General features: G+C 51.2%; 172 protein-coding genes and 2 pseudogenes. 75 read left to right on the forward strand and 99 right to left on the reverse strand.

What is annotated here, in order from left to right:
* Positions 1 to 133 precede the first annotated feature (133 nt).
* Together ACO0K9_RS16075 and ACO0K9_RS16080 are read left to right on the forward strand one after the other, a co-directional pair.
* Positions 134 to 1,510 carry an ABC transporter ATP-binding protein gene (locus ACO0K9_RS16075; protein ID WP_422986673.1) on the forward strand — a complete coding sequence of 459 codons (1,377 nt, stop codon included), beginning with the start codon at positions 134 to 136 and terminating at the stop codon, positions 1,508 to 1,510.
* A gap of 108 nt (positions 1,511 to 1,618) precedes the next feature.
* Positions 1,619 to 2,092 (forward strand): cupin domain-containing protein, encoded by a 474-nt coding sequence (locus ACO0K9_RS16080; protein WP_422986675.1) that lies wholly within the window; start codon positions 1,619 to 1,621, stop codon positions 2,090 to 2,092.
* Between the two features lie 66 nt (positions 2,093 to 2,158).
* Here ACO0K9_RS16080 and ACO0K9_RS16085 read toward each other — a convergent pair whose 3' ends face one another.
* Together ACO0K9_RS16085 and ACO0K9_RS16090 are read right to left on the reverse strand one after the other, a co-directional pair.
* Positions 2,159 to 3,160 carry an NAD(P)/FAD-dependent oxidoreductase gene (locus ACO0K9_RS16085; protein ID WP_422986677.1) on the reverse strand — a complete coding sequence of 334 codons (1,002 nt, stop codon included), beginning with the start codon at positions 3,158 to 3,160 and terminating at the stop codon, positions 2,159 to 2,161.
* Between the two features lie 85 nt (positions 3,161 to 3,245).
* Positions 3,246 to 3,695 (reverse strand): CBS domain-containing protein, encoded by a 450-nt coding sequence (locus ACO0K9_RS16090; RefSeq protein WP_110253649.1) that lies wholly within the window; start codon positions 3,693 to 3,695, stop codon positions 3,246 to 3,248.
* A 163-nt stretch (positions 3,696 to 3,858) separates the two neighbouring features.
* Between ACO0K9_RS16090 and ACO0K9_RS16095 the strand changes: the two genes are divergently transcribed.
* The 3 genes from ACO0K9_RS16095 (at position 3,859) to ACO0K9_RS16105 (ending at position 6,319) form a co-directional block, all read left to right on the forward strand.
* A complete protein-coding gene (locus ACO0K9_RS16095) occupies positions 3,859 to 5,169 on the forward strand; it encodes an O-acetylhomoserine aminocarboxypropyltransferase (protein WP_422986679.1) in 1,311 nt (436 codons plus the stop codon).
* A 1-nt stretch (position 5,170) separates the two neighbouring features.
* Positions 5,171 to 5,977 carry an alpha/beta fold hydrolase gene (locus tag ACO0K9_RS16100; protein WP_422986681.1) on the forward strand — a complete coding sequence of 269 codons (807 nt, stop codon included), beginning with the start codon at positions 5,171 to 5,173 and terminating at the stop codon, positions 5,975 to 5,977.
* Between the two features lie 69 nt (positions 5,978 to 6,046).
* Positions 6,047 to 6,319, forward strand: a complete 273-nt coding sequence (locus ACO0K9_RS16105) for a hypothetical protein (protein WP_422986683.1) — start codon at positions 6,047 to 6,049, stop codon at positions 6,317 to 6,319.
* 25 nt (positions 6,320 to 6,344) lie between these two features.
* Here the strand turns inward: ACO0K9_RS16105 and ACO0K9_RS16110 are convergent, their stop codons facing one another.
* The 15 genes from ACO0K9_RS16110 to ACO0K9_RS16180 form a co-directional block, all read right to left on the reverse strand.
* The gene (locus tag ACO0K9_RS16110; protein ID WP_422986685.1) at positions 6,345 to 7,415 is read right to left on the reverse strand and encodes a sulfotransferase family protein; all 1,071 of its coding nucleotides are present in this window, start codon (positions 7,413 to 7,415) and stop codon (positions 6,345 to 6,347) included.
* Between the two features lie 77 nt (positions 7,416 to 7,492).
* Complete coding sequence (locus ACO0K9_RS16115) at positions 7,493 to 8,503, reverse strand: hypothetical protein (RefSeq protein WP_422986687.1); 1,011 nt, start codon at positions 8,501 to 8,503, stop codon at positions 7,493 to 7,495.
* A 38-nt stretch (positions 8,504 to 8,541) separates the two neighbouring features.
* The gene (gene cysC, locus ACO0K9_RS16120; RefSeq protein WP_422986689.1) at positions 8,542 to 9,237 is read right to left on the reverse strand and encodes an adenylyl-sulfate kinase; all 696 of its coding nucleotides are present in this window, start codon (positions 9,235 to 9,237) and stop codon (positions 8,542 to 8,544) included.
* Between the two features lie 37 nt (positions 9,238 to 9,274).
* A complete protein-coding gene (locus tag ACO0K9_RS16125; protein WP_422986691.1) occupies positions 9,275 to 11,023 on the reverse strand; it encodes a methyl-accepting chemotaxis protein in 1,749 nt (582 codons plus the stop codon).
* Between the two features lie 618 nt (positions 11,024 to 11,641).
* The gene (locus ACO0K9_RS16130) at positions 11,642 to 12,076 is read right to left on the reverse strand and encodes a GNAT family N-acetyltransferase (protein WP_422986693.1); all 435 of its coding nucleotides are present in this window, start codon (positions 12,074 to 12,076) and stop codon (positions 11,642 to 11,644) included.
* Positions 12,073 to 12,516, reverse strand: a complete 444-nt coding sequence (locus ACO0K9_RS16135; RefSeq protein ID WP_422986695.1) for an acyl-CoA thioesterase — start codon at positions 12,514 to 12,516, stop codon at positions 12,073 to 12,075. Before ACO0K9_RS16135 ends, ACO0K9_RS16130 begins: the two co-directional genes overlap by 4 nt.
* A gap of 5 nt (positions 12,517 to 12,521) precedes the next feature.
* On the reverse strand, positions 12,522 to 13,418 hold the full coding sequence (locus tag ACO0K9_RS16140; protein WP_422986697.1) for an alpha/beta fold hydrolase: 897 nt from the start codon (positions 13,416 to 13,418) through the stop codon (positions 12,522 to 12,524).
* Positions 13,419 to 13,488: 70 nt separating this feature from the next.
* A complete protein-coding gene (locus ACO0K9_RS16145; RefSeq protein WP_422986699.1) occupies positions 13,489 to 14,388 on the reverse strand; it encodes an SDR family oxidoreductase in 900 nt (299 codons plus the stop codon).
* Between the two features lie 59 nt (positions 14,389 to 14,447).
* Positions 14,448 to 15,380 carry a glutathione S-transferase family protein gene (locus ACO0K9_RS16150; protein WP_422986701.1) on the reverse strand — a complete coding sequence of 311 codons (933 nt, stop codon included), beginning with the start codon at positions 15,378 to 15,380 and terminating at the stop codon, positions 14,448 to 14,450.
* A 41-nt stretch (positions 15,381 to 15,421) separates the two neighbouring features.
* Entirely contained in the window at positions 15,422 to 16,432 is a 1,011-nt protein-coding gene (locus tag ACO0K9_RS16155; protein WP_422986703.1) for an NADP-dependent oxidoreductase, read from the reverse strand.
* Between the two features lie 7 nt (positions 16,433 to 16,439).
* Complete coding sequence (locus tag ACO0K9_RS16160) at positions 16,440 to 17,696, reverse strand: serine hydrolase domain-containing protein (RefSeq protein WP_422986705.1); 1,257 nt, start codon at positions 17,694 to 17,696, stop codon at positions 16,440 to 16,442.
* A 105-nt stretch (positions 17,697 to 17,801) separates the two neighbouring features.
* Positions 17,802 to 18,275 (reverse strand): PaaI family thioesterase, encoded by a 474-nt coding sequence (locus tag ACO0K9_RS16165; RefSeq protein ID WP_422986707.1) that lies wholly within the window; start codon positions 18,273 to 18,275, stop codon positions 17,802 to 17,804.
* Between the two features lie 11 nt (positions 18,276 to 18,286).
* On the reverse strand, positions 18,287 to 19,081 hold the full coding sequence (locus tag ACO0K9_RS16170; RefSeq protein WP_422986709.1) for an SDR family oxidoreductase: 795 nt from the start codon (positions 19,079 to 19,081) through the stop codon (positions 18,287 to 18,289).
* 119 nt (positions 19,082 to 19,200) lie between these two features.
* Positions 19,201 to 21,018: an acyl-CoA dehydrogenase gene (locus tag ACO0K9_RS16175; RefSeq protein ID WP_422986711.1), complete on the reverse strand. Its 1,818-nt coding sequence runs from the start codon at positions 21,016 to 21,018 to the stop codon at positions 19,201 to 19,203.
* A 92-nt stretch (positions 21,019 to 21,110) separates the two neighbouring features.
* A complete protein-coding gene (locus ACO0K9_RS16180; protein ID WP_422986713.1) occupies positions 21,111 to 22,289 on the reverse strand; it encodes an acetyl-CoA C-acyltransferase in 1,179 nt (392 codons plus the stop codon).
* A 457-nt stretch (positions 22,290 to 22,746) separates the two neighbouring features.
* Between ACO0K9_RS16180 and ACO0K9_RS16185 the strand changes: the two genes are divergently transcribed.
* The gene (locus ACO0K9_RS16185) at positions 22,747 to 24,411 is read left to right on the forward strand and encodes an MFS transporter (protein ID WP_422986715.1); all 1,665 of its coding nucleotides are present in this window, start codon (positions 22,747 to 22,749) and stop codon (positions 24,409 to 24,411) included.
* 82 nt (positions 24,412 to 24,493) lie between these two features.
* Here ACO0K9_RS16185 and ACO0K9_RS16190 read toward each other — a convergent pair whose 3' ends face one another.
* From ACO0K9_RS16190 to ACO0K9_RS16215, 6 genes are all read right to left on the reverse strand, one after another.
* On the reverse strand, positions 24,494 to 25,399 hold the full coding sequence (locus ACO0K9_RS16190; protein WP_422986717.1) for an LD-carboxypeptidase: 906 nt from the start codon (positions 25,397 to 25,399) through the stop codon (positions 24,494 to 24,496).
* Positions 25,400 to 25,468: 69 nt separating this feature from the next.
* Positions 25,469 to 26,011, reverse strand: a complete 543-nt coding sequence (gene tadA / locus ACO0K9_RS16195; RefSeq protein WP_422986719.1) for a tRNA adenosine(34) deaminase TadA — start codon at positions 26,009 to 26,011, stop codon at positions 25,469 to 25,471.
* The gene (gene queD / locus ACO0K9_RS16200) at positions 26,011 to 26,454 is read right to left on the reverse strand and encodes a 6-carboxytetrahydropterin synthase QueD (protein WP_422941532.1); all 444 of its coding nucleotides are present in this window, start codon (positions 26,452 to 26,454) and stop codon (positions 26,011 to 26,013) included. Before queD ends, tadA begins: the two co-directional genes overlap by 1 nt.
* Positions 26,455 to 26,460: 6 nt before the next feature.
* Positions 26,461 to 27,096: a 7-carboxy-7-deazaguanine synthase gene (gene queE / locus ACO0K9_RS16205; RefSeq protein ID WP_422986721.1), complete on the reverse strand. Its 636-nt coding sequence runs from the start codon at positions 27,094 to 27,096 to the stop codon at positions 26,461 to 26,463.
* A 316-nt stretch (positions 27,097 to 27,412) separates the two neighbouring features.
* Positions 27,413 to 29,137: a PAS domain-containing protein gene (locus ACO0K9_RS16210; protein ID WP_422986723.1), complete on the reverse strand. Its 1,725-nt coding sequence runs from the start codon at positions 29,135 to 29,137 to the stop codon at positions 27,413 to 27,415.
* Between the two features lie 211 nt (positions 29,138 to 29,348).
* Positions 29,349 to 30,173 carry a helix-turn-helix transcriptional regulator gene (locus ACO0K9_RS16215; protein WP_422986725.1) on the reverse strand — a complete coding sequence of 275 codons (825 nt, stop codon included), beginning with the start codon at positions 30,171 to 30,173 and terminating at the stop codon, positions 29,349 to 29,351.
* Between the two features lie 221 nt (positions 30,174 to 30,394).
* Between ACO0K9_RS16215 and ACO0K9_RS16220 the strand changes: the two genes are divergently transcribed.
* The gene (locus ACO0K9_RS16220; RefSeq protein ID WP_422986727.1) at positions 30,395 to 31,276 is read left to right on the forward strand and encodes an SDR family oxidoreductase; all 882 of its coding nucleotides are present in this window, start codon (positions 30,395 to 30,397) and stop codon (positions 31,274 to 31,276) included.
* A gap of 408 nt (positions 31,277 to 31,684) precedes the next feature.
* Here the strand turns inward: ACO0K9_RS16220 and ACO0K9_RS16225 are convergent, their stop codons facing one another.
* The 5 genes and pseudogenes from ACO0K9_RS16225 to guaB all read right to left on the reverse strand — a co-directional run bounded on the left by ACO0K9_RS16225 (position 31,685) and on the right by guaB (position 36,880).
* On the reverse strand, positions 31,685 to 32,122 hold the full coding sequence (locus ACO0K9_RS16225; protein WP_422986729.1) for a hypothetical protein: 438 nt from the start codon (positions 32,120 to 32,122) through the stop codon (positions 31,685 to 31,687).
* Between the two features lie 77 nt (positions 32,123 to 32,199).
* Positions 32,200 to 32,746 (reverse strand): annotated as a pseudogene (locus ACO0K9_RS16230) (recombinase family protein).
* A complete protein-coding gene (gene guaA, locus ACO0K9_RS16235) occupies positions 32,737 to 34,329 on the reverse strand; it encodes a glutamine-hydrolyzing GMP synthase (protein ID WP_422986731.1) in 1,593 nt (530 codons plus the stop codon). The pseudogene ACO0K9_RS16230 and the gene guaA overlap by 10 nt, the downstream one beginning before the upstream one ends.
* Positions 34,330 to 34,332: 3 nt before the next feature.
* Positions 34,333 to 35,382, reverse strand: a complete 1,050-nt coding sequence (locus tag ACO0K9_RS16240; protein ID WP_422986733.1) for a GGDEF domain-containing protein — start codon at positions 35,380 to 35,382, stop codon at positions 34,333 to 34,335.
* Positions 35,383 to 35,419: 37 nt separating this feature from the next.
* Positions 35,420 to 36,880, reverse strand: a complete 1,461-nt coding sequence (gene guaB, locus ACO0K9_RS16245; protein ID WP_422986735.1) for an IMP dehydrogenase — start codon at positions 36,878 to 36,880, stop codon at positions 35,420 to 35,422.
* Between the two features lie 104 nt (positions 36,881 to 36,984).
* On the opposite strand from guaB, the gene ACO0K9_RS16250 reads away from it, so the two are divergent.
* Positions 36,985 to 37,482: a DUF4124 domain-containing protein gene (locus ACO0K9_RS16250; RefSeq protein ID WP_422986737.1), complete on the forward strand. Its 498-nt coding sequence runs from the start codon at positions 36,985 to 36,987 to the stop codon at positions 37,480 to 37,482.
* Between the two features lie 20 nt (positions 37,483 to 37,502).
* On the opposite strand, the gene ACO0K9_RS16255 is transcribed toward ACO0K9_RS16250, so the two are convergent.
* Together ACO0K9_RS16255 and ACO0K9_RS16260 are read right to left on the reverse strand one after the other, a co-directional pair.
* A complete protein-coding gene (locus tag ACO0K9_RS16255; protein WP_422986739.1) occupies positions 37,503 to 37,799 on the reverse strand; it encodes an RnfH family protein in 297 nt (98 codons plus the stop codon).
* Positions 37,792 to 38,223, reverse strand: a complete 432-nt coding sequence (locus ACO0K9_RS16260) for a type II toxin-antitoxin system RatA family toxin (protein ID WP_422986994.1) — start codon at positions 38,221 to 38,223, stop codon at positions 37,792 to 37,794. Before ACO0K9_RS16260 ends, ACO0K9_RS16255 begins: the two co-directional genes overlap by 8 nt.
* Before the next feature lie 111 nt (positions 38,224 to 38,334).
* On the opposite strand from ACO0K9_RS16260, the gene smpB reads away from it, so the two are divergent.
* Positions 38,335 to 38,784, forward strand: a complete 450-nt coding sequence (smpB, locus tag ACO0K9_RS16265) for an SsrA-binding protein SmpB (protein WP_422986741.1) — start codon at positions 38,335 to 38,337, stop codon at positions 38,782 to 38,784.
* A 69-nt stretch (positions 38,785 to 38,853) separates the two neighbouring features.
* On the opposite strand, the gene ACO0K9_RS16270 is transcribed toward smpB, so the two are convergent.
* Positions 38,854 to 39,228, reverse strand: a complete 375-nt coding sequence (locus ACO0K9_RS16270) for a hypothetical protein (RefSeq protein WP_422986743.1) — start codon at positions 39,226 to 39,228, stop codon at positions 38,854 to 38,856.
* Positions 39,229 to 39,498: 270 nt separating this feature from the next.
* Between ACO0K9_RS16270 and ompR the strand changes: the two genes are divergently transcribed.
* The 3 genes from ompR to ACO0K9_RS16285 all read left to right on the forward strand — a co-directional run bounded on the left by ompR (position 39,499) and on the right by ACO0K9_RS16285 (position 42,654).
* Complete coding sequence (gene ompR / locus ACO0K9_RS16275) at positions 39,499 to 40,266, forward strand: two-component system response regulator OmpR (protein WP_422986745.1); 768 nt, start codon at positions 39,499 to 39,501, stop codon at positions 40,264 to 40,266.
* 55 nt (positions 40,267 to 40,321) lie between these two features.
* On the forward strand, positions 40,322 to 41,683 hold the full coding sequence (locus tag ACO0K9_RS16280) for an ATP-binding protein (RefSeq protein ID WP_422986747.1): 1,362 nt from the start codon (positions 40,322 to 40,324) through the stop codon (positions 41,681 to 41,683).
* Between the two features lie 284 nt (positions 41,684 to 41,967).
* Positions 41,968 to 42,654, forward strand: a complete 687-nt coding sequence (locus ACO0K9_RS16285; protein WP_422986749.1) for a hypothetical protein — start codon at positions 41,968 to 41,970, stop codon at positions 42,652 to 42,654.
* 68 nt (positions 42,655 to 42,722) lie between these two features.
* Here ACO0K9_RS16285 and ACO0K9_RS16290 read toward each other — a convergent pair whose 3' ends face one another.
* Positions 42,723 to 48,311: a hypothetical protein gene (locus tag ACO0K9_RS16290; RefSeq protein ID WP_422986751.1), complete on the reverse strand. Its 5,589-nt coding sequence runs from the start codon at positions 48,309 to 48,311 to the stop codon at positions 42,723 to 42,725.
* Between the two features lie 212 nt (positions 48,312 to 48,523).
* Between ACO0K9_RS16290 and upp the strand changes: the two genes are divergently transcribed.
* Genes upp through ACO0K9_RS16305 form a run of 3 tightly spaced genes read left to right on the forward strand, consistent with a single transcriptional unit; the run spans position 48,524 to position 51,154 of the window.
* Positions 48,524 to 49,156, forward strand: coding sequence for a uracil phosphoribosyltransferase (upp, locus tag ACO0K9_RS16295; RefSeq protein WP_422986753.1), 633 nt, complete (start codon positions 48,524 to 48,526; stop codon positions 49,154 to 49,156).
* Between the two features lie 32 nt (positions 49,157 to 49,188).
* Positions 49,189 to 50,355, forward strand: coding sequence for a pyridoxal phosphate-dependent aminotransferase (locus ACO0K9_RS16300; RefSeq protein WP_422986755.1), 1,167 nt, complete (start codon positions 49,189 to 49,191; stop codon positions 50,353 to 50,355).
* Entirely contained in the window at positions 50,327 to 51,154 is an 828-nt protein-coding gene (locus tag ACO0K9_RS16305; RefSeq protein WP_422986757.1) for an ABC transporter ATP-binding protein, read from the forward strand. Before ACO0K9_RS16300 ends, ACO0K9_RS16305 begins: the two co-directional genes overlap by 29 nt.
* 193 nt (positions 51,155 to 51,347) lie before the next feature.
* Here ACO0K9_RS16305 and ACO0K9_RS16310 read toward each other — a convergent pair whose 3' ends face one another.
* Positions 51,348 to 53,561, reverse strand: coding sequence for a beta strand repeat-containing protein (locus ACO0K9_RS16310; RefSeq protein ID WP_422986759.1), 2,214 nt, complete (start codon positions 53,559 to 53,561; stop codon positions 51,348 to 51,350).
* Positions 53,562 to 53,862: 301 nt separating this feature from the next.
* Here ACO0K9_RS16310 and ACO0K9_RS16315 point away from each other — a divergent pair, with 301 nt between their 5' ends.
* The 8 genes from ACO0K9_RS16315 to ACO0K9_RS16350 all read left to right on the forward strand — a co-directional run bounded on the left by ACO0K9_RS16315 (position 53,863) and on the right by ACO0K9_RS16350 (position 65,015).
* Entirely contained in the window at positions 53,863 to 55,473 is a 1,611-nt protein-coding gene (locus tag ACO0K9_RS16315) for an ExeA family protein (protein WP_422986761.1), read from the forward strand.
* Between the two features lie 441 nt (positions 55,474 to 55,914).
* Positions 55,915 to 57,702, forward strand: a complete 1,788-nt coding sequence (gene mshL, locus ACO0K9_RS16320) for a pilus (MSHA type) biogenesis protein MshL (RefSeq protein WP_422986763.1) — start codon at positions 55,915 to 55,917, stop codon at positions 57,700 to 57,702.
* An 8-nt stretch (positions 57,703 to 57,710) separates the two neighbouring features.
* Positions 57,711 to 59,276: a tetratricopeptide repeat protein gene (locus tag ACO0K9_RS16325; protein WP_422986765.1), complete on the forward strand. Its 1,566-nt coding sequence runs from the start codon at positions 57,711 to 57,713 to the stop codon at positions 59,274 to 59,276.
* An 87-nt stretch (positions 59,277 to 59,363) separates the two neighbouring features.
* Positions 59,364 to 61,067: a GspE/PulE family protein gene (locus ACO0K9_RS16330; protein ID WP_422986767.1), complete on the forward strand. Its 1,704-nt coding sequence runs from the start codon at positions 59,364 to 59,366 to the stop codon at positions 61,065 to 61,067.
* A complete protein-coding gene (locus tag ACO0K9_RS16335) occupies positions 61,067 to 62,272 on the forward strand; it encodes a type II secretion system F family protein (RefSeq protein WP_422986769.1) in 1,206 nt (401 codons plus the stop codon). The genes ACO0K9_RS16330 and ACO0K9_RS16335 overlap by 1 nt, the downstream gene beginning before the upstream one ends.
* Before the next feature lie 22 nt (positions 62,273 to 62,294).
* Positions 62,295 to 63,857: a hypothetical protein gene (locus ACO0K9_RS16340; protein ID WP_422986771.1), complete on the forward strand. Its 1,563-nt coding sequence runs from the start codon at positions 62,295 to 62,297 to the stop codon at positions 63,855 to 63,857.
* Between the two features lies 1 nt (position 63,858).
* On the forward strand, positions 63,859 to 64,545 hold the full coding sequence (locus ACO0K9_RS16345) for a hypothetical protein (RefSeq protein WP_422986773.1): 687 nt from the start codon (positions 63,859 to 63,861) through the stop codon (positions 64,543 to 64,545).
* Positions 64,545 to 65,015, forward strand: a complete 471-nt coding sequence (locus ACO0K9_RS16350) for a hypothetical protein (protein ID WP_422986775.1) — start codon at positions 64,545 to 64,547, stop codon at positions 65,013 to 65,015. Before ACO0K9_RS16345 ends, ACO0K9_RS16350 begins: the two co-directional genes overlap by 1 nt.
* Before the next feature lie 57 nt (positions 65,016 to 65,072).
* Here ACO0K9_RS16350 and ACO0K9_RS16355 read toward each other — a convergent pair whose 3' ends face one another.
* From ACO0K9_RS16355 to ACO0K9_RS16365, 3 genes and pseudogenes are all read right to left on the reverse strand, one after another.
* The gene (locus ACO0K9_RS16355) at positions 65,073 to 65,933 is read right to left on the reverse strand and encodes a hypothetical protein (RefSeq protein ID WP_422986777.1); all 861 of its coding nucleotides are present in this window, start codon (positions 65,931 to 65,933) and stop codon (positions 65,073 to 65,075) included.
* Positions 65,934 to 65,946: 13 nt separating this feature from the next.
* On the reverse strand, positions 65,947 to 66,786 hold the full coding sequence (locus ACO0K9_RS16360) for a hypothetical protein (protein ID WP_422987001.1): 840 nt from the start codon (positions 66,784 to 66,786) through the stop codon (positions 65,947 to 65,949).
* A gap of 24 nt (positions 66,787 to 66,810) precedes the next feature.
* Positions 66,811 to 66,897 (reverse strand): annotated as a pseudogene (locus ACO0K9_RS16365) (prepilin-type N-terminal cleavage/methylation domain-containing protein); the annotation flags it as partial.
* Between the two features lie 186 nt (positions 66,898 to 67,083).
* Here ACO0K9_RS16365 and ACO0K9_RS16370 point away from each other — a divergent pair.
* From ACO0K9_RS16370 to ACO0K9_RS16390, 5 genes are all read left to right on the forward strand, one after another.
* Positions 67,084 to 67,851 (forward strand): ABC transporter permease, encoded by a 768-nt coding sequence (locus ACO0K9_RS16370; RefSeq protein WP_422986779.1) that lies wholly within the window; start codon positions 67,084 to 67,086, stop codon positions 67,849 to 67,851.
* A 2-nt stretch (positions 67,852 to 67,853) separates the two neighbouring features.
* The gene (locus ACO0K9_RS16375; RefSeq protein WP_422986781.1) at positions 67,854 to 68,567 is read left to right on the forward strand and encodes a hypothetical protein; all 714 of its coding nucleotides are present in this window, start codon (positions 67,854 to 67,856) and stop codon (positions 68,565 to 68,567) included.
* Complete coding sequence (locus tag ACO0K9_RS16380) at positions 68,564 to 69,175, forward strand: response regulator (RefSeq protein WP_422986783.1); 612 nt, start codon at positions 68,564 to 68,566, stop codon at positions 69,173 to 69,175. Before ACO0K9_RS16375 ends, ACO0K9_RS16380 begins: the two co-directional genes overlap by 4 nt.
* Positions 69,159 to 70,223: a sensor histidine kinase gene (locus ACO0K9_RS16385; protein ID WP_422986785.1), complete on the forward strand. Its 1,065-nt coding sequence runs from the start codon at positions 69,159 to 69,161 to the stop codon at positions 70,221 to 70,223. Before ACO0K9_RS16380 ends, ACO0K9_RS16385 begins: the two co-directional genes overlap by 17 nt.
* Before the next feature lie 111 nt (positions 70,224 to 70,334).
* The gene (locus ACO0K9_RS16390) at positions 70,335 to 70,994 is read left to right on the forward strand and encodes a prepilin-type N-terminal cleavage/methylation domain-containing protein (protein ID WP_422986787.1); all 660 of its coding nucleotides are present in this window, start codon (positions 70,335 to 70,337) and stop codon (positions 70,992 to 70,994) included.
* Between the two features lie 314 nt (positions 70,995 to 71,308).
* Here ACO0K9_RS16390 and ACO0K9_RS16395 read toward each other — a convergent pair whose 3' ends face one another.
* The 16 genes from ACO0K9_RS16395 to ACO0K9_RS16470 form a co-directional block, all read right to left on the reverse strand.
* Positions 71,309 to 73,501, reverse strand: coding sequence for a TonB-dependent receptor plug domain-containing protein (locus ACO0K9_RS16395; protein WP_422986789.1), 2,193 nt, complete (start codon positions 73,499 to 73,501; stop codon positions 71,309 to 71,311).
* Positions 73,502 to 73,686: 185 nt separating this feature from the next.
* Positions 73,687 to 75,186 (reverse strand): DUF3999 domain-containing protein, encoded by a 1,500-nt coding sequence (locus ACO0K9_RS16400; RefSeq protein WP_422986791.1) that lies wholly within the window; start codon positions 75,184 to 75,186, stop codon positions 73,687 to 73,689.
* Entirely contained in the window at positions 75,183 to 79,205 is a 4,023-nt protein-coding gene (locus tag ACO0K9_RS16405) for a DUF2339 domain-containing protein (protein ID WP_422986793.1), read from the reverse strand. Before ACO0K9_RS16405 ends, ACO0K9_RS16400 begins: the two co-directional genes overlap by 4 nt.
* 368 nt (positions 79,206 to 79,573) lie before the next feature.
* Positions 79,574 to 79,981, reverse strand: a complete 408-nt coding sequence (locus ACO0K9_RS16410) for a hypothetical protein (protein WP_422986795.1) — start codon at positions 79,979 to 79,981, stop codon at positions 79,574 to 79,576.
* A complete protein-coding gene (gene zapE, locus ACO0K9_RS16415; protein ID WP_422986797.1) occupies positions 79,978 to 81,075 on the reverse strand; it encodes a cell division protein ZapE in 1,098 nt (365 codons plus the stop codon). Before zapE ends, ACO0K9_RS16410 begins: the two co-directional genes overlap by 4 nt.
* Positions 81,076 to 81,228: 153 nt before the next feature.
* On the reverse strand, positions 81,229 to 82,656 hold the full coding sequence (gene lpdA / locus ACO0K9_RS16420; RefSeq protein ID WP_422986799.1) for a dihydrolipoyl dehydrogenase: 1,428 nt from the start codon (positions 82,654 to 82,656) through the stop codon (positions 81,229 to 81,231).
* Positions 82,657 to 82,708: 52 nt separating this feature from the next.
* On the reverse strand, positions 82,709 to 83,041 hold the full coding sequence (locus ACO0K9_RS16425; RefSeq protein ID WP_422986801.1) for a PspC domain-containing protein: 333 nt from the start codon (positions 83,039 to 83,041) through the stop codon (positions 82,709 to 82,711).
* Between the two features lie 31 nt (positions 83,042 to 83,072).
* Entirely contained in the window at positions 83,073 to 84,338 is a 1,266-nt protein-coding gene (odhB, locus tag ACO0K9_RS16430) for a 2-oxoglutarate dehydrogenase complex dihydrolipoyllysine-residue succinyltransferase (protein ID WP_422986803.1), read from the reverse strand.
* A 62-nt stretch (positions 84,339 to 84,400) separates the two neighbouring features.
* On the reverse strand, positions 84,401 to 87,256 hold the full coding sequence (locus ACO0K9_RS16435) for a 2-oxoglutarate dehydrogenase E1 component (protein WP_422986805.1): 2,856 nt from the start codon (positions 87,254 to 87,256) through the stop codon (positions 84,401 to 84,403).
* Positions 87,257 to 87,565: 309 nt separating this feature from the next.
* Positions 87,566 to 88,870, reverse strand: a complete 1,305-nt coding sequence (gene gltA, locus ACO0K9_RS16440) for a citrate synthase (protein ID WP_422986807.1) — start codon at positions 88,868 to 88,870, stop codon at positions 87,566 to 87,568.
* Positions 88,871 to 88,930: 60 nt separating this feature from the next.
* On the reverse strand, positions 88,931 to 89,212 hold the full coding sequence (locus ACO0K9_RS16445; protein WP_422986809.1) for a succinate dehydrogenase assembly factor 2: 282 nt from the start codon (positions 89,210 to 89,212) through the stop codon (positions 88,931 to 88,933).
* A 106-nt stretch (positions 89,213 to 89,318) separates the two neighbouring features.
* Positions 89,319 to 90,029, reverse strand: coding sequence for a succinate dehydrogenase iron-sulfur subunit (locus ACO0K9_RS16450; RefSeq protein ID WP_422986811.1), 711 nt, complete (start codon positions 90,027 to 90,029; stop codon positions 89,319 to 89,321).
* 12 nt (positions 90,030 to 90,041) lie between these two features.
* Positions 90,042 to 91,817, reverse strand: a complete 1,776-nt coding sequence (gene sdhA, locus ACO0K9_RS16455; RefSeq protein ID WP_422986813.1) for a succinate dehydrogenase flavoprotein subunit — start codon at positions 91,815 to 91,817, stop codon at positions 90,042 to 90,044.
* A 2-nt stretch (positions 91,818 to 91,819) separates the two neighbouring features.
* Complete coding sequence (sdhD, locus tag ACO0K9_RS16460; RefSeq protein WP_422986815.1) at positions 91,820 to 92,188, reverse strand: succinate dehydrogenase, hydrophobic membrane anchor protein; 369 nt, start codon at positions 92,186 to 92,188, stop codon at positions 91,820 to 91,822.
* Positions 92,188 to 92,598, reverse strand: a complete 411-nt coding sequence (sdhC, locus tag ACO0K9_RS16465) for a succinate dehydrogenase, cytochrome b556 subunit (protein ID WP_422986817.1) — start codon at positions 92,596 to 92,598, stop codon at positions 92,188 to 92,190. Before sdhC ends, sdhD begins: the two co-directional genes overlap by 1 nt.
* A 231-nt stretch (positions 92,599 to 92,829) precedes the next feature.
* A complete protein-coding gene (locus tag ACO0K9_RS16470; RefSeq protein ID WP_422986819.1) occupies positions 92,830 to 93,633 on the reverse strand; it encodes a GntR family transcriptional regulator in 804 nt (267 codons plus the stop codon).
* 357 nt (positions 93,634 to 93,990) lie between these two features.
* Here ACO0K9_RS16470 and ACO0K9_RS16475 point away from each other — a divergent pair, with 357 nt between their 5' ends.
* The 5 genes from ACO0K9_RS16475 to ACO0K9_RS16495 all read left to right on the forward strand — a co-directional run bounded on the left by ACO0K9_RS16475 (position 93,991) and on the right by ACO0K9_RS16495 (position 99,764).
* Complete coding sequence (locus ACO0K9_RS16475; protein ID WP_422986821.1) at positions 93,991 to 94,980, forward strand: malate dehydrogenase; 990 nt, start codon at positions 93,991 to 93,993, stop codon at positions 94,978 to 94,980.
* Positions 94,981 to 95,044: 64 nt separating this feature from the next.
* The gene (locus tag ACO0K9_RS16480; protein WP_422986823.1) at positions 95,045 to 96,016 is read left to right on the forward strand and encodes an HpcH/HpaI aldolase/citrate lyase family protein; all 972 of its coding nucleotides are present in this window, start codon (positions 95,045 to 95,047) and stop codon (positions 96,014 to 96,016) included.
* 10 nt (positions 96,017 to 96,026) lie between these two features.
* Complete coding sequence (locus tag ACO0K9_RS16485; protein ID WP_422986825.1) at positions 96,027 to 96,506, forward strand: hypothetical protein; 480 nt, start codon at positions 96,027 to 96,029, stop codon at positions 96,504 to 96,506.
* An 83-nt stretch (positions 96,507 to 96,589) separates the two neighbouring features.
* A complete protein-coding gene (gene acnA / locus ACO0K9_RS16490; RefSeq protein ID WP_422986827.1) occupies positions 96,590 to 99,325 on the forward strand; it encodes an aconitate hydratase AcnA in 2,736 nt (911 codons plus the stop codon).
* Positions 99,326 to 99,536: 211 nt separating this feature from the next.
* Positions 99,537 to 99,764, forward strand: coding sequence for a hypothetical protein (locus ACO0K9_RS16495; RefSeq protein ID WP_422986829.1), 228 nt, complete (start codon positions 99,537 to 99,539; stop codon positions 99,762 to 99,764).
* A 98-nt stretch (positions 99,765 to 99,862) separates the two neighbouring features.
* Here ACO0K9_RS16495 and ACO0K9_RS16500 read toward each other — a convergent pair whose 3' ends face one another.
* The gene (locus ACO0K9_RS16500; protein ID WP_422986830.1) at positions 99,863 to 101,044 is read right to left on the reverse strand and encodes a cystathionine beta-lyase; all 1,182 of its coding nucleotides are present in this window, start codon (positions 101,042 to 101,044) and stop codon (positions 99,863 to 99,865) included.
* Between the two features lie 587 nt (positions 101,045 to 101,631).
* On the opposite strand from ACO0K9_RS16500, the gene ACO0K9_RS16505 reads away from it, so the two are divergent.
* Both ACO0K9_RS16505 and ACO0K9_RS16510 read left to right on the forward strand, forming a co-directional pair.
* The gene (locus tag ACO0K9_RS16505; RefSeq protein WP_422986832.1) at positions 101,632 to 102,519 is read left to right on the forward strand and encodes a hypothetical protein; all 888 of its coding nucleotides are present in this window, start codon (positions 101,632 to 101,634) and stop codon (positions 102,517 to 102,519) included.
* Positions 102,520 to 102,824: 305 nt separating this feature from the next.
* Positions 102,825 to 103,550, forward strand: coding sequence for a carbon-nitrogen hydrolase family protein (locus ACO0K9_RS16510; RefSeq protein WP_422986834.1), 726 nt, complete (start codon positions 102,825 to 102,827; stop codon positions 103,548 to 103,550).
* A gap of 42 nt (positions 103,551 to 103,592) precedes the next feature.
* Here ACO0K9_RS16510 and ACO0K9_RS16515 read toward each other — a convergent pair whose 3' ends face one another.
* The 5 genes from ACO0K9_RS16515 to phaC all read right to left on the reverse strand — a co-directional run bounded on the left by ACO0K9_RS16515 (position 103,593) and on the right by phaC (position 108,971).
* Entirely contained in the window at positions 103,593 to 104,063 is a 471-nt protein-coding gene (locus tag ACO0K9_RS16515; protein ID WP_422986836.1) for a hypothetical protein, read from the reverse strand.
* A complete protein-coding gene (gene rimO, locus ACO0K9_RS16520; RefSeq protein ID WP_422986838.1) occupies positions 104,063 to 105,445 on the reverse strand; it encodes a 30S ribosomal protein S12 methylthiotransferase RimO in 1,383 nt (460 codons plus the stop codon). Before rimO ends, ACO0K9_RS16515 begins: the two co-directional genes overlap by 1 nt.
* 142 nt (positions 105,446 to 105,587) lie before the next feature.
* Positions 105,588 to 106,145, reverse strand: a complete 558-nt coding sequence (gene phaR, locus ACO0K9_RS16525; RefSeq protein ID WP_422986840.1) for a polyhydroxyalkanoate synthesis repressor PhaR — start codon at positions 106,143 to 106,145, stop codon at positions 105,588 to 105,590.
* A gap of 315 nt (positions 106,146 to 106,460) precedes the next feature.
* On the reverse strand, positions 106,461 to 107,201 hold the full coding sequence (locus ACO0K9_RS16530; RefSeq protein WP_422986842.1) for a 3-ketoacyl-ACP reductase: 741 nt from the start codon (positions 107,199 to 107,201) through the stop codon (positions 106,461 to 106,463).
* Positions 107,202 to 107,246: 45 nt separating this feature from the next.
* Positions 107,247 to 108,971 carry a class I poly(R)-hydroxyalkanoic acid synthase gene (gene phaC / locus ACO0K9_RS16535; RefSeq protein ID WP_422986844.1) on the reverse strand — a complete coding sequence of 575 codons (1,725 nt, stop codon included), beginning with the start codon at positions 108,969 to 108,971 and terminating at the stop codon, positions 107,247 to 107,249.
* Between the two features lie 135 nt (positions 108,972 to 109,106).
* Here phaC and ACO0K9_RS16540 point away from each other — a divergent pair, with 135 nt between their 5' ends.
* Positions 109,107 to 109,349: a hypothetical protein gene (locus ACO0K9_RS16540; RefSeq protein ID WP_422986846.1), complete on the forward strand. Its 243-nt coding sequence runs from the start codon at positions 109,107 to 109,109 to the stop codon at positions 109,347 to 109,349.
* Positions 109,350 to 109,370: 21 nt separating this feature from the next.
* Here ACO0K9_RS16540 and pgeF read toward each other — a convergent pair whose 3' ends face one another.
* Together pgeF and ACO0K9_RS16550 are read right to left on the reverse strand one after the other, a co-directional pair.
* On the reverse strand, positions 109,371 to 110,186 hold the full coding sequence (gene pgeF, locus ACO0K9_RS16545; RefSeq protein ID WP_422986848.1) for a peptidoglycan editing factor PgeF: 816 nt from the start codon (positions 110,184 to 110,186) through the stop codon (positions 109,371 to 109,373).
* Entirely contained in the window at positions 110,183 to 111,223 is a 1,041-nt protein-coding gene (locus ACO0K9_RS16550) for an RluA family pseudouridine synthase (protein ID WP_422986850.1), read from the reverse strand. The genes pgeF and ACO0K9_RS16550 overlap by 4 nt, the downstream gene beginning before the upstream one ends.
* 43 nt (positions 111,224 to 111,266) lie before the next feature.
* On the opposite strand from ACO0K9_RS16550, the gene ACO0K9_RS16555 reads away from it, so the two are divergent.
* Entirely contained in the window at positions 111,267 to 112,070 is an 804-nt protein-coding gene (locus tag ACO0K9_RS16555) for an outer membrane protein assembly factor BamD (RefSeq protein ID WP_422986852.1), read from the forward strand.
* 73 nt (positions 112,071 to 112,143) lie between these two features.
* Here the strand turns inward: ACO0K9_RS16555 and yaaA are convergent, their stop codons facing one another.
* On the reverse strand, positions 112,144 to 112,932 hold the full coding sequence (yaaA, locus tag ACO0K9_RS16560) for a peroxide stress protein YaaA (RefSeq protein WP_422986854.1): 789 nt from the start codon (positions 112,930 to 112,932) through the stop codon (positions 112,144 to 112,146).
* A gap of 21 nt (positions 112,933 to 112,953) precedes the next feature.
* Between yaaA and ACO0K9_RS16565 the strand changes: the two genes are divergently transcribed.
* From ACO0K9_RS16565 to ACO0K9_RS16600, 8 genes are all read left to right on the forward strand, one after another.
* On the forward strand, positions 112,954 to 113,436 hold the full coding sequence (locus ACO0K9_RS16565) for a putative toxin-antitoxin system toxin component, PIN family (RefSeq protein ID WP_422986856.1): 483 nt from the start codon (positions 112,954 to 112,956) through the stop codon (positions 113,434 to 113,436).
* A 159-nt stretch (positions 113,437 to 113,595) separates the two neighbouring features.
* A complete protein-coding gene (locus ACO0K9_RS16570; protein WP_422986858.1) occupies positions 113,596 to 114,357 on the forward strand; it encodes a protein phosphatase CheZ in 762 nt (253 codons plus the stop codon).
* Positions 114,357 to 116,210 carry a chemotaxis protein CheA gene (locus ACO0K9_RS16575; RefSeq protein ID WP_422986860.1) on the forward strand — a complete coding sequence of 618 codons (1,854 nt, stop codon included), beginning with the start codon at positions 114,357 to 114,359 and terminating at the stop codon, positions 116,208 to 116,210. Before ACO0K9_RS16570 ends, ACO0K9_RS16575 begins: the two co-directional genes overlap by 1 nt.
* A gap of 174 nt (positions 116,211 to 116,384) precedes the next feature.
* The gene (locus ACO0K9_RS16580; RefSeq protein ID WP_422986862.1) at positions 116,385 to 117,869 is read left to right on the forward strand and encodes a protein adenylyltransferase SelO; all 1,485 of its coding nucleotides are present in this window, start codon (positions 116,385 to 116,387) and stop codon (positions 117,867 to 117,869) included.
* A gap of 12 nt (positions 117,870 to 117,881) precedes the next feature.
* On the forward strand, positions 117,882 to 118,280 hold the full coding sequence (gene msrB / locus ACO0K9_RS16585) for a peptide-methionine (R)-S-oxide reductase MsrB (RefSeq protein ID WP_422986996.1): 399 nt from the start codon (positions 117,882 to 117,884) through the stop codon (positions 118,278 to 118,280).
* An 11-nt stretch (positions 118,281 to 118,291) separates the two neighbouring features.
* Complete coding sequence (locus ACO0K9_RS16590; protein ID WP_422986864.1) at positions 118,292 to 118,915, forward strand: septation protein A; 624 nt, start codon at positions 118,292 to 118,294, stop codon at positions 118,913 to 118,915.
* Positions 118,912 to 119,184: a BolA family protein gene (locus ACO0K9_RS16595; RefSeq protein ID WP_422986866.1), complete on the forward strand. Its 273-nt coding sequence runs from the start codon at positions 118,912 to 118,914 to the stop codon at positions 119,182 to 119,184. Before ACO0K9_RS16590 ends, ACO0K9_RS16595 begins: the two co-directional genes overlap by 4 nt.
* 51 nt (positions 119,185 to 119,235) lie before the next feature.
* Positions 119,236 to 120,009, forward strand: a complete 774-nt coding sequence (locus tag ACO0K9_RS16600; protein WP_422986868.1) for a peptidyl-prolyl cis-trans isomerase — start codon at positions 119,236 to 119,238, stop codon at positions 120,007 to 120,009.
* A 78-nt stretch (positions 120,010 to 120,087) separates the two neighbouring features.
* On the opposite strand, the gene ACO0K9_RS16605 is transcribed toward ACO0K9_RS16600, so the two are convergent.
* Positions 120,088 to 120,993 (reverse strand): LysR family transcriptional regulator, encoded by a 906-nt coding sequence (locus ACO0K9_RS16605; protein ID WP_422986870.1) that lies wholly within the window; start codon positions 120,991 to 120,993, stop codon positions 120,088 to 120,090.
* Between the two features lie 117 nt (positions 120,994 to 121,110).
* On the opposite strand from ACO0K9_RS16605, the gene ACO0K9_RS16610 reads away from it, so the two are divergent.
* From ACO0K9_RS16610 to maiA, 12 genes are all read left to right on the forward strand, one after another.
* Complete coding sequence (locus ACO0K9_RS16610; protein WP_422986872.1) at positions 121,111 to 122,097, forward strand: 2Fe-2S iron-sulfur cluster-binding protein; 987 nt, start codon at positions 121,111 to 121,113, stop codon at positions 122,095 to 122,097.
* An 11-nt stretch (positions 122,098 to 122,108) separates the two neighbouring features.
* A complete protein-coding gene (gtdA, locus tag ACO0K9_RS16615) occupies positions 122,109 to 123,161 on the forward strand; it encodes a gentisate 1,2-dioxygenase (RefSeq protein WP_422986874.1) in 1,053 nt (350 codons plus the stop codon).
* A 23-nt stretch (positions 123,162 to 123,184) separates the two neighbouring features.
* A complete protein-coding gene (locus ACO0K9_RS16620) occupies positions 123,185 to 123,895 on the forward strand; it encodes a fumarylacetoacetate hydrolase family protein (protein ID WP_422986876.1) in 711 nt (236 codons plus the stop codon).
* A 21-nt stretch (positions 123,896 to 123,916) separates the two neighbouring features.
* The gene (locus tag ACO0K9_RS16625) at positions 123,917 to 125,179 is read left to right on the forward strand and encodes an aromatic ring-hydroxylating dioxygenase subunit alpha (RefSeq protein WP_422986878.1); all 1,263 of its coding nucleotides are present in this window, start codon (positions 123,917 to 123,919) and stop codon (positions 125,177 to 125,179) included.
* A gap of 1 nt (position 125,180) precedes the next feature.
* The gene (locus tag ACO0K9_RS16630) at positions 125,181 to 125,654 is read left to right on the forward strand and encodes an aromatic-ring-hydroxylating dioxygenase subunit beta (protein ID WP_422986880.1); all 474 of its coding nucleotides are present in this window, start codon (positions 125,181 to 125,183) and stop codon (positions 125,652 to 125,654) included.
* A gap of 7 nt (positions 125,655 to 125,661) precedes the next feature.
* Positions 125,662 to 125,973: a non-heme iron oxygenase ferredoxin subunit gene (locus ACO0K9_RS16635; protein ID WP_422986882.1), complete on the forward strand. Its 312-nt coding sequence runs from the start codon at positions 125,662 to 125,664 to the stop codon at positions 125,971 to 125,973.
* A gap of 64 nt (positions 125,974 to 126,037) precedes the next feature.
* A complete protein-coding gene (locus ACO0K9_RS16640) occupies positions 126,038 to 127,234 on the forward strand; it encodes an ABC transporter substrate-binding protein (RefSeq protein WP_422986884.1) in 1,197 nt (398 codons plus the stop codon).
* On the forward strand, positions 127,235 to 128,158 hold the full coding sequence (locus ACO0K9_RS16645; RefSeq protein WP_422986887.1) for a branched-chain amino acid ABC transporter permease: 924 nt from the start codon (positions 127,235 to 127,237) through the stop codon (positions 128,156 to 128,158).
* The gene (locus ACO0K9_RS16650) at positions 128,158 to 129,183 is read left to right on the forward strand and encodes a branched-chain amino acid ABC transporter permease (protein ID WP_422986889.1); all 1,026 of its coding nucleotides are present in this window, start codon (positions 128,158 to 128,160) and stop codon (positions 129,181 to 129,183) included. Before ACO0K9_RS16645 ends, ACO0K9_RS16650 begins: the two co-directional genes overlap by 1 nt.
* Complete coding sequence (locus ACO0K9_RS16655; RefSeq protein ID WP_422986891.1) at positions 129,180 to 129,929, forward strand: ABC transporter ATP-binding protein; 750 nt, start codon at positions 129,180 to 129,182, stop codon at positions 129,927 to 129,929. The genes ACO0K9_RS16650 and ACO0K9_RS16655 overlap by 4 nt, the downstream gene beginning before the upstream one ends.
* A gap of 11 nt (positions 129,930 to 129,940) precedes the next feature.
* Entirely contained in the window at positions 129,941 to 130,657 is a 717-nt protein-coding gene (locus ACO0K9_RS16660; protein WP_422986893.1) for an ABC transporter ATP-binding protein, read from the forward strand.
* Between the two features lie 6 nt (positions 130,658 to 130,663).
* Positions 130,664 to 131,320 (forward strand): maleylacetoacetate isomerase, encoded by a 657-nt coding sequence (maiA, locus tag ACO0K9_RS16665; RefSeq protein WP_422986895.1) that lies wholly within the window; start codon positions 130,664 to 130,666, stop codon positions 131,318 to 131,320.
* 134 nt (positions 131,321 to 131,454) lie between these two features.
* Here the strand turns inward: maiA and purL are convergent, their stop codons facing one another.
* The 21 genes from purL to ACO0K9_RS16770 form a co-directional block, all read right to left on the reverse strand.
* The gene (gene purL / locus ACO0K9_RS16670) at positions 131,455 to 135,450 is read right to left on the reverse strand and encodes a phosphoribosylformylglycinamidine synthase (RefSeq protein WP_422986897.1); all 3,996 of its coding nucleotides are present in this window, start codon (positions 135,448 to 135,450) and stop codon (positions 131,455 to 131,457) included.
* Positions 135,451 to 135,611: 161 nt separating this feature from the next.
* Positions 135,612 to 137,297, reverse strand: coding sequence for an ArnT family glycosyltransferase (locus ACO0K9_RS16675; protein ID WP_422986899.1), 1,686 nt, complete (start codon positions 137,295 to 137,297; stop codon positions 135,612 to 135,614).
* A gap of 149 nt (positions 137,298 to 137,446) precedes the next feature.
* Entirely contained in the window at positions 137,447 to 138,535 is a 1,089-nt protein-coding gene (locus ACO0K9_RS16680) for an EAL and HDOD domain-containing protein (protein ID WP_422986901.1), read from the reverse strand.
* A gap of 165 nt (positions 138,536 to 138,700) precedes the next feature.
* Positions 138,701 to 139,333 carry a protein phosphatase CheZ gene (cheZ, locus tag ACO0K9_RS16685; protein WP_422986903.1) on the reverse strand — a complete coding sequence of 211 codons (633 nt, stop codon included), beginning with the start codon at positions 139,331 to 139,333 and terminating at the stop codon, positions 138,701 to 138,703.
* Between the two features lie 30 nt (positions 139,334 to 139,363).
* Positions 139,364 to 139,753 (reverse strand): chemotaxis response regulator CheY, encoded by a 390-nt coding sequence (cheY, locus tag ACO0K9_RS16690; RefSeq protein ID WP_110253727.1) that lies wholly within the window; start codon positions 139,751 to 139,753, stop codon positions 139,364 to 139,366.
* Between the two features lie 105 nt (positions 139,754 to 139,858).
* A complete protein-coding gene (locus ACO0K9_RS16695; RefSeq protein WP_422986905.1) occupies positions 139,859 to 140,935 on the reverse strand; it encodes a protein-glutamate methylesterase/protein-glutamine glutaminase in 1,077 nt (358 codons plus the stop codon).
* 59 nt (positions 140,936 to 140,994) lie between these two features.
* The gene (gene cheD, locus ACO0K9_RS16700; protein WP_186951606.1) at positions 140,995 to 141,603 is read right to left on the reverse strand and encodes a chemoreceptor glutamine deamidase CheD; all 609 of its coding nucleotides are present in this window, start codon (positions 141,601 to 141,603) and stop codon (positions 140,995 to 140,997) included.
* Entirely contained in the window at positions 141,600 to 142,499 is a 900-nt protein-coding gene (locus ACO0K9_RS16705) for a CheR family methyltransferase (protein ID WP_422986908.1), read from the reverse strand. The genes cheD and ACO0K9_RS16705 overlap by 4 nt, the downstream gene beginning before the upstream one ends.
* 200 nt (positions 142,500 to 142,699) lie before the next feature.
* Entirely contained in the window at positions 142,700 to 144,448 is a 1,749-nt protein-coding gene (locus ACO0K9_RS16710; RefSeq protein WP_422986910.1) for a methyl-accepting chemotaxis protein, read from the reverse strand.
* Between the two features lie 83 nt (positions 144,449 to 144,531).
* Positions 144,532 to 145,050: a chemotaxis protein CheW gene (locus ACO0K9_RS16715; protein ID WP_422986912.1), complete on the reverse strand. Its 519-nt coding sequence runs from the start codon at positions 145,048 to 145,050 to the stop codon at positions 144,532 to 144,534.
* 35 nt (positions 145,051 to 145,085) lie between these two features.
* Complete coding sequence (gene cheA / locus ACO0K9_RS16720) at positions 145,086 to 147,140, reverse strand: chemotaxis protein CheA (RefSeq protein WP_422986914.1); 2,055 nt, start codon at positions 147,138 to 147,140, stop codon at positions 145,086 to 145,088.
* A gap of 51 nt (positions 147,141 to 147,191) precedes the next feature.
* Entirely contained in the window at positions 147,192 to 147,557 is a 366-nt protein-coding gene (locus ACO0K9_RS16725; protein WP_422975756.1) for a response regulator, read from the reverse strand.
* Positions 147,558 to 147,608: 51 nt separating this feature from the next.
* A complete protein-coding gene (locus ACO0K9_RS16730; RefSeq protein ID WP_422986916.1) occupies positions 147,609 to 148,157 on the reverse strand; it encodes a chemotaxis protein in 549 nt (182 codons plus the stop codon).
* Between the two features lie 55 nt (positions 148,158 to 148,212).
* Complete coding sequence (motB, locus tag ACO0K9_RS16735; RefSeq protein ID WP_422986918.1) at positions 148,213 to 149,136, reverse strand: flagellar motor protein MotB; 924 nt, start codon at positions 149,134 to 149,136, stop codon at positions 148,213 to 148,215.
* Positions 149,137 to 149,153: 17 nt separating this feature from the next.
* Positions 149,154 to 150,014 carry a flagellar motor stator protein MotA gene (gene motA / locus ACO0K9_RS16740; RefSeq protein ID WP_422986920.1) on the reverse strand — a complete coding sequence of 287 codons (861 nt, stop codon included), beginning with the start codon at positions 150,012 to 150,014 and terminating at the stop codon, positions 149,154 to 149,156.
* 118 nt (positions 150,015 to 150,132) lie between these two features.
* Entirely contained in the window at positions 150,133 to 150,939 is an 807-nt protein-coding gene (locus ACO0K9_RS16745) for an SAM-dependent methyltransferase (protein ID WP_422986922.1), read from the reverse strand.
* Positions 150,940 to 150,954: 15 nt separating this feature from the next.
* On the reverse strand, positions 150,955 to 151,509 hold the full coding sequence (flhC, locus tag ACO0K9_RS16750; protein WP_422986924.1) for a flagellar transcriptional regulator FlhC: 555 nt from the start codon (positions 151,507 to 151,509) through the stop codon (positions 150,955 to 150,957).
* A gap of 46 nt (positions 151,510 to 151,555) precedes the next feature.
* On the reverse strand, positions 151,556 to 151,873 hold the full coding sequence (gene flhD, locus ACO0K9_RS16755; RefSeq protein WP_186945507.1) for a flagellar transcriptional regulator FlhD: 318 nt from the start codon (positions 151,871 to 151,873) through the stop codon (positions 151,556 to 151,558).
* Positions 151,874 to 152,418: 545 nt separating this feature from the next.
* A complete protein-coding gene (gene dnaQ, locus ACO0K9_RS16760) occupies positions 152,419 to 153,126 on the reverse strand; it encodes a DNA polymerase III subunit epsilon (protein ID WP_422986926.1) in 708 nt (235 codons plus the stop codon).
* A 33-nt stretch (positions 153,127 to 153,159) separates the two neighbouring features.
* The gene (gene tilS / locus ACO0K9_RS16765) at positions 153,160 to 154,569 is read right to left on the reverse strand and encodes a tRNA lysidine(34) synthetase TilS (RefSeq protein WP_422986928.1); all 1,410 of its coding nucleotides are present in this window, start codon (positions 154,567 to 154,569) and stop codon (positions 153,160 to 153,162) included.
* The gene (locus tag ACO0K9_RS16770) at positions 154,566 to 155,540 is read right to left on the reverse strand and encodes an acetyl-CoA carboxylase carboxyltransferase subunit alpha (protein ID WP_186945510.1); all 975 of its coding nucleotides are present in this window, start codon (positions 155,538 to 155,540) and stop codon (positions 154,566 to 154,568) included. Before ACO0K9_RS16770 ends, tilS begins: the two co-directional genes overlap by 4 nt.
* Positions 155,541 to 156,157: 617 nt before the next feature.
* Between ACO0K9_RS16770 and ACO0K9_RS16775 the strand changes: the two genes are divergently transcribed.
* From ACO0K9_RS16775 to ACO0K9_RS16795, 5 genes are all read left to right on the forward strand, one after another.
* Complete coding sequence (locus ACO0K9_RS16775; protein ID WP_422986930.1) at positions 156,158 to 157,117, forward strand: L,D-transpeptidase Cds6 family protein; 960 nt, start codon at positions 156,158 to 156,160, stop codon at positions 157,115 to 157,117.
* A gap of 74 nt (positions 157,118 to 157,191) precedes the next feature.
* Positions 157,192 to 158,385: a L,D-transpeptidase family protein gene (locus tag ACO0K9_RS16780; RefSeq protein WP_422986932.1), complete on the forward strand. Its 1,194-nt coding sequence runs from the start codon at positions 157,192 to 157,194 to the stop codon at positions 158,383 to 158,385.
* Positions 158,386 to 158,470: 85 nt separating this feature from the next.
* Positions 158,471 to 159,142, forward strand: coding sequence for a peptidylprolyl isomerase (locus ACO0K9_RS16785; RefSeq protein WP_422986934.1), 672 nt, complete (start codon positions 158,471 to 158,473; stop codon positions 159,140 to 159,142).
* 57 nt (positions 159,143 to 159,199) lie between these two features.
* Positions 159,200 to 159,688 (forward strand): peptidylprolyl isomerase, encoded by a 489-nt coding sequence (locus tag ACO0K9_RS16790; RefSeq protein WP_422986936.1) that lies wholly within the window; start codon positions 159,200 to 159,202, stop codon positions 159,686 to 159,688.
* A 30-nt stretch (positions 159,689 to 159,718) separates the two neighbouring features.
* Complete coding sequence (locus ACO0K9_RS16795) at positions 159,719 to 160,525, forward strand: UDP-2,3-diacylglucosamine diphosphatase (protein WP_422986938.1); 807 nt, start codon at positions 159,719 to 159,721, stop codon at positions 160,523 to 160,525.
* Here ACO0K9_RS16795 and ACO0K9_RS16800 read toward each other — a convergent pair.
* The gene (locus ACO0K9_RS16800; protein WP_422986940.1) at positions 160,515 to 161,207 is read right to left on the reverse strand and encodes an ABC transporter ATP-binding protein; all 693 of its coding nucleotides are present in this window, start codon (positions 161,205 to 161,207) and stop codon (positions 160,515 to 160,517) included. The genes ACO0K9_RS16795 and ACO0K9_RS16800 overlap by 11 nt on opposite strands.
* A 14-nt stretch (positions 161,208 to 161,221) precedes the next feature.
* Here ACO0K9_RS16800 and ACO0K9_RS16805 point away from each other — a divergent pair, with 14 nt between their 5' ends.
* On the forward strand, positions 161,222 to 161,875 hold the full coding sequence (locus ACO0K9_RS16805) for an arylesterase (protein ID WP_422986942.1): 654 nt from the start codon (positions 161,222 to 161,224) through the stop codon (positions 161,873 to 161,875).
* A gap of 3 nt (positions 161,876 to 161,878) precedes the next feature.
* Complete coding sequence (gene mnmH, locus ACO0K9_RS16810; protein WP_422986944.1) at positions 161,879 to 162,943, forward strand: tRNA 2-selenouridine(34) synthase MnmH; 1,065 nt, start codon at positions 161,879 to 161,881, stop codon at positions 162,941 to 162,943.
* 16 nt (positions 162,944 to 162,959) lie between these two features.
* Here mnmH and ccoS read toward each other — a convergent pair whose 3' ends face one another.
* The 7 genes from ccoS to ACO0K9_RS16845 form a co-directional block, all read right to left on the reverse strand.
* Entirely contained in the window at positions 162,960 to 163,103 is a 144-nt protein-coding gene (gene ccoS, locus ACO0K9_RS16815; protein ID WP_422986946.1) for a cbb3-type cytochrome oxidase assembly protein CcoS, read from the reverse strand.
* Positions 163,104 to 163,106: 3 nt separating this feature from the next.
* Positions 163,107 to 165,386: a heavy metal translocating P-type ATPase gene (locus ACO0K9_RS16820; RefSeq protein ID WP_422986948.1), complete on the reverse strand. Its 2,280-nt coding sequence runs from the start codon at positions 165,384 to 165,386 to the stop codon at positions 163,107 to 163,109.
* 4 nt (positions 165,387 to 165,390) lie between these two features.
* The gene (locus ACO0K9_RS16825) at positions 165,391 to 165,633 is read right to left on the reverse strand and encodes a heavy metal translocating P-type ATPase metal-binding domain-containing protein (RefSeq protein ID WP_422986950.1); all 243 of its coding nucleotides are present in this window, start codon (positions 165,631 to 165,633) and stop codon (positions 165,391 to 165,393) included.
* 440 nt (positions 165,634 to 166,073) lie between these two features.
* On the reverse strand, positions 166,074 to 167,060 hold the full coding sequence (locus tag ACO0K9_RS16830; protein WP_422986952.1) for a S49 family peptidase: 987 nt from the start codon (positions 167,058 to 167,060) through the stop codon (positions 166,074 to 166,076).
* Between the two features lie 14 nt (positions 167,061 to 167,074).
* Positions 167,075 to 167,440, reverse strand: a complete 366-nt coding sequence (locus tag ACO0K9_RS16835; protein ID WP_422986954.1) for a Rieske (2Fe-2S) protein — start codon at positions 167,438 to 167,440, stop codon at positions 167,075 to 167,077.
* 16 nt (positions 167,441 to 167,456) lie between these two features.
* On the reverse strand, positions 167,457 to 168,116 hold the full coding sequence (locus ACO0K9_RS16840; RefSeq protein WP_422986956.1) for an HAD-IA family hydrolase: 660 nt from the start codon (positions 168,114 to 168,116) through the stop codon (positions 167,457 to 167,459).
* Positions 168,117 to 168,204: 88 nt separating this feature from the next.
* Complete coding sequence (locus tag ACO0K9_RS16845; protein WP_422986958.1) at positions 168,205 to 169,218, reverse strand: RluA family pseudouridine synthase; 1,014 nt, start codon at positions 169,216 to 169,218, stop codon at positions 168,205 to 168,207.
* 628 nt (positions 169,219 to 169,846) lie between these two features.
* On the opposite strand from ACO0K9_RS16845, the gene ACO0K9_RS16850 reads away from it, so the two are divergent.
* The 9 genes from ACO0K9_RS16850 to ACO0K9_RS16890 all read left to right on the forward strand — a co-directional run bounded on the left by ACO0K9_RS16850 (position 169,847) and on the right by ACO0K9_RS16890 (position 181,411).
* On the forward strand, positions 169,847 to 172,942 hold the full coding sequence (locus ACO0K9_RS16850; RefSeq protein ID WP_422986960.1) for an Rne/Rng family ribonuclease: 3,096 nt from the start codon (positions 169,847 to 169,849) through the stop codon (positions 172,940 to 172,942).
* 373 nt (positions 172,943 to 173,315) lie between these two features.
* Positions 173,316 to 174,440 (forward strand): GTP 3',8-cyclase MoaA, encoded by a 1,125-nt coding sequence (moaA, locus tag ACO0K9_RS16855; RefSeq protein ID WP_422986962.1) that lies wholly within the window; start codon positions 173,316 to 173,318, stop codon positions 174,438 to 174,440.
* A gap of 106 nt (positions 174,441 to 174,546) precedes the next feature.
* Complete coding sequence (gene mobA / locus ACO0K9_RS16860) at positions 174,547 to 175,158, forward strand: molybdenum cofactor guanylyltransferase MobA (protein ID WP_422986964.1); 612 nt, start codon at positions 174,547 to 174,549, stop codon at positions 175,156 to 175,158.
* A 106-nt stretch (positions 175,159 to 175,264) separates the two neighbouring features.
* Positions 175,265 to 176,515 carry a gephyrin-like molybdotransferase Glp gene (gene glp, locus ACO0K9_RS16865; RefSeq protein WP_422986998.1) on the forward strand — a complete coding sequence of 417 codons (1,251 nt, stop codon included), beginning with the start codon at positions 175,265 to 175,267 and terminating at the stop codon, positions 176,513 to 176,515.
* A 448-nt stretch (positions 176,516 to 176,963) separates the two neighbouring features.
* Positions 176,964 to 177,521, forward strand: a complete 558-nt coding sequence (locus ACO0K9_RS16870; RefSeq protein ID WP_422987000.1) for a peptidylprolyl isomerase — start codon at positions 176,964 to 176,966, stop codon at positions 177,519 to 177,521.
* A gap of 90 nt (positions 177,522 to 177,611) precedes the next feature.
* Entirely contained in the window at positions 177,612 to 177,956 is a 345-nt protein-coding gene (locus ACO0K9_RS16875; RefSeq protein ID WP_422986966.1) for a ComEA family DNA-binding protein, read from the forward strand.
* 112 nt (positions 177,957 to 178,068) lie between these two features.
* Complete coding sequence (locus ACO0K9_RS16880) at positions 178,069 to 179,316, forward strand: porin (protein ID WP_422986968.1); 1,248 nt, start codon at positions 178,069 to 178,071, stop codon at positions 179,314 to 179,316.
* A gap of 9 nt (positions 179,317 to 179,325) precedes the next feature.
* The gene (locus tag ACO0K9_RS16885; RefSeq protein ID WP_422986970.1) at positions 179,326 to 179,760 is read left to right on the forward strand and encodes a hypothetical protein; all 435 of its coding nucleotides are present in this window, start codon (positions 179,326 to 179,328) and stop codon (positions 179,758 to 179,760) included.
* Between the two features lie 7 nt (positions 179,761 to 179,767).
* A complete protein-coding gene (locus ACO0K9_RS16890) occupies positions 179,768 to 181,411 on the forward strand; it encodes a diguanylate cyclase domain-containing protein (protein ID WP_422986972.1) in 1,644 nt (547 codons plus the stop codon).
* Positions 181,412 to 181,582: 171 nt separating this feature from the next.
* Here ACO0K9_RS16890 and ACO0K9_RS16895 read toward each other — a convergent pair whose 3' ends face one another.
* Complete coding sequence (locus ACO0K9_RS16895; RefSeq protein WP_422986974.1) at positions 181,583 to 182,626, reverse strand: questin oxidase family protein; 1,044 nt, start codon at positions 182,624 to 182,626, stop codon at positions 181,583 to 181,585.
* Between the two features lie 84 nt (positions 182,627 to 182,710).
* On the opposite strand from ACO0K9_RS16895, the gene soxR reads away from it, so the two are divergent.
* Positions 182,711 to 183,190, forward strand: a complete 480-nt coding sequence (gene soxR, locus ACO0K9_RS16900) for a redox-sensitive transcriptional activator SoxR (RefSeq protein WP_422986976.1) — start codon at positions 182,711 to 182,713, stop codon at positions 183,188 to 183,190.
* 10 nt (positions 183,191 to 183,200) lie between these two features.
* Here soxR and rmuC read toward each other — a convergent pair whose 3' ends face one another.
* From rmuC to ACO0K9_RS16930, 6 genes are all read right to left on the reverse strand, one after another.
* The gene (gene rmuC, locus ACO0K9_RS16905; protein ID WP_422986978.1) at positions 183,201 to 184,673 is read right to left on the reverse strand and encodes a DNA recombination protein RmuC; all 1,473 of its coding nucleotides are present in this window, start codon (positions 184,671 to 184,673) and stop codon (positions 183,201 to 183,203) included.
* Between the two features lie 42 nt (positions 184,674 to 184,715).
* On the reverse strand, positions 184,716 to 185,129 hold the full coding sequence (locus tag ACO0K9_RS16910) for a group II truncated hemoglobin (RefSeq protein ID WP_422986980.1): 414 nt from the start codon (positions 185,127 to 185,129) through the stop codon (positions 184,716 to 184,718).
* Positions 185,130 to 185,145: 16 nt separating this feature from the next.
* Positions 185,146 to 185,784, reverse strand: coding sequence for a glutathione transferase (gene yfcF, locus ACO0K9_RS16915; RefSeq protein ID WP_422986982.1), 639 nt, complete (start codon positions 185,782 to 185,784; stop codon positions 185,146 to 185,148).
* Positions 185,785 to 185,901: 117 nt separating this feature from the next.
* Positions 185,902 to 188,409: an ABC transporter permease gene (locus ACO0K9_RS16920; RefSeq protein WP_422986984.1), complete on the reverse strand. Its 2,508-nt coding sequence runs from the start codon at positions 188,407 to 188,409 to the stop codon at positions 185,902 to 185,904.
* A 219-nt stretch (positions 188,410 to 188,628) separates the two neighbouring features.
* The gene (locus tag ACO0K9_RS16925) at positions 188,629 to 189,870 is read right to left on the reverse strand and encodes a cystathionine gamma-synthase family protein (protein ID WP_422986986.1); all 1,242 of its coding nucleotides are present in this window, start codon (positions 189,868 to 189,870) and stop codon (positions 188,629 to 188,631) included.
* Between the two features lie 104 nt (positions 189,871 to 189,974).
* Entirely contained in the window at positions 189,975 to 190,868 is an 894-nt protein-coding gene (locus tag ACO0K9_RS16930) for an alpha/beta fold hydrolase (RefSeq protein ID WP_422986988.1), read from the reverse strand.
* Between the two features lie 143 nt (positions 190,869 to 191,011).
* Between ACO0K9_RS16930 and ACO0K9_RS16935 the strand changes: the two genes are divergently transcribed.
* On the forward strand, positions 191,012 to 192,703 hold the full coding sequence (locus ACO0K9_RS16935) for an acyl-CoA synthetase (protein ID WP_422986990.1): 1,692 nt from the start codon (positions 191,012 to 191,014) through the stop codon (positions 192,701 to 192,703).
* Between the two features lie 19 nt (positions 192,704 to 192,722).
* Here the strand turns inward: ACO0K9_RS16935 and ACO0K9_RS16940 are convergent, their stop codons facing one another.
* Positions 192,723 to 193,346 (reverse strand): flagella assembly protein FlgT middle domain-containing protein, encoded by a 624-nt coding sequence (locus tag ACO0K9_RS16940; protein WP_422986992.1) that lies wholly within the window; start codon positions 193,344 to 193,346, stop codon positions 192,723 to 192,725.
* Between the last annotated feature and the right edge of the window lie 153 nt (positions 193,347 to 193,499).

Raw genomic sequence — 193,499 nt, forward strand, 5'->3', positions numbered from 1 at the left:
TCTTATCGGTCTCTGTTTTTGAGAAAACTGAGATTTCATGCGCCTTTCAGACCGATGACTACATTTCTGAAACAGCACCCAACGCTAACCAATTGAATTTATTCGACTTTTAACCGGACGCTAGTGGTCCATCTTGAATGAAGACATCAACCAGATGGAACGTTTTCTGAATGGCGGTGCAAATCAGATCATTCAGGTCATCTGTTCATCCATCATGGTCAGCGCCGTATTTTTCACGCTACAACCCTCGCTGGCAGTGATCTCCTTGTTACCAGTACCGGCCATTCTCATTGGTGCCTTCTGGTTTCAAAAACGCCTGGCTCCACGTTATTCAGAAGTACGCGAAGCTGCCGGCGACGTCAGTGCCAGGTTGAATAATAATTTGCTGGGTCTGGCCACCATCAAGGCCTTCGCCACCGAGAGTTTTGAAAAAAACCATATCGCCGAAGCCAGTGATGCCTACAGGCAGGCAAATACGCGCGCCATTGCCATCAGTTCGGCAATCACACCCGTCATCCGCATGGCGATCCTGGCTGGCTTCACCGCCACCCTGGTGTACGGTGGTTGGCTGACCTTGCAGGGCGAACTGGCGGTCGGTGCCTATTCTGTATTGGTCTACCTGACTCAGCGCCTGTTGTGGCCAATGACGGGGCTGGCAGAGGTCGCCGACATGTATCAACGCTCGATGTCCGCAATTGACCGGGCCATGGGCCTGCTGGACACCAAAATCAATATCACTTATGAAGGCAAGCATGTAGCACCGGACCAGGTCAAAGGGGAATTGCGTTTTGATGCAGTTGAATTTGCCTATGGCGAACAAAAAACCCTGCAACAAATCAACCTGCACATCCCTGCCGGTAAAACCATCGCCTTTGTCGGCTCCACCGGTTCGGGCAAATCCACGCTGGTCAAACTGCTGCTGCGCTTTTATTCTCCCACATCCGGTCGCATTACCCTGGACGGGAATGAAATCAGCGAATTGAATTTGCAGGATTTACGCCGTGCTATCGGCTATGTGGCCCAAGACAGCTTCCTGACGGATGGCACCATAGCCGACAATATTGCCTATGGCGTGCAAGGTGCCAGCGATGCCGCCATTGCCGAAGCCGCACAAGCCGCCGAAGCCACGGAATTCATTTCCCGATTGCCACTGGGTTTTGCCACCCGCATCGGTGAACGCGGGCAAAAATTATCTGGCGGCCAACGCCAGCGTCTGGCACTGGCCAGGGCTATCCTGAAAAATCCGCCCATCCTGATCCTGGATGAAGCCACCAGTGCCGTCGACAATGAAACCGAAGCCGCCATTCAGCGCAGTCTGGATGTAGTCAGCCGCAACCGCAGCACCATCATGATTGCCCACCGCCTGTCCACCGTACGCCAGGCCGATTGCATCCATTTGCTGGAAGCAGGCAAAATAGTGGAAAGCGGCACCCATGAAGAATTGTTAAGCCTCGGTGGTGGCTATGCCGCCCTTTGGCGCTTGCAGACTGGCGAGCGAAGCCATACCTGATCCATGCAGGCATACTGGCATCCAGGCCACACTTCCCCATGATTTGACGATATTTTTCATCCGATGCCGGAAGATAATGTTACTCTCGCGCCAAGGAGTGACTATCGCATGAAGAAATCTCTTACCATCGGTGTGGCGGCAGGTCTGATGACCTTGCTGGGTATTACCTCATACCAGGCGATTGCCTATGTGACCCAGGTCGCGCCTGCCAGTAGCATGGCAATCAGCATGCCGGTCAAGGCTTTTGAGGTTGATCCGACCTGGATCAAGGAAGGCAATCCCAACTTCAGGGCGACAGAATTTTTCAAGTCGCATGACGGCAAAACCACTTCCGGCATCTTTGAATGCGATGGCCCTTCGACCTTTGAATGGCATTACCAGCTCGATGAAACCATCTATGTCCTCGACGGCGGGGTGGATATTGAGTATCAGGGCAAACGTTTTTCACTCAAGCCCGGTGAAACGGCTTTTTTTCGTGCAGGCACGACGGCACTGTGGCATGTCCCCAAAAACATACGCAAAACCTGGACCCTGCATGATGCCGGCCAGCCAGCCCGTGGGCTGGCCAAATTGCTAGGCTGATCCGGCATTCATCACATCAAAGACTGGTCGCCACCGAAATGGCGACCCAGGCTCCAGTGCAATCACTTAGCCCTTCCAGGTCACTGCCTTGGCCAGCGCCAGGGCACTCAGGAAAGCATTTTCCACTCTGCCCGCCCCTTCCAGACCTGCAGCAAACCAGTCACCGCAAACACCCAGGCGTTGCTTGTCATTCCACAGGCAATCCACAGCCAGGGTGCTTTCTGCCTGCGCATAGCGCCAGCGATGGGCAACTGCATGGATAGGCTGTATGCGGGAACCGGTCGCTTCATGGAAAGCCTTGGTCAGTTTTTCCTTGACGCGTTCTGCATCATCTTCCAGATGCTCGCGGCTCCAGGCGGGTGTCGCATGGCAGACCCAGCGTTCACCAGCACGATGCAAGGGTTTCGCATCGTCATGAGCAATCCAGCCCAGGCGCGACTGGTTGACCCAGGCACCGTCATATGGCAGATCAAGCGAACTCTGGAAGCCCAGCATAAGCGTCCAGCACGGTGCCAGCCTGGCTTGTCTGGCCTGCTTTGCCATGGCAGGTGCAACCGACAGCAAGACTTCTGCCTGGTCTGCAGGTATGGCCAGGATGACCCCATCGAAAGGGCCAGCCGTAGCAGCAATGGGAACCGTGCTGGATTGCACCGACAACAGCCATTGCTTACCCTGGCTTTCCAGTGCAGTGACCTGTTGCTCGGTACGGATATCCAGCCCGTGAGCAAGCTGTTTGCACAGGGCACTCATGCCCGGCACCGGCACATAACGGGTGCCAGTACGACCAGCCGCCTTGCTGACACCGGCATCGAGCGTCGCCAGCTTGGCGGTCCACGGCACTACCCAGCCAAATTTTTTCCAGTCCAGAATCTCTTTTTTGAAACGGTCCGATGTCGCGGTGAAATATTGCGCGCCATGATCAAAGCCCCCCAGTTCAGTTTGCCTGGTACTCATGCGGCCACTGACGCCCATGCTTTTTTCATACACGGTGACATGATGGCCTTGCGATTGCAATTGCCGCGCAACGGTCAAACCTGATAATCCTGCACCAACAACAGCGATATGCATAGTATTTCCCTTAATTTGAGACAATAAAAAACGCCCGCTTAGCGTGCTTGCGGGCGTCAATTTAAATTTGATCAGGCATCCTTGATCACTGCTCGTTTTCTTCAACCGGCCAATCGCGGATATATGCCTTCAGCATCTTGTTTTCGAAGCTTTGCGCTTCCAGCACGGCTCTCGCCACATCGTAGAATGAAATCACCCCAAGCAGGGTTTTCGCATCCATGACAGGCAGGTAACGCGAGTGTTTTTCCAGCATCATGCGACGCACTTCATTGACTTCGGTTTCTGGGGTCACAGTCAGCGGATGGTCATCCATGTATTTGCGCACGGTACCCGTGCCCAGCGAACCCTGGTTTTTATGAATCGCGCGTATGACCTCGCGAAAGGTCAGTATGCCAACCAGATCGCCGTACTCCATCACGACCAGAGAACCGATATCTTTCTCTTCCATGACACTGACCGCTTCGGTAATAGGGATATCAGGCGTAATCGTGAAAAGTATGTTGCCTTTCACTTGAAGTATCTCTGAGACTTTCATGATGCCCCTCTCTTTGTATTTTTGTGATCGTTATTTGCAATGTATCGCAAGCCTCGCAAAAAATCCAGCACGTAAAATATTTTTCCTGCAGAAAGACGCGGATTTTGCAAGCAAGACAGCAGCGATGGTAGCATTGCTGCCTCACATATGGAGAGCCTCCCCCATGAGCGGACCTAAATACCACGGCTTTGACACCCTATCCCTGCATGCCGGGGCCGCGCCAGACCCGACCACCGGGGCGCGTGCCACACCTATCTATCTTACCTCTTCTTTTGTTTTCAAGGATTCTGATCACGCGGCCTCACTTTTTAATATGGAACGCGCTGGCCACGTGTATTCACGCATATCGAATCCTACCAATGCCGTACTGGAAGAAAGAATTGCTGCACTGGAAGGTGGTGTTGCCGGTATTGCCGTTGCCAGCGGGCAAGCTGCCATGCATCTGGGCCTGTGCACCATTGCCGGTGCCGGTTCCCATGTGGTGGCTTCACGTGCCTTGTATGGCGGCTCGCAAAACCTGCTGGCCTACACCATGAAGCGGTTTGGCATAGAAACCAGCTTTGTTGATCCACGCGACCTGGATGCCTGGCGCGCCGCCATACGCCCGAATACCAAGGTATTATTTGCCGAGACCCTCGGTAACCCGGGTCTCGACGTATTGAATATACCTGCCGTAGCAGCCATTGCGCATGAGAATTATCTGCCCTTGATGGTGGATGCCACGTTCACCACACCGTATTTGCTTAAACCGTTTGAGCATGGTGCCGACCTGGTGTTTCATTCTGCCACCAAATTCCTCTGTGGTCATGGCACTGCTATCGGTGGTCTATTGGTGGATGGCGGTACATTTGACTGGCAGGCTGCCTATGAAAAAACGGGCCGTTTTGCCGAGCTATGCGAGCCCTATGATGGTTTTCATGGCATGGTTTTCTCGGAAGAATCTACCGTTGCAGCATTCTCGTTAAGGGCCAGACGCGAAGGCTTGCGTGATTTTGGTGCCTGTATGAGTCCGCACAATGCCTTCAACATCTTGCAAGGCATCGAAACTTTAGGCTTACGCATGGACAGGCATGTCGCCAACACCCGCAAGATCGTCGAATTCCTGGTGGCGCATCCGGCGGTGGCTTCAGTCTCTTACCCTGAACTGGCATCCCATCCTGACCATGCGCTGGCAAAAACCCTGCTGCCCAAAGGTTGCGGTGCCGTATTTTCATTCAACCTGAAAGCTGATCGCGCTGCGGGCCAGCGTTTTGTCGAAGCGCTGACTATTTTTTCCCATCTCGCCAATGTAGGCGATGCAAAATCGCTTGTCATCCATCCAGCGTCCACCACGCATTTCCGGGTACCGGCAGAACAATTACTTGCATCCGGGATAAATGAAGGCACCATGCGCCTGTCCATAGGGCTGGAAGATGCCGATGACTTGATCGACGACCTGACACGCGGCCTGAAAGCGGCCCAGAAAGGAGCCTGAGATGATTTTCCAGGTAAATGGCCATGCAGCCTATTGCTATACCGGAGGCAAAAACTTCAATCCGGCACAGCCCACCGTCGTATTTATCCACGGTGCCCAGAATGATCATTCAGTCTGGGGTTTGCAAACACGTTATTTCGCCCATCACGGTTTTAATGTGCTCGCAATTGACTTGCCAGGCCATGGACGCAGTAAAGGGGCCGCACTAAGCAGCGTGGAACAGATGGCCGACTGGCTGCTCGCCTTGCTGGATGTGGCAGGTATAGAGCAAGCCACGCTGGTAGGACACAGCATGGGTTCATTGATCGCCCTGGAGGCCTGCTACAAAACGCCAGCGCGTGTCAGCAAGCTGACCCTGGTTGGCACCGCCTACCCCATGCGGGTATCGGATACGCTGTTGAATGCAGCGCGTGACGAAGAACAAACTGCCATTGATATGGTGAATATCTGGTCACACACGTCGATTGCCCACAAGCCATCCTGTCCGGGGCCAGGCTTTTACGTCATGGGTGTCAGCCAGCGTTTGATGCAACGTATCTCGGCCATCAATCCGGCTAAAGTATTCCATACCGACTTTGCTGCCTGTAATGCCTATGCCAATGGTGAAGTGGCGGCACTGTCGGTGCGCTGCCCCACCCTGTTCATCCTCGGTAGAAAAGACATGATGACACCAGTCAAGGCCAGCCTGCTTCTCAGCAAGGCCATCGCCCACAGCCAGCAAACCATCATAGAAAACTGTGGCCATTCGCTGATGGCCGAGCAAGCCGATCAAGTCTTGACGGCGCTGCTCAACTTTGTCAGGTCATGAGGATGGCACTAAAAAGATGGCAATGATGGCGTTGCGCTCAGCGGTGGAAGGATATTCAGCAGCGCCTTGATGCTAATACTGGCAGCCTGCTCCATGATTCCGGAATTTTTCATCCTGCTGGGATATGGCATGCTGGCCAGCACAGCCAGCCATTGGGCAACGCAGGAAAGGTATGCGGTGATGGCAGAAAGAATAGCCGGCACCCTGGTAACAGGGGCCGGCATCATGGTTGCATTAGTAGGACTTACGCAAAACCGCCCCAGCTGCGTTGCGGCGCCTCGCCGTACTAAAGTACTGTCTTCGTCGCCACGCCTTGCTGGGACAATTTTGCGTAAGTCCTAATTACTATAGTTTTAAACCTTCATTGCTATGCATGCATAGGCAGGCGCTGGTTGAGGCCGGCCAGGTAATCCGCCCTGAAACGACGCAGGACATAGTCCTTGTAATTATCATGCTTCAGGGTATCCCAGGCCACTTCCCTGCCCTTGCTGGATTTTTCCTTGGCGGCAGCCAGGACTTCCTGGCTCAATTCCAGATTAGCATCGGTCATCAACTCATATCCATACAATTGCATGAATTCCTTGGTCAGGCTTTCTATGACTTCGATTTCGCGCATGCTCAACTGTTGCTTGAATTTGTCTTTGTTCGCCAAGACCGGCGGGAAACGGTTGGTTTCCCACAAGGCTGACATATGGGATATTTGTTGCGCCTCGGCAGAACGGGTGACATCCAGCATTTCCGGTAAAAATGTAATGTCGAAAAATTTACAAATCGCCCGCAAGACTGTTTCCTGGTTACTTAAAAAGTCTTCATAACGTATCGTCAATACCTGATCTGGGTGACGTTGTATGATCTCGCGTGACAGTTGGTGCGCTTCCAGCCAGGCCATGGCATTCAGGGTGGAATCATAATCATGAATGATGGCCTTGTTCATGGACGCGACCTGGGCCCGCGGGTCCCGCACCACATTCAGGAACAGCATATTCGGGAAAAGTTGCAACAGCTCTTCTGCATAATGCACGCTATCCAGCGATTTATCCATGACGATGCTGGCATGGTGATGCTCACCCGTGCGTAGCAACAGTTCCCACAATATCCTGTGCACGCTACGCTTCTCGGTCTTGATCGATTCAAAGACATCCACCGGATCAAACACCATGCCCTTCCACTTCACCATGCTGGCCGCCTGCAAACCAACCACATCGACCACCAGGCGGAAATAGTTTTCGTCATCGTCCAGATTACCGTAGCGTGGCACCAGAGGCATGAAGTCGACAATATGCAGGGGATAAGGCGAATAAAATTCTTCGCTATTATTCAAGCGCAAACGCAGGGCATGACTGCCACAGCGTCGCAAGGGTATCATCAACACGGGAGTTGGTCGCTTGCTGGTGGTCGCCACTTTTTGTACGCTGGTCACGCTATGTGTTTCTGCCATGATGCTCTCCCCATGCTTAAATATCTGAAAGGCTTGAAAGATCTGAATCTGGAAGTCCGCCTTATCTGCCTGCCAGCCTATGACAGGCTGAACTGCGGCTTTTCCATTTTTTCAAAATAGCCAATAAAAGTTTGTACAAAACTATCTACTTCTGATGCTGGTAAATGATTGATACCACCTGCGCCACGTCGGCCGCCACCGCTGGCAAACGCAGAACAGAATTGATTTGCCGGGCAATTGTCGGCGTCGCCTGAACGCACACTGACGACATAACTGCCATCCGGCTTTGCAGTCAGCACGGCAAAGGATTTTCCACGCTGTTCTTGCGTTAATTGATTGGCCAAAATGCCAGAAACACGCCTGGCCCAGGCTTGCGCTGGCAAGACATAGATGGCTGACAAGTCACTTTGCAAATAGGCTCGCAACCCCTGCATGGACGCCATGTCACTGGCATAGGCATTGCGCAGCACAGGAAATGGCAAGGCATTATTCACAAAATCAAAAGGATCCACATAGCCATGCACGGCCTGGTACAAGGCTTCGGGGTGAAAATGCAAATCATCCACCGATTCACCATAAGCGTTGTAATTGAGCAGCGTGCCAAGTTCTTGCAATTGGCCGCGCTGCAACGCACCCAGCCCAGCCTGGCTGGCAATGGCATGGGCCACTTCGGGCAAATTGTCGCCATAGGCTGCGACGACCGCCCACTTCCCATGTTTGCCGTTCAAATGGCGATTGACCAGTATGCTGCTACAGACATCGGCGGCCATATCGCAATGCAGATGCAAATGTTCATGCTTAAAAGCCTGCGTCGCTGCATGGTGATCGAAATACGTAATATCTGCACCGGCGGCAAGATGCTGGCGCAGTGCCGCGATATTGCTGTCCAGAGAAATATCCAGCACGGTCAGCAAATCGCCTGGTTTTACTGCAAAACGACTCAGCAAATCAATGTCCCGCTTGGCACCGGTAATTAATTTTGCCTGACGCGGCTCTGCCAGCCTGAGTTGATGCAAGGCACAAATGCCATCAGCGTCACCATTGAACACATCATAGGCATGCACTGAATTGTCGGTATCGGCAGACATGGATTTTTCCGCTTTGGCACTATTTGCGTTTATTTGTACTATTTGATATAGCACAGCCCTATCATGTGTGCGTACAGTTTTTCAGCTGCTTCTTCTATCGTGTGCAATTCAGAATTGATTTCCAGGTCAGGATTCAACGGTGCTTCATAGGGTGCAGAGATGCCGGTAAATTCGGGTATCTCACCCCTGCGCGCTTTTGCATACAGGCCTTTGGGGTCACGTCTTTCACAGACTATGCCAGGCGTGCTGACATGCACTTCAATGAAACGCTCTTCACCGATGATTTCTTTCGCCATGGCCCGGTCAGCCTGGAATGGGGAAATAAAAGCAGTAATGACGATCATGCCCGCCTCATTGAGCAGGTGGGCAACCTCTGCCGCCCTGCGGATATTTTCACGCCTGTCATGTGGTGAAAAACCCAGGTCACTGTTGAGGTGATGTCGCAGATTATCGCCATCCACCACAAAGCAGCAATGCCCACGTTCCAGCAAGAGTTTTTCCAGTGCGTATGCCAGCGTTGATTTTCCTGCCCCACTCAAGCCGGTCAGCCACAAGGTGGCTGGACTCTGGTGCAATAACCTCTCACGTGCTATCGACGTAACGGTGCCGTAATGCCAGTTAATGTCTCCTCCACGCGACTGAGGATTGTGCACAAAACGACCAAATTTGCTTCTGCGCTCAACCGGCACATTGTCTGCCGGTGCTTCGTCCAGTGCTGTCGTGCTTGCTTGCATTTTCTGACCTCCGATTCAACAAAGACCTTGTTTACTTTCAGAATTCTTCCCAGTCCTGCGTGTCTGTTTTACGCGCTGCGCTAGTGCTACCCGCAGTAACCCGCTTGATCTGTTTGACAGGCGTTTTATTTTTTTCCAGTGTCGCTTTTTTGATCAATGGTATGACTTTCTTGTCGTCAGCCACAGGTTCACGCCAGCCAGGTTCTGTAAATTTTCCGGAAGCGAGCTGGAAGGTGCTGACCAGCTCTGACAAATCATCTGCCTGATTTTGCAAGGCACTGGCGGCCGCCGCAGCTTCTTCCACCAAGGCAGCATTTTGCTGGGTCACATCATCCATCTGTACGATGGCTTCATTAATCTGTTCTATCCCTGCGGTCTGCTCCTGGCTGGCCATCATGATTTCAGTCATGATGCTGGTCACGCGTTTGATACTGATCACAATTTCTTCCATCGTGACGCCAGCCTGATCAACCAGTTTTGCCCCGATACCCACTTTGGTGACGGAATCATCGATCAGCAGCTTGATTTCCCGTGCTGCCTCGGCCGAGCGTTGTGCCAGGTTACGGACTTCGGTTGCCACCACGGCAAAACCGCGTCCCTGCTCACCTGCGCGTGCGGCTTCCACTGCAGCATTCAGCGCCAGGATATTGGTTTGAAACGCAATGCTGTCAATGACACCGATAATATCGACAATCTTGCGGGAAGATGTATTGATGGAACCCATGGTTTGCACCACCTCGGACACCACAGTACCGCCCTTGACGGCCACATCCGACGCTGATTGCGCCAGCAAATTGGCCTGCCTGGCACTGTCCGCATTTTGTTTGACAGTCGAAGTCAGCTCTTCCATCGAAGAAGCTGTCTCTTCCAGTGAGCCAGCCTGTTGCTCAGTGCGTGAAGACAGATCCATATTGCCGGATGCAATCTGTCTGGATGCCGTTGCTATCGTATCGGTACCAGAACGCACCTGTCCGACAATACCGGCCAGACCACCTTGCATTTCCTGCATGGCATACATGAGGCTCTGCGTGTCTTTTTCGGCCAAACGTATCGGCACAGACAAATCACCCGCTGCGATTCTCTGGGCAATCGTGACAGCATAGTGAGGTTCACCACCCAGTTGCTTCAACAGGCTCCTGACGATGAGCCAGGATGCCAACATGCCGACTAACAGCGCAACGGCACCAAATATATACATGAGTTTTTTTGCACTGGCATAGTCAAGCTCTGCCTGTGTAATCGCTTCTGCATTCTGCTTTTCTTCATCAGAGATAAAGTCATTCAGCAAGTCCCACCATTTTCTTTGTATGGGGCGAAACTCGAAGCGCAGGATCTTGTATGCTTCTTCAGCTTGCTTGTTGACACCTAATTCAGCTACTTTGGTGACGAAAGGTTCAGACAGTTTGGCTTGATCCCGGATGCTTCCCAGCAAAGTGATCTGCGCTGAAGAAGCATTGGGATCTTCATTGATCATCTTGGTCAATTTTTCTTCCGCATCAGCATATTTCTTCGTCTGTGCCTTGATGCGATTGACCTCTATTTGAATTTCGGCAGCGTCCGACAAGAGAATCAGGTTGCGCAACGCCAGGGCGCGCTCGGTCACCGTCAGGTACATCGTCGATGCCAGCTTGGATTGCACATTATTGACGTTGGCAATCTCTTCCAGACGCTCATGCATCTTTGCCATATAGGTGGTTCCCAACAACAAAACCACCAGCAACAAGCCCAATACCAGTCCAAAACCAGTAATGAGTCGGGTCGAGACCTTCGAGTTTTCAATAGTCATGATTTCTCCCAAAAACGTGAGTCAGCTAAAAGTGTGACTGAATCCGGGCAACTGCAAATTAATGCATAAGCTTATATTGCCACATAGATTTTGATGCTACAAGGAAATTATTAAATATTGTGAATTTTTTTATTTCCGTTTAATATCAATTACTTAAATGAATTAACTCTAACTATCATCATCATATTCTTAGTAGCAAAAATCAAATAACCATATTTGTTTAATATATATCAGCTTGTATTGTAGTGTATGTTTTTATAATGTCAATATTGCAATTTATGATTTTTGTTAATTAAACCGTCACTATTTACCGTAAGTACATATTGCAAATTACATACGGAATTTCATGCTGAATTTCATGTGTGTATAAGACCAGTTTAAAAATGACGCGATGACTCCACAATGAAAACCTGGGCGTTTCAGCAATAGATGCAAGGCCGGAGGCAGCTAAATCCAGATGGGAAAATAAGAAATGACGGGAGAGGAGATACCGCAGTGGCAGAAAAATAATCAGTGGAAAAATCCGCTTTGTTCAGCCAGAAGAAGTGACAAGACTTGAAATGACAATGCCGCCCTGCCGTTTTGGCCAGGGCGGCATTGCATCAATACAGCAAGCAATCAGGCAAACAGGTAAACCATGCTGACATGGGGAATGCCAGCTTCTTCAAACAGATCACCATCCCGCACATAGCCTTCCTTCAGATAAAAATTCTCTGCTGACTGTTGTGCATTCAGGCGCACAGATGACTCCCCCCTGGCTTTTGCCTGTTCCATCAGGGCACGTAAAATCTGCGCGCCTATGCCCAGGCCCCTGGCCTCTGCCAGCACTGCCATGCGACCAATATGGGCATCGGGTAAAAGGCGGCCAGTTCCTACTGGCTTGCCACTGCCATCATAGGCAACCGCATGCACGCATTGTGCGTCAGCGGCATCCCATTCCAGTTCAGCGGGAATTTTCTGCTCAATGACAAAGACCGCATAGCGTATGGCCTGGGCATCTTTTTGCAGGCTAGCCCAGTCGGCAATGACCAGGCGCAGGTTTTCAGTATTCATGTTCGGGTATCGGCAGGCGTGTGCGTTTCAAAGGATGAAATTATCGCACGCCATGTATCGGTGACGGCAACTGCCTTGCGTTTTTCGGTATCGGCATACACATATACCAGCTCGCCAGATATCAAATGATGTTCACCCTGATAAATTTCCAGCCTGAATTGTAGTGATGATCGCCCGATACTGGCACAACGCACGCCTATATCCAGTTCATCATCAAACCTGGCCGGTGCCATGTATTCAATAGTGGATTTACGGGCAAACAACTCTTTGCCCCCGGCTGCCTGTACGATCACATTCGGCAAGCCGGTGGCACGCCAGTATTCAGTAAAAGCCACATCGAAATAATTGAGATAATTGCCATTGAAGACGATGGCTTGCATATCAACTTCTGACCAGCGCACCCGCAAGCGATGGAAGAAAGCAAAATCTGCTTTGGCCATAGTTCTTAACTCTGCAAAAATTGACGGATGAGACGGTTGATACGTTCCGGTTGCTCATGGATGACCCAGTGTGAACCTTCAGCAATACGCTGTATCTGGATATCTTCGACAAAATTCTCCAGGCCATCCAGTAAAGTCTTGGGTAGCGCCTTGTCGTTTTCACCCCAGATGACACGGGTGGGTACCTTCACCTGAAAATCAGCCGGGTTCAGATTCAATTGCAGCGGCCCCGGATTTTTTTCCGTCGGCGGATGTAAGGGTGAAGCGCGGTAATAATTGACGCCACCGGTCAAACCACGCGCCCAGCAAGCGTGATACGCAGCCCTGGTATCGGCATCAAACCAGCTTGCCTCACCTTGCCCCATGCCATTGAAGAAACCATCCATAAGCGCAAAATCATCTTTGGCAAGCGCTTCTTCAGAACCAGGGTTGCGCAGCCAGTTCATGTATTCACTCGACGCCTTTTGCGCGGGATCAGTCGCCAGTGCCTGCATGAACAGATACGGATGCGGTGAATTGATGATAATCAGTTTTTCAAACAAGGCAGGCAGGGCAATCGCCATATTCCAGCAAACCGCCCCACCCCAGTCATGCGCGACGACCGTGGCTTGCTGATAACCCAAGTGGGCAATCAGCAAACGCAGGTCATCGACAATATGCCTGGCCTTGTAGGCGGTAACATCAGTAGGCATGTCTGACAAATTAAAACCACGCAAATCCGGTGCCACGGCAAAATGGTCTTGCCCAAATTCGGCTAACTGGGCCGACCATTCGTACCAGAATTCTGGAAAGCCATGCACAAACAGGATCAGCGGCCGACCGCGTTCACCTGCACTGGCAAAATGCAGGCGGGTACCATTGTCCAGTGCGGCAAACTGATTGCTTTGAATCTCGGCTGTCATCGATACTTCTCCCTGATGCTTGTGGGTGGATGCGAACTTGCATCTTGCTTATATTTTTCTTATATTTTGCTTATGCCTTGAGCTTGACCCTGAGCATGTCACGAATATGCGGCGCTGCCTTGTAAGGATCACCCGGGTTACGTTGCAGGACGATGTCTTCCATACGTTCCTGCACATTACCCAGGGCACCTGGATGAGAGAAGATATAGAACTGTTCGTCAGCAATCGCCTTGAAGGTGTTTTCAGCCACTTCTTGCGCCGTCACCTTGCCGGAAGTCACAGCCTTGTCCGACATCGCTTGCGCTGCCCTTTGGCTGGCAGTGGGCGCAGAACAAGGCACATCTTCCGGACGGTTTCTGTGCGACTGCGAAATACCGGTAGGTACGAAATACGGGCACAGCACAGAAGCACCTATCGGTGCTTCCACCAGTTTCAAATCCTGGTACAGGGATTCAGACAAAGACACGACCGCATGTTTGGAGACGTTATACACACCCATGGTCGGCGCATTCAACATACCGGCCATCGACGCTGTATTGACGATATGCCCTTCAAATTGCGGGTCTTTCCTGGCGCATTCCAGCATCAGGTTGGTGAAGATGCGCACGCCATGAATGACACCCCAAAGATTGACACCCAATACCCATTCCCAGTCAGCCTGGGTGTTTTCCCAAACCAGGCCACCAGAGCCGACGCCTGCATTATTGAATACCAGATGCACGGCGCCAAATTTTTCCATCGTCGCATCGGCCAATGCCTGTACTTCCTCGGCATGACGTACATCGCAACGCATGGCCAGAACCTGCGCGCCTTGCGCTTCCAGTTCAGCCTTGGTTTTATCCAGGGCATCCTGCTGCACATCAGCCAGCACCAGTTTCATGCCCAGGCGCGCACCGATGATCGCAAATTCCCGGCCAAAACCGCTGGCACCACCAGTGATCACGGCTACTCTATCTTTAAATACTTTCATGTTGTCTCCTGTAATTGGCTTATTTAATGATTTTTAATTTTTTGTGTACTTTTCTGAATTTATTTTGCGCGTTTCATCTGGAACCCCAGGCGTGGAAAATGCACTACCACGTTTCCCGCACGCACATCGTCACGACGCACGGCTAATTCATTGTCACTGGCAATCACCAACTCACCCACGACCGGGTCCAGCGCATAGTCAGTCGGCATGATGACGACCTGCTCACCCAAAGGTATGCCGTGGCTGTCAACAAAATTGCGTCCGTCTATATCAAAGCCTTGCGCGTTCCTCGCAATGTCCAGTGCGTCTGCACTACTCAAAGTTTCTGACTGGTGGTGTCCAAAAGCGGCCACCAGGCCCATCCATTTCAACAGTTTTGGATAAGCATCAAAGACAGGATTGATTGCTGGTGCAATGCGTATCAGCCACAACGCCTGGTAGACAGAAAAGTCCGCAATGCTGGCTTGCGCCCCCAATAGAAATGGCGCATCACCACTGAGCATGTTTTCCAGACGTCTTAAATACTCACTGAGCTGCCCTTTCGCTTCCCCCAGACTGGTACGTGGCATATTGCCGCGCATGGCGGTGCGGTCAGCACTGAAGGCCTGCATTTCTTCAGCACTGATATTGCCCAATATAGAGGGCATGGCCGCCGGCTGAAATGCGTAAACAATTGCCGTCCAGAACAGAGTACTGTCAGCCCACTGCGCCAGGTTGCGCGCAATGCCGTTGATGGCTGCGGGATACAGCGCGGGTGCAGGTGCGCGCTTATCCAGCACCTCGGCAATCAGGGATGTGTCGCAATAAATATCCGCACCTATTTGCAGCAGGGGTGTACGCCGGTAACCACCGGTCAATGCCGTTACATCCGGCTTGGGCATGATGATGGGTACCATGACCGATTTCCAGTTCAATTGTTTAAAGCCGAAAATCAAACGGATTTTTTCTGAAAACGGGGAAATTGCAAAATTGTGAAGGATCATATCGGTCATGGATTCTCTCTGCGCTCGCTAGTAGGTTTACATCAGTTAAATCAAATTAATTTCACCAATTGCTTGCCGAAATTCTTGCCTTTCAACAAACCAATAAATGCCTCAGGTGCAGCGGCAATTCCTTCAGCGACCGATTCACGGAATTTCAACTTACCCGTCGCTACCAGGCCACCCAGTTCTTTCAAACCTTGCGGCCACAAATCCATATGCTCGGAAACGATGAAGCCACGCATGGTCAAACGCATGGTAAGGAATACGCGGGCGTTCTTGATACTCATCTGTTCACCGTTATAACCGGCAATCAAACCGCACAAGGCGATACGACCAAAGGCATTCATGCGCGCCAGGCTGGCATCAAAAATATCGCCGCCGACGTTTTCAAAAACGGCATCAATCCCATCCGGTGTTGCTGCTGCCAGATCAGCTTCCAGATTACCTGCCTTGTAATCGATACAGGCATTAAAACCCAGTTCATTGACGACATACGCACATTTATCCACACCACCAGCAATACCCACCACACGACACCCCATCTGTTTGGCCAACTGACCAACCACGCTGCCCACTGCACCGCTGGCAGCAGACACCACGACGGTTTCACCGGCTTTGGGTTGCATGATCTGGGTCAGGCCATACCACGCGGTCAGGCCAGGCATGCCGACTGAGCCCAGGTAGGCAGATAAAGGGATGTGGGTGGTATCGACTTTACGCAGCAGCAAGCCATCAGACACACCCATTTCTGACCAGCCCAGCATGCCTATGACTTTGTCACCCACGTTGAATTTGGTATTCTTGCTGGCGACCACTTCACCCACGGTGCCACCTATCATGGTTTCACCTATGACTTGCGGCGCAGCATAGCTTTTTGCATCTTCCATGCGTCCGCGCATGTAAGGGTCAAGCGACATGAAGTGATTGCGTACCAGTAGCTCACCATCTTTGAGTTCTGGCACGGGCACGGATTCAAGGCGGAAATTTTCTGGCACAACCTGGCCTTTAGGGCGGGAAGCCAGCACAATACGTTGGTATACAAGTTGAGAATTAGTCGTCATGGTTTACTCATTTCATCAAGTGATTTGCCAAAGCCTGGAAAGCACGATAAGTGACAGGGTCAGTCGCGCCATTCGCAGCAGTGGGATGGGAAGAAAATTTAACGATGACCATTTCGGCCACCGGGTCGATATAAATACGTTGTCCGTGTATGCCACGGGCTTCAAATGTCTGGTGGCTGTTATGCCCTACCCACCACATATTGCGATACGAATAACCGGGCAAGGTGGCATACCCTGCCTTGGCAAATTTGGCCGGGTCGCCACCCTTGCGTATGTCTTCTACCGCCGCTGCCGGAATGATTTGCTGTCCATTGAACTTGCCATTCAAACGCATCATCTCACCAAAGCGTGCCATGTCGCGCAAGGTCAGGTTCAAGCCACCGCCACCCTGTTCGGTACCAACACTATCCACCGCAAAATACGCATCATTTTCCGACCCCAGTTTTTGCCAGATACGTTCAGACAACAGATCAGACAGATTTTGCCCGGTGGCCCGCTTGACTATCCAGGCCAGCACTTCGGCGTTCACGGTCTTGTAGGCAAAGGCCTCGTCATGCTTGCCTTCTTTTTTCAATTTCACCAGGAAATCATAAAAAGTTTTGGGGCCATCATAAGTTGCTGCTGTCGGCAGCAGGCCGCCTGCCCTGGCGTAATCCCAGATTTCAGCTTTGGGGTCGGCATAATTTTCAGAATACTGCACACCTATGGTCATATCCATGACCTGGCGCACCGTCGCATCGCCATACGCAGTCTCTTTGAGTTCGGGGATATATTGTGTGACGGGTGCACTGGGATCCAGCTTGCCCTCTGCAGCCAATGCCACAGCCATGGTGCCGACAAAGGACTTGGTCACCGACATGGCGATATGCGGCAAGTAAGCTCTGCTGATACCAAGATAACGCTCGTAGACGATTTTGCCTTTGTGCAGCACCAAAACACTGTCCGTATAAGTATGTGCCAGCATATACGACCAGCTAACACTGAAACCTTTTTCATCTTGAAACTGTATGGCATCCAGCTCGCGCTCACGCGAAACAAGGGGTAAGACCGAGACAGGGCCCGCCCCATGCCAGACATTGCTGGTTGGCCCCAGTTCACGCCCATGCGAAAACGACCAGCGCGTGCGCGGAAACTGATAATTACTGCCATTGGCGAATTTGATGATTTTGTCCGGCGCAGGCGGGAAGCCCTGCATCCAGCCCAGTTTCTGCGGATCGCTTGCCTCAGCATCAGGCAAGGCAGTTTGTGCCGAAGATATGTTCATGAATGGTCCGCCGAGTAATGCTATGAAAAGAACTGCAAAGCGAGTCTGCTGCATGTTGATCTCCATATATTTTTTATTGGATTTGCAGGTACTACTTTTTAGACTTCAATCACTACCGTACAGCTTTTTCATATTCTCGCCAGATTTAAGGCGTCGCAGATACTTGAATGTGCCCATGGCTTTGGCAATCAGCTTATCGCCGTTCCAGACTTCGCCTTCGCAAAAGCACATGGTGGTGGATTGATGAAAAGCCTTGCCGCGTGCTTCCATGCGGCCACCTGGCACACCGCCAGGCTGCAGGAAGGTGGTCTTCATTTCTACCGTCACCACGCCCTTCAAATCATTGCTGAGGGAACGCCCTGCCATCGCCATGACCACATCCAGCATGGTCATGGTGACGCCGCCATGGGCGATATGCCAGCTATTCATATGGCGTTCACTCAAATCCAGCGCCAGCCGTGCATGACCATTTTCCATCTCCAGGAACTCCACACCCAGGTCATGCAAAAAGGGATTCAATACCGGCGTTGGTTGTGCAATAGAAAGTGCGGGAAGCGCGGGAATTTCAGGAAGCGACATATGTGCCTCCGTCATACCGCCGACACACCACCATCCACGGCCAGGGTCTGGCCGGTAATATGTTTGCCGGCATCGCTGGCAAACAGCATGGCCACGCCTTTCAGGTCTTCGTCATCACCTATGCGCTGCAAAGGAGCTTCCTGGGAGAGTTTTTCTTCACCCAGATGTTCGAGTATGCCCTTGGTCATCTTGGAGGGGAAAAATCCCGGCGCAATCGCGTTGACCGTAATGCCATGCACACCCCATTCACCAGCCAGGGTGCGGGTGAAGTTAATGACGGCAGCCTTGGAGGTGTTGTAGGCGATGGTCTGCATGGTGCCCGGCGCATTGCCAGCCAGGCCAGCAATCGAAGCGATATTGATGATGCGGCCATACTTGCGCGGTATCATGGAGCGCTTGCCGACGGCCTGCGAAATCAAAAAGATGCTGCGTATATTCAGGTTCATAACCTTGTCCCAGGCATCGACCGGATAATCTTCCGCCGGGGCACCCCAGGTCGCGCCAGCGTTATTGATGAGGATATCGATATGCCCAAGGCGGGCCAGCGCTTCATCCACCAATGGCTGTACTGACGCATCTTTCGACAGATCGGCAGCAATTGCACTGGCATCGATACCACGGCTTTTCAGATGGGCAACGGCTTCATCCAGGTCAGATTGCTTGCGTGAAGACAGCACCACTTTGGCACCCTGTTCGCCCAGGGCTTCTGCCATTTGCAGGCCGAGGCCGCGTGATCCACCGGTCACCAGCGCGGTCTTGCCGCGCAGATCGAATAACTGTTGTACTGAACGTGTCGCTGTCGTCATGCTAGTCTCCTGTTTATTTTGTGTGGGCAGGATGTCATGTGCACGCATACCGGTACCCATGCATCACTGTCTCTTGCTATGGAATTATTTACTAAAAATCTCAGTGGAAGATATCCACCTCAAAACCAGGCATCCTGCATTTCATAGGTGGTCACATCGATGTTGGAAAGCAGATCCAGTTGCGGATGTACGCGTGGCAATTCCCAATGGAAGAAGTATTTGCAGGCTTGCAGTTTGCCGGCATAAAAATCTGCATCGTGATGATCTTCCTTACCCAGGCAAAGCAGGGCCTGCTCCAGCCAGATCCAGGCCACCACGGCATGGCCAAACACTTCCAGATACAGTGAAGCATTGGCCAGGGTCTTGTTGGTATCACCGCAGCCATGCAGTTTCTGTGTCGTTGTTGCCAGCCTTTGCAGTACCCGCGCCAGCGATTTGGTGTAATCCAGCAGCTCAGGATGATGTGTGGCACGCGACAAAGTCTTGTGCATGACTTCACCCAGTGCTTCCAGCGCCGCGCCATCATGCATGACAACTTTGCGTCCCAGCAAATCCAGCCCCTGTATGCCGTGCGTGCCTTCATGGATGGGGTTCAGGCGGTTGTCGCGATAAAACTGCTCAACATTGTATTCACGCGTATAACCATAACCGCCATGCACTTGTATCGCCAGGTTATTCGCTTCCAGGCACCATTGCGAAGGCCAGGACTTGGCAATCGGCGTCAATATTTCCAGCATCTGGGCCGCATGGATGCGTGCTTCTGGCGTCGTGCCGGTGCGTTCTTCATCGACCAGACGGGCGCAGAACAAGTTCAGCGCCAGGCCACCTTCGACATAGGTTTTTTGCGCCAGCAACATACGTTTGACATCCGTATGCTGGATGATAGGTACTTGCGGTGCGACCGGGTCTTTGTTCAGTGGAGCACGGCCTTGCGGACGATTGCGCGCATAATCCAGCGCATGCAAATAACCGGTGTAGCCCAGCATGACCGCGCCCAGGCCGACGCCTATGCGCGCTTCGTTCATCATGTGGAACATATTCGCCATGCCACGATGCAAAGTACCGACCAGGTAACCGATGGCACCAGCCTTGCCTTGCGGCTTGAACTTGCCTTCACCAAAATTCAGCAGGCAATTGGTGGTGCCGCGATAACCCATTTTATGGTTCAGCCCGGCCAGTACCACGTCATTGCGTTCACCCAGGCTGCCATCAGGGTTGACCAGTTTTTTGGGGACGATGAAAAGTGAAATGCCTTTGACGCCGGCTATCAGTTTGCCGTTTTCGTCCGGTACCTTGGCCAGCACCAGATGGACGATATTTTCTGCCAGCTCATGCTCTCCGGCAGATATCCACATCTTGTTGCCCGTCAGGCGATACGTACCGTCTTCCTGCGGTTCTGCCCGGGTGACGATGTCCGACAGGCTGGAACCTGCCTGTGGTTCAGACAGACACATGGTGCCGAAGAAGCGGCCATCGAGCATGGGTTTGACAAAGGTTTCAATCTGCTCTGGCGTACCGCATTTAAGCAAGGTATTGGCATTGCCGATAGTCAGGAAAGGATAAGATGCGGTACCGACATTCGCGCCTTTGAAATAGGCAAAGCCGGCTTTTTCGACCACGCAGGGTAATTGCATGCCACCGACATCAAAATCCTGCCCCGCCGCCATCAGGCCCGCGTCACAAAACGCTTTCAGCGCCGTTTTGACTTCGGGAATGATATGCACGGTTTCACCATCAAAATGCGGCTCATTCTGGTCATTTTTTTTATTATGGGTAGCGAACAAATCGGTAGCGATTTGCTCGCAAGTATCCAGCGCCGCATTAAAGGTCTCGCGATTATGGTCGGCGAAACGTGGCCTTTGATTCAGTGACTCTACGTTCAGCCATTCATATAGCAGAAAATCGAGATCACGGCGGGGAAGAATTTTAGATTGCATGGTGTTTTTTTGGATGAAAAAATGAAATACCAATCTTGCTCACATCGTCTTGCAAACACAAGACAATGTGAGCACCCAACATGCCATCAAGCCTAAACCACTTCAAACAAACCCGCTGCGCCCTGGCCACCACCGATACACATGGTCACCACCACATATTTCGCGCCACGACGCTTGCCTTCGATCAGGGCATGGCCTGTCAGACGTGCGCCGGACACGCCATAAGGATGGCCAACCGCAATCGCACCGCCGTTGACGTTCAGCTTATCCATAGGAATGCCGAGCTTGTCTGCGCAATACAATACCTGTACTGCAAAGGCTTCATTCAACTCCCACAAACCGATGTCTTCGACTTTCAAACCGGCTTTTTTCAACAATTTTGGAATCGCAAATACCGGGCCTATACCCATTTCATCCGGTTCACAACCAGCAACCGCAAAGCCACGGAAAATACCCAGTGGTTGCAAACCCCTTGCTTCTGCCAGTTTGCTGTTCATCAGAATGGCTACCGATGCGCCGTCAGAAAACTGGCTGGCGTTACCGGCAGTGATGACACCACCTGGTACGGCGGTGCGGATTTTGGATACGCCTTCGAGCGTAGTATCTGCACGTATGCCCTCATCTGCAGAAATCGTGACTTCTTTGGTAATCAGCATGCCGGTGGCCTTGTCAGCCACGCCCATGACGGTTGTCATCGGTACGATTTCGGCATCAAACAAGCCGGCGGCTTGTGCAGCAGCGGCACGCAACTGGCTTTGTACGCCGTATTCATCCTGACGTTCACGCGGGATACCATAGCGTTTGGCAACGGTTTCTGCTGTTTGCAACATGGGCCAATAGACTTCTGGCTTGTGCTGTTTCAACCAGGTTTCCACGATCATGTGGCTATTCGCTTCGTTTTGCACGCAAGAAATAGATTCAACACCACCTGCCGCATAGACATCACCTTCACCGGCAATGATGCGTTGCGCTGCCAGCGCGATGGTCTGCAGGCCGGATGAACAAAAACGGTTCACCGTCATGCCAGCGGTGGCAACTGGGCAACCGCCGCGCAAGGCAATCTGACGGGCAATATTGCTGCCTGTCGCCCCTTCAGGCGTGGCGCAACCCATGATCACATCTTCCACTTCTGCTGCATCGATCTTGGCGCGCTGAATAGCTGCGTCGAGTACATGTCCGCCCATTGTGGCGCCATGTGTCATATTGAAAGCGCCCTTCCAGGATTTTGCCAGGCCGGTACGTGCGGTGGATACGATAACTGCATCAGACATGTAGATCTCCTATGGTGTTGTAAGTATTTTATATTGCAGCGTGATAGTGCAGGGATTGCGTGCCGGCATGGCCCGGGATGCAGATATGACAATCACCCCTGTTGCAAGCCTGCCCGCCAAAACCGTTCTTCAGCATACATCAGCATTTCTGCCTGAAATTGCCCCGCATCGACGATAGCCGGAGCCAGCTCAAGCGCAAAAACTAGAATATCACAATTTAGTACGACCGTTCGTAAATTTATTGAATTCCATTTTACGCCCAAATACTGTTATTGATTGAACACCTTATCAATATCATTCGTAAGTTTCTGTAAGTTTCGAGCAAGCAAGCCGTAAGTTTCAACTTGCACACTTAGTTTGCAATAAAAAAATGTTGAAATATGCATCGAATTTTTCCGATCAGTTTTTCCAGCCATTTTTATCAAGCACACTTATATACATAAAACAGGAGACAAGCATGGCGACAGCACCTACCGCAACGTCAGGCGGCATGACTGGAGAAGAACGCAAGGTTATCTTTGCTTCTTCGCTGGGCACCGTTTTTGAATGGTACGACTTTTATCTATACGGCTCACTTGCCCCAATCATTGCCAAACAGTTCTTTGCCGGCACTGACCCCAATACAGCTTTCATTTTCGCCCTGCTGGCATTTGCCGCCGGTTTCATTGTCCGCCCTTTCGGTGCTCTGGTATTCGGTCGCCTTGGAGACATGATAGGTCGTAAATACACTTTCCTGGTCACGATTCTGATCATGGGTGGCTCCACCTTCTGCGTGGGCCTGCTGCCTAACTATGAAACCATCGGCATTGTCGCACCGGTTATCCTGATCTCCCTGCGTATTCTGCAAGGTCTGGCGCTGGGCGGTGAATATGGTGGTGCAGCAACCTACGTGGCAGAACATGCACCACACGGCAAGCGTGGCTCTTTCACTGCATGGATCCAGACTACAGCAACATTGGGTCTGTTTTTGTCCCTGATGGTGATTCTGGGTACACGTACTGCCATTGGTGAAGAAGAATTCGGTACCTGGGGCTGGCGTGTTCCTTTCCTGGTATCGGTTTTCCTGCTGGCGGTTTCGGTCTGGATCCGTTTGTCCATGAATGAATCCCCTGCTTTCGCCAAAATGAAGGCCGAAGGCAAAACTTCCAAAGCACCTTTGACAGAATCTTTCGGTCAATGGAAAAACCTGAAAATCGTTATCCTGGCATTGCTGGGTCTGACAGCAGGCCAGGCAGTGGTCTGGTACACAGGTCAGTTCTATGCGCTGTTCTTCCTGCAGCAAACCCTGAAAGTGGACGGCCCTACAGCCAACGTCCTGATCGCCATATCCCTGGTTATCGGCACCCCATTCTTCCTCGTGTTTGGTTCCCTGTCTGACAAGATCGGCCGTAAACCTATCATTCTGGCAGGCTGCCTGATTGCTGCGATAACCTACTTCCCGATTTTCAGCGCACTGACGCATTATGCCAACCCAGCGCTGGAAGCAGCACTGAAAAACGCACCAGTCGTGGTTACTGCTGATCCTGATGATTGCCAGTTCCAGTTCAACCCTACCGGTACCAAGAAATTCACCTCTTCATGCGATATCATTAAAGCAAAACTGGCTGCCGCTTCGGTCAACTACGCTAACGAAATTGCTCCGGCAGGCACTATCGCTTCGGTCAAAGTTGGTGACAAAGTCATTGCTTCGTACAATGCCAATGGCTTGCCAAAACCTGAAGCCACTGCCAAAGACAAGGCTTTCTCCAAAGAACTGGGTGACGCCATCAAAGCCGCTGGCTACCCACCGAAGGCAGACCCTGAGCAAGTCAACAAACCCATGGTGTTGTTATTGCTGGTCATCCTGGTGCTCTACGTAACAATGGTATATGGTCCTATCGCTGCCATGCTGGTTGAAATGTTCCCAACCCGCATCCGCTACACATCCATGTCCCTGCCTTACCATATCGGTAACGGCTGGTTTGGTGGCTTGCTGCCAACCACGGCATTTGCGCTGGTGGCATTCAAGGGCGATATTTACTATGGTCTCTGGTACCCTATCGTGATCGCAGCGGCAACCTTCATCATCGGTGCCCTGTTCATCAAAGAAACCAAAGACAATGATATTTATGCAGCGGATTAAACTGCACTAAGGTCAGTCACATCAAAAAGCCCGGCAAACATTGCGTTTGCCGGGCTTTTTTACATTTCAAGTGCGGTACAAATTATGACCAGCGATACCGCATGTCGAGACGAACCGCACCTGCGGTGATCTTCAATTCTGCATCGCTACCCACCACCAGACTGGCTCTGGTACGTATATGTCCAAAGGGCAAGCCGGTAATGACAGGAATATCGAGTATGCTGCGCAGATAGTCCAGCATCGCATCAAAATCATACCCATTGTCATGCGGGGCCAGCTTGTAAGCAGAAAAATTACCCAGGATGATGGCTTTTTGCTTGCTCAGCACACCCGCAAAATGCAGTTGCAACAGCATGCGTTCAATGCGGTAAGGATGCTCGCCAATATCTTCCAGGAATAAAATCCCGTCCTGTGCTTCGGCCCAGTAAGGCGTACCCACTGCATGGGCCAGCATGGCCAGGTTGCCACCCCATAAGCGTCCGTTCAATTCCACATCTTCATGGGTGGTTTGAAACTCAACGGTGTGATATTCATTACTGATACTGTCCTTGAATTGCTTCAAGGTATAGTCACAGGGCTGCTCACGGGTAAAATCATCACACAACATAGGCCCGGCAAGGCTGAGCCGGTTACGTGCCAGCATGGCCAGATGGATGAGTGTGAAATCGCTGTAGCCAACAAAACGTTTGCCACTTTGCGCCAGCAAGTCCAGATCAAGATGTGGCATCAGCCGGGACATGCCGTAACTGCCACGCAAGGCCATGACGATTTGCACATCCGGGTTTTGGGCGGCGGCATGCATTTGCTGCACGCGTTCGGCATCGGTGGCACCAAAGCGCTGGAACTTGTGCGCTGGCTGGTAATAGCTGTGCACTTTGAAGCCCTGTTGTACCAGCAACGCCAGCCCACGCTCTACCGCCACATCATCCAAAGGAGCACCGCTGGGTGCGACAACGGCAAGGCCGGGCTGTTCTTTTATCTCTTGCATAGGGATACTGTCAGTGTGAATGAAGGCCTTGCGGTAGTTGTCTGCTGACTAATCTGCTAATTTATCTGCTCATGTGTCTACAGTACCAGCGCCATCTGCCACGATTTTCTTTTGCGCCGCCACGGCACGCCTGTGGGCAAAAAATTCCTTAAGCAGGGTGCCGCACTCTTCCGCCATCACCCCCGGCGTTATCTGGGTATGATGATTCAATTGATCAAGCGCGAATACATTCAGCAGAGAACCGGCGACACCGGTTTTGGGATCACTGGCGCCATAAATGACACGTGCCAGACGCGCATGCATCATGGCACCGGCACACATCATGCAGGGTTCCAGCGTGACATATAGCTCGCAACCGGGAAGGCGGTAATTGCCCATCACTTCAGCCGCAGCCCGCAATGCCATGATCTCTGCATGGGCAGTAGGGTCATGCTTGCCTATCGGGCGGTTATAGCCGGTGGCAATCACCTGGCCATCCTTGACCACGACAGCCCCTACCGGCACCTCGCCTTCGGCCCAGGCCAGCCTGGCCTGCTGCAAGGCGACCTGCATCATCTCCAGATCACGCATTTGCTGCGCATCCGGCGCGGCGGGATGTGGTTCGCCAGCCATTATCCGTCTATCTCGGCCCAGCAATTTGGTGTTTCGTAAAGGGTTACCTTGGTCAGTTCTAAAGTACGACCAAACCTGCCGTGATATACCACCTTCAAAATATCAAAGGCGATTTTCGCCAGGTTTTCCACCGTAGGTACGCGATCAATGACTACTGTTTTATGTCCTGGCAATTTCTCCAGGAAATTCTTGATGATGTAATCCTTCTCATAGACGATGAAGGAATGGTCCCACAAATTGACCAGATGTTCATTGGCCAGTGCCTTGATATCACCAAAATCCATGATCATGCCATTATCCGACTCGCCATCTTTCTGGACAACATCACCGGTCAGCGTAATTTGCAAGGTATAGCGGTGACCGTGCAAATTGCGACACTGGCTGCCATGATCAGGAATACGATGACCGGCATCGAATTCCAATTTTCTGGTAATCGTTAACATGAAAACTTAAGGAATCTGTAAAAGTTTATGGGTTTGCAAGCTCAGCTTCCATTGCGGATGCTGTTTGCAGAATTCAATTGCAAGACGCAAATTATCGTCTCTTAAAGGGCCATCCATGGCCTGTACAAAATAATGTTCAAAATCAAGATTTGCATATGCAGCCATATCCTGGCCAAATTGAGGGATCACGACTTTCAACTCACTGCCCTGGCGCACCACCAGTTCTGAACCCATTTTAGGACTGACACAAATCCAGTCCACACCCGCTGGCACCGGCAAGGTACCATTGGTTTCAATAGCAATTTCAAACCCCACCGCATGCATGGCATCGATCAGGGTTGCATCCAGTTGCAACAAGGGTTCGCCACCGGTAAACACCACATACTTACTGGCAGTATAGGACACTGGCCACAAAGCGTTAATGGTCGCAGCCAGCGCTGCGGCCTGCTTGAACTTGCCGCCGCCCTCGCCGTCTGTACCGACAAAATCAGTATCACAGAACTGGCAAACCGCAGTCGACCTGTCCTCTTCCCGCCCCGACCACAAATTACAGCCAGAAAAACGGCAAAACACCGCCGGGCGTCCGGCATGATTGCCCTCGCCCTGTAGAGTGTAAAAAATTTCTTTGACGCTATAAGTCACGTCTTATTCCCGCATGATTGTCAGCAGCGACTTTGAAGGCTGCACAGGCAAGGCTTTTGACAAAGCCGCTCTCTTTTGCACCACATGATAAACACGATGCATGAAATTTTAGTACGTTTTTGAAACGCAAAAGGGACACATGATACCACGGAGCAGCTTATTGGCCTTCTGACTTGCGTAGCGCGCGTGCAATCAGGCAAGGTTTTTGTATTTTTTATCAAAAAAGCATTAATCCCTTTAAACCATCCATATTGAACGCACGTATGATGGCTGGCCTATCATCAGCCAGGGTGAATACGTCGATTTTGTTGCTTGCTCAGGGCATATCTCCACTCATCCGGATCGGAAGCTCCAGCGTGAACCTGGCTCCGGTGCCCAGTCCGTCGCTGTGGGCCGTGAGGGTTCCACCCATTTCATGTGCCGCGATTACCGCACTGTGCAGCCCGAATCCGTGTCCGGTTTTCTTGGTGGTGAAGCCGTGTGCAAACACCTGGGTTAGGGCCTCGGGGGCGATGCCCACCCCATTGTCGGTGACCTGGATAATCAGCCTCGGGTTTTGGTTTTGGTCTTGATTTTGCCTCAGTTCCACACGTAGCGTGAGCCTGGGCTCGCCTCTGCCTCCCTCGCCCTCTTCCATGGCCTGCTCGGCATTGCCGATCAGATTGACCAGTATCTGCAGTATCCGTCCTTTGTCCAGCGGCAGCGCGGACATGGGCGCGATCTCTTTGTTCACCACCACCTGGCGGCGCAGAAGCGCGGGGGCGTTGATGCGCAATGCGTCTTCCAGCAGTTCACCGATCTGCGCCATCTCCAAACGGCTGGACTTTCCGGCATGGACCTGTTGTGCGGCGATTATTTCCTTGATGTGGTCCACGTTCTTGCTCAAGGCCACCAGCTCATTGATGGCTTCCTGTTGCTCTGCCACCAGCACGGCAGCCAACTGGCGCAGGTAGCCGGGCAACACCTTGCCTCTGGTATCCGCTGTGATAAACGCACCCAAATCGTCCGTGTGCTGGTCCATCAATTGCACTGCCCGTACGAGTCCATCCATCTTGGAGGTGCGAATGAGCGAGAGAATCAGCGTGGTCGAGACGTTCACGCTGTTGAGCACATTGCCCACGTTATGCAACACATTGGTGGCGATCTCGGCTTTGCCAGCCAGGTGCGAGGCTTCAAGCAACTGCTTGTGCGCCTCGGCGATCTGGCGCTCGGCCTCTTTCAGATCGGAGATGTTCTTGGTGATACCAAAGGTGCCAACGATTTGGCCAGCGCTGTCGCATAAGGGCATTTTTGTGGTCAATGCCCAGGTGTCGGGCCGCCCATCCACCCAGGTTTCCCTTTCCACACAGCCTATCATCGGCAATCCCGTGCGGATGATTTGCTGCTCGTCATCGAACGCCTGACGGGCGTGTTCATCGGAGAAAAAGTCGAAATCAGACTTACCCACCAGTTCCTCCGGCGCGTTCATTCCAAACTCGCGGGCCATGGCTGCGCTGCAGGTGATAAAACGGGATTCGGTGTCCTTGAAATAAATATGATCAGGAAAATTGTCCAACAGCGCCCGCAGCAGTTCATGGCCGTTGATTTGCATATCACTGGCGTGCCACTCGTCTGCTTGCCGGTGCCGGGTAATGTCAAACAAGACCCCCTGGCTGCCGATAATTGCCCCGTCAGACCCACGCACAGCAGATTCGACAATCTGGCGATACCGGGGCTGCCCCTCGGCAGCGAGCCACATTTCCTCTCGCTCGACCTGCTGCCCGGTTTGCATGATCAGCGCGTGCTGACGGCATGCATGCGCGCAGGGTTCCGGCTGCCACATTGTATTGGCGTCTGAGGCCGTGCTGGCGGCGATCTCGCTGGCGGTCCGGCCCAGAATCTGGTCCGCCGAAGTGGCCTTGAGTTGGCAGAAGAGAGGATTGACGAAGATAAAACGCCCGACCGCGTCCTTGCGGAAAATACCGACGGGCAACTGCCCGACAATCGGCTCCGTTCCTTCCAGGAGGACCGGGCTTATGGCGGAGGCGGTTAGTGTTTTCATTTTTATGGCGCAATCGCGGTCATTGGCTTGCTATTGCCCACTGAAATTGTTCAGTCCATATTCTGCTCGTTTCGGTCATAGTAGGATATTACTTAAACTCTTGTCCAGTTTTCTAGAGCAATCATGTTCTAGCTTCATCTACCACACGCTGTGAACAATGCAGCGGGGCACGAAGTTATCACTCCGGAAGCGGTCAAGCGCCAGTGTTCCATTATCGCCCCGCCTTCAGCATCAGACGAATACGTTTGGTGTCTTCCGCCGTCGCAGGCTGATAAATCACGAGTGTCAGATCAGATCTGCCATCGACGGCGAACGAGGAATACTCGAGGCTCAGCATGCCCGCCACCGGGTGATTAAGCTGCTTTAAGCCCCCGCCATGCGACACGATATCGTTCTCGCGCCACATGGCCGCGAAGTCCGGGCTCGACAGGCTCAGCTCGTCGATCAATTGTTTCACTTCCTCGGTCGCCCCGGCGCGTGTAATGTCGGCGCGGAATGCCGCGACCACAAAGCGCGCCGCCGTCGCCCAATCAGTTTGCAACAGTCGCGCCTGAGGGTTGCCGAAGAAATTTCTCAGAATGTTGCGCGGCACAGCCAGGGACTCCGGCGGCCCCAGCAGCAGCGATGCCGCCTTGTTCAAGCCGACGATATCCCAGGTCGATGTCCGTACGAACGCCGGGCTGTATTTGAGTGCATCGAGAATGTGCTGCAGGCGTGGTGAAATGCTCTCCACGTGTTTGTAGCGCACTTCCGGCGGCCGGCCAAACGCCAACAGGTGCGCATGTTCGCGCTCGGCATCGGTCAGCAGCAGCGCCTGCGACAGGCGATCGAGCACATTGGTCGAAGGCGCGCCGCCGCGTCCCTGCTCCAGCCAGGTGTACCAGGTGGCACTGACGTTGGCGCGCTGCGCCACTTCCTCGCGCCGCAAACCGACCGTGCGGCGGCGACCCGTGGCATAGCCCAGCGCCGCAGCATCAAGCCGGGAACGGCGGTCTTTCAGATAGGTGCCCAGCGCATTTTCCTTGCCAGTCGTCATGCTTATCCTGTTAACGTTTATACCGGTATATTGTCACTACTTTACCCTGATGAGGCGAACCGCCAGAATAACCCGTGTTCATGATACTCCCGCAGCGGCGCAGTTTGAAGATGAAAAAACCCCGGCGTTGTTGAAAGCCGGCGTTGCCGAATCGGGATATCTTTGCGCGATCAGGTGCATCCAAGTGTTGCATCACGTTTAAATCATCAAGGAGTATCACCATGCGTGTATTCGTTACCGGCGCAACCGGTTTCATCGGCTTCCCCGTCTGCCAGGAATTGATTGCAGCGGGCCACAAGGTTCTCGGTCTGGCCCGCTCAGACGACGGTGCCAGGCGATTGGGTTCGATCGGCGTCGACGTGCATCGCGGTTCGCTGCACGATCTTGAAAGTTTGAAGAGCGGCGCCGCTGCCGCCGACGCCGTCATTCACACGGCCTTCGTCCACGACTTCTCCAAATTCCAGGAGAATTGCGAAATCGACCGACGGGCTATCGATGCCATGGGCGCCGTGCTCGCCGGTTCTGACCGCCCCTTCATTGTCACCTCGGGCGCCGGCGGCCTCGCCGCGCCTGGAACGCTGGCAACGGAAGAAGATGTGCCGTTACCCGATCCCCGGACTCCGCGCGTGTCGGAGCAAACGGCGATGGCCTTGCTGGGTAAGGGTGTGAGCGCGGCCGTGGTGCGCCTGCCCCAGGTGCACGACCCATTGAAGCAAGGCCTGGTCAGCTATATCATTCCGGTGGCACGCGAAAAAGGCATATCCGCCTACATCGGAGACGGGCGCAACCGTTGGCCCGCAGCCCACGTGTCGGACGTGGCCAGGCTGTATCGGCTCGCGCTGGAACAGCATGAAGCCGGCGCGAAGTATCATGCCGTGGCGGAAGAAGGCGTTAGCACGCGCGACATCGCAGAATCCCTTGGGCGCGGCCTGAATCTGCCGGTAAAATCGTTGTCGGTGGAAGAAGCGCAGGTGCATTTTGGCTGGCTCGCCATGTTCGCCGGCCTCGACCTTTCGACATCGAGCGCGTTGACACGCAAGAAGCTGGGCTGGAATCCAACTGGGCCAGGATTGCTGGCGGACTTGGCACAGCAAAAATACTAAATGCCAGCATCACCCCATGTAAGCCACGCACTTACATGGGGAGTAAAAACGGGAATAGAATTGTCCGGGCCAGGTTTTCGGGGTGATTTTTACCGTCAAGACCGAAATAGTCATAACGGTAAAAATCTGGGTCTGAATCCGAGGTCAAAATCTTACCGTCAGCTTGACCAGCAAGTTATTTTACTGGGGTCGATAGCAACCGATAACTGCCGCGACGTATTTCCTTATAAATCAATACGTTACGACAGTTCTTCGATGGCTGACGATAGCCCCCGAACAACCTCAAATCACTCTCACTCAATTGTAAATAAGCCTCTAATCTTCAATGGTTGCGCCACGTTAGAGCTAGCCATCGCAGTCGATGCCATGAAAAATACCTTGTTCACGGGTTGCGTACGGGGTTCTAGCTTACACATCGGTGAGTTTAAGAAGAAACGCCGAGATTTCTTTGTGCTTAACAATCAGACCACCATGGACCCTAAAGGCCCATTCCTTGCCCCCAGGTTGCAAAAGAACTTCCTCCCGTGTCAGAAGCCGCTCGGTAAACAAGAACAATTTTGAAAAGGGCGAATTCTCAGGATCTTCAATCCGTGTTGCGAGATTTTTTTCATTGATCCAGGTATGCAAAGTTAGCCAGCAATCGCGCTTGTCGTCTTTAAACCATGGGCCACTGCGAAGAATTGACCAAACGTGGGCACCGCCTTCGTCGCACTGAAGCAAAACTGTGCGAAATACAACGTATCTATCTGTCGTATAGTTGAAACTACCGGAAAGAAGACTTGCACTTTGCCCGCAACCGCAAGGGCAATCACATCGCTCGCTGGTTTGTTTCTCAATAGATGGCATATGTAGGCCAATTCACCCTATATTGAACAATTGTTCTGTCCATCACCGCTCCTTCGCTCGTCATTGCTATAACCTCATTACCTTGGCGCAACAACACCAACATGTTTGTAAAGTGTGGTGCGTGAAACGCCATAACGGCGGGCCACGTCAGCCAACTGAATATCTGGATCACGCAAAAGCGCCTTGATTTCCCGCACCTTCTGGTCGTAAAGTTTCGGCTTACGGCCACCAGCTCGACCACGGACACGGGCGGCAACTAGACCTGCCTGTGTGCGCTCACGAATCAAATTCCGCTCGAACTCTGACAGTGCAGCAAACACATGAAAAACCAACTTGCCAACTGCAGTACCTGTTTCGATCTTTTCCGAGAGACTTTCAAAACCAATGCCGCACTGCTCCAAGTCAGCCACGATCGTCACCAAATCGGGCAAGCTACGTCCGAGTCTATCCAACCGCCTACTACAAGGGTATCCCCAGCGCGAAGCGCCTCGCGGCATTGCTCAAGCTCTAAGCGGTCAGCACTCTTGCCGCTGGCCGTTTCCTCGTAAATCACTCGACACCCGCCCCCGTCAATGCATCACGCTGCAAATCAAGCTGCTGGTCATCTCGTGCGATCACTCCCACTCAATCGTCGCAGGCGGTTTGCCTGAGATGTCATACACCACGCGGTTGATGCCGCGTACTTCGTTGATGATACGGTTGGATACTTTACCCAGCAGCTCATGTGGCAGGTGTGCCCAGTGGGCTGTCATGAAATCCTGGGTTTGCACGGCGCGCAGGGCGACCACGTATTCATAGGTGCGGCCGTCACCCATCACGCCAACGGATTTGACTGGCAAGAATACGGCAAAGGCCTGGCTGGTGGCGTCGTACCAGCTTTGCGGTTTTTCTGCATGCGGGTCCACGAAGGTGCTGCGCAGTTCTTGGATGAAGATGGCATCGGCACGGCGCAGCAGGTCGGCAAATTCTTTCTTGACTTCACCCAGAATACGCACGCCCAGGCCAGGGCCAGGGAAAGGATGACGGTACACCATGCTGTGCGGCAGGCCCAGGGCGACGCCCAGCTTGCGTACTTCGTCCTTGAACAATTCACGCAGGGGTTCCAGCAGTTTCAGGTTCAGGGTGTCTGGCAAGCCACCGACGTTATGATGGCTCTTGATGGTGTGTGAGCCTTTTTTGCCTTTGCCGGCACTTTCGATGACGTCAGGGTAAATCGTGCCCTGCGCCAGCCATTTGGCATTGCTCAGCTTGCCGGACTCAACCTGGAAGACTTCAACAAATTCGCGGCCTATGATCTTGCGCTTGGCTTCTGGGTCAGTGACACCGGCCAGATGGCCCATGAATTGTGCGCTGGCATCAACATGGATGACTTTGACACCCAGGTTGTTGGCAAACATTTCCATGACCATTTTACCTTCATCCAGACGCAGCAGGCCGTGGTCTACAAAGACACAGGTCAGCTTGTCGCCAATGGCACGGTGTATCAAGGCAGCAGCAACGCTGCTGTCGACACCGCCGGACAGGCCGAGGATGACTTCATCATCACCCACCTGGGCACGTATCGAAGCGACTGCCTCGGCGATGTAATCAGGCATGTTCCAGTCTGATTTACAGCCACAGATTTCATGCACAAAACGGCCAAGTATGGCTTCGCCCTGCAGGGTATGGGTGACTTCGGGATGGAACTGCACGGCGTAAAAATGACGCTCTTCGTCAGCCATTGCCGCAATCGGGCAATTGTCTGTAGATGCCATTAGTTTGAAGCCTGGCGGCATTTCATTGACCTTGTCGCCATGGCTCATCCATACCTTGAGCATGCCATGGCCTTCTGACGTGACAAAATCATTGATGTCTTTGAACAGGGCGGTATGGCCGCGGGCACGGACTTCGGCGTAACCGAATTCACGCACATGACCGTTTTCAACCTTGCCACCCAGTTGTTCGGCCATGGTCTGCATGCCATAGCAAATACCCAGTACCGGCACGCCGGCATCAAACACGGCCATGGGTGCACGTGGGGTATCCCCTTCGGTCACACTGCTGGGGCCGCCAGACAGGATAATGCCAGCAGCGCCATAGTTGCGAATGAATTCATCACTGACATCATACGGATGTACTTCAGAAAAAACCCCTGCGTCACGCACGCGACGGGCAATCAGTTGCGTGACCTGGGAACCAAAATCAAGGATAAGAATTTTAGAATGCATAACTCAAATTATCATGTCAGGTTGTGCAGGCCTGGCCTGAACAACACGATTGTTTCCTGCATTTCTGGCTGAAAGCAGGGCTTTTTCTGCAAGGCTGATTAATGCTTCCGGTTCCACATCCGGAAATAAATCAGTACAGGCGACGCCGGCACTGATGGTCAGCGAGGTTTCTTTTTGATTCACGACTTCGGGATGCATCATGACTGAAGAGCGGATTCTTTCGGCCACCGCAGTAGCAACCAGATGCGATGCCCCGGGCAATACCACCAGCAGCAAGTCAGTACCGAATCGCCCCATGGCATCAAAAGGACGTACGCAAGAACGGACACGGCTGACGGTCTTGACCAGCATCAGGTCGGTAATGGCGATACCTTCTGATTCGCGCAGGCTTTCCATCTGGTCCAGGCTGGCGATCAGCAGGGCCAGGGGTTTTTCTGCCTTTGCACAACGTTCCATTTCTATCTTGAGCGAACGTATGATGGCAGCTTTATTCCAGGTTCCCAGCAATGGGTCGATCAGCGAATCACGCTTGAGGCTGCGGTTTTGCTTGATGACTTCCAGCTGGTTCAGGTACAGCACATCAAACGCCAGTTCACGCTCTATCATGGCAGCCATGTCACTGAAGATCTGGCGCTCATCGTCACCCAGTGTATGCGGTTCATAATCAACCAGCATGACACTGCCGATCAGATGGCCGGTATGGTCATAAATGGGATGCGCTGCGAAAAACCGCAAGAATGGTGTACCGACCACCAGCCCGTGCTTGCCCAGTTCTTCATGCAGGCGCAAATCATGAATTTCCAGCAAATCATCGGTGAAGTTGAAGGCATCACAAAACATGGCTTCAACACTGGTGATGGAACGTTCGGCAAAGTCAAAGCGCTTTGACAGATTACCTAAGCTGACAAAACAGTTTGCAACCCCGAACATACTGATGCCCAGCCGTTCGAAGCGGGCAAGACGGACATCAATTTTTTCGGCTACCAGACGCTCAAATCCCGAATTGACGCGCGTCGATGTGGAAGGACTGGATCGATCTAAGGGCGATGACATACCAATCTCCTGGTGCCTTCAATTCGGGGAATATGCATCAGTCGGCTCTGTAATTAGGCGCTTCTTTCGTGATTTGCACATCATGGACATGCGATTCACGCATACCGGCCGAGGTGATTTCGACGAATTCTGATTTGGTATGCAAATCGTCAATCGAAGCGCAACCACAATATCCCATGGAAGAACGCACACCGCCCACCAGTTGATACAGGATTGCCAGCACGCTGCCTTTGTAAGGGACACGGCCTTCAATACCTTCCGGCACCAGCTTGTCAGCATTATTTGCCGCATCCTGGAAGTAACGGTCAGCAGAGCCATCAGCCATGGCACCCAGGCTACCCATGCCACGATACGATTTATAGCTGCGCCCCTGGAACAGGATGACTTCGCCCGGCGCTTCTTCGGTACCGGCAAACATGCTGCCCATCATCACCGTGGATGCGCCGGCAGCCAGTGCCTTGGACACATCACCAGAGAAGCGGACACCGCCATCAGCGATACAGGGAACACCGGTCCCCTTGAGCGCATTGGCGACATTGGAAATCGCAGAAATCTGCGGCACCCCCACACCGGCGACGATACGCGTGGTGCAGATGGAACCTGGGCCGATACCGACCTTGACTGCATCCGCGCCATGTTCTACCAGTGCCAGCGCAGCGGCTGCCGTAGCGATATTGCCACCAATGACTTCGATATGCGGGTAATTGGTTTTTACCCAGCGTACGCGATCCAGCACCCCTTTGGAGTGGCCATGGGCGGTATCAACCACGATGACGTCGACTCCAGCTTTGGCCAGCAAGTCTATCCGTTCTTCATTGTCGACACCAACACCGACAGCTGCACCCACGCGCAGCTTGCCTTGTTCATCTTTGGAGGCAAAGGGATGTTCTGTTGATTTTTGAATATCTTTTACGGTGATCAGGCCGCGCAATTCAAATGCATCGTTGACAACCAGTACACGTTCCAGCCGGTGTTTGTTCATCAGGCGTTTGGCTTCTGCCAGGTCGGCACCTTCCTTGACGAACACCAGTTTTTCACGCGGTGTCATTTTGGCACGTGCTTCGGCGTCCAGTTCTTCTTCAAAACGCAAATCGCGGTTGGTGATGATACCCACCACGACTTTGCCTTCGACCACCGGGAAACCGCTGATGCCATGCTGCTGGGACAGGGCAATCACATCACGAATTTTGGTGTTGGGCGGTATGGTGATGGGATCACGCAACACGCCGGATTCAAAACGTTTGACCTTGGCCACTTCGCGAGCCTGCTCTTTGGCAGTCAGGTTTTTGTGAATAATACCGATACCACCTTCCTGAGCCATGGCTATGGCCAGACGGGCTTCCGTGACGGTATCCATCGCCGCTGATACCAGAGGTATATTCAGCTTGATATTGCGCGTCAATTTGGTCGCAAGTGAGGTATCTTTAGGGAGTATGTCCGAATATGCAGGGACGAGTAGCACGTCATCGAACGTGAGTGCTTTTTGAAGTAAACGCATAGCATTTCCTATAGGCGCAAAACCGAATTATACAGAAAACTTGCGGAATCGTCTTGCTACGTGTAAAACTCTCGAATAATCAAGTGTTTTAAAGAAAGTTTCTTATGTTAATTTCACGCATTGCCCTGCCCTTTATTCTCACTCTTGCCTGCGCCGCCGCTCATGCTCAGTATGTATGGCTGGATGAAAAAGGCAACAAACAATTTTCGGACAAACCACCACCGATTTCGGTACCAAAGAATAAAATCATCAAATCACCGAATATGGGCGGTAAGTCAGCATCGGCTGCCGATGCAGCGCCCGCCTCTGCCGCAGACGATGCAGGCAAGCTGCAAAAGCCGGTGACGACTGCCAGCAAGAATGAGGATTACAACAAGCGCAAAGCCGAACAGGCAGAAAAAGATAAAAAAGCCGAGGATGAAAAGCAGTCTGCCGCCGCCAAGGCCAAAAACTGTGAACGTGCCCGCAGCTACCAACAGAGCCTGGAGTCTGGCGTGCGCGTTGCCAACGTAGACAAAAATGGTGAACGCACTTTCATGGATGATGCCCAGCGCAGCCAGGAGTTGGGCGATCTCAAGAAAACCCTGGCAGACTGCAAATAAGCGAAATACCAGGCGTCGGCTTATCCCCGCGCCTGTTTTTTCGCTCGACGGCGCCGTGCTTCCATCGGGTCGGCAAGCAGGGGGCGATAAATTTCCACCCTGTCACCTGGATGTAAATGTGCGTCCAGGGGCTTCAGCTTGCCAAAGACCCCTACTTTAAAGACGTTGATATCAATCTCGGGATGCCGCTGTATGATACCGCTTTGCTGTATCACCTGCGTCAGGGTGGCCTGGGTATCGACCTCTACCTCCAGCAGGCTGACGGTGGATGTGCTGGCATAACAGACCTGAACCACCATGCTTGCCTGGTCAACCATACAAGGCCTCGGCACGGGTGCAGAAAGAATCGACGAAGCTGTTGGCAATCTTGGAAAACACCGGGCCTATCAGATGTTCCAGCAATTTGCTGGAAAATTCATAATTGAGATCAAATTCGATTTTGCAGGCATCTGCCCTGAGTTCAGTGAACTTCCAGCAACCGGATAATTGCCTGAAAGGCCCCTCGACCAGATTCATTTGCATCATATGGGGACGCTGATTATTGTTTTTCGTTGTAAACTGCTGCTTGATACCATGATAATTAATGGCAAGGGTGGCAACCAGTTCATGCTCGGTACGCTCGGCGACGTGTACTTCGCCGCACCAGGGCAAGAATTGCGGATATTTTTCGACGTCATCGACCAGGGCAAACATTTGCTCTGCACTGTAAGCTACAAAAACTGTTTTATGCACGACTGCCATCAAGAAGAACCATTTGGTAGAATCACAGGTTCGCATTTTAACCGAGTCATTGCAGGGATCGAAACGCATTCCACCGTTTCTTTAACCTGAGATCACCTATTTTCATCCCACATGAGCATTGCTGATAATAAAAAAGCATTCCACGATTATTTTATCGAGGAACAATTCGAAGCCGGTGTCGTCCTGCAAGGTTGGGAAGTCAAGGCCATACGTGCTGGGCGCGCGCAGTTGAAAGAAGCCTATGTCATCGTCAAGAGCGGCGAAATTTTTCTATTCGGTGCGCATATTGGTGCCCTGCCGACTGCCTCTACCCACATTCATCCCGATTCGGTCAGGACACGTAAATTATTGTTAAATGCAGCAGAAATTAGCAAACTGATAGGTAAAGTTGAACGCTCTGGCTACACCATGGTGCCGCTGAACCTGCATTTCAGCAAGGGGCGCATCAAATGTCAGATCGGCCTGGCCAAAGGTAAAAAGCAGCATGACAAGCGCGATACCGAGAAAGAAAAAGACTGGCAACGTGAACAACAAAAAATCATGAAGCAAAACCGTCGCTAAAATTATTTAGCTGGTTTAGTTAATTTAGATAATTTTTCGGAACCAGTTGATTGCGATGATCTGGCTGGATCAACGAATGGGGGTATACAGATCATGCCCGGCATCCTGTATCTGGCGACGCAAGGCGCGTCGCTCATCCGGGGTCAGGCGATTGCGCTTTTGTGCACTGTCGGCGCGGCCACAGCCATGCTCGCCATCACGCTGCGTATCACTACAGTTATCGAGTAAACGATTTTGGTTAAGTTTCTTGCTCAACTGACGTTCGCGCTGCTTATTGAGCAACTCTTCCTTGCGGGCAAGCTCATCTTTACGCTGGGCATCACCGCCACTAAACCTGTTCCAGAATCCACCGCCGTTGTTCGCCCGACCATTGTCCGCCATTGCTCCCGCCGTCAATGACAGCGACAACAATAAGACAGAAATTTTTAAGTACGGTATATTCATTGCCTGGTTTGCTTACAAAAAGCGATTGCCTAATAAGATTGCCTGATAATTTAACGACCAAAGATGCAGAAAATGGATGCTCAATGAAGGCCAGAGAAAAGGATGCTAATTTTATTCCCAAACTTGCATCTGATGCTAGTCAATTTGATTGAATTCAGTTTACGATAGCTGCAAGAATTCCGCTATGGTATTCCGTAAAGTATGTAACAGTTTGTAATCCAGACAAGTAATTCTGTTTGCAAGCCTACTCGATGACAGTACTATATTCCCATGAACAATACGACCCCCACACCAGACTCTACAAACACCAACTCAAATAGCCCGAAAGCAAAAATTCTGGTCGTTGATGATGACCTGCGCTTGCGCGATTTGTTGCGTCGCTACCTGACCGAACAAGGTTTCCAGGTAGTCAGCGCCGAAAACGCCCAGGCCATGAACAAACTGTGGATACGCGAGCGTTATGACATGCTGGTGCTAGATCTGATGTTGCCCGGTGAAGACGGACTGGCAATCTGCCGCCGTCTGCGCGGTGCTGGCGACAAAACACCGATCATCATGCTGACCGCCAAGGGCGAAGAAGTAGACCGCATCATTGGCCTGGAAATGGGCGCGGATGATTACCTGCCCAAACCTTTCAGCCCGCGTGAGCTGGTGGCCCGTATCAACGCCGTATTGCGCCGCAAAACGCCCGATGAATTGCCGGGCGCCCCATCCGAGGGCCCGCAAAGCTTCGCCTTCGGTGACTTTGTGCTGGATCTGGGCACCCGCACACTGAAAAAACAAAATGAAAACATCGCCCTCACTACCGGCGAGTTTTCGGTCTTGAAAGTATTTGCACGCCACGCACGGCAACCCCTGTCACGTGAAAAGTTGATGGAACTGGCAAGGGGCCGCGAGTATGAGGTGTTTGACCGCAGCCTGGACGTACAGATTTCGCGCCTGCGCAAACTGATAGAACCAGACCCTGGCAATCCCCTGTACATCCAGACTGTGTGGGGTCTGGGATATGTGTTCATACCGGATGGTCAGTCACATTAAGCTACAAATCTCTTAATCATTTGCTTCTTTACTGTTGTTTTTAAGCCAAAACTGAATGCACTCTTATTTGAACAGCCTGGAGTGGCTTAAGAGCGGCTTGTTTTGGCGCACCTTCTTCTTGCTGGCGCTGCTTGTCACCGCCAGTATGACGGCGTGGATGGCCAATTTCCGGATATTGGAAACCACGCCCCGGGCGCAGCAAATGGCGGCGCAGATCGTTTCCATCGTCACTATCACCCGTGCTGCGCTAACCCATTCGGCCCCCGAAAAACGGCACCAATTATTGTCCGACCTGGCCAACAAGGAAGGGGTGCAGATTTACCTGCTGGAAGACAATGACCACGTCGAAGAACCGGATGCCACCAGCTTCTTCCAGGAATCCAAAACCATCATGCTGAGAGGCCTGGGCCCCGACACGCGCTTTGCCAGTAAATTGAATGGCGTCAGTGGTTTCTGGATCAGCTTTGATATCGACGATGACCACTACTGGCTGCGCCTGGAACAAGACCGGCTGGACCCACCTATTGGCCTGCAACTGTTCAGTTGGGCGATGGCAACCCTGTTCCTGACGCTGCTGGGTGCAGCTATCATTTCCAAGCTGATCAATGATCCGCTGTCACGCCTGAGCAATGCTGCCCGCGCCATCGCCAAGGGCAAGCAACCACCACCCTTGCCACAAAAAGGCCCGAAAGAAATACGTGAAACCAATCAGAGTTTCAACACCATGATGGAAGATCTGGCCAGGATAGAAGCCGACCGCACCATCATTCTGGCCGGCATCTCACATGACTTGCGCACCCCGCTGGCACGCATGCAACTGGAAGTGGAAATGGCCGACCTGAGTGCAGATTCCAGACAAGGCATGCAGTCCGACCTGCAACAGATGGACGCCATCATCGGCCAGTTTCTCGATTACGCCAAGCCACTGGATAAAGCGGAGCTGGAAACCATCAACCTGAGTGAGGTCTTGCAGCAGATCATCGATGAAGCCTCGCGCTTTCAATACCTGCGCCTGCGTACCGCGATCACCCCCGATCTGTTCATCAATGGCAATATGACTGAAGTCCGGCGGCTATTCAATAACCTGATAGAAAACGCCTGCCGCTACGGCAAGACCACTGGCGCACCGATCACGACGCTGGATATACAGTGCTCACGCAAAAACAAAGAGCGCAAGCTCGGCATACTGATCAGTTTTCGTGATCATGGGGCCGGTGTTGCAGAAACGGACCTGATACGCCTGCTAAAACCATTTACCCGCGGCGACGCCTCACGCAGCCAGGCCAATGGTTCTGGCCTGGGTCTGGCGATTGTTGACCGTATCATCAAACGCCACGGCGGCAAATTGCGCATCTACAACCATCAGGAAGGTGGCTTTGTCATCGTGATTGCGTTACAGGAAGCCAAAGACGTCTAAAAACCTACTCACGCATTTCGACGAATAGTTGCAATAGTAGGATGAGAGAGAAGTTGCCTAAAGCGATGTAAGTCTGGATAAGCTGAAGAAATCTAAGCGATTTTAGAAGAACTGCAAACGACTGATCAGCATCAATTTGCAGCTCTTCCGCCTGGTAAGTCTCGCTTTTTCATACAAAGATCACGAACAGACTCCAAAAGACCAAGTTGCTCACGAACTGACTGGGGCCCAAAGAGTTCGTATGCAGAAAATGTTAGATGACGCCCATCGATTGAGAGATAGCTATGCGTGAATACATATCAAAATCTTTTGGATACCGGCTTCAGATAAGTGCTGACACCCTCAATGGGGAAGGAGGTGCATGTCTGCATTATTCTGGCGCAGGCAATATTAAAGGAGCACCAGATGTGGCATGCCCAAACTGTGCGAATCCATTATTTCCAGCTCTAAATCTGTGTACTGTGGATCCAAGAGTTCGCAAGCTAATTGCGTGGCCAGGTTTTTACATACACGTTTTGTTTTGTCCGTTTTGTGCGTTCTACATGGAACCTTATTGGATTAGACAGCAATCAGGTAATCTCGAGATTGTTGGTGGCGAGTTAGATGGAGGGGAAATACTACAGAATATCAACGTTCCTTATGAGGCGAGAAAATTAACCTTGCGTGAATTAGCCTCAAATGAATACCCAACGAAAGCCGGAGATGCAAAAATGTTAATCTCCAGAAAAATTAACCCAGGCGTCTACCATCAACTTGGTGGGGCACCAATTTTGGCGACAGAGGATGGCCTGTTATGTTGCGATTGTGATTCCGAAATGGGGTTTCTTGGTATTCTTGACTATGATGATCTTAACGTTCCACTGTTTGAGGAGAACCACAAACCTGTTGCGTTGATTGTGGGGGACTATGGGCAAATGAACATATTTGCTTGCGTCAAATGTTCAATAATCGGCATGAAGTGGGCATACTAAATAAAATGAAAAAATCCCGGTTTCCCGGGATTTTTTCACTACTGCACTATCAATAAACGATCTCTGTTTTACAAGCGACCAGTCACCATGGCCAACTGGGTAGCAGGCTTGCTTTTTTCTTCAGCCTGCGCCGGTGTTTCGGTTTGGGGTGCGCTCAGTTCATAACTCATGTGCATGCCTGGTTCCAGCTTTGGTGTTGCTGCCGGAGTGACTTGCTCAAGGGCTGCGGTTTTTTGTGTCACGGCTCTGGATGCAGTGCCGGCGATACCGACATTGCTTAAACCGGCAAACCCGGCGATACCGGCGCACAGTATCAGGCCAGCAATTACTGCTGGACGCAGGCGGAAACGTTTTTGCACTTCATCCTGTTGTAGTGCCTGTGCATCATATGCCACATCGATTGGTGCAATCGCCAGAATTTGCTCGACTTGCTGACGCCATTCTTCTGACTGATGCCTGTTGTTGAGCAGTTTTGTGATCAATGCCTGGGCCAATTGCTCTGCCTCTTGATGTTCGGCTTCCAGGGTCTGTTTGGCCAATTCTGCTTCTGCCTGCAATTCATCTTGATGCTGCTGGATCTGCAACACATTTTGCGCTTGCCATGCTTTGGCAGATGCCAGTGCCTGGGCGATCAGTGCCTGGGCTTGCGCTTCTTCCTGGCCACGAGCCTGCAACATGGCTTGCAACTCTTGCTCCACTGCGACTTGCTGATCCAGTTGTGCCTGCAAGGCTTGCTCTTCTTCCAGGCGTTTTGCCACCACTGTTGCCAGCTCCTGCTCTTTGGCCCTGGTTTGTGCCTGCGCTGCGCCTACCTGACGTTGCAGCTCTGTCTGCAATGTGGCTTGCAATTCGGTTTCTGCCGCCAGTTGCTGGTCCAGTTGGGCTTGCAAGGCTTGTTCTTGTTCGAGGCGTTTGGTTTTGGCGATGGCCAGTTCCTGCTCTTTTGCCTGTGTTTGTGTCTGTGCAACTTCCACCTGGCGCTGATATTCTTGTTGCAATGCAGCTTCGACTGCCTGTTGTTGTGCCAGTTGCGCTTGCAGTGCCTGTTCTTGCGCCACACGCTCGGCAATAGCTGCTGTCAAAGCCTGTTCTTGTTCCAGTCTTTGGGCTTCCAGCGCTTCAATCTGGCTTTCTTCCAGCAATTTTGCGCGCAATGCTGGCAATGCTTCTTCATCAGCGGCGATTTGCAATGCAGTAGCGGCAGCCACTTCACGTTCCAGTGCCAGCTTTTCTTGTTCAATGGCATTGGCGATGATCAGTTGTTCGGCTCTTTGCGCGCTTTGCTCGGCCAGTTCGGCTTCCAGGTGTACGCGCTCTTCCGACGCCATCATAACCAGGCGTTCAGCCTCCATTTTGTCTTCGATCAGGCGCAGGGCTTCCTGCTTCAGTTGCAGGCTATCCATTTCCACCTGTTTCTGTTGCTGGATAACGATGATTTCACGCTGTTCCAGCGCAGCACGTTGCTGCTCTGCCTGTTGCATTTCAAATAATTCTATGGCACGGGCCTGTGCCAGTTCAGTTGCCTGCTGTTCAGATATGGCAAGTGCATGGGCCAGTTCTGCGGCTTCTTTTTCACTTTGCAATCGGGCCTGGATGGCGACATTGGCGTCTTGTTCGGCATTGGCGCGGATTTCGCACAGGCTCAGGTATTCTTGCTCGACCAGTTGGCGTTGCTCGGCTTCTTGCGCTGCTTTTTGTTCGGTTGCCAGTTTTTGCTGAACCAGGCTCAGTGCTTCCAGTTCACAGGCAGCGCGATGATTTTCAGTAACAGTCAATGCGTCTGCTTCACGCAATCTGGTTTCGGTTGCTTCTGCGGCCATGCGCTGGGCTTCGGCATGCTCTATCGAGCGGGACAACAAAGCTTGCTCGGCATTTGCCACACGCAAAGCAGCTTCCAGCGCCTGCTGTTCCTTGGTGGCACGCTGCGCGGCGGCTTCTGCCAGTTGACGTTCGGTATCCAGCTTGGCTTGCAAAGCAACTTCTGCGGCTTCTTCCCGTTCCAGTTTGGCTTGCAATTCAGCGCTGATTTTTTGTTCGGTCGCGATTTTTTCTTGCCCGGCACGGCTCAATTCCAGCAACAGGGCAGATTTCTCTTCCAGTGCAGCGGCTGCCTGGCGTTTGATCAGCGCTTCTTCAGCCGATTGCGCCAGCCATTGTTTTTCTGTTTCATTGAATTTTTCTGCCAGTTGGCGGGCTTCCGCTTCTGCTGCCTTGCGCGCTTCTATCAGTTTGCATTGTTCCTGTTCTGCAGCCAGGCGGGCCTGGGCTTCGGCGGCGGCGGCCAGTTCTGCCTGTTGCTTGGCAGTCAGGCTGGCCAGTACGGCTTGCTCGGCATCAGCACGCAATTGCTGGGTGGCCAGCAATTCTTGTTCTTGTTGCAGACGCTGTGCCAGCAATTCTGCCACCAGTTTTTGGGCGTCAGCATGGGCAGCCAATTCCTGGAACAGGGCTTTTTCTGATGCCAGTGTCGCTTCGGTCGCGGCACGGATGATCTGTTCGGCACGGGCACGTGCTTCGGCAAACTGACGGGCTTCGGTTTCGCTGGCCAGACGGCTTTGCACCTGCTGATGTGCATCTTGCTCAGCCAGCAGTTTTGCTTCTGTGTTGTCCAGCAAAGATTGATCATCTGCCAGGCGTTGCTGCAATACCAGGTCCAGTTCAGCAAGCTTATGGTTTTTTTCTACCACCAGTTCATGCGCACGATGCTGGCTGGCGGCATAGGCTTGTGCCTGCACTTGCAATGCCTGCTCAGCCTGCAGTTTGGCGGCGACCAGTTCCCTGGCTTCCTGCTCGGCTCTGGCACGAACAGCGGCAGCCTGGGCATGTTGTTGTTCTGCTGTCGCCCTGGCAATGGCAGCAGCACTGGCGATTTTTTCTGATTCCAGTTTTTCAGTTGCGGCTTGTGCTTCTGTCAGCGCAGCTTCTGCCTTTTGTTTTTCCAGCCTGGCTTGTTCTTCCAGTGCCTGTGCAGCCTGTTGCTGGGATTTGGCTTTTTCCTGCTCCAGTTTTGCCAGTTGCGTGGCAGCCTTTACACGGGCACCGGCAGCGGCAGCGGCTTGTTGTTCTGCCTTGGCTTGTTGATTATTTTGTTCCAGCAGTTTTTTTTCTTCTGCGACCTTGGCTTCCATGGCAGTACGCAAGGTTTGCTCGGATTGCAGTCTGGCCAGGTGCTGGTCACGCTGTTCCTGCTCCACTACAGCCTTGGCTTGCCATTCTGCGGTCAGGCGTTTTTCAGCTTCCAGTTTTTCTTGCACCAGGGTCAGGGCTCTTTGTTCGGATTCGGCACGCAGTCTCAGCGTCTTGCCCAGTTCTTCTGCTTCTACTGCCTTGCATTGGGCCAGGACCGCCGATTGCTTTTGCAGCTCTGCATGTTCCTGCATTTTTTGCAGGCGAACTTGCTCTGCAGCAATCATGGTCTGACGTGCGGCGCGGGCTTCGGCTTCTTGCTGCTGGCGGGCATTCAAGACATTGACGTGTTCACGGTCTGCGTGGGCACGGGCAAAAACTTGCTCGGCAGCTGATTTTTCAGCTTCGAGTTTTTCCTGTGCTGCCCTTGCCGCCTGCTTTTCAGCTTCCAGGTGCATTTGCTCGGCACGTGCCATTTCTGTGGCTTGATGGCTTTTCAGCAAAGCCACCTTGGCGGCCTTGCATTGGGTTTCTTTTTGCAGCTCAGTCTGTTCCAGTGCAGATTTTTCTGCTTCCAGCGTTGCTTCCAGCGCCAGTCTTTCTTCACGTTCTGCCTGCTCTTTGGCTATGGCAATGGCCATGGCTTCTTCTTCGGTGCGCAGTCTCGCTTCTGCTTCTTGCTGGGCTGTCTGTTCCAACTGCAGTTTTTCCTGGGTCGCTTGCAGCACTTGCTGCACTGCCAGGGCACGGCGACGTTCTGCCTGTAATTTTTCTTCCTGAAGTTCCATCGCTTTCACCTCATCATTAGTGCGTTGCTGTTGGACGCGCAAAAACTCAGTCGCATCGTGATTTTTCTTGGCAGCGGCCGCCGCCATTTTTTGCTGCAATTCCACCTGCTCCATGGTTTTTTCCAGGTTCAGTTTTTCTGCAACACATTCTGATTCCTGGGCGACACGACGTGCATGGTCGGCTTGTTCCTGCAGGCGCAACAGTTCGGCATGTGATTGGTCGGCCTGTGCCAATGCTTCAGATTCTTCGGTTTTTTTACGTTCAGCGTTAAGTCTTTCCTGCAAGGCAGCAGCAGCTTTTTGCTCTGCCTCTACCCGCATTTTTTCAGCCAGCATCAGTTCTTTGGCTTTTTTGGCTTTTTCTGCCGATGCCAGATTGGCTCTTTTCAAGAGTTCAGCCTGGAAAGCGCTGGCACTCAGGGCTTGTTGCTCGGAATCAGCCTGCTCACGTGCTTCCTTTACGGCAACACGTTCTATTTCCACCCGCTCTTGTGCCAATTTGGCGGCACGCTGTTCTTCTGCTGCGCGCTGGCGGGCAATTTCAGTTGCTTCTTTCTCTGCCAGGCGACGCTGACGCGCTTCTTCCGACAAGACGGCTTCTGCTTCCTGGCGGGCACGGGCTTGCAAATCGGCCTGTTGCTCGTTTTCGATGCGGCTCATGGCGGTCGATTGCAGATCACGCTCGGCACGGATGCGGGATTCGGTTGCCATGCGGATTTTGTCTTCGGCGTCGCGTCTGGCTTGTGCCGTGGTCGCGGCAATCATTTCAGCCTGTTCACGGCGTGAGGCGGCAATACGCAATTCTTCTTCTGACTGCATGCGCAGTTGTATCGCTTCAGCCGCCTTTTTTTCGGATTCCATGCGGGCATGAGCGATGGCTTCTTGCTCTTGCTCCAATGCAACACGGGTCAAGGCGTCTTCACGTGCACGCACTTCGGCAGGGGCACGGTTGATGGCATATTCCAGTGCCATGGCTTCGGCCTGATCGCGTTCCTTGTTAACTTGCAGGGATTCACTACGTACCTTGGCCAGCATTTCTGATGTTTCGCGGGCTTCGCGCTCCTGCTTTTCGCGCTCGCGTGCCAGTTCAGTAATGCGCGCATCGGCACGGGCACGTTCTTCTGCCTGTTGACGGGCGGATTGTGACGCGGCAAAGCGTTCGGCCGCCCAGTTCCTGGCATTGGTGGTCTGTGTTGCCAGTTTTTGTGCTTCGGCATGGGCCTGGGAAGCCAGCGCCGATTCAGCCTTGTATTGTTTCTCGGCCTTTTCGGTGGCCTGTTGTTCCATTTTTGAGCGCAGTTCGGATTGTTCACGGGCACGGGCTTCCATCTGCGCCCTTTCCTGCAAGTTCCGGGTTTCTTCGGCAGTGGCGGCGATACGCGCCTGGCTGGCAGCATTCGACTGGCGCTCGGCCATCAGTTTTGCCTGGGTACCGACAGCGGCTTCCTGCTCCAGTGCCAGCTTGCGCTGGGCAAGTTCTGCGGCTTCGGCTTCGGCCTGCGCCCTGGTTTCTGCCAGCGCCCTGGCCTGGGTTTCTGCTTTCAGCCTGGTTTCGGCGGCAACGGTGGCACGGGCTTCTGCTTCTACCCGTGCAATGGCTTCACGAATACCTTTCACGTCGATGCGGACATTGGATTCAATGGCCTCTTCCGGTGGTAAATAATCGTCTTTATGGTCGCCATGGCGATCAAGGGAGTAGTCTCCCAAAGATAATTTATTTAACAAGGCTTGATTGCTGTCCATTCTGCACTCCTGATTTGATAGTCGTTCGCCGTCATCGCGGGCCCTGCCATGCCGGAACTTCTTATCCTGAATTATCAATGAAGAAAAAACTGACGATGACCGGAGCAGAAGTGGAAAAACGCCTCAATTCTTGTTTTATCCGTTTCCCTTAAGGCTGGAGGGACGTAAAATAGCGGCTAACACAACATTGACAACATTGCCGGAGAATTATCTTGAACGAAGACGTTACCGAAATCAGACACCCACTGGTGCAACACAAGTTGTCGCTGATGCGCAGCAAAGACACGCCTACGGATAATTTCCGCCGTCTGTTGCGTGAAATCAGCCAAATGCTGGCTTATGAGGTAACACGCGACCTGCCTATCGAGCTGGTCAAGATAGAAACGCCTATCACCACTATCGATGCGCCGACCATCAGCGGCAAGAAGCTGTGCGTGATTTCGGTGTTGCGTGCCGGTAACGGTATCCTGGATGGCATGCTGGATTTGCTGCCAAATGCACGGGTTGGCCATATTGGCCTGTACCGTGACCCGGAAACCCTGGAACCGGTCGAGTATTACTTTAAAGTACCGGAAGACATCGCCGAACGCCTGGTTATCGTGGTTGACCCGATGCTGGCGACCGGCAATTCTGCCGCTGCCGCCATTGCACGCCTGAAGCTGCGTGGCGCAACCAGCATCAAATTCGTCTGCCTGCTGGCGGCCCCGGAAGGTATCAAGGTCATGCAGGCGGCCCATCCTGATGTCGCCATCATCACGGCATCGATAGACCAATGCCTGAATGAACATGGTTATATTGTTCCTGGCCTGGGTGATGCGGGTGACCGCTTGTTTGGTACCAAATAAACGATTTTTTCTGTTTTAAATTATTTTCACTGATGACGACTATTGCCCGCTTCGTTCCCGAATCCAAATTGCCCGAAGTGGGCACCACCATCTTCACCGTGATGTCTGCGCTGGCAGCCGAAAAAAAGGCGGTCAATCTGGGCCAGGGCTTCCCTGATTTTGCCTGTGACCCGGCGTTGCCGGCAACGGTAGCTGCCGCCATGGCGGCAGACTTTAACCAGTACCCACCAATGACCGGCATGCCGCAGTTGCGTGAGCAGATTGCCCGCAAGATTCTGGATGTCTACGGGCATGCCTATGACGCCAACAGCGAAATCACCGTTACCGCTGGCGCCACCCAGGGCATACTGACGATATTGCTGGCCAGCGTACATGCCGGTGACGAAGTCATTGTCATCGAACCCGCCTACGACAGCTATGTGCCCTCGATCAAGCTGGCTGGCGGCGTCCCGGTATTTGTAAGCATGGAACTGGACGAGCATGGCTACAGCATCCCCTGGGGCCAGGTCAGGGCGGCGATCAGCAACAAAACCCGCCTGATCATGCTGAACTCACCACATAACCCGACCGGCAGTGTGCTCGATGCCAGCGATATCGCGGCACTGACGGACATCGTGCGTGACACCAATGTCCTGATTGCTTCGGATGAAGTGTATGAACACATGGTGTATGACGGACAGCGCCACGAATCGCTGTCACGCTACCCTGAACTGGCTGCCCGCAGCTATATCGTTTCCAGTTTTGGCAAGACGTATCACGTGACTGGCTGGAAGATAGGCTATGTCGCCGCCCCGGCAGCCTTGATGGCAGAATTTCGCAAGGTGCACCAGTACAATGTGTTTAGCGTGAACACCCCCATGCAGGTAGGTCTGGCGCATTACATGGGTAATCCTGCCCCCTATCTGGAATTGCCGGCTTTTTACCAGAAAAAACGTGACCTGTTCCGTGCTGGCCTGGCAAACAGCAGTTTGCGCCTGCTGCCTTGTGCCGGCACTTATTTTCAAAGCGTCGATTATTCGGCCATATCAGGCATGCCGGAACTGGACTTTGCCCGCTGGTTGACTACCGAGATCGGTGTGGCCGCCATTCCTGTATCGGCGTTTTATCAGCAGAACAAGGAATCTGGCATCGTGCGGTTTTGCTTTGCCAAACAGGACGCCACCCTGCAAGATGCCTTGCAGCGCCTGCAAAAGTTATAAATCACGGCAGGAAAGCCGGAACATACCTCTGGTGACGACACGATCTAAACATTCATTTCTTAATTATCCACTAGCGCGTTCTATGACCACTTCAGCATTGCAGTTTAAAAATATCGTCAAACGTCACGATAAAAAAATTATCCTGAATGGCATTACGCTAGACATCGCTCAAGGTGAATTTTTTGGCTTGATTGGTGTAAATGGTGCGGGTAAGACAACCCTGATCAAATGTTTGCTGGATTTTTGTACGGCTGACGAGGGGGAAATAGATATTTTTGGCATACACAATACATTGAGCAATGCGCGCAAGCCGATTGCTTTTTTGCCAGAACGTTTTGCCCCCCCCTATTACCTGACGGGCAAAGATTTTTTGAAGTACATACTAGAGCTACAAAACGTAAGTTACAAGCAATCCGAAGCACAGGAAGTATTGCAGACATTGGACCTGGATGACTCTGCACTGATTCGTCCGGTGCGTCTGTTTTCCAAGGGCATGACACAAAAGCTAGGCTTGGCCGCTTGCTTTCTGGCGCAAAAAGAGTTGTATGTACTGGACGAGCCTATGAGCGGTCTTGACCCTAAGGCACGCGCCTTATTGAAAACCCGCTTGCATAAGTTGCGTGACAAGGGTAGCACGCTGTTTTTCAGTTCCCATGCCCTGGCGGACGTCGAAGAAATTTGCGATCGTATTGCCATCTTGCATCAGGGCCAGCTTCGTTATATCGGCTCCCCGGCTGCCTGCTGCCAACAATATGGGACATCTACACTGGAACAGGCATTTATGCGTTGTATCGAGTAATCAGGTCGACATGCCCTATACAGCGCCTTACATGATGCTGCAAAGTCTGCAAAAGCCATCGTATCCGTATCGCTAAAAACGCTTGAGCCAGCACCGAATAATCCGCACGCCCCCCTGCAAACACTGCATCGCTTCACAGAATGAATGGCCGCTTGCAACCAGCAAAACGGCACTCCCTATTAAATACAAGTCTTTATGTGCACGGTGCGACAAACGGAGCTGGTTGGGTGACCACGCTGCCATTGCCAACACCATTGTCCTTGATGGTCATAATGCTGGTTGCAGAGGCACCAAGACTATCCACTACCGTCACAATGACATCAAATGTACCCTGCGGAATTCGCAGCCCACTGGAGTCAATTGGATTGATGCATCGATTAAGATTGCTTCCCAAGCCTATGGTTAATGTCGCTCCTGTGATACTTACCGAAGACAAGGTTTGATCACTGGTAAATGCGCGATATGGCCCGGTACCACCGTAAATATTGAAGCTGAGTGGGATGGTGCTGTCCTCGCCGATGATGATCGCACTTGGTGACAGTCTTAGCGAAGTTGACAACTGACTGACCGTAAGAGTGAAAGCCTTGGTTTGCCCCAAAGCGTCAACAATGGTCACATTGGTACTGCCTGCATTGAGTAAAGTCGCCGCAAACGCCCCGCCACTGGCAGCCACTGTAGTCGGGCTAACTGCCGCAATACTAGGGTTGTTGACAGTTATGTTGTAGGGCGCGGTACCTCCGCTGACCAGGAATTGCAAAACATCACCCACATTGGCGCTGGCACCGTTTGGCTGGACATCAATAGTCACACTACCTGATTGTGATGTCGTCACAGCGATGTTTACCGAGGTTCCCGTGGCATCGAAAACCAAAACTTGTGCAGAACCCGCCGCAATCCCCCGAATACTTAAGGTGTTGCCAGAAACACTGGCCGTAGCAACAGCAGTATTGCTACTGGTGCTGGTATAAGGGGCAGTACCGCCACCTACCGTGTAAGTATTTGTGATTCCTGCCGCAAGATTAACTGCACTTGCCGATGTTGTATAAAGCGAAGTAGTAACTTGTGATGTCGTCACAGCGATGTTTACCGAGGTTCCCGTGGCATCGAAAACCAAAACTTGTGCAGAACCTGCCGCAATCCCCCGAATACTTAAGGTGTTGCCAGAAACACTGGCCGTAGCAACAGCAGTATTGCTACTGGTGCTGGTATAAGGGGTGGTACCGCCACCTATCGAGTAAGTATTTGTGGTTCCTGCTGCAAGATTAACTGCACTTCCAGATGTCGTATAAAGCGAAGTAGCAACCCCGGCAGAACCGACATTCACGGTGACGACTACCGACGCCCCCAATGAATCGATAACATTGATTTGCGCAATACCGACAGCAATACCTGTCACAGTCAGTTTATTGCCAGCGATGCTCGCGGTTGCTGCACTACGGTTACTCGTAGCGACACTATATGGCCCTGTCCCGCCCCCTACTGTGTATGAGCCAATTTCACCCACTGCAAAAGTAAGTGAGCTTGGCGCAGCAGTATAGAGTGTCGTTGCACTACCAGTAGCAGCTACCGTCGCTGTAATGGTGACAGAGGCTCCTTTCGCGTCAAATAATAAAACTTGTGCAGTCCCTGTTGCAACACCCTTAATGCTCAAATTCGGCCCGGAAACACTGGCAGTGATCGCACTCGCATTATTGCTGGTAGCCGTGTATGGTGCCGTGCCGCCTGCCACACTGAAAGTCGCGGTTTCGCCACTGGCAACCAATACCGTACTTGCGGCAGTGGTATAGAGTGCAGTCACGGCTCCCGAACCAACCGTCACATTGAATGTCACAGCGCTTCCTGTCGCATCAAATACAGCGATCTGCGCCGCACCGGCAGTGACGCCTGTAATAATGAATAGATTATTGTTGATGGCAACCGTCGCCACAGATGTGTTACTGCTGCTGATCACATACGTTGGTTTTCCGCCGCCGATGGTAAAAGCTGTGGTTGCCCCCACACCCACAGTAACCTGACTTGGGGCTGTGGTGAATAATGCGGTAACAGTATTACCAGAACCTACGGTCAAAGCCAGGGTGACCGAGGCCCCAACGGCGTCAACAACGGTTATCTGCGCCACCCCGGACGATAGTCCGCTAATGGTCAAGGTACTTCCCTTGACCTCTGTCGTGGCAACATTGGCATTGCTTGAGCTGGATTTATAGGGCGCAGTACCACCACCTATGGTGTAACTCGTCGTGCCACTGTTGATTGTGATCGTACTGGGCGCAGTTGTGTAAAGCGCCGTGCCAGTCGCTATTCCTACAGTGCCTGCCCCACCCCCACAGGCAACAAGAAATAGAGAGAGAAAAGTTATTACGCCCAAGCTGACCAACTGGCGGATCGACATTTTTTTGACGAGATACATTATATTTTTATCCAAGAATTACAAATGAATTATTACTATTATCGCGCTGAAACGTGCTTTGTAACAATTATTGATAAAAGAAAATCAAAAATGGTGCTTACCCGGTGTTTTTGAGCGGTTTCTGCAGTCTTTGGCGATATCAGAAGTCACGACCCTTATTCCAATATTCTTAGTACGTGTTGATCCGGAAGATCAAGCGCACTCCCCTGCGTGCAAAAATCAAAGATATTCCTTGTATGCCTGACATGATGTACTCTTATAGTCTTCAACCGGACACAAGACCCATCTGCACCTGGACCCTATGTATCGCTCTCATTTTGGACTAAACGAGTCTCCTTTCAGCATCACGCCTAATCCTGCGTTCTTTTATTCCGGGAGTCAGCGCGGGGATATTCTGCAGGCGCTTATCTACGCAATTACCCATGGAGAGGGCATCATTAAGGTTACCGGTGAAGTTGGCAGTGGCAAGACTATGCTTTGTCGCATGTTGGAAGGTATGCTGCAGGCCAACGTGGAAGTCATATTCCTTGCCAATCCAACCTTGAGCCGGGCAGAAGTTGTGTATGTGATCGCGGGCGAACTTGAGATAAATACCTCAAACAAAAGGCCAGATGAAGTTATACGATTATTGCATGCTGAATTGATAGGCAAGCATATCAAAGGCAAGCAGGTAGTGTTACTGGTTGAGGAAGCGCAGGCTATGTCGCTTGAAACCCTGGAAGAGATCCGCTTGTTCTCTAATCTGGAAACCTCTCATCACAAACTACTGCAAATTGTCTTGTTTGGGCAGCCAGAACTAGACGCACATTTAAATTTGCCGCGAATGCGGCAATTGAAGGAACGTATTACGCATAGTTTCAAAATTCCTCCATTACTCCCCAATACCATTCCCAAATTCTTGATGTTTCGGATGCGAGCAGCGGGCTATCGCGGGCCAGACATATTTGACAAAAGCGCGATTAAATTACTGGCTCAGGTATCCGAAGGAATTGTGCGACGTATCAATATACTTGCAGATAAATCACTCCTGGCCGCATTTGCCGACAATGCGCATCTGGTTCAGGCCAAACACGTAAAAGAAGCAATTCTCGACAGTGAATTTTCTGTAAAAAAAACCAGTAAGTCCCAACCGAAATGGAGTCTCGTCCTGCTATTAGCCGTCGCTATTGTTATTGCGGCAGATTTAGCCTGGAGAATTTATTGGCAGAATCGTGGTGCACCAGCGACGACACAAGTTGGCACCACTGCCGTTGCTACCACTACATCTGCAGCGCCAGCAAGCCCGGCGCAAATGGCATCTGAACAGCCGGGTCAAACTTCCCCGGTTGCCATCGATCAAAATGCGGCGCCGGTATCAGTACCGGCAAACACAGTCACCACATCCACCATCGCCACCACTGCCGCATCAGAGAAGTTGCCTGAAACCAACGCCGGATCAGCCCCGGTTCCCCTGCAAAAATCGCTGGCAAATAAGGATAAGTCGGATAAGTCAGATAAGTCGGCCTCATCAAATGTGGAACCAGAACCAACAACAGTCGCAAAGAAACAAGCAGTGCCGGGCATTTTTCAACAGCTTGCGGATAGATCAAAAAATTGGCTAATCGATATGCAGCAAGATCAATACACAGTTCAAATTGCACTGATTGATGCGAGCAGCTACACTAAAATCGAGCAATTTTTACAAAAAGCCAAAGCTGAGACTGGCATTGATAAGTTACATCTGTATCCAACGCGGATAAACGGGACTCCCCACTTTGGTATCGTATATTCCAGTTTCGGGTCACGTGAAGAAGCCCGGCAAGTCAACGTCGAATTAGAGAAAAAATGGAACTATCGGGGTCAGCTAAGAACTGTAGGTGGACTTCGCGCAGAAATATTGCGCTCGCACGGCCAAGATTTGTGGCCACAATAATGGCCTGGTAGTAACTAAATCCATTAAATCAATCGAATCGATCAAATCAATATGTTGCATATTGCCATTTTTTGATCAGCATATAAAAATACTATGCCGCACAGTGCTTTCGGGAATGTATTCTGACTTAAAATTATTTAATTTTAATAATACCGCCTTAGAACGTGTTTACGATCTGTAGCGAGCGTCAGCGGGGTGAAGAGCAGCGCAAAAAGCGGAATGTACTTAAGTACATGAGCATTTTGAGCAGCGCATGAGTCCCGATCACGCCCGCGCAGTAAGATCGAAAACAGGTTCTTACATGTTTTTGAAAGAGTGATTATCAAAGACCCGTTTTTATACTACTTACTTATCATTGATACGCGAAATAGGCAGGAGCATTTTTGCTTATAGATGGCTTATGTTTATTAAATTACAACAAAAATAGTAAAGCATATATTAATGACTAAAATTGCAATTTCCTTTTTTTGCCTGACTATACTGTCCGCCTGTGGCACTCAACCTGTTGCACCCTCGACAAGTCACATTAAGGAAAGTGAGCGCCCTTATGGCAAAATCCCAGAACCTGTACGCCAAAGTGCAGTTCTGGCGAAACCCAAGGCAACTCCCAAAGTTGAAACTTATAGTGTCAGCGTATACAAAGTGGCAATACAACCGCTTTTGTTTGCGCTTGCACGTGATGCCAAGCTGAACGTCGACATCCATCCCGGGATCGAAGGAGAGGTGACTCTCAATGCACTTGATCAATCCTTACCGCAGTTATTAACCCGTATTTCGAAACAGGTAGATATGCGTTTCGAATTGGACGGACCCAATTTGATCGTGCTGCCCGATGCACCGTTTTTGCGAAATTATAAAATTGACTATGTCAACGTTTCACGCGACACCAATAGCAAGGTAAGCATTGCTACCCAGATATCGACAGCTACTGGCACCGGCGCTAGTGCGGGGAGTGGAACAGGGGATAATAACTCGACCACCTCGGTTTCCAACACATCGAACAATCGTTTTTGGGCAACCCTGGTAGAAAATATCAAGGATACGCTGAGGGAAACCGACAAAATTTTGCCTGACACTATGAACGGTGGAACGGCTGCAGTATCCACAGGCGCAACAAGCCCAGCAAACACCACAGGTCGGGCTGGCAATGCTAGCAACGCTGCCAATCCAGCATCGCCAGCCGCCAGCCGCCCTAGCACCTATCGCGAAGCCGCATCTGTGATCGCAAATCCGGAAACCGGCTTGATTGCCATTCGGGCGACCAGCCGGCAGCATGAAAAAATTCAGGAATTTCTCGACTTGGTCATGTCCAGTGCCAAGCGTCAGGTAATGATTGAAGCTACCGTGATTGAGGTCCAGCTCAATGACCAGTACCAGCAAGGAATAAACTGGTCATCCTTACGTACCAGTGCGACTGAAGGGCCGAGTATATCGGTTGGACAAGTGGGAGGAGCTCCATTACCTTCTGGTATCAAGCCAGGGGCTAGTCAGGGCTTATTTAACTTAAATTATTTAAAACCACTTACCGGTCTTGGCAATCTCGCTGTGACGATTCAGTTACTTGAATCATTTGGCAAGGTAAAAGTGTTATCGAGTCCCAAAATCAGTGTTCTCAATAATCAGACTGCACTGCTTAAAGTGGTTGATAACCGGGTTTATTTCACTATCACGGCAACGACCCAGCAAGGCTCTGTCGGCACCCCATCTGTCACCACATATACGTCCAGTTTAAACACGGTACCAGTTGGATTCGTGATGAGTGTTACACCACAAATCGCGGACAATGACGAGGTGACGATCAATGTCCGCCCCAGCATCTCACGCATCATTGGCTATGTACAGGATCCAAACCCGGCGTTGGCACAAGCGACTGTGCCAGTAGTCAGTAATGTACCGGTCATTCAAACCAGGGAAATGGAATCCGTCTTGAAGGTGAGCAGCGGTCAAATAGCGGTCATGGGCGGGCTCATGCAAGACACCATTAATAACTTGAAAGATGAAGTGCCCGGAGTTGGCCGAATTCCACTATTAGGGAATGCGCTGAGTTTTCGGAATGAAACTACCAACAAGTCTGAATTAGTCATTTTTATGCGCCCTATTGTAGTCAAGGACGCCAGTATCAGTGGTGATTACAAGAACTATCGCTATTTGCTACCCAACGATGCACCACTAAATAACGAACCCTATACGGAAACTCCTCCAGAGCAAAGCAAGGCGGGTGTGAAGTGAGTTTATTAATGCAAGCGCTCAAAAAAGCCGAGCAAACCAAACAGAAGCAGAATGAGCTATCGGTAGACGATGAATTAACTTTGTCACCCAAAGAAACGCCTGACCTACTTGAGAAAACCGATTCCGGATCGTCAGCATCTGGCTTGGCAACATCAGATGAAAAGGCAAACGCCTATGTTTTCAGCGACACTATTCCAGCGTCAATTGAAGAGATTTCATCTGAATCCATAGCCATCCCTCCCCTGCCGGCCTCACAACATCATGAATCGCGCCAAGACGCTACGCGCCCCCACGGCTTTGACGCGCCATCTCCCCCCCAAAAACCGGTAGACGACACTGAAGATGAAGTAAATACATCCGGGGGCAATGCCGATTTGCCTGATGCCGGAGCCCAAAAATTTGCCCGACCAGATTTAGCAAAAAAAGTCACTGAAGAGAGACAGGCGGCAGATGAAAGAATGAAACAACTGATGGCCGAACAGCAAAAGGCGAAATCGGTTTTTTCATCAAAAACACCTGAACGCAAACGCAGTAAACTAGTGATCGGTGTGGTAGCTACGGGATGTTTGCTTAGCTTGCTGGGCGCAGCTTATGTGTATTGGCAGATAAACGATACGGGCATTACCGGCAAGCTTGCGGTTACATCACCAATCACGCCAAAGATTCAGGCTCAGCCCCAGGTACCGGCCCAGGTACCGCCCCAGGCAGCCACTGTGCCAGATGCCGATGCAGATTCTGCATCAAAAGCCAAACAGTTAGCTGATGCGGGTTTGAACCTGGATAAACCTGTGCCGAAAGAAGACGCGACGACACAGCAAGCAATACTACCTCCGTCAAAACCAGGTCCTGCTGACATGGCAGCAGACGCCAGTGCGAAACAATTGGGCTCGGACAAGAACACGGTGCTTGCGTCAAAAGCGAAGACTGAATCAGCAAGGTCATCGACATCTGCCAATGAAAACAATGCCATCCACATTCGCCAAAGTAGTAGTGAAAATAAAATCAACCCCACTCTGGATAGCGCCTATCAGGCATATATCACTGGTAATTCTGCACTAGCCAAGCAGGAATACAATAAAGTCATACTGCACGAACCCAACAATCGTGACGCCCTCCTCGGTTTAGCTGCTATTGCGCTCAATCAACGGCAAGCGGAGCAAGCCGGTTTTTTCTACGGCAAGATCCTGGACCTTAACCCTGGTGATCCAGATGCCATTGCTGGCTTAACCAGCTTGCAGCAGGGAGACCCCGTTCAAAGCGAAAGCAGATTGAAAAAAGCGTTAAGCCAAAATCCCCAGTCGGGCGCAATCTTGTTTGCACTTGGAAATTTGTATGCAAACCAGTCCCGCTGGTCCGACGCCCAACAGACTTTCTTTAGAGCCTACGTGAGTACGCCAAATAGCGCTGATTATGCGTTTAACCTGGCCATTAGTCTGGACAGATTAAATCAAGTGAAACTCGCCATCGAATACTATCAGCGGGCACTCAAATTAGTTGAAAACAGCGCCGGGAATTTCAACCGGAATGACGTTAAACAGCGCATTAAAGATCTTGAAAACATTGCTGAAGAGTGAGTCAGCGCAGGTGCATTCTAATTTCATGCGTCCAGTGCAGATGCAAATTTGCAGCTTTTAGTAACCAGCAAAAATCAATATTGATCAATGGCCAATAAACCAAAACTTCCCTTAGGCAAACTTCTGATACAGAAAGGTGTCATTAGCGAAGATCAATTGCGTATTGCATTGATCGAGCAAAAAAATAACGGCAGTCCACTCGGCAAGTTATTTATCTCTTTAGGTTTTGTCACTGAAGCTACCGTACGTGAAGCCTTAAGTGAAAATCTGAATCAACAAAGTACGGACCTTGCCAGCATTGTCGCTGATGCCAGCGCAATCAAGTTAATTCCGAAAGATATTGCCAAGCGATATCACGTATTCCCTATGGTTTATAACAAAGACCAGTACAGTCTGATGCTCGCGATGGCGGATACCGCGAATATTGTGGCGATAGATCAAATTCAGGCAATGTTAGGCAAAGACATCAATGTCATACCGATGCTCGCCAGCGAATCTGAAATTATGAAAGCTATCGACCAATACTATGGTCTGGAGTTATCGATTGACGGTATTTTGCAAGAAATAGAGACAGGGGAAATCAATTATAAAAGTTTGCAAACTGTATCAAACGAATATAGTCAACCGCTAGTGCGCTTGATGGACGCGATTCTGGCAGATGCGGTACAAAAAAATGCTTCCGATATCCACTTCGAGCCAGAAGAATTTTTTCTTCGCATACGTTATCGTATCGACGGTATCTTGCGTCAAATTCGTAGCTTGCATAAGACTTACTGGCCAGCGATGGTGGTGCGCTTAAAGGTCATGAGTAACATGAATATTGCCGAGACTCGTGCCCCCCAGGACGGCAGGATTTCAATTAATTTTTCAGGACGTCAAATCGATTTTCGTGCTGCGGCACAACCGACTACCCATGGCGAAAACTTCGTCTTGCGTATTCTTGACCGGCAAAAAAGCCTGGTGCCTTTGGATGGCCTTGGCCTTGAAGACGACGCCTTGATGCTACTCAAATTGATGATCGCCCGACCTGAAGGCATTATTCTGGTCACTGGCCCAACTGGAAGCGGCAAGACAACGACTTTGTATTCGATACTGAATCACGTCAATACCGATTCCGTCAACATCATGACACTCGAAGACCCGGTGGAATACCCTATGATGATGATACGGCAAACCTCGGTTAACGAGTCGGCAAAAATGGGCTTTGCCAGCGGTATTCGTTCCATGATGCGGCAGGACCCGGATATTATATTGGTCGGTGAAATTCGGGACAAAGAAACTGCAGAAATGGCATTTAGTGCCGCAATGACGGGTCACCAGGTATATTCAACTTTGCATACCAATTCTGCCATAGGCTCAATCTCGCGTTTGCTGGATATAGGAATACTGCCTGATCTGATGGCTGGCAATATTATTGGCGTAGTCGCACAAAGGCTGGCTCGCAAGTTATGCCCGCACTGTAAGGAAAAAGTTGCTGCTGACGAAACTGAGCGCATGCTGCTTGGCATTCAACCAGGTACGCCGCCCGTCATGATTTTTCGGGCGGCCAGCTGCAGCAAATGTGATCATCAAGGTTACAAAGGTCGTCTCGCCATCATGGAGATCTTGAAAATTCACGGCGAACTTGACGACCTGATTGCCCGCCGTGCCACTGCGCGTGAAATACGCAGTGCTGCAATTGCAAGCGGCTTTCGCCCCATAGCAGAAGATGCCGTACGTCGCGTACTTGAAGGAATAACTACACTTGACGAAATCTCCCGCATAGTCGATTTAACAGACAGGTTAAGTTAATGACTCTCTACGCCTATCTGTCCGTTGATCCCGATGGAAAGAAAATTCGCGGCAAGATGGATGCAGCTAATCTGATGGAGTTGGAACTGCGTTTGAAACGCATGGATTTGGATCTGATTGACTTCAAAGAAAAGACAGAGAAAAATTTTTCATTTGGCCGCGTTAAAATTTCAAGAAAAGATTTGATTAATTTTTGCTTCCATATGGAGCAAATGACTTCTGCTGGCGTCCCCATTTTGGAAGGTCTTACGGATCTTCATGACAGTACTGAAAACAGGAATTTTCGAGGCATAGTAGCCGACCTCATCGAAAATATTGAAGGTGGCTCTCCCTTATCAGAAGCGATGGCCCGCTATCCGAAAATTTTCAGCAAAACATTCACCAGCCTGATCACCACTGGAGAACAGACCGGGAAAATATCGGACGTCTTTAAGAGTTTAGGTGAAAGCCTTAAGTGGCAAGACGAACTCACAGCGCAAACAAAAAAAATCATCATGTATCCGATATTTGTCGGCGCGATAGTGACTGGGGTAACCTTTTTTCTCATGATTTATCTGGTACCGCAATTAACCGGATTTATCAAGAACATGGGACAGGAACTTCCCATGCACACCAAGCTACTGATATTTGTGTCGGGACTGTTTATCAATTATTGGTATATCGCATTGACGGCTCCTGTGCTGATCTGGGTTTTCGGTATCATGCTGTTAAAAAGAAGCCCTGCCGCTCGTTATATGGCAGATGGATACAAATTGCGTATTTGGCTGATTGGGCCGGTTTTACATAAAATCATACTTTCACGCTTCGTTACTTTTTTTGCCTTGATGTATGAGTCAGGCATCACCATTTTGGATTGCATTCGATTATCTGAAGATATCGTCAGCAACGAAGTTATCGCTCAAGGCTTGCGTCGTGCGGGAGTATTAATATCTGAGGGACAGAGTGTGACCGGGGCATTTCAGAGTATAGGTATTTTCCCACCCTTGGTGATCAGCATGCTCAAGATTGGTGAAGCTACAGGCTCACTCGATATTGCTTTGCGTAACGTCAGTTATTTTTATAATCGTGACATCAAAGAGATGATAGAAAAAGTCCAGGCAATGATCGAACCTGTAATGACTGTCGTACTGGGGCTTCTGCTGGGTTGGATCATGATGTCGGTGATGGGCCCCATCTACGACACCATTAGCAAAATGAAAACCTAACACTAGCTGTAAAAGGACAATTTTGGCTAAGCATCTGCTCTACCTCACCAACAACCAACTTGTTGCAACAGTTTGGGATAAGGACGTATTTTCTACCGAAAAAACATTTAGCAACTATGCCAGCGGCTGGCTGGCATTTTCAGAATACCTGGAACTGCACCGTGACATCCCTGCCTATCTGTTGACCGACCTTGTAGAGGAAGATTTTCAACGAGAAAATATTCCTCATGTGTTTGGTCGCGCCAGGAATAGCCTGATACAGCGACGCCTGAATACGCTGTATCGTGATACGCCGTTTCACAAAGCCAGTCATCAAGGGCGTGCGCATGAAGGGCGAAAAGATGATCAAATGCTGTTCAGTGCATTGACTAATCCCATCTTGATTAAACCTTGGTTAGAACAACTGCACGCTAAAAAAATAGATGTGGCTGGAATTTATTCTGTCGCGCTGTTAAGTCCTCTATTTTTCAAAAAACTGCACTTTGGCACTGAGCCTACCTTACTGATTACTCACCAATCCAGTGGTTTGCGACAAAGTTATTTTCACGAGGGTTATCTTCGTTTTAGTCGATTGGCTCCTGAAACTGCCTGGAGCTCGGAATCGGTTGCTGAATTTGCCAAATCAGAAATAGCCAAGACCACACAATTCCTGGCAAGTACGCGCCTCATATTACGTGGCGATGCAATCAACGTAGTGGTTATTGCAAATAGCGAAATCATTTCATACCTGCATCCATTGTGTCCGGATGTGGATGGCATGCGACATCGACTGATTGACCTGAACGAAGCACGGCACATATTTGATTTGAAAAAAATGGTGGATATTACTCTTTGTGAGCCACTATTTTTATCAACCCTCGCCAGTCAGCGCATACCCAGCCACTACACCACGCTTGAACAGGCAAAATTTCACAATTTATCAAAAACGCGCGGAAACCTGGACTTACTGAGCGCTGTGACGGTAACAGGCGCGGTAGTCTGGACATTTGCGAATGGCTACAATGCATTTCATGCGAGCAATCAAGCGCAAAAAGCGCAATTGGATACGCAGCAGATTCTTGCAAAGCATCAGGCTACCGCGAGCAGTACCAAAGTGACCTTGGCTAGTCCACAGGACATGAAGACTGCAGTTGAAGTAGCAGGCATGATTACAAACAACACACCGACACCCACTTCCATGTTAGCGCAGCTTGGCAAGGCTCTGGACACGCTGCCACAGATCAAAATTCATCAAATCAACTGGCAAGTCAGCAGTGCCAATGACGCCCAAACGGATGCTGCGGCGGTACCGGTGGCAAGCACAGAATCGACGCCATTAGTGGCTAAGCTGATTGGCATCCCCAACAGGCCAATTGAAATACTGACGCTGGAAGGAGAAGTTGTCCCATTCAAAAATGACTACCGGACTGCACTTGACAGTGTCAATCAGTTGACCCGTGAGTTACAGAAAAATGCACATATGCAGGTCGAAATAACAAAACCCCCGATTGATCTGCGGCCAACAGTAAAATTGGACAGCCAAGCCGGGAATGATGCAGACTTAATGAAGCCACGGTTCAACCTGAAATTAGTTTGGAAACCTTAAAATGGCTCAGAAAAATCCTATTCCTGCAAAACCCAGCCCGGCTTCCACTTCCCCAAAAGATGCCGCTGTAGCGCATTCTTTCTTTCGAGATGATTTCCCCGTCATACGTAAAGCAAGCATCAAGCTCGGCATATGCATAGTCATTGCATTGATACTGGTAGGCGGGAGTCAGTTAGTATTATTAAAGCAAGAAGCAATTAATTTGCAGGCACAGACTGAGCTTGATCAGGCACAAGGAAAATACACGCTTGCAGTCAATGAGAAAAATGACATTCGCGAATTTCAGCCTCGTTATGTCCAACTGATGCGAAGAGGATTCGTTGGCGATGAAAACCGATTGGATATCATTGAATATGTGCATTCCATACAGGAAAGCCGCAAATTATTACCCATTGCTTACGAAATTTTCCCTCAAAAAAATTTCCAGCTTGACCCATCAATATCGATAGGAGAACTGGAGTTGCGCGGAAGTAAGCTAGTGGTAAAAATGGGATTGCTGCATGAATTAGATATGCTCACCTTTCTTACTGATTTGAGTGCCAAAGGTATCCTCAGCCCCCAGGCATGCTCGCTAAAAGCTATCGAAGCTGCCAAAGACAAGCTACTATCGGCACGCTTGGAGGCTGAATGCACATTGTATTGGATAACCATGGGCCGTCCCGTGCCAGCCAGTAAGGAAAGCCAATGATGCGCGCATTGTTATTTGTGTTAAGCATTCAATCAATACCATCTCTTTGCATGGCAGCAGAGCCTACATCGATTGGACGCCTTTTTTTGACTCCGGCAGAACGGGGCCAACTTGATCAATTGCGGGAACACGGCGAACCCAAGAAAATTCTGGAGAGTGAAGCTCCTACCAGTTCCATCCCTGAACCTAAAGTACCACCTGTCGAACAATTCACATTCGATGGATATGTCACACGTAGCAGCGGCAAGAATACCGTCTGGATCAATCAAGTACCGCAAAACGAACACGAAAAATCTCAAGTCATCCACGTGTGGCAGCAGCGCTCAAAAACACCTGTCGTGTCACTCACCCCATCACCAGGAAAACCATTGAATCTAAAAGTTGGACAGACCTTTGACAAGAGTACAGGCAAGATTGTTGAGGTCTATGCACCTATACGCCCTCCGGCACAACAAAAAGCCGCAGACTGATGCCTAAATAAATTTGGGCGCGTTGATCCAGGGTGTGTTTATTTAGAGCTTATTGATCTAGTGCGGAGAACGTGGGCCCAGGCTGGCATTGGTCAACACGGTAGAAATTGTTGGGTGACTCAAATAGTCGTCAAAATGGCTGGCTGTCAATGTATTGTCAGGCTTGGCGTCGATAAAAATCGTCGCGCCGGTCAGTGCCTGGTTATTCCGGTTGGCCATTTCATTCGTACCGACGACCGCTGAACCTGGCTGAATATTTCCACTCTTGTTGTAGGCACCCGCCCCAGTTGGTCCATGTGAAATCAACACATAGGCCGCCCCACTAGAATTCGGTGGCGGCGGGACTGCTGCCCACGGTGGCGCAGGTTGATTCAACCAGCCCCCCAATCCGTCCTGAACTTGCAATCCTTTGGAATACAGAAAATTCAAAGGATGCATACACGCCGTGCCACTGCATGCCGCAGTGCAGGCAAGTGCTAAACCCGACGCACCAGTCGTGGTGCCGGCAGGGTCACACCAGCTCATATTCATGAGTTTGGTTACTGAGTTGGCTAAAGCAGCTTGTACACGATAGGTAATCCGCCCATTCCAGGGGTCGGTGGCTTCGCTTTCAGAAATTCCCAATGTTACCCAAGGTACGACACCCTTGGCCTGGGTCGCCGGTGCGCAAAGCGCAGCAGCAGGATATGGACTTTCGATTCCCGCGTTTGGTAAGCCACTGGCGATACTTCCATCTGCCGGGCACGGAAGACGTTTGTTTTGAGCGACAAAGTTAGCCAAAGCAATGTCAATTTTTTTCAAAGTCGCGTTGACAGCAGTTTGGTTGCTGAGTTGACGTTCCGTTTGCTGCAAGGTCCATTTCGCAAAAATACCTATCGCAGCAATCATCACTATGCAAACAAAGACCATCAACGCCATGCCTCGCTGATGCTTAATGTACGCGCGGTCCAAGATTTGCCTTATTTAATACGTACATGATGGTGGGATGACTTAGATAATCGTCGAAATGCGCCTGGGTTTTAATGTCGTTTAGTGGTGCATCCCTGTAAGTGCTTAACTGGGCAGAAGGAAGTGCAATACTTTGCCCATTCATATTGGGAATCTCATCATTACCAGCAACCAGTGTTGCAGGAGGTGGAACAGGATTCGGAATCGAGATAGAGCCCTGCTGAGTGGCAAATAATGGTCCGGCTGCGCCGTTTTTATTGTAGGCACCGGCACCCGTCGCACCATGAGAAATAATGACGTAAGCTGCACCCGTTCCTGCGCCACGATTATTCTGGCGTGACGCCCACCCGGCAGCACCATTTTTTCCATCCCAGACATCAAGCCCTTTACCATTCAGGAAACTGGAAGCTGATGTACATGCGGCACTTGCCGTACATGGCGCTACGGGTACCAGGCAGTTGCCCCCAGCGCCAGCTAGTCCGGTTGCAGCCGGGTCGCAATTGCTCATATCCATCAACAAAGGTATGATTTGGGTCAAAGCCGGATCAACTCTGTAGGTCATTCTGGCGAACCAGGGGTCGGTTGCATCTTCTTCTGTCAGGCCTAGCGTCACCCAGGGAATAACACCATACGTCTGTGCTGCGGGATTGCAAGTGCCCGTTGCCGGCGATGGTGCCTCTACGCCAGCATTCAGGGCACCGCTCGCAATGGTGCCATTCGCGGGGCATGGGAGTCGTTTGTTGATCGCTACATAATTCGCAATTGCAGTATCAAGTGTGCTCAATTTGGTTTGTACCAACAGCCGGTTTTGGGTGTCACGCATGCTGCCAGTCAGGTTTATAGCCATCACTAGCACTAAACTGGCGATCAGCAATACCACTGCCATTTCGATAATCGTGAATCCACGACAGGATTGAGGGGAAATTCTGTACATCCTTGCCTGCTCCCAGCTACGTTGGTAAAAACGATTTTAGCAGGTAATATTAAAACATTTGAGAATAGAAGCCCCTCCCCGCCCAACTCTGTCAAAAACCAGGTTTTTTAGCCCATTAATTGTTAATCTAACTTATTTACTTACCCTATTTACGTGCCTTATTTACGTAACTTCAGCACTGATCTTATGCACCGACAAGTCCGCAGCATCGCCTTTTACACCTTACTGGAAGCATTAAGCAATCACTTGACCTGGTTGCTTTTGCTGGTTGCTCTTACGGGCATTGGTTTGAGCGGATTCCTGAAAGAGCTTGCCTTAACCGAAAGCAGTCAAATCCAAATTGCATTAATGGCAGCATTTTTGCGCATTTCCGCTGTATTCTTGCTCGCCACCTTTGTAGTAAGCAGCATGGTACGAGAGATCAACGATAAAGTTTTGGAGTTGCTGTTGGCATTACCGCTCTCGCGGACAGCTTACCTATGCGGCAAATTACTTGGCTTCGCGGCACTTGCTGTGATTGCTGCGCTGCCATTTGGCTTGCTGACCATGTTTTTTACTGCATTACCTCAAACCGTTTTTTGGACAATTTCATTAATTTGCGAGCTGTGGATTGTGGCCGCGTTTAGCCTGCTATGCGTGTTAAGCTTCAGGCAAACTATCGCGGCCTTAAGCATAGTCATGGGATTTTACCTGCTGTCTCGCGTCATTTCTGCCATCAAGTTGATAGGACAGGATTCCTTGAGCACGCATTCGACATCCCAACAGGCTATTGCCTTTTTGATCAATAGCCTGTCGGCTGTGTTACCACATTTGGATACATTTACGCGTACCGAATGGTTGGTTTATCAGACAGGAAATTGGTCAGAATTATCCACTCTGCTGGTGCAAAGCCTGATTTTTCTTGCCTTGGCAAGTTCTGCCGCACTGTTTGATTTTTATCGCAAGAATATCTGATCATGCGCGAGCGTCCCATCTCTGCGGTACCCAAACCAGTACTCTTACTATTAGCATTGAGCTTTTTTGTACAAATTTCCTGGTTTTTAGCGCAGCCACCACACATCGCCAAAGCTGAAGATTTGATGCCTGCACCATCTTTATCCACGCTAAAAATAAGCAGCTTTGGTGAGCCGATTGCTATGGCAAAGGGCATGATGCTGTATCTGCAAGCTTTTGACAATCAGGCCGGACACAATCTCTCGTTTCAGCAACTTGACTACATTAAACTAGAAACGTGGCTTACCCGGATTCTGGAGCTAGATCCTGCTGGGCAATATCCCCTGTTTGCTGCCAGTCGACTTTATGGCGAAATTTCGGATGAAAACAAACAGCGCAGGATGCTGGATTTTGTATACCGGCAGTTTCTGGTCGACCCCAATCGCCGCTGGAAGTCAATGACACATGCTGTTTTACTCGCCAGACATCGGCTACATGACATGCCGTTGGCACGCAAGTACGCGCATGCGATATTACTGCATGCAACCAGTAGCGATGTGCCTGGCTGGGCCAAGCAAATGGAAATATTCTTACTGGAAGACATGAATGAATTGCAAAGCGCCAAAATCCTGCTTGGGGGCCTGCTGCAAAGTGGGCAAATTACTGATAAGTATGAGTACCGCTTCCTGGAGCAACGCCTTACAGAGTTGGAACAAAAAATAAAAATGAACCCATGACAACTCAAGCACATATTCTCATTATTGAAGATGATCCTGCCTTGTGCATCATGTTGCGTGGGATTCTCACCATGCAGGATTTTATCGTCAGTGAGGCGCAATCACGTTCAGCAGGGCTAGAAAAATTGCATGCCGATCCAGGAATTACCGTGGTGATTCTCGACTTGGGCTTGCCACCAGATATGCACAATATTACCGAAGGCATCGCTACCCTGAAAGCAATTCAAGAAGCGATACTGCCAGTGAAAGTGATCGTACTGACGGGGCAAGATCAAGATGCCGCAGCCCTGGAAGCCATTAGAGAAGGTGCCTTTGATTTCATCGCCAAACCGGCCAAGGCAGATACCATCTTGCACGCCGTGCGACGCGCCTTACTGTTCTTGCAGAAAGAACGTGAATTGAACCAACAAGGTATTACCCGGATTGCCATCAACGCCCAGATAGGAGATGGTTTAAAGGGTGTGCGAACCGATGCGGAAGAAAGATTAGTCCGACAAATCCTGAAAGAAACCGGGTTCAACGTCAATCAAAGTGCCAAGCGTTTGGGTGTCAAGCGAGAGAATATTTACTATTTCCTGAAAAAATTTGGTATTGAGCGCGATGCTTGAACATCTCTACCCAATTTTTATTTTGACAGGTACCACCATTGCGGCGGTACTGCTGTATTTATGGTTACAGGCGCGTAACGCTAACCGCCTTAGTCTGGCACTGATTCGCCTCAATGAGCAACTTCAGTTCGACATGCCTGTTTTCTTGCGAAATGCCTGGCCAGTGCTTGCGCAATCGGGAGTACGTGGCATTACCTGGAAATTGGATTGGTTTGGTATCTCGATGGAAGGCAGCGCCGGCAAAACCAGCGGCACCAGCGTCCACAGGGAAATCGAAGTCGGAGAAATGAAACTGTTCATTGATTTTCAGCAAAGCCAATACAATGAACGACGCTATTTCGACGAAGCGCTGATTGAGACTTTTTTACTTCTCTTGCGCACAGATATGTGGATCAAAGCAGGAACAATCGATGCGACGTTTTCGCAAATGTCGAAATTAACCTTGTTTCTGCAACACGACATGAAAAATGTTGCGCAGTTTATTCAGTTAATGAGCGATCAACTCGCGACCGTACCCGCTGGCAAAGAGCAACAGATACTTGATTACTTACGTGCAGCCGCACCTTTGATACGGCATCGCGCCGACCATATCGTGCGGACGCTCACCATAGGGCAATCACGTGAAAATCCCTTACGTCAGATGCAATTACAGGAAGAACTATCTCAAATATGCAAGCTATATCACCTTGATTGCACTATCACTGGTAACGCACAAATTAGCGTGCCAGAAAATACGCTGGACGGTGCGCTAGACAATATTTTAAAAAATTACCACGATATCAATCTGCGTGAAGCAGAAGTCAAACCACATGTTTTTATTACCATTCAAGATAATGAGTCTGATATAAAAATCAATATTTCAGCCGATAACACGCCTCCAGTAAGTCATTTTGAGCGTTTGTTTGAGCCCTTTTGGAGCAGTGACCCAGCTGGCCTCGGTATAGGGCTGTATCAAACCAAACAAATGTTGCGAATTTGCAATGGAGTAATCAGCGTGGGGCAATCGGAAACAGGTCAATTACAATTTTTAGTTCATGTTGCAAAATAATGCCTGCAATCAAGACATTGCTATATGTAAATAAATTAGACATCTTGTGAAATAGTTGAACTGTGGTAAGTTACCCTCAAATTATCTTCATTTCTTTTTTTGAGAGAACGTATGAAATCTATTAAATATAATCAATCTGGTTTTACTTTGGTTGAAATTGCTGTTGTTCTTGTCATTATCGGCTTGTTGCTTGGTGGTGTTTTAAAAGGCCAGGAGATGATAGAGAATTCCCGAATCAAATCGGTTGCCGCTGATTTGCGTGGCGTTTCAGCTGCATACAATAGCTATGTTGACCGTTTTCACGCTATCCCGGGAGATGAATTATTGGCTACGATGACTGGCCGGGGTTGGGCCACCACTGTCGGCGGCAACGCCGATAATGTGCTCACAATCGCTCCTGCACAGGCGTTTACCAATGCGGGCGAAGAGCAAAGTTTCTGGCAAGCTTTGCGTGCATCCGGTTTTATTACCGGTGACCCAACTGCCGTTGGGGTAGCCGCACTACCAAGAACTGGAACAAATGGCCTTATTGGTGTGTCCGTTGGCACTTATGGTTTTACAGGTGCTTCTGCTTGTGCTTCGGGACTGACTACCAAGCAAGCGCGTGGTATCGACACCATCATTGATGGTGCAGAGGGAAACAATATTGGAGATGCACGCGGCATTAACGGCGCGGCTAATCCTTTGGTTCCTGTGGCAGCCGCACCAGCAGCCACTGCTTACAATGAAACCACCATTGTGAATACATGGAACATGTGCCGTCCACTGTAATTGTGTCTTCGCACAATTAGAGCAAGCACTGATTGGAATAACTGCCAACGAATGTTACACACTCGTTGGCAGTTTTTTTTATAGTCAGGACTTACGCAAAACCGCCCCAGCTGCGTTGTGGCTCCTCTCCTAGGAGCCGCGTACTAAAGTACTGTCTTCGTCGCCACGCCTTGCTGGGACAGTTTTGCGTAAGTCCTAATAGTTCTTCCGCTGTTCTTCCGCCAATCCCCCACCGTTCTCACCTATACACCGAGATCCCCATAAGGCAACACGATATTGGTGTGCCGTGCTCGCCGCGCATTCAATTCTCTAAGTCACTCGATCTTTTTTACAAAACCCACATAGATGCGCCGTGCGACGAAATGATCGTATCCAGTCTGACGGAAAGTGCTCGTGTCTGTCCGATAGCTGCGCTTGCTGCCATCGAAAACATCGTTGGCGTTGACCGTCAAGCTGAGCGTCTGGTTCAGTTGGTGCTTCCAGGTCAGGTTGACATTGCTGGTTGGCCCATAGTGGCCTAGCGGTGTGATTCCTGCCGACTGGCAATTTGCATTCAACGACAGGTCGTTGTGTCCGAAGCTGTAAGCTGCTCTGAGATTCATATAGCCCGAAATGCTATCCTGGTGCACAAGGCTATACAGATCGGGGGTATCAAGCAGTACGCGATAGATGCCAGCGTCCATGCCCAAACGCAGGGTCCCTTCAGGCGTCCAATCGAGAGAGCCTGTTATGCCGGCCGAGCGGGCCTGCCCACCATTCTGCTTCGAGGTGACAAGCACGTTGTCGGTGTCAAAACTGCGCGCATCGGTGACTGTATCGCGACTGCTACGGTAGAAGACAGCAAGATCGCTAGTCAGGTGCTGGGCGTCCACATTCGTGCCAAGCTCCCACGAGTTCAGTATCTGCGGTTTGAGGCCGGGGTTGCCACGGCTCAGGTTTTGCGCATCGACATAGGTGGTGAAAGGATTGAGGTCGCGCGGATCGGGCATCTGCAGACTGCGGCGAAAGCTGAGCGTCAGGTCGGCTTGGTCGCTGGCGGCATATTTCAGGTGAAGGCTTGGATTGAATGCCTGCCACTGCCCGGTCTGCATGATGCCCTTTGCCGGACTCACCCTCAGCGCCATGCGCTCGGCCCGTCCGCCCAGCAGCAGCTCCCATTTCCCATGCGTGATCTTATCAGTCAGATAGACTGCGCTCAGCGTGGTCATCACGGCGTAAGCGTTGGTCGTATCGGGATTAGGTATTTCGGTGCCTGTCGCAGGATAGACGGACGCCTGGTAGTTGTAGATGTCGTCCGCCTTGTCCTGGATATCCAGACCCATGCCCCACTGGCCGTGTTCCGATGAGCGACTCCAGTCGAGGGTGGCCTGATTAAGGTGGCGCGTCGACCTGGTAGCGCCATGACTATAAGCGGTGGCGCGCACCGGTTCGACAAACACATCACTATAAGACTTGTCGATCAGGCCGATTGTATCGCTGCGCTGAACCATGGCCTTCAGCGCCGACCCATTGTCCTGGTGGCTGTAACTCAGGCTGGCGCTGTCATCGGACTGCTGGTTGGGGCCGTAGGAGATACGATGATAGATGGTCTCGGCAGCGCCCGTACGGTTCTGGTTGAGCACGTCGAACAGCGGACGCGACCGCCGATTATTATATCGCGTCGACAGGCTGAGGCTATCCATGTCGCTTAAGGCATAATCGACGCCGAATGCGGCGCTTTCGACGATGCGACGGACGAACACTTCCGAAGTCTGCAGTGTTTGTCCGCCCTGGCTACCAATAGAATTATTCCAGTCGACTGCTGACTGGCGAAATTTCAGCGTGCCATCGTGACGGAACGCCAGGTTGCCATGCACGCTTATATCGTTTCCGGTCACATCGCCTGACATGCCAACATTCCAGAGGCCCTGGTCCGCAGCGCTGCCCTGTATCTGCGCACGTGCGCCAGGCTTGCGGTTTCGCTTCAACACGATATTCAGGATCGCCCCGCCATTCGCATTATAGGCGGCGGACGGATTCGTGATGACTTCTATGCTGGCGATGTCGGCACCGCTCATGGTCTGTAGCGCCACCACTCGTTCATCACCTGACATCATCGCCGTCGGCTTGCCGTCAACCAGAATCGTCACCTGGGAATTTCCCTTGACCGAGATTTGCCCGTCGGCCGTCACCGACACAGTAGGTGTAGCCTGCAAAACATCTTGCGCAGTACCATTTGCAGCCCTTGGCATGCTGGAAACGTCATACACAGTCTTATCAAGCTTTTTGACAACCGGCTCTTTCTTGCCTGTCACCGTCACTGTCGGGCTGGCTGGATCTTCAGCCCGCGTTTCCACCGGCAGCGCAACCAGCCCGAACAGGATCACGGAGAGTGCGGAGAGTGAGGGCAATGTCGTTCTAAGCACGTAAGTGCTTATGCAGCGGCGCAGGTGATCGATTTCGCGATCCCTTACATTGCGCAATGTGACCATGTCCGTGACGCTCAATGACATCGTCGGGTGGACCATTTTAGCGGTGGATTATTACTTGAATTACCTGTCATTATTTAAAATTTTCAAAGGCTGAATAGGCGCATTTTGAACAAAAAATACAGGCACCCGTCCTTCAAAAAAAAAATATCAGCGCTTCGTGATCGTCAGTACCACACCGCCGCCTGGATGGCCTCATCCAGGCAATGGGCGGCGAGTTTGTTTTACTTAGCTTCTGTCGTATCTTTTTTTGTATCTTCTTTCTGGATAGACATGCTTTTTAGCAAAGACCAGACCATCGCCCCCAAAATCACAAGGCCAGCGGCCAGCGCGGCCCATAGCCAGGGTTTGTGTTCTTTGGCCGGGGCCGTGACTGGTGCCGTTGCAAATTTTTCAGTTTCGCCAATCACAGGCTGGCTGGCAATCTCTACGCTGGCGTCATCCGCCTTGATCAATTGTGCTATTTTCAGGTTTGGCATCAAGGTGTGCAGGGGCAAGGCGGCGCCGTCTTTTGCTTCCACACCCCATTCGAGTATATAGGGGCCTTTTCCTCGCGCCAAAAATACCAGGCTGCGCGGCAGGCTGGCGATTTGTAGTCCAGGCGGTGGCTTACCCAAAGAACTAAGCGGACCTGTAGTCTGCAGTCGCAAACCTTTATAACTTGCACCATCCATCAACAGGTCTGGCGATTTTGCTTCACCATTTGGCAGGCTCAGGCGATAAGCCAGTGTCTCGTTGAGCCAGACTTCGCGATCTGTCTGCTGTGCTGTCACCTGTTTGTGATGCCGCAAGACATGCAATGGATACAGCGGATTGTGATGATGTCGATACGAAGATGTCGCCTGGGCCGGAGGCAACTGCCCCCATACACTCACCGTTGCCAGGGTATTCGGTTCACTCAATTGCAAACGCAGGCTGTCTATCGGGGTTTTTTCCGGTAACGGGTAGTCACAATAGGTATTGCTGCAGCCTTTGGGCTGTATCAGTGCACTCCATTGCAAAGGCGGCGGCGTATAGCTTTGCTGCTGACTATCTACAGTGACAGCAAGCAGTTCTGGCGCTTGATCTGCATCACGCCAGCGCAGGCGCAAATAACGTGCAGTTGCATGATACAGATTGATTTCCAGTTTCTGCACCGTGGCATTTTGATGCTGCAATTGTATGACTTGCTCATCTGCACTGATCAAACGCCAGCTCTTCAAATCATCACTGGCCTCCAGGCTGAACCCAAACAGGCCATTGACTTGCGCAGCCAGTTCCAGCCTGACCTGCAACAATTGTCCCTTGCTTTGGCTGACATCAAGAATCCAGACGGGGACAGTTTTTTTCTTGCCCGTCTTCCATTCAGACAATTGCGTCAGCGAACCATCCGGATTTTTCCGGAAACTGTTGGCCGTGTTGACGGTAAGGCTTTGTTCATCCGGAAGTGGAAACAACGGCACCTTGGTGCTATGCAATTCTGCCGTTTCAGTTTCGGTATCCACCCAGGAAAATGACAGTAACTCGCCGGCAGCATTGCGCACCCGCACATCATGTAAGTCCGGGTGCACACTGCCGGGGTAAATGCCCACAGGCAGATTGAGGCGATAGTAGGGGCCGCTGCCCTGGGTGCTGATCGCAGCCTGCTGCACACCGACCGTCGCCGCAATCCCAGGCGACAGGTGCAGTAACGCAGCGGCTGCCAGCATAGCTGCCTTGATTTTCATTGCGCGCCTGGGGTTCATGTGTGCTCCTGACGGGATTCGGTGTCATCCTCAGGCTCTGGCCCGACCGCTTTTGGCTTGACAGGCACCGGTGCAAAATACCCGACCACCAGCAACAGGATACCCACGCCGATAAAGGATACGATGCGATACAGGCCACCGCGATCCGCCAGTTCGATCAGGAACAGTTTCACCACGACCACGCCCAGCAAAGTTGCACCGGCGATCCAGATGCCACGTGACATGCGACGATTGCCAAACAGCATGACTGCCACACCACACACCGCCCAGGTAATCGATACCGCCGCCTGGCTCAGGCGAGAAGCAAACAGGGCATCTGCATCCCAAGGCACACCGGCAAAATGGTGGCAGCTACGCAAAACCATCCCTGTCAATAAAGCCAGGGCAGTTGCTGCTGCCAATACCTTGGATACCTGCAAGCCATCGGTTTTAACCGCAGCCGATGGCAGGGCACGCCACCAGTGCAGCAAGGCCAGCAATACCAGCCACTGCCCCAGTTCCAGCGGGTTCAATAAAGGCAGATAAGGCAAAGGGCTGGCATCACCGGCGCTAACGGCATTCGTCAGCCAGCACCAGCCCAGCAAATACACGGCAACCGGTGCGCAAGCCAGCTCCAGATAGGCACGACGATAGGTATTCAGAGGCCAGATGATTGCCAGGACGCGTGAACCGATAAACCAGAATACCAGGACAGGCACCAGGACCCATCCCAACAAAGGCCAGCTCGACCAGGTATCGGCCAACGGTTCAAAGCGCAACTGCCCTTCCCTTGCGGCCAACAGCAGGAAAAACCAGAAGCCAACGATATGGGTCAGGCTCAACAGCCGTGGCCAGCTTGCCAGCCATACTTGCTGCCATTTCAGGGCACGCACATGCCAGGCCAGGGCCAGGGACCACAGCAGCCAGCCAAAATGCGCCGATGGCAGGTAGTCTGTTTGCGATCCCGACACGCCTATCAGGGCGCTGAATATCAGCAAAGGCAGGAACACGATAGCCGCGCCACCCATGGCCGGCCAGCGTCGCCATTTGGCAAGTGCAATCATCAACACAGAACTGAGAATGGAAATAGTCACGGCCACCGTTGCTGCATACACCGTTTGCGCATTGTGTTCCAGCACATCCAGGCTTTCGGGGAACCATGCCGACAACCACCATCCCAGACCCCAGACGATAGGCAGCACCGTTGCCAATTTGCCGTTACACCAGGGGTTCAACCAGACAGAAGCCAGCGGTCGCGCAGCATTTCCCGTATTGCCAGTATTGCCAGTATTGCCAGTATTGCCAGTATTGCCCAGCTCCAGCAAGACCTGGCGCATTCTGGCTGCCTCGGCACGTACGCGATCTGCACTGAACCAGGCAGCAATTGCCAGCGACAAAGGAATCAGGAAGCCCAAATGAGCAAATGCACGGCCATGATAATGATCAATTTCAACGCCATACAGTACAGCAGAAATCACCTGCAGAGCCGCAGCCAGACCGGCCAGCGCAGTATGCGACATGCGCAAGCCTGCCCATAGCAACAGGCAGGATGTCAGTGGCCAGATCAATGCAGCCTGTTGCAGGTCTATCGCAAACAACATCGCCAGATGCAGCAAGGCGCAACCACTGACAACCGCCAGGTTATTCACATACGACCAGGCCGGTGGCCTGCCCTGCTCTTGCGCCTTTTGCTTGGTTTCGCGCATCGCACGACCAGCAGTGAACAGGATACTGGCCGCAATGATCAGAGCTGCCAGCATGCCATTCCAGCCATCTGCCAATGCTGCGGTGCTATTGACACTATTGGCGCTATTGGCACCAGTGGCTGCCGTTGCTGCGTGCAGGGTAAACAGGAAAGCCACCAGGGCCGTCGCCTGCAAGGCAGCCGCCACTGGCGCAAAGACTTGCAAGCCAAAACGTCGCACCACTGCCGATACCAGCAAGGCCAGCACTGCCAGTGCCGCCGCGGCATACTGCGGCACCAGCAGCATCCACGGCAACAGGGCAATCGCCGCCACACCCAGCCACGGCAAGAAGCGGTTTGGCACTTCTTCCCAGCTTGAAACAGTCTGGCTGTCGGCACGCCGGTGCAAATTCCAGACCACAAACACGCTGACGGCAAGCAGCACCGGCCCCAGCCATGGTCCCTGCCACAAAGGTCCGGTCAGATCAGGATTCAGGTAAATGCCATTTAACAGCTTGTAGCTGGCCCCCACCAATACGACATAGGCAAATGCCCGGGCATACGGTCTTTGCTGGCGCCAGCCCAGCCAGTACATGCCCGCCCCCTCTACCGCCCAGGCAGCGCCGGTCCAGGTGCCTTCCAGGCCCAGCGGAATCGCCAAAGTACCAAAAATGGCGGCCACGATGACATAGGCCTCGGCCAGCAAGGCCAGACCCTGCTTCTGCCTGGAAAACACAAACCTGGCCAGCAGCAGATAAAAGAAACCAACTGCCAGTGCAGAAAATGCAGCCCCATATTCGGTATGCTTGACCAGCATGTACTGCATGCCAAACGCCGTGACCGGGTTACCAAACACCAGTGCGCTATCCACCCTGCCCACCCGTTTCAGAGTGGCCAGCGGGCCTTCCTGGTTTTCAGTTTCTTTCAGCGTACGACGCGCAAACAGCAAGCCTATCAAGGCAAACAGGACAAAGAAGAACAGCAGGAAAGGCTGCACCAGCCCATATTGACTGTCTGTATAAAATTTATCTGCCCAGCCCAGAGCCAGGGTAAAGGTGCCGACAAAACCGATCAGGTTCAGGATGCGCCAGGCATTGAACCAGGCCACCAGGAAAATACCGACATCCAGCACCGCCAGATAGGTGAACAAGCCCATAGGCCGGTTTTCGCCGGTAGAGGTCAGCACCGGCGTCACAAAGCCTTCCAGCGCTGCGACGATGGCCAGCATCGGCGCATTTTGCAAGACGGCCAATGCAGCACTTAACACTGACACGGCAAACATGAAGCCAAAGCCTACCTCTGGCGTTACCAGCCCATGCATTTTCATGGCGGACAGGGTCGTCAGATAAAACACCCCTATCGCCATACCCTGCAATATCAAGGCGTAATCGCGCCGCTTGTTACGCAGCAACCAGCCCAGGCTTAACAGGACGACACCGACCAGCGCAACACCGGCATAACGCAATTCCACCGGTACCGTTACCCGCTCTGCGGTATAACGCAGCAGGAAAGCCAGGCCCAGGAACAAGATCAGCACACCCGCCTTGACCAGGGTATTGCCACCAAAAATCAGATTGGCAATCGGCGCAGGCAAACTTTCACGCAAGCTTTTGGGTGGTGGTGGCGGAGGCCGTTTTGCCACCGCAGGTTTGACCGGGGCCGGAGGTACAGGCGTAACGGCTGGTATGACGGTTGTCACTGCGGGTGACACTACAGGAGACGCCGAAGTTGGCATAGCTGGCGACGCCACCGGAGGTACTGGTGCAGACATTGCCGGTGTCAGCTCAACTGGCTTGAAGGCGGCTTCATCCCTGGCAGGCAAGCTGGCATTCGCATCGTTGCCAGTGATGGTCGCTGCCATGGCCGGTGCCGGTTCAAATGTCAGACCGTCATCGATGGATAAGGTCTCGTCAGCCAGGGGGAATGGTAAGGGTGGTGGCGTGGTGATGACTGGCGGCGCTGTCGCCATACCGGTATCCGAAGGACGGATGGCTGAGGCAGCGATTCCGGATGCCTGTTCCGGCATGACCGAAGTCGCGGCTGCAACTGCAGCAGCATCAGCACCACTCCTGGCGGTACCAGCTTTCAGGCTGGCCAGTTCATGCTCCAGATTTTGCAGGCGATTTTCCATCGCTGCCATTTTTCTGCGCATCTCTGCCAGCGGATCTTCAGGTTTGCTCTGTCCCGGTTTCGCCTGCGCAGCTTCACTTGCGCTCCAGGGTTTGGGATTTTTTTTGCGGGAACTGCCCAGCATCTGGCCGACAAAGCCACCCAGTACGGCAAACAGCAGCATGACGGGGCCAGACCCCGTTGCCACGCCGATGATGAAACCGATGATTCCCCCGACAAACCACATAATATTCCCTTATTTCTTTTGTGCTTTTAGCGCCATCGCCAGACTGTAAGGAAAATTCAAAAAACTTGCAATACTTGCACTTGAGTTGCAATCGCGGTGTTGCGATTTATTTTATGCATGTAATTGGTGGTTTCAATAGAAAAACACCTGAAGAACCGATGCCAAACAAAGGGCAAAAAGGTGGAGAAAGCGAATGAAATGCATTACAACTACTTACAAAATTGCATGGCAAATTTGTCTGATACCGTCCGGTTTGCCACGGCAGCAGCACGAAAGTGTCATCCATCTCGTGAGCGTGATGCGCGGTCAGACGGATTGCTTTCCATCTGTCAGGATGCGATGGGCAGGCAACAGGCGTGCCCATCGTTTCAAGGTTTTGCCTGCCTTTGCAGCAATTCTCTGTCCAGCTGTTCTATGCGCAATTTACGTTGCAGGGCTTTGGCTTCCAGCGAGATTCTTTGCAAGACGACGATATATTGCCGACGCTGTTGCTTGGTGTCATCCAGGCAGTCATTCACAAAAAATTTACTATGGCAGGCTTTGTCCGCCTGTTCATACCAGTTTTGCAAACGTTGCTGTGCCACCGTGGCTTCTTTCAGGGCTATATCTGCCACCTCGCCAGTCGCAATGCTGCCAGGTGCATATTTTTGATCGAGGGTAGTCGTCAATCCGGCAATCGCCGACAATTCATTGCTGTCGGGGATAGCCATTGCGGGGCTGGTCAGCGCCAGTTGAAGCAATGCGGCAACACAGACAGTCAGTATGTTTTTATTCAAGTGATACTCTCCGCAAGTTGGCGCTGATCTGCATCCATGTATTCCTTGGACTGCATCTCTATGATACGTGAAACGGTTCTGTGAAATTCATTGGACAGGGTACCGTTGGTATAAAGTTCCTCGGGTATCACTTCTGCCGACATGATGAGCTTCACTTTATTGTCGTAAAAGACGTCGATCAGCCAGGTAAAACGACGCGCCTCGGACGACATGGCGGCCGACATGCGCGGGATGGAAGACAAAATGACCGTATGGAAACGACTGGCGATTTCGAGATAATCATTCTGTGATCGTGGCCCACCGCACAGGGTGGCAAAGTCAAACCAGATGACACTGCCGGCCCGTCGCAAGGATTTCAGGTTGCGCCCTTCGATATCAACGCGCGGATCTTCATCATGGGTTTCTGCAATGCGCGCAAACATATCACGCAAGGAACGGTCATTTGCCGCATTCAGCGGGGTCAGGTAAGCCTGCACCTGTTCCATCGCACGCTTGCGATAATCATTGCCGGAATCCACATTCAGGATATCCAGTTTTTCTTTCAGCAAGGCAATCGTCGGCAACATGCGATCGCGGTGCAAGCCTTCAGGATACAGGGTATCTGGCTGGTAATTGGATGTCATGACAAAGGATACCCCATTGTCAAACAGCGCCTTCAGCAGGTTATACAAGAGCATGGCATCGGCCACATCTGATACATGAAATTCGTCAAAGCAAATCAGCCGATATTTTTTGGCGATCCTGCGCGCCACCTCGTCCAGCGGGTCGGCTACGCCTTTCATTTCATCCAGTTGGCGGTGTACACCGCGCATGAATTCATGAAAATGCAGACGGGTTTTGCGCACCACCGGCACGACCGAGTAAAAACTGTCCATCAAGAACGATTTACCACGACCGACCCCACCCCACATATACACCCCACGCGGTACTTCAGGGCGGGTGATGAGGCGGGTAAATTTATTCGCACGCTTGCCTTTGTATTCCACCCATTCATCATAGGCAGTCTGCAGGCGGTCCACTGCGCGTCTTTGTGCTTCGTCAGCCTGGAAACCACGCTGGCTCAATGCATCCTGATAAAACTCTATGACATTCATGAGGGAAAATGATTCTTTACTGCGTTAGCTGCCATCTGGTAGCCGGATGAAACTGCCGCACACCTTGCCCCATCAGACCGGACCCAGGCGTGCTGGCAGCAAGCTGCGATCAGAGGTGCCAAGACAGCACCCCTGACTACAGGCCGGGAACGATCAGAAGTTCAGGGAACGTTTGTCGACTGCCAGTGCCGCTTCTTTGGTTGCTTCAGACAAAGAAGGATGCGCATGACAAATACGGGCGATGTCTTCTGCCGACGCTTTGAATTCCATCGCAACCACTGCTTCGGAAATCAACTCAGATGCCATAGGACCGACGATGTGTACGCCCAGGATTTCATCTGTGCTTGCATCGGCCAGGAACTTGACCATGCCGGATGTATCACCCAGGGCGCGGGCACGACCATTCGCCATGAATGGGAAAGTGCCGGCTTTGTAAGCCACGCCGTCTGCCTTCAGTTGCTGTTCAGTGCGACCGACCCAGGCGATTTCAGGTGAAGTGTAGATCACCCAGGGGATGGTATTGAAGTTGACATGACCATGCTGACCGGCGATACGCTCGGCAACGGCAACGCCCTCTTCTTCCGCTTTGTGTGCCAGCATAGGGCCACGTACCACGTCACCCACTGCCCAGACATTCGCCAGATTGGTTTTGCAATCACCGTCAACAGCGACGAAACCACGTTCATCCAGTTGCAGGCCGACAGCTTCAGCATTCAGGCCATTGGTGTTAGGTGTGCGGCCGATGGAGATGATCAGTTTGTCGAAGACGGCCTTATGTTCAGCGCCTTTGTCATCCGTGTAATTGACGGTCACATCTTTGCCGCCATTGACGATTTCGCCAATCTTGACGCCCAGATTGATGGACAGGCCTTGTTTGACGAACAGCTTGTGTGCTTCTTTGGCGATTTGTTCATCCACTGCACCGAGGAAAGTCGGCAATGCTTCGAGTACTGTGACTTCAGCACCCAGACGACGCCAGACGCTACCCATTTCCAGACCGATGACACCGGCACCGATGACGCCGAGTTTTTTCGGTACTTCAGCTATCTTCAGTGCGCCGTCATTCGACAGGATGGTGGTTTCATCAAATGCTGCGCCAGGCAAGCCGCGGGCATTGGAACCGGTAGCCACGATGATGTGCTTGCCGGTGATGCTTTCTTCGGTCTTGCCAGCTACCTTGATTTCATAACCGGCCGCATCGGCTTTAACGAAAGAGCCATGGCCATGGAAGAAAGTGACTTTGTTCTTTTTGAACAGGAACAGGATACCGTCGTTGTTTTGTTTGACGATGGTATTTTTGCGACCCAGCATCTTGCCGACATCCAGGCCCAGGCCCTGCACCTGGATACCGTGGTCAGCGAAAGCATGGCCAGCGTGTTCATAATGTTCGGAAGACTGCAACAAGGCCTTGGATGGGATACAGCCTACGTTGGTGCAAGTGCCGCCAGGTGCCGGGCCGCCTTTGTCATTGCTCCAGGCATCGATACAGGCTGTGGAAAAACCCAGTTGGGCAGCACGAATTGCTGCGATATAGCCGCCAGGGCCAGCGCCGATAACGACAACATCAAATTGTTTGCTCATGAAAATATCCTGATAGGTATAGATTGACTAATTCGCGACATACCGTGGTTTTTTACTCTTCTTCCGGCACAAAAATCCAGGCCAGCAAATAAGCGACCACGCCAGCACCAAAGTAAAGACTGAAAAAGACAAACATCAAACGCCAGATCCAGGAATCCAGACCAGTAAATTGCGCCAGACCACCGCAAATACCACCCAGCCACTGGTCTTTTTTTGACCTGCGGAATTGATTCAGATGGTTGAAACCCTGGTCCTGATGATTACCAGATGCGGAAGTGTCGCCAGTTGCCAGCAATCTGGCTTTGGCTTGGGCAAATTCTGCATCAGACAGGGCTCCTGCCTGATGCAGTTCATGCAGACGTTTGATTTCGTCAGCGATATTCACGGAATGACTCTCGCTTTGCTTTGAATCTGAATTACAGATCGAGCAACAGGCGGGCTGGATCTTCCAGCGCGTCTTTCATTGCCACCAGACCCAGAACAGCTTCACGACCGTCAATGATGCGATGGTCATAAGACATTGCCAGGTAATTCATAGGACGGATAACGATCTGGCCATTTTCAACCACGGCACGGTCCTTGGTCGCATGCACGCCCAAAATTGCGGATTGTGGAGGGTTGATGATAGGCGTAGACAACATGGAACCGAAAGTACCGCCATTCGAGATGGAGAACGTACCGCCAGACAGATCATCCAGAGTCAATTTACCGTCTTTTGCCTTGTTACCGAATTCACCGATTTTCTTCTCGATTTCAGCAATCGTCATTTGATCCGCATTGCGCAGGATAGGTACCACCAGACCACGCGGGGAACCGACAGCAATACCGATATCGAAGTAACCGTGGTACACGATGTCATTACCATCAACGGAAGCGTTGATGATAGGGTATTTTTTCAATGCAGCAACAGCAGCCTTGACGAAGAAGGACATGAAACCCAGTTTCACGCCGTGTTCTTTTTCAAACTTGTCTTTGTACTTGTTACGCAAGTCCATGACGGGTGCCATGTTGACTTCGTTGAAAGTGGTCAGGATCGCGTTTGTCGATTGTGACTGCACCAGACGTTCAGCAATACGTGCACGCAGGCGGCTCATCGGTACGCGCTCTTCCGGACGGTCACCCAGGCTGGCGATGGTCGGTGCAGCAACTTGTTGCAGCGCTGGTTTGCTGGCTACCGGCGCTGCCAGAGGCGCAACTACGGGTGCTGCTGACTTACCTGCAACTGCTGCCAGTGCATCACCTTTGGTGACACGGCCATCTTTGCCAGAGCCATCGACTTGTGCTGCCGTCAGATTGTTTTCTGACAGGATTTTTGCTGCGGCTGGCATTGCCACGCCAGCAGAAGATTTTGCATCCGCAGAGGCGCTTGCAGCGACTGCGGCAGGGGCGGCTGCAACGGCGGCCGGTGCTGCTGCCGGTGTGGCGGCAGCACTGGCACTTGCTGCGGTGTCGATGATGGCGATGATTTCACCAGCAACCACTGTGCTGCCGTCACCTTTGATGATTTGTGTGATCACGCCAGCGTCAGGCGCAGGCAGTTCCAATACAACTTTGTCAGTTTCCACGTCGATCAGGTTTTCGTCACGGCCAACTGCTTCGCCAACTTTTTTATGCCAGGACAACAGGGTTGCTTCTGCGACAGATTCAGATAACTGAGGAACTTTTACTTCGATAATTGCCATTTTTTTACTCTCCGATTCGGGTAGCCAAATGCGACATCAGCTTCTGATGTCGCATCGCGTCATTATTTGGTCAGGACAAAGCCTTTGAGTTTGGAAAATGCCGTTTCCAGCAATGCTTTTTGTTGCGCATAGTGCTTGTCGTAATAACCGACAGCTGGCGATGCACTCGCTGGGCGACCGGCATAAGCAAGCTTTTGCCCTTCTTCCAGACTTTCAAAAATATTGTGCTGGATCTGGAACCATGGTCCCTGATTTTGCGGCTCATCTTGTGCCCAGACCAATTCCGTCAAGTTCGGGAATTTCTTCAGTTCTGCAGCAAAGCTCTTGTGCGGGAAAGGATACAACTGTTCAACACGGATAATTGCCGTATCAGTCTGGCCACGCTCTTTACGAGAATTAACCAGGTCGTAATACACCTTGCCTGAGCAGGCAACCACGCGCTTGACTTTTTTCGCGTCGATTTTTTCATCCACTTCACCGATGACAGTGTGGAAGCTGCCTTTGGCCAGGTCGGACAATGGTGAACCGGCATCCTTGTTACGCAACAGGGATTTCGGTGTCATGATGACCAGTGGCTTACGGAACATGCGTATCATCTGACGACGCAACAGATGGAAAATCTGTGCTGCTGTCGTCGGCTGCACCACTTGCATATTGTTGTCAGCACACAGTTGCAGGAAACGCTCAGGACGTGCGGATGAATGCTCCGGACCCTGGCCTTCGTAACCATGCGGCAGCATCATGACCAGACCGGATGCACGACCCCATTTCACTTCACCAGAGCTGATGAACTGATCGATAACCACTTGCGCGCCGTTGGCGAAATCGCCGAATTGCGCTTCCCAGATGGTCAGCGTGTTTGGTTCTGCTGTGGAATAACCATATTCAAAGCCCAGTACCGCTTCTTCAGACAAGACCGAATCGATGACTGTGAATGGGGCCTGCTTGTCAGAAATGTTTTGCAGGGGGATGTAAGTACCGGCATCCCAACGTTCACGATTTTGATCATGCAAGACGGCATGACGGTGAACGAAGGTACCGCGACCTGCATCCTGACCTGTCAGACGAATTGCATAACCGGAAGATACCAGGGATGCATACGCCAGATGTTCGCCCATGCCCCAGTCCAGGTTCATGTCGCCACGACCCATGTTAGCGCGGTCACCGAGGACTTTTTCTACCAGGCTATGCGGCTTGAAGCCTTCAGGCACGACGGTAATACGTTCAGCCAGACGCTTCAGCTCTGTCAATGGAACGGCAGTGTCAGCCGCATCTGTCCATTTGCGGTTGAGGAAAGGAATCCAGTCAACTGCGTATTTGTTTTTGAAATTGGAAATGACCGGATCATGGGTATGCTTGCCGGCATCCATGGCATCACGGTAAGCCTTGATCATCTGATCGCCGCCATCCGCAGGAATAGCGCCTTGCGCTGCCAGCTTGTCTGCATACATCTTGCGCGTGCCAGGATGCTGACCAATCTTCTTGTACATCAAAGGCTGGGTCAGTGCAGGTGTATCTTGCTCATTGTGGCCCAGTTTGCGATAGCAGATGATGTCAACCACGACATCCTTCTTGAATTCCATACGGTAATCCAGGGCGATCTGGGTAGCCAGAACAACGGCTTCAGGATCATCTGCATTGACGTGCAATACCGGCGCTTCGATCATTTTGACGACGTCGGAGCAATACAGGGTAGAACGGGAATCGCGTGGATCGGACGTAGTAAAACCGATCTGGTTATTGATGACGATATGCACGGTGCCACCGGTACCATAGCCGCGCGTCTGCGCCAGGTTCAGGGTTTCCATGACCACGCCCTGCCCTGCAAACGCGGCGTCGCCGTGTACCAGGATAGGCAAAACCTGCGAGCCATCTTTGTCGCCACGACGGTCCATACGTGCTTTGACAGAACCTTCAACCACTGGGTTGACGATTTCCAGATGGGAAGGATTAAACGCCAGCGACAGGTGGACCGGGCCGCCTGGAGTAGAAATATCGGACGAGAAGCCCTGATGGTATTTAACGTCACCTGCTGGCAAATCGTCACCATGTTTGCCTTCAAATTCGGCAAACAGATCCTGTGGCATTTTGCCCAGGGTATTGACCAGTACGTTCAGACGACCACGGTGGGCCATGCCGATAACGATTTCTTCCACACCGCGCTCACCGGCGCGCTGGATGGTTTCATCCATGGAAGCGATAAAGCTCTCGCCACCTTCCAGAGAGAAACGCTTCTGACCCACATATTTGGTGTGCAGATAACGTTCCAGTCCTTCAGCCGCAGTCAGGCGGTCGAGGATGTGTTTTTTCTTTTCCAGGGAAAAGGATGGTGTAGAGCGGATGGCTTCGAGTTTTTGTTGCAACCAGCGCTTTTCAGTCGGGTCGCTGATGTACATGAACTCGGCACCGATAGAACGGCAATAGGTATCACGCAAGGCATTCAACAGGTCGCGCAATGATGCAGTTTCTGGTCCGAAATAGGTATTGCTGATGTTGAACTGGATATCCATGTCCGCATCAGTAAAGCCATAAAAACTGGGTTCCAGTTCCGGGATACTTGGACGTTCCTGACGCTGCAGTGGGTCCAGATTGGCCCAATGGCTGCCGAGGAAGCGATAAGCAGCGATCAGTTGCTGGGCAGCGACGCGTTTGCGGCCCATTTCAGCATCACCGGTGGCATTGACTGCGCGTATCGGGCCTTGTTTGGCACGTTCAGCAAAGGAAGCAATGACGGGAGCATGCGCAACGTCGGGCTTGGAAGATCCATCGACTGCAGGCACATTTTGCATGGCGTCAAAGTACGCGCGCCAATTTTCAGGAACAGAACCGGGATTATTCAGATACGCTTCATACAGTTCTTCTACGTACGGCGCATTGCCGCCGAACAAGTACGAGTTGGCGTTATATTGTTGCATCATCTTGCTCACCTTTCTTCGCGTTTCGCGAGATTAGCGGGTTAATCTAACCTTCCGCGACACGGCCTGACCGGTTAGCGGATTGCACATCAAGTTGTGGGGAAGGGCTTATTCAAACTATCCTCGTGATCGAATCAAAAATCATGCTCTTTTAATATGATTTTTGATTTAATCGCGAAAGTTATATGTAAAAATCACTTTCGTGCCGAAGCATAGCATATTTAGTGAAAAAAAAAGCGAGTCTTAAAGACTCGCTTTTTACAACATTAAAACTGATTAGAGAATTAACGCTTTCCGATCAACGCTTACTAATCAACGTTTGTCGATCGGTGGTACGTCGCGCTTGGCGGCCCCCACAAACAACTGACGAGGACGGCCAATTTTTTGCTCAGGATCAGAAATCATTTCTTTCCACTGAGCGATCCAGCCTACTGTACGCGCCAGGGCGAAAATACCAGTGAACAAGGCGGTTGGGATGCCCAACGCGCGCTGTACGATGCCTGAATAGAAATCGACATTAGGATACAGCTTGCGGCTGACAAAATAGTCATCTTCCAGAGCGATTTTTTCCAGAGCCATGGCCAGCTTGAACAGTGGATCGTCTTGCAGACCGAGTTCTTGCAATACTTCGTAGCAAGTTTCACGCATCAGTTTGGCGCGTGGGTCATAATTTTTATAGACGCGGTGACCAAAGCCCATCAGCTTGACGCCAGAATTCTTGTCTTTTACCTGAGCGATAAAGTTAGGAATATTGTCGACGCTGCCGATTTCTTCCAGCATGCTCAATGCCGCTTCGTTCGCGCCACCGTGAGCAGGACCCCACAGGCAAGCGATACCGGCAGCAATACAGGCAAATGGATTAGCACCGGAAGAACCGGCCAGACGCACGGTCGATGTAGATGCATTTTGCTCGTGATCTGCGTGCAGGATCAGGATACGATCCAGCGCACGTACCAGCACTTCATTGGTTTTGTATGGCTCACATGGTGTCGAGAACATCATGTGCATGAAGTTGGCGCTGTAGGACAGGTCATTGCGTGGATACACGAAAGGCTGACCTATGGAATATTTGTAAGCCATGGCAACCAGGGTCGGCATCTTGGCGATCAGGCGAATTGCCGATACTTCACGGTGATGCGGATCATTGATGTCCAGCGAATCATGGTAGAACGATGCCAGCGCACCGACTGTACCTACCAAAACCGACATAGGATGGGCATCACGACGGAAACCACGGAAGAAGAATTGCATCTGCTCATGCACCATGGTGTGATTGGTGACAGTCGCAACAAATTCTTTCTTTTGCGCAGCATTTGGCAGTTCGCCATTCAGCAACAGGTAGCAAGTTTCCAGGAAATCGCCGCCATTGACTGCCAGTTGTTCGATCGGATAACCGCGATACAGCAGTTCACCCTTGTCGCCATCGATGTAGGTGATGGAAGAATTACAGGCTGCGGTGGACATGAAACCCGGATCATACGTAAACATGCCGGTAGAGCCGTACAACTTGCGGATGTCAATCACATCAGGACCAATAGAGCCCTTGTAAATTGGCATTTCCAGCGCTGGGGAGCCATCGGAAAATGATAGGGTGGCTTTTGTTTCAGAATTAGTCATGGCTCTTCCTTCAGATAAGAGGTGAGTCGTTAATCAAAAAAACACAAAAATCAAATTGACTTACGCCGTTTGCAGACGTAGCAATAAAGCATGGACATGAGGAAGATCGACCTCAGCTTCTGGCTGCTTTTTAGCCATGATCAAATCCATTAACGTATTGTCTGGCAATTCCATCAGGCGGCCGAAGGCATCCACTTCCTCATCTGTCAGGGATTCTTCATGGGCATCCAGGAAACGCGTCAAGATCAGATCGTTTTCCAGCAAGCCGCGCCTCGCCCGCCACCGCAAACGGGCCCGCTTTACCGGGTCGCTTTGATGGGGTACCGCTTGTGACTCAGACATAATTAATTCTCTTCCATACTGACTATTTCATGCGATTCTCAGGTTACCCGTAAAAAACCGCATGAAATAGCAGCGATGCCGGAGCATCGCTGACAACAACACCTTCTTAGACCGCGCGACGCACCATCAGTTCTTTAATCTTACCGATAGCACGGGTAGGATTCAGACCTTTAGGACAGACATCCACACAGTTCATGATTGTGTGGCAACGGAACAGACGATACGGATCTTCCAGATTGTCCAGGCGCGCACCAGTTGCTTCATCACGGGAATCAGCAATGAAACGGTATGCCTGCAACAAACCTGCAGGGCCAACAAATTTGTCCGGATTCCACCAGAAAGACGGGCAGGAAGTCGAACAGCAGGCGCACAGGATGCATTCATACAGACCATCCAGCTCTTCCCGTTCGGCAGGCGACTGCAAACGTTCTTTTTCTGGTGGAATGGAATCATTCATCAGATAAGGCTTGATGGAATTGTATTGCTTGAAGAATTGCGTCATGTCCACGATCAGGTCGCGGATCACTGGCAAGCCAGGCAAAGGACGCAATTTGATAGGCTCAGTCAATTCGTTCAGGTTGGTGGTACAGGCCAGGCCATTTTTGCCATTGATGTTCATGGCGTCGGAACCGCACACACCTTCACGGCATGAACGGCGCAGCGCCAGGGAATCATCGACATCAGACTTGATGCGCTGCAATGCATCCAGCAACATCTTGTCGGTGTCTTGCAGTTCTACTGTCAGATCCTGCACGTAAGGCTTGGCGTCCTTGTCCGGATCGTAGCGATAGATTTGGAATTTTAGTGTACGTGCCATATCGGTATCTCTTTAGAATGTACGTGGTTTCGGTTTGAAGGTTTCTACAGTCAGTGGTTTGGTCACGACTGGCTTGTAGTCGAGGCGATTGCCTTCGGAATACCACAAGCTATGCTTCATCCAGTTAACGTCGTCGCGCTGTTCGTAATCACGGTGTGCATGCGCACCACGGGATTCTTTACGGGCGGCGGCCGATGTAATCGTTGCCTTGGCTGTTTCGATCAGGTTATCCAGTTCCAGCGCTTCTACCCGTGCAGTATTGAAGACCTTGGATTTATCTTTGAAAGAAACATGCTTGCGACGCTCATCAAGCTCCATAATTTTCTTGTAGCCGGTTTGCAGCAATTCATCGGTACGGAACACGCCGCAGTATTGCTGCATGGTGGCACGAATATCATTGGCAACGTCTTGTACGCGCTCGGAACCGGTACTGGTTTCCAGCTTGGACAAACGTGACAGCGCCAGATCAGCTGCATCAGCCGGCAACTCCTTGTTGCTGCGCTCCTTGAGCTTGCTGGCAACCACGTGATTACCGGCAGCACGACCAAACACCAGCAAATCGAGCAGCGAATTGGTACCCAGACGGTTGGCACCGTGCACGGATACGCAGGCGCACTCGCCGATTGCATACAGACCATTGACGATTTCACTGCCACCGTTTTTCGGCGCCACTACCTGACCATAGATATTGGTCGGAATACCGCCCATCTGATAGTGAATGGTAGGAACGACAGGAATCGGTTCTTTGGTCGCATCCACGTTGGCAAACTTGTGGGCGATTTCCAGGATCGATGGCAGGCGTTTCTGTATCGTTTCAGCACCAATGTGGCGCAGATCCAGCATGACGTGATCCTTGTTCGGACCACAGCCACGGCCTTCCTTGATTTCCTGGTCCATGGAACGCGAAACGAAGTCACGCGGTGCCAGGTCTTTCAGCGTAGGCGCATAACGCTCCATGAAACGCTCACCCTGACTATTCACCAGGATACCACCTTCACCGCGCACGCCTTCGGTAATCAATACACCCGCACCAGCAACGCCGGTTGGGTGGAATTGCCAGAATTCCATATCTTCCAGCGGCAAGCCGGCACGTGCAGCCATGCCCATACCGTCACCGGTATTGATAAATGCATTGGTCGACGCTGCCCAGATACGACCGGCACCGCCAGTGGCAAATATCGTGGTTTTGGCTTCCAGCATCATGACTTCGCCAGTTTCCATTTCCAGCGCAACAACACCCAGCACATCACCGTCCGCATCGCGGATCAGGTCAATCGCCATCCATTCAACAAAGAAATGGGTACGGGCGCGCACATTGCGCTGATACAGGGTATGCAACAAGGCATGACCGGTACGGTCAGCTGCAGCACAGGCACGCTGTACAGGTTTTTCACCGAAATTGGCAGTGTGACCGCCAAATGGACGCTGATAAATGGTGCCATCAGCATTACGGTCAAACGGCATACCAAAATGTTCGAGTTCGTACACGACTTTTGGCGCTTCACGGCACATGAATTCGATCGCATCCTGGTCACCCAGGTAATCGGAACCCTTGACTGTGTCAAACATGTGCCAGTACCAGTTATCTTCCGACATATTGCCCAGGGAAGCACCAATACCGCCCTGCGCTGCTACCGTATGAGAACGGGTAGGAAATACTTTCGACAGTACCGCGACATTCAGGCCAGCTTCAGCCAGTTGCAGCGAAGCACGCATGCCAGAACCGCCAGCACCAACGATGACCGCGTCAAAACGGCGGCTAGGAATTGTGGATTTAATTGCAGCCACTTTTATACTCTCCACAAAATCTGTGCAGCATAGCCAGCACAAGCAATCAGCCACAGAATAGTGGCAACCTGAAATACCAGACGCACAAAGACGCTGTGTGTCACATAATCCATCCAGACATCACGCATACCTACCCAGGCGTGATACAACAGGCAAACGATGACAGAGAATGTCGCCAGCTTGAACCATTGCATGGCAAATATGCCAGCCCACCCTTCATAACTGAAATTTTTGCCGGTCAAAAACAGACCAAGCAAAATCACCGTATATAAAGCCATCACGATTGCCGTGACACGTTGCGCCAACCAGTCGCGCAAGCCATAGCTTGCACCTACGACCAGACGCTTGGGACCAATATTGTTATTTGCCATCAAAATACTCCAAACAATTTCAGGCCTGTCAAAGCAGCCAACACCAGGCTGATCACCAGAACACTGACCGCCGACTGGCGTGCAGATTCCTTATTCAGACCAAAGTGAAGATCCATGAACAAATGACGAATACCCGCACAGAAATGATGCAAGTACGCCCAGACCAGGGCAAGGATGACCAACTTGACGAAAACATTACGTGCAATAAAACCCTGCAATTCAGCGAACGTCGTTTCTGAAGTCAGGCTTTTATCGAGCAAATACAAAATGAAAGGCAACAACAAGAACATCAACATTCCACTGCCACGATGCAAGATGGAAACAAAGCCCGCCAGCGGCAGCCTGTAGCCAGTTGCATCTATCAGGCGCATTACACCAAAGCGCGGTCTGGTTTTTACTACTTCAGACATAAATAATCTCCCCATTAACTAGTCTGTACATAAACCTTGCAATTTTCGCTCATTTTGGTGCATTGCACCAACAAAAATCAGCCCAATTTACAAAATATCGCTATCTTAAACCCAAACCCAACACTCTCGCTGAGCACGGATCAACGCGAAACCAGGCAATCCCACTTGAAATGCAATCACCGACGCTGCCAGCAACGCAGCAATAACAGCTGGTACTGGTGTAGTGCTGCACTAGCTCAATTCATTTCGGTAGTGATGATTAACTGTCAGGTACAAACCACGTCGCAATTCAACCGGCTTATCACCATAGGTGAAAGAAACCCGCTCCACATTGAGCAAAGGCATGCCGACCTCAACATTCAGCAAGGGAGCAACTTGCTCATCTGCGCAGACAGCACGAATCTGCTCCGAGGCGCGGATCATGTGGGTGCCGAATTCGGTTTCAAACAGGCCATACATCGGCCCCTTGTATTCATTCAGGCGTTCGGCGGTCAGGCCTTTGAAGATGGAACCAGGCAACCACAAATCATCCAAAATGGTGGGCACGCCAGAAAAAGACTGCACACGGCGGATGAAAACAACGGAATCCCCGGATTTGATATCCAGCAGACGCGCCACCTCGGCTGGTGCACGCATGCGCTTGACTTCAACAATTTTATTTTCGGGATAATGCGGCACACCTTCGTCCGGTGCCAGCCGCAAGAAACGAAACTGCGAGCGCGCCTCATGATGGGTCGCCACAAAGGTTCCCTTGCCCTGCCGGCGCACCACCAGGTTTTCTGCCGACAACTCATCAATCGCCTTGCGCACGGTACCCTGGCTGACCTTGAAGCGGCTGGCCAATTCCATTTCACTGGGAATCAGCTCGCCCGGCTTCCATTCACCCGATTGCAGGCTCTGGGTGATCAGGGCTTTTATCTGTTGATATAATGGGCTGAATGTAGGTGAAGCACTCAAGGACGAAGCAGCAGCACCAGTACCAGGCGTAGCTGGACTGACAGGCTGATTACTTGCGATAGGAATGATTGAGTTCATAGACTGCAATTTCACCACGAAACCACCCATCCCGTCCAGAACAAAATGTCAAGTAATATGTCTTATATAAGACATAAGATATTCATTGACACTTCAGCGCGCAGCACCTAAACTCTCGGGGAATATAATTGGCAGCCTGCACACAGCATTGGTCAGCATTGCTGCCACACCAGTGCAATATAGTTCGAACGTCTTTAATGTAAAGGAAGAAAAACGGCTTCAGCGCTGATTTTGGCTGACTGGCATGGTTTTCAACGGTATCATTAAGCGTTTTACACAGTGCCCGCAACATTCGCAACGTCCTGCGGGCACGGCATTTGTTTGAAATTCGTTTTTACACTACTTCGGAGATGCATCATGGCGAAATCCCCTATGCGCGTAGCTGTTACCGGCGCCGCAGGCCAAATCGGCTATTCCCTTCTATTCCGTATCGCCAATGGCGACATGCTGGGCAAAGACCAGCCAGTGATACTGCAATTGTTAGAAATCCCTGACGAAAAAGCACAAAAAGCGCTGAAAGGCGTCATGATGGAAATCGATGACTGCGCGTTCCCATTGCTGGCCGGCATGTCTGCTCACAGCGATCCACTGACAGCATTCAAGGACATCGACGTCGCCCTGCTGGTTGGCGCACGTCCACGCGGCCCAGGCATGGAACGCAAAGACCTGCTGGAAGCCAACGCACAGATTTTCACGGTACAAGGCAAGGCACTGGACGCCGTTGCTTCCCGTAACGTTAAAGTCCTGGTGGTCGGCAATCCAGCCAACACCAATGCTTACATTGCAATGAAATCGGCACCGTCCCTGCCAGCTAAAAACTTTACAGCCATGCTGCGCCTGGATCACAACCGTGCGTTGTCCCAGGTTGCTGCCAAAGTTGGCAAACCGGTTGCTGCTGTTGAAAAACTGTGCGTCTGGGGCAATCATTCCCCAACCATGTACGCTGACTATCGCTTCGCGACAGTAGATGGCGCATCCGTCAAAGACCTGATCAACGATCAAGTCTGGAACAAGGATGTGTTCCTGCCTACAGTTGGCAAACGCGGCGCTGCCATCATCGAAGCACGCGGTCTGTCTTCTGCAGCATCCGCAGCAAATGCAGCGATTGACCACGTACGTGACTGGATTCTGGGCACAAACGGCAAATGGACTACCATGGGCATCGCTTCCGATGGCTCTTATGGCATCCCTGAAGGCACCATGTTCGGCTTCCCTGTCACCACAGAAAACGGCGAATACAAGATCGTTCAAGGTCTGGAAATCGACGAATTCTCCCGCGAACGCATCAACATCACTCTCAAAGAATTGCAAGAAGAGCGTGATGGCGTGAAACACCTGGTAGGTTAATCAAGTCTGAGACAGTCTGCGGCCACTCGCCGCAGACTGTCTCAATCAAGACGCCATATTCAAGATGCATCCCTCCTCTGTGCTTTTTCAGGATCAGTTGCCACCGGTGTTTTTACCGGTCTGCGATCACTATGCCGGCTCTGAAAAGCTCATGCGCAAGTCCATCGCCTTACAGCAGGAACTTGGCCCCGTTTTCGATATCACGCTTGACTGTGAAGACGGCGCAGCCGCCGGCAATGAAAAAGCCCATGCCGTGCTGGTCGCGTCTTTAGTGTCGAGCACAGAAAATCTGTTTCAACGCATAGGCGTGCGCGTGCACGACCTGCATCATCCTGCCTTTGAGCAGGACTTGTCCATCATCCTGCCCACTGCCGCCACCAAACTGGCCTATGTGGTTTTGCCGAAAGTGGAGAGTGTGGCCGAGGTGCAGTCTGCCCTTAGCCGTATCAATCACCACGCGCAGATGGCAGATGGCAGCCTGATCCCTGTCCATGTATTAATAGAAACACATGGTGCCCTGGCTGAAGTAAGGGACATTGCCGCCCTGCCCCAGGTGCAGTGCCTGTCATTTGGCCTGATGGACTTTGTATCCGCCCATTACGGTGCCATTCCAGCCACAGCCATGCGCTCGCCCGGACAGTTTGAGCATCCACTGGTACTACGCGCCAAGCTGGAAATAGCTGCAGCTTGTCATCATCATGGAAAAATCCCCTCGCATAATGTGACCACAGAAATCCGGGACAAGGACGTTGTCGCCAATGATGCGCGCCGTGCCGCCCAGGAATGCGGCTATACCCGCATGTGGAGCATACATCCGGACCAGATTAAGGCCATAGTTGGCGCGCTGACGCCCCCCAACCAGGAAATCGATGAAGCCGTATCCATCCTGTCATCAGCCAAAGAGCATCAATGGGGACCAATACAGTGGCAAGGACAGCTACACGACCGCGCCAGTTACCGCTACTATTGGACAGTTTTAAAAAAGGCCCAGTTTGGGCAAGTTGTATTACCAGAAGCAGCACGAGAATTACTCTAGGGAGACCCTCATGAAATTACTTTCTTTTATCAGCCTGGCATTTGCCGCATGCGCCATGCTCACTGCCAACGCCCACGCAGTGGAAGCGCCACATAGCAAAACCAAGGTCGGTGCCAAAACAGCGAAGCCGGCTGCCGCTGCGGCCAGCAAAGAAAGCGATGAGCCAGAACCGGACATACAACAGCACAGCAGTTTCGAATACAAATGCGAACTGGGTAATTCATTGACGATGTACATCAACCCTGAAGATACTGACCACGTTGCCATGCGCTGGAAAAAACGTTTGTACCGCCTGTCCAAGGTGGACACGACGACCGGTGCCGTGCGTTTTGAAAACCGCAAATCAGGTTTGGTCTGGATAGGTATACCTGCAAAAGGCCTGTTACTCGATTCACACAAGGGGCAACAACTGGCCAATGAATGCAAGACAGCAACACCCGCCCTGGCAGAAGTGGACGCCCCCAAGGCGACACCGGTACTTATAAAATAATATTCGTCGAATAATATTCATCAAATAAAATAGTAGTAGCAAGTAAATTTCTGATCGTTGATTTTTGTAAATAAGGAACAGCCATGAGCCAAAATGCGTACAAAGATGCATTCAAAACCCTGAAAGATTTCAAAATTTCAGACACCAAGAAAGGCAAGTTCTTTTCTTTGCCCGCACTGGAAAAAAATCTCGGTGTAAAAATCTCCCGTCTGCCCGTTTCCATCCGCGTGGTTCTGGAATCGGTATTGCGTAACTGCGACGGCAAAAAAGTTACTGAAGAACATGTAAAGCAATTGGCCAACTGGAGCGCGACCGCCACCCGCACCGATGAAATTCCTTTCGTCGTTTCCCGCGTTGTCCTGCAAGATTTCACTGGCGTGCCTTTGCTGGCCGACCTGGCTGCCATGCGTAACGTCGCCGCCAAGCAAGGTAAAAACCCTAAGAACATCGAACCGCTGGTTCCAGTTGATCTGGTGGTTGATCACTCTGTACAGATCGATCATTTCCGCGAAAAGAAAGCGCTGGACCTGAACATGAAACTGGAATTCCAACGCAATAACGAGCGTTACCAGTTCATGAAATGGGGCATGCAGGCATTTGATACTTTTGGCGTGGTTCCTCCTGGCTTTGGTATCGTTCACCAGGTTAACCTGGAATACCTGGCGCGCGGCGTACACAAAATCAAAGATGCCAAGAAAAACGAAGTCTACTATCCAGACACACTGGTAGGTACTGATTCCCACACCACCATGATCAACGGTATCGGCGTAGTCGGCTGGGGCGTGGGTGGTATCGAAGCAGAAGCCGGCATGCTGGGCCAGCCAGTCTATTTCCTGACACCTGACGTGGTCGGCGTCAACCTGACTGGCGCATTGCGCGAAGGTTGTACTGCAACGGATCTGGTACTGACCATCACAGAATTGCTGCGTAAAGCCAAGGTAGTTGGCAAGTTTGTTGAATTCTTCGGCGAAGGCACACGTTCCCTGTCGCTGACAGACCGCGCCACCATCGCCAACATGGCACCGGAATACGGTGCCACCATGGGTTTCTTCCCGGTTGATGAAGCGACGATAGATTACTTCAAAGGCACCGGCCGCACCAAGGCAGAAATCGATGCATTCGAAGGCTATTTCAAAGCCCAGAAAATGTTCGGCATCCCTAACGCAGGCGACATTGACTACACCACCGAAATCTCGCTGGATCTGTCCACCGTTGCACCTTCCCTGGCTGGCCCGAAACGCCCACAGGATCGCATTGAAATTGGTCACGTCAAATCCACTTTCGCCGACCTGTTTGCCAAACCAACATCTGAAAATGGCTTCAACAAAAAAGCCGAAGATCTGGATGCGGTCTACACCAATAGCGATGGCGTCAAAGTCAAAAACGGCGATGTCCTGATCGCTGCAATTACTTCCTGCACCAATACATCCAATCCTAGCGTCTTGCTGGCAGCTGGCTTGCTGGCCAAGAAAGCGGTAGAAGCTGGCTTGAAAGTGGCACCACATATCAAGACTTCGCTGGCTCCTGGCTCGCGCGTCGTCACCAAATACCTGGAAGCGGCAGGCTTGCTGCCTTACCTGGAAAAACTCGGTTTCGGCGTCACCGCTTATGGCTGTACAACCTGTATCGGCAATGCCGGTGATCTGACGCCAGCGATGAATGAAGCGATTGTAGCCAACGATATCGTGGCTTCTGCCATCTTGTCTGGCAACCGCAATTTTGAAGCACGGATTCACCCGAATATCCGCTCCAACTTCCTGGCGTCCCCTCCGTTGGTGGTGGCTTATGCCATCGCTGGCAACATGACCAGAGACCTGATGACAGAGCCAGTTGGCCGCGTTAAAGGCAAGGATATTTTCCTGGGCGACATCTGGCCTACCAGTGCTGAAATCAACAAGCTGATGAAGTATGCGATGAATTCCAAGACCTTCAAGGAAAACTATGCAGACGTCAAAGGTGCACCAGGCAAACTGTGGGAAAACATCCAGGGCGTCGCTGAAGGCGAAGTCTACAACTGGCCTGCTTCCACCTACATCGCTGAGCCACCCTTCTTTGCTGATTTCACGATGGAACCAAAAGCAGCGGCAACCGGCATCACTGGTGCGCGCGCATTGGGCGTGTTTGGTGATTCCATCACGACCGATCACATCTCACCAGCTGGCTCGATCAAAGAATCCAGCCCTGCAGGTAAATGGCTGAAAGAGAACGGTGTTTTGAAGGCTGATTTCAATTCCTACGGCTCACGTCGTGGCAACCACGAAATCATGATGCGCGGCACATTTGCCAACGTGCGTATCAAAAACCTGATGATCCCGGCGAAGGAAGATGGCTCCCGCGTTGAAGGCGGCGAAACCCTGTTCCAGCCAACCGGCGAACCGATGGCCATCTACGATGCAGCGATGAAATACATTGCTGACGGCGTACCGACCATGATTTTCGGCGGCGAAGAATACGGCACAGGCTCTTCCCGTGACTGGGCAGCAAAAGGCACCCAATTGCTGGGCGTGAAAGCAGTCATCGCTCGTTCTTTTGAACGTATCCACCGCTCCAACCTGGTTGGCATGGGCGTATTGCCACTGCAATTCCTGGGTACTGACAGTGTTGACAGCCTGGGCATCACAGGCACTGAATCGTATGACCTGAAAGGCATAGAAGATGAAATCAAGCCACAGCAAGAAGTGACTCTGGTCATCCACCGTGCCAATGGCGATAAACAGGAAGTCAAGGTCCTGTTGCGCATCGATACGCCTATCGAAGTTGACTACTACAAACATGGCGGCATCCTGCCATTCGTATTACGTCAATTGCTGGCTGCGTAATTAATAAAAAAAAATCAAAAAAAATCAAATGAAGCAAACATAAGTAATACCAATGAGCCGTACATTAATCCCCATCACGGGAATTAAATAAGAAAGGTGAATTTCTTTTGAAATTCACCTTTTTTTCTTTTGTGCTGTGGCGATGCAAGAATGATGTAAGCCAGGACATCTAAGCTTGTCGCATCTTATAAGCACAATTCTGGAGACAAGCATGTGGAAAATTCTCGTCGGCTTTATTATTTTTGCAGCCGCTGCCCTGCTCCTGATTTTCAAGGCAGGTGACAAAGTGGATATGCAAGGCGAAGCAGCCGGCCATAATCCTACTGAAGTTCATTCAGCTTCCGCCAGTGCATCCGAGCCAGTGACACCTGTCGCGGCTTCAGCTACCGCTACATCAGCACCCGCATCTGACGCGACAGCCAGCAGCGCCAGCAAATAATTTCGCTATGTGCATGGGCCGACCGTTTGCGGTCTGCCCAATTTTACACTTGCACCTGCATTTCTACTCAATATCAACACAGTCCAACTCAATTCAACTCACACCATTTGTACCAATGCCTGTTCGATATCGGCAATCAAATCTGCGCTGTCTTCCAGCCCTATATTGAAGCGCACCAAGATACCTTTGTGCGGCCAGTGCTGACGCATTTGTTCAATGCGATAAGGCACGCACAAGCTATGCGCCCCACCCCAGCTAAAACCGATCTTGAACAGCTTCAGGCTATCAACAAAACCGTCGGTCTGTTGCTCTGTGTATTTCTCATCAAATAAAACCGAGAACAAGCCACCGGCACCGTTAAAGTCGCGCTGCCAGATGTCATGACCCGGACAGCCTGGCAATGCCGGATGCAATACCGTACTGATTTCTGGCCGCGTCTTTAACCATGCAGCGACCTGGCGTGCACTTTGGTCATGCGCCTGGAAACGCAACTGCAGCGTTGGCAGATTGCGCAAAACCAGGTAAACATCATCCATGCCGACACCAAAGCCCAGGCGCATATGCGTTGTCTGCAAACGGATATTCAATGCCCGGTCACGGGTAATCACTGCCCCCATCAAAACGTCCGAACCACCACTCTGGTATTTGGTCAGCGCCTGCATGATGATATCGATGCCATGCTCAAACGCCGGAAAGGCAATCCCGCCAGACCAGGTATTGTCCAGCGCCACCAGGACGCCACGCGCATGGGCTGCGGCACAGATCGCAGGCACGTCCGGCACTTCCATGGAAACCGAGCCGGGGGCCTCGGCCCAGATCAATTTGGTATTGTCACGTATCAGCGCAGCAATGCCCGCCCCGATCAGGGGGTCGTAATAACTGACATGGACACCAAAACTGCGCGAAAGCCAGTCTGCCAGTTCACGATTCGGGCTATACACATTGTCGGGGATCAGCACATGATCACCGCTTGCCAGGAAAGCCATATTCACCAGCGTAATGGCCGCCAGCCCGCTGGGTGTCAGCAGGCAATGCTTGCCCTGCTCTATCTCGGCCAGCCTGGCTTCCAGCGTAAAGCTGGTTGGCGTGCCATGCAGGCCATAGGTATAAGCAGATTTGTCTTGCCAGCTTCGGGAACGCATGGACGCCACATCCGTGAACAACACGGTGGAAGCATGATGTATCGCGACCGGAAGCGCCGCAAAACCATCTGGTGCTTCGTATTCGCTATGAATGACGCGGGTATTGAATCCGCGTTGAGAATTTGAATTTTCCGGCATGGCTACTTTTCTTTGATGAGGATATCAAGAGACGAATAGCTATGTTAACGCAGAACCGGGGCTTTATGCTTCATGAATACACCAGAACTCATTTCATCAATAGGAGTGAGTGCGGGCAAGGCGATTCGGGATGTAGCGCAAGGCGCAAGGGTAGCACTTGCAGCTAAGGCTGGTGCCCTTACCTCGCGCTGCAATACGCCCGCAAAGAGTAAATACGGCCAGCTTCCCGAGGGTGTGTCTCATAAGGCGTGCTGGACTGCAAGGTGTGAACAATTCGACTTGTTGTCAGTAAACACTCCAAAGTTTCACAATTGCCTGCCCACGTATGAAGCAAGCGCATCTCGCCCGGAAAATCTGTGCAGTCTGGTTGAAGTATGACACACCATGAAGACATAGTTTTCCGCACTTTTTTCATGCCTTTACATGTCTTCACGTGTAAGCTTCTGGTGCTGCATGTCGACCTGTCGCCAAACATCTGTCCGCTTTCGGCCAATCAGCCATTTACCACTGAACCACTGAGCTAAACGGAACGTCTGCTATGCCACGTCATCATAAATCGTATCCGGAAATCGCCTGACTGAATATTAATGGCTAAATTAGAAAAAACAGCTAAATTGAATCGTCGGAAATTTATAATTTCAGTAGCTTGCATCATATTTCTACTTGCTATCGGCATTTTATTAAATAAGCCCGTATTTTTAAAGTCAGTAATAGCGAAATATAAGTCGACAGATAACTTTATAACCCTGGCGGAAGATTCGCGGATAAGGTACGAAAAAAATGCGAAGGAAGATGCAATTGCATTGAGGGAAATTCTAAATGCCAGTCAACGTAAAGTGGAAGTTGCTCTGAATGCACATTTTGAAAAACCGATAGAAATTTATGTTTGCGCGTCTCAGGACACGTTTAATGAATACGTATTTTTATCAAAAAATGTCAGAGGTGCTGTGTATTGGGGAAAATTATTTTTATCTCCCGGTGCTTTTGGCCGCGGTGAAGAATCTCTCGCTGAGTTAACTACGCATGAGCTCACGCACTATCTTTTTTATACCCACCTTGGAGAAAAAGCACATATTAAGAATATCCCTATTTGGTTCAGAGAGGGAATTGCTGTTTTTGTCGCAGACGGCGGTCCGGCTTACACCAAATACAAAGATGTGTCTGCATTAATGAGCAGTGAGGAAAAAGAGGCCTACTTGTCTGGAAATATTGACTTTTGGTTCACGAGTACGAATCCCGCTGATGCGGTTACAAAGAATGGGGCCGCAAACTGGCTTATATACAGAGTTGGCGCATCGTTTGTACATTATATGCACGATTCCCAACCTGAAAATTTCGGAAAACTAATACAGCTTTTACTATCCGGAACTGAGTTTCCTCAAGCGCTCGAAGTCTCATATGGGAAAAATATTGAGGTTCTGCGTAAAGAGTTTTCTCAATATCTGGCCAGAAAAGATGCTCTGAAAGAGCGTTAGATTGCGCAAATGAATGTTGACGCCATATTCTGGTGAAACTTATTGGCCCAACCGAAATGTCGATTTTCAAAGCGCAGGCTGGATTGATTGTACTTAGATCAGGAAATTATTGCAGTAACGACCTCTTGTGCTGACCATTTCGAGAGCCCCCCCCCAGAATCAAGTGCGATGAACGTCCGCTACGCGGCCAAAGCGGTCTGCCATCCGGCTTGAAAGACCCTTCAAAGTCGTGCCGTAGGCTTAGCATGCTATTTTCTCCGTTTTCCCTCTTCCCCCTATTAAGACGAAGGTAAATCAGCATCGATATGCAAAAAATTCGTGTAGCCGCATTCCAGCGTCAACCCTTATTCGATGACGTCGCCAGCACCCTGATTCGCCTGCAAGATGATCTGGCCTGGTGTGACAATCAGGGTGTGGAACTGGCTGTATTTCCTGAATGTTATTTGCAGGGATACACCAGCGATCAGCAAATCATTGCGCGTCGGGCCATCGCTGTTGACAGCCCTTCGTTCAATGACATACTGACGAAGTTATCCGCTTTTTCCACCGATGTGATTATTGGTTTTGTCGAGCAAGGCATAGACGGTTACTATAACTCTGCTGCACTTATCGGCAAAGGCAAGCTGCGCGGCATTTACGCCAAGAATCACCCGCAAGAACAGGCATTTTTACCGGGCCGCGACATGCCTGTTTTTCAGAAATCAGGTTTTTTATTTGGCATCAATATCTGCTTTGACGCAAACTTTCCTGATTGCGCAAAACGGCTCAGCACACAAGCTGCCCGCCTGATCTGCTACCCGCTTAATAATATGCTTGCTGTCACCACCGCTGACAAATGGCGGCATAAGAGTGTAGAGAATCTACGCCAGAGAGCCATGGAAACTGCCTGCTGGGTCGTTTCTTCTGACGTTGTTGGTGTATCGGGTGACAAGCTTAGCCACGGCTGCACATGCATCGTCAATCCGCAAGGCGAGATAGTCGCCCGCGTGACGGAAGGGGTTGAGGGTGTAGTGGTTTTTGACGTTGGATAAACCGGGGCAATCAGGCCATGATCATGACCCGGGCCCGGTGATTTACTTGACTGGCTTGCCTTGTGGCTGTGCCGTTTTATTTTTCCTGGCTTTTGCAGGCGGGACCAGTTCCAGCACAAAATCCTTGCTGACTTTGCCATCGTCTGATTGCCAGATACCGCGTATGACATTGTCCTTCAGTTCACCATCCCATTGACCGGACACATCCGTACCATCTTCGGATTCTTCCATGCTGAGTTTATTGCCGCTGATTTCACCAGCAAGCAAAATCTTCTGGCCGTGATTGCGCTTGCCACCTGCGACGATATAGTTACCTTCGACGCTATCCCTGTCTTCGGGCTTGGGCTGTATATGCATCGTCACCTTGTCCTCACCCAGCTTGCCACGCAGTTCTACCGGTTTGGCAAACTGCGGGTTAGACATCGGCGCAAACGGTTGGGCTTGCACTGGCAAACCCAAACTACCCATCAGTACCACCGGCAGCAACACTTTCAACACTGACATGACACGCATCAGACTGCCTCGCCCCACAGGTCATGGGCATCGGCGGCGGTAATGGTGACATCAACAAATTCACCGACCTTCAGTTTGCGATGTGGCTCAAACGGTGGCTTGACGTAGACCACACCGTCAATTTCAGGTGCATCGGCAGAACTGCGGCCAACGCCGCCACTGCGATCCAGGGAATCAATCAATACACGCATGGTTTTACCGACTTTGGCCTGCAGGCGTTTTTTGGATATGCCTTCTTGCAATTCCATGACGCGGCGGCGGCGATCTTCGCGCACTTCATCCGGCAATTGATTCGCAATTTCATTCGCTGTCGCGCCTTCGACTGGCGAATAGGCAAAACAGCCCAGACGGTCAATCTCTGCTTCTTTCAAGAAATCCAGCAGGTATTCGAATTCTTCTTCGGTCTCGCCAGGAAAACCGGCGATGAAGGTCGAGCGTATGGTGATGTCCGGGCACATCGCACGCCAGGCTTTGATGCGTTCAATATTTTTCTCGCCACTGGCCGGGCGCTTCATGCGCTTCAACACATCCGGGTGGGCATGCTGCAAAGGCACGTCCAGATAGGGCAGTACATGGCCATTGTTCATGAAAGGGATAATCTGATCGACATGCGGGTAAGGATACACATAGTGCAGGCGCACCCAGGCGTCATACTGTTTGGCCAGTTCACCCAGGGCTTCGACCAGTTGCGTCATATGGGTTTTGACAGGCTTGCCATTCCAAAAACCCACACGGAACTTGATATCCACGCCGTAGGCGCTGGTGTCCTGGGAAATCACCAGCAATTCCTTGACGCCGGCTTTGAACAGGTTTTCTGCTTCCAGCATGACATCGGCAATCGGGCGCGATACCAGGTCGCCGCGCATGGATGGGATGATGCAAAAACTGCAGCGATGGTTACAGCCTTCGGATATTTTCAGGTAGGCAAAATGTTTCGGTGTCAGTTTGACGCCCTGGGCCGGCACCAGATCAAAGAAAGGTTCATGCGGCTTGGGCAAATGCTTGTGCACAGCGGCCATGACTTCACCGACAGCGTGCGGGCCAGTCACTTCCAGTACTTTAGGGTGGATGGACTGTATCATGTCCTTGCCATCAGCCCCCTTCTTGGCACCCAGGCAACCGGTCACGATCACTCTGCCGTTTTCAGCCAGGGCCTCGCCTATCGCATCCAGCGATTCCTGCACGGCGGCATCAATAAAACCGCAAGTATTGACAATGACCAGGTCAGCACCGTCATAGGATTTGGCGGTGTCATACCCTTCGGCACGCAGTTGGGTGAGGATCTGTTCTGAGTCAACCAGGGCTTTCGGACAGCCGAGGGAGACAAACCCAACCTTGGGTGCGTTGGCAGGTTCTTGACGACGGATTTCAATGATAGACATAACGGATACTTAATAGCAAAAAATAGCAAAAAGGGTACAAAAGCGAATCCGCTATTGTACCCTTTGCCATCTCACCTTGCCGTATGAATGGCAATTTTCCTGATAAATCAGGGGCTTAAGTAAGATCGTCTATCTATATAATTTACTTTTTATTCACATCTTCCGGATTAAACGGGAAGACATTGAACATATTTTTGGCCTGGCTTTGCATCTGCTCTTGCATTTGCACAAACAGATTCTTGCTCTGCTCTATGTAGTTGCCCATCATGCCCTGCATCATCGGGCCCTGCACATTCATGAACTGTGTCCACATTTCGGGGCTGAAGGGCTTGCCTTCGTAAATGCCTTTTGAGTTTTCTGCCAGCTTGTTCTGGATATCGATAAAGGCCTGGACGTTTTTTTCCAGATAATTGCCCATCATACCCTGCATGGCATGTCCGTAATAACGGATGATCTGCGACAGGACAACACTGGAGAACATCGGGCTTCCGCCAGCTTCTTCTTCCAGAATGATCTGCAACAAAATGCTGCGTGTCAAATCTTCGCCGGATTTGGCATCGACCACTGCGAAATCGTCGTTTTCGAGTACGAACTGCTTCACGTCGACCAGTGTGATGTAGCTACTGGTCTGGGTGTCGTACAGACGGCGATTCGGGTATTTTTTGATCAGATGCTGTGTTGATTTTTTTGCGCTATTCATTGAAATCTCAGTTAATCACTTCGATATCCAGCCACATCATGAAAGCTTTCTCACAAGCGTGGCGCAGACTAATTCACGCAAACAAGACTTCAGACTGGTGGTGGCTACTGGGTAGCCACTATCCGAAACCATGTTTGTCCCCTTTATTATTGCATCTTTTAAATTGCGACTTGCAAAAGATATGCCCATCGAAATCTTGCGACCTGATGGGCATATTTTACCGCACTGCGGCAGAAAGACAGCAATAAGAGAACTAAAAAGCCTATTTAAAACTGTTTACTCTAAATAATTCCCACTATTAAAGATGATTGGGCGTTAGCCCATATGCAAGCCGCCATTGATGGAGAAGTCGGAACCAGTGGCATAACCACCTTCATCCGAAGCAATCCAGGCAACGATGGAAGCGATTTCTTCAGGCTCAGCCAGACGTTTGACGGGAATACCGGCAACGATCTTTTCCAGTACATCAGGACGTATGGCCTTGACCATGTCGGTACCGACATAGCCTGGTGACACGGTATTGACGGTGACACCCTTGGTGGCAACTTCTTGCGCCAGGGCCATACTAAAACCATGGATACCGGCCTTGGCAGTCGAATAATTGGTTTGACCAAACTGGCCCTTTTGACCATTGACAGAGGAAATATTGATAATACGACCCCAACCACGGTCTACCATGCCATCAATGACTTGTTTGGTGACATTGAACAGGGAATTCAGATTGGTATCCATGACCGCATCCCAATCTCCTTTACTCATCTTGCGGAACTGACCGTCGCGGGTAATACCGGCATTGTTGACCAGCACGTCGACTTCACCGATTTCTGCCCTGACCTTTTCGAAAGCAGCCTTGGTGGATTCCCAGTCAGATACATTACCTTCCGATGCATGAATATCCAGGCCCTCGGCACGCATATCCGCCAGCCATTTGTCTTTACGGGCAGAATTCGGGCCGCAACCGGCCACCACGATATAGCCGTCTCTGCACAGACGACGGCAAATTGGTGTGCCGATACCACCCATACCACCAGTTACATACGCTACACGTTTTGACATATTGTTCTCCTGATTAAAATTTTATATTAATTATAACAAAAACGATCAATCTGCTCTTACTTTGACATAACGTCCCGGTGCCACTTCTATCGCCGGGAAGTCCGGGCTGCCAGGTTTGGCTGGCGCCTTGACCATTTTTCCACCATGCTCTTTAAGGAAATCAGCCCATTCTGGCCACCAGCTACCCGGATGTTCGGTCGCAGCGGCAAACCATTTATCGGCATCCAAACCCGTCTGGGTATTGGTCCAGTAATTTCTTTTCTTTTTCGCCGGAGGGTTGACCACACCGGCAATATGTCCTGACGCTCCCAGCAAAAATCGATTCTTGCTCTTGTGACGCGGGTTCAACAGGCTGGTTGATGCGTAGGCCGCCTGCCAGGGGACGATATGGTCGTCGCGCGAGCCATAGATAAAGCATGGGGCATCAATTTTGCCCAGATCCACCTTGCTTCCGGCCACGGTCAGTGCGCCGGGTTGCCTGAGTTTGTTTTCCAGATACGTATTGCGCAGATACCAGCAAAACATCGGACCTGGCAAATTGGTGCTGTCCGCATTCCAGTACAAGAGATCAAAGGGAGGTGGCGCCTCGCCCTTGAGATAATTCGACTGTACATAATTCCAGACCAGATCGTTCGCGCGCAGGGCAGAAAAGGTGCTGGCCAGGTCGCGGCCCGGCAACAGCCCGCCCTGCCCTATGGTCTGTTCACGCATCTTGACCTGCATTTCATCGATAAACACGTCCAGCACGCCCGTCTGCGAGAAATCCAGCAATGTCGTCAGCAGAGTCAGGCTGGCAGCGGGTTGCTGGCCCCTGTCAGCAAGGACGGACAAGGCGGTAGAAATGATGGTGCCGCCGACGCAAAAACCAAATGCATTGATTTTGTCCTGCTTGCTGATTTCCTGTACCACGCTGATGGCCTTGATGGCACCATCTTCGATGTAATCATCCCAGGTGACATCTGCCATGCTTTCATCCGGATTGGCCCATGACACCAGGAACACGGTATGCCCTTGCTCAACCGCATAATGGACGACGGAATTTTCTGGCTGCAGATCGAGGATATAGAATTTGTTGATGCAGGGCGGCACCATCAGCAAGGGACGCTGATGCACGGTCTTGGTGGCCGGCTGGTACTGTATGAGTTGGAATAACTTGTTTTCAAACACCACGTTGCCGGCCGACGTGGCCACATTCTTGCCGACTTCAAAGGCGGATTCGTCAGTCTGAGAAATCCTGCCTTTTTGCATGTCCGCCAGCATCTGGCTGATGCCTTTGGCCAGGCTTTCGCCTTTGCTCTCGATCAGCTTGCTTTGGGCTTCTGGATTGGTCACCAGGAAATTGGCGGGTGACATGGCATCGATCATTTGCTGCACCGCAAAACCGATTTTTTGTTTTGTCTTGGCGGGAGCCTGTACAGCCTCTGCCAATGCCATTAAAAACCGTGCATTCAACAGATAAGACGCTGCACTATAAGAATGCATGGCATGGTTATGCCAGTCCGGTGCGGCAAAACGCCTGTCCTTCAGGTCGGGTAATTTGGACAGGGAAAAGTCTTGCCATAACTGGGCCAGCTCTTGCATGTACTCGCGTTGCAGACGAGTCATGGTGGCCGGTTCGATCAGCGCACCCAGTTCCTTGAGCATGTCCCCAGAGGGCATTTGCATTTGATTCAAGGGTGAGGCAGGTAACATCCAGTCCTGCCAATTTTTTTGATTCACTAGCTGTGACATCCACTCGGAGTACATAGCTTGAGGATCGAAAGTCTTCATGCGTGCCTCCTGTTTTTCGCGTATCGTTTCGAAATAATTTTAAGCTTTCCGTTTTGCCTGCGGTGAGTGTTCCGGGATAAATCCCTACGCATGGTTGCTTGCCCGGCCATCCCCTATTTTTGCACTAAGGTTAGTATGTATATCGTTGCCATCGCCTGGATCTACGTCGTCCTCATGATGTCCATCACTGAGCACTCCGTGTTCACCGGCATCATGACTTTTCTGTTCTACTGCGTTTTTCCTTTAACAATAGTTTTATACCTGATGCGCACACCACAACGCAAGCGTGAGCGACTGGAAAAACAAGCTGCACTGCAAAAACAAAGTGCTGCAAACACCGACAATCAAAACATCAAGCTACAAAATAATCCCGATTAATCGAGGTCGAAAAACGCACAATCAAAGACGTTCGATCCAGATCATGCTGGCCATGCGGCCACAAATGCCATCGCGCCGGTAAGAATAAAACTGTTGCTTTTCGCGCAGCGTGCAATGCTCGCCGCCACTGATGCGTGTCACACCCACATCACCTAGCAATTTTCTTGCCAATCCATAAATATCAGCCAGATATTTGTCCTGGCCATTCACTGCTGCTTTGGCCCGGAAATAAAGATCAGCATCATCCACTTGCGCTAAAAAAGCCTGCAACACATCGCTACCCACTTCAAATTCGGCCGGGCCTATGGCTGGCCCCAGCCAGGCAAGCAACTCCCCGGCTCCGGCTTCACGCATACTGCGCACGGTATTTTGCAAGACACCCGTTGCCAGCCCACGCCAGCCGGCATGGGCAGCCGCCACCACGGTGCCATCCACGTCGGTCAACAGCACAGGCAAACAATCCGCCGTCAATACTGCGCACACCAAGCCTGCCTGCGAGGAAAACACGGCATCGGCGCTGACGGCACCATGCTGCTTATTACGCAAACTGGTGGCGTCAACAGCAATATTGCCATGCACTTGTGATAAGAATATGACATCAGATGGTAATTGCCGGTTTAATTTATCCCGATTCTGTTTGACGTCCATCAAATCGTCACCAACATGATCACCGAGGTTCAATCCGGCATTGCCAGCGGCATCACCATACGCACCGCGGCTGCCACCGCCCTGACGCAGAGTGGTCATGGCGCGCACGTGGGCAGGCGCGCCCTGCCAGTCTGGCAATAACACCGGAAATGGCAACTTTTGCGTCCTTCTACCTGTATCAGCGCTCATGTAAGTTGAATGTTGGCCTGTTTTAACAGGTCAGAAAAATCATCTGCCAGACTGACTTCCCATTCGACATGCTTGCCGGTTTTGGGATGGGTCAAACCCAGTTTTCTGGCCTGCAAGGCCTGGCGCGGGAAAAACCGTGCCAGATGCTGCTTGCCGTACAAGGTATCACCCACCAGAGGGAAACCCAGGGATTGCATATGCACGCGAATCTGATGGGTACGGCCAGTTTCCAGTTGGCAGGCAACCAGACTGACCGGGAATTTTTCCAGCATGCCGGCAGCGACGCGCTGGAAATGCGTGACTGCGGGTTTGGCAATGATGCTTTGAGAAACTGCCATTTTGATACGGTCACGCGGATGCCGGGCCATAGGCGCGTCCACAGTGCCAGACAGATTCGGGGTTCCCCATACCAGCGCATTGTATTCACGTTTGACGGTACGGTCTTGCAACTGTCTGACCAGTTCGGTATGGGCGACCAGGGTTTTGGCAACCACCATCAAGCCCGAGGTATCCTTGTCCAGCCGGTGAACAATGCCGGCACGCGGCACACCCAGCAAGGCTGGCCAGCGATACAGCAAGCCATTCAGCAAGGTGCCGGACCAGTTGCCCGCAGCCGGATGCACCACCATGCCTGCCGGTTTATTGATCACCAGCACGTGTTCGTCTTCAAAAACAACGTTTAAAGGAATGTCTTCAGGCGCATACGCACCTTCATCCGGTGCTGCCTGGGGCTGGATGACGATGCGCTCATCCCCCAGCATGGTCATTTTTCCGCGTCCGGGCTTGCCATCGACGCTGACAAAGCCATTTTCTATCCATTGCGAGATGCGGCTGCGGGAATATTGGGGAACCAGTTTGGACAAAGTCTTGTCCAAACGCTCACCACAAGCGTCCGATGTGAGCTTTAATTCTATATTTTCGACTGTTGGCGAAAAATCTTCGTCCACTTCGGTGGTATCGTTCAGCTCTTCAAATTCAGTCTCCAGGTCGGAATCTGACAAAATCACTGTAGTAGTTGGTTTCACATTTTTTGCCATCGGCTATAATCCGTAAATTGTTTTCATGCTCACGCACAAATTTATGCACATTAAATCTTTGAAATTGCTTGTTCTGGCTATGGCCGCGTCCTTAAGTTTAAGCGGCTGCGGGGTGTTTGGAGAAAAAGGCGATGAGACCAGAACCTGGTCAGCATCAAAATTATACGCTGAAGCAAAAGACGAAATGTCCAGCGGGGGTTACGAAAAGGCAATTCAGTACTTTGAAAAACTGGAATCGCGCTTCCCTTTTGGTACTTATGCACAACAGGCTCAAATCGAAACAGCCTATGCTTACTATAAACAGGGTGACCAGGCACAGGCCCTGGCCGCCGTGGAACGCTTTATCAAACTCCACCCGAATCATAGTCATGTTGACTACATGTACTACTTGCGTGGCGTGATCAACTTCAATGATCAGGTCGGTTTGTTCAATTTCCTGGCCAATCAGGACATTACTGAACGTGACCCGAAGGCTTCACGCGACTCTTTCGACGCTTTCAAGCAGTTGGCCATTCAGTTCCCAGACAGCAAATATACGCCTGATGCCATCCTGCGTATGAAATATCTGGTCAATGCCCTGGCCCAGTACGATGTCCACGTAGCGCGTTATTACCTGCGTCGTGGCGCTTACCTGGCGGCAGCCAACCGCGCCCAGTCAGCCATCAAGGAATATCCTGACGCACCGGCGATTGAAGAAGCCATGTTCATCCTGGTTCGCTCCTACGATGCCATGGGCCTGGCGGATTTGCGCAATGATGCCAATCGCGTATTTACGCAAAATTTCCCGAACAGTGACTTTGTGACAGGCAAAGGCCGTGGTCGCGATGCCTGGTGGAAGTTCTGGTGAGTTGACCGAAGGCATGAAATAAGCTGACCAAGGAAACAGCCTCTGCCAGCCCTGTGTGGCTGTAGGGGCTATTTTATTTTCCGTCCTGATCAGCCATTTTGCGACGAAATACCCAATTATTGCCAGTCGACGCTTCTTCGCAGTAGGTATAGGCTTCTTCATTGAAGGCTTTGATATCCTGGACGCGTCGCAGGCCATGCTGTGCACAATAACGGGCCATCAGGCCACGGGCGCGCTTGGCGTAAAAGGAAATAATTTTATACTGGTCATTTTTCCAGTCCTGAAACACCGGTGAAATGATATTGACGCCCAGCACGGCGGGTCTGACCACCTTGAAATACTCGTCAGAGGCCAGATTCAGCAAGGTTTTGGATTTTTGCTGTCGCATTGCCTCATGCAGCAACAGACTGACTTTATCACCCCAAAATGCATACAGGTTCTTGCCATGCCGGTTTGCCAGAGACGTTCCCATTTCCAGTCGATATGCTTGCAAAACATCCAAAGGACGCAATGCTCCATATAGCCCGGACAAAATATACAGGCGATTTTGCAGATATTTGACATGGCTTGCAGTCAGGCTGTGCACATCCAGACCTTCGTAGACATCTCCATTGAAAGCAAAAACGGCCTGCTTACCGCGACCGGCCACCGGATCACGCTGCCAGGCGGCAAACCGGTCAACGTTGAGTTCGGCCAGTGCTGGAGAGATGTCCATCAGCTCAGTCAGTTGCGCGGGAGAATAACGCGAGGCGACTGCAATCAATTCTTCAGCCTCATCCAGAAAATGCGGGGTGCTGGAAGTTCTGGTTTTCACTCTGGTGTCAAAATCCAGACTTTTGGCTGGCGATATTACAATGAGCATAAATAAATTTCAAATTCCAAAATGACCCACATCATACCTAAGCGCGTCGTCATTGACACCAATGTCTGTCTCGATCTGTTTGTCTTCAAGGACCCTCGCTGGTCGGTTTTGCTGTCTGCCTTGCAAAATGGCGAGATACAGGCTGTCACCAGAAATGATTGCAGGGAAGAATGGCTGGCAGTACTCAAATACCCTCACCTGCCGGTCATACCAGAAGAGCTGGAGCAGATTACCGGCTGGTATGATGCATACATACCATGCGTCATACCGGCAGAGCCATCAACGTATAAATTGCCCGTCTGCAGCGACAAGGATGATCAGAAATTTCTGGAAATTGCGCGCGATGCACAAGCGCAAGTATTGATCACCAAGGACAAGGCTTTGTTGAAGCTGGCAAGAAAAATGAAAAACGCCGGCATGTTCCAGATTCAAACGCCAGAACAATTTTTACTTGGCTACGTAAAAGAATGTGACAAAACTGCATCGCATATAACAAAAGCATGACAAATTTTGTTACTCTGGGTTATCCTTCGGTAATCTCCTGCTACTATGATGGAATGATGAAAGAAGCATCGCCAGAGCATGAAAACAAGATCTGAATTGCATTCATCATTGAACAATTCAGGGAACCTACCTCAATGCGATTATGGAGAATAAAGGACTATGACCGATTCAGCAGATGATCTGGACGCATTGTTTGAAGAAATGGCCAATCAGCGGGTGGAAACAGGTGCTGCACCTACACCGCTCGGCTCGCCATCTCCAGCAGAGCCAAATGCGCAGGTGGCACACGACAGCATCCCCGCCAAATTCAATTTCCACAACACCGACGAAGAAGCAAACAAGCCCATGTTTGACCGCCTTGGTGGACTGGTCAGAATGCTGCACGACTCCATGCGTGAGCTCGGCTATGACCGCTCACTGTCGGATGTCGCAATACAAATCGCTGATGCGCAGGACAGGCTGGAATATGTTGCCTCGCTGACAGAACAAGCTGCCAACAAAGTCTTGAATGCCACTGATCTGGGTCTGCCGGAACAGGATGAACTGGCAAAAAAAGCCAAGACCATGGATGCGCGCTGGACGAACCTGTTTGAAGGCAAGCTCAGTGTTGACGAATTCAAATCGCTGGCGACAGATTCCAAAAGTTTTGCCACTACCGTGCTGGTAGCAACCGATGCTGAAAAAGCACGCTTGCTGGACATCATGATGGCACAGGATTTCCAGGATCTGACGGGCCAGTTGATCAAGAAAGTGGTCGCCATCAACAAAATAGTGGAACATGAACTGGCGCAGATACTGCTCGACAATGCACCATCTGACCTGAAAGAAAAGGCCGTGGTATTGATGGAAGGCCCATCTGTCCCGAACGCAGCGTTGGAACAGGACGATGTAGACAATCTACTTGATAGTCTGGGTTTCTAATGGATGACATGCTCAAAGAATTTGTCGTCGAAGCGCTCGACCTTGCGACAAATGTAGAAGAACACCTGCTCTCGCTCGAGCGCAATCCAGGTGACATGAATACGCTGAATGCGGTGTTCAGGTCTTTCCATACGATTAAGGGTGGTGCCGGCTTCATGAATCTGAGCGCCATGGTATCGGCCTGCCATCTGACAGAAAACCTGTTCGATGCGCTGCGCACGGGCCAGGTACCGGTAACCCCCGAAGCCATAGAAGCGGCACTGGAAGCCAGCGGCTTTGTGGCAGATCAGTTGACGGCACTGAACAATGGCACCGAACCAGCCAGTCTTTCGACAATGCCAAAATCGCTCGAAAAGATGCTGACCGATGCGATCGAAATGAAGGGTGCGAGCAAAAAAGCCCCTGCTGCTGCCAAGCCCAAGGCCGAAGTTGCGCCCAAAAAAGCCGCCGAGAAAAAAGTCGACACCCCTGCCAAGGAAAGCAGTGGTGAACTTGACTGGGAAGCTTATTTCCGTGAAGTGACGCCACCTGGCACCTTACCGGAAGCTGTTGACGCAGCCGCTGAAGCAGACGCGGAAGAAGCGGAAGACAAGGCCATCGGACAAAAAGAAGAGCACGAAGCGGTCAAATCCTCGCTGTCGAATGCAGAAATCAAACAAAACGCACCGGCCAAGGAAGAAAGCATACGCATTGATGCAGTCAAACTGAATGTCTTGCTGGAAGTTGCTGGCGAATCCGTGCAGGCTGCCAATCAGGCTGCTGTTTTGCTTGAAAAACTGTCGCAATTCAAATTTGATGGTCAGGCAGCACCACTGATGTCGGCACTGACCGAAACCCTGACCCGAGCCTCGCGTTACTCTACAGAACTACAGCGCGCTACCCTGGCCACCCGCATGCAGCCAGTTGGTCGCCTGTTCCAGAAATTCCCGCGTCTGGTTCGTGAACTGGCTCGCGATCTGGGCAAAGAAGTGGATCTGAATATTGCCGGTGCTGAAACCGAAGTGGATCGCGTCGTGGTGGACAGCCTGTATGACCCACTGGTCCACATGCTGCGTAATGCACTTGATCACGGCATAGAAACGTCTGAAGAACGCATCAACGCCAACAAATCGCCACGCTCCACCATTTCTCTCAAGGCCTGGCAGGAAGCCAGCAGCGTCATGATAGAAGTGACCGATGACGGCAAGGGCATGGATGCGCAAAGATTGCGTGACAAGGCGATTTCCAAGGGTCTCATCAATTCGCATGATGCCCGCACCGACGACGAAGCGTTCCAGCTGGTTTTCCTGCCGGGCTTCTCTACCAAGGAAGTGGCGTCCAGCGTTTCTGGACGTGGTGTCGGTATGGACGTGGTGAAAACCGCGGTGGAACGTCATCGTGGCGCCATACGCATTGCGTCACAACTGGGTGCAGGCACGACCTTCCTGATTCGTCTGCCGATCGAATTGTCCATCGTACCTACCATGCTGGTACGTACAGATGGCGCTTCACTGGCCTTGCCGATGGCGACCGTGCAACGCGTGGTCGAATTGCCCGAGACCTTTGAAAGTGTCGGTGGTCAACCTGTATTGCGCGATCTGGGTCGCCCATTGCCAGTAAAATCACTCGGCAAGATTTTAGGTTATACCCCGGCATCAGAGCGTGTTGGCATCGTCATTGCAGCCCCAAGCCCTTACATCCTGTCAGTAGACGCGGTGGATGGCACGGCTGATCTGGTGATCAAACCGCTGACCTGCATCAGCACACCGGGCATTACGGGTACGGCCCGTTCGGCTGAAGGTGAATTGGTACTGGTGATCAGCCTGTCCTTCCTGATTGACGGCTGTAAGACACGGGAACGTATTTCTGCCTGATTATTGTTGATCCTGGCGCTTCCTGACTGTTCCTGGCTCTGTACCTGGCTAGGCGCTCTGGATTATCCAGCATCAATCAGTATTGATCAGCATCACCGCGCCCCACCCCAATAAACGCATTTTGACCAAATCTGTCAAAATGCGTTTATTCTTTTTACAGCCACCTGGCACCCCATGACATCTGCTGCCGCCACTTTTACGCTGCAAAATCTGGCCCTGGAAAATCAGTTTGCAAACCTGCCAGCGCATTTTTTTACCCATCTGCCGGCCAGCCCCATCAGCCAGCCGTATCTGGTCGCTGCCAGCAAGGCGGCGGCGGATTACCTGCACCTGGATCAGGCTTGCCTGAACACACCGGAATTTGTTTCCTATTTTTCAGGCAATCAGGGCATTACTGGCAGTAAACCACTGGCCGCTGTCTATTCTGGTCATCAATTTGGCGTCTGGGCCGGGCAACTTGGCGATGGCAGGGCCCTGCTGCTGGGCGGTCTGAGCCATGCAGACCAGCATCTGGAAATCCAGCTCAAAGGTTCCGGCATGACGCCCTATTCCCGCATGGGGGATGGGCGTGCTGTATTGCGCTCGTCGATACGGGAATTCTTGTGCTCAGAAGCCATGGCCGGCCTTGGTATACCCAGCTCACGCGCACTGTGCGTCATAGGTTCGGACCAGATGGTGTTTCGCGAAACGCCAGAAACCAGCGCCGTAGTGGCCCGCATTGCGCCCAGCTTCATACGCTTTGGCTCATTTGAACACTGGTACTACAATGACAGGATGGATGACCTGCGTCTGTTGGCCGACTTTGTCATTGAGCAGTCTTTCCCTGAACTATTAGATCACGCCAACAAATACCAGGCTTTGCTGGCAGAAGTCACCCAGCGCACTGCTGAATTGATGGCACACTGGCAGGCCGTAGGTTTCATGCATGGCGTCATGAATACCGACAATATGTCAATCCTTGGCCTGACGCTTGATTACGGCCCGTTTGGCTTCATGGAAGCCTATGATGAAACACACATCTGCAATCACACTGACCAGCAAGGGCGCTATTCATACCGCATGCAACCGGCCATCGGCAACTGGAATTGCCAGGCGCTGGCACAAGCACTGTCACCCCTGATCGGCAGCGTGGACGAAACCAATGCCGCCCTGGCGCATTATCCAGCGAGTTACCGTAACAAGTGGAGCGAGCTGATGCACAGGAAATTCGGGCTGAATACGGAGCAAGAAGGTGATCTGGACCTGTTTGCCGGTTTTTTCAAACTGTTACAAAGTAATCAAGCCGACTTTACCCTGAGTTTTCGCAATTTAAGTAAGCTTTCGAACCAGATTTCGACTAAGGATGAACCCCTGCGCGATTTATTTCTCGATAGACAAGCTTTGGATGACTGGCTATCGCACTACCGGGCACGACTGGCAATGGAAGCCAGTGATGAAGCGGTACGTCAGGCCAGCATGCTGGCAAGCAACCCCAAATACATATTGAGAAACTATCTGGCACAGGTGGCGATAGAAAAAGCACAAAACAAGGATTTTTCAGAAGTGGAAAAACTGCTGCAGATTCTGGAAAACCCGTTTGACGAACAAGAGGAAAACGAAGACTACGCTACCCTGCCCCCCGATTGGGCCAGGCATATAGAAGTCAGTTGTTCTTCCTGAAACAATGAGGAAATCATGAAAAAAGTTGTCAAATCAGATGCCGAATGGAAAACCCAGTTAGACGCCATGGAATATGAAGTCACCCGGCATGCCGCCACCGAACGTGCGTTTACTGGCAAATTCTGGGATCACCACGAGGTCGGCACCTATACTTGTGTCTGCTGCAACACGCCGTTATTCACCTCTGACGCCAAGTTTGATTCCGGCTGCGGCTGGCCCAGCTATTTCAAGGCATTGGACCCGGCCAACGTGCGTGAAAAAATTGATACATCTCATGGCATGACGCGAACCGAGATATTGTGTAATATCTGCGACGCTCACTTGGGACATGTATTTCCTGACGGGCCGCCGCCAACAAGGTTGCGTTATTGTATTAATTCCGCATCCATGAAATTTGAACCAGAAACTTAAGCTGTCCGCACATGAAATTTCTTTTTGATTTATTCCCGGTCGTATTGTTTTTTGGCGCTTTCAAATGGGGCGAGGGAAACGCAGAAAAGGCACAGGCGCTGGTCACGCAATATCTTTCTGGCATGATCTCGGGCGGCACAACCACCATCGAGCTGGCACCCATCATGCTGGCAACCGCTGTCGCCCTGATCGCTTCGGTTATCCAGATCGGCTATCTGCTGGTGCGCAGGAAAAAAGTCGATGCAATGCTGCTGATTTCCTTCATCATCATCATGATTTTCGGTGGTGCCACCATGTACTTCCAGAGTGAAGCCTTTATCAAGTGGAAACCCACCGTCTTGTATTGGTGTTATGGCGGTGCATTTGCCCTGGGGCAATTTATTTTCAAGTCCAACCTGATCGAGGCTGCCATGGGCTCGCAAATCAAATTGCCGGATACCATCTGGGCACGTCTGAGCGTGGCGTGGATACTGTATTTCACGCTGATGGGCGTCGTCAATCTCTACGTTGCCTATCATTTTTCCACTGATACCTGGGCAAATTTCAAATTAATTGCTGTTGTTGCAATAATGCCTGCATTTGTCGTGGTACAAAGCCTGTTTTTGGCAAAATACCTGGAAGAACCAGCGCAATGACACGTGACGAGAAAATATTGCAACGCCTTTCGGAAACCTTGCAGCCTTCCGATTGTCAATTAACCGACGATTCTGAAGCACATCGGGGGCATGCTGGTGCCGCTGGTGGAGCCGGTCATTACCGTGTAAGAATAGTTTGTCAGCAATTTGAGGGCTTAAACCGTATTTCTCGCCATCGACTGGTGTATGATGCCGTTGGCGATATGATGCAAACGGAAATTCATGCCTTAAACATCGTGGCATTAAGTCCGTCAGAGATACCGACCTAGGCAGTTTACTTATAATCCGTTTTATTTAATTTTGTTATTTAGGAACAGACAATGACTTTTAAACCTGCTCATTTGCTGGTAGTACTTCTTGCAACTGCCCTGCCTGCTCTGGCACAGAATCTGGCTGTTGTTAACGGCAAAGCCATCCCATCCAGCCGTGTTGATGCCATGGTCAAGCAATTGACTGCACAAGGACAGCAAGACAGCCCGCAATTGCGTGCGATGGTAAAGCAAGAACTGATCAATCGTGAAGTATTGATGCAGGAAGCTGAGAAATCCGGAGTAGCCTCAAACCCAGAGGTCAAAAACCAACTGGAAATAGCACGCCAATCTTTGTTGATTCGTGCCCTGATGATTGAACATGTCAAGAAAAACCCTGTCACTGATGCAGAGATACAGGCTGAGTACGACAAGGCAAAAGCACAGGCTGGCGACAAGGAATACCACGCTTACCATATCCTGGTTGACAAGGAAGATGAAGCCAAAGCCATCATCTCCAAACTGAAGGCTGGCGCCAAGTTTGAAGAACTGGCAAAGCAGTCTAAAGATGCAGGTTCTGCATCCAAAGGCGGCGATCTGGACTGGGCATCTCCTGCTGCCTGGGATCCGGCTTTCTCTCAAGCCATGACTGCCCTGCAAAAAGGTCAGTTCACAGAAACACCGGTGAAGACACAATTTGGCTTCCACATCATCAAGCTGGATGATGTACGTGCAGCGAAATTCCCTACACTGGAAGAAGTGAAACCGCAAATTGTTGACGGTCTGCAGCAGCAACGCGTACAGGTTTATCAGCAAGCGCTGGTTAAAAAGGCAAAAGTTCAGTAATTTTGTCAAGGCACAAGAAAAAGCGGACTTCAAGTCCGCTTTTTTGTTTCTGAATCCTTAAAAGAATTGCTGGATACACTATGTGTCTGAAAAAGTATCAAATATCAGGCGCCGCATCCATTGATTCCCTGGTTCCTTATGAAACTTGGCATGCCAGAATAAATTGATCCCGGTTTCCGGCAGTGGTATGGGATGATCCATGAACCGGAGATTGAACGGTGTCAGGCACTCTCTTGCGTAGCGCTCGGGGACAGTTGCCAGCATGTTGGTCGTGGATAGAATATGCCCAACTGCGACAAAATGGGGGACAGTCAACTTGATGTTTCGTTTAACCCCCTTTCTTTCTATGGATTCGTCCAGTTTTGCGTGCCCGGTTCCCGCCGAGATCACCACCACATGCTCGGCATTGGAAAACTCCTCTATGGATATTTTTTTCTTATCCAGAGCATGGCCCCGACGCAGCATGCAAACATATTTTTGCTCGAAGAGCCTGTGCTGGAAAAAACCAGCCTTCAATTGAGGCAATAAGCCAACGGCCAAGTCGACATTTCCCGCCTCCATTTCATCCCTCAGATTAACCGCAGTGTTACGAACCGTACTGATGGAGACCCCGGGAGCGATCTCGGAAAGCGCGTTCATTAATTTGGGCAGGAAATATATTTCACCAATATCCGTCATGCCGATTCTAAAAGTTCTTGCGCTACATTTTGGATCGAATAATGTTTGCTGATTCAAGGTGCTGTGAATTGCACTTAATGCATAGGCGATAGGTTCCGCCAACTGCACGGACAGTGAGGTTGGCTCCATCCCCTTTGAAGTCCGCAGAAACAGCTCATCCCCCAATAAACGTCTGAGTCGGTTGAGCGCATTGCTAATTGCAGGTTGTGTCTGGCCAAGCTTTTCTGCAACGATAGAAACACGTTTATCTATCAATAACTGATTGAAAACGACGAGCAGATTGAGGTCAATATCCTTGAGTTCCATATTTAGGCAATATCATTTTCAGTGATTATTAAAATTCACAGAATACTATATATTAATAAAGCTCAGATTTCTATAATTCCTCCAGCCAGTCAATGTCAGTAGGTAAAAGGAGAAAAAATGGAACTCGTTGTGCAACCCCTGGGGCGTGCGCTCAGCGTACAGCCCGGAGAAAATTTGCTGGGGGTGCTGGAAGCGAACGATATTCCAATCTCTTATAGTTGCAAATCAGGGCGGTGTGGAACCTGTCGTTGCCGCATAGTGGAAGGCAAAGTACTCGAATCAGGCAGAGATGCCAAAATCACCAATCCTGACGACGATAATCACGTATTGGCATGCATGAGTGTGCTGACTGAAAATTGTGTGATCGAAATCCCGGAACCTGACGAGATCGTTCATCATCCTGCCAGAATAATTAAAGGGACCGTGGTTTCCCTGGAAAATCTGACTCACGACATTAAACGACTGGTCGTGAAATCCCCCAAGCAGCTCTCATTTTCACCGGGTCAATATGCGACGCTGCAGTTCACTGCTGAACATGTACGGCCCTACTCAATGGCATGTTTGCCAGATGATGAGCTACTCGAATTTCATATCCGCGCAGTACCACGTGGTCGTGTCACCGGATATGTCTTCAACGAACTCAGGGTCGGTGATGCAATTCGTATCTCGGGCCCCATGGGGACTGCATATTTACGCAAAAAATATACCGGCCCAATACTGTGCATAGCCGGCGGCACCGGGCTTGCGCCAGTACTGGCTATCATCCGCGGCGCCACCGCCGCTGGGCTCAATAATCCAATTCATTTGTACTTTGGTGTTCGTTCGTCAGCAGATATATACGGACTGGCATGGCTGGAATCCATTGCAACGCAGAACCCGAATTTACACGTGCACGTCATCGTCTCGACCAAGGAAAGCAATTCTACCTATCGCATAGGATTGGTGACAGATGCCGTTGAACAAGACTGGAAAGATTTAACAGGATGGCGTGCTTATCTTTGTGGTGCACCACCTATGGTTGATGCAGCGAAATTGATAGTGAAGAGAAAAGGTATTGCGAATGAACATGTGTATGCAGATGCATTTTATGCCAGTGCAAATTGAGTGAGCACACTATGAACAAAGAATTAGCCAACGATGTTCACGAAGAACGTCAAAGATATTACCAGCACATCAACGAATACAGCATGACGCCACTATGGGAAGTGCTAGGTCGCCTGGTTCCCAAAGAACCGGCACCTGTCGTCGCTGCCGCTTTATGGAAATACAGTGAAGTACGTGATCAGGTTCTGAGAGCAGGCACGCTTATTACTGCAGAAGAGGCAGAGCGCCGTGTGCTTATTCTGGAGAATCCTGCACTTCGCGGAAATTCATCGATCACACAAAGCTTGTATGCCGGCCTCCAACTGATTATGCCTGGAGAAGTGGCGCCCGCACATCGCCACACGCAGTCTGCCCTCAGGTTAGTGCTGGACGGCGAAGGCGCCTACACCGCGGTTGACGGAGAACGTAGCACCATGCGTCGGGGCGACTTCATCATTACGCCGTCCTGGACTTGGCATGATCATGGCAACCTCGGCAACGACCCGGTGATTTGGCTGGACGGGCTGGATATTCCGCTGGTCAGATTCTTCGATGCGGGTTTTTCTGAACATAGCGAGGAACGATCTCAGCAGGTCAGTCGACAAGAAGGAGACGCATTGGCACGTTATGGCAGCAACATGTTGCCAGTCGATTTTTACCAGGTGTCGAATCAAGCCACCAAGGTTTTTGCGTATCCGTTTGTCCAAACGCGCTTATCGCTGCTGACCGTGTCCCAAGGGGAAATTGACCGGCATCACGGACACAAGCTGCGTTTTGTGAATCCCGCTACCGGTGCGTCGCCGATGCCAACGATTGCTGCTTTCGCACAATACCTGCCACGAAATTTTGAGAGCTATCCGTATCGCTGCACGGATGCGACCGTCTACGTCTGTCTGGAAGGTGAAGGAACAGCGACGATAGATAACAAGCTATTTCATTTCTCGCAGAACGATGTCTTCGTCGTCCCTTCCTGGCACAGGCTCAGTCTGCGTGCCGCCAGCAACTGCATCCTGTTCAGTTACTCCGACCGGCCTGTTCAGCAGGCAATGGGGCTTTGGCGCGAAGAGCGAATTCAAAATAACTAAGCAATAACCAACCGGAGAAGAAAATGAAATATGTCGTAGCTACTGCCCCCACATACAGTCTGGAAGTGGCTGACACCAGCGATGAATTTCCCGTGAATCGCATTTTTTGTGTCGGACGAAACTATGCTGCCCATGCACGCGAAATGGGGAAAGACCCAGAACGTGATCCGCCATTTTTCTTCATGAAACCAGCATGCGCTGCAGTCAAGGTGGGGAACACAGAATCAAGTATTCCCTACCCAGGGATGACCAACAATTTTCATCATGAAATTGAGATGGTGGTAGCGATTGGGCGTGGGGGATACGCTATCCCAAAAGAAGCTGCGCTACAGCATGTATATGGTTACGCAGTTGGCCTGGATATGACGCGCCGCGATCTGCAATTGGATGCGCGTGACAAAGGGCGCCCTTGGGAATTTGGAAAATCCTTTTCAGGGTCGGCACCGATCGGCCCTATTCACCGCATAGAAGAGGTGGGCCACATCACATCCGCCGCAATTAGCTTGACTGTCAATGGCGTGACCAGGCAATCCTCCGACGTCAAGGAATTGATTTGGTCGGTCGCGGAAAGTATTGCCTATCTTTCGCAGTTCGAAGTATTGGAACCTGGCGACATCATCATGACTGGGACGCCAGAAGGTGTCAATGCCGTCGTGGCGGGTGATCTGATGGTCGGCGCAATAGATGGTCTTGGCGCAATTGCGGTGCGCGTAGCTGCCTCGCAAGTGCCATGAATTCCACAAAGGGAGCGAGACATGCCTGATTCAGAAACTATTTTTCAAAGCAATCCGAAATGGGATGGCGACGGATCTAGCCGAATCCCATTCTGGGCCTACACCGACGAATCCATCTACAAGAAAGAGCTGGAACGTTTTTTCTATAGCAAGCATTGGTGTTACGTCGGCCTGGAAGCCGAAATCCCCAATCATGGTGATTTTAAACGCACCGTTGTCGGTGAACGATCTGTTGTCATGACCCGTGACGCCGATGGTGCCATTCGTGTTATCGAAAATGTTTGCGCGCACCGGGGCATGCAATTTTGCCGGGCGCGCCACGGTAATAAAAAAGAACTGGTATGCCCCTATCATCAGTGGAGCTACAAACTCAACGGCGACCTGCAGGGAGTTCCATTTCGTCGTGGCGTCAAGCAGGATGGAAAAATTAACGGCGGTATGCCAGTCAGCTTTAAAACCGAGGATAACGGTTTGACGAAGTTAAAGGTCGCTACCCGTGGCGGGGTGGTGTTTGCCTCTTTCGACCTAGATATAGAACCTTTGGAAGAGTTTCTTGGGCCGCAAATGTTGACGTATTTTGATCGCCTGTTCAATGGCCGCCAGCTCAAGATACTTGGTTATAACCGTCAACGCATACCGGGCAACTGGAAGCTGATGCAAGAAAATATCAAGGACCCCTACCATCCTGGTTTGCTGCACACCTGGTTCGTCACCTATGGCCTTTGGCGTGCAGACAACAAATCGCAGCTTCGCATGGATGATCATTTCCGCCATGCAGCGATGATCTCGACCCGTGGCACAGGTAGCACAGCAGCCGAAGTCACTGCGGGTGTGAGTAGCTTTAAAGAAAACATGCAAATCAACGACAAACGTCTGCTTGACATTGTCCAGGAAGATTGGTGGAAGGGTCCGACCGCTGTGATGATGACCGTGTTTCCAAGTGTCATTTTCCAACAGCAGGTCAATAGCGTATCCACTCGCCACATTCAACCTAATGGTAGCGGTTCATTTGACTTTATCTGGACCCACTTTGGCTTTGAAGACGATAGCGAAGAAATGACAGAACGTCGTTTGATTCAGGCAAACCTGTTTGGCCCGGCAGGCTTCGTATCAGCAGATGACGGTGAAGTCATCGAGTTTTCACAATGCGGGTTCGAGCAAAAACCGAATCATCGCACGCTGGCCGAACTGGATGGCATACACATCCAGGATACGGAGCATATGGTCACAGAAACACTGATACGCGGAATGTACAACTATTGGCGGAAAGTGATGGAGCGTTAACATGATTGATCCAAAAACATATGTCGACCTGATCCAATTGTATGCGGATTACGCAGCGGTGCTCAGTAATGCAGAATGGAAAAAATGGCCGGATTTTTTCACTGAAACCTGTATTTACATGATCCAGCCGCGCGAGAATTTTGAGCGCAACTTCCCGCTTGCCACACTCTCATTCATCAGCAAGAAAATGCTGCTGGATCGTGTCTATGGCATTGAAGAAACTCTATTTCATGACCCCTATTATCAACGCAATATAACTGGCCTTCCCTTAGTCAAGAGCGTGGAGGCCGGGCTGATTGTGTCAGAAGCGAACTATACCGTGTTCAGAACCAAGCTTAACCAGGAAACCACCGTGTTCAATGCCGGTCGCTACCTGGATAAAGTACGCCTGACCCCTGAAGGAATGAAGTTCGAGTCAAAGCTGTGTATTTATGACTCAGAAATGATTCCGAATTCACTTATTTATCCGATTTGAGGTTCCCATGAGTCAAAACTGGATCGAGGCAATTGCTGCCGATGATGTCCCCCAAGATGATGTGGTTGGCGTTGCCGTGGAAGGAAGGGACCTGGCTATTTATAGCTTTAACGGAAACGTCTACGCGACTGACAACATATGCACCCACGGACATGCGCGCTTGTGCGACGGCTTTTTGGAAGGACACGAAATTGAATGCCCGCTGCATCAGGGAAAATTCGATATCCGCAATGGCAAGGCAATGTGTTCCCCTCTCACACAAGACCTTCGTACCTACCCTGTGAAGATTGAAGCCGGAAAGGTTTTCATAGAAATGTAAATAGCCGTATCACTCAACGCTTGCTTTTCAATGACAGGCAAGCACCAAAAAATCAGGAGACAAAATGAAAGCCTTTAAAAAAATAAGTTCTGCCATAGCTACTTTTGCATGCACTTTAGCTTTCACATCAGCTTTCACTTCAGCAGCACAGGCTGCCAATGACATCAAGATTGGTTTTTCGGCACCGCTATCGGGCAGTCAGGCGATGGTGGGACAAGACCAACTGGACGGATTCAATCTGGCAATTGAGCAATATGGCGGCCGTTTCGGTGGCCGTACCGTGAGCTTGTTTAAAGAAGATGATCAACTGAAACCAGAAATAGGGGCGCAGATAATTCGTAAGTTTATCGAAAAAGACAAGGTAGACGCCATTGTCGGTCTGGGTTTTTCTAACGTTTTCATGGCTGGATTCAAGACTATCGTCGATTCAGGAGTGGTAGCCATCGGCACAAACGCTGGCCCTTCCCCAGTCGCTGGAGCCTCATGTGCCGCCAACGTGTTTTCTGTGGCCTGGCAAAACGACAGTACTGCAGAAGCGGTCGGTCAATATGTCAAATCCAAGGGCTATAAAAAAGTATTCCTCCTGGCACCCAACTATCAGGCAGGCAAGGACATGCTGACTGGATTCAAGCGCTTGTATAAAGCTACGGTCGCGGATGAACTCTATACGCAAGTTGGCCAAACCGACTACTCTGCCGAAATCGCTCAAATTCAGTCTGCAAAGCCAGATGCCGTGTTTGTTTTCTATCCGGGTGGGATGGGCGTCAATTTCGTCAAACAATTTAGCCAGGCTGGCTTATTGGGTACTGTACCGATGTTCTCTGTCTTCACCATAGACGGTACAACCATGCCGGCATTGAGAGATTTTGCCGTTGGAAGCACCTTTGGTGCCATGTGGGACGCGGCGCTGGACAACGATGAAAACAAGAAATTTGTCGCAGCGTTCCAGGCAAAGTACAAGCGCATTCCAAGTGAATACGCTGCAACTGGATTTGATGCAGCACGCATTATAAATCTGGCAGTAGAAAAACTAGGCGGCAACACCTCAGACAAGAAAGCTTTTTCAGAGGCAGTGAGAGCTGCTGGTAAAGAATTCAAATCGGTAAGGGGGCCTTTTCAGTTCAATAACAATAACTTCCCTATTCAGAACTACTACATATTCGAAGTCGTTAAAACTGCAGGCCGGATTGAAGTGAAACAAAGTAGCGTTGCGCTAAAAGAGCATTCCGACGCCTACAGCAATCAATGTCCGAGGAAGTAAATGGATATCTTAATGCAGGTATTCCCTCAGGTACTCAATGGTATTCAATACGGCGTGCTCCTGTTCTTGCTTGCAGCCGGCCTGACATTGGTATTTGGGATCATGAACTTTGTCAATTTGGCGCATGGCTCGCTGTATATGCTGGGGGCCTATTTTTCCGCTCTCGGTTTTGAATACGGAGGATCATTCGCCTGGGCAGTGCTGGCGGCCATCATCGGTTGCGCAGCAGTTGGATTGATATTGGAACGCATCGTCATCACCCGCCTTTATAGCCGGGATCACCTGGATCACGTATTGGCGACTTTTGGCCTGGTGCTTTTTTTTAACGAGCTGGTACGCATCCTATTTGGTTCTCAGCCTTACTTTTTACCTGTCCCTGCATTTCTCGAAGGAACAGTGAATCTTTTTGGCATCACTTACCCGGCCTACCGTTTTTCTATTATTGCCGTTGGTATCGTGGTTGCTGTTGGGGCACAGTGGCTCATGCAAGGAACGCGATTGGGAATGCTCATTCGTGCTGGCACAAGCAACCCTGCCATGGTTGGTGCACTGGGAGTCAATATTAAATTGCTCAACACCCTCTTGTTCTGCATAGGCGCTGTGCTGGCCGGATTGGCAGGAGTGATGGCTGGACCGATACTGTCGATTCAATCAGGAATGGGGGAATCCGTGTTGATCAGCACACTAGTCGTGATCGTGATCGGTGGCATTGGATCAATACGCGGCGCACTGTATGCGTCCATCATCGTAGGTGTTGCAGATACGCTGGGACGTGCTTTTTTGCCGCTGTTATTCCGTTCTGTCATGGATAGAGAAGTGGCGACAGCAGCCGGGCCCGCCGTCGCTTCCATGCTGGTCTATATCTTGATGGCACTTGTATTGGCCGTCAAACCGCAGGGCCTTTTTCCAACGGGGAGACGGTAATGTTGAGAAAAGACATGTTTCACAAAGCTGCTTTTTTTCTGCCCATGTCCATATTGGCCATGCTTGGCTTAGTGCCACTCGTAGCAGGAATGCTTGAACAGCCATTTTATGTATCACTGTTTGCCCGTATAGTGATTTACGCACTGGCTGCGATGGCCTTAAATCTTTCATTGGGCTATGCAGGGCTGGTCAGCTTTGGTCATGCCCTTTTCTTTGGCGTTGGTGCCTATTGCGTTGCCATACCAGCTTTTTATGGCATTGATTCTGGATGGATGCAATTGGGCATATGTATAGTGGCATGTGCTGTTCTTGGTGGCATTACCGGCCTCATCAGCCTTCGCACTACAGGTATCGCTTTCATCATGATCACGCTTGCCTTTGCTCAAATGGGATATTTCGTCTTTGTAAGCCTGAAAAATTATGGTGGAGACGACGGCATGACGATCTCTAATCCATCAAAATTTTTCAGTGTGAGCTTAGGTGACCTGAACACACTTTATTATGTTGCGTTTTTCTTGCTGTGCATTGTCACCTGGTTTATGTGGCGACTTCATTCGTCGTTGTTTGGAATGGTGTTGCGCGGTGCGAAACAGAATACCCGTCGCATTAATGCATCAGGGTTTCCGGCAAAAAAATATCAGCTTGTTGCCTATGTGATTTCTTCGATTATCTGTGGCATAGCAGGACTGCTTTTTGCAAACCTGAATGCATTTGCATCTCCCAGCACGCTAGCCTGGTCTGTGTCTGGAGATTTAATTGTCATGGTGGTTCTGGGCGGGATAGGTTCAGTTGCCGGACCATTTATTGGCGCATTTGTGTTCTTGGGACTTGAAGAAATACTAAAGGCATACTTCGAGCATTGGATGGTCGTTTTTGGCCCCATCATTGTCTTGATTGCTTTGCTCGGCAAATCCGGGATTGTTGGCTGGTTGAACAGTATCGATCACCGGCTTACACGTCTGCGCAATCAGTATCGTGTGATGAAAAATAGTAGGCCTGTCCCTGCTGAGGAGAAGTCAGCATGACGACCAGTCTACTGAGTACCCGCTCCCTGACAAAACGCTATGGTGGTTTGCTCGTTACCGACAACGTCACCATTGATATTCAACCGGGTGAACTACACGCAATCATTGGTCCAAATGGTGCCGGCAAAACTACCCTCATCAATCAATTATCAGGGGAATTATCCCCCGACATGGGGCAGGTATATTTTCAAGGACAAGATGTAACACCCCTGGGGATAGAAAGCCGGGCTCACCTGGGTTTGCTTCGCTCGTATCAGATAACTTCTATCTTTGAGTCATTCACTGTCCGCGAGAATGTGGTGTTATCTGCAGCCGGAGCAAAAAGAAATGCATTTTCTTTTTTAAAACCTATGCTTGAACATCGGGATATGACCCATGTAGCAGACCGTGTTATTGAAGACATAGGCTTGGTAGCCAGCCAAAACATGCTGGCAGGTGAATTGGCATATGGAGAGCGACGACAACTGGAACTCGCAATGGCGATGGCCGCAGAACCCAGGTTCCTGTTACTGGATGAGCCTATGGCGGGAATGAGTTCGCAAGAATCTGCTGTGGTAGTCACATTACTCAAGCGACTCAAAGGTAAATATGGAATCCTGCTGATTGAGCATGACATGGACGCGGTATTTGCCCTGGCAGATCGTATCAGCGTGCTGGTATATGGTCGCATCATGTTTTGTGGAACACCTGATGAAATTCGCAATCACCCGGAGGTGAAAGCTATTTATCTCGGTGAAGAAGAATAAGGATTGATCATATGGACCAGTTGCTTAAAATTGAACATGTCGTTGCTTCCTATGGACATGCCCAGGCCCTGTTTGGCGTCGATCTGGATGTCAGGGAAGGAGAAGTGATCACCCTGCTTGGACGAAATGGTATGGGTAGATCGACGACGATCAAATGTCTTTTCGGATTATTACCGGTGCAAAAGGGGAATATATGCTTTGCAGGAACGGACCTTCAATCAAGTGCCCCGCATGTAATCGCACGTCTTGGCCTAGGGCTAGTGCCTGAAGGGCGCCAGATATTTCCTAACCTGTCCGTGGAAGAGAATTTAATCGCCACGGCCAGGGCATCGAAAAAAAATGCCCTCTCCTCCCCCTGGACATTAGGCCGTGTTTACCAATTCTTTCCAAGATTAAAAGAAAGACGCACTAACCAGGGATGGCAACTGTCTGGCGGAGAACAGCAAATGCTGGCTATCGGCAGGGCACTGATGACCAATCCGCGGCTTCTCGTATTAGACGAAGCGACGGAGGGGCTATCCCCCTTAATCAGGCAAGAGATATGGGCAGCACTGAAAGTATTAAAAAGTGAAGGCCTGTCACAGATCGTGATTGACAAGAACATCAAATCTCTTTTGACGCTAGCTGATCGTCACTTTGTCATGGAAAAAGGGAAAATTGTCTGGTCTGGCACTTCGGCAAAACTTTCAAATGAACCTGACATCATCCATCGCTACCTTGGAGTGTGAATAATCATGTCCACCGAACGTATGCTCTACAATTATTTTCGTAGTTCTTCTTCATATCGGGTTCGTATCGCATTGAACCTGAAATCGCTTCCCTTCGCGTATCTTGCGGTGCATTTGAATCGACATGGCGGCGAACAGTTTTCGCATGATTTTCAGGCCCTGAATCCACAACAACTGGTTCCGCTACTGCTTGAAAACGGACACAGGATCAGCCAGTCTCTGGCTATCATTGAATATCTCGAAGAAACCTATCCAGAACATCCCCTATTACCACCAGCGCCCGAGGATAGGGCTTATGTACGGCAGATAGCAAACACCATTGCATGTGAAATGCATCCGCTGAATAATCTGCGTGTGTTGAAGTATTTAACTGAAGAACTCAAACTGACTGACGCAGCAAAGAAAAACTGGGTTCATCACTGGAATGAACTGGGCTTGCAGGCTCTTGAGAAAACTATCCTGGATTCGCCCAAGAGAGGGCAATTTGTCTTTGGCAATACGCCGACGATTGCTGACTGTTGCCTCGTCCCACAATTATTCAACGCACAGCGTTTTGATGTTGATCTCACCCCCTACCCGACCTTGCGAGCCATCGCGACAGCGTGCGGGAAACTAAAGGCATTTGAATTGGCGCATCCTGGCATGCAGCCAGACTCGGAGTAATGTCACCCCGGGTTGATAGAACGAACAAAGATGCGCTAGCCTGTTTTCAGGCACGCCATATCTTGAATCTGCTGACTCAGGATATGGCATATCAATGACACTTCCGATGAAGCTGTGCTTGCTTGAAAACGCTATCAGCCCACCCACACACGCGCGTTACGGAACATGCGCATCCATGGGGAATCTTCACCCCAGCCATCTGGATGCCAAGAATGCAGGACCGAGCGGAATACGCGCTCTGCATGCGGCATCAATACCGTAAAGCGTCCATCTTCATTGGTGACCGAGGTAATCCCAAGAGGTGAACCATTTGGGTTGTAGGGGTAAGCTTCCGTCGCCTGACCAGCATTATTGACAAAGCGCATGGCAACCTGTGCCTTGGCAATATCGCCCGTCGTAGAGAAGTCAGCAAAGCCTTCGCCATGGGCAATGGCGATAGGCGTTTGCGTGCCGGCCATACCCTGGAAGAAAATGGATGCAGAGTCAGCCACTTCCACCATGGCAAACCGGCCTTCGAACTGCTCTGACTTGTTCTTGGTGAATTTAGGCCAGGCCTGTGCACCAGGGATGATGGATTTCAGATTACTCATCATCTGGCAACCATTGCAGATACCCAGGCCAAACGTATCATCGCGGTGGAAGAATTGCGAAAACTGTTCAGACATCATGGCATTGAACAAAATGGTTTTTGCCCAGCCCTCACCTGCCCCCAGCACGTCACCGTAAGAGAAGCCACCGACAGCGATCAAGCCCTTGAAATCGGCCAATTTTGCGCGGCCGGCGATCAGGTCACTCATGTGTACGTCCACCGCTTCAAAACCGGACTTATGCATGACATAGGCAGTTTCGATATGTGAATTCACGCCCTGCTCACGCAGGATGGCGACCTTGGGACGCACGCCCGTGGCAATGAATGGCGCGGCCACATCTTGTTGCGGGTCGAAACTCAGCTTGGGTTGCATGCCGGGATCATTCGCATCAATGATGCGTGCATATTCGGCATCTGCTCCGGCTGGGTTATCGCGCAGGCGGGCGATTTGCCAGCTGGTTTTGCTCCACAATTGGTGCAACGTGGTTCTTGGCTGCGAATAAATTTGCTTGGCGTCACGGGTAAATTCGATGATGCCGCCATTGTTTGGCTTGCCGATGATATGGCTGCAGGCACCCAGATTAAAACTACGCAAGACATCCATGACTTCTGAGCGCTGTTCAGTGCGGACCTGTATCACGGCACCCAACTCTTCATTGAACAAGGCGCGCAGTGTCATGTCATTGCGACGCTCAGACACCTGGCTGGCCCAGTTCTTGGCATCGCCCTGGTCTGCTGCATGCTCACTATCCATGGTCAGGATGTCGAGATTGACAGACAACCCAGCACGACCTGCAAAGGCCATTTCACACAGGCTGGCATACAGACCACCATCAGAGCGGTCATGATAAGCCAGCAATTTATCTTCGCGATTCAATTGCTGAATAGCGGCAAAGAAGGCTTTGAGGTCTTCTGCACTATCGACATCCGGCGCGTCGTTGCCGAGTTGCTGCATGACTTGCGCGAAGCAGGAAGCCCCCAGGCGATTCTTGCCACGGCCGAGATCGATCAGGATCAGGCTGGTATCGCCCTGATCCAGGCGTATCTGCGGTGTCAGCGACTTGCGCACGTCGTACACCGGTGAGAAGGCAGAAATAATCAGCGATACCGGTGACGTCACGGCCTTGCTTTGCCCTTCATCCTTCCAGGTAGTACGCATGGACAAAGAATCTTTACCTACCGGGATACTGATACCCAGCGCCGGGCACAATTCCATGCCGACGGCTTTTACCGTATCAAACAGGGCGGCATCCTGGCCGGGCTGGCCACAGGCGGCCATCCAGTTGGCCGACAGTTTGATATCCGACATATCCCTGATCGGTGCGGCAGCGATATTGGTGATGGCTTCACCGACAGCCATACGGCCCGATGCAGCAGCATCAATCACAGCCAGCGGTGTACGTTCGCCCATGGACATGGCTTCACCCAGATAGCCTTCCAGGCTCATGGTAGTCACGGCGCAATCTGCCACTGGCACTTGCCATGGGCCGACCATCTGGTCACGCACCGAGGTAGCACCAACCGTGCGGTCACCAATGGTGATCAGGAAGGATTTATCAGCAACCGTAGGCAGACTCAGGACACGCTCTGCGGCGACTTGCAAAGCGATGCCTGTCAAATCAATTTTCGGGAAATCATTGCTGACGTGGGTGACATCCCTGTGCATTTTTGGTGGCTTGCCCAGCAAGACATTCATGGGCATATCGACTGGCGAAGTATCGTTTTGCGGGTCGATGACGCGCAATTGACGCTCTTCTGTCGCTGTACCAACAACAGCAAACGGGCACCGCTCACGTTCACAAAAATGAAGGAACAAGTCCAGGCTTTCTGGGGCAATGCCGAGGACATAACGCTCTTGCGATTCATTGCTCCAGATTTCTTTCGGGGCCATGCCGCTTTCTTCCAGCGGCACCTTGCGCAAATCAAACAGGGCACCACGCTTGGCGTCATTGGTGATTTCCGGGAAGGCATTCGACAAACCACCGGCACCGACGTCATGGATGGACAAAACAGGATTGTCATCACCCAACTGCCAGCATGAATTGATGACTTCTTGCGCACGGCGTTCCATTTCAGGGTTGCCACGCTGGACAGAATCAAAATCCAGATCTGCCGTATTGGTGCCGGTTGCCATCGAAGACGCTGCACTACCGCCCATGCCTATGCGCATGCCCGGGCCACCCAGTTGTATCAGCAGGCTGCCTACCGGCAGATCATTCTTTTTGGTGTGTTTGTCCGAGATATTGCCTATACCACCGGCAATCATGATGGGCTTGTGATAGCCATATACCGTGCCGCCGACATTTTGTTCGAAGGTACGGAAATAACCACCCAGAACAGGGCGACCAAATTCATTATTGAACGCCGCGCCACCCAAAGGGCCTTCTATCATGATCTGCAGCGGCGAGGCGATACGGTCTGGCTTGCCATAGGTGTCGGCACTGGCTTTTGCAGTCAGGCTATCACCGGTGTTTTCCCAGGCCTGGCGTGCGCCTGGCAACATCAGATTCGAAACAGTGAAGCCAGTCAGGCCAGCTTTTGGCCTGGCACCACGACCAGTGGCACCTTCATCACGAATTTCGCCACCAGCGCCGGTAGAAGCACCCGGGAACGGGGAAATAGCGGTTGGATGATTATGGGTTTCCACCTTCATCAGAGTATGCGTCAGTTCTTCTGTGACCTGATATACCTGGTCTTTACCGGATGGGAAGAAACGATTGACGACCGCACCTTCCATGATGGAAGAATTATCGCTGTAGGCAACGATGGTGCCTTTAGGTTGCAGTTCGTGGGTATTCTTGATCATCTGGAACAGGGATTTGTCCTGTTTCTGACCATCAATCGTCCAGTCTGCATTGAAAATCTTGTGACGGCAATGTTCGCTGTTTGCCTGGGCAAACATCATCAGTTCAACGTCCGTAGGATTACGTTTGGCTGCGGTAAAGGCATCCACCAGGTAATCAATCTCGTCATCTGACAAGGCCAGGCCGAGTTCGCTATTGGCATGCAACAGGGCAGCCTTGCCACCTTGCAGCACGTCGACATGTTCCAGCTCTTTGGCGACCAGTTCAGAGAACAGTGCCTGCGCCTGCTGTGCATCAGCCAGCACCATTTCTGTCATGCGGTCGTGCAAGAGTGCTGCTACCTGTTCACGGCGGCCATCAGCAAGCTTTTTGGCACCGCCCAGCAAACCCGTCTTTACCTGCACATAGTAAATAATGCCGCGTTCCAGACGGTGGATATGCGTCATGCCGCAATTGTGGACGATGTCCGTCGCCTTGCTGGCCCATGGAGAAATCGTGCCAAAGCGCGGGATCACGACAAATACATCCCCTTCACTGCTGGCGGCAAATGCATCGCCGTACACCAGGAGAGCGTTCAGGCGATCAGCGTCTTCCTTGACCAGTTCAGATGCCGTATCGACAAAATGCACATAGCGTCCACTGACGCCGACAATATTGGCATCGACAGCTTGCAAACGAGAGAGAAGACCGGAGGTACGAAAAGCAGACAGGGCGTTGGAGCCTGGCAATATCAACATGGTGAGCGAGGTAGTTGAGGCAATGTACACAAAAGCTGCGATGTACATATGCTGGTTGGATCAGAAAGCGAGATTATACCTTGATGCCCAAGCCGACTCCAAACGCAGGCGACAAGATTTCGCCCTCAGCACCCAACTCAATACTAAACTCAATGCCAAACTCAATTCACAAACAAAGTGCTATGACCGATTTTTTTACCGTTTATGAATTTGGATGCATACTTCTTTTCATTAAAATGCTGCAAATCCTCATCCAAGACGATGATACTGACTTTTTTCTCATCAGAAATCTTGTCAAACATGGTGTCGGTGACAACAATTTCGTTTTTATGCAGCTTGTTACCCCAAAACAGGTCGCTGCTGCGGCTGTCAATAATGCGTACCGGCTGCTTCAGGTAAAACGGCAGGGAAGACTGGTTTTCAAAGACCCGGTATAAAAATACTTCACTTTCGTTCTTGTTACTTTGCAATTCAAGCGCCATGGGCAGGGTTGATGTCCAATCGGAAGATGCCTGTAAAACACCGATTGCGGTAAACAATATCATTGCCGGCAATGCCACAAAAGGCAGCAGGCCAGTGCGCGGATAACGCCACACCAGCACACCGATACCGGCACTGAGTAGCGTCATCACGACCAGGCACCAATAAACAAAATGCATGCCACCCATGCCATAAATGCTGAGCGTTGCCAGCCATGCGCCCTTGCCGCCATCGGCCCACCAGGCCAGCGCAGCAAAAATCCCAGCCAGCACCAAAGCCACCAGTCCGCGAGCCCAGGCACTACCCATGGCCCTGTCTTCCAGCGCGAGCGCCAATTGCAGGGCCGCCAGCGGCATCACCACCACCAGATAATAATTGGCCTTGGCACTGGACAGGGAAAAGAACAATACAGGAATAATCCAGGCACAACTCAAGAAACTGCGCAATGACCTGGGCGTCGGTTGCACAGCTTTCACAAATAGCAGGAGCGGCAGGAAAAATGACCAGGGGAACAGGTAAATGAGCATCCTGGGCAGGTAATACCACCAGGCACCGGCATAGTAATCATGTGGCTCGCGCTTGCCCAAAAAACGCAGTACATGCTCATTGATGAAATAAAACCAGGCAAAAATCGGTTCGGCCATGATGGCGGCAATATGCCAGGGCGCAGCAATCAGGAAAAACAGCCCCAGCCCGCGCCAGTTCAGCCATGTGGCCAGTCGCGCAAAAAAATCCCGCAGCGAAGTCGATAGCAAGATAGTGTAGGCAAAAGTCACTATACCGAACAGAATAATCGCAACAAAGCCCTTTGCCAGCAAAGCAAGGGCAAGAAAAGTCATGGACCAGTACAAGCGCTTCTTTTCACCGGAAATGCTATACAAATAGCCCGACATCAATGCCCCCGTCAACATCGCCGTCAGCAACATGTCAAACATCAGGGTACGCGACATGGCGATCACGCCCAGACCGCTGATAAACATCAGTGCAGCGAGTTTTGCTGCATTCGGGCGTGCGATCTGGCGTCCAAACCACATCATCATGCCGACACAAGCCAGGGCAGACAACGCCGGCACCAGGCGTGCCGCCCATTCATGCTCGCCAAACAGGGCAAATGAGAAGGCCGTCAGCCAATACAGCAATGGTGGCTTTTCCATATAAGCCAGACCGTTCAGGTGCGGGATGATCCAGTTATGCCAATCGCCAGCCGCCAGCATTTCCCTGGGTATTTCGGCGTACAGGCCTTCATTGTTGTCCAGAATCGGGTAGGCACCCAAACCATAGGCAAGAAAGAAAAAAGCCAATAGCCATACCAACCAGGCAGGAATATCCGGCAGTTGTACTTTCTGGCTAGGCTGAACAAAACTCATAAAGACAATAAACTTATTGATCGGTGCGAGCGTATTCTACGCATCTTCAAAATTGTTTTTTGGAAAAGTAACGATTATTCAAACACTTGAGTCAAAACAAAAAAAAGACAAGCAACATGCTTGTCTTTTTATTGCTCTCAAGGAAATAATCAAGCGGCAGAAGCAACATTCTTCGCCCACACCAGCGATGCCATGTGCGCGGCATTCAAATCGGCAGGGCTAATTTTCAATGACTCTGCCAGTGAACCGACCAGCATGCTATTGAGCTCACATGCTTCCGCCAGAGCCAGGAAAGGGCCATAGGTGCCACCACGGGAAATCAGGGCTTCGGTCACGACTTCAGGCAACTGTACGGTGGACAGCACTTCTTCCATCGAGATTCCCAATAACCTGTCCAGCAGGGAAAACATACCTGCTACAAACAGGTTTTCAGCTTCACTCTTGGACATTTTGCCCTGCCCCAGCGCTTCAGCCAGGCGACCACGGACAATCGCAGTCTCCAGCAGCACAGGCGAATAGCCACTGGTACTGGCCGTTGCCAACAACACGGTCAGCCAACGGTACAAGGGGCTGTATCCCAGCATTTGCACCGCATGCTTCAGCGACTGCACTTCAGTTCTCAGGCCAAAACCTGCAGAGTTAATATAGCGCAGTAACTTATAGGCCAGCGTGGCATCACGTTTGACGACAGCTTCCAGTTGCTGTATGTCGGCATTTTTCCTGACCATTTCCATCAATTGCAAAATGGTGGTTTGTGCGGTATTCAGGGTTTTGGGTGCACTGCTTGGACGCGGTGTCAAATGCAGTTTGCCGACAAAACTATCAAGGCCCAATGCGGAACAGGCATCAAAATCCTGCCAGGTCATGATGTTGCGGGCAACCATACGCACTGTCGATTGCTTCAGTGCTGCATAGACTTTGGCCTGGGATGCAAAATTGGCTGCATTCAATTGCACTTCAAGATGGGTGATCAGGGCAAAATAAGAACGCTCCAGCGTTGTTAATTCGGCACCACGCAAGCAAATACCAAACCCAAGCTGACGTAATTCAGTCACTACCGCCAGTGTTTCAGGGTTGGCGAAATACTTTTTATGCAAAATCAGGACGGTGTTTTCTGCCGGCAGCAGCTTTAAGCCCCGTGCGTGCAACAACTCTGGCACGGCTTCGAGGAACAGCAGGCTGTCACCGAGTAAAAAACCCTTGTCATCATCATGCAGTTCCTCAGCGACAAACTCCATGAGTTCGCTCAGGCTTTCTGTACTCGATTCAATATCCTGATTAGGCTGCTGCCAAGAAAATTGAAATCCGATTACCCGCTGTTTGGGATCAAGTAATGGTTCCCTGACAATGAAGCTCGCTTCGATCATTTTATCTAGTATGTATGTTAATTAGGAATGAAACAGTCAGAACCCAAGGCTATCCAGCAAATCATCTACCTGCCCCTGATTTGCCACTACCTCGGCATTTCCTTCCGGATTGATTTGCGGACCATTCAACAGTCCATCTGATATGTCCCGCTTGACTTCATCAGGCGAGTAATCTATCAGCAGTTGCACCAGTTGCTGCTCCAGACTCTGAGCCAGTTCAGTTACTTTCTTGATGACCTGACCAGTCAGGTCCTGGAAATCTTGCGCCATCATGATATCCATCAGATGAGACTTGGTTTCCACACTGTTTTCACTGGCCATTTTCAGGTAAGCCTGCATCTGCTGCGCAATGTCCTGATACTGCGCAGTTGATACAGACGCTGACTGCATCACAGTCAAAGCCGCACTCAGCGTTTTGGCTTCTGAATCCAGTGTTTCTTGCAAGGGGATGGCAGCATCAGTTGCATTCAACACCCGCTGCGCCGCCTTTTCAGACATTTTTGCAACATAGTCCAGCCGGTCACGTGCGTCAGGAATACCTTCTGCTGCCTTTTCCAACAATTTATCCAGGCCCAGACCACGCAAACTATCGTGCAACAGCCTGGTCATGTGCCCTACTCTATGCAGGAGGTCATCTTGTTCAGTACTTTGACTTATGTTCTGACTCATGTTTTCCCCCGTTGAAAACTGATGGTCTTGCTATTTCCCCAGTTTTTCAAAAATTTTGGTCAGTTTCTCGTCCAGGGTAGCAGCCGTGAATGGTTTCACGACGTAACCGTTGGCACCCGCCTGCGCAGCAGCAATGATGTTTTCTTTCTTCGCTTCTGCAGTTACCATCAGTACCGGCATTTTCGACAAAGCTGGATCAGCACGAATATGCTGCAACATGGTCAAACCATCCATATTGGGCATATTCCAGTCTGAGATGACAAAATCGAAATCACCATTCTTCAACTTTGCCAATCCCATTGCACCATCTTCTGCTTCATCGACATTGGAATATCCCAATTCTTTAAGCAAATTCCGCACTATGCGACGCATAGTAGAAAAGTCATCAACTACTAAAAATTTGAGATTTTGATCGGCCATGAATTACTCCACTATTTCTTTAAGGACAGTTATTAGCATTATCGGACAAATTTACATAAAACGGTGCTGAAATTGCAGTAAAGCATCAAATTCTACCTTAATGCATCAAACCCTCAAAGCTCTGCTGCCATGAGTTGCCAGGTAATGCAGGACCTTGGTGGGCAATTCATTCAATGGGCCAACCTCATTGGTGGCACCAATTGCGATTGCTTCACGCGGCATACCAAATACTACACAACTTGCTTCGTCTTGGGCAAAATTGTACGCACCAGCATTTTTCATCTCCAGCATACCCACGGCACCATCCTTGCCCATACCGGTCAAAATAACGCCAACTGCATTTTTACCGGCATAGACTGCAGCAGACTTGAATAACACATCCACAGAAGGCCGGTGCCGGTTCACCGGCGGTCCCTGGTCAAGCTGGGTGACGTAATTGGCACCACTGCGCCCCAGCAACAGGTGGGAATGGCCGGGCGCTATATAAGCATGCCCTGGCAATACCCGCTCGCCGCCGCTGGCTTCGGAAACCGAAATTTTGCACAAACCGTCTAGTCGCTTGGCAAATGAGCGGGTAAAGCCTTCCGGCATATGCTGGGTAATCAGAATACCCGGACAATCTGACGGCATTTGCACCAGGAAGTTCTTGATCGCTTCGGTCCCGCCTGTCGAGGCACCGATAATAATTAGTTTTTCACTACTTGTCAGCGGATTTCTAACCGGTGGCAATACCCCGCCAGTAGCCTGCGTACCGCCTGCTGGGGGCAGGCTGCGTGGACGGATTCTGGCCTTGGACGCGATCCGGATTTTATCGGTGATCAGTTCGGTATATTCCAGCATGCCGCTCTGGATGGACAACTTGGGTTTGGTGACAAAATCCACCGCGCCCAATTCCAGTGCACGCATGGTGATTTCCGAACCTCGCTCTGTCAGGGATGAGACCATGATGACAGGCATGGGCCGCAAGCGCATGAGGCGCTCCAGAAAATCCAGGCCATCCATTTTGGGCATCTCCACATCCAGCGTCAGTACATCCGGATTGGTCTGCTTGATCATCTCGCGGGCCACCAGGGGATCAGGGGCCACACCGACGACTTCCATGTCGGGCTGGCTGCCAATAATCTCGCTCATGACGCTGCGTATCAGGGCCGAATCGTCAACAATCAATACTTTAATTTTCATTACAAAATACTCCGCAATCAGAGGTGCCTGGCAATCAGTGCCAGGCATCAATACAGTGACTAAAACAGGTCGACTTCACCACCAACCGAGGTAGTCTTGAGCCTGCTTGCATAATCCTGTTCACGCCTTCTGAGGGTATCGTTATGTTCTACTTTCAATTTCTTCACCAAAACTTTGCCTGTCCTTGGGAAGAAATAGACTTTACGCGGGTAAATATCATTAAGATCTTCAGCAATCACGCGCATTCTTTCTGCGCGCAGGTAATCCAGTACAAACTTGGCATTCCGCTCACCGACATTAATGGCGGTGAAACCACGCAAGACATTGCCACCACCAAATACCTTGGCTTCCATGTTTTCACGCTTCGCCCCAGCTTTCAGGAGTTCATTGATCAACACTTCCATCGCATAGGTACCGTAGCGCATGGATGCAGATACCGGATTATCGGCATCACCACCGCTATCCGGCAACATGAAATGGTTCATGCCACCGACCCCGGACACCCGGTCACGTATGCAGGCAGAAACACAGGAACCCAGCACCGTGACAATCAGCATGTCCTTGTTCGTGAAATAAAATTCACCGGGCAGGATTTTGGCGGCATCGCAATCAAACGTCCTGTCGTAATAGACGTTCGTGGCAAAATGCTCTTCACTTAACTGGCTCATGGATTGCCCTTCTGCAGATGACGCGATGCTGTTCTGGTTCCTGAAGCAAGGGATTTGGCCAACTCATACACCGTCTTGCCTCTGAGCTTGAAATCATCTGACACGTATAGAAAATTCTCCGAATGGCCGGCAAACAACAGCCCATCTGACTTCATCAAGGGAACAAATTTCTTCAAAATTTTGCTTTGGGTAGGTTTGTCAAAATAGATCATGACATTCCGGCAAAAAATCGCATCAAATTCGCCGCTTAAAGACCAACTGTCTTCCAATAAATTCAATTGTTTGAAAGTAATCAGATCGCGCAATTCAGGTCTGACACGCACCAGTCCCTCCTGCGCGCCCTTGCCTTTTAAAAAAAACTTTCTGGTTCTTTCTGCCGACAGTTTTTCTATACGGTCCAGGTTATACACCCCGCGTGAAGCCGTCTCCAGGACATTCGTATCAATATCAGTGGCGATGATATGTGCCGGCGGTTTTAGTGTGCCAAATGCTTCGCACAAGGTCATCGCGATGGAATAAGGTTCTTCACCGGTGGAACTGGCAGAACACCAGATATTGACCGCTTCTTTTTTTCCGGCAACATGCGAGGCAAGTATGGGGAAATGATGTTCTTCCCTGAAAAATGAGGTCAGGTTGGTGGTGAGCGCATTGGTAAAGGCTTCCCACTCCGAATCGATCTCCTGATTTTCAAGACTATCCAGATATTCTGAAAATGAATGGATTCCTGTTGCGCGCAAACGACGCGCCAGGCGGCTGTACACCATCTCCTGTTTGCTGTCAGCCAAAGAAATACCGGCTCTTTTGTATATCAGGTCTCTGACACGATCAAAATCACGTGCATTGAAAGAAAATTCTTTTGAACTGTCAGACCTGTTTTTGTCGATGGATTTCGTCATTTAATACCTTCCCTAACTCTCACCATCATCTTCAGAAGCGTATGCACCATTTCTGCACGAAATCTAATTAACACAATACACCATGAAGAATTAGTTCCGGGCTAAAAACTGGCTGCGACATTAAAAATTATGTGTCTTTTGTCTGCTTCAACCACACTGAAGCAGAGCGACGCTTCCTTCGATCAAAAACCAACTACATGTCAAAACTCTTCCCAGTCATCTTCATTGCGTTTGCTGGCTTCGGCCGCCTGGCGGCCTGGCCCGGATGTCGGTCTGGCTGACTCTGCTGCTTTAGCAGTAGTAGCAGCGGTCCGTGGCAATGCCTTGACTTCCTGACGGGCAGCGGCTGCAACCTTGGCTGGCGGGGCCTTGCTGACGGTAGGTTTAACCGTATGATTTGTAGCGGCCTGCAATTTGAAGACGCTGACTGCCTCAGCCAGAGCCACGGCCTGTTCTTCCATGCTTTCTGCCGCTGCCGCTGCCTGTTCTACCAGAGCGGCATTCTGTTGTGTCATTTCATCCATCTGGGTAATCGCCAGATTCACCTGTTCTATGCCTGAACTTTGTTCCTGGCTGGCTGCCGTGATCTCGCTCATGATGTCGGCCACATGCTGGACGCTGGTGACAATTTCATCCATGGTCTTGCCGGCTTCATCCACCAGCCTGCTACCCTGGTCCACCTTGTCGACCGAATCACTGATGAGGGATTTGATTTCCTTGGCAGCACTGGCACTGCGTTGTGCCAGATTGCGTACTTCAGCCGCTACCACGGCAAAACCACGGCCCTGTTCACCTGCCCTGGCGGCTTCCACCGCTGCATTCAGGGCCAGGATGTTGGTCTGAAAGGCAATCCCGTCGATGACGCCTATGATGTCGACAATCTTGCGTGAACTTTCCTTGATGGAACCCATGGTGCTGACCACCTGCCCCACCACGGCACCGCCTTTGACTGCAACACCAGATGCCGACACCACCAGTTGATTGGCCTGCCGTGCATTGTCGGCATTTTGCCGGACGGTGCTGGTCAGTTCTTCCATGGAACTGGCAGTTTCTTCCAGCGAACTGGCTTGCGATTCGGTGCGACTCGACAAATCGGCATTGCCAGAGGCAATTTCTCGCGACGCCACGGTAATGGTTTCAGTACCGACCCTGACCTGCCCTACCGTTGCGGCCAGATTGTCATTCATGTTTTTGAGGGCCTGCAACAGCGACGCCACTTCATCATTGCCGGATACACTGACCTGACTGCGCAAGTCACCATCAGCAACAGTCTCTGCCAGGCCCAATGCTTCTTGCAAAGGCTGGGTAATACTGCGCGTAATGGCCCAGGCGAACAAGGCACCAATTGCCAGCGCAGATACCAGAATAATGTACAGCCACATCGTCAGTTTGGCACCGGCGGCAGCCGAGGTTTCAAATACTTGCTTGGTAGCGACATCCTGCAAATCGACCAGCCGGTTCATTTCAATAATGGATTTGGAATTCAGCGGATCGATGACGGAAGAAATGATTTTCACCGCACCTTCTGCATTAAAGGCCAAAGCCTGGCCGACCGCATCTTTAAAAGGTTTTTCTATTTCCTTGTCGAGTTTTGCGATGTCACCAACAATTTTTTTTTCTTCGTCATTCAAGCCCAGCGTGGACAGTTTTTCTTTGGCGTCGTCGTATTTTTTGCGCTGCGCCTTGACCTTGCCTTCTTCTTTCTGCATTTCGCCAACATCCGACTGAATGCCAATATTACGCATCGCAATACCGCCTTCCAGCAAGGCGCTTTTCATGTTGTTTGCCAATACCTGTTTTTGACTGGCGAGAGTCAAGCCGTCCACCATCGCCTTGCGGTTATTCCCGCTGAGGGCATTGACGAATAAGATAACGGTAATCAAACCCGCTAAAATAATGGCAAAGCCTGTCCCCAGTCGAGTCCCGATCTTAAAATTTCTAAGGTTCATAGTGTCTCCTCTTCCTTCTTTATTGGCTTCTATATTGTTATTTATTTACCCGATGCCATCATAGAAAACGCCTACAAATTACATTATGCAGCGGCAGCATCCACCAAGCCCATTTCCGGACTGGACATGAGCTTGTCGATATCAACCAATATCAGCATCCTGTCGTCCAGGGTGCCCAGCCCGATCAGGAAATCGGTGCTGAAAGTAGTTCCCATTTCGGGCGCCGGCCTTACCTGCTCCGGCAACAAGGTCGTCACGTCAGACACGCTGTCCACCACCATGCCGACAATCCGTCCTTCAATATTCAGGATAATCACGACCGTGAATTGATCATAGGTAGGCGTACCCAGGTTGAACTTGATGCGCATATCCACGACTGGAACAATAATGCCGCGCAAATTGATGACGCCTTTTAAAAACTCTGGTGCATTCGCGATGCGTGTAACGGCTTCATAACCGCGTATTTCCTGAACCTTGAGGATGTCAATGCCGTATTCCTCATTACCCAAGGTAAAAGCCAGAAATTCATGTCCGGCAATATCAGTTTTACTACCGCCGTTATGTGAACTACCGTCAGCACCCGCCTGTGAAAATTGCGTCATTTCTTTTTCCTCGTCTTAAATGTACAACTTATTGGTTATCGCGCAGTGCGCAAAACAGCGGCAACATCAAGAATGAGTGCCACGCCGCCATCACCAAGAATAGTCGCACCGGAAATTCCCGGGACTTTCTTGTAGTTTGATTCGATGTTTTTCACTACCACCTGTTGTTGTCCAACCAGATCATCAACAAACAAGGCTGCTTTTTTTCCGTCCACTTCAACGATGACGACAATGCCATCAGATGGATCTGTATATTTGGGTTCTATATCAAAGAATTCATACAGCGGTACCAGCGGCAAGTATTCGTCGCGTACTTTGACCACACGCCCCTTGCCATTGACTTCCTTGATGTCGGCCTTGGCAGGCTGCAGGGATTCCATCACAAAGCCCAGGGGCAGGATATAAATCTCGTTGCCGAATTTGATCGACATGCCATCCAGAATTGCCAGCGTCAACGGCAATGAAATCGTAATCGTCGTGCCATAACCTTTGGCAGAGCGGATATCCACCACCCCGCCCATGGCAGCAATATTGCGCTTGACGACATCCATGCCCACGCCACGTCCGGACACATCGGTAACTGTCTCTGCAGTGGAAAACCCTGGCGCAAAAATCAGTTGCCAGACTTCCGGATCGCTCATGGAGTCTGACACGGTCAGTCCATTCTGCTTGGCCTTGGCGAGGATTTTATCTCTATGCAGGCCGCCGCCATCATCGCTGACTTCAATCACGATGTTGCCACCCTGATGTACCGCCGACAGCGACAATTTACCCGTCTCGTTTTTGCCCGACTGCGCCCGGGTAGCCGGCATTTCTATACCATGATCGATACTATTCCTGACCAGATGCGTCAGCGGGTCAACGATCCGCTCTATCAGACCTTTGTCGAGTTCAGTTGAGGCACCATAGGTAACCAGTTCCACTTTTTTCCCCAGCTTGGTCGCCAGGTCGCGCACCATGCGCGGAAAACGTGAGAATACATAGTCCATAGGCATCATGCGTATCGACATGACGGCCTCTTGCAGGTCCCGGGTATTTCTGGTCAGATGCCCGACGCTGCTTAACAAGCGTTCGTTGGCAATCGGGTCCAGGTCCTGGGTGCGCTGTTCCAGCATGGCCTGGGTAATCACCAGTTCGCCGATCAGGTTGATCAACTGATCGACCTTCTCTATGCCCACGCGTATGGTGGATGATTCTTGCGAATTGGCGACTTTCTCTGTTTCTTTTTTTGCTGCCGGCTTTTTATCGTTCGCGACGACTGACTTGTCCTGCGCCACGGGTTCAGGACTGGTATTTTCAACCTGTGCCTCGGCTTTGTTTTCCTCCGGTGGAAACATGGCATCCAGCGGTTCAAAGAAACCATAACCAAGATCGTCATCCGAAGGCGCTGCCTTCGCGACGGGCGCACTATTCATGGCCTGTTCAGAAATTTTCAGACTGTCAGGATTCAGGATGAAAGAACAGATGGAAATAATGTCATCCTTGCCCTCATTCGTGCGCAGGCTCAGGACCACCTTGTCACCCGTGTTTTCATCGCGCGAAATATCCCCCAGCAAACCCAGTTCAGACATCAATGCCGCAGCATCTTCTGGTGTCACTTTGGGCAACTCTATGCGGAAAGAGGTTTTGTACACCGCGTTATGCGTACCACTGTCGGCGCTCTTATTGACAAAGCTGGCCACCGGAGCAGAAACCGGCACCACATCCTGCGACAGGGATTGCAACAGCATTCTGACATCGGCAACCGCATCCTGATCTACTGGCGTTCCCAGCTTGTGGCCGTCAAGCTGCATTTTCAGGATATCTTTTGCGATCAGAAAGGCGTCAACATGCTCCGCCGTTAACGCCATTTCACCCTTGCGAATTTTATCCAGCAAAGACTCAAGTATGTGCGTGACCTCGGTCATGTCGGTCAGACCAAAGGTAGACGCACCACCCTTGATGGAATGGGCAGCCCTGAATATGGCGTTCAGATCTTCAGGATCTGGGGAAGCGATATCGACGGCAAGTAACAATTTTTCCTTCTCGGCAAGAAGCTCTTCTGCCTCGTCGAAAAAAACTTGGAAAAACTGACTCATGTCAATCGTCATTATTTCACTCCGTGATTTACATTTGTTTGCCCGGGGAACAGGGACATTTTTTTAGCCAATCACTTTTTTAACTACTTCAGTCAGCTTTTGCGGATCAAACGGTTTTACCAGCCAGCCATTGGCACCGGCAGCACGACCCTTGGCTTTCATGTCATCACTGGATTCTGTAGTCAGCATGAGGATAGGTACGCGCTGATAAGAAGGTAATCCCCGCAATGATTTGATCAGCGTCAAGCCATCCATTCTTGGCATGTTTTGATCTGTCAACACCAGGTCAACAACCTGGTTGCGGGCCTTTTCCAGACCATCCTGACCGTCCACTGCTTCAATCACCAGATATCCGGCTGCCTTCAAGCTAAACGCCACCATCTGCCTCAAAGAGCCAGAATCATCCACAGCTAAAATTGTCTTGGCCATATTTACTCCGTTATACGAATTGTAGGCAGCTTCAAACCACTGCCTCTTGATTTAAAATAACTCTATATCACCGCTATCCAAATGCTTTTGATGCACGGCTTTTCGCAGCAAATTCTTCAGGTCTACACTTTGCTTTTCCAGTCGCATCGTGGTTTCCCGCAACAAGGCAGGCAAATTATCGGCCCCACCATCGTGTTCGATATCATTACCAACCACACCGAGCGTACCCAGTACTTCCCGCAGACCTTCACAACGCTGCAAAGTTCTTGAAATCAACTGACTGGTCAAATCCTGAAACTGCAGGCTGGTCACAGCCGCATTGATATGCGTCGCGATATCACCCTGTATTGTCTTGAGGCGATTGATACTTGCATCTGACACATTGCCCGAACCGATGATCAGGTTGATTTCTTCCTGTTCACTCGAAATCGCCGCGTGTAAAGCCATGAAGCTGACACCCAGCTTTTCTATCGCTTCACCCAAGAGTATGGCTGTCTGTGCGAGGTCCGTTTCTACTTCCAGCAAATGGGCGTTGCCGTGATCAGACACGCCGGACAACAGCTGTTTGACCTCAGAACCCAATATTTTCTTTTTGGACATCATAAGTATCCTATCTTCACATTTTGACTTAATGATGCTGTGCCAGTACTGCCTATCAAGGCTTCACAGATATTTCAGCGCTTGAGTCGGATTGATTTGCAACTTCGATAGAACCACCATCCTGAGAAGCAGACTGCTCGGCTTTCTTGTTCATGACAATGATACTTATGCGGCGATTAATAGGATTCAAAGGATCTTGTTTATCAAATAAAACTGACGAGGAAAGGCCAACTACCCGCAACACCTTGGTCTCGTCCATGCCACCATAAATCAACTCTCTCCTGGAAGCATTCGCCCGGTCGGCCGACAATTCCCAGTTACTATATCCTTTTTCACCACTGCCATAGGCAGCTGCATCGGTATGCCCGGACAGGCTGATACGGTTAGGCACATCATTCAGGGCCTTGCCGATTTCATGCAAAATCTCGCGGGTATAAGGCTGCAAATCAGCTTTTGCCAGCGCAAACATGGGCCGGTTTTGTTCGTCCACCATCTGTATGCGCAAGCCTTCGGTCGTAATATCAAGCAACAACTGCTTCTTGTATTGTTTCAGCGTGGGATTCGACTCAATGGCTGCCTCGATTTTAGCCTTCAAGCCTTTCAACCTGTCGGCTTCCACTTTGGCCAGAGCAGCTTCCGCGGCCTGCAGATTATAGGTTTTCTTTTGCGCGTCTATCTCGCCTTTGCGATTTTGTCCTTCACGCGCACTGAGATCCTTACCGCCACCCTTGATCACGCTGGAACTGTCACCACTGCCGTCGCCCCCCGCCATCGCCACTTTCAAGGGCGTTTGGAAATACTCGGCAATGCCATTCAAGTTACCCTTGGCAGTAGAGCCAAGCAACCACATCAGCAAGAAAAACGCCATCATCGCCGTCACAAAATCGGCATACGCAATTTTCCACGCGCCGCCATGGTGGCCACCGGCCACCTTTTTAATGCGCTTGACGATAATCGGTCGTAATTCTTCGCTTGCCATCATCAATCCAGTGATTGTTATTTAGATTTTGATTGCTTGATATGATCTTCCAGCTCGATGAAGGTCGGCCTTTCAGTGGAATACAAGACTTTTCTGCCGAACTCGACCGCCAGTGCCGGTGCGTAACCATTCAGGCTGGCCAGCAATGTCACCTTGATGCACTGAAAGGTTTTGGATGATTCATCCAGTTGCTGCTCCATCAGGCCAGCCAGCGGGCCAACAAAACCATACGCCAACAAAATACCGAGGAAGGTACCGACCAGCGCATGGGCAATCAAAATCCCCAGTTCGGACGGAGGAATACCAACGGATTCCATCGTATGCACCACCCCCATCACCGCAGCCACAATACCGAACGCCGGCAAGCCATCACCCAGTTTGGCAATGAAATGCGCAGGCACCGCACCTTCGTGGTGATGCGTTTCCAATTCATTGTCCATCAAATTCTCGATCTGGAAGGCATCCATATTCCCCGACACCATCAGACGCAGATAATCGCCGATGAATTCCATCATGTGATGGTCATGCACGATGGCTGGATACTTGCTGAAGAGCGGGCTTTCTTCCGGTTTTTCGATATCCCCTTCAATCGACATCAAGCCCTCTTTCCTGACCTTGGTCAGGACATCAAACAGCATGGTCATCAATTCCATGTACAGCGCCTTGGTGTACTTCGACCCCTTCAATACACCTGGCAATGCCTTCAATGTCGCTTTCAAAGTTTTCGCATTATTGCCAACCAGAGACGCACCAGCAGCAGCACCACCAATCATCAACAGTTCCAGCGGCTGGAACAATACGGCAATATGCCCGCCAGACATGACGAAGCCACCAAACACGGAGCCCAATACGACAATATAGCCGACTATAACTAACACGAGTGCTTACTCCTTACAGAGAAAATCCACAATATCGCTTCACACTAACTCAGTCCAGCCCCGAAAAACCAGAAACGAAAGTTAAATATTGCTTCAGGAATACATTTCAATATGAACATTATATGCGCCAGACATATAGAACGGGGTCATTCGCACCGCTTTTTATCTGCAAATCCGCTTCAATACCCGGTATTGGGAACTCATAACTCATCAATAAAGCCCCCTTCTTCATTTCGGCCTGTGCTTTTTCCCACAAAGCAGGCATGGCCGCTGGTGACAGGTAAGCAAAAATCAGATCAAAGCCGGCAAAATCCAGCGCCAGATAATTCCCTAAAAAAAACTCTGCACTCCCGCTTGAGAATCGCGCCCGTATCCAGCTGGCCAACCATGGAAATGGTGCAATTTCCACACCATAAAAATGCTGCTCTGGCCGGGCCCGCGACAAATTCAAAGACAAACCACCAAAGCCGCTACCGACATCAATGAAACGCAATCCGGGCATTGTTGGCATTTGCTCAAGAATACACGGCAACAAACTGGATTTGGAAGGAAAATATGGTACCTGGGTGCGGTAGGTTGACCAAAACAACAATACCATGAGCACAAAGATGAGCAGGCTGTAGCCGGGGCTTAACTGATACACCAGTGAAGCCACCACTGCATAAGGGAAAAAGAATTCGATCAGCCACCACCACCACTGCAGGCGCAGCATGATGCTGATCAGGACGGCGAACAGGGAATGTGCAACCAGGATAAGGTAAGGCGACAGACTTGCCGCGAAAAACTCTTTATCCAGGTTATACAGAATATAGGACAGCAAGAGCGCAATACACTGAACGAATAATGCGCGAATTGCCGGAGACGACAGGATGCTGCCATCAGGAGAAATTTTGCCTTTGGGACTTTTCGATGACGCTAGTTCCAAGGCTCCTCCTATTTTTTATGCGACCAGCTCCATTGCGGATTCTGCGTCTTTTGCTTTTTTTGTTTTTCCTGCTCTCGACGGAACATGGCAGAGCCCACATGCATAATCATCATGCAAATCCAGGCTATGCGCAACAAAATGCCCACCGCATTTGCAACATTTTGCAAAACTGAGCATTTTTCCTTCAAAAAAGCGCACCAGCGTCCACGCACGCGTCAAAGACAGCACAGGTTCTTCACCAACCGGCACGGCGATCTGCTCCAGATACAGTTTGTATGCCTTGATCACCGCATCAATACCATCCACCCCAGCATGCTCACGCAGGTATTTATGAATATTCATAAACAGGGAAGAATGAATATTCGGCTGCCAGGTAGTGAACCAGTCGGCAGAAAAAGGCAGCATGCCTTTGGGTGGGGACACACCCTTCAATTCCTTGTAAATCTTCAGCAGACGTTCGCGCGACAAAGAGGTTTCGGATTCCAGCAACTGCAGCCGGGCACCCAGGTTAACCAGTTCAATTGCCAATTGAATTTCGTGAGCTTCGTTCACTACGCTTTTGCCTGCCATGATTCTCTCCATTTACCGGAATGATTACTATTGACGAATTAATGGATTAATGGATTTCTTCCACAGCCTGGCCAGCCATCAGGATCGCAGCATGCGAATGGGCCAAAGCGCGTTCCTTGTTGTAATTTGTCAACATGCACAAAATGGAGCTGTCTTCGAATCTAAAACGCGCCAGCATCATATTGGAACCAGCCAGTTTCAATATCTGTGCGTTATTCAAGCCTTCGATCAGGTCAGCAATTTCCTTGCCTATACCCAAACGGAAAATGGCAGTTGCCTTATCAGCACGGATCATTTGTTGCGCCAGCATCAAGTAGCTTAAATTAGCGTCCCGAATTTCGGCCATCATATCGTTCTGAGTCATTGTCCTACCCTCCAGTTTGTAATCAGCGGCATCAATTGCGTTGCCAGTGAGATACATTGTGCAGGCAAGCCTATAGACGCTGTATAAGCGAGAGTATGTATTTAAATACAGAAAAAAACGAAAGCATGCCGTAGGAAAATATCCTACAGGCACATTTTGACATTCGCAAAATAAAAATTTTACGAAAAAGTAGATTTTATTTTTTTTAGACCCCAGAACTAGCCGATCTAAAAATTACCATTAAAAACAATGACTTAAGAAAGAAAAGCTTTTTTGGCTTATCCTCTTATATTCATTAACGGCAGCAAATTCAGAAACTTTAGGGAATATTTAAAATTATTTTTAAATTCTTTCCATGGCTTCTTAACGGCCCCCGAAAGCAAAAACTTTAGGGTTCTTGCGAAATTTTTTCGAAAAAAAATCACCCGTTTGCAACAGGTGATTCATTTTTTGCAACTAATGTGATGAAAGTGACCTTATTTAATTATTATTAAAGCAATTAAATTTCTCATCAAAACAGTTCAGCTCTTTAAAAGATGTTTCCTCTACACCGTCGTGTGCCAGATACATTTGTCACGTAGCTGTTTATCTAGCCCATTCAACAACATTTCATGCTCATTGAGCTCATCGTCTGCGGCGACCAAAATAGCAATCTCACCCACCGGCTGATCTGAAATGACAAATTCCTGCACTTTGGGTGCATCATCGTCCGCCATGTCGATTTCAAAACTGTTTTGCCCACGAGACATTGCCAGAAAAACATCTGCCAACAATTCAGCATCCAGCAAAGCGCCATGCAATTTACGATGTGAATTGGATATCTCATACCGGCCGCACAAGGCATCCAGTGAATTTCGCTTGCCGGGGTGCAATTCCTTCGCTAATACCAGGGTATCGGTAATTGCCGGACACAGCTCCGAAAATGCCGGCAAATTCATCCTGGCCAATTCTGCATTCAGGAAGCCGACGTCAAACGGGGCGTTGTGTATGATGATTTCGGCATCTTTGACATAGGTGCAGAAAGCCGCTGCGATTTCAGCAAACTTGGGCTTGTCACTCAAAAACTCGGTCGTCAATCCATGCACTGCCAAAGCACCCTCTTCGGAATCGCGCTCAGGATTGATGTACATATGGAAATTATTGCCGGTTAATTTGCGATTTAGCAACTCTACCGCGCCAATCTCAATAATTCGGTCACCGTTTCGTGCATTCAGGCCGGTTGTTTCGGTATCCAAGACTATCTGTCTGCGCATTTTTACATCCTATCAATCGAAATAAGTTTTTTATTAGGGCGAGTGTAGTGCTGCATCAAATGCCCAGGACAAGCGTATGCACTGCCCTGCCTCTTTGGTGCAAAACCTGCTTTGCATGCCGACCCCGGCTGCAAATACCAAATCCTTGCCCACCGATAGATAAGGCAGTTTTTCACGCTGCCAAAATGGAATGCGCAAAGACTGGAAATGACTTTTCATATCACGGGTGGGGCGGTTTTCTGCCAGTTTAAGGCGCTCGCCGCCACGCCGCAAATGCAATGACAGTGTCTGTTGCTGCAACCACGCGGTCGCAATACCTTCATCACCAGCTTCAAAATACAGGGTACCGCCAAATTCAGGACAATGCATGGCAGCCTGACCACGCCATTCAATGTTCAGCGCCAGGTCTCGTACTGCATCCCTGTCTTGCGCATGTTCCAGATATACCCCACCCTGATGGCGATGGATGGCCCGGTTGTCATGATGCACGGTAATTTTTGCATCTTCACGGCCAGTAAATAACTGGCTTTGCATTTCTTTAAGCCGGGACGTGGTCGGCATGCGTATGCCAGCCTGGGCAAACCAGTAGCGGAACAGGTTGTCGCGACGGGCCTCGCTTAAAGCTTGCATGGCAGGCAGACTCAAGCCACCTTCAATTGCACATGCAGCCAAATCTTGCGCGGCCACCTCGATCAATACTTCCTGGGCAGACTGGAAATGAATGGCCGACCTGGCCAGGCGTTCAGAATAACCGGCAGATAGATTTTCAAGAACCGGCATCACCTGATGGCGAATTGCATTGCGCAGGTAACGCGGATCCGTGTTTGATTCATCCTCGATATGGGACAAGTTACTGGCAGCGGCATAGGCATCCAGCGCCGCCCTTTTTTCAGTCAGCAAGGGGCGCGCCAGCAATAGCTTGTCGGTACCGAACAGACTCTGCGCGCGATGACATTCATCCATGCCTGACATACCGGCGACACCACTACCTCGCAGCAATTGTAATAACAGGGTTTCTGCCTGGTCATCCTGATGATGGGCCGTCAGGATCAGGCCTATCTGCAGATGTTGTGCCAGTTGCCCCAGAGCGCGATAACGCCCTGCCCTGGCCGATGCTTCCACACCTTCGCCACCAGTCGTCGGAACCGTAATTTTTTCTGCCAGCAAGCGCACGCCATAAGCATCGCAAATCAATTGGCAATGCTGCAGCCATGCATCTGCATTCGGGCTTAAACCGTGATGTATGTGGAAGGCAAAAAGAGGATGCCCAAAGTGACGGCAATACCTGACTGCCAGATCGAGCAATACGGTGGAATCCAATCCACCGCTGAAAGCAACTGCAAGACCATTTGTTACGCCGTCCTGGCAGTTGCCTTTGATGATACTGCCAAGCTTCTCGAAAAATCGCTGTTCAAGAGCCAAGCTGCTGTGTTCCGCCTTCATTCAGCCGGTTTCGTTTCCTTAAACTTGCCATAGCTCATGAGTTTTTCATGGCGGGCAGCCAGCAAATCCTTGGTTTTTACCCCCTGGAACTGACGCAAGGTATCAGCCAGTGCACGTTTCACCAGCGCACACATCTGCTTGGGATCGCGATGCGCTCCGCCCAATGGTTCATTGACGATCTTGTCGATCAGGCCCATGGCCTTGAGTCTGTGCGCCGTCAGGCCCAGTGCCTCTGCTGCATCCGATGCGCGGTCAGAGGTCTTCCACAGGATGGAAGCGCAACCTTCTGGCGAAATCACAGAATAAGTGGCGTATTGCAGCATCAGCACCGCATCACCTACCGCCAGTGCCAGCGCACCGCCCGAACCACCTTCACCAATAATGGTGGTGATCAGTGGTACTTTCAGTTCAGCCATGACATACAGATTATGGCCAATTGCCTCGGACTGACCGCGCTCTTCAGCGTCGATACCAGGCCAGGCACCGGTAGTATCCACAAAAGTGAATACCGGAATATCAAATTTTTCAGCCAGCTTCATCAAGCGCATGGCCTTGCGATAGCCTTCGGGTCGAGGCATGCCAAAGTTGCGCAAGGCGCGTTCTTTGGTGTCCCGGCCTTTTTGATGGCCCATGACCATGCATGCCTGGCCATTGAACCTTGCCAAGCCGCCGACGATGGACAAATCATCAGAAAAACTGCGGTCTCCATGCAATTCATGGAAATCCGTAAACATCTGGTTAATATAATCGAGGGTATAAGGACGCTGAGGATGACGGGAAATCTGTGAAACCTGCCATGGTGTCAATTTGGCATAAATATCCTTGGTCAACATCTGGCTTTTTTTGGACAGGCGATCAATTTCTTCCGAAATATCGACAGCCGAGTCGTCTTGAACAAAACGCAATTCTTCTATTTTTGTTTCCAGTTCAGCAATAGATTGCTCAAAATTCAAAAATGTTGTCTTAGTCATCGTGCCTCCTTAACATCACACGAGTTTATAAAATTATCCAGATTCGCCTCTGATCTGTCTGCGCTTCATAGATACGCATACAGCAGTGCAACAGTCTGGATGATAGATAGCGCTATTGCCTGTGCGCTCTGTGGCGCACACAAATCATTGATATAAAAATATCTTTTTATCAATGCAATTTTGACCAATTGGTGACATATTCTTCCGACGGATCAGATTAGATATCAAAAACAGCTTCGCTGTCCAGTATTGCGGTGGAATTACAGTGGAATTGCGGTGGAAAATCGGGCCCGCCATGCGGTGCATCAGGTATCTTCTGCCGCCATTCTGTGTCAGCAGGCATTCAATTCCACTCTTTTACCAGCGTCCGGTTCTGCACTGCAGGTCTGCAAGCCAGTGAAAATTAAAATAAAGTAATTGCAACACGCTGTTTAAGCCTCAAACTAAGTCTCAAACGCCCAAGTCCAGCACTTATTTGATAAGATGGCGCATTTGCCAAAACTCAGTATACCATTGCTGCTTACATGTTCTGCCAAACTCCTATAAATCCAAGACCGAACACCATGCGCCACATTTTGAAAAGTGTCCTTACTTTATCCAGTCTGACATTACTGCTGATGTCTGCCACCGTTTACGCAGATGATGCCGCAGACGTTGGAAAGTTATTACGCGCAGGACAAATCAATGAAGCCATGCAAAAAGTGGATGCCGCACTGGCGCAACGCCCCAAGGATGCGCAGATGCGCTTCTTGAAAGGTTTGATACTGACAGAGCAAAACAAAACGGCAGAAGCCATTACTGTGTTTACAAAGCTGACAGATGATTATCCAGAGCTGCCAGAACCGTATAATAATTTAGCTGTTTTATATGCATCGTCGGGCCAGTACGACAAGGCGCGCGCTGCACTGGAAATGGCAATACGCACCAACCCTACCTATGGCACGGCGCATGAAAACCTGGGTGACGTGTATGCCAAGCTGGCCAGCCAGGCCTACGACAAGGCCCTGCAACTGGACTCTGGCAACAGCACGGCAAAGCTGAAACTGACGCTGGTACGTAACCTGGTCGGCAACGCAACTGGTGGCACCAATCCGAAAATTGCCGCCGCCCCTGCAACTACCGTACCCCAGACAACAGCTACAAAACCAATCACGGTAGCCGCAGCCAAACCTGAAGCAGAAACACCAAAAGCCGAAAAACCTGCCACCAAACCGACCCCGGCACCCGTGGCTGACCGGGATGAAGAAGATGTGCTGAAAGCTGTCGAAAACTGGGCCAAAGCCTGGAGCAACAAGGACACCAGCACCTACCTCAGCCATTACGCCAAAGACTTCCAGACGCCCAAAGGTGAAAGCCATAAGGCCTGGGCAGAAGAACGCCGCCTGCGGATTGAAGGCAAAGGCCGCATCAATGTCAAAATTGAAGCTGCCAAGATTAACGTGGATGGCAATACAGCAACAGCGAAATTCCGCCAGATTTATTCCTCTGATCAGTTGACTGCCAATAGCCGCAAGACCTTGAACATGGTCAAGCAGGATGGCAAATGGCAGATCAAACAGGAGCGTGCGGGTAGCTAATGTTTTTCGCTGTCACCTCTGATGCTCCGACCACAGGCAGGCTCGGAAAGCTTCTTATTTTGGCAATTTTTGCAATGGCAATAGTAGCGAACCTGGTTTCGCCGGCTATCGCCATGGCAAAATCACGCCCCACCAAAGTGGCTCCCGCCGAGATCAATCCCAATGCACCGGACCCGGATGCACTGCTGATTGAAGTCTACAAAAATCTTGCCGCCAACAATCTGCAAAAAGCACAAAGCAAGATCGACGCGCTGGTCGAAGCGTATCCGCATTTTCAGCTGGCGCACCTGATACAGGGCGATCTCTTGCTCATGCATACCCGGCCAGTTGCCAGCTTTGGTGCCGGTGCGGCGACCCAGCCCGACAAACTGAAAGACCTCAGGGATGAGGCAGCAGCAAGGATACGCTCCTACCGCGAACGTCCCGACCCCAACTTCATTCCGCGCGTCATATTGCAACTGCGCGATGACCAGAAGCAAGCCATCGTCGTGGATGCCCGCAAATCCCGCCTGTATGTCTATGAAAATAATGCAGGCCAGCCCAAGCTGCTGAATGATTTTTATATCAGCCAGGGCAAATTCGGCATCAACAAACTCAAGGAAGGCGATCAAAAGACGCCTATCGGTGTGTACTACATCACCAGCCGGCTGGCCGGTTCGAAATTGCCCAGCTTTTATGGCCCGGGTGCCCTGCCCCTGAATTACCCGAATGAATGGGACAAGCTGAATGGCCGTAATGGTTCCGGCATCTGGCTACATGGCATGCCGCCGGAAAGCTTCAGCCGCCCGCCACTGGCCTCAGACGGCTGCGTGGTACTGACCAATCCGGATTTTTTAAAAATTGCGGCCATGGTGGACATAGGCAAGACACCGGTGATCATTAGTGAGCATGTCGAATTCGTCAATCGCACCAAGTGGATAGCAGACAAGAATTTTGCAGTAAAACTGCTGGAAGACTGGCGTCTGGACATGGAAAGCCTGAATGCCAATCGCATCCTGAGCAATTATTCACGCAATTTCAAGACGATGCAGGGCGACAATCTGAATACCTGGTTTCCAAAGCAGCAGCAAAGCTGGGATAACTGGCATAATCCCAGCATAAGCCTGAAAGATGTAACGCACTTTCGTTACCCGGGCAAAGACGAGCTTATCGTCAGCACCTTTACCCAGGAAACCAGCAATGGAAAAAGCCGTAGCGCCATACGCAAACGTCAGTATTGGCTGAAAGAAGCGGCAAGATGGCGCATAATTTACGAAACAACGATCTGACAGAAGACTGGAACACAGATTTGGCTTAACAATACCTGATTCCTGGACTTAAACCACCCTGACTTTGCTCTCATCCGGACTAAATATGAAAATGCCAGCAATGCGATTCGCCAGTATCCTTAGTGTCATCCTGAGTGGCTGCCTGATGATGGTAGCAGTGACCGCCTCCGCCCAGGATCGTCCCAAGGTGTCATTGAAAACCACCATGGGTGAAATCGTGATCGAGCTCTACCCTGAGGCTGCGCCGAAAACGGTAGAGAACTTCATCAAGTATGTTAAAAATGGCCATTACAAAGGCACGATCTTTCACCGTGTGATCAATAATTTCATGATACAGGCCGGTGGCTACGACAAGGATTTAAAAGAAAAACCGACCAGCAAGACCGTACCCAACGAAGCCCGCCAGGCGCTTGATCATGGCCTGAAAAATGACTTGGGCACCATCGCCATGGCCCGCACCGACGATCCCAACTCTGCGACCTCACAATTTTTCATCAATACCCGGGTCAATGATTCCCTGGATCACCAGATACTGCCAGAAGGCAATCCGGTTGAATTCCAGCTGCGTGGCCAGAATATGAAAGAATCACGTGCCAATGCCCTGAAAATGACGGCTGGCTATACCCCGTTTGGCAAGGTCATACAGGGCATGGATGTGGTCGAAAAAATTCAAGCGGTAGAAACTGGTGAGGCAAAGATGATGCAGGATGTGCCAAACAAACCAATTATCATTCAAGCCGCGACCTTGTTAAAATAGATAAATCTTCAAGCTTTTTACAATACATCTTCAACCTTTTTGAAATGAAAGACTACCATGGCTGTTATTCTGACCACTAACTTCGGCGCTATCAAGATCGACCTGAACGAAGAAAAAGCACCAAAAACTGTCGCCAACTTCCTGGCCTATGTGGAATCTGGTCACTATAACGGCACCATTTTCCATCGCGTGATCGATGGCTTCATGATCCAGGGCGGCGGCTTTGAACCGGGCATGAACCAAAAATCCGCCAATGCACCTATCGAAAACGAAGCCAAAAATGGCTTGAAAAACGAGCGCTATTCCTTGGCAATGGCACGTACTGGCGACCCGCACTCTGCTTCTGCGCAGTTCTTCATCAATGCCGCGAACAACAGCTTCCTCGACTTTCCTGGCCAGGATGGCTGGGGCTACTGCGTATTTGGCAAAGTGGTTGAAGGTACTGAGATCGTTGACAAAATCAAAGGTGTAAAAACGACACGTACTGGCATGTTCCAGGACGTACCGGTTGAAAATGTCATCATCGAAAAAGCAGAAATCGTTTAAGACTGACTATTTCTCTCTATTTCTGCATCCATGATCGCTGACACCACCGCGCATCAGCAAAAAGCGCAACCAATCCTGGTTGCGCTTTTTGCTTCCGACACGCATTTGAATCCGGCATTGCCGAAGACCACGGAAATTTTCCTGGATTTCCTGCAACAGCATGCACGCCATGCACCCGCCCTGTACCTGCTGGGCGACCTGTTTGAATACTGGGTGGGCGATGACAATATTGCTGATCCCTATAACCAAATGATCGTGCAAGCCCTGCACACGCTGCACGAACACGGGGTACAGCTTTACTGGATAGGTGGAAATCGTGATTTCCTGATAGGCGAAGGTTTCGCAGCCGCTACCGGTGCCGTGCTGTTAGCCGACCCACATGTGCTGGAAGTCGCTGGCCAAAGAATTGCCATTACCCATGGTGACGCACAATGCACGGATGACCATGCGTATATGGAATTCCGGCAAAAGGTCAGACAAAGCGACTGGCAACAGGCTTTTCTTGCCATGCCACTGACACAGCGCAAAAGCATCATCGAAGGCTTGCGCACCGAAAGCAAGATGGAACAGAAACAAAAGTCCGTGGAAATCATGGATGTCAACAATACGGCCATCGCAGACCTGTTTTCGCAAACCCGGGCCACCACCCTGATACACGGGCATACCCACAGACCCGCCATCCATATCCATGATGGCCATGCACGACATGTGCTGGCAGACTGGGAATGTGATAGCACACCGCCCCGTGGCGGCTGGCTGGCGCTATACAGCGATGCCAGCATCCAGGCTTACCATCACGATGGCAAGCCGGTTACGACGACTGCCATCAATGATTGATTTCATCCCCACGCAAATGACCGGCACTGATCGTCAATACCCGGCCACAGCGTGCCGCAATCGACAGATCATGCGTTACCAGTACCAGGGTTGAACCACGTTCACGATTCAATTTGAACATCAGATTAATGATGGCATCACCGGTAACTGCGTCCAGGCTGCCGGTCGGTTCATCAGCAAACAGCAATGGCGGTTCTGTCACAAAAGCCCTGGCCAGCGCCACCCTTTGCTGCTCACCACCGGACAGGAACTTGGGATAATGCCGCAGGCGTGATGCCAGCCCCACTTGTTCCAGCATTTCTTCGGCCTTGGCACGAGCCTGTTTTTCACCCCGCAATTCCAGCGGCAGCATGACGTTTTCCAAAGCAGTCAGATGCATCAGCAACTGAAACGACTGGAAAACAAAGCCCAGTTTTTCCTTGCGAAACTGCGCCCGGCCATCTTCACTCAAAGCAAAAATATCCACGCCATCGAGGACGACACTGCCCTCTGTCGGTGTATCCAGGCCAGCCAGTATGCCCAGCAGAGTAGATTTACCAGAACCGGAAGCACCAACTATTGCAAGCGTTTGTCCGGCTTGCGCGGTAAAATCAATACCATTCAGGATGCTTAGTTCACCCGTTGCATCAGCCACGCGCTTAACTAAATGCTTCACTTCGATTGCCGCTTTATTTGATTCCATAAGGTTTTCTTTGTATGCTTCTTTTACGGTTCTTACTACGTCATGCGACAAGACATGTACAACAAGTCATTGTGCTCCTGGCTTTTGCAGTTTCAGCCTTGCCTGCTTATTCTGCATCAAAAACAGTAGTTGTGCTCGGTGACAGCCTGTCCGCAGAATATGGACTGACTCGCGGCAAGGGCTGGGTTGCCCTGCTGGAGCAAAGACTACAGCAAAAAAACATCCAGGCCACTGTCATCAATGCCAGTATCAGCGGCGACACCACCAGCGGTGGCAAAGCCAGGCTGGGACAACTGCTGGACAAACATCATCCCGACATTCTCATCATTGAGCTGGGTGGCAACGATGCCCTGCGTGGTCTATCACTTAGTGCCTCTGAAGCGAATTTCAAGGCCATGATAGATATGGCCAGGGCCAGCCGTGCGAAAGTCCTGCTGGTAGGCATGCGTATCCCACCCAATTACGGACCGGATTATTCCGAGCGCTTCTTTTCACTGTATGCCAAACTGGCGAAAAGCATGAACCTGGCCCTGGTCCCCTTCCTGCTCGAAGGCGTCGCTGAAAAAAACGAGTTATTCCAGGCAGACAGGATTCACCCGATTGCCGAAGCACACCCGCAGATACTGAACAATGTCTGGCCACACTTGCTGCCTTTACTGGGTAAATAAAGTATGAAATACCCTGAGATAGTGGAATTTGCAGATGTCTTGCAGCGCCGGGCGGAATTCGACACCATCATCGACGTACGCAGCGAAGCAGAATTTGCAGAAGACCATATTGCAGGTGCCATCAATTGCCCGGTGCTGGATAACCAGCAGCGCATCGTCGTCGGTACCATGTACAAGCAAACCGGCTCATTTGAAGCCAAGCGTCTGGGTGCGGCACTGGTGGCCAGGAATATTGCGCAGCACATAGAGGCCCGCTTTCTCGACCAGCCACGCGACTGGAAACCGCTGATTTATTGCTGGCGCGGTGGCAATCGCAGCGGTGCCATGGCACATATCTTTGCCCGCATAGGCTGGCCGGTAGCGCAACTGAATGGTGGCTACAAAGCCTACAGGCAGCATGTCAACCACAGCCTGATGAACGAGATTGAGCGTTTCCAGTGGCGCGTCTTGTGTGGCCCCACCGGCAGTGGCAAAAGCCATCTGTTGCGCAGCCTGGCAGCAGCCGGTGCCCAGGTGCTGGACCTGGAAGACATGGCAGCCCATCGCGGCTCTGTCCTTGGCAGCATCCCGGATTGTCCGCAACCTGCGCAAAAACAGTTTGAGAGCCGGATTTTCTGGCAACTGCAACAGTTCCATCCTCAGCAGCTGATTTTTGTGGAGGCAGAAAGCAAAAAAATCGGCGACATCAGAGTGCCGGAATTGTTGATGGATACCATACGCAAAGCACCCTGCATCGCGGTGCAAATGACGATAGAAAAACGGGTGGATTTGCTGATGCAGGAGTATGCGCACTTCATCCTGTCACCCGCCAGCCTGAACCAGCAACTGGATTTTTTGATCAGCCTGTATGGCAAGGAAAAAATTGCGACCTGGCGTCAATTAGCCACTACGGGTGAGCTTGCCTTGCTAGTAAAAAATCTGCTGGAACAGCATTATGATCCGGCCTATGCAAAATCAGTCAAGCGGAACTTTGCTGGTGCCGCCACGGCGACCGTGATACAGCAGCACGACATCACCGAATCGGATTTCACAGATTCCGCACGACAGATATTAGACAATATTGCATGAGTCGGTCGCCACAGTGTCAACCGTCAACATCATCGACGATGCGCTGGCCTTCCTGATCGAGTTCATCAAACTGATTGTGGCTGATCGCCCACCAGAATACCGCAGCTATCGCGAAGACAAGTACCAGACTGAGCGGAATCAGTAAATATAAAATATCCATACATCAAACCTGTTCCTGCAATATATGTTGGGGTTGCGGCACACGATATAGTCGCAAGGCATTCACTACCACGATCAGGGAACTCAGGGACATGCCCAGAGCAGCATGCCAGGGTTCCAGCAAACCACTGACTGCCGCAGGAATCGCAATCAGATTATAAAACACGGCCCACGCCAGGTTTTCGCGAATCAATGCAAAAGCCTTTGTTGCCAGCGTCAAACCAAAATCCAGGTCCAGCAAACGGTTCGACATCAGCAGCATGTCACTACGTGATTGCGAAATGGCAGTCCCTTGTCCCATGGCGACAGAGACATTTGCCAGCCCCAGGACAGGGCCATCATTCATGCCGTCCCCTACCATGACGACGATATGGCCAGCCGCCTGCAATTGTCGCACGGCTTCATACTTCCCGGCCGGGCTCAGGCCGGCACGGGCATCCTGAATATCGCATTGGGCAGCGACCCGGGCGACGACTTCCGCTCTGTCACCAGACAATAACAGGATTTTCTTACCCTTGTTTTTTAATTGACGAATGGCTGCGACAGCGTCATCACGCAAGATATCATCCAGGGCAAACAGCAGTAGCCCACCCGGCTCTGTCGCCAGCACTGCCAGCGTTTGCTGTTTCAATGCATCAGGAATATCCAGATGCGCACCAGCAAGTGCAAAACCGGGATTGCCCAGGCGATAGCATACACCGTTGACGACCGCCTCCAGTCCGGCTCCCGGTACTTCATGCAGATTGAGTAAATCAGGCACACCTGCAGATGCCTTGCCTGCCATGTGTGGTGCCAGGTAATCGGCTATCGCCCGCGAAACCGGATGGGTGGAGCGAGATGCCAGTGTGCAGGCAATCTGCCTGACGCGTTCATATTCATCTTCGCTGCCATCCTGTTGTTGCAGTGCCAGCACCTGGCTGACCTGCAATTTACCCAAAGTCAGCGTTCCGGTTTTATCAAATACGATATGCGTGGCTGACGCCATTGCCTGTATCGCGCGTGATTTGGTCAGCAGCACACCATTCTTCGCCAGTATGCCTATCGCTGCAGACATGACACCCGGGGTCGCCAGTGACAAGGCGCAAGGGCAGGTGACGACAATAATGCTGATGGCAATCCAGATCGCCCGCGCACTGTCGATATGCCACCAGACCAGCCCGCTGACTGCCGACAGCAACAAAATGATCAACAGAAAACGACTGGCATGTTTGTCAGCGAGTAAAACCAGCGGCGGCTTTTCCGATGCGGCAACTTCCATCATGGCAATCAGTTGGGACAGTTGTGTTGCACCTCCCACTTCTTGCGTCTGCATGACCAGCGCGCCACTGATATTGATGGCGCCGGCAATCAGTTTGCTGCCTATGGTTTTTGAGACCGGCAATGATTCCCCTGTCATCAGCGCTTCATCGCAAGCGCTATCGCCGGCAATCACCATGCCGTCGGCTGGAATATGTTCACCGGCAGCCACCAGCAAGCTGTCACCGACCCGCAAGGCGCTGATGTCTACCTGCTCGGTCTGTAGCTGTTGTGGGTAATCGATGAAACGCTGTGCCATGCCTGGCGTCAGTTGCGTCAGTATGCGCAGCGCTGCACTGGTTTTTTTCTGTACTTTGGATTCGATCAGGCGCGCACCAAGCAACAGAAACACAAACATGATGGCCGAATCAAAATACACGGCACCACCGGCAAATGTCGCCCATACACTGGCGAGGAAAGTACACAATATCCCCAGCGACACCGGCACATCCATGCCTATATGCCGGTTTTTAAGATCACGCCAGGCAGAACGAAAGAAGGGCATGGCAGAAAAACCGATCACCGGCAGGGTGATGATCATGCTGGCTATTTTCAACAGGCGATCCAGATCGGGAGTCAAATCACCGTCTATTTGCGGCACTGGTACCAAATAAGCTGGAAAGGCATACATCATCACTTGCATCATGGCAAACCCGGCGACAAACAGTCGCCACAATGCCATTCTGTGTTCTTTTTTCTCAAACTCATCTGGTGACTGGCTTGCTGGCAAGGCACCATAGCCCAGGTCCATGATGGCCGACAAAATGCGCTTCAGGGAAATGATGTCCGCATTCCAGGCGACTTCAGCCCTGTGACTGGCAGAATTAATTTTGAAGGAAGACACGCCCGGTAACTGACGTACACGAAATTCGATCAATTGCACACAGGCGGCACAACGCATGCCCGACAAATGCAGTTTTTCGTTCTCAAGTGCAAGCTTCACTTCGCTGGCACTTGTGGTGGTCGCGGCATTTACCAGAGTATTCATGGGGCTATCCAGCGCTGCTCAGGCTGGCCTTATTTTCCAGGTAGGCTTCGACCAGGTGGTTTTGTTCTATGGTCTGCAGTATCGCCAGACAGCCATGGCAGCACACCAATTGCGGGCTGCCATTGAACTTGACCGTCAAGGCATTGCGCTCGCGCATTGTTTCACTGCAATGAAAGCAGCTCAGCCTGGCCCCTGCCCGCCAGGACAAAAGACCGGTTTCCAGTCGCGATAAAAAAGCAAGTGCCATGGTTCCCCAGGAAATGGGACAGAATAGCTGAGATTCTATAAGAAAAGAAAATCCTGAGCTTGATCTATTTCAAGAAAGACGTTCACAAAAACAAGGGCGAAAAAAAACGGCAGCGTTGCACTGCCGTTCCTTTTACATCATGGATGCTACATAGCGAGGAGTCCGAGAAACCTCTGATCCGTCAACTACACGGATAAGCCCTGCACAAATTGTATGTCATTCCACTTCATTAATAACCGGCACACAAGACATTACCGGAGCTCAAATTCAATCCGCCTAGGATACAAAAAAGATTTTTGTATATCGACCTCCTTCTTTTGAACCAGTTACGCCCCTACTATAGGCCAAGCCGGAAACAAGAGAAAGAAAAAAATAACTATGCAAGCAGCGCTAGAGATTAAAGAAATCAACCAAACGAAATACCTGATTTTGCGACGACCTCAGCGTATATGCGGAACATTTCCCTTCAGCATCGTCGTCGCTGCACTGGAACCAATTGACGCGCCAAATTTTTTCAGCACACGTTCAGGCAAACCTTCTTTTTGCGTGTAATCGACGATATTCTCCACCTTGATCACGTCCCGCGCGACTGAATCCACAGAACCGAAATCATCGGCCAAACCCATTTGTACTGCCTTGGTACCGATCCAGAACAAACCGGAAAACATCTCTGGAGTTTCCTTCAGGCGCTGGCCACGACCGGTACGCACGGCATCAATAAACTGTTGATGGATTTCATTCAGCATGCCTTGGGAAAAAGCTTTCTGCTTTTCCGTCTGCGGTGAAAACGGATCCATGAAACCCTTGTTTTCACCTGCCGTCATCAGGCGGCGCTCCACGCCCAGTTTATCCATGATGCCGGTAAAACCGAAACCATCCATCAATACACCGATAGAGCCGACGATGCTGGCCTTGTTCACATAGATTTTATCTGCGGCCACGGCAATGTAATAACCACCGGATGCACAAATTTCATCGACCACGACATACAGTTTCTTCTCGGGATATTCTTTACGCAGCCGGCCGATTTCATCATTGATCATGCCAGCCTGCACCGGGCTACCGCCAGGGCTGTTGATACGCACCACCACCGCCACCGAACCAGGATCAGCAAATGCGCGATTCAATGCAGGAATGACGGTCTGGGCACTGCCACTACCTTCTGATTCTATAGTGCCGTCAATTTCTATCAGCGCAGTGTGGTGACCGAGGTTTTCCATTTCGCCGGTCGCATAATCACTGAAATAGTAAAAACCGAACATCACGACAAACAGCAATACAAATTTGAAGAAGATGCCCCAGCGCCGGCGCAACCTTTGTTCACGCAAGGCATCGGTTGCCAGCTTTTCCAGCAATTCCCGCTCCCAGTTCGGGCTTTTTTTGTCAGCCTCGGCAGCGCCGGTTGGATTCAATAATTGATCGTTCATAAGTATTTCCAGTTTCAGGCAATCACAGGCCGAATATAGTCATCCGGATGCCAATAAATTTGTCCGTCGACTTCACTGACATGAATTTTTCGCAGACGCCCGCCGCGACAGGGGCCGCCGGTGCAATAGCCGGTATCGGGCTGGTAAATGGCACCGTGGGTGGCGCACATGATGTAAAGACCGCTGGACTCCAGGAACTCGCCAGGATTCCAGTCCAGTTCAACCGGTACATGGGCGCAACGGTTCAGGTAGCCATGTACCGCGCCGCCATAGCGAATGACGAAACCGACTGCGTCATCACTGCCAGCAGTCAGGGGAAAGCGCACACCCTTGCCGCCTTCGATCAAATCACCAGACACACAAATAGATATCGCTGTCATCTGACTTTTACCTCACTCATGCATTGTCGCGTAACCAGTCACGCAACTGCGTCACGTTTTTCGCCGAGAACAGCGGATTCAACTCCAGCAAGGCAGCCGGGTCATGTGCACCGTACTCCACTGCAATCGCTGCGGCACCGGCATTGCTGGCCATCTGCAGATCATGTGTGGTATCACCTATCATGACCGTGCGGCGCATATCCTGCCCCAGCTCACGCGTCAATTCTTGCAGCATGGCAGGATGGGGCTTGGAAAACGTCTCGTCGGAACAACGGGTAGCGTCAAACACCGATGTCAGCTTGGCCGTATGCAGGGCGCGGCTTAAGCCTACCCGGCTGGCACCGGTCGCCACCGCCAGGAAATACCCATCCTGCGAGAGTTCGGCCAGCATTTCCCTGACACCCTCAAACAGGGGAAGCTCATGGTCCCTGGCCAGGAAGTGGTAACGAAAACGCTCTACCGCACGGGGATAGAATTTGGGGTCTATATCCGGCATGGCAACCTGTATGGCTTGCGGCAAAGCCAGGCCAATCACAAAAGATGCCACATCTTCCTTGGGGACAGGCAATCCTAAATCACGCGCTGCTGCCTGTATGCATTTGACGATGACGGCAGTGCTATCCATCAAGGTGCCATCCCAGTCAAATACAATTAAATCGAATTGCTTTTTTGCCATATTTTCAATAAAACGAATTCATTCCAGAATCCGTAACATGTTACTCATCAATAACGGCATAATACCATTATTAAACCATTAATATTTTTCAAGCCGGGGCCAGTGTTTTCAGGAAATTAAGGCATTCAGCAGGCAAAGGCGCGTTCACCGTTTGGGTCTTTCCTGATTCAGGATGGACAAAACTGATCTGATGCGCATGCAGGAACATCCTTTTCAAGGCTCCCCTCCCTTCGCCAGCCTTGAGCAAGGCACGGTTCAAGGCGAAATCCCCGTATTTATCATCCCCCGCGATGGCAAAGCCACTGGCGGACAGGTGCACACGGATCTGATGCGTACGACCGGTCTTCAGTTCGGCTTCCAGCAAGGCAAAGTCACGGTATTTCTTTTGCAGCGAAAACACCGTGTGTGAAGGCATGCCATCGGCTTGCACCCGTACCCGACGCTCGCCATCGGCGGTTGTATACTTGTGCAATGCCAATTTGACATGCTGACGCGCATTCTTCCAGTTACCGCTTACCAGTGTCAGATATCGCTTGTCAGTCACACCATCCCGCATTTGTTCATGCAAATTCGTCAACGCTGTACGTTTTTTTGCCAGCAAGAGTATGCCCGAGGTTTCCCTGTCCAGCCGGTGTACCAGTTCCAGGAACTTGGCATCTGGCCTGGAAGCCCGCAACTGTTCGATCACGCCATAGCTGACACCTGAACCACCATGCACGGCAACACCGGCCGGCTTGTCGATAATGAGCAAGAAGTTATCTTCAAACAGAATGGGAAATTCTTGCTTGGGTGCGGTCTGCTCTGTTGCTTCTGCCATGCGTATCGGCGGAATACGGACAACATCGCCCTCCACCAGTCGGTAAAGCTGGTCGATACGGCCTTTGTTGACACGCACTTCGCCCGATCGCAATACGCGATAAACATGACTTTTTGGCACGCCTTTACAGATGCGCAGTAAGAAATTGTCAATACGCTGCCCTGCCTCTTCTTCAGAGATCGTGAGCAACTGTACTTTGGGTTGGGATACCGAAGGCTGCTGAGGGGAAGGCTTTTCCATCTGAATTTGATGTGCTCCCCTATTAATTGTCGCTAAGTCCTTCATTTTGAATATATAATTGTTTTCGCTTCAGCATTTATGCTTTTAGCAGTGTAAGAGGAATAAACGACTATTTTACACAGGGGCATGTCCATCGGCCTCGCCTGTTTGCAAATTTGATGGAAAAGATGTGTATGCAGCGTCGTTTACCTGTCAGGGTAACAGCCAATTGTTGTTATCGGGCATGGACCACGAGGTTGGATCAGAGAGTTTGAATTGTAAGGATAAGTCTGGCAAGAGATGCTGGTTTAATTATGAAACAGCATGCTTGCCGGTTGACAGTGATGGTAAACGGGGCGATTCCGTCAGACACAACAAAATAAGATGGTCTGACATCAAAGTTGCTCATCGCCTGGCGTTGTCACTGGTTGTTGTACACAGCGACCAAGTCAGACAACGCGGGGGACATGTGCACTCGTGCTTTCTTTACCCTGACTGTCCGCGCCCAGCGCAAAACAGATGCCCGGTTTTATTCAGCATGGCAATGATCTTGCCGTAGCTGGTTCCGCCCTGCTTTGTCTCAGGCATTTCCCGCCCCCTCAAACACTCCGTTCCCGCGTACATCCCGTATCAGCACAGTTGTCATCTCTGAAAGATGACAGCACAAGATGACCACCAGGTCACGGAGTAAAACATGAAACGTATGCTGTTCAATGCGACGCAGCAAGAAGAGTTGCGCGTTGCCATTGTCAATGGGCAAAAGCTCATCGACATTGATATCGAGACTGCCGGTCGCGAACTGCGCAAGTCCAATATCTACAAAGGCGTGATCACTCGTATCGAGCCTTCCCTTGAAGCCTGTTTCGTCAATTATGGCGAAGAACGTCACGGCTTCCTCCCCTTCAAAGAAGTTGCCCGTACCTATTTTAAAGAAGGCGTGGACGTACGCAATGCTTCCATTAAAGAAGCGCTGCGCGAAGGCCAGGAAATCATGGTCCAGGTCGAAAAAGAAGAACGCGGCAACAAGGGCGCAGCCCTGACCTCGTTCATCTCCCTCGCTGGCCGTTATCTGGTTTTGATGCCAAACAACCCGCGCGGCGGTGGTGTTTCCCGTCGCGTCGAAGGTGAGGATCGCCAGGAATTGCGCGAAACCATGGACAAACTGGACTTGCCAGGCGGTATGTCCGTGATTGCCCGCACTGCTGGCATAGGCCGCAATGTTGACGAATTGCAATGGGATTTGAATTACCTGATGCAACTCTGGCGCGCGATTGAAGGTGCCGGTAAATCCTCCCCGGGTGCTTTCCTGATTTATCAGGAGTCTTCCCTGGTAATCCGCGCCATCCGCGATTATTTCCAGCCGGACATTGGTGAAATCCTCATCGATACCGATGAAATTTATGAGCAGGCTCAGCAATTCATGAGCCACGTTATGCCCGACATGGTGCATCGCGTTAAACGTTACAGCGATGATGTACCGCTGTTCTCGCGTTTCCAGATCGAACACCAGATCGAAACGGCCTATTCCCGTACGGTACCACTGCCATCCGGCGGCGCGATCGTTATCGATCACACTGAAGCACTGGTGTCGGTGGACGTCAACTCGGCCCGCTCCACCCGTGGCGGCGATATCGAGACGACAGCATTCAATACCAATCTGGAAGCCGCTGAAGAAGTAGCGCGCCAGTTGCGTTTGCGTGACTTGGGTGGTTTGATCGTGATCGATTTTATCGACATGGAAAACGCCAAGAACCAGCGTGAAGTTGAAACCCGTCTGAAAGATGCCCTGCGCTATGACCGCGCACGCGTACAAATGGGCAAGATTTCCCGCTTTGGCCTGATGGAATTGTCACGCCAGCGTCTGCGCCCTTCCCTGTCTGAAGGCAGCCATGTGACTTGCCCGCGCTGTAACGGCACTGGCCATATCCGCGATACTGAATCTTCTGCCCTGCAAGTCCTGCGTATCATCCAGGAAGAGGCCATGAAGGAAAACTCGGCAGCTATCCATGTCCAGGTTCCTGTCGACGTAGCCGCTTTCCTGCTGAATGAAAAACGTGGCGAGATCCTGAAGATAGAAACGCGTCACCGCGTGACTGTCATCCTGATCCCGAACAAGCATCTGGAAACCCCGCATTACAAGCTGGATCGCCTAAAAAATGACGACCCACGCCTGGAAGACCACCACGCCAGCTATGCCATGGCTGAGCAGGCAGATACCGACATCGGCTACAGCAAGCGTCAAAAAGAAGACATCAAGCCACGTCAGGAAGCCATGGTCAAAAGTATCACTCCTGACACTGCGCCTATCGTCGAACGCAAGGAAGTCGTTGCGCCTGTGCTTGCAGCACCGGTCAGCGCGCCTGCCGCGCCGGGCTTCTTCAGCAAAATGTTTGGCTTCCTGTTTGGCAAGTCCGAAGCACCTGCTGCAGTAGAAGCGCCAGAACAGGCTGAAGAAAAAGCCAATGGCCGCGATCGCAATGCACGCAATCCGCGCAATACCCAGCGCAATCGCAATAGCCGTCGCAACCGCGACCGTGAAGAGCGCGAAGACCGTCCGACACGCGCTGAAAAGCCTGAGCAAGAAGCAGCAAAACCTGCAGCAGCCGCTGAAAACGCACGTCCACCTAAAGCTGCCAAAGCACCACGTGAAGAGCGTGAACCGCAAGAAAGCCGCCGTGAACGCCAGCAACGCCAGCGCGATGAACGCAAGGAAAACCAGCCGCAGGAAGCCAAGGCAGAAGACGCTATCCAGAAACATACTGACCCGGTTCCTGTCGAAGTCATGCCTGCCAATGCACAACTGGAAGCCCTGGAACCAGGTGCTGAAAATGACAATAGCGAGCAAGGTGAAGAACGCCGTCGTCGTCGTCGTCGTGGTGGCCGCAACCGCAATCGCCGCGACCGTGACGGTAATGAGCTAGTCAATGAACAAGGCGAATTGCCAATTGATGCAGCGGGCGAAACAACAGAAGCTACGCAACTGGACCATACTCAGCCTGCTCAGCCGACTCAGCCTGTTCATCTGACACAGCCAGCCATAGTAGCTGAACCTGCAGTGCTGGCAGAACCAGTGGCAGCACCGGTTGCCACCCCTGTAATTGCCCATGTAATCGCCCCTGTGGTCACAGAGATTACCCCAGTTGCAGCGCCGGCGGCAGTTTCAGCACCGGCTGCAGTAGCAGTGCTTGAGACAGCCGCACCGGCAATATTTACCGCTGCGCCAGTTCAGGTAACAGATACCACTGTTGCTACAGCACCTGTTATCAGCACACCTGAACCAGTAGTTGTCGCTGAAACAGTGGTTGCCAGCATGCCGTCTTTTAGTTCGGGTATGGGTTCGGACATCAGCTCCGGTGTCAGCAATGACACACTGGATGCGATTCCAGATGTCCCAGATGTCGCTGCAGTCACAGTTGTTGCGCCTGCACCGGTGGTGGAAGTTGTGGAAGTTGCTCCGGTTGTGGCAGTTGCTCCAGTAACTGAAGTGGTAACTATTGCAGCGACTCCAACAGCACCAATCGCTGCAATAGCAGCAGTGGTTGCCGATGCACCAGCACCGGCAAGTTATTCTGGCAAGGCAAGCGTTCCAGCCGCAGCCATGCCTGTGGAGAGCCTGCATTCCATGTTGAAAGAAGCAGGACTGGAACTGGCAAGTACTGACCCGGTCAAACTGCAGGCAGCGCAGGAAAGTGCACAGAAATTTGTGCCCCCTGCACGCGTTCCACGCGAACGCAAGCCTCTGCCCGTCAGCAATGATGAGCCCTTGGTCATGGTGGAAACACGACATTAGGCTACAGCAACAGGCATTAAAAGAAAAACCGGCAATTCATTTGAATTGCCGGTTTTTTTATTGTCTTCCAAATCAACGCTCTCCAGATCAGTCGCAAAACAGCCGCAAAACAGTAGCAAAACGCAAGACTTTGCCAGTCGTGCTATTGTTAAGGGATAAGCTTGTTTATGCCAATACGCCTTAGAACCTGTTTACTATCTTAAGCGCGGGCGCAATCGGAGTCCACGCGGGGCTCATGCGCTGCTCAAAATGCTCATGGTCTTAGAGTACATTCCGCTTTTTGCGCGGCGTTTTTGTTACTCTTACCCCGCTGACGCTCGCTCGCTACAGATCGTAATCAGGTTCTTAGTAACACTTCACACCAGATAACACCATGACGGAAAAATTTATTCCGCTGACAGACTTCAGGCAATTTACATCCAGTCTGGCGATACCCGATCAGTTGCAGGCACCAGATGGCCAATTGCTGGACACACTTGCCAGGCCGCTGCATGATTTGCGTATTTCAGTCACCGACCGCTGCAATTTCCGCTGCGTGTACTGCATGCCCAAGGCAGTGTTTGATAAAGATTACCAATATCTGCCGCATCACGCCTTGCTGAGTTTTGAAGAAATTTATCGTATCGCCAGCATTTTTGTCGCCCATGGCGTGAATAAAATCCGCCTGACAGGTGGCGAACCTCTGTTGCGCAAAAATATAGAAAAACTCATCGCACTGTTGGCCAGCTTGCGTACACCAGATGGCCAACAACTTGACCTGACCCTGACCACCAATGGCTCTTTGCTGGCGCGCAAGGCCCAGAGCCTGAAAGATGCCGGCCTGACCAGGGTCAGCGTGTCGCTGGATGCGCTGGATGATGGCGTTTTCAGGCATATGAATGATGTGGATTTTTCTGTATCCGAAGTATTGGAAGGTATCGCCGTAGCAGAAAAAGTGGGGCTGGGTCCGGTCAAAGTCAATATGGTTGTCAAAGCCGGTGTCAATGATCAGGAAATCGTGCCCATGGCGCGTTATTTCCAGCGCAGCGGGCAAATCCTGCGCTTCATCGAATACATGGATGTAGGTGCATCAAATGGCTGGCAGATGAATGAAGTGATTCCTTCTGCCGAAATCATCCGGCGCATCCAGGGTGCCGGTATGCCGCTCACCCCGCTACAGGCCAACTACAAGAGTGAGACGGCAAAACGCTGGCGTCATGCAGAGGGCGGTGCTGAACTCGGTTTGATATCCAGCGTTACCCAGACATTTTGTGGTGATTGCACGCGCGCCAGGCTGTCGACGGAAGGCAAGCTCTACACCTGCCTGTTTGCTAGCCAAGGCCATGATCTGCGAGCCTTGCTGCGCGCCCCTGATCAACATTCCGACCTGGCAATTGCAAATGTCATCGCCAGCATCTGGCACAAGCGCAGCGACCGCTATTCGGAACTGCGCAGCCAGCAAACCGATACCGGCAGCGCGACTCGCAAGAAAATCGAGATGTCGTATATTGGTGGCTAAAACAAACGGCCGAAATCAGTGGTTAAAATAGCCAACTAAAAGTAGTTGCCGATGGTGGATAATACCGGCATAAGGACTTTGCCAACCCTGTTTTGCCATGCCCGCTATGACACCCATCGATAAAAACCTGATTACCGGACTGATACTTGCAGGCGGCCGTGGCACGCGCATGGGCACAGTGGACAAAGGTCTCCAGCATTGTCGTGGACAAACACTGGTGCAGCATGTTTTGCAGGCGCTGTCAGTACAGACCGGCAAGATCATCATCAATGCCAACCAAAATCTCGACATTTATCAAGGTTTTGGGGTACCGGTCGTATCTGACCTGATCACCGGATTTGCCGGGCCGCTAGCCGGTTTGCAGGCTGGCCTGCAAGCTTGTACCACGCCCTATCTCATTTGCGTACCTTGCGACTCACCGATGCTGCCGCTCGACCTGGTTAGCCGTCTGGCCCTGACCCTGCTCAATGATGGCTGTGATGCCACCGTAGCCGTCACGATGGAAAATCTGGATGGCGTTTTAAAAAAACAATCTCATCCTGTTTTTTCCCTGATGAAAACCAGCGTGTCAGCTCAATTGAATACTTACCTGCAAAATGGCGGGCGCCGCTTCAATGACTGGCACGGCAGCCTGAATACGAGTGAAGTATTGTTTGAAGACAATGATGCCTTCCGCAATATCAATACACTCAAAGAATTACAGGACCTGGATCACTGACATGCCCTTTATCAAGACTATCAAGGCCACCAATGCCACCAACGCCACTAATGCTACTGATGCCACCAAGGCCGTCAACATAGGCCTGCAAGCTATCCTTGCTGCCATGCCCGAATACGACCCCCATGCCATCACCGTAGAGCAGGCTCAGGCCATCATCGCGCTGTGCATACAACCGCTGCACCTTACTGAACCATTGCCACTGCGTCAGGCACTGGGGCGGGTATTGGCAGAGGACATCATCTCTACCATGAATGTACCGGCCCATGACAATTCCGCCATGGATGGTTTTGCTTTTCGTGGCGCAGATTTAACTGCCGGACAAGACAGGCAATTGCGTATCGTCGGCACTGCCCTTGCCGGACGTGCCTACCAGGGCCAAATTAATCAGGGTGAATGCATACGCATTACCACTGGCGCTGTCATGCCCGTTGACTGTGATACGGTGGTTCCGCAAGAGCTGATCACTGCCAGTAGCGATAGCCACGTCACCATCCCTGGCGGCAAACTGCGGGCTGGTGACAATCGTCGCCTGAAAGGAGAAGACCTGGCCATCGGCAAAACCGTGATCAGCAAAGGCCGGATACTGAAACCGGCTGATCTAGGCTTGCTGGCGTCGTTGGCGATCGCCGAAGTGGCAGTACAAAGACGGCTGCGGGTTGCCTTTTTTTCTACCGGGGACGAATTACGCTCGCTGGGAGAACCACTGGATGAAGGCTGCGTCTATGACAGTAATCGCTATACCTTGTTTGGAATGCTGACCAGACTGGGTTGCGAAGTCATCGACATGGGCGTAGTGAAAGATAATCCCGATGCGCTGGAAGCAGGCCTGCGCCAGGCATGTGAAAGTGCAGATGCGATCATCACTTCTGGTGGCGTATCTGCGGGTGCTGCTGACTACACCAGGGAAATCATGGCGAAACTAGGGCAGGTGGCTTTCTGGAGCGTCGCCATGCGGCCCGGCCGCCCGCTGGCATTTGGCCAGATTGCCTCCAATGGCAAAAGTGCCTGCCTGTTTGGCTTGCCAGGCAATCCGGTGGCCGTCATGGTGAGTTTCTACTTCTTCGCCCGCCAGGCACTGCACCGCTTGATGGGGGCCGACGTCCCTGCCCTGCCCCTGATACCGGTAGCTGCAGCAGAAACCATACGCAAGCGCCCCGGCCGCACGGAATTCCAGCGCGGCATACTGACCAGCACGGAAAATGGCGAACTGCGTGTCAGCGTGACTGGCTCGCAAGGTTCGGGTATATTGCGCTCCATGTCAGAAGCCAATTGCATGATTGTTTTGCAACATGACCAAACCACCGTGCTGCCCGGTGAAAAAGTCCATGTTCTATTGTTTGACGGACTGCTATAGGTAACTTGGGCAAGTTGCCCCCTAAAGCGCAGCTTCAAGGCCTGAAGATGTAAATCGCAAGTATAAAAAAGTAACAGACGCTTACATTCTGGTGACATTACTCGCCAGCAAAGTACAATTATCGATTTAAACATTACTGGAGAACAGTTTGAAAGCTTTATCATGGATATTGGGTGCCTGCGCATCCCTCGCATTGCTTGCGGGCTGTGGCGGTGGTGGCTCTTCCAGCACGACAACGACACCCACATCAACTACCGTTAGCGTCAGCGCAGTCGCCACAGACCAGTTGGTGTACCGCAAAATCACCAATTTCACGATTACCGGACAAAACCTGGATAAGGGCATCAATGCCAGCATCACTGGCTGTCTGAAAGTGACAGAACTGGCTGGCAGCACGGCTACTCAAAAGGTCTTGTCATGCAAGATCATCGCAGCAGGCGCGTTCACCGTGTCCCTCACTTCGGCGGATGGGTCTTCCCTGTATAACAGTTCGCTGACAGTACCGCTGGCACTCCAGCCACAAGTCACCATGGTGACCAGCCAGGGTACGATGGTGATTGAACTGAATCCGGCCAAAGCCCCTATTACTGTCGATAACTTCCTCCAGTATGTGGAAAACGGTTTTTACGTGAACAAGATTTTCCACCGTGTCATCAGCAATTTCGTGATTCAGGGTGGTGGCTTTACAACGGATCTGCAACAGCCAACCACCCTGGCTGCCATCAAACTGGAAACACCGAATGGCCTCAGCAATTTGCGCGGCACGATCGCCATGGCGCGCACCAACGTGGCTGATTCTGCAACATCGCAATTCTTTATCAACGTGGTGGACAACACCAGCCTTGACGGCCTGGTTGCAGGTAATGGATATGCTGTATTTGGCAAAGTTGTCACTGGTCTGGATGTCATGGACAAGATCAAAGCAGTTCCAACCACCACAGCAGGCGGCATGAGTGATGTACCAGTCACACCGGTATTAATTAATTCGATGCTACAAACACAATAACATGCTATGCTGCATGTGCAGCTCTCATCAATGTTGTGTTAAAACAGGAGCCGTTTGTGCTCCTGTTTTACTTTTACAGTCGGGGTAAAAATGAAAAAACAGTGGCAATCAATATTGTTGGCAACAACACTGGTATTTTTGACACAATCCGGGGCATATGCCAAGGATGATGCCAAAAAAGCGTCCGCGTCCGCCTCAGCCTCATCCAGCGCTTCGGCATCCGCCAAAGTGGAGCTGATGGATCTGAATAGCGCCAGCAAGAAAGAACTGTCCAGCCTGCCCAAAATTGGCGACGTGCGTTCCGACGCCATCATCAAGGGCCGTCCTTATAAAGGCAAGGATGAGCTGCTATCGAAAAAAATAATCCCTGAAGACGTGTATAACGGCATCAAGGACCTGGTCATTGCCAAACAAAAAACCACAGGAAAGAAATAATGACATTTCCCCTCCCAGCACCTGTCAACATACTGGTAAGCTAGTCACAGGTGCTGGGCTATGGCCCGGCTTGTTTTGATTGTGTAGTACTTTGCAATGACAGTGAGGTTCTATGTCAAGCAGGTTTTCACGCATCAGTCTGCTCGCCTGTTTTCTGGCACATGTAGCTTATGTGCATGCAGCAGAAGAAGACAAATCTTATTCCGTCAGCGGCTTTGGCACCCTTGGTGTTGTGCACAGCAATACCAGAGATGTGGATATCGTCCGCGATCTGACCCAGCCTTATGGTGTTGGTTATAGCCGGCAGACGGACTTCGGTGTTGATTCCAATTTGGGCCTGCAAATCAATTACCGACCCAGTGAAAATTTTGATACAGCGCTTCAAGTCGTCGCCCGCCGTTCTGCGGAGGTCCATCAACCACAACTGACCTGGGCATATGCGCGTTACTTGCCCAATGATACTGTCCAGTTACGTGCAGGACGGCTGGGTTTTGATGTCTACCTGCTGGCAGACTCGCGCAATGTCGCCTATTCCTATCAATGGGTGCGCCCACCTGTCGATTTTTTTGGCAACGTGGTCATTACCTATTTCGATGGTGCTGACGTGGTCGTGTCCCGACCGCTGGGTGAAGGAATAGTGCGTGCCAAGTTTTTTGCCGGTGTCGCCCGGGAAAGGACAACTACCGATAGTCAGTATAATTACCTGTCCCTGAACGGTTCACCCTTGACTGGTGCGCATATTGAATACCAGTCACAAAACTGGATTTACCGTGTCGGTTATTCGGAACTGAAATTCAAGCACGAATTCCCGCCTTTACAGGGTCTGCTGGATGGCTTTCGCTCACCCGCATTAAACGCCGTGTTTCCCTATGCCGCTGGCCTGGGCAATGCCTTGTCCATGGAAAATAAAAGATTTAAATATCTGTCTGCCGGCGCGGCCTATGACAATGGCCCTTTGCAGGTACAACTGATGGTAAACCGCCTGAGCTCCGAGTCTTTGTTATTTCCGGCGAGCCGCTCTGCCTACCTGACAATGGGCTATAGAATTGATAACTGGACGCCGTATGCAACCTACTCAATCAACAAAACCGAGGATCAAAAAATACCGGCCAGCCTGCCTACCGGCATCAGCCCTGGCATTGACATGTTGGTTGCGGGTTTTAATCAGTCCATCAGCAGCCAGTTCAATCACCAGACGACATTATCCATTGGTGTACGCTACGACCTGACGGAAAAATCCAACCTGAAACTGCAAGTTGATCAGATTCACGCGGATCAATTTGTGTTGGTACGCAACGCCCAGCCGGGATGGAATGGCAAAGCCAGACTGTTCAGCCTCGCCTTCAATTTCATCTTTTAGAGGCGAGCGATGAAAATACTCCACTACCTGACTGTCTGCCTAGTGCTGGCGACCTGGCATGGGAAATCCTTTGCCGACCTGGTCGTGATTGCCAATCCACAAAGCGGGATAGAGAAATTGAGCAAGGATGAAGTCATCAATCTGTACATGGGCAGAAATCGTAAACTGGCATCCGGCATCAATGCCATGCCGGTAGATTTAACGACACCAAATGCAGAAAAAGCCAGGTTTTATTCCCTGCTGGTCAACAAGAATTTACCTGAAATTAATTCTTACTGGGCCAGGCTGATGTTTTCCGGACAAGGCACGCCACCACACCAGGCAGATACAGCAGATGAAGTCATGGATATAGTCAGCGGCAACAAGGGAGCCATAGGCTACATAGAAAGAAAAAAACTCGATAAACGGGTGAAGTTGATTTATGACCCCAACGTAAATAATTGATACCTGCATGTTAAGACTGCTACGCACCAGCATCGTCTATCGTAGCGCATTCATTGTGCTGGGCATTGCGCTGCTCGTGGGCAGCTTCTTTGCCTTGTTCAGCTATCAGTTTTCGGCGCAATCAGAACAGAAACAAGCCAACCAGCGTATGCATGCATCGCTCAGTACGGTAGAAAGCACGGCCAGCATTGCCTGTTTTTTACTGGACCAAAACCTTGCTTCAGAACTGGCGCGTGGTTTACTTAAAAACGGCGATATCAGCCGTGTATTGATTTTTTCCGGCGATAAAATCCTGGCAGAGGCATCCAAACAGCCGGTACAAAACCAGACCACCCCGGTTGTCACGATGCCGCCAGAATCCAAGGCACCCGGTCAACTGGAACAGGAAATATTCTCCCCCTTCAATGCCAAGGAAAAAGTATGCAATATCCGACTTGATCCGAATATTGAATTCATTCGCGAGCAAAGCGCATCGAAGGCACGTTTCATCGTCTACCTGTTGCTGATGCAAGCCCTGGTCATGGCATCGGCAGTGGTGTATGTGGTACTGACTATGATCACCCGCCCCATCAAAAACATTTCTGACCGACTGCACACACTGTCGCCCGAAGCCGGCGACAAACTGGGTCTGCCAGACGGCAATGAAAAAGACGAAATCGGACAACTGGTACGTGACGTCAATACCCTGGTGGCCAACCTGCTGACGACGCTGGATGAAGAAAGGTCTTTGCGCATACGGCATGCCATAGGGGAAAAAAAGTTCCAGACGATTTTTGAAAATGCAGAAACCGGCATTTTCCAGTTGAATTTTTCTGCTGAATTATTGTCGTATAACCCGGCCTTTCTGCGCATGTTCAACCTCACTGATGCGCATCAGCGCGGCAATATTTCGAATGTGCTGACCTTGATGCTGGAGGGGCAGGAATTACGTCTGCACCTGATGATTGATGCCGCCATCAATGAAAGCAAAGTCATGTCAGATGACTTCTATATACAGGTTGGTGGCAGCTCACAAAAAAAATGGATCAATCTGGTCATCAGCCCTGCCGAGGATGGGGTGTTACAAGGTTTGGCGAACGATATTACCGAACGCAAGCTGAAAGAAGAAAACGCCAATCAGTTAGCCGTCACCGACCACCTGACAGGTTTGAATAATCGACTGGGGTTTGAAAAAGAAATTGCCCGCCTGTCCAATGAACATGAAAATGGCTATGCCCAAGGTTTCTTTTTGCTCATGATCGATCTGGATAAATTCAAGCAGGTGAATGACACCTATGGCCATACCATAGGTGATCAGGTACTGTGCCATTTCGCCCACATCGCCACCAGCACTGTCAGAAAATCTGACTTTATCGCCCGGCTTGGAGGCGATGAATTCGTCATCCTGCTGCAGAATTTAACGCATCAGAGCAAGGCCGAAGAAATTGCGAAAAAAATCATTAGCCAGGCCAGCCAGGACATCGTGATTACCGATGGCGTTTCGGTAAAAATAGGTGCCAGCATAGGCATCAGCTATACCGACCCGCAGGCCTTTGATCCGAATGAGTTACTGCGCCGTGCCGATAGCGCCATGTATGACGTCAAGCGCAGTGGCCGCAATGCCTATCGTGTGGTGAACCTGGAGGGGGTCGATACCACGCAGCTTAGTTAGAACCTGTTTACGATCTTAATTGCGTGCGCAATCGGAGTCCACGCGGGCCTCATGCGCTGCTCAAAATGCTCATGGTCTAGAGTACATTCCGCTTTTTGCGTTGCGCTTTTGTTACCCTGACCCCGCTGACGCTTGCTACAGACCGTAAACAGGTTCTTAGAACTCATTTCATCAATAGGGATGCGTTCTGATATCCAACATACGCATCGCAGTTGCCTGGTACAAGGGATTTGCATGCAAGCCATATTCACGGGAACAGGTATAGGTAAATTTGATGGCGTGGTCATCGTTATTCAAAATCGCCTGCCTGAACAAACTATCCCAGGACTGCGCCTGGAAATTGGCTTGCTTAAGGCTATGCAAACATTCCTGCTCTGGACGCAACGCCGGCGCACCTACCGAGGCATAGGCTACGCACAGGGCCAGCCATGTATCACTGTATAAAGCCTGCCGGCGCAAGGGATGCAGGTAGGGAATCAACTGCCTGATCGCATGCACGCCTGTCACCATATGTAAAATCGTGAAATCGCCGGTTTGCCAGTAAGCAGCGATCGCCCAGCCGGCCAGTTCATCCAGCAGTTGTGCCGTCACAGGCGTGGCAGGCAAGCTCCGGACAAAGCGGCTGTCTTTGGTGACGGCTGCCATTCTCTCGGCAATCATGCGTCCTTCAAATTTCTTGCCGCCCATATGATCGGCAATCTGTTTGAAACCGTCTGCGACTGAAGCCGCAGGCAGGCGATCATGCATAGCGATATCAATAGAAAAATTGGCGACCACCAGTGCCGCCAGCCCGGCAGCAATTTCTGCATCATGGCCGGACTGCAAGCCATATGACAGACGTATCAGCGCATGAAACGCCGTAGTCGCCGGTGCCACCGGAATAGCTGCCAACACTTCGCGTACTACCTCACTACTGCCCCGCTCTGCAATCCTGTGCAGGAAACAGGTTTGCAAGCCACTGAACATGGGCCGCTGACCCAGGCAGGATGCAAAATCAGCATAGCCAATCTGTTGCGGCGTGGTTTCTGCTGGTAGTGAATAATGGTCGCGCCAATAGTCAAAAAATTCTTCCAGACGTTCTGCACTGGCACCCATGGCAGCCAATGCCGTCAGGGCCATGGGGCAATGATTGGCGGTTCCCCGTCCCACCAGAGCAAACTGCCTGTTTTCATCAAGGAGATGGCGCAGCACCGGATAAGTCGCTAAAGTTTTCATACATAGTCACCATGAAATGATTGTGTAAAAACAGTATGCAAGTTAAAGTGAACTTTAAGTCAAGCAGTTTCTTCAGGAGGAAAAATGGCTGACAAGGCACATACCCATTTGATCAGCATAGGTGAATTGGCAATACGCTCGGGCATGGCCGCCAGTGCTTTGCGTTTTTACGAATCGCGCGGCCTGATCAGCAGTGTACGCAGCGGCAATCAGCGCCGTCAGTTTGCCAGAGAAGTATTGCGTCGCGTCGCCTTCATCAAGGCTGCACAAACAGCCGGACTGACACTGGAAGAAATAGAGAACACTCTCGCCAGCCTGCCGGATCAAAGAACACCGACCAAGCAGGATTGGGAAAAACTGTCACGCTCATGGCAAGGCTTGATACAAAACCGCATAAATGCATTGACCGCCCTGCGTGATCAATTGACATCCTGCATAGGCTGCGGCTGCCTGTCACTGAAATCCTGCGCCTTGTACAACCCGGAAGACATCGCCAAAACCAGAGGTAATGGTGCCCGTTACCTGTTGGGGGACAAACCGGGCAAGTTGCAGGATCAAGATTAAGTTTCAGTCTTTACAGCTCGGCATCTGCATCTGCAGCATCAATGCTGGTACCCAGCAGGCTTTGCGCGGCATCGGTTGGCAAGGCTTCCACGCTCTTCAGTTTGCGTGTCATCTGGCGGGTTCTGACTTCTGCCTGATCGATATTCTTGGCGGCTTTTTCGAGTGCCATCTTGGTCGCCGTCAACACATCGGCAAACTTGCCGAATTCCGTTTTTACTGCCCCCAACACTTGCCAGACTTCAGACGAACGCTGTTCCAGCACCAGGCTGCGGAAACCCATTTGCAGGCTGTTCAGCAATGCCGACAAGGTTGAAGGCCCGGAAATCGATACGCGAAAGGTGCGCTGCAAATCATCTGCCAGCCCCGGGCGGCGCATGACTTCTGCATACAAGCCTTCTGTAGGCAAGAACAGGATGGCAAAGTCTGTCGTCAAAGGCGGCGACAGATATTTTTCAGCAATGGTCTTGGCTTCACTGCGTATGGCACGTTCCAGTTCCTTGCCCGACTGCGCGACGCCTTCTGCATCTGCACGTTCGGCAGCATCCAACAAGCGTTCATACTGTTCTTTGGGGAACTTGGCATCAATCGGCAACCATACCGGTGCCTTGTTATCTTCCTTGCCGGGCAGCTTGATGGCAAATTCCACCCTCTCGCCTGTTCCTGGCACGGTCTCTACATTTTTTGCATACTGATCCGGTGTCAGCATCTGCTCCAGCACCATTTCCAGTTGTACTTCACCCCAGGTACCACGGGTTTTGACATTCGTCAGCACCCGTTTGAGGTCGCCGACACCAATGGCCAGTTGCTGCATTTCACCCAGGCCCTGATGTACCTTGTCCAAGCGATCAGACACCAGTTTGAATGATTCACCCAGCCGCTGTTCCAGTGTGGCATGCAGTTTTTCATCCACGGTCTTGCGCATCTCTTCCAGTTTGCCGGCATTGTCTGCCTGCAGTTGCTGTATCTTTTGTTCCAGCGTGGTACGAATCTCATTCAGGCGTTGCGCATTGGATTCAGTCAGGTTCAACAAAGTCTGGTTCAGGCTGTCACCAAAACGTTTCAGGCTTTGCGCCTGCTCTTCGCGGCCAACCTGCCCCTGCAAGGTAAAGGCATGCCGTATTTGTTCCAGTTGCAATGCATTGGTCTCATTGAGCTTCACCAGTTGCTGGGAAAAAGCATCGATCTGGTTGTTCTGCAAGGTGGCAACACTGGTCAATTGCGCGGCCAAACCCTGCTGCAACTGCGTGAAGTTGCTACCCAGTTCCTGACGACTGGTCTGTGCAGTCAGTTGCATCTGCTCGCGCAAGGACCGCTCGCTGCGTTCTTGCGTCAATTGCGCCTGTTGCTGCGTTTGCTGCAACTGGTCGAGGATGGTTTTCAGGCCAGCGGCATCGTTGCCAGCTTTGCTGCGCATCAACACCAGGATAACCAGCACGATCAACACCAGCAGTACGAGGAGATTAACTGTTTCAAACATGCTCATAAAAATTTTCCGGCAAGGGAAAAGTTAGTAAAGGTGACATGGTTAGCCCGGATGATTTCGCATCCAGTCTGCGGTCTGGTAAAACGACTGCATCAGATGCAGTTTCAAGTCTTCTGTCACACCCTGCTCTTCCATGGCCCAGGCCATGCAACGCAACCACTGATCACGCTCACTGCTAGCAATTGCATACGGCAAATGACGGGCGCGCAGGCGCGGGTGCCCAAACTGCTCGATATACAGATTAGGGCCGCCCATCCATCCCGACAAGAACCAATACAGCTTGTCGCGTGAACCATCCATGGACAGGGGATGCAAAGCCCGTATGCCAGCAAATTCGGCTTCCAGTTCCATCAGGTCATAAAAGCAATCAACCAGTGCCCGCAGTTTATCTGCCCCACCGATCAATTCATATAAATTGACCTGTGCTTCTTCATTATTGTCAGTATCGGTACTCATCCAGACTTCCTGCCGCTCATGCCTGCAAGGCGGGTCTTTGCTGCTGCATCCACAATTGCACGGCTGGTCTTTGCCATTGCTGATGCGCAAAATTGGCCAGTTTTGCCGGCACATAATCACCATGCATGGCCAGCCTGTTGATCATCAACGCCAGATCAAGATCGGCAATACACCATGTGCCAAACAGATTGTCTGCCCCCTCTTTCAACAGCGATTCTCCGACCAGAAATAACTGCTGTGCCGCTGCTTTGGCGGCATCTGACAAGGGTGCCAGACGCTGACCATAAAAGATGACCTGGGTATTGCGTTCAACCCGTATCGGCATCAGGGCACTGCGCAACCAGGCCTGTAGCTGTCTCGCTCTTGCCCGGTCCTTGATATCCTTCGGATACACCGTAATGCCTGGAAAAACATCATCCAGATATTCGGTGATGGCTGATGACTCCGACAAGGCAAAGTCATTGTGTACCAGGGTAGGCACACGCTGTGTCAGCGATTTCGCCGCATAGTCACTGGTATGCTGTGCATTGGTGTCCAGGTCTACGGTGTGCACAGCAAATTCCAGTCCTTTTTCATGCAGGGTAACAAAAACCGACATGGCATAGGGGCTGGTAAATTGTGCATCCACGTACAGCTGCAAGCTTTGTTTTTCCATTGCAAATCCTAAAGTCTTATTTTACTCACGCCATCAGGCAAGCAATGCACGCCCGGTGCGCAAGGGGAAAAGGCATCAAGTGCCCCATCCTTCAGGGAAGGACCTGGCCGGTACCAATCAGGCCTCACGCAGGCTAAGCAAAGGTGGCTGATTCAACACATTGCGCAAACCCAGCCAGCCGCCTATCGTGGCGCAAGCTGCACCTATCAGCAAACCTGCCAGCCAGACCACGGGCGAGAAAGCCCATTCAAAATTGAAACTGAAATGTGCCAGTGCCCATCCTATGGCAGAAGCACCCGACGCTGCCAGCACACCGGACAAGCCACCTATCAGCAGGAACTCTATCCACTGCGCCTGCGACAACTGCTTGCGGGTCGCCCCCAGCGCGCGCAGCAAGGCGGCTTCACGCGTGCGCACATCCTGCGAGCCAGCCAGTGCTGCGTACAACACCAGTACGCCCGATGCCAGTGTGAACAGGAACAGGAATTCGACCGCCATAATCACCTGGTCCAGCACATCCTGCAATTGTTTGATCATGCCCCCCACGTCCACCACAGTCAGGTTGGGAAAATCCAGCATGAGGCGGTTGACAAAAGTCTTGTTGGCGTCTGGCAAACGGAAAGCCGTGATCCAGGTCTGCGGCATATCTGCCATTGCCTTGGGATTGATGATGACGAAGAAATTCACCCGCATGGAACCCCAGTCCAGTTTACGCAGACTGGTAACCGCCGCGCTGACTTTTTGTCCGGCAACGTCAAACACCAGCTTGTCACCCAATTTCAACTTCAGGGTTTTGGCGATCCCCTCTTCCACCGAGGCTTCTGCCTGGGCTGTATTTGCATCATTCTTGTCGTCAAACCAGGTACCAGCCGTAATCTTGTTCAGGGCGGGCAATTCATTCATGGTGGAGAGATTGAATTCGCGTTCCACCATGCGTTTGGCCTGATCTTCGACATAACTGTTGCCGTCGATAGCACGCTGGTTCACCTGTATCAGGCGGCCACGTATCATCGGATACATGAGCGGCTTGCCAAAGTTTTGCAGCCTGGTGTTGATCTCATTTCGCTGATCAGGCTGGATATTAATGACGAACTGGTTAGGCGCGTCAGCCGGCGTGGCTTTTTTCCATGCGGTGATCAGATCAGCCCGCACCACGGTCAGCAATAACAGCGCCATCAAACCCAGTGCCAGCGACACCACCTGTATGATGCTGGCGCCAGGTCGTCTTTGCAGGGCCGTAATGGCAAAGCGCCAGGCAGAATGATTGAACAGCGGACGCAAGCGCTTCAGCGAAGACATACCCAGCCAGGCGACCAGGGCAAAGACCAGCAAGCCGATCAAAAACCCGGCGGCTGTCATCAGCCCCAGCTTGACATCTGCGGTCTGCCACAACAACAAACCGATGAACATGCTTAAACCCAGCACATAGCTGATCAGGGTCATGGCCTTGGGCGCATCCTGCTCGCGCCGTATGACACGGTTATGCGGCACATTGCGCAATTGCAGTATGGGTGGCAAGGCAAAGCCTATCAATAACAGCAAGCCGGTGGCGATGCCTTGCAAAGCAGGCAAGAAGTTAGCTGCTGGCAAATCCTTGGCCACCAGTTTACCCAGCCATTCCAGCAATACATAGTGACCGGCAAAGCCCAGCGCCACGCCCGCAGCACTACCCAACAGGCCCAGCATGAAAAACTCTATCAGGTACATACTGGTTACCTGGTTTTGTGTCAGCCCCAGGCAACGCAGCATGGCACAGGCATCCAGATGCCGCAGCATGAAACGCCGCGCCGCCATGGCAATCGCCACCGCAGCCAGCATGGCTGACAACAGACTCACCAGCGACAGGAACTGATCTGCCCTGTCCAGCGTGGCGCGCATTTCTGGTCGCCCTGATTCCAGCGACTCCAGGCGCACGCCTTTCAGTTTCCCGGTTTCTATGCGACTTTGCAATTCTTTCTGGTAACTGGCAATGGCCTTGGGCTCGCCCGCGATCAACAAACGATACGTGACGCGTGAGCCATTCTGTATCAGGTTGCTGGCTGGGATATCTTTCAGCGATATCATGGCGCGCGGAGCAAAATTCATGAAGCCGGCACCGCGATCAGGTTCCGATGTAATGGTCTGGGTAACGGTCAACTGCAATTCACCCAGTTTGATTTTTTCGCCTAGCTTGAGATTCAATGCCGACAATAGCGCCGGATCCACCCACACCGTGCCAGCTTGCGGGACATCGCTGGTCGCGACTTCTGCCTCGCCCTTGTTCAGTTTTAAATTGCCACGCAAGGGGTAATCGTTGCTGACAGCTTTCAGGGATACCAGTTTGGATATCGCGTCATCGCCCTTGCCTGCCAGCGCCATGCTGGGAAAAGCCAGGGTTTCTGCAATTTTGAAGCCACGTTTTTCGGCCTCCATGCGCCATTCCGGATTGATGGGTTGATCTGCCCCCACCAGCAAATCCGCACCCAGCAATTGATGCGCATCACGGTTCAGCCCGCTGCGCATGCGGTCGGTAAAGAAACCGACCGATGCCAGAGAACCGACAGCAACCATCAGCGCTATCAACAAAAAGCGCAATTCACCGGCACGCCAGTCGCGCATCGTCATACTGAGAGAAAGTCGGAACATATTTACCTTATTGTATTACCTAGTATTACCTTGCCTCACCCTCAAAACCGCGGTCTTGCGCAGTCTTGCGCAGTCCTATAAGCCCCCGGCAGGCTGATTCAATTTCCAGATAGCCCTGTCATCAGGCCACGAGCAAGGGTTTAAGTTCAGAAGTGGTGATGCGGGATCAAAACACAAGGCTCTGCCGACGATACTGCCAATGATATTGACAATCAAGCATCAAGCAACCAGCGCCTGTGCAAAATCAGTCAGCAAGTCCTGGGTATCTTCGATACCAACAGAAACCCGGATCAGTGAATCGGCGATTCCCATGCCAGCACGACGTTCTGCGCCCATTTCAAAGAAAATGGTATGGGCAACCGGAATCACCAAAGTGCGGGTATCCCCCAGATGGGTGGCATTGATGGCCAGCTTCAGGCGGTTCAGGTAATCAAAACAATCAATCTCGGGCTTTAGTTCAAAACTGAACAAGGCTCCATAGGCGCGAAATAATTCTGTCGCTAATTGATGTTGGGGATGAGAAGGCAAGCCGGGGTAATGTACCGCGGCAACCCGGGGATCAGCCTCCAGCATGCTGGCAAGGGCTAGTGCATTCGCACATTCTCTTTCCATGCGCAAGGCGATGGTTTCTGCGCCCACGGCAATCTGATGTGCCGCATCTGGCGACAGCGAAGCGCCAAAGTCGCGCAAAGCCTTGGTCCTGACCTGCGACATACCCTGCATCTGCGCTGCCTGCTTGCGGAAATTGGTGGCGATATTCGGATAGACAGACCAGTCAAACAAACCCGTATCCGTCAGTGCCCCGCCCAACACATTGCCATGTCCGGCAATCGATTTTGTCAGGGAATTGACAACCAGACCCGCACCCACGGATTTAGGCTGGAACAGGTAAGGCGACGTCATGGTGTTATCGACCACAAACAAGATACCTTTTTCACGACACAAATCACCAATCCGCTTCAGGTCAGCAATCTGGGTACGCGGATTGGCAATGGTTTCGACAAACACCATGCGGGTTGCCGGTGTCAGCGCGGCCGCGATGCGATCAACACTGGTGGCATCCACCATGGCCACATCGATACCCTGTGCACTGATGGTTTGCCACAGACTATTGGTATTGCCAAATAAAAAAGAAGAAGAAACCAGGTGGTCACCTTGGCGCAACAAGGCCTGAAACACTGCACCTATTGCCGCCATGCCGGTGGCAAACACGATACTGGCGTAACCGTCTTCCATCCGAGTGATTTTCTCTTCCAGCGCAGACACCGTAGGGTTGCCCTGGCGGCCATAACGATAGCCGGATTGCTTGTTCTGGAATACTGCGGCAAGATCACGCGCATCCTTGTAACCGTACATGACAGAACTATGGATGGGTTTATGGATAGAGCCGTGCTCTATTTCTTTTTGACGATCACTGTGCAGGATAGTCGTAGTAAAGCCGTAGGTCGGTAATTCGCTCATGATGCTGGACTGAAAGTAGGAAAGTAAATCGAGTCCCCAGAGTGTAACCCATAAGCCCGGCTTGCACTCCCCAGCCCTTCAATCCGCCATCGAAATTTGTCCTGTCAGGCCAAAAATGCCTCTATCAGTTCTGCCAGCTTTTCCGGTTGATCATGATGCAGCATATGTCCGGCATCCAGTATCATTTCTTTTTGCAACTGTGGAATATGTGCAAGGCGGCGGTCGATTTCTATGCGCGCCTCTTCTTTCGGCCCCATCCAGTGCCAGACATTGGTGTCATCCGCCTCTATCCACAATACCGGTGCAGTAATCTTTTGCCAGCATGCCATCACTTCCTCTACCCGGTACAGTAAGGGGCTGGTTTGTTTGTGTGCCGGGTCACCCAATATTTCCCAGCACCCGGTACTGCTTTCCTTTGCCCAGTGACCAGACAGGAAGGCCGCCCTTTCATCTGACAGGCGGGGATTGGTTTTCTGCAGACGGGCCGCCACGTCTGCCTGGGATGCATAGGTGCGCAACTGTGGTTGATCCTGCAACTCATCCAGCCATTTCCGGTAACGACCAGGCGCTTGCTTGGGATGCGTGACCGGCATGCCAAAGCCTTCCAGATTAATCAATTTGCTGACTCTTTCCGGCCTGACGCCAGCATACAGGCCAGCCACATTGCCGCCCATGCTATGCCCCAGCAAATTGACCGGTTCTGTCGGTGAAAAATGCCGTAACAAGGCATCCAGGTCCCCCATGTAATCAGGGAACCAGTAGGTATCGGCCTTGGGTGATTCTGTCAGGCCAAAACCACGCCAGTCAGGGGCAATCACATGCCATTCCTGCTTCAGGCATTCGACTACAAACTGGAAGGAGGCAGATACATCCATCCAGCCATGCAACATCACGATTTTAGGTGTTGATTCTGATTCCGGCCCCCAGTGACGCACATGGTATTGCAAACCACGAATTTCAACGTAGGAGGAGCGTGACTCGGAAGTGAAAGGCTTCATAGGAATTTAAATTTTTCATCAAGAATGACGGACAAGACCAGCCCACAAGCCGCAATATCAAGTAGCATTGTATTCATGCAATGCTTGAGCATGCGAATACAGCAACAATAGAACGACCGTTCGATTATTATAACGGAGACAGGATGAAGCAGTTGGACAAACGCAAAAACAGTAATGAAATTGATCAATATGCAAAGCTGTACCATGAATTCAGGTGGCAAGTTCCAGACTATTTCAATATCGCTGAAGCCTGCTGTCATCGCTGGGCCGGACAGCATGGGCTGATCGCCATCCTGTCAGAAGACAGCGAAGGAAATCAGCGCCGTCTCAGCTATACAGAACTGTATCAACAGGCCAGCCAGCTGTCCCATCTCTTGCGTCAGGAAGGTGTGCAGCGCGGCGATGTGCTTGCCTGCATCTTGCCGCAAAGACCAGAAACCGCAATCACCATTATGGCCTGCCTGCAGATCGGTGCCATCGTCATGCCCTTATCCTTCCTGTTCGGGCCCGAAGCACTGGAATTTCGCCTCAAGCACAGCCAGGCCATAGGCATCATTCTGGATAGCAGTGGCATCAAGGCTTTTGAAGAAATCCGCATGCAATGCCCTGACTTGAAAACCGTCATCAGCATCGATTGCCCAAACAACCAGGATTTACCTCCCAGCATAGACTGGCACACGCATATGCCAGCCATGCCCAAACGATGTGACATCGTGCGGACCCGCGCCAGTGATCCGGCCATCCTGATTTATACCAGTGGCACCACCGGTGCGCCCAAAGGGGCACTGATTCCCCACTCGGCCATCATCGGCAACCTGAGCGGTTTTGTCGCTTCGCAAAACTGGTTCCCGCAAGAAAATGATGTGTTCTGGTCACCGGCAGACTGGGCCTGGACAGGCGGACTCATGGATGCCTTGTTGCCTACCTTGTATTTTGGCAAACCCATCCTCGGTTATCAGGGACGTTTTTCCGCCGACACCGCCTACTATCTGCTGGAAAAATACCAGGTCACGAATACCTTCCTGTTCCCCACTGCCCTGAAAATGATGATGAAGGCAGATCCGGCACCAAGGAAAAAATACCGGCTTGCACTGCGCGCCATCATGAGTGCCGGTGAAGCTGTCGGCGATGCCGTCTTCAACTGGTGTGAGCGGGCCCTGGAAGTGACACCGAATGAAATGTTTGGCCAGACTGAGATGAACTACATCGTCGGCAATAGTCATCAACTATGGCCAGCCCGCCCCGGCAGCATGGGACGCCCCTACCCCGGTCACCGGGTTGCCGTCATTGATGATGATGGCAAGGAAACCGCCACCGGCGTAGCGGGTGAAGTAGCCATGCACCGCTATGATTTATACGGTCATCCTGATCCGGTATTCTTCCTGGGGTATTGGAAAAATGATGAGGCCACGCGGAGTAAATTTACCGGTGACTGGTGTCGAACCGGTGACCTTGCCCTGCGTGACGCCGATGGTTACCTGTGGTATCAGGGTCGCGCCGATGACATGTTCAAGGCTGCCGGTTACCGCATAGGTCCGTCTGAAATAGAAAATTGCCTGGTCAAGCACGCTGCCGTTGCGAATGTGGCGGTCGTCCCCAAACCCGACCAGGAAAGAGGCAATATCGTCAAGGCTTACATCGTCTTAAGCACCGGCTATGCTGGCAGCGAGGCATTGATTGCAGAATTGCAAAACCATGTGCGCGGCAAACTGGCACCGTATGAATACCCGAAAGAGATTGAATTTATCGATGCCCTGCCCATGACCACCACAGGCAAGGTCCAGCGCCGCATACTGCGTTTGCGTGAAGAGGAAAGGGCCAGACAAGCCCGGTGAATTCTGAAACGGGGTCTGGTCAGTGCTGCGCCACAATCGTGGTACTGACCAGGCTGGCTACCTGATCTGCCACTTCGCCTATCAGTTTGCCGTACAGCGTTGAGCTAAAAGCTGCACCGCCAAACACGTGCTCGCGGCCTATCGTCACGTCACCGGCCACAGTCCTGGAAAAATCCTGTCGTGCCAGCAGCTTGCCTGACTGCGCATCATAAATACGGATATCAACCTCAATCGCCCGCGTCTTTTTTTGCATCAGCCCAAACAGAATGGTATCGTTTTTTGTACCGGCATTGCGAATTTCACCAGCCACCACATAGCGGCTGGCATAGGTAGCACCCATTTGGTTCAAAAGCTTGCCACTTGGTACATCCTGCTGCCAGTCAAAGGATAAAAGATGGGGCGCAGTGCGTATTTGCCATGGCGTATTCTGTGCCAGCCGGCGTGCTACCTCTTTGGGGAAGCCCTGCGCCATATCATCCACATCCTGCACCTGTATCGGTTTGTTGACGGCAAAACCGGTCAGTACCACCGTTGTAGCGGGTGGCAAACCAGGATCTGCCATTTGTGCATGGGAGTGCGCAGTGAAGAATGCGCCGCTTAAAGCAAGCACGATACGGTTTGCCATTGAGAAGGAGGTTGCCATTTGCGCACTCAATATAGGGATATTACCACTAGTGTCCGGTTAAATTGGTAAGTAAAGCCAGCAAAGCTAATGCAGGCGCTGGTTTTGGCGGTTTTAGGGGTGTCCACGATTTGAATTTAAAATATGTCATTTGCGATAATCTCCGGTTTATTG

It is taken from the genome of Undibacterium sp. Ji50W, from assembly GCF_049340445.1.
Lineage (GTDB): Bacteria > Pseudomonadota > Gammaproteobacteria > Burkholderiales > Burkholderiaceae_D > Undibacterium.

Bases quoted from the DNA above. Each gene is read 5' to 3' on its own strand.
- ACO0K9_RS16080 (WP_422986675.1), top strand. From the start codon at position 1,619: ATGAAGAAATCTCTTACCATCGGTGTGGCGGCAGGTCTGATGACCTTG.
- ACO0K9_RS16085 (WP_422986677.1), bottom strand. From the start codon at position 3,160: ATGCATATCGCTGTTGTTGGTGCAGGATTATCAGGTTTGACCGTTGCG.
- ACO0K9_RS16090 (WP_110253649.1), bottom strand. From the start codon at position 3,695: ATGAAAGTCTCAGAGATACTTCAAGTGAAAGGCAACATACTTTTCACG.
- ACO0K9_RS16095 (WP_422986679.1), top strand. From the start codon at position 3,859: ATGAGCGGACCTAAATACCACGGCTTTGACACCCTATCCCTGCATGCC.
- ACO0K9_RS16100 (WP_422986681.1), top strand. From the start codon at position 5,171: ATGATTTTCCAGGTAAATGGCCATGCAGCCTATTGCTATACCGGAGGC.
- ACO0K9_RS16105 (WP_422986683.1), top strand. From the start codon at position 6,047: ATGCTAATACTGGCAGCCTGCTCCATGATTCCGGAATTTTTCATCCTG.
- ACO0K9_RS16110 (WP_422986685.1), bottom strand. From the start codon at position 7,415: ATGGCAGAAACACATAGCGTGACCAGCGTACAAAAAGTGGCGACCACC.
- ACO0K9_RS16115 (WP_422986687.1), bottom strand. From the start codon at position 8,503: ATGTCTGCCGATACCGACAATTCAGTGCATGCCTATGATGTGTTCAAT.
- cysC (WP_422986689.1), bottom strand. From the start codon at position 9,237: ATGCAAGCAAGCACGACAGCACTGGACGAAGCACCGGCAGACAATGTG.
- ACO0K9_RS16125 (WP_422986691.1), bottom strand. From the start codon at position 11,023: ATGACTATTGAAAACTCGAAGGTCTCGACCCGACTCATTACTGGTTTT.
- ACO0K9_RS16130 (WP_422986693.1), bottom strand. From the start codon at position 12,076: ATGAATACTGAAAACCTGCGCCTGGTCATTGCCGACTGGGCTAGCCTG.
- ACO0K9_RS16135 (WP_422986695.1), bottom strand. From the start codon at position 12,516: ATGGCCAAAGCAGATTTTGCTTTCTTCCATCGCTTGCGGGTGCGCTGG.
- ACO0K9_RS16140 (WP_422986697.1), bottom strand. From the start codon at position 13,418: ATGACAGCCGAGATTCAAAGCAATCAGTTTGCCGCACTGGACAATGGT.
- ACO0K9_RS16145 (WP_422986699.1), bottom strand. From the start codon at position 14,388: ATGAAAGTATTTAAAGATAGAGTAGCCGTGATCACTGGTGGTGCCAGC.
- ACO0K9_RS16150 (WP_422986701.1), bottom strand. From the start codon at position 15,380: ATGACCGATATGATCCTTCACAATTTTGCAATTTCCCCGTTTTCAGAA.
- ACO0K9_RS16155 (WP_422986703.1), bottom strand. From the start codon at position 16,432: ATGACGACTAATTCTCAACTTGTATACCAACGTATTGTGCTGGCTTCC.
- ACO0K9_RS16160 (WP_422986705.1), bottom strand. From the start codon at position 17,696: ATGAACATATCTTCGGCACAAACTGCCTTGCCTGATGCTGAGGCAAGC.
- ACO0K9_RS16165 (WP_422986707.1), bottom strand. From the start codon at position 18,275: ATGTCGCTTCCTGAAATTCCCGCGCTTCCCGCACTTTCTATTGCACAA.
- ACO0K9_RS16170 (WP_422986709.1), bottom strand. From the start codon at position 19,081: ATGACGACAGCGACACGTTCAGTACAACAGTTATTCGATCTGCGCGGC.
- ACO0K9_RS16175 (WP_422986711.1), bottom strand. From the start codon at position 21,018: ATGCAATCTAAAATTCTTCCCCGCCGTGATCTCGATTTTCTGCTATAT.
- ACO0K9_RS16180 (WP_422986713.1), bottom strand. From the start codon at position 22,289: ATGTCTGATGCAGTTATCGTATCCACCGCACGTACCGGCCTGGCAAAA.
- ACO0K9_RS16185 (WP_422986715.1), top strand. From the start codon at position 22,747: ATGGCGACAGCACCTACCGCAACGTCAGGCGGCATGACTGGAGAAGAA.
- ACO0K9_RS16190 (WP_422986717.1), bottom strand. From the start codon at position 25,399: ATGCAAGAGATAAAAGAACAGCCCGGCCTTGCCGTTGTCGCACCCAGC.
- tadA (WP_422986719.1), bottom strand. From the start codon at position 26,011: ATGGCTGGCGAACCACATCCCGCCGCGCCGGATGCGCAGCAAATGCGT.
- queD (WP_422941532.1), bottom strand. From the start codon at position 26,454: ATGTTAACGATTACCAGAAAATTGGAATTCGATGCCGGTCATCGTATT.
- ACO0K9_RS16210 (WP_422986723.1), bottom strand. From the start codon at position 29,137: ATGAAAACACTAACCGCCTCCGCCATAAGCCCGGTCCTCCTGGAAGGA.
- ACO0K9_RS16215 (WP_422986725.1), bottom strand. From the start codon at position 30,173: ATGACGACTGGCAAGGAAAATGCGCTGGGCACCTATCTGAAAGACCGC.
- ACO0K9_RS16220 (WP_422986727.1), top strand. From the start codon at position 30,395: ATGCGTGTATTCGTTACCGGCGCAACCGGTTTCATCGGCTTCCCCGTC.
- ACO0K9_RS16225 (WP_422986729.1), bottom strand. From the start codon at position 32,122: ATGCCATCTATTGAGAAACAAACCAGCGAGCGATGTGATTGCCCTTGC.
- guaA (WP_422986731.1), bottom strand. From the start codon at position 34,329: ATGCATTCTAAAATTCTTATCCTTGATTTTGGTTCCCAGGTCACGCAA.
- ACO0K9_RS16240 (WP_422986733.1), bottom strand. From the start codon at position 35,382: ATGTCATCGCCCTTAGATCGATCCAGTCCTTCCACATCGACGCGCGTC.
- guaB (WP_422986735.1), bottom strand. From the start codon at position 36,880: ATGCGTTTACTTCAAAAAGCACTCACGTTCGATGACGTGCTACTCGTC.
- ACO0K9_RS16250 (WP_422986737.1), top strand. From the start codon at position 36,985: ATGTTAATTTCACGCATTGCCCTGCCCTTTATTCTCACTCTTGCCTGC.
- ACO0K9_RS16255 (WP_422986739.1), bottom strand. From the start codon at position 37,799: ATGGTTGACCAGGCAAGCATGGTGGTTCAGGTCTGTTATGCCAGCACA.
- ACO0K9_RS16260 (WP_422986994.1), bottom strand. From the start codon at position 38,223: ATGGCAGTCGTGCATAAAACAGTTTTTGTAGCTTACAGTGCAGAGCAA.
- smpB (WP_422986741.1), top strand. From the start codon at position 38,335: ATGAGCATTGCTGATAATAAAAAAGCATTCCACGATTATTTTATCGAG.
- ACO0K9_RS16270 (WP_422986743.1), bottom strand. From the start codon at position 39,228: ATGAATATACCGTACTTAAAAATTTCTGTCTTATTGTTGTCGCTGTCA.
- ompR (WP_422986745.1), top strand. From the start codon at position 39,499: ATGAACAATACGACCCCCACACCAGACTCTACAAACACCAACTCAAAT.
- ACO0K9_RS16280 (WP_422986747.1), top strand. From the start codon at position 40,322: ATGCACTCTTATTTGAACAGCCTGGAGTGGCTTAAGAGCGGCTTGTTT.
- ACO0K9_RS16285 (WP_422986749.1), top strand. From the start codon at position 41,968: ATGCGTGAATACATATCAAAATCTTTTGGATACCGGCTTCAGATAAGT.
- ACO0K9_RS16290 (WP_422986751.1), bottom strand. From the start codon at position 48,311: ATGGACAGCAATCAAGCCTTGTTAAATAAATTATCTTTGGGAGACTAC.
- ACO0K9_RS16300 (WP_422986755.1), top strand. From the start codon at position 49,189: ATGACGACTATTGCCCGCTTCGTTCCCGAATCCAAATTGCCCGAAGTG.
- ACO0K9_RS16305 (WP_422986757.1), top strand. From the start codon at position 50,327: ATGCCTTGCAGCGCCTGCAAAAGTTATAAATCACGGCAGGAAAGCCGG.
- ACO0K9_RS16310 (WP_422986759.1), bottom strand. From the start codon at position 53,561: ATGTATCTCGTCAAAAAAATGTCGATCCGCCAGTTGGTCAGCTTGGGC.
- ACO0K9_RS16315 (WP_422986761.1), top strand. From the start codon at position 53,863: ATGTATCGCTCTCATTTTGGACTAAACGAGTCTCCTTTCAGCATCACG.
- mshL (WP_422986763.1), top strand. From the start codon at position 55,915: ATGACTAAAATTGCAATTTCCTTTTTTTGCCTGACTATACTGTCCGCC.
- ACO0K9_RS16325 (WP_422986765.1), top strand. From the start codon at position 57,711: ATGCAAGCGCTCAAAAAAGCCGAGCAAACCAAACAGAAGCAGAATGAG.
- ACO0K9_RS16330 (WP_422986767.1), top strand. From the start codon at position 59,364: ATGGCCAATAAACCAAAACTTCCCTTAGGCAAACTTCTGATACAGAAA.
- ACO0K9_RS16335 (WP_422986769.1), top strand. From the start codon at position 61,067: ATGACTCTCTACGCCTATCTGTCCGTTGATCCCGATGGAAAGAAAATT.
- ACO0K9_RS16345 (WP_422986773.1), top strand. From the start codon at position 63,859: ATGGCTCAGAAAAATCCTATTCCTGCAAAACCCAGCCCGGCTTCCACT.
- ACO0K9_RS16350 (WP_422986775.1), top strand. From the start codon at position 64,545: ATGCGCGCATTGTTATTTGTGTTAAGCATTCAATCAATACCATCTCTT.
- ACO0K9_RS16355 (WP_422986777.1), bottom strand. From the start codon at position 65,933: ATGGCGTTGATGGTCTTTGTTTGCATAGTGATGATTGCTGCGATAGGT.
- ACO0K9_RS16360 (WP_422987001.1), bottom strand. From the start codon at position 66,786: ATGCGTGACACCCAAAACCGGCTGTTGGTACAAACCAAATTGAGCACA.
- ACO0K9_RS16370 (WP_422986779.1), top strand. From the start codon at position 67,084: ATGCACCGACAAGTCCGCAGCATCGCCTTTTACACCTTACTGGAAGCA.
- ACO0K9_RS16375 (WP_422986781.1), top strand. From the start codon at position 67,854: ATGCGCGAGCGTCCCATCTCTGCGGTACCCAAACCAGTACTCTTACTA.
- ACO0K9_RS16380 (WP_422986783.1), top strand. From the start codon at position 68,564: ATGACAACTCAAGCACATATTCTCATTATTGAAGATGATCCTGCCTTG.
- ACO0K9_RS16390 (WP_422986787.1), top strand. From the start codon at position 70,335: ATGAAATCTATTAAATATAATCAATCTGGTTTTACTTTGGTTGAAATT.
- ACO0K9_RS16395 (WP_422986789.1), bottom strand. From the start codon at position 73,501: ATGGTCCACCCGACGATGTCATTGAGCGTCACGGACATGGTCACATTG.
- ACO0K9_RS16400 (WP_422986791.1), bottom strand. From the start codon at position 75,186: ATGAACCCCAGGCGCGCAATGAAAATCAAGGCAGCTATGCTGGCAGCC.
- ACO0K9_RS16405 (WP_422986793.1), bottom strand. From the start codon at position 79,205: ATGTGGTTTGTCGGGGGAATCATCGGTTTCATCATCGGCGTGGCAACG.
- zapE (WP_422986797.1), bottom strand. From the start codon at position 81,075: ATGAATGTCATAGAGTTTTATCAGGATGCATTGAGCCAGCGTGGTTTC.
- lpdA (WP_422986799.1), bottom strand. From the start codon at position 82,656: ATGAGCAAACAATTTGATGTTGTCGTTATCGGCGCTGGCCCTGGCGGC.
- odhB (WP_422986803.1), bottom strand. From the start codon at position 84,338: ATGGCAATTATCGAAGTAAAAGTTCCTCAGTTATCTGAATCTGTCGCA.
- ACO0K9_RS16435 (WP_422986805.1), bottom strand. From the start codon at position 87,256: ATGATGCAACAATATAACGCCAACTCGTACTTGTTCGGCGGCAATGCG.
- gltA (WP_422986807.1), bottom strand. From the start codon at position 88,870: ATGACTAATTCTGAAACAAAAGCCACCCTATCATTTTCCGATGGCTCC.
- ACO0K9_RS16445 (WP_422986809.1), bottom strand. From the start codon at position 89,212: ATGTCTGAGTCACAAGCGGTACCCCATCAAAGCGACCCGGTAAAGCGG.
- ACO0K9_RS16450 (WP_422986811.1), bottom strand. From the start codon at position 90,029: ATGGCACGTACACTAAAATTCCAAATCTATCGCTACGATCCGGACAAG.
- sdhD (WP_422986815.1), bottom strand. From the start codon at position 92,188: ATGGCAAATAACAATATTGGTCCCAAGCGTCTGGTCGTAGGTGCAAGC.
- sdhC (WP_422986817.1), bottom strand. From the start codon at position 92,598: ATGTCTGAAGTAGTAAAAACCAGACCGCGCTTTGGTGTAATGCGCCTG.
- ACO0K9_RS16470 (WP_422986819.1), bottom strand. From the start codon at position 93,633: ATGAACTCAATCATTCCTATCGCAAGTAATCAGCCTGTCAGTCCAGCT.
- ACO0K9_RS16475 (WP_422986821.1), top strand. From the start codon at position 93,991: ATGGCGAAATCCCCTATGCGCGTAGCTGTTACCGGCGCCGCAGGCCAA.
- ACO0K9_RS16480 (WP_422986823.1), top strand. From the start codon at position 95,045: ATGCATCCCTCCTCTGTGCTTTTTCAGGATCAGTTGCCACCGGTGTTT.
- ACO0K9_RS16485 (WP_422986825.1), top strand. From the start codon at position 96,027: ATGAAATTACTTTCTTTTATCAGCCTGGCATTTGCCGCATGCGCCATG.
- acnA (WP_422986827.1), top strand. From the start codon at position 96,590: ATGAGCCAAAATGCGTACAAAGATGCATTCAAAACCCTGAAAGATTTC.
- ACO0K9_RS16495 (WP_422986829.1), top strand. From the start codon at position 99,537: ATGTGGAAAATTCTCGTCGGCTTTATTATTTTTGCAGCCGCTGCCCTG.
- ACO0K9_RS16500 (WP_422986830.1), bottom strand. From the start codon at position 101,044: ATGCCGGAAAATTCAAATTCTCAACGCGGATTCAATACCCGCGTCATT.
- ACO0K9_RS16505 (WP_422986832.1), top strand. From the start codon at position 101,632: ATGGCTAAATTAGAAAAAACAGCTAAATTGAATCGTCGGAAATTTATA.
- ACO0K9_RS16510 (WP_422986834.1), top strand. From the start codon at position 102,825: ATGCAAAAAATTCGTGTAGCCGCATTCCAGCGTCAACCCTTATTCGAT.
- ACO0K9_RS16515 (WP_422986836.1), bottom strand. From the start codon at position 104,063: ATGCGTGTCATGTCAGTGTTGAAAGTGTTGCTGCCGGTGGTACTGATG.
- rimO (WP_422986838.1), bottom strand. From the start codon at position 105,445: ATGTCTATCATTGAAATCCGTCGTCAAGAACCTGCCAACGCACCCAAG.
- phaR (WP_422986840.1), bottom strand. From the start codon at position 106,145: ATGAATAGCGCAAAAAAATCAACACAGCATCTGATCAAAAAATACCCG.
- ACO0K9_RS16530 (WP_422986842.1), bottom strand. From the start codon at position 107,201: ATGTCAAAACGTGTAGCGTATGTAACTGGTGGTATGGGTGGTATCGGC.
- phaC (WP_422986844.1), bottom strand. From the start codon at position 108,971: ATGAAGACTTTCGATCCTCAAGCTATGTACTCCGAGTGGATGTCACAG.
- ACO0K9_RS16540 (WP_422986846.1), top strand. From the start codon at position 109,107: ATGTATATCGTTGCCATCGCCTGGATCTACGTCGTCCTCATGATGTCC.
- pgeF (WP_422986848.1), bottom strand. From the start codon at position 110,186: ATGAGCGCTGATACAGGTAGAAGGACGCAAAAGTTGCCATTTCCGGTG.
- ACO0K9_RS16550 (WP_422986850.1), bottom strand. From the start codon at position 111,223: ATGGCAAAAAATGTGAAACCAACTACTACAGTGATTTTGTCAGATTCC.
- ACO0K9_RS16555 (WP_422986852.1), top strand. From the start codon at position 111,267: ATGCACATTAAATCTTTGAAATTGCTTGTTCTGGCTATGGCCGCGTCC.
- yaaA (WP_422986854.1), bottom strand. From the start codon at position 112,932: ATGCTCATTGTAATATCGCCAGCCAAAAGTCTGGATTTTGACACCAGA.
- ACO0K9_RS16565 (WP_422986856.1), top strand. From the start codon at position 112,954: ATGACCCACATCATACCTAAGCGCGTCGTCATTGACACCAATGTCTGT.
- ACO0K9_RS16570 (WP_422986858.1), top strand. From the start codon at position 113,596: ATGACCGATTCAGCAGATGATCTGGACGCATTGTTTGAAGAAATGGCC.
- ACO0K9_RS16575 (WP_422986860.1), top strand. From the start codon at position 114,357: ATGGATGACATGCTCAAAGAATTTGTCGTCGAAGCGCTCGACCTTGCG.
- ACO0K9_RS16580 (WP_422986862.1), top strand. From the start codon at position 116,385: ATGACATCTGCTGCCGCCACTTTTACGCTGCAAAATCTGGCCCTGGAA.
- ACO0K9_RS16590 (WP_422986864.1), top strand. From the start codon at position 118,292: ATGAAATTTCTTTTTGATTTATTCCCGGTCGTATTGTTTTTTGGCGCT.
- ACO0K9_RS16595 (WP_422986866.1), top strand. From the start codon at position 118,912: ATGACACGTGACGAGAAAATATTGCAACGCCTTTCGGAAACCTTGCAG.
- ACO0K9_RS16600 (WP_422986868.1), top strand. From the start codon at position 119,236: ATGACTTTTAAACCTGCTCATTTGCTGGTAGTACTTCTTGCAACTGCC.
- ACO0K9_RS16605 (WP_422986870.1), bottom strand. From the start codon at position 120,993: ATGGAACTCAAGGATATTGACCTCAATCTGCTCGTCGTTTTCAATCAG.
- ACO0K9_RS16610 (WP_422986872.1), top strand. From the start codon at position 121,111: ATGGAACTCGTTGTGCAACCCCTGGGGCGTGCGCTCAGCGTACAGCCC.
- gtdA (WP_422986874.1), top strand. From the start codon at position 122,109: ATGAACAAAGAATTAGCCAACGATGTTCACGAAGAACGTCAAAGATAT.
- ACO0K9_RS16620 (WP_422986876.1), top strand. From the start codon at position 123,185: ATGAAATATGTCGTAGCTACTGCCCCCACATACAGTCTGGAAGTGGCT.
- ACO0K9_RS16625 (WP_422986878.1), top strand. From the start codon at position 123,917: ATGCCTGATTCAGAAACTATTTTTCAAAGCAATCCGAAATGGGATGGC.
- ACO0K9_RS16630 (WP_422986880.1), top strand. From the start codon at position 125,181: ATGATTGATCCAAAAACATATGTCGACCTGATCCAATTGTATGCGGAT.
- ACO0K9_RS16635 (WP_422986882.1), top strand. From the start codon at position 125,662: ATGAGTCAAAACTGGATCGAGGCAATTGCTGCCGATGATGTCCCCCAA.
- ACO0K9_RS16640 (WP_422986884.1), top strand. From the start codon at position 126,038: ATGAAAGCCTTTAAAAAAATAAGTTCTGCCATAGCTACTTTTGCATGC.
- ACO0K9_RS16645 (WP_422986887.1), top strand. From the start codon at position 127,235: ATGGATATCTTAATGCAGGTATTCCCTCAGGTACTCAATGGTATTCAA.
- ACO0K9_RS16650 (WP_422986889.1), top strand. From the start codon at position 128,158: ATGTTGAGAAAAGACATGTTTCACAAAGCTGCTTTTTTTCTGCCCATG.
- ACO0K9_RS16655 (WP_422986891.1), top strand. From the start codon at position 129,180: ATGACGACCAGTCTACTGAGTACCCGCTCCCTGACAAAACGCTATGGT.
- ACO0K9_RS16660 (WP_422986893.1), top strand. From the start codon at position 129,941: ATGGACCAGTTGCTTAAAATTGAACATGTCGTTGCTTCCTATGGACAT.
- maiA (WP_422986895.1), top strand. From the start codon at position 130,664: ATGTCCACCGAACGTATGCTCTACAATTATTTTCGTAGTTCTTCTTCA.
- purL (WP_422986897.1), bottom strand. From the start codon at position 135,450: ATGTTGATATTGCCAGGCTCCAACGCCCTGTCTGCTTTTCGTACCTCC.
- ACO0K9_RS16675 (WP_422986899.1), bottom strand. From the start codon at position 137,297: ATGAGTTTTGTTCAGCCTAGCCAGAAAGTACAACTGCCGGATATTCCT.
- ACO0K9_RS16680 (WP_422986901.1), bottom strand. From the start codon at position 138,535: ATGGAGTTTGTCGCTGAGGAACTGCATGATGATGACAAGGGTTTTTTA.
- cheZ (WP_422986903.1), bottom strand. From the start codon at position 139,333: ATGAGTCAGAACATAAGTCAAAGTACTGAACAAGATGACCTCCTGCAT.
- cheY (WP_110253727.1), bottom strand. From the start codon at position 139,753: ATGGCCGATCAAAATCTCAAATTTTTAGTAGTTGATGACTTTTCTACT.
- ACO0K9_RS16695 (WP_422986905.1), bottom strand. From the start codon at position 140,935: ATGAAAATTAAAGTATTGATTGTTGACGATTCGGCCCTGATACGCAGC.
- cheD (WP_186951606.1), bottom strand. From the start codon at position 141,603: ATGAGCCAGTTAAGTGAAGAGCATTTTGCCACGAACGTCTATTACGAC.
- ACO0K9_RS16705 (WP_422986908.1), bottom strand. From the start codon at position 142,499: ATGACGAAATCCATCGACAAAAACAGGTCTGACAGTTCAAAAGAATTT.
- ACO0K9_RS16710 (WP_422986910.1), bottom strand. From the start codon at position 144,448: ATGAACCTTAGAAATTTTAAGATCGGGACTCGACTGGGGACAGGCTTT.
- ACO0K9_RS16715 (WP_422986912.1), bottom strand. From the start codon at position 145,050: ATGACGCAATTTTCACAGGCGGGTGCTGACGGTAGTTCACATAACGGC.
- cheA (WP_422986914.1), bottom strand. From the start codon at position 147,140: ATGACGATTGACATGAGTCAGTTTTTCCAAGTTTTTTTCGACGAGGCA.
- ACO0K9_RS16725 (WP_422975756.1), bottom strand. From the start codon at position 147,557: ATGGCCAAGACAATTTTAGCTGTGGATGATTCTGGCTCTTTGAGGCAG.
- ACO0K9_RS16730 (WP_422986916.1), bottom strand. From the start codon at position 148,157: ATGTCCAAAAAGAAAATATTGGGTTCTGAGGTCAAACAGCTGTTGTCC.
- motB (WP_422986918.1), bottom strand. From the start codon at position 149,136: ATGGCAAGCGAAGAATTACGACCGATTATCGTCAAGCGCATTAAAAAG.
- flhC (WP_422986924.1), bottom strand. From the start codon at position 151,509: ATGGCAGGCAAAAGCGTAGTGAACGAAGCTCACGAAATTCAATTGGCA.
- flhD (WP_186945507.1), bottom strand. From the start codon at position 151,873: ATGACTCAGAACGATATGATGGCCGAAATTCGGGACGCTAATTTAAGC.
- dnaQ (WP_422986926.1), bottom strand. From the start codon at position 153,126: ATGCGCAGACAGATAGTCTTGGATACCGAAACAACCGGCCTGAATGCA.
- tilS (WP_422986928.1), bottom strand. From the start codon at position 154,569: ATGAAGGCGGAACACAGCAGCTTGGCTCTTGAACAGCGATTTTTCGAG.
- ACO0K9_RS16770 (WP_186945510.1), bottom strand. From the start codon at position 155,540: ATGACTAAGACAACATTTTTGAATTTTGAGCAATCTATTGCTGAACTG.
- ACO0K9_RS16775 (WP_422986930.1), top strand. From the start codon at position 156,158: ATGTCTGCCACCGTTTACGCAGATGATGCCGCAGACGTTGGAAAGTTA.
- ACO0K9_RS16780 (WP_422986932.1), top strand. From the start codon at position 157,192: ATGGCAATAGTAGCGAACCTGGTTTCGCCGGCTATCGCCATGGCAAAA.
- ACO0K9_RS16785 (WP_422986934.1), top strand. From the start codon at position 158,471: ATGAAAATGCCAGCAATGCGATTCGCCAGTATCCTTAGTGTCATCCTG.
- ACO0K9_RS16790 (WP_422986936.1), top strand. From the start codon at position 159,200: ATGGCTGTTATTCTGACCACTAACTTCGGCGCTATCAAGATCGACCTG.
- ACO0K9_RS16795 (WP_422986938.1), top strand. From the start codon at position 159,719: ATGATCGCTGACACCACCGCGCATCAGCAAAAAGCGCAACCAATCCTG.
- ACO0K9_RS16800 (WP_422986940.1), bottom strand. From the start codon at position 161,207: ATGGAATCAAATAAAGCGGCAATCGAAGTGAAGCATTTAGTTAAGCGC.
- ACO0K9_RS16805 (WP_422986942.1), top strand. From the start codon at position 161,222: ATGCTTCTTTTACGGTTCTTACTACGTCATGCGACAAGACATGTACAA.
- mnmH (WP_422986944.1), top strand. From the start codon at position 161,879: ATGAAATACCCTGAGATAGTGGAATTTGCAGATGTCTTGCAGCGCCGG.
- ccoS (WP_422986946.1), bottom strand. From the start codon at position 163,103: ATGGATATTTTATATTTACTGATTCCGCTCAGTCTGGTACTTGTCTTC.
- ACO0K9_RS16820 (WP_422986948.1), bottom strand. From the start codon at position 165,386: ATGAATACTCTGGTAAATGCCGCGACCACCACAAGTGCCAGCGAAGTG.
- ACO0K9_RS16825 (WP_422986950.1), bottom strand. From the start codon at position 165,633: ATGGCACTTGCTTTTTTATCGCGACTGGAAACCGGTCTTTTGTCCTGG.
- ACO0K9_RS16830 (WP_422986952.1), bottom strand. From the start codon at position 167,060: ATGAACGATCAATTATTGAATCCAACCGGCGCTGCCGAGGCTGACAAA.
- ACO0K9_RS16835 (WP_422986954.1), bottom strand. From the start codon at position 167,440: ATGACAGCGATATCTATTTGTGTGTCTGGTGATTTGATCGAAGGCGGC.
- ACO0K9_RS16840 (WP_422986956.1), bottom strand. From the start codon at position 168,116: ATGGCAAAAAAGCAATTCGATTTAATTGTATTTGACTGGGATGGCACC.
- ACO0K9_RS16845 (WP_422986958.1), bottom strand. From the start codon at position 169,218: ATGAAGGACTTAGCGACAATTAATAGGGGAGCACATCAAATTCAGATG.
- ACO0K9_RS16850 (WP_422986960.1), top strand. From the start codon at position 169,847: ATGAAACGTATGCTGTTCAATGCGACGCAGCAAGAAGAGTTGCGCGTT.
- moaA (WP_422986962.1), top strand. From the start codon at position 173,316: ATGACGGAAAAATTTATTCCGCTGACAGACTTCAGGCAATTTACATCC.
- mobA (WP_422986964.1), top strand. From the start codon at position 174,547: ATGACACCCATCGATAAAAACCTGATTACCGGACTGATACTTGCAGGC.
- glp (WP_422986998.1), top strand. From the start codon at position 175,265: ATGCCCGAATACGACCCCCATGCCATCACCGTAGAGCAGGCTCAGGCC.
- ACO0K9_RS16875 (WP_422986966.1), top strand. From the start codon at position 177,612: ATGAAAAAACAGTGGCAATCAATATTGTTGGCAACAACACTGGTATTT.
- ACO0K9_RS16880 (WP_422986968.1), top strand. From the start codon at position 178,069: ATGTCAAGCAGGTTTTCACGCATCAGTCTGCTCGCCTGTTTTCTGGCA.
- ACO0K9_RS16885 (WP_422986970.1), top strand. From the start codon at position 179,326: ATGAAAATACTCCACTACCTGACTGTCTGCCTAGTGCTGGCGACCTGG.
- ACO0K9_RS16890 (WP_422986972.1), top strand. From the start codon at position 179,768: ATGTTAAGACTGCTACGCACCAGCATCGTCTATCGTAGCGCATTCATT.
- ACO0K9_RS16895 (WP_422986974.1), bottom strand. From the start codon at position 182,626: ATGAAAACTTTAGCGACTTATCCGGTGCTGCGCCATCTCCTTGATGAA.
- soxR (WP_422986976.1), top strand. From the start codon at position 182,711: ATGGCTGACAAGGCACATACCCATTTGATCAGCATAGGTGAATTGGCA.
- rmuC (WP_422986978.1), bottom strand. From the start codon at position 184,673: ATGAGCATGTTTGAAACAGTTAATCTCCTCGTACTGCTGGTGTTGATC.
- ACO0K9_RS16910 (WP_422986980.1), bottom strand. From the start codon at position 185,129: ATGAGTACCGATACTGACAATAATGAAGAAGCACAGGTCAATTTATAT.
- yfcF (WP_422986982.1), bottom strand. From the start codon at position 185,784: ATGGAAAAACAAAGCTTGCAGCTGTACGTGGATGCACAATTTACCAGC.
- ACO0K9_RS16920 (WP_422986984.1), bottom strand. From the start codon at position 188,409: ATGTTCCGACTTTCTCTCAGTATGACGATGCGCGACTGGCGTGCCGGT.
- ACO0K9_RS16925 (WP_422986986.1), bottom strand. From the start codon at position 189,870: ATGAGCGAATTACCGACCTACGGCTTTACTACGACTATCCTGCACAGT.
- ACO0K9_RS16930 (WP_422986988.1), bottom strand. From the start codon at position 190,868: ATGAAGCCTTTCACTTCCGAGTCACGCTCCTCCTACGTTGAAATTCGT.
- ACO0K9_RS16935 (WP_422986990.1), top strand. From the start codon at position 191,012: ATGAAGCAGTTGGACAAACGCAAAAACAGTAATGAAATTGATCAATAT.
- ACO0K9_RS16940 (WP_422986992.1), bottom strand. From the start codon at position 193,346: ATGGCAACCTCCTTCTCAATGGCAAACCGTATCGTGCTTGCTTTAAGC.